The following is a 229,165-nucleotide window of genomic DNA, read 5'->3' as shown; positions in this document are numbered from 1 at the left end:
GAGCCAGCCCGAGCGCAGCCGCTCCGGGGTACCGACCGGCGTGAGGTCCGGCATCTGATCGGCGATGGCGCCGAAGATCAAGTCGATGGTCATCTTGGCCAGGTTGGCGCCGACGCAGTAGTGCGCACCCGTGCCGCCGAAGCCGACGTGCGGGTTCGGGTTGCGGGTGATGTCGAACCGGAACGGATCCTCGAACACGTCCTCGTCGAAGTTGGCGGACCGGTACGACATCACCACCCGCTGGCCCTTCTTGATCAGCACCCCGGACAGCTCGGTGTCCTCCAGCGCGGTGCGCTGGAACGAGGTGACCGGCGTGGCCCACCGCACGATCTCGTCCGCCGCCGTCGCGGGACGCTCCCGCTTGTAGAGCTCCCACTGATCGGGATGGTCGGTGAACGCGATCATGCCGTGGGTGATCGAGTTGCGGGTGGTCTCGTTGCCCGCCACGGCGAGTAGCACCATGAAGAATCCGAACTCGTCATCCGAGAGTTTGTGGCCGTCGACGTCGGCCTCGATCAGCTTGGTCACGATGTCCTCGCCGGGTTCCTCGGCACGGAGCGCGGCCAGCTGCATGGCGTACATGATGAGCTCCATCGCCGAACTGCGACCGTCGTGATGGGCGAATTCCGGATCATCGTCGGCCACCATCTGATTGGACCAGTCGAAGATCTTCTTGCGGTCTTCGAGCGGGATCCCGATCAGACCGGCGATCGCCTGCAGTGGCAGTTCGCAGGCGACCTGTTCCACGAAATCCCCGCAGCCCTCGGCGGCGGCCTTGCGGACGATGTCCTGGGCGCGGGTGTGCAGGTCATCGCGCAGCCGTTCCACCGCCCGCGGAGTGAAGCCCCGCGAGATGATCTTGCGCAGGTGGGTGTGATGCGGCGCGTCCATGTTCAGCAACACCAACCTGCCGGTCTCGATCTGCTCACCTGACGAGCCCTTGGGGTAGCGGGGCAGCGCCGTCTTGGCCAGGCTGGAGAAGACGTCGCTGCGCCGCGAGATCTCCTTGACGTCCTTGTGCTTGGTCACCACCCAGTAGCCGCCGTCATCGAAACCGCCCTGGCCCTTCGCCTGTTCGTTCCACCAGATCGGTGCGGTGCGGCGAAGTTCAGCGAGTTCGTCGATGGGTAGCCGCTCCCGGTTGAGGTCGGGATCGGTGAAGTCAAAGCCGGGGGGCAGGCTCGGATTCGGCATGGTCGACGGGCTCCTCGCTGAATAGTTGTGCACCTGTAAGGCATTGGTACACCGCAGATCAGCGAGTTGTGGCAGGTTGAGGAAATATCGAACTGAAACATGTTCTCGCAGCAGGCCGGGAACCGTTCGGCGGTGATGGGAGTTTGTCCTGACGTGACCGAGATCGACCAGTTCAGGGAGCACAGGGCAGCACGGATGATGCTGCGGGTCGCGATCATCGTCGCCGTTCTGGCCGCCATGGTGTTCGTGGAAACCCAATCGCGGTCCGGTGTGCTGTGGCGATTCGTGACGTTCACCTACCAGGCCAACCTGCTGGCCGCGGCCTACTACGCGTGGACCCTGGTCGATCGACGCGCCGACCACCGCGCGGGCCTGCGTGGCGCGGTGGTCCTCTACGTCGTCGTCGCCGGCGTGATCTGGAACCTCTACCTGGTGGACATGAGCGCCGGGTACACACCGGCCAATTTCCTGTTGCACGTGGTGGTTCCGGTGCTGGCCTTCCTCGACTGGGTGGTGGTGGGACACAGCCAGAGCCAGGTGACCTGGTGGCAGCCGCTGGCTTGGCTGGCCTATCCCGCCGCGTATCTCGGGTTGGCGGTGGTGGTCTTGAACAACCTGGGCCGCCGCGCGCCGTATTACTTCCTGGACCACGGCAGCATCGGGGCGGCCGGCGTCGCGGTCAACGTGGCGATCCTCGCCGCCGGCTTCGTCGGCCTCGGCTACCTGCTGTCCCTGATCGGCCGCGCGGCGGTGCGTATCCGCGTCTAGTGCCCGGGCACGCCGGTGTATTCCGGGTTCGGCGGTACGGCAAGCGCGATCCCGATCCGGTTGGTGGCGCCGATGAACGCGGCGATCGAGATGGCTTCCAGGATCAGCTGATCGCTGAGGCCGAGTTCACGCAAGGCGGTGTAGTCGGCGTCGCGGATGGACTGCGGATCGTTGTTGACCGCGATCGCCAGATCGGCCAGCGCCCGCTCCCGGTCGGTGAGCTCTTCGACCTGATGATGATCGATGGCGACCCGCTGCCCGAACGACCAGTCGCCGGCCACCTTGCCCAGTTTGTTGGCGTGGTTGGTGTGGCAGTAGGCGCACCGGTTCTCGCCGGAAACGACGGTGGCGATCACCTCACGTTCGCGGGCCGACAGGCCGGATCGACCATCGGTGCCCAGAAGCGGCAGCAGGTAACCGTTGAGCCGCTCGAGGTCGCCTTCGTTGAGGGACAGCGCACGAAACCAGTTCGACGTCAGACCTTCTTCGCGCAACTGGTGCGAGAAGAACCCCTTCACACTGGGATTGGTCAGTTCGTCGAGTTCGGGCACCTCGAGCCGGGAAATCCGGGTGGGTCGAAGTGCGCCGTCGGTGGTGGGGCGATCGGTGGTTGCGGTCATGGTGGTGACACTGCCCGCGACCTTGTGATCAGCCAAGATTTGGGGCCCATGAGAATTCAACTCTTGCGGGTGTAACAAAATCGTGGCGGGAGCAGAATCACTGTTCATGGTGCGGATCCACACTCGCAAGGCAGCATGGTCGGCGGCTCTCGGCGCATTCGGCGCCGCGGCGTTCTTCATCGCAGCTCCTTCGGCCTCGGCCGAGCCCGCTGCGCCGCCGCCTCCTCCGGCACCCGTGGTTCCGGTCCCGGCTCCCGCGCCGCTGCCGCCGGTCGCTCCCGCTCCGCTGGCCGCGCCAATCCCTTCCGCCCCGTTGGCTGCGGCGGTCGCTCCCGCGCCGTTGGCTGCGCCCGCGCCCGTCGCACTGGACCAGCCGCTCCCGCCGGCGGCGATCCCGCATCTGTCGAGTCCCGAGAATCTGCCCCCGGGCGCCAGCCTGACCCCGACCGGCCCGACCCAGGGCCGCGGCATGTCGTACCTGCGTGAGTTGTGGCATGCAGTGCAGACCCAGGAGGTCAGCAAGGCCGACGCGGTGCTGCTGCTGACGCAGCGTCCGTTGGATGCCACCGCTCCGGCCGGCCCGCAGGCTCCGCTGCCGCCCGCGCCGCTACCGGCGGAACCGTTGCCGGTCCCGGCTCCCGCGCCGCTGCCGCCGGTTCAGTAACTAGCCCGTCGGTTCGGCGGTCACCGTCACGGTGACCGTGGCCGTGGGAATCGATGACGTGGCCGAGGTCGGCGACTGTGTCGACGGGGTGCTGCTGGTGGTCGTCGTCGGACTGCTGGTGGTGCCTTCGGCGGTGAACCGCGGCTGCTCGTATTCGATCCAGGTGTCGCGGTAGACCACCTTGTCGTCGGCGGTGACGAGCAGCTGCTGCGGTGTGACCGTGTAGGTGGCGCCTTCGTTCTCGATGATGAAGCCACCGTCGGCGGCGGTGGCGGCGGCTTTGAGTCCGGCTTCGTCGCTGAGCCGGACGCCGCGGTATTCGTATCCACCCTCCGGCCGGGTGCAAATCGCCACCAGCGAGCGTGCCGTTCGTCCGTACGCGACCGCCAATTGTGTGCTGTCGCAACGCGCTTCGGTACCGACGTAACCCTGCTCGTCGCTGGTGATGGTGGGTTCGGCAGTGGCGACCGCTGGGAGCAACGCGGCCGCGGCCAGAAGGGCTCCGGCCCCGGTCGATGCCAGCAGATGACGGCCAGTGGGCATAACGATCGCTTCCTCCTCGTGGACGTGTCACCCAAGCAAACCACTGTGAGCAGCGAATTCAGCGTTCATCGGACCGCGTTTCGCGTGTGAGATAACCGAATCGCCGGGCAACACAGCCACGCCCCATTAGGCTCACGCAATGCGTGGACTGAGCATCGCTGCCGCTGTGGTCGCATCCGCCGGGTTGGCCTTGGCGCCCACCGCCGGGGCCATCCCCAACGACCCCTCGATCCAGATGGCCGACGTACCGAACATGGTCTTCGGCCCGGGCGTGCAGTTCAGCTACGCCTGCCACAGCTGGGAGCGCAACATATTCGGCCGCAGCGACAACGGCCAGACCTATGCCTGCCACTACATCCCGAACCAGTGGCCCCCGGTGTACACCGGGTTCTGGGTGCACTCGCCGCCGCTGTACGGCGTGCAGGAAATCGGTGCGCCGTGCCCCAACTACCGCAGCTCGGCGGCGCAGACCCCTGACGGTCTGGCCTTGGAGTGCACCGAATCCCGAGGCTGGCAGCAGGACTTCTACGCCTGATGCTTCGTGTGTTGACTCCGGGCAGCCGCGGAGACGACTCAACCTGCGCCGACCACGAAGTCGGCGCAAGAACTCGCTAGAGCGGCGGTTCCCCGTCGGTCTCGGCGGGCGGGCGTTGTCCGCTCTTGTGAGGTGGCAGTGGGGAATCCGTGGTTGGTTTCGGTGGGGTGGGGCGGGGTTTCTGGCGTAGGCGTTCCGGGTGGTGGAAGTCATTGACGCGGGGTTGGCCGACGTCGAGGTGCGCCGGGGGGATCCATTCGGTTTCGCCGAAGGGGTTCTTGCGGGTGGTCCACCCGCCCTCGGTGACCAGTTTGTTGTCTGTGGGGCAGGCGAACGCGAGGTCGTCGATGTTGGTGAGCCCGCCGTCTGCCCAGTCCAGGACGGCGTGGTGGGCTTCGGCCCCGTAGCCGGGCACGGTGCAGCCGGGTCGGGTGCAGCCCCGATCCCGGTCGAACAGCACTATCTGCTGCGACGGGCTGGCGGTGCGGCGGGTACGCCCGAGGTGCAGCACCTCACCGTGGTCGCCGTAGATCACCAGGTAGTGATGGGCATGCCGCGCCAGGCGCAGCACATCCCGGACGGGCAGCCGGGTGCCGCCGGCGGTCACGCCGAGGCCCGCGGAGTGTTCGAGTTCGGCCAAGGTGGTGGAGACGATGATGGTGGCCGGCAAGCCGTGATGCTTGCCCAACTGTCCGGAAGCCAGCATGGCGCGGCCGACCGCGGCCAGGGCGTCGTGGTTGCGTTGCGCTTGGCTTCGCCCGTCGCGACGGGCGGCGTCGTCGCTGACCTCATCGATGCACGGTGATTCGTCGTGGGGGTTGCAGGCGCCCGGCTTGGCCCATTTCGCGTGCACCGCTTCCCAGGTGGCGCCACTTTCAGCGGTGAAGTAACCCCAGAATTTGCGGCGGCCATCGCGTTGCTGCCGTCCGATGTGCATTTCCCCCTGCGGGGCCCGTGGTGTGGGTTCGGTGGGCGGGCGGCCATCTTGGTCCAACTGCCGGAACAGGTCATCGGCGTCTTTGCGGACCTCGTCCGGGCGCTTGCGGCGCGCCAACTCCACCAGTTTTGCTTCGGTGTCCTCACGCTGGGTCTGGTTGACATGCCCGGGCAGTTGCTTGAAGAACTCCCGGATCACCGCCACGTGCCCGGTGTTGATCGCGCCGTCGGCGTGCGCTGCGGCGGTGGCAGCCAGCCAGGGTGGCATCGGTTCACCCGAGAGCGCGGTGCGCGGGCCCAGCCGTTCGGCGTCGTCGACCAACTTCTTGGCCTCCGGGCGTGAGATCCGCAAGATCTCGGCCAGCGCTCGCGGCAACGTATCGCCCAACTCCGCCGGGCTGGCGTGCTGGCGCAGGGCTGCGATCTCCCGGTGCTGCAGGGCGGGCAGGCGGTTGAGGATCTGTTGGGTGTGGGCCAGGAAGTCTTTGTGCTCCAGCACCGAGCGCCGGGTGGGATCGGACGCCAGCAACGTCGTCACCGCAGCATCAATGGCAGCAAAGGCCCCCAACACGGGGTCTTCCTGCGTGGCTGTCGGCGGCGAACTCATACCCCGATGCTGCCCACCAGCCCCGACAGATCAGCTTCGGCAAGCCCGGGTCAACCTGAGACCAGCCCAGTTATCCACAGTTGCGGATCCATCCACAGCTCAGAGGCTCAATTCGCAGCCTTCCTCGCCCCGCTTCGCAGGCTCCGCGGCGCTCGTCAGACTCCCGGTTGTGTGGGTCGTCGTTCCTCGCCCCGCTCCGCAGGCTCCGCGGCGCTCGTCAGACTCCCGGTTGTGTGGGTCGTCGTTCCTCGCCCCGCTTCGCAGGCTCCGCGGCGCTCGTCAGACTCCCGCGGCCTCGTTCAGCTCGTTGAGCCGGCCCGTCGCCTCCAGATACTCCTGCACCCAACGCTCGATCACCGTCGAGGTCTTCTCCACCTTGGTGAACTGACCGACCACCTGACCCACCGGGTTGAACGCGACGTCGACCGATTCGTTGGGGTACTTGTGGGTGGCGGCGACCGCCATACCGGACACCATGTACTGCAACGGCATTCCCAGCGGTGACGGGTTCTCCGGGTTCTCCCACGCTTCGGTCCAGTCGTTCTTGAGCATCCTGGCCGGCTTGCCGGTGAACGAGCGACTGCGCACCGTGTCGCGGCTGGTGGCCTTGGCGTAGGCGGCGTGCTGCACCGGAGTGTGCTCGGACTCCTCGACCATCACCCACTGCGAACCGGTCCAGGCGCCCTGCGCGCCCAGTGCCAATGCGGCGGCGATCTGCTGACCGCTGCCGATACCGCCGGCGGCCAGCACCGGCACCGGCGCCACCTCTTTGACCACCTGCGGCCACAACACGATGGAGCCGACGTCGCCGCAGTGCCCACCGGCCTCACCGCCCTGGGCGATGATGATGTCGACACCCGCGTCGGCGTGCTTGCGCGCCTGATACGGCGAACCGCACAGCGCGGCGACCACCCGGCCGGATTCGTGGATGTGCTTGATCATGTCGGCGGGCGGGGTGCCCAGCGCGTTGGCGATCATCGTGACCTTGGGGTGCTGCAGCGCGACCTCGACCTGGGGCGTGGCCGTGGCCTCCGTCCACCCCAGCAATTGCAGCGCATCATCGTCGCTGTGCTCGACCGGGACCCCGTGGTCGGCCAGGATCTTCTTGGCGAACTCGATGTGCTCGTCCGGAACCAGCTCGTTGAGCGTTTTCTTGAGGACTTCCGGATCCATATCGGTGGCGTCCATGCCCTCGTACTTGTTGGGGATCACGATGTCCACGCCGTACGGGTGATCGCCGATGTTCTCGTCGATCCACTTCAGTTCGATCTCCAGTTGTTCGGGGCTGAAGCCGACAGCGCCCAGGACTCCGAAGCCGCCGGCCTTGCTCACTGCCACCACCACGTCGCGGCAGTGCGTGAAGGCGAAGATCGGGAACTCGATACCCAACTGATCGCAGAGGGGAGTGTGCATACCGGAATCCTTGCTCGGGCGGACAGAAAACTGGAACGTGTTCTAGTTTAGCGTCAGGGCGGGTACCGGGGGTCGGTAGGGGTGGTTGTCCCTCGGAAAGCGCCCGCCGGCAATGTGTTTCAGCGTGTGCCTTCTTCGGCGCGCTCGGCCACCGCATCGACATTGGATTCATCGACGAACGAGGGTCCGGTCAATGTGGGGAATCCGCCGCCGATGATGTTCCCGTTGCTCACGTACAACCACAGCGCGCTGATCGCCAGATAACCCTGCAGAAAAGGCTGTTGATCCACCGCCCAGCCGATGGTTCCGCGCTCCACAGCCTCGATCACTGCGGTGTTGGTGTCGAATGTGACCACCTTGGCGTAGCTGTTTGCCTCACCCACCGCTTGCAGGGCAGTGGTGGCCACCGGGGCTGCCAAGGTCAGCACGCGATCGATCGAGCGGTCCTGTTGCAGGCGCGCGATCAGGTCGGCCCGGACTGCCTGAGGCCGGGTTCCGTCGACGTAAATCCGCTGCAGCACACCGGGAAAAGCCTCATCGGCGCCGTTGCAGCGCGACTCGAGCCCGACATGGCCGCGTTCCTGGATCACGCACAGCACATTGACCGCGCTCTCGTGCTCGAGGCGCCGGCCCACTTCTTGACCGGCCACCAGATCGTCCTGACCGAAGTAGGCGATCGCGCCCATCTCGCGCCACGCGTCGATACCGGTGTTGACCGCCACGACAGGGACACCGCCGGCCACTGCCGAGCGCACCGAGGCCGCCATGGCCGGCGGATCGGCCAGTGTCACCGCGATCCCGGCCACCTGCTCACCCACCGCCTCGGATACCTGGCCGGCCTGAATGGCGCCCTCGGGGTCGTGGAAGTAACGCAGCTCGATGCCGTCTTTGTCGGCGGCCGCCTGGGCACCGCGACGCACCAGGTCCCAAAAGGTGTCACCCGGCGGCTGGTGGGTCACCAGCGCGACCGCCACTCGGGGTGGCGGCGGTGCCGGCTGTGGCGCCTCCGTGTCACCGCCCGGCGAGCATCCGGTCTGGGACGCGACGAGCACGATCGCAGTCGCCAGTGCGGCGCATCGTCGGACGGTGCTCGGTCGCATGTCTCCAGTGTCGACCTCGGTGTGCCGTCGCTGCGGCAAATTGCGAACCCCGGTCCGCCGATCGCTGATCTAGTCTTGCGGGATGACCGACCAAGACATCGCCACCGCCCGCCGTGAGATCTCGAAGGCTCTGTTGACGGCGCTCGATCGACGCCACGAGGTGCTCGATGTCATCGTCGACGCCGAGGACCAGCCTGCGGCGGTCGCGAAGATCGCCGAACTGCTCGGGATCTCCACACGCGGCGCTGAAGCGGTGGTCGGCCTGTCGTTCAACCGCCTGACGCGGCAGTCGCGCCGCAAGATCGCCAAAGAGCTCGACGACGACAACAGCCAGCTGAGCTTCCTCCTGGGCGAGCGTCCCGCCAGCCTGGACGAGAGCCTGACTCTGCGGCCGTTCGACGGTGCCGCCGATCGCGACATCTTCGCGGCCAGGACGCAGGAAATCGGTTCGGCCGGTGACGGTTCCGGTGCGCCGGCCGGTGGTCTCGACGACGAGATCAACGCCGCGTTGGCTCGGGTACGCGCCGAGGAAGCGGCTTGGTTCGTCGCACTCGAAGGCGATCAGAAGGTCGGGATGGCATTCGGCGAACTGGTCGACGGCGAGGTCAACGTCCGGATCTGGATTCACCCCGATCACCGCAAGAAGGGCTACGGCACGGCCGCGCTCCGCCGCTCACGCAGCGAGATGGCCGCGTACTTCCCGGCGGTGCCGATGGTGGTCCGCGCGCCGGGTGCCACGCCGCGGTAGACCCCGGCGCATGCCTGCGTAACCTCGTCGGAGTGACTGTGCGCGCGGGCATCGTGGTGACCGGAACCGAAGTACTGACCGGACGGGTTCAAGATCGCAACGGCCCCTGGCTGGCTGATCGGCTACTCGAACTCGGCGTCGAACTGGCCCACATCACGCTGTGCGGGGACCGCCCCGAGGACATCGAGGCACAACTGCGCTTTCTGGCCGCCGAAGGTGTGGACCTGATCATCACCAGCGGGGGACTGGGACCCACCGCCGACGACATGACCGTCGCGGTGGTGGCTCGCTTCTGCGGGCGCGAGCTCGAACTCGATGTCGAACTCGAAGAGCGGATCGCCGACATCCTGCGTCGGCTCAATGCGGCCAGGGGCCGGACCGTCGACTTCGAGGCCGTGCGCGCCGCCAACCGGAAGCAGGCGCTGGTGCCGGTGGGAGCCGCCGTGCTCGAGCCGGTGGGAACCGCGCCCGGAGTGGTGGTGGCGGGCAGCCCGACGGTGGTCGTGCTGCCCGGTCCGCCGCGGGAACTGCAGCCGATGTGGCGCACCGCGGTGCAGACCCCGGAGGTGCAGCAGGCGATCTCCGGTCGCACCCACTACGAGCAGTCGACGATCCGGATGTTCGGCCTGCCCGAGTCCGCGTTGGCCGAGACACTGCGTACGGCCGAGACCACCGTGGAGGATTTCGACCGGCTGGAGATCACGACGTGCCTGCGCCGCGGTGAGCTCGAGATCGTCACCCGCTACGAACCCGATGCCGCGCCGGTCTACGCGGCGCTGCAAACAGTGCTGCGCGACAAGCACGCCGACGCGGTGTTCTCCACCGACGGTTCCCTGGTCGACGACCAGGTGGCCGCCCTACTGGCCGGTCGCACCATCGCCACCGCCGAATCCTGCACCGCGGGCCTGGTGGCGGCGCGGCTGGCGGACCGGTCCGGCTCGTCGGCGTACCTGCTGGGCTCGGTGGTGGCATACGCGAACTCGGCGAAAACCGAACTGCTGCAAGTGGATCCAGCGCTCATCGCCGAACACGGGGCGGTATCCGAACCCGTCGCCGAGGCGATGGCCGCGGGCGCGCTGGCCCGATTCGGCGCCGATACCGCGATCGCGGTCACCGGTATCGCGGGACCCGGTGGCGGCACTGCGGACAAGCCCGTCGGCACGGTGTGCTTCTCCGTGCGAACTTCCGACGGGCGAGTGCTCACCAAGACCCGGCAGCTGCCCGGCGAACGGGCCGATGTGCGGGAGCGCTCGACCACCGTGGCCTTCCACCTGCTCCGGCAGTTGTTGAGCTAACTCTGCTCGTCCCACAGCACGAGCATGCTGCGCAGGATCTCCTCGGCCCGGCCGAGGCCGGCCAGATGGCTCTCACCGGCCAGTGGATACAGCTCGGCGTCGGGCAGCCGGGACACCACGTGCTCGCCGTGGGCGAACGGCACGATGTGGTCCTTGTCGCCGTGCCACCACCGCACCGGCACCTTCACCTCGTCTAGCCGAAAACCCCAGTCGCGGGCGAACACCACCACATCGGCGAACGGCGCGGCCAGCTGTTTGCGGCTGCCGTTGAGCAGATCGTCGAGAAACATGGCCCGGAATTCGGGACGCACGAGCAGCCGGCGGTCGGCCTCCGGGGAGATCCGGGCGTAGGCGTACAGCGCAGGCGTGGCCACCGGACGGATGAGCTGGATCAGCGCCGTGGCCGCCATCCGCAACGGGAACCCGGCCACCTCGATGAGCGGAGCCACCGTGCTGCCGAAGCCCATCACACCGCCGCCGATCGCGTCGGGGCCGACGGTCGGGGCCACGCCGCCGAGGACACCGACGGCCAGTACCCGTTCCGGCAGGGCGGCCGCGCAGCCCAGTGTGTACGGACCACCACCGGACAGGCCGATGACGATGAACTTGTCGATGCCGAGGGTGTCGGCGATGGTCCTCAGGTCATGGGCGAATTCGCCGACATTGGCGTATTGGAACGGGGTGGACGAGCCGATTCCGGGCCGGTCGATGCCGATCAACCGGATGCCCTGTTCTTCGGCGAACACCCGGGCCTCGGTGGGAATCTGCCTGCGCGCGCCCGGCGTGCCGTGCAACCAGAAGAACGCTTTGCCTTGCGGATCGCCGAATTCAGCGAAGCCGATCTGCCGCTGAGCGTCCACGGCGATGTTGCCCTCCAGCTTGGGGCGTTCGATCGGGGGAACCATCCGCAAAGTGTCGCATGCGCCACAGCCGCACCGGCGCGGGTTCTAGCTCACCCAGCCGGCGGGTCGTCGATCCGTCCAGGGCGCGGCTTCCTCCAACTGGGCGGCCAGTTGCAGCAACACCGTCTCGTCAGGCGCCATCAGCTGCACGCCGATGGGCAGCCCGTCGTCGCTGACACCGAGCGGCAGTGAGATCGCCGCCCAGCCGGTCACATTGGCCAGCGACGTCCATCCTGTCGTGGCGAACTCGACGTCGAAGAAGGCCCTGGTGCTGCCGCGGGGCTGATCCAGCAACCCGTACCCCGGCGGCGGGGTGAGCAGGGTCGGCACCAGCAGTACGTCGTGGCCGCGCATGCCGTCGGCGAAGCGACGCGTCTGTGCGTGGACGGCGCTGATGGCTCCGGCATAGGCCACGCCCGTGGTGGTGAACCCCTCACGCACCATTTCCCATGTGCTGGGCTCGAATTCGTCCTCACGGGGTTCACGGCCGAGAACCTCGGTGGCCAGCGCGTGCAATCCCGCGTTGCTGACGGTGTGCAGGACGGCGATGGCGTCGGCCACCGCGTCGGCGTCGATACCGGGGGCACCCGAGTCGACGTGATGGCCGAGGTCACCGAGAAGCCGCGCAGTGGCTTCGACCGCCGCGACCACCTGCGCGTCGGTGGCTGGACCGGGGAACGGGGACTCGGTGGTCATCAACACCCGTACGCCGGGCAGCGGCCGGCTCAGGGCGTCGAGGAAGCTGGTCACGGGGAGTGCAGCGGTGTACGGGTCGCCCGGCGCGGAACCGGTCGCGATGTCCAGCAACGCGGCGCTGTCACGGACGGTCCTGGTCAGCGCGTGCGCGTTGACCAGACCCTCGAGGCTGTGCCCGGCGTCCGGTGCGAACGACGACCGCCCGCGCCGCGGTTTGAGCCCCACCAGGCCGCAACACGAGGCCGGTACCCGGATCGAGCCGGTGCCGTCACCTCCGGACGCGGCGGGAACCACCCCGGCGGCGACGGCGGCTGCCGAGCCGCCGCTGGAACCACCCGGGGTGACGGCCTTCGACCACGGGTTGATGGTGGGACCGAACAGTGACGGTTCGGTGGTGCAGTGATTGCCCCACTCGGGGGTGTTGGTCTTCCCGAAGATCACCAGCCCGGCGTCCAGATACCGTTGCACGATCCAGGACGTGTCGGTGGCGATGTGGGTCCGCAACGCCCGTGAGCCCATCGCTTCCGGCGTGCCGGCGAGCGCGGCCCCAAGGTCCTTGAGCAGGAATGGAACTCCGGCCACGGGCGCCGCACCGCCGGAACGCAGTGTTCGGGCGGTGTCAAGGGCGGAAGCCTGGTTGCGGGCCCGGTCGAACAGATCGGTGATCACCGCATTGAGCCCCCTGGCGGCTTCGAGGCGGATCAGCGCCGCCTCGAGCAGTTCGACCGCTGACAGTTCACCCGCCGCGGCCAGCGCTGCCTGCCCGAGCGCGTCCACTGAGGCCAATTCGAAGGCCGAGGATGTATCCATCGACATCAGGCAGATGCACCTACTGCCATCTTGATCTGAGTCGAGTTCTCACCCTGCTGTCCCATCAGCGTGGTGTAAGCCTCCATGACCACCTCCCCGGCGTCGTTGGTACACACGTTGCGGGTCACCACTATGTCGGCGCCGAAACGTTCGTCCACCGAATCGATCTCCAGCCGTGCGTGCAGCTTGTCGCCGGCCAGCACCGGCTTGTGGAAGACGAACCGCTGGTCCACCTGCACGATCCGCATCGTCTCCATACCGACGTCGACGTGCTTGAAGAAGTCCTGTTGGACCAGCAGCGCAAAGATCGCCGTGAAGGTCAGAGGCGCCACCAGGTCGGGGTGTCCCAGCTCGCGTGCGGCGGCTTCGTCGTAGCTGGCCGGGTCTTCGACCTTGACCGCCTTCGCATACTCCCGCACCTTTTCCCGACCGACCAGGTAGTGGTCTGGGTAGGTGTGGACCATGTTTCGGATATCGGTCTTGAGCGCCACGGCGGGGTCCTCCGTCCTGGGAAGGAATAGCAGACGATGAATCCAAAACCACGATAATCAAGATCGGGATTTCGGCAATTTCTCAGACCTCGGACTCGCTGCCGGTCACGCGCCGCCGATACGTCGACGGGGTTTCCCCGGCGAAGTAGGAGAAGGCCCGGGTGAACGAACTGACGCTGTCGAATCCGACAGCGGTGGCGGTTTCGCGCACCGTCTGATCCGGAGCCGCCAGCAGGGCCATGGCGCGCAACATCCTGGCATGCAAAAGGTATGTGCGCCAGGACAATCCGAGGGTGTCCTGGAACAACCTGCGCAGAGTGCGTTCTGACACCGCCACCGCACGGCTCACATCGTCGATGGATACCGAGTCCAGATGCTGTTTGGTGTAGGTGGTCGCGGCCTCGACGAGGGGATGGTCACAGGTCGGCAGGCTCAGCGGCGCTTCGTGATCCAGGGCCTCGGTGACCAGATTCGCCAGCGTCCGGAAGAAGCCGTCCGACACCGGACAGCCCTGCTCACGGTCGATGGGCCAGCGCAGTGCGTAGATCATCATTTCCCGGATCAGGGGAGACACCGCCAGGATGCGGGCCCGGTCGACGCCGGTGTCGATCAGCGCCGGATCGAACATCACCGCGACCGTACGCACCTCGGGATTCATGATGGCCTGGTGTTCCAGCCCGGCCGGGATCCACGCGGCCTGCTGCGGGGGCAGCAGGTAATGCGCGGCCGCCGTCTCGACCTCGACCACGCCGGCGATGGCGTATTCGATCTGGTGTACCTCGTGCGAATGCCAGCCCGTGATCAGCCCGTCACCTTCGTAGAGGTAGCTGCCGGCCAGGGCTTTGCCGCCCCGGCGCAGCTCGATGACGGGCAAGGTGGCCGATTCGGATAAAACTCTGTCCGATGGCGCAGAGACGGTCATGAGAACACAGGGTAGTTGTTGAATCATGAATCTCAACGACATGATTCTGGTGAGTATCGACGACCACGTCGTGGAGCCCCCCGACATGTTCCTGAATCACGTCCCCGAGAAGTACAAGAAGGACGCCCCCATCGTCGTCACCGATGACAAGGGTGTCGACCAATGGATGTATCAGGGCCGGCCGCAAGGGGTCAGCGGCCTCAACGCCGTGGTGTCCTGGCCCGCCGAGGAGTGGGGACGTGACCCGGCGGGGTTCGCCGAGATGCGTCCCGGCGTGTACGACGTGCACGAGCGGGTCCGCGACATGAGCCGCAACGGCATCCTGGCCTCGATGTGCTTCCCGACGTTCACCGGGTTCTCCGCGCGGCACCTGAACATGCACCGTGAAGAGACCACCCTGGTGATGGTGTCGGCCTACAACGACTGGCACATCGACGAATGGACCGGCACCTACCCTGACCGCTTCATCCCCATCGCGGTATTGCCGACCTGGAATCCGGACGCCATGTGCAAGGAGATCCGCCGGGTGGCCGCCAAGGGCTGCCGTGCGGTGACCATGCCGGAACTGCCGCACCTGGAAGGCATTCCGAGCTACCACGACGAGGACTACTGGGGCCCGGTGTTCCGGACCTTGTCCGAGGAGAACGTGGTGATGTGCCTGCACATCGGCACGGGCTTCGGAGCAATCAGCATGGCGCCCAACGCCCCGATCGACAACCTGATCATCCTGGCCACCCAGGTCTCGGCGATGTGCGCGCAGGATCTGTTGTGGGGTCCGGCGATGCGCAACTACCCCGACCTGAAGTTCGCCTTCTCCGAGGGCGGAATCGGCTGGATTCCCTTCTATCTCGACCGCAGCGACCGGCACTACACCAATCAGAAGTGGTTGCGGCGCGACTTCGGCGACAAACTCCCCAGCGACGTATTCCGGGAGCATTCGCTGGCCTGCTATGTCACCGACAAGACGTCGCTGAAACTGCGTCACGAGATCGGCATCGACAACATCGCCTGGGAATGCGACTACCCGCATTCCGATTGCTTCTGGCCCGACGCTCCCGAGCAGGTGCTGGCCGAGTTGACCGCCGCCGGCGCCGACGATTCCGACATCAACAAGATCACCTGGGAGAACTCCTGCCGCTTCTTCGGCTGGGATCCGTTCGCGCACACCAAACGTGAGGACGCCACCGTCGGCGCCCTGCGCGCCACCGCCACCGACGTGGACACCTCTATCCGGCCGCGCAAGGAATGGGCACAGCTCTACGACGAGAAGCGCTTCGCCAGAGCGTGATCACGTGACTCGACGGCTTTCCCGGTGAGCCCCAGGGCAATCAACACATCGGCCGCGGTGATGACCAAACCGGCGTAGTACATCCACTTGAGGCCCGGTTCGGGCTGCGCGGTGAAGAACACCAGCAGGAAAATGGGGCCGACGATGCCACACAGGAGTACGAAAAGCTGCACGCGTACGTAGAGCCACAGGATCTGTAGCCGGGTCACGGCCAGAGCATAACGGGGGCCGGTGCCTATCTGTGGGCGAGGACGGTGTCCAGCACCAGATCCGGGCGCGCCCACAGCAAGGCGCCGCCGGCGCCGGCCACCACTTCACGGCGGGCGCCGCGGATCCGGTTTGTCAGGTGCTCTCCGAGGTCGGGGGAATGTACGGCGTCCTCCGCGCCGAAGAGGATGTGCACGTCCACGGCGGGGCAGAACAGCTCCGCGGGCCAGGACGTCATCGCCAGCACGGTGTCGCGCGCATAACCCGCCGCACCGCCGGTGAAGGCGTCCTGCAGAGCCGCCCGGAACAGCGCCTGGAAGTCCGGACGCCGGTACACCGCGGCGTCGCACGCCGGGTAGTCGGACATCACCATGGTGTACAGCGCGTCGGGGGTGTAGTGAGCGAGGTCCGCCGCCAGTGCCTCCGGGTCGGCAGCGACGGCCGCGACCATCTCGCGATAGGCGGCGGGCAACAGCGCGGTGATCGGTGGGTATGCCACGTCGTCGATGGGGGACACCAGGACCAGCCCGCGTGCCCACGACGTGGCGGCCAGCGCCAACGCGAACGGGGCGCCCTGCGAGTTGGCGATCACCGACACCGGTTGGCCCACCACGTCCCGCACCAGCTCGCCGAGATCGTCGGCCACAGAGCTGAAGGTCTTGGCCGGATCGGCGGTCGACCCGCCGAGCCCCGGCCGGTCCACCGACAGCAGTCGGACATGGCGTCGATCCAGCAGCGCGTCGTCGCCGAACCTCATCAGGCGGCCGGATCCGGCGCCCGGGATGAACAGCACCGGTGTGCCGCCGGCAGGTCCATACGCGCGGTACGCCAGGTGGCGGCCGTCGCGCAGCTCGATCGCCGTCACAGCCGCCGCGCCCGGGCCAGCCAGGCGGGTTCGGCCACCCGGGTGCCCGGCGGCAACCCGACCGTCTCCGCCTGCGCCTGCTGCACCACCCCGGAGTAGGTGGTCTCGGTCAGACTCTCGAGCAGCCAGCCGGCGCCGAACGCATCGCGCACGGCGGACTCGCTGACCTGTGGCCCGAAACCGCGCCCGCGGTCGGACAGGGCGAGCACATGCACCACGCCCCCGGTGCGGCAGGTGCGCGCCAGACTCGCGATGTAGCGGGCGCGGTCGGCGGCATCGAAGATGTGGAACAACGCGCTGTCGAGCACCGTGTCGAACGGGGGTTGTCCCGACAGGTTCATCGCGTCCGCCACCTCGAAACGTGCCTGCACGCCGTGGGCGGCGGCATTCTCCCGTGCCCGAGCCACCGCATGAGGCGCGAAATCGACGCCGAGAACGTCGTAGCCCAACGACGCCAGCAGGATGGTGTGTTCACCTGTGCCGCAACCGATGTCCAGCACCCGCCCGCGGATCAGGCCGGCGCGTTCCAGCTGCACGACAGCCGGTTGCGGCGCGCCGGTCACCCACGGTGGTGTGCCGGTGCGGTAGGCGTCGTCGAAGCGGTCCCGGTTCGGCGTCTCCCAGTTCGTGGTCATGACGGTAAGTGTTCAACATCAACACCGGTTGAGGTCAAGCACCCTCCGGCCGGCTCGGTGGTACCGTCGCGGTGTCAGCCCGGCAGGATCGATTCACCCTCCACCACAATGGGTTTGGCTTCCAGTGGCCGTGCCGCCGGGCCTTGGGCGACGCTGCCGTCGAGGTTGAACTTACTCCCGTGACACGGGCAGTTGATGGTGCCGTCGGCCACCGCGTTGAGACGACACCCGGAGTGGGTGCAGACATTCGAGAACCCCTTGAACTCGCCCGCCACGGGCTGTGTGAGTACCACGTCGTCGACGATGATGCCGGAGCCGACGGGTACCTCGCTGGTGCTGGCCAGCGCCGCGGGCGCGGCAGCAGATCCGCCGGTGTCGGGTGCTTGCCCGGAGGTGGGCGGTTCGGCCGTCGACTGTTCGGAGTAGGTACTGCACGCGGCGATTACGGCGGCGGCACCGCCGACGCCGAGACCGGCCAGGAACCGAGGGCGGGAGAGCTGGGGCTGTGGAATGTCCATTGTGGGATCTTCGTCCTCGGGCATCAGAACGTCAGGCCATTGCGCTGGAAAAACCACAGTGCCGAGGTCAGCCACGTGTAGACCAGCACGAAGAACAACACCCCACCGGCGATCGGAAGCACCCACGCACGCAGGCCGGAGCGCGTGAGCAGCAGCATCTTGGTGACGAAGGCGCCGTAGAACAAGCAGCCGAACAGCGAATGGAACAGCACGCGGGTGTCGGTGGATCCGAAGCCCAGCGCGTAGAGGCAGTGCACGGCCACCGGCAAGCTGGCCAGCACCGCGACCCGGCCCGACCAGACGTGTGCGTGCCGCAACCACGCCGGTGTACGGGAGCGCGGCAGCAGCCGGTACATCGCCAGCGCGGACACCATCTGGAACACCGCCAGGCTCACCGCCACCGTGGCCAGCCATGACTTCACCGCCGCCGGGCTGGAGAAGCCGGCGATGTTGACCGCGAAGAAGCGCGGGTCGTGCACCCTGGCGAAGGCGCCGAGGCCCACGGCCACCAACGCCCCGATCAGCACCGCGCCCAGTACACCCGCGGTCGCCGGCGCGGGTGGGACCACCGCCGGGCGGATCTCGGTGTCGGTCTCGGAGTAGGCGTCAGCGGCCATCGGTCACCTCCGGCGCCCGCAGCTGCCAGCTGCGTTCACCGAGCGTCAGCGTTCCGGTGACGGTGCGGCCCTGCAGTCGTGCATCGAGTCCGCCGGCGCGATCGGTGCTCATCAGGTGCACCGCATCGCCGCGGACCGTGCCGGTCATCCAGGTCTCGATGGCAGCCCCATCGCAGACATACGCTTCCGCGGAGCCACCCGTCACCGTCATGTCGACGACGATCGGTGCGCCCGCAGTCGTGACCTGACCGGAATAGGTTGCGGCCGAGGGGAATCCGGCCGGGGGAACGGTCGTCAGGCTGGCGGCCGCCGGGGTGGGTGCCGACACCACAACCGGTCCGGAATCGGGTTCGGCTGTGGTGTTGGCCAGCCACAAGCCGGCCGCCGTGACGGCTACCGCGGCGATCGACAGCAGTGGTGTGTGTGTTTGCATGACCACGATCTTCGGCGCCCCGGCGCCGGCGAGCTTGGAGCCAGTGTGGAGATCGTGTGGAGATTGTCGGGAGCCCGACGCTCAGGCGGGGATCACCACAACCAGCTCGTTGCCGTCACGTTCGACGCGCATCCCGGCGCGGCGAGCCACCGTGGCCACCGCGGCGGCGTCGGTGGGTTCTGCCCGCGAGGACGCCAGCACCCGCGCCAACCGGCCCTTGTGCGCCTTGTTGAAGTGGCTCACCACGGTGCGGCGTCCGTCGGGATGCTCGGCCAGCACGTCGACCCGCACCGCGCCGGGGAGCCGGCCGAGGCCCGCATAGGAGCCGGAGCGCAGGTCCACCACCAGCTCCTGGGCGGCGACAGCGGCGAGCACCGGTTCCAGCGCCGGTCGCCACCGCGCCGACAATGTGGGCCGGCCCGGCAGTTTCGAGCCCGCGGAGAGCCGGTAAGCGGGCACCAGGTCGTGGGCGCGTACCACCCCGAACAACGCGGATCCGACCGCCAACCGGGCCGCGGCGCGGGCGGCGGTGGCACCGCGCAGGGATTCGATGTCCAGCGCGTCGTAGAGCACCCCGGTGTAGCGCCGGATCGCCGGCAGGGTCGGTGCGGTGCGCAGGGCGGCGTTGCGGTCGATCTCGGCGTCCTGGGCCGCCGAGATGCCCAGCGCGGCCCGGCTCGCGGGCCGGTCGGCGGACAGCGCGACGAGGTCGTCGACCAATTCCGCGCGCAGCAAGGTCAGCTCGGGGTGGGTCAGAGTGTCCAGGTTCAGCGGGGGCCCGTCGCCGCCGGTTTGTTTGGTCTCCGAGGGCGGCAGCAGCACGATCACGGCTGGGACCTTAACCGAGCGTCCGGCGCAGACGCCGACGGGTTACATTTCAGGCAAGAAGTGTCACAGGAGGGGTGGAGTTCGATGACAGCAGCCAGCGCCGACATCTGGGACGTGATGTCGACAGCGCGGACCATCCGCCGCTTCACCGATGAACCGGTTGACGACGCGACGTTGGCGCGCTGTCTGCAAGCGGCCACCTGGGCGCCGTCGGGAGCCAATGCCCAGGAATGGCGTTTTGTCGTGTTGCGCTCGGCGCAGCAGCGCGCGGTGGTGGCCAAGGCCGCCGCACACGCACTCGAGGTCATCGAACCCGTCTACGGGATGAGCAGGCCCGCCGACGACGATCACAGCCAGCGGGCCCGGACCTACCGCGCCACCTACGAATTGCACGACAGGGCCGAGGAATTCACCTCGGTGCTGTTCACCCAGCGGCGGTTCCCGACGGCCTCGGAGCTGCTCTTGGGAGGTTCGATCTTTCCGGCGATGCAGAACTTCCTGCTCGCGGCGCGCGCGCAGGGGCTCGGGGCGTGCCTGACCAGCTGGGGTTCCTACGGGGGTGAGCGGCTGCTCCGCGATGCGGTGGGCGTGCCACCGGAGTGGTTGATCGCCGGCCACGTGGTGGTCGGGTGGCCGCGCGGCCAGCACGGGCCGTTGCGCCGGCGGCCGCTGTCGGCCAGCGTGCACCTGGATCACTGGGGGCAGCCCGCTCCCGAACTCACCTCAGCCGCGGGCGAGCAGTAGCGGTACCCGCTGTTCGGCGGTCGTCAGCGAGCCGTGCTGGCCCACCAGCGCCGACTCCAGTGGCTCGACGGTCCGTCGTACCAGGACGGCCGATTCCCGCGCGGCGGCCACGACATCGCCGATCCGGTGCCGCACCCGGTCGCTGACCTCCGCGCCGAACCACCCGGCGGCGATCGCTTCGTCCCGGCCGGCCACCCAGGCGCGGTCACCCAGAGTCGCCCGCCAGGTGTCCAGGACCGCCGCGCCGGCACCGTCGGCCACGTAGACGTGCCGGGCTCGCGGTTCACCGCCGATGCTGTGCACGCCGTCCATCAGGTCCGGCGAGGCGTCGAGGTCCACCGTCTGATCGGCGTCGGCGGTGACCATGCCGTGGTCGGCGACGACGGCGAGCAGGCCACCGGGCGGCAGCGCTTCGACCACGGACTCGACCAGGCGGTCGACCTGACGCAGCTGCATCCGCCAGGCTGGCGACCCGGGGCCGTGCAGATGCCCGATCATGTCGAGATCGGCGTGGTAGCCGTAGCAGAAACCGCGCTCGTCGAGGACGCTTCGCATCGCGTGCGCCAGATCGCCGAGCGCATGCACGCCGACGTAATTGCCGCCCCGAAGCGCGGCGCGGGTCAGTCCGGAGCCGTCGAACTGCGCACCGGACACCACACTGACCGCGACACCGGACCTCGCCGCGCGCTCGAATGTGGTCGGAAGTGGTTGTACCTCTTCGGGTATCAGCTCCTCACGCAGATCCGGCCCCCATGGATGTGGGCGCCAGCGCAGTGCGTTGATCACGCCGGAGTCAGGTACCCGGAACGAGTAGCCCACCATGCCGTGCAACCCGGAGCGGTGGCCGGTGCCCACCGCGGCCAGCCCGGCGGCAGTGGTGGCCGGGAAGCCGACCTGCAGGGTGCGGCCACGCAGCCCGGCCAGTACCGGGGCGTCGTCGGCGTGGGTGTCCAGCAGTTCGGCGCCGAGACCGTCGACCAGAAGCAGACATGCCCCCGATACCTCACCCAGATCGATTTTCGCCTCGAACCCAGCAGCCCCCATCGCGGCCAATATCGCAGGCGCCACGTCGGCGAGGTGGAGTTCGGTGGGATCCGGCTGGGGGAGTGCGGTGGTCATTTCTGGTGCACCGACACCGCGTAGTCACCGCCGCTGAACGGCGTCCGGTCCCACGTCGCCCAGCGCTGCCACAGCCGAAGGCCGGCGGCCTGCGCGTGCCGGTCATAGTCGTCGAGTTGCAGTCGGTCGGGCCGCAGGCTGAAGCCCGCGACCACCAGCCCGCCGTGCCGGACGGACCGGGCGACCTCAGCCAGCGCCCGGGCTTCGCTGCCCGGTGCCAGGAAGATCATCACATTGCCGGCCAGTACGGCGAGATCGAACGCACCGGTCACCGAATCGGTGAGGCAACACAGGTCGGCGTGTGCCCAACTGAGTTCCGGGGCCTTGTCACGTGCGGTCGCCACCATCGCCCCGTCGGAGTCCACGCCGACGGTGTCGAAGCCGCGGGCCGCCAATTCGATTGCCACCCGGCCGGTTCCGCACCCCGCGTCGAGCACCCGGTGCCCGCCGAAATCGCGGAGCAACACCTCGACGAGGTCGGCTTCGCCGTGGACATTGCCGCCGCGCGCGGCCAAGCGCTGCCAGCGCCGGTCGTAATCCTGGCCTCGAGGGACGTGGGCGTCCGTCCAGCGCGTGCTCATGCTTCCGATTCAACACCACCCTTGACATGCAGCCTGGAGGCTGCCTATGGTACCGAAATGCAGCCGAATGGCTGCATATGGAAGGCGAGATGGACGAAGTGTTCAAGGCGCTGTCCGACCCGAGCCGGCGGCTGCTGCTGGACAGTCTCAACGCCCGAGCCGGGCAGACGCTGACCGAACTGTGCGGTGACCTGTCCATGGCCCGGCAGTCGGTCAGCAAGCATCTGGCCGTGCTCGAGGGTGCCAATCTGATCACCACGCGCAGGCGGGGCAGGGAGAAGCTGCACTACGTCAACGCCGAGCCCATCAACGCGATCGCCGACCGTTGGATCCGTCAGTACGACCGCGCGAGGGTGCAGGCCCTCGCTGATCTGAAAACCGCTTTGGAAGGTGAATCAATGACCGAGACAACAGAGTTCGTCTATACCACCTACATCAAGACCACGCCGGAACGGCTCTGGCAGGCGCTCACCGATCCGGCCTTCTCGCAGCAGTACCTGGGTCATGCGATAGTGACGGACTGGGCTGTGGGTTCCACCTACGCCTGGCGCGACGACGAGCTCGACATCCAACATCCCGAGCAGGTGGTGCTCGAGTACCAGCCGTACTCCCGCCTGGCCTTCACCTTCCACACCTTCGTCCCGGAGATCGGCACCGTCAAGGGCATCAGCTCCGAGGTCATCGACAAGGCGGCTGCCGAACCGCGCTCCAAGGTCACCTTCGAGATCGAACCGGCCGAGGATCAGGTGAAACTCACCGTCGTGCACGACGGATTCCCGGCCGGCAGCGTGGTCCGTGGTCTCATCTCCGGTGGGTGGCCCTGGAAGTTGTCGAATCTCAAGAGCGGTCTGGAAGCCGCGGGGGCACTGGTATGACCTCCAGACCCGTGGTGGCACGGGCGGAATGGGATGCGCAGTGGCAACAACTGGTGGCCGAGGAGAAGGAGCTGACCCGAGCCCGTGATGCGTTGGCGGCCAAACGGCGACGCATGCCCTGGCTGTCGGTCGACAAGGCCTACCGCTTCGTCGGTCCGGCCGGTGAGGCGACGTTGGCCGATCTGTTCGACGGGCGCCGGCAACTCGTGGTGTACCGCGCCTTTTTCGATCCCGGTGTGCACGGTTGGCCCGAGCACGCGTGTGTCGGCTGCTCCATGGTCGCCGATCACGTGGGCAATCTGGCACATCTGAATGCCCGTGACACCACACTGGTTTTCGTCTCGCGCGCGCCACAGGACGACATCCGGCGGGTCAAGGCGCGGATGGGGTGGGAAATGCCGTGGTACACACTGACCGACGATTTTGATGCCGACTTCGGTGTGGATCAATGGCACGGCACCAACGCCTTCATCCGGGACGACGGCCACGTCTTCCGGACCTATTTCATCAACAACCGCGGTGATGAGTCGCTCGGTTCCACCTGGAGCTATCTGGACATGACGGCATTGGGCCGTCAAGAGGACTGGGAGGACTCCCCGGCGGGGTACCCGCAGTCCAAGCCGTACCAGTGGTGGAACTGGCACGATGAATACGGTGACGTGGCGGATTCGAGGCATTGACCGGCAGCTCGCGGTGATCGCCTGCGCGGCTGCGCTGTTGGCCGGCTGTGCCAATCCGCAGGCGGCTACCCAACCCACCGGTCAAAGCAGTACAGGAACCACCACACGGAGCCCTGCAGCACCGGCCACAGAGAGCACCCCGAGACCAACCACCACCACCGTCGCCCAGCCCCGGCCCCCGATCGTCGAGCCCGTGACGCGGGAACAGCTGGGCGCCACGTGGCGGCCGGGCTGTCCCGTCGGGCCCGAGCAGCTGCGTCTGGTAGAACTGGACCATCGTGGGCTGGACACCCTCACGCACCGCGGCCGAATCGTGGTCCACCAGGACCTGGTCGACGAGGTCATCGCGGTGTTCGACCGGCTGTACCGGCTCGGGTTTCCCATCGAGCGGATGCAGACCGTCGAGCGTTATCCGAACGCCGACGACGAGCTGTCGATGCGCGACAACAACACCTCGGCGTTCAACTGCCGGGACATCCCCGGCAGCGGAAGCTGGTCATACCACGCCTACGGACGAGCCATCGACGTGAACCCGCGCTTCAACCCGTACATCGACCGCACCGGAGCCTTTCAACCCGCCAACGCCGAGGTCTACCTGGACCGCAATCGCATCGATCCCGGTCTGTTGAAAGACGGCGACGCCGCGGTGCGCGCCTTCACCGACCACGGGTGGCAGTGGGGTGGCCACTGGCGCACGCCGAAGGACTACCAACATTTCGAATGGCAGTGACGCTCAACCCCTTTTGCGGGCCTGCCGTTTGATCTTCTCCGGCAGCGCCTCCGCGGCCAGCAGGTGAGGCAGGAGCTCCGGCTCACCCATGATCGCGCGGAACACCATGCTCACCGTGATCTCGTGATCCGGGCGGCTGGCCACCACCACCTGGTCACCGGCGCGCACCGTGCCCGGTTCGATCACCCGCAGATACGCCCCCGGGGTCGCGGCCTGGGTGAAGGTCTTCATCCAGCCGCGGAGGTCCAGGAACTTGGCGAAGGTCCGGCACGGTGTCCGCGGTGAGGACACCTCGAGCACCAGGCCGTCGGAGCCGACCTGCCACCGTTCACCGATCCGTGCGCCGGTGACGTCGATGCCCTGGGTGGTGAAGTTCTCGCCGAAGATCCCATTGGGCAAGTCGCGGCCCAGCTCGGTCTCCCACGCATCGAGATCCTCGCGCGCGTACGCGTAGACCGCCTGGTCGTCACCGCCGTGGAATTTCGGGTTGCCGATCAGATCGCCGACAAGACCGCTTCCGAGGCCGCCCTGGCGCGGGCCGGGTCCGCGGACCTCGATGGCGTCGGTGGTCGGCCGCTTGTCGATACCCGTGGACAATTCGGGCTTGTCCGGGCTGACCCGCGGGTGAGCGAGGTTGACCGTCAGGATGCGAGACATCGTTGCACGCTCAATACTTGGGCAGCCGCACGACCTGGACGAAGAACTCGTCGATCTGACGGACGGCGTTCATGAACTGGTCGAGGTCCACCGGCTTGGTGACATAAGCGTTGGCGTGCAGTTTGTAGCTGCGCAGGATGTCCTCCTCCGCCGAGGAGGTGGTGAGCACGACCACCGGGATCAGTGACAGATCGGCGTCGGACTTGATCTTCTCCAGCAGCTGCCTGCCGTCGTACTTCGGCAGGTTGAGATCCAGCAGGATCAGATCCGGGCGCGGGGCATTCTCGTACGGCGCGCGACGGTAGAGAAAGTCCAAACCCTCCTGACCGTCGTGTGCGACGTGCAGCGTGTTCTTGATCTTGTTGTGCTCGAACGCCTCACGGGTGATCAGCTCGTCGCCCGGATCGTCCTCGATGAGCAGGACATCGATGGCGCGGCCTGCGTCGCTCATGTGTTGCTTCCTTCCAGTGCCGCAGGAGTTCTGTCGGCGCGGGGTTCCGTCGTTTCGGATGATTTTGTCGGGTCGGTGGGCAGGGTGAAGAAGAACCGGGTGCCCCCGGTGTAGGAGGTGTCGATCCAGATGCTGCCACCGTGGTGTTCGACGATCTTGCGGCACACCGCCAGCCCGATACCCGTCCCGGTGTAGCTATCGCGGCCATGCAGGCGCTGGAAGATCACGAAGACCTTGTCGGCGAACTCTTCCTCGATACCGATGCCGTTGTCGGACACCGACAGCACCCAGCTTCCGGTGCGCTCACCCGTGCCCTTCTCACAGTCGATGACGATCCGCGGCGTCGTATCGGGTTTCCGGAACTTCATCGCGTTGCCGATCAGGTTCTGCCACAACAGTGCCAGAAGGGTCGGATCGCCGACGAGGCGGGGAAGCGGTGTGTCGGGCCGGACGATCTCTGCCTCGGTGTCCTCGATCGCGGCCTGCAGATTGGCCAGCCCGGAATCAAGGGTGGCGCCGAGGTCGACCTCGGTGTGTGCCGCGTTGAGCCTGCCCACTCGTGAGAACGCGAGCAGGTCGTTGATCAACTGCTGCATTCGTTTGGCACCGTCTACCGCGAACCGGATGTACTCGGTGCCGCGTTCGTCGAGCTTGTCGCCGTAGCGCTTCTCCAGCAGCTGGCAGAACGACGCCACCTTCCGCAACGGCTCCTGCAGGTCATGTGAGGCCACGTAGGCGAACTGTTCCAGTTCCGCATTGGAGCGCCGCAGTTCGACCGCCTGCTCATCGAGTACCTCGGCCTGCTGCGCGAGCTGGATCCGGGCGGCGGTGGAGGCTTCGAGATCGTCGACCACCCGCTGCCGCATGTCTTCGACATCGCTGGCGATCGCCCGGATGTCCTTGGGTCCCTGCTGCGGGATGCGCTCGCTGAAGTATCCGTCGGTGATACGCCGGCACGCTGCGGCCAGTGCGTCCAGCGGTTTGGTCACCGCGGTGCGCACCAGGATCGCCAACAGTCCGGCGGTGATCAAGAACGCGACCACGACGCCCTCGAGCACGATGTTGCGCCAGGTGTTGACCCGGTCCAGATCGCCCCCGGCAACATCACGGGCTTCCGCGAGGTGCTCGTTCTGGACGGAGAACAGCTGCCGAAGACGGTCGAAGTTCTGTTTGCCGCGCTCGGCGGTGGCCGGGTCCACCAGCGTCGGGGTGCCGGGCTCGACGCTGTCGATGACGGGCTCGGCGTAATCGGTGCGCCAGGTGGCCGCGGCTTCCTCGATCGCGTCGAGATCGGCGATCAGCTCCGGGCGTCCGGTGAGTCGCTGCCGCATGACATCCGCGGCCTCTCGTTCCAGGCGCTGGCCGTCGTAGTACGGCGCCAGGAACTGGCGGTCGGCCGAGATCAGGTAACCGCGCAGTGCGGTCTCCTGATCCCGCAGGGCGGCCTGGAGCTGATAGGCCGAGATCCGGGACGGTCCGATCTCCTCGGTCAACTCGTCGACCACCCCGTCGGACCGGCCGAGCAACAACACCGCGGCTATGCCGCCGGCCAGCACCACCACGCCCATGATGGACAGCACCAGGTTGAGCCAGCCCTGGACCGTCAGTCCGCGGGTGGGCCGGCGACGGGGCCGGATCGTGGGTTGGCTCACCGGGCGGTCCGTTCCACCCGGACCACCGCGATGTCATCGGTCAACCCGCCGTGGTCGCGGGCCCGTTCCTCAGCGCCGTCGATCAAGGCGTCGACGAACTCGGGGCCGGGAAGGTCGGCCAGAGAACGCGCCAGTTCCAGCAACCCGTCTTCGCCCAGGCGCTCGTTGCCGTGGCCGGAGTGTCCTTCGAACAATCCATCAGTGAGCAGCACCAGGCCGTAGCCGGGCGGCAGCTCCACCTGTTGAGCAGCCCAGTCGCCCGAGCGCAGCCCCAGGGCCGGGCCGCCCGGCGGCTCCACCCATTCGACCGTGCCGCCGCCGTGCAGCAGCATGCCGGGATGGCCGGCCCGCACCGCGGTGATGGTGGGACTGTCGGGAGGGATCGCCAGGCTGAGCACCGTGGCGAAGATCTTGTTGCTGGCGCGTTCGGCGTGCAAGATGCGGCCGAGCTGACGCATGCGGTCCGAACCCCGCAGCCCGGCGAAGGTGAGCGCACGCCAGGCGATGCGCAAGGCGACACCCAGCGCCGCTTCGTCAGGACCGTGGCCGGCAACGTCGCCGATCATGACGTGCACCGTGCGGTCCGGTGTCTGGACGAAGTCGTAGAAGTCGCCGCCCAGCAGGGCGTTCTCCCGGCTGGGCCGGTACTTGGCCACGATGTCGACGCCGGGATCCTCGAACAGCAGCGGTGACGGCAGCAGACCACGTTCCAGGCGTGCGTTCTCCCTCGCCCGGAGCTGGCTGGCGTGCAACTCCACGGCGGTGAGTTCGGCGCGCTTGCGCTCGATGGCGTACAGCACGGCCCGGCGCAGCATCTCCGGCTCGACCCGGCCCTTGACCAGATAGTCCTGTGCGCCGGAGGCCACCGCGGACACGCCGAACGGCTCGTCGTTGAGTCCGGTCAGGACGATCACCGGCACGGTGGCATCAAAGGCGGCGATACGGTCCAGGGCCGCGATGCCATCAGCATCGGGGAGGTTGAGATCGAGTAGTACACAGTCCGGCCGGGAGGCGGCGAGCTCGCGTTCGGCGTCGGCCATCGACGGCGCCCACACCAGCCCGATATCGGCCGCGGTGTCGGCGATGAGTTCTTCGACCAGCACGGCGTCGGCGCGGTCGTCTTCGACGAGGAGAAGCGACAACCGCTGGCCGTACGGATGAAACTGCAAGACCGGCGCCGGTTCCGGGATATGCGGCGCAGTCATCGACAAATCATGATCCTTTTGGTCACAGCCATTCAGCAGCGCAACCCGTGCTGGAGTGCGACGTGTCGACTTTACCGCTTGCGGGTGTGACGCGTCCCGCCGCCTGGCAATTCGCGTGTGGTGCTCGTGACGGCGAAGGCCGAATCGACATTAAGCAGAACGCTGCAGCAACGGCAACAGCAGGCTGCGCTGCGTCGTCCGCGCGTCGGCGAAGTCGTGCAACGCGTCCGCGACCGACTCGACCACCGGTAGCAGCCTGTCGCGGATGTCCTCGTCGAACAGCACGGCGGCGGCGCTGCCGACGACGACTGCCCAGTCCACATCCGCCAGGGCACAGAGATCGTCGACGGTGCGCAGCAGTTCGCCGCCCTCGGCGGTGACGAGCCGGACCTCGCCGAGATCGAGAACGAAGGACGTGTCGGGAAGGACGAACCGCGTCACTTGCGTGGTCACAGCCTCGATGTTGTCCGCTGTCACCTCCCCGCGGACCGACACCACAGTCGCCAGATGCCGCGAGCAGGCGCGGACGTCGGCGTTGCCCAACCGGATACCGGGAGCGATCATCGCGGCCTCGTTTCCCCAAAGTGACCGAACTGTGATCAAAGTAACCGGGAAATCTAAGCCCGTCGGGCGATTCAGCTAATGCTTTGGTAAGAAACAGCTGTCACCTCACCCTCACGCGGCTTCCGACGTCAAAAAGCTTGCGGGAGAAAACAATCGGCAACCGCCCAGCAAAGGTCAGCGCGGGTGCGGCGCGCGACGTCGGCAGGGCCGCGGCCGGCAAACCCTTGCGCTCATGGGTCCACGACGTGGAGTAGGTGGACCAGTTCCGCCTGCCGATGGGTGTCGGTCTTGTCGAAGATGTGCTGCAGATGAGTTCGGACGGTGGTCAGCGATACTCCGAGTATCGCCGAGATCTGCCGGAGGTCGGCCCCGCGCATGATGTGCAGCGCCACATCGGCTTCTGCGTGGGTCAGGTGGTAGAGCCGCCGTAGCACCACCGCGGTGGGGTCGGGTTCGTCCTCGGGGTCGATGACGAGCATCAGCGCCGCCCCCCGCGCGCAAGCCTCGGTCGAATTCGCGGGTATCACGTGCAACACGTACGGGCGCCTGCCCGACGGCCGGGTGCATGTGAACGACTGTCCGACACGGACACCGGCGTCGTCGCCGATGGCCGCGGCAGCCAGCGCGGCGTGGAGTTCGGCCGCGCTGCGGGTGTGGCACGTCGTCACGCGACCGCTGCGCACCGTCAGGCCGTCGCCTTCGGCCAGGATTTTCTCGGCTGCCGGATTAGCCTGCAGCACAACGCGATCGGCGCTCACCGTCATGATGCCGTGCCGAATGATCTCCAAAGCGCCCACCAATCCGGCCAATTCGCCGGTCAGGACGGCGATCTTGTCCTTGATGCGCATGGCCTGCTGCAGGTGCGGGACCAGTTCACCGAGCACCTTGACCCGTTCCGCCGTGTCGAACGACCTGGGGGAGGCGACGACGAGGCACGTCGGTTGGGTGCCGGGCGTGAGCCGGACGAACAGCCCGTCTTCCAACCGATTCGGCTTCATCCATCCGGTGTAGAACTCGGTGTTGTGCACGGGGGCGATGAGTTCGCTTCCCGTCCTGACCTCGCCCACCGGCCCGGCCTGCACCGCGTCGAGCACGATGTCGAGGCGGTTGTAGTACTCGGCATAACTGCGCGCGGCGTCCTCGGGCAGATTGGAGTTCTCGATCGACCACACGGGTCCGGTCGGGATGCACAGCGCGGCAGATATTCCGCCGAGGGTCCGGTGTAATTCGCGGAGGGCCTGTTCCCAGTACTGGGGAGCCACCGCCGCCGTGTAGATGCCTGAAACTAGGCGCGAGTATTCCTCGATCGAGACCATGGCATGTGAACCGTCCTCCGTGACCCGGTCGCAGCCTAGTCCGATCTCATCCATCTTGATGAGGTTTTCCGGCGGCCGTAATGGTTCTGTGGAAGTGGTCGAAACACCGACTTTGAATCGATGTCTGCGGTTCAAAGTCGGTGTGTCGCAGCGAGATCGAGAGGAAGTCATCATGTCGCTCTTGCCCTGGGGACGTAGCGTGGCAGCCGGTCTTCAACCCACGCCGGCACCGGTACCGGACGCCGAACAACAGGCGATCAGCCACTCGTCGCCCACCCACCCGCACCATCTGCGGTTGTCCATCTCGTCGGCGCTGGCACACATTCCGCATTCCCTGCCGGAGCCGCATGTGCACTACCCGCCGCTGCATCCCAGCTACCTCGAGTCCTCCCGGTTGATGCGGGAGATGACACACCTATGAATGAGCGGCGCCCCGCGAGCGAAAAGCCCGCGGGGCGCCGCCTCCAGACGAGGTAGGACTACTTCTTGAGGTCGAACCGATCGTTCTCGGCGACCTTGACCCACGCCTTGACGAAATCGTTGACGAACTTCTCTTTGTTGTCGTCCTGGGCGTACACCTCAGCCAGTGCCCGCAGCACCGAATTGGAGCCGAACACCAGGTCGTTGGCGGTGGCCGTCCACTTCGGCTGACCCGTCGCACGGTCCACACCCTCGTAGACGTTCTCGCCGGTCTCCGCCGACTTCCACTTCGTCCCCATGTCCAGCAGGTTGACGAAGAAATCGTTGGACAGCACACCGGGATTGTCGGTGAACACGCCGTGCTTGCTGCCGCCGTGGTTGGCGCCGATGGCGCGCAGGCCACCGATCAGCACGGTCAGCTCCGGAGCGGTCAGGTCCAGGAAGTACGCCTTGTCGATCAGCAGCTGCTCCAGTGGGGCCTTCTCGCCCGCCTTCGCGAAGCTACGGAAGCCGTCGGCCTGCGGTTCCAGCACCGCAAACGACTCCACGTCGGTTTCTTCCTGGGTGGCATCGGTGCGACCCGGGTTGAACGGCACGGTGATGTCGAACCCGCCGTCCTTGGCGGCCTTCTCGACAGCGGCGTTGCCTGCGATGACGATCAGGTCGGCCAGGGAGACAGTCGTGCCGGACTCCTGCTGGATCTTCTCCAGCACCGGCAGCACCTTGGCCAGCTCGGAGGGCTCGTTGACCTCCCAGTTCTTCTGCGGCTCCAACCGCAGCCGGGCACCGTTGGCGCCACCGCGCTTGTCGGTGCCGCGGAAGCTCGAAGCCGAGGCCCACGCGGTCTTGACCAGCTGCTGTACTGACAGACCGGACTCGAGGACCTTGGCCTTGAGCGTTGCCACGTCGGCGTCCGAGATCAGCTCGCCTTCGACCGCCGGTACCGGGTCCTGCCACAGCTGCGGCTCGGCCACCCAGGGGCCGAGGTAGCGGCTGATCGGACCCAGATCGCGGTGCAGCAGCTTGTACCAGGCCTTGGCGAAGGCCTCGTCCATCTCCTCGGGATGGTCGAGCCAGCGCCGGGTGATCTCGCCGTAGATGGGATCGACACGCATCGAGACATCCGTGACGAGCATGGTGGGCTTACGCGGCGGGCCGCCGAACGGATCGGGAATGGTGGCCTCGGCGTCCTTGGCCTCGAACTGCCAGGCGCCCGCGGGGCTCTTGGTCAGTTCCCACTCGTTGCCGTAGAGGATCTCCAGGTACCGGTTGCTCCATTCGCTGTTGGTGCCGGTCCAGATCACCTCGAGGCCGCTGGTCACGGTGTCGTTGGCGTTGCCGGAACCGAACGGGCACTTCCAGCCCAGGCCCTGCTGCTCGATCGGTGCGCCCTCGGGCTCCGGGCCGACGTTGACGTCGGCTGCACCGTGCGTCTTGCCGAGGGTGTGGCCACCGACGATCAGTGCCGCGGTCTCCTCGTCGTTCATCGCCATCCGGCCGAACGTCTCGCGGATGTCGTGCGCGGCGGCCAGCGGATCCGGCTTACCCTCCGGGCCTTCGGGATTGACGTAGATCAGGCCCATCGTGGTGGCGCCGAACGGCTCGGCAAGGGTGCGATCGGAGTCGTTGGTGCCGCCGTAGCGCTTGTCGGTGCCCAACCAGGTGTCTTCCTGGCCGAACAGGATCTCTTCGGGCTCGTAGATGTCCTCGCGACCGAATGCGAAGCCGGCGGTCTTGAACCCGGACTGCTCGAGCGCGGCGTTGCCGGCGTAGGCGATGAGGTCGGCCCAGGAGATCTTGTTGCCGTACTTCCGCTTGATCGGCCACAGCAGCCGGCGCGCCTTGTCGAGGTTGGCGTTGTCCGGCCAGCTGTTCAACGGCGCGAAGCGCTGTGCGCCCTGACCGGCACCGCCGCGGCCGTCGAAGATGCGGTAGGTGCCGGCGGCGTGCCAGCTCATCCGGATGAACAGACCGGCGTAGTTGCCGTAGTCAGCGGGCCACCAGTCCTGCGAGGTCCGGATGACGTTGATGACGTCGGCCTTGAACGCCTCGACGTCCAGCTTGGCGAATTCCGCGGCGTAGTCGAAGGCCTCACCGAACGGGTTGCCCTTCGATGACTGCTTGTGCAGCACCGAGACGTCGACCTGCTCGGGCCACCAGTCCTTGTTGGTCAGCGGGGCGTGCGCCTTGGGTGTGGGCGAGTCGATGATCGGGTTCTCGGACTCGCTGTGGCTGCTGGTCTCGGCATCCGAGTGCGGAGGGCGCGCATCGGAGGTATCAGAGGACACGAGATTCCTTTCAGGGCTGCGATCACGTGGATGTGATCAGGAACTTCGAACTGGTGAAACAGGTGCTGCACAGTCGGGGCACAAGCCCCAGTAGATGACCTCGGCTTCGTCGATGGCGAAGCCCTCCAGAAGACCTTGGTCATCTGAGGCGGTAAGGCACGGCGCATCCCCGACGGCGCAGTCGACGTCGGCGATGACCCCGCACGAGCGGCACACCACGTGATGGTGGTTGTCATTGACCCGGGACTCGTAGCGGGCCACGGAACCGGAGGGCTGGATCCTGCGTACCAGTCCCGCTGCGGTCAGGGCGTTGAGTACGTCGTACACGGCCTGCCTGGACACCTCGGGAAGTGATGCGCGTACGGAGCCGAAGATCGACTCGGTATCAGCATGCGGGTGCGCATTCACCGCCTCGAGCACCGCGACCCGGGGCCGGGTCACCCGGAGGTCAGCTGTCCTCAGCTGCTCCGCGTAATCCGTCTTCGGGCTCACATCCGCCACTATGCCCCCCTTTTCTGGAATGAGTCAAGACTTGTCGCGGACAAAATCGGGAATGCCTGTGGTAGCCACTCCTGGTCACGGCTGTAACCAGTACGATCCGGCAATGGCGAAACTCGAGTTGTCGCGTGAGCTGACGTTGAGCCCGGATGAAGCATGGGAGCACGCCTCAGATCTGCGTTCACTGGGCGACTGGCTGGTGATGCACGAGGGGTGGCGCAGCGAGATCCCTGATGAAATCGGGGTCGGCACAACGATAGTCGGGGTCGCCGGCGCCAAGGGCATGCGAAACAGGGTGACCTGGACGGTGAAGAAGTTCGAACCTCCGCAGTTGCTGGAGGTCGAAGGCAAAGGCGTCGGTGGCACCAAGTACGGTCTGACGATGAAGGTGTCGCCCACCACATCGGGGTGCGCCTTCGCGGTGACCATCAATCTCGGCGGCCCACCGCTGTTCGGTCCCATCGGCTCCGTGGCAGCGCGCGCCGTCAAAGGCGATATCGACCGGTCGATCCAGGAATTCGAGAAGCGCTACGCCTGAGCAGAAGGCGCGCTGTGCCGCGTGATGGCGGCGCAATGATTCGCCAGCACGCGAGCGTAGGGCGCCACCGCCGCCAGCGGTTCGTGACCGACATCGGAGTAGATCTCCAGCAGGTACCTGCGGTGCTCTCCGGCAGCCACTCCCAGTACGCCGCGATAGCCCATCTCGGCGAGCAAGGCCAACTCGGTGGGATCGCCACCGTCACCGTCCGCGGCGGCCAGATACGGCTCACCGGTGGCGATGGCCCGCGCCGTCGACGGGAAATCGGACAGCGGGTACACCGTTCCGCGCGCCGGGGTCAGCACCCGTAAGCCGGACGCGCCGTCCCGGGAGCTGCGCACACCCCGCAGCGACCACACCCCCGTGCCGTCTTCGGTGGTCAGCGAGATCGACCAGGCCGCAGCGTCAATGGCGTTGCAGATCTGCACCGCGGCCACCTCCAAGGCGTCCGCGATGTCGGTGGGCCGACGCTGGTCGAGCGCCCGGACAGCATGGGGGAGAAGATGTGCCAAACGATGCGACACCGGTGTGTCGCCCGCTCTTCGGCCAACGTCGTTGTGCGCCTCGACCGGTTCCGCCGAACCGTTTCGGAGCCGGCCGGGGCCCAGCCTCTTGGCGTCGAGCAACGCCGCATCAGCGAGGTTGACCAGCGCCGGTCCGGTGCTGGTATGCGGCTCGAACACCGCCACGCCCCAACTCAGCGAGACCTGGCCTGCGGTCCGCTCGCCGATCAACCGGCTGGCCGCGCGGGCGAAGCGTTCTGCGTCGGGCCCCGTGGCGCTCGGCAACACGGTGCAGAACTCGTCACCGCCGAGTCGTGCCACCAGCGAACCTGTTGTCGTAGCGGCGATTTCGCTCAGCGCATCGGCGACCTGGCGAAGCAGGAGGTCACCGGCGGGATGTCCTCGCCGATCGTTGATCTCCTTGAAAGAATCGAGATCGCACAGCAGGACCGCCGGCTGTGCGGCGTCGATGTCGAGATTCCCGAAATAGTCGTCGAGCCCGCGGCGGTTGGCCAAACCGGTCAGCGGATCCTCGAAGGCCTGGCGCCACACGGCGCTGAACAGCTGCGAGCGCCCGACCGCAACCGCCATGTGGGCGGCGATCGCCTGGAGGACCTGTATGTCATCGGGCCCGAAACGCCTGCCGTCGGTGCCGGTGACCCACAGCTCACCCCACATGATGTCGTTGTACATCACCGGTACGGCGAGTTCACTCTCCTTCTCGACCCGAGGCAGCAGTGACGATGGATCGGGCGGCAGGTCGTCGATCGAATTGACGTAGGGGTGGCCCTGCCGCAGCAGCCGCATGACTCGACGGTCGTCGTCGACCGGATAGGTCTCATCCTCCGGCCATCGTTCTTCCCCGGGCCCCAGATCGCCGGCGTTGATCAATGTGCGCAGGACATCCTCCGCGCGTTCCCACCGACTGATCGACACCGATGCGGCGTCCAGGGCGGTCAAGGTGTGAAAGGCGATGGCCTCCAGAACCTCATCGAAATACCGAGCGCACAACACCGCCTGGGACATGTGCAGGAGCGCTCGGAGCACATGAACCTGGTCGGTGTCTGCCGCGTCCAGCAGATCGGCCAACGTCGGTGTCACAGTGGGATCGAGGGCGCCGGGGAAGGCGGCGGTGTCGGTGAGGTCCCGACGGCGCAACCGCGACATCTCCGTCATCTCCACCCCGCGTACCCGGCCTGCACTTTCTTTGCTCGACTGTACGGACTGTTGCCGGGAGCGTGTCGTGCACTTCGTGATGATTCTGGGTTCTCGGCGGGGTCGGTATGAGTATGGACCGGACACCGAAGACCCTGACCGAGGCGCTGAAGCCCATTCTCGGGCAGTGGCGCCAGACCGCGCGGATCGGCGACCGAACGATGCTCGTCGCGCTCACGTCGTTCCAGCCGCTGGGACAGGGCGGCCTCGTCATGCAGCGGACCGATCCGCCGACGCACCTGGCCCCGGAATGGTCCGGTGCCGCACCACGCTGGGTGGAGGCGGTACTTGGTCGAGACGACCACTCCGGCGAATTCACCATGCTCTACACCGACTCCCGCGGCGTCGGCCGCCGGTATTCGATGGACTTCGACGGCCGGCGCTGGACTTTGGCTGCCCGGGCGGGAGCCGACTTTCATCAACGGTTCGAGGCCACGTTCGGCGGTGACGGGGACACCATCGTCGGACGCTGGGACGCCTCGCCGGACGGCCGCAGCTGGTCGACGGATTTCGACATCGTCTACCGGCGGACCCCGTTGACGGGTGCGGCAGCTTAACCTTGCGGAGTGAATCGCGCAGAGAGGGTCGGCACTCTCGACGCACGGTTGCGGCGACGCATGCTGACCGGATATCTGGCGCTGCTGTGCTTCATGTACACGCTCGGAATCGTCCAGTCCTACCTGATCGACACACCCCGCACCGATGCTCGCGGCGAAGTCCTGGCCGTCGGACTGTGCGTGCTGGGGTTGTTGTGCTGCATTCCCGCCGATTCCCGCCCGTGGCAGTACGTCGTCGCACTGACCTGTGGATGCACGGCTCCGTCGGTGGCGCTGTTGTTCCACCAACAGCTGACCGCCCAGACCTGGGCGGTGGTGCCACTGGTTTGCGCCGCCGTCCTCGTGCGCACCTGGCACCGCCCAGCGGTGGCACGCACCGGGGCGGTGGTCATCTGGCTGGGTGCGATGGTGGGGCTGCTGGCCGCGCCGGCACCCGTACCGCCACTGTGGTTGATCCTGTTCGGGGCTTCCATCCTGGGTGGGGCCGAGGTGTTCGGCATGGCGAATTCGGCGCTTCTGAATGCGGCGCTGCGCGATCCGCTGACCTCGGTGTGGAACCGCGCCGGCGTCGACGGGCAGGCCAAACGCTTGCTGGCACAAGCCAGGCGGCGCGCAGAATCGGTGGCCGTGGTCGTCTTGGATTTCGACGACTTCAAACGGGTCAACGACCGCGACGGACACGCTGCCGGCGACGCCGCGCTGGGCGATTTCTCCCACCTCGTGCTGAGCCGGCTGCCGAAGTCCGCGGTGTTCGGCAGGCTCGGCGGTGACGAATTCGTGGTCATCCTCCCCGGCTGCGAGGAACCGGCGGCCCGGGAGTTGGCGGCGCGGCTCGTCGACGGGCATCTGGTGGACGTGTCCTACGGGGTGGCGGCCGGCCATCCCGACGCCGAGTCACTGGCCGGGCTCTTCGACGCCGCCGACGCAGACCTGTATCAGCGCAAGCGGAGCCGCAAGGATCAGACCGGCCAGACCTCCCGCCGGTAGGACGCGTCGAAGAACATCCACTCGTAGCGTGCGGTGGTCGTGAAGTGCATCCGGGCCCGGGTTTCCACCCCGGGATCGAGGTCGGCCCCCACCCTGTCGACGAGTTCGAGGACTTCGTTGACGCTGGCGGCAAATTCCTCACCGGCGTAGGTGTCGATCCAGCGCTGGAACCGCGGATCCGGGGACCCCTGCTGCACCAGGTGCTTGCCGACCTCGGCGTAGATCCAGTAGCAGGGCACGATCGCGGCCAGCCCCTCGGCGAACGTCCCCGAATAGGTGGTCGCCAGCAGATAACTCGTGTAGGCGACGGTGGTGGGGGTCACCGGCGTTGCGGCGATGGTGGCCGGATCCAGCCCCAGTTCCGGCAGCAGGCTGGCGTGTAGCGCCAGTTCGTCCTCCACCACACCGGCGGCGTGTTTGGCGAACATCGCGGTATCGGCCAGTGTCGGGCAGGTGGCACCCAGCAGCGCCAACGTGCGGGCGTAGTCGCGCAGGTAGTGCACATCCTGTGCGACGTAGTGGGCGAAGACATCTTCTTCCAGCGTGCCGTCGGTGAGACCGGTGATGAACGGATGGCGGATGATGGCGTCGAAGATCGATGTGGTTTCCCGCCACAGTTGCGCTGACCAGTTGTCCCCGCTCGGTACTGTCACCGAAGACACTGTACTGCACCGCGATCCGACGCCCCGTGCTGATGTGAAAGCCCCACGCTGGCAAGCATTTCCGTTACAGTGCCAGTGTGAGGCCCGAACCGCCGACGGCGCGATCGCATCCGGTGCGTTGGCCGTCACTGCAGAGCAGGCTTGCGCTCTCCGGTGAATGGTTCGGCGACAACGATTTTCGTCGGGTGGCGCAGTGGTTGTCGGCGGAGTTCGATCGCGTGGACGACGCCGAGTTCGCGCGTACGTTCAGCGCTGAAGTTTCGCTGCCCGGCGGCATCCGATTCTACGGCCGCGATATCACCACGGTGCACGCCGCACGCGCCGTCATGCGGGCGGCCGACCCCGATCGCACCGGGCCAGGTGTTGTGGATCGACGGCTACGAGATCACCGAAAACGTGATCTCCACTACGCGCGGCGGTTACGGATATGCCGCCTCGGCGCGGGCGCACCGGGCGCAGCACCGGGTCGGCGATCGGCAAGCCTTGCTGGTGGGAACCATCGACCGGCTCGACGCCGCCTCGCGGGCAACGGCCCGGCACGTAGGTCGTGCCGTGGTTCTGGAAGCGGTGTTCCTCCGGTTGCGCCACACGGTGTCGGCAGAATGAAGGCATGGTGACCGCGACCTCATCGCATGCGCTGCTGGGGGCGGCGCTCTCCCCGGAGAACCGGACCGATCCGTATCCGCACTATCGCGCGCTGCGTGAGTGCGGGCCGATTCGGCTGCCCGAGGTGAATCTCTCGGTCTTCTCGTCGTTCGCGGACTGTGATGCCGCCCTTCGTCATCCGGCTTCGGCCAGCGACCGGCTCAAGTCGACGCTGGCGCAACGGCAGATCGCCGCCGGCGAGTCGCCCCGGCCGTTCGGGTTGGCCGGTCTGGTGGATCGGCGGCGGGCGCCGGCGTTCCTGTTCCTCGATCCACCGGACCACACGCGGCTGCGCACGCTGGTCAGCAAGGCGTTCGTGCCCAAGGTGATCAATGAACTGGCCCCCGACATCACGGCACTCGTCGGGCGCCTGCTCGACGCCGCCGAAGAACGCGGCCACTTCGACGCCATCGCCGATCTGGCGTATCCGCTGGCCGTGGGGGTGATCTGCAAGCTGCTGGGGGTCCCCGTGGAAGACGAGCCGCAGTTCGGCCGGGCCTCTACGTTGTTGGGGCAGACGGTGGATCCGTTCCTGGCCGCCACCGGTGCCGTACCAGAGGGATTCGACGAACGCATCGAGGCGGGGAAGTGGTTGCGTCGTTACTTCCGGGACCTCATCGCCGCCAGGCGGGGCGATCCGGGTGACGACCTGATCTCGGCGCTCATCGCCGTGGAACAAACCGGTGACCAGCTCACCGAGGACGAGATCATCTCGACCTGCAACCTACTGTTGATCGCCGGGCACGAATCCACGGTCAGTCTGATCGCCCACGCGGTCCTGGCGATGCTGCAGCATCCGCAGCAGTGGGCGGCACTGGGCGCCGATGCTCGCCGGGCGCCCAGGGTGATCGAAGAGACGCTGCGATACGAGGCGCCGGCACAGCTGTTGGGCCGTATTGCCGCTGAGGACATCGTGATCGGGAAGACGCAGGTGCCCCAGGGCGACACCATGATCCTGCTGCTGGCGGCGGCGCATCGTGATCCGGCCGCCAACGACGACCCGGAACGGTTCGACCCCGACCGAAACACCCCCCGCCACCTGGCATTCGGGCGGGGCACACATTTCTGTCTGGGTGCGCCGCTGGTGCGGCTGGAAGCATCGGCGGCGTTGACGGCGGTGACGGCCCGGTTCCCGAACGCGCGGCTCGGGGGCGATCCGCGTTACAAACCCAACGTGACTCTGCGCGGTCTGGCCGAGTTGCCGGTGCTCATCTAGAGCGACTCGATCAGCACCGCGTCGCCGACCCGGATGGTCCCGGACGTCATGAGACGGCACACGGAGCCACCCCGGCGTCGCAATGCGGCCGCGGCGCCGGGACCGATTCCGTCGTCGAGGAGGCGGCAGGGCGCCGACAGCCGGACCACCTCCAGCTCCACGTCGCCGATTCGCAGTCGGGTTCCCGGCTTGGTGGGGATCTCACCGGCATCGACGGTGATGTTGCGGCGCGTCGCGCCCGCATCGAACGGGTGCCCCAGGTCCTGCGCGGCGGCGTCGAGCAGCTCCTGCGACTGGATGGTGACATGACGATGCCGGGTTCCGTGGTATCGATCGCCGACCAGGCCTTTGCCCGCCTCGGCGGCGACGGCCTCGACCGAGCGGGTGGGCAGCTGCCTGCCCTTGGCGATGTGTATCGAGAGCACCTGCACGATCCCAGGGTAGGGGGACGGCTTGCCGTCGGTCCTACAGTAACGCCGTTGGAAACCCCCTACACTGACCCTCGTGGCCATCGTGTTCGGTTTCGCCCCCTGGATCGTCTACTGGGTTCTCGTCGGCAACGTGCCGCCTGCCGTCGCCGCCCTCATCGCCCTGGTGGCGGCCGTGGCCGCCACCGCTGTCGGCCGGTACCAGAACGCGCCCGGGCGTTCACTCGAAATCGGTGCTGTCGCAACATTCTTGGTGGTGACCATCCTGGCGGTGGCGCTCAGCGAGCCCGTGTGGCAGCAGTGGTCGCTGGCTGTCAGCTTCGTCGGGATCCTGGCGACCACCCTGGCGGGCGTCGCGTTGGGAGAGCCGTTCGTCCGGGAGTTCGCGGCGGCGGGCCAGCCGGCGCACGTCGTGGAGGCGGCGTCCTTCCTGCGCACCACTGCGACGCTGACCTGGATCTGGGTGGGTGCCTTCGCGGTCATGACAGTGTCGGCGGCCATCCCGCCGATCAGCGGCGCCGAAGGTGCACTGGCCTACACCTGTTACTGGGTGATCCCGATGGTGGTGCTGGTGGCGGCGGTCTTCGCGACCCGCATCCAGCCGGAACGCCTGGCCGAAGCGGCCAGTGACGTACGGCGCAAGACCACGTTCGTGGCCTACAGCGAAGCCGCCATCGACGAGCTGTACTACCTGGCCGGCGAACACGTGAACAAAGAGGTGGGCGCGGGGGAGGAGGCCTACGACGTCAAGGTGGGCGGGTCGGGGCTGCCGCTGGTGGGCGACGACTCACGCCAGTCCTGGCCGGCCACCTACAAAGTGCGGCAGCGACGCAGGTAGCGCCACCTGCCTGAGACACTGCACCGTCGCCTTGGCAGACTAGGCGCATGGCACAGATAACTCTGCGAGGAAACCCCATCAACACGGTCGGTGAACTGCCCGCGGTCGGCGCGGCGGCACCTTCCTTCAGCCTGACCGGAACCGATCTCGGAGCGGTCTCCAGTGACCAGTTCCAGGGCAAGCCCGTGCTGCTGAACATCTTTCCGTCGGTGGACACCCCCGTGTGCGCGGCCAGTGTGCGGACGTTCAACGAGCGTGCCGCCGCCAGTGGCGTGTCTGTGCTCTGCGTGTCGAAGGATCTGCCGTTCGCGCAGAAGCGATTCTGCGGCGCAGAGGACATCGAGAACGTCACCACCGCCTCGGCGTTCCGCGACAGCTTCGGTGAGGACTACGGCATCACCATCACCGACGGTCCCATGGCGGGGCTGTTGGGTCGCGCCGTCGTGGTGATCGGCGCGGACGGCACGGTGGCCTACACCGAACTGGTGCCCGAGATCGGTCAGGAACCCGATTACGAGGCCGCGCTGGCCGCTCTCTCCTGATCCCCGGTCCCTTTCGAAACCCGTCTCCGGCAGTAACCGTTCGGTCACGGTACGGCATCTCATTGATGTTGTGCCATGCGCGAATTGGAGCTGGAGGCGGGTTTCGCTGTACAAGTAGTGGCAGGGTAGTGCGCCACCAGCATGGGGCGGACTCGGGTCAGGAAGAAAAGGGTGAAATGGGCAGGCGGGTCTTCGCTGTCGTGTGCAGCCTGGCGGTGTTGGTGACGTCGGTTGGTCTCGGGTTCGGTCTGGGGGCGGGCATCGCCGCGGCCGATCCGTTCGGACGGACCGACGCGCAGCTGCAGGCCATCAACGTGGTGATCTCCCGTGCGCTGTCAGCGCGTGGTGTTCCCTTCACCTACGGCGGCGGTAACGCCGACGGACCCACCCGCGGCGAACCGCGCCCGGCTGCCGTCGTCACCGACGCCGCGGCGCCCGTGGTGTCGGTGCCTCCCGCCCTCGGCGGCCTTACCCTCGCCCCGGTCGCCACACCGGCGCCGGCGGTGCTGCCTGACCCCGCCGCAAACGTCGTGGGCTTCGACGCCTCGGGCCTGATCGTCTACGCATTCGGCGGTGTCGGAGTCAAGATGCCGCGGTCCTCCGGCGAGCAGTACCAGGCCGTGCGCAAGGTTGCTCCGGCCCAGGCGTTGCCGGGCGACCTGTTGTTCTACGGGCCCGACGGCACCCAGAGCGTGGCCTTGTTCATCGGCAACGGTCAGATGGTCGAGGTCGGCGACAAGGGCGTGGCGGTGTCACCGGTGCGCACCACGGACATGACGCCGTACCTGGGTCGCGTCATCGGGTGAGCTGAATCGGGTTCTGGGCCCGGAGCCGCTATGCTCTGGCTCGCGAAAGGGCCTGCGACACGGTGCAGGATTCACACGTTTGCAGCCACTGACCCAGAACCCAGCAGCGCCGGCCGACACCCGGCGGATCCGCCATGATCTCGACGGTCTGCGCGGTGTCGCGATCGCCTTGGTGGTGGTCTTCCACGTCTGGTTCGGCCGCGTGTCCGGCGGGGTCGACGTCTTCCTCGTACTGTCGGGCTTCTTCTTCGGCGGACGGTTGTTGCGGCTCGCCGGCGAAGGTGGGCGACTGTCGCTGCCGAAGGAGATCCGCCGGCTGGCGCGACGCCTGCTGCCCGCGCTGGCTGTCGTGCTGGCCGGGTGCGCCGCGCTCACGGTGCTGATCCAGCCGCAAACCCGCTGGGAGACATTCGCCGAACAGACGCTGGCCAGCCTCGGGTACTTCCAGAACTGGCAGCTCGCCGACACGGCCAGCGACTATCTGAGGGCCGGGGAGTCGGTCAGTCCGCTGCAGCATCTGTGGTCGATGTCGGTGCAGGGGCAGTTCTTCCTGGCGATGCTGCTGTTCGTGGCTGTGGTGCCGTGGCGGCGCCTCGTCATCACCGTCGTGGGCCTCGCTGCACTGGCCTCGTTCGTCTACGCCAACTTCGCCCATGTCGCCGATCAGGCCAGCGCGTACTACGACACGTTCGCGCGGGCGTGGGAGCCGCTGGCCGGGGTGCTGGCCGCCGCGGTGGTCAGCGGTATCCGCTGGCCCTCCTGGCTGCGGGTCAGTGCCGCGGCAGTGGGTGTGCTCGCCATCCTGTCCTGCGGGGTGCTGATCGACGGGGTGCGTGAATACCCCGCACGCTGGGCCCTGGTGCCGGTGGGCGCGACGCTGCTGATCATCTTCGCCGGCGGCGGCGTGGCCGGGGACACCCGGCAGCCCTGGCCGATGCGATGGCTGAGCCTTCCGGCGGTGGTCACCCTCGGTTCGCTGGCCTATGCGCTGTATCTGTGGCACTGGCCTCTGTTGATCTTCTGGCTGGCCCACACCGACCGGGAGTCCGCGGGACTGCTGGACGGGGCAGCGGTCATAGCGGTGTCGCTGGCCGCGGCCTGGCTGACGTTGCGGGCCGTCGAGCAACCGCTGCGCGAGACCAGCTCGCGGCCGGCACCGGTGCACGCGCAGCCGACGGCGAGCCGGAATCGATGGACGGTCCTGGTGGCCTCGGTGGTGGCCGTGGCCACCGTGGCGCTGGTTGCCACCTCGATGGGCTGGCGCCACCATGTCGAGGTGGTGCGAGCCGGCGGCAGCGAGCTGACCACTCTGCCGATCCGTGACTATCCCGGCGCGCGGGCCCTGGTCGATGCCGCCCGCGTCGCGAAGCTGCCGATGCGTCCGTCGGTACTGGAAGCCCGCGAGGACCAGCCGGTCACCAGCACCGACGGGTGTATCGCTGATTTCCTCAGCACCGAACTGGTGACCTGTGATTACGGTGATCGCACCGCCCGCCGGACCATCGCGCTGGCCGGCGGATCACATTCGGAGCACTGGATCACCGCACTCGACGAGCTGGGCCTTCGGCATTCCTTCCGGGTGAAGACGTATCTGAAGATGGGTTGTCCGCTGACCACTGCCGAGGTGCCGATCATCGCCGGGTCACTGGAGCCCTACCCGGAGTGCCGCACGTGGATCGACGAGGCGATGGACAGCATGATCGCCGACCGCCCCGATTTTGTCTTCACCACGACCACGCGGCCGTACACCGATGCCCCGGGGGACTTCGTTCCCGACAATTACCTGGGTATCTGGGATCGGTTCGCCGAACACCAGATCGCGATCCTCGGTCTGCGGGACACGCCCTGGATGTTCCGCGACGGTGCGCTGTTCTCGCCGCCGGACTGCCTGGCCAGCGGCGGCGATCCCGACAGTTGCGGTCTGCCTCGCAGCGAGGCACTCAACGACCGCAACCCCGCCCTGGATTACGACGACCGCTATCCGCTGCTGACGCTGTTGGATCTCAGCGACGCGGTGTGCAGTGCCGAGGTGTGCCGGGCCGTGGAGGGCAACGTGCTGGTCTACCACGACGAGCATCACCTCTCGGCGACCTATGTCCGATCGATGACCGACGAGCTGGCCCGGCAGCTCTCGGCGGCGACGGGCTGGTGGTGAGCAGACGTGAAACACCCCCGCCACCAGAGGGGGCGGGGGTGTCACCTGAGAAGGTGGATCAGCGGATGCCGACCACTTCCTGAGCGATCGCGGCGATACGCGTCTGCGCGGCCGAGACCACACGAGAGCGTTCCTTGTGCGACTCCTCGTAGGCGACGATCACGCGGATATCGGACGGATCGGTGAGTTCCTTGACCGCCGCGATGGCGTCGGTCTGATTGAGCTCGTCGTAATCGGCGATCGGCAGCTCGCTCGGGTCGACCACACCGGCGTTGGCACGCACCCGGTGCAGGGCGTCGGCGGCGTCGCCTGCGCCTTCACCGCGGGTGGTCTTCTCGGCGCTGAGCAGAGCGGCGTCACGGGCGGCGACGGCGGCCTTGCCAGCGACCTCACCGGCGTGGGCGCCACGGCTGAGCAGGTTCTCGATGGCCGGGCGGGTGGAGCGCAGCGCTTCCAGCGCACGGTCGACACCGCGGTAGGACCAGGTGACCGGCAGATTCGCCAGCTTGACCGCGACACCGGCGGCTGCCTGGACGGGGGTGCGCCGCAGGGCGGCCGGACCGCCGAGAGCGTCCTCGACGAGCACGGTCGTCAACCACTCGACGGTGGCGGTGTGGGCGGTGATGAGACGGTCGGCCAGTGCTGCGACCTCAGGCTCCTTCGCGGCCACCGCGAGTGCCTTGATGTAGCGCGAGCGGTCCAGCAGCTGATCCTCGAGAGCGAGATCGCCGAGCAGCGCCTCGTCGAACGGCTCGGCCTGCTCGGTCAGCGCCTTGACGGCTGCGGCCGCGCGGCCCAGGAAGGGCCCGACGACGTCAGGGAAGCCGCCCAGGTCCCGGATGGCCTTCTCGATGGCCTCGGCCCGGATCCGGCCGTTCTCGGCGTTCTGTTGCAGCTCCGTCCGCACGGCATCGGTGCGGGCCTGCGCGACGCGGGTCTCGGCGACCTGGATCTCGGTGTGGGTCAGATCCAGCACGGTGCGGAGCTGAGCGAGCAGTGTGGTCTTGTCTGTGGTGGTCATCTCTGGGAATACACCCCTTCAACATTGATTGTTCATGGGTTTCTTGGGAAAGCACCACGGTGATATCGGTGAGTGTCACCAGGGCGTGTTGTGTGGCTACCCGGGTCGGGCCAAGCGATAACACGTTTCAGGAGACTGTGAGTCTTGTCCGACTGACGCATATCCGGGCCCATAGCGGGTACGGGACATTTCCTGCCTGGTCAGGATCGTGCTGAGTTTTTGTCTCGCCGGTTCGAAGTCGCGTTTGTACCGTCGCCAAACGTGACATCTCCCGTTTCTTCACGCCATCCCCTCTCCCGGCGGCGTGCCCTGCAGTTGTTCGGCCTCGCCGGCGGCGCTGCACTGATAGCACCCTCTCTGGTGGCGTGCGGATCCTCCGGCGAAGGCGGCGCGCTGGCCGGAAATGCCCCGCTGTCAGGCAAATTCGACGGTGTGACGCTCAAGCTGCTGGTCAACCAGCCGCACGTCACCTCGTTCCGGGACGTGCTGGCACCGGCGTGGAACAAGGAGACCGGCGGCACTCTCGAGGTCACTGCCGCCCCCTACGATCAGCTGACCAGCAAACAGATTCTCGACGTGCAAAGCGGCACAGGCGAATTCGATGTATTCGACTATTTCTACTTCGGTCTGGGTGACCTGGTGGACGCCGGCGCCCTGGTGGATCTGACCGAGTGGATCGACAGCAACAAAGACGGCATCGGAGTCGACGGTTACCTGCCGTCGATCTACGACCCGTACACACTGCTGGACGACAAGCGTTACGGACTGCCCTACGACGGGGACGTCCACATCCTGTTCTACAACGCCGAACTGTTCGACCGGTACAAAGTCGAACCGCCGACCACCTGGGATGAATACGACGAGGTGGCAGCCAAGATCACCACCGACGCCCGCGGCGCCGCCTATGGCGCCATCGTGTCGGGACAACAGGTTCCGATGATCCTGGGCTGCTCCTACATCAACCGGCTGACCGGCTACGGAGGCAATCTGCTCGACGCCGACGGGAAGCCGCAGCTGACCTCGGATGCCTCCATCGCGGCGCTGCAACACCTGGTCGACGTGGCCCCGGTCGCCTTGCCCACACCGTTGCAGGTGGGCTTCGACCAGGCGAACCAGGCGTTCCTCTCCGGCCAGGGGGCGTTGCTGGACACCTGGACCGATATGGCATTGCGGGCCGAGGATCCCACCGCCTCGAAGATCGCCGGCCGCTGGGGCGCGGTGTCCTTGCCGGTCGGCGGCAGCAACACCACGCCGCGTACCGCCTTGGACGCCGGGTTCGGGCTCGGCATCTCCACGTCGTCGAAGAACCAGGACGCCGCCGCGGCCTTCCTCAACTGGGCCACCGCCACCCCGCAGAATTTGGCGGTGTCGTCGACGGCCGGGGCGGGCATCGACCCGGTGCGCGGTGAGGTGCTGAACTCCGAGGGTTACGCCAAGGTGGTGACCGCGGCCGTGGAGCCGATCCGCGAGGGGCTGAACGGTGATCCGCTGGTGTGGCCCAAGCAGGCCGGGGCGCCGAAACTGTTGCAGGACCTGGTGGATCAGCTGGCGCTGGCCATCGCCGGGACCCAGACCGTGGACCAGTCGCTGGAGAACGCGCAGAAGAGCTGGGAGAGCGCCGCGACATGACGCGACGTGTCCCGCTCTGGCTGGCACTGCCCGCCATCGCAGGACTGGTGTTGTTCCTGGTGTACCCGACGGGTTACCTGATTGCGCTGGCACTGACCGATTCTTCGCTGGCGCATCCGCTGCGGGCGTTCAGCGGCCCCGACAACTTCCAGACCGCGTTCGCCGCACCGGCTTTCACCCCGTCGCTGTGGAAATCGACCGTGTTCGCCGTCGTGGCGACCGTGGCCACCACCGGGTTGGGTCTGATTGTGGCGCTGCTGCTGCGGGCCCGCGGCACCCGGTTCGGGATCGTCGGCGCACTGCTGTTGCTGCCGTTGGTGACGGCGCCGGTCCTCATCGGTGTCGCGTGGAAGTTGTTGTTGGCACCGGTGGGCGGTGGCCTGGCCGACGTGTTCTCCGCAGTGGGGCTCGGTGGCTTCAACCCCCTGGGATCCGGTGCGGGCGCGTTCGTCGTGCTCCTCGCCATCCACATCTGGCAGTGGGTCCCGTTCGCGGTGCTGATCCTGTTCGCCGCGCTCGGAGTGGTGCAACCCGAGCTGCTGGAGTCGGCCCGCATCGACGGCGCCGGGTGGTGGCGCACGTTCACCACGGTGACCTGGCCGGCGATCGCGCCGACCGCCTGGGCGGTGGCGGTGCTGAAGCTGGTCATCGGCTACAAGGTGTTCGACCTGATCGTCGTGATCACCGCCGGCGGGCCGGGTTTCGCGACCACCTTGACTCCTTTCGTGATCTACCAGACCGGGCTGCGCGGAAGTTTCGACATGGGCGCCGCCGCGGCTCAGACCCTGGTGTTCGCGGTGGTGGTCGGTGCGGTGGCCACCGCGTTGACCGCGGCGCGGGCACGTGTGGTGCAAGGAGAGCATCGGTGAACCGGCGAGTGCTGGTGTGGGCGGCGCTGGTGGCCGTCACCGTGGTGGCGTTGATACCGATCGGCTATCTGGTGTCGCTGGCGGTGCGGCCGCCGTCGGACGTGCTGAACTCCAGCCTGTTCCCGACGTCGTGGACATTCGCGAACTTCGGTTCGGTGTTCGACACCATCGAGTTGGGCACGATGCTGCAGAACTCCTGGATCGCGGCCGTCGGCGCCGCACTGCTGGCCGTCGTGATCGCCGCGCCGGCAGCGTATTTCACCGCACGCCGGTTCCGGGGTGAGCGGTTGCTGACCGCGCTGCTGGCCAGCTACTGCGCGCCCCCCATCGTGGCGATCATTCCGCTGTTCTTCCTGCTGCGTGATGTCGGGCTGACCAACAACGTCGGCGGGCTGATCGTCGTGAACGGCATCGCCAATGTGCCGGTGGCGGCCTGGTTGCTCGACGGGTTCGTGCGTCGGATACCCATCGAGATCGATGAGGCGGCTGTGATCGACGGTCTGTCGGTGGCCGGCGCGTTCCGCAAAGCCATTCTGCCGCTGCTGTGGCCCGGCATCGTGGCGGCGCTGCTGGTGGTGTTCTTCCTGAGCTACAACGATTTCCTGTTCGCGGTGTATCTGGCGGTGACGAAGGAGAGTCAGACGTTGACGGTCGGTCTGTCGCTGTTCCAAGGCGATCGCAATGTGCAATTCGGCCAGCAGGCCGCCGCCGGACTGCTCGGGATCATCCCGGTCTACGTCCTGGCGTTGACGGCGCAGCGGTACCTGGTCGGCGGGCTGTCAGTGGGAGCGACGAAATGACCACCGTCGAACTGGAGGGCATCAGCAAGGCATTCGGCGGGAACACCGTTGTCGATGACCTCAACCTGCATCTGGCCAACGGGTCGCTGACCGTCCTGGTGGGCCCGTCCGGGTGCGGGAAGTCGACCACGTTGCGGATCGCCGCCGGCCTGGAGTCGGCCGATCAGGGCGCGGTGCGTATCGACGGCCGCGATGTCACCTCGGCAGCCCCGCGGGACCGTGACGTGGCGATGGTGTTCCAGAACTACGCGCTCTATCCGCAGTTGACCGTGGCGGGCAACATCGCGTTTCCGCTGCGCAACGCGGGAGTCGCCAAGGATGAGACAGCGCAACGGGTTCGGCAGGCCGCCGAGCGGGTGGGCATCGCGGCCCTGCTGGACCGCAAACCGCGTCAGCTCTCCGGCGGTCAGCAACAGCGTGTCGCGATCGCCCGGGCCCTGGTGCGCACGCCGTCGCTGTTCCTGTTCGACGAGCCGCTGAGCAACCTCGATGCCAAGCTGCGGGTGGAACTGCGCTCCGAGATCCGCAGGCTGCAACAGGAACTGGGCATCACCGCGCTTTACGTCACCCACGATCAGGAGGAGGCGATGACCATCGCCGATCAACTGGTGGTGCTGGACTCCGGTCGCATCGCGCAGCGCGGTACGCCGGAGGAGTTGTACAGCCGGCCCGCGAACACCTTTGTCGCCGGCTTCATCGGCTCGCCGAGCGCCAATCTGCTCGCCGGCAGCGCCCAGGACGGGGTCTTCACCTCCGAGGGTGTGGTGTGGCCGACCACCGCCTCCGGTGATGTCACCATCGGTGTGCGACCCGAGGATCTGCTGGTCGAACCGGCCGGCGCCGACAATGCCGACGGCACAGTCGAACTCGTCGAGCTCCTCGGCCCGCGTTACGTCGTGATCGTGAAGGTGGGCGCCCGTCGTCTCACCGCCGTCATCGAAGCCGCGACGATCGCCTCATGGCCCACTGCGTTGACACCAGGCACGGCCGTAGACGTGCGGGTGCGGCCAGGCCGGGCGCACGTGTTCACCACAGCCTCGGGAGACCGGGTGGCCTGAACCTCAGAAGGGTGGTTCGCCGTCGTTGGGTTTTTGCGTCGGTGGGGGTGGGCGCCAGTCGGCGCTGATGTGTTCGTCTTCGTCAGGATCGTTGACCCAGGTGCACCAGGGACTGGTCGACGGTGCGCCTTTGAACCAGAAGAGTTTGAACCGCATCTCGTTGCGCCACTGACGGTCAGCGATCTCTTTGGCACGGCCCTGATTGACCCGCCGGATCTCGGCATTCGCCGCGCGTTTGGCCGCCGCCCCGGCCCGCGCCGCCGCCGTACGTCTGGCTTTGTCCCGGCGGGGATCCCGCGGCCGGGGCCACGGCTTCGGCGCACCCGCCGCAGCGATGTCCTCGAACAACTCCGCCCCATCCGGAGTCGAGCGATAACTGCGCCCCGTCGGCGACGTCCACTCAATCGTCCCGTCCGCCAATTGCGTGGTGGTCCAACCACAGTCACCGGTCAGGAACGTCTTCAACCGGTGATGCTGCCGGCATTTCGGATCGAGGTTCGCGCTCATCGTCCACCCACCCCGCAACGGATGATCATGGTCAAAGGCGATGCTGTGATCCAGATCCGCGGTCCAGGCGGGCCGATTGCAGAACGGAAAGGAACACGTCAAGGACCGGCAGCGTACCCACCGATTCGTGGCAGCCGAGGGACGGTGCCGCAGCAGCACCGAGGTGCCGTCACCGGTCACAGTCGGGGTGTCGGGGTCGGCGACCTCGCGCAGCACCGTGGCGGGCTGAGCGGCCAGCTCACGGACCTGGTCGGCGTCGACAACGCCGTAACCCTCCAGGAAGCCGGGCTCGTCACCGTCGCCGGTCACGGTGGCCGCCGGGGCGATCACATTGATCACAAACCGCACCCCCGCCCCCGCAGCAGCGGCAGCGTCGGGTTTCGGGGCCGCGCAGTCGTCGCGCCCACACGCACACGCCAACACGAAGCTGCCCGCACCGATCGCGTCGAGGGCATCAACACGACGCTGCACCGGAGTGCGCGGATCCGCCGCGCACACCAGGGCGGCCATGTGATCGAGGCGGGCCTCGACGCGGGCCACCGCCGGCGCCGACGCATAGACCCGGACTTCGCCCATCCCGTTGGGCAGGGATTTCACACTCACCCGGCGGTCGGTGTCGGCGCTCACCCGGCGTTCCTTGGCGCCGTCGGGGTCCAGGTCCAGGATCGCCCGATCGACCGCCCCCAGCAGCCGGGTGCGTGACCAGCACTGCCAGGTGGCGATCTTCGCGGCGAGGTTGCGATCCAGATCCTTGATCGCCGCAGCAGTGACGTTGGCGGTGCGATTCAAGATGACTGTCGTCGATTCCCAGTCCAGCCGCCCCGAGGCCAGCAGGCCATAGGTCTGCGGCATCCGTTCATCGAGGGCTTCGGCGTACCCGACGAGCCGGGTGGCCACCGCCGGCGGCACTCCCAACACCGGACCCACCTCAGCGGCGGTGCGCACGCAGCCGGTGACCAATGCACACCCCGGGTCACCGTCAGGCTCCGCCAGGGCCTGATCAAGGGCTTCGGCGGTGCGCTGCGCCAACAACGGGGCGATCGCGGCCATCCGATGCGCCCACACCGCCGACTCATCGAGGCGGGAGCACTCCACCTCATTGAGTAACGCAGACGCATCGAATGTCTCGAACATGTGTTCGATTATGTCACAGTTGACTGACAACTCGGTGGGTGCCGAACGCATGCCGCAGTCAGGCTGTCGTCGTGCCGATCGACCAGGCGTACGGCGGCGGTGTGCCATTGACGTCGTAGGCGCCCAGCACGCGGGCCTTGAACAGCCGCGGGTTGTGCGAGGCGACCGTGCGGGCGTTGCGCCAGTGCCGGTCCAGGGCGCGCGCCGTCGAGGTCGCTGACGCGCCCAGGGCGTCGAACAGATCCGAGGCCGAGTCCAGCACCAGCTTGGACACCGCGATCTGTGCGGCGGTGGCCTCCAGCTCAGCGCGCTCGGTGGCGTCCTGCAGTTCGGCCTCGGTGGCGTCGGCCGCCGCGTCGAGCGCCTTGGCCGCGCTCACCGCCAGGCTCTCGGCCGCGTAGGCGGCCGCCGAGAGCTGCCCGACCAGACCGAGAACCTGCGGGTCATCGCGAACCCGGGAGGCGTTGGCGTGGGAGTAGTTCCGGGTGCGCGCCTGCACCTCGGCCACCACGTCACGATGGACAGCGCGGGCGATTCCGGCGAGGGTGGCAATCAGATTCACCTGGTAGAGCGCCGTCTGATACGGGTGCCGGTCGGCGAACGGCAGCACGTCGTCGGATTCGACGCGCGCATCGTGGAACTCTGTGGTGCCGCTGCCGGTGCCGCGCTGGCCGAAGCCGTCCCAGTCATCGTGCACGGTCACGCCCGGCTGGCGGGTGTCCACCAGCGCCACCACGTGGGTGGTGTCCACGCGTGCGTACACATCGGCCCATTCAGCGAAAATCGTTCCGGTGGTGTAGAACTTGCGCCCGTTGAGCAGGTAGTGATCTCCGGCCGGCTGCAGCGTCGTCTCCACGTCGCCGATCGCCGTCGACCCCGTTTCCGTCCACGCGTTGCCCGCGACCTCACCCGCGACGAAGCGTTCGAACCACCGGCGCTGATCATGTCCGCGCCGGTGCCGGAACAGCGTGTCCTCGACAAAGGTGAAGTGCCCGCGCAGCGCCTGGGTGAGGTTGGCGTCCGCGGCGGCGAGGTCGATCCAGATCGGGATGATCTCGGCCCATGCGAGCCCCCGGCCGCCGAACTCCACCGGCACCCGCAACGCACCCACACCCGCCCGCTTCAGCGTGGCCAGCACATCGGCCGGCAACTCGCGGGTGAGTTCGCGGTGCACCACATCGCCGACCGTCTCCGAGATGATCGCGGCCCATTCCGCACGCACATTGTCGGTCACGGCCGTCATTCAATCAGCGCGTGCACCACCGGCCCCGGTTAAGTTCGCGCAGAGTACAACTCGCCGGAATCCGGGCCGTCACCCTTAGGCTCTCCGCTCATGTCGCGTACACCCTGGACTGCACCGTTGGATGAGGCCGAAACCGCCCACTGGGACGCGGTGGCCGCCGAGGTGGGGCGCACCCTCGGGCAGGACGCCCTGGCCAGGGACCGCGCCAACCAAGAGCCCACCGCAGAACTGAAACTGCTCAAGGAATCCGGGCTGGCCAACTTGCTGATCCCGGCGCAATACGGCGGCGGGGGAGGGCACTGGTCCAGCGCGTTGCGCGCCGTTCGCATCCTGGCCCGCACCGACGCGTCCATCGCCCAGATCCTGAGTTACCACTACTGCAACCACGCCAGCATCGTCTTTTTCGGTGAGCCGTCCCGCTGGGAGCACTGGTTCACCGCCTCGGCCGACGGCAACTGGCTGTGGGGTGACTCGGTGAATCCCGTCGACCCCGATCTGACACTCACCGCCGTCGACGGCGGCTACCGCCTCAACGGAACCAAACGTTTCTCCACGGGCGCCTCGACCGGTGACGTGACGTTGGTGATGGCGCTCGAGACCGACAGGGTGCTCGCCTCCGTCCTCGAGCACGACCGCACCAGCGTCGACTACCTCGGCGACTGGGATGCGCTGGGGCAGCGGCTGTCCGCGAGCGGCAGCGTGCGTTTCACCGATGTCCTCGTCACCGCCGAGGACATCCTCGGCGAGGTCGCCGACGAGCCGTACTCCACTCTGGTGACTCCCGGCGTGCAGCTCGGTTTCGCGAACCTCTACCTCGGGATCGCCGAGGGCGCGCTGCAACGGGCGCGGGAGCTGACCCTGGCCCGCCGCGGTGCCTGGCTGCTCAGCGATGTCGAGCATTACTCCCGAGATCCGTTCGTGCAGCGGGTTTTCGGTGAACTCCTGGCCAAGACCGCCGCCGCCGAAGCGCTGACCGACCGCTGGAATCATCGGTTCGACCAGGTGATCGCTCGCGGGGAGCAGGTCACTGCCGCCGACCGCGCCGAGGTCGAGATCGGGATCGCCCACGCGAAAGTGGTGACCACCGAGACCGCTTTGGAGGTGGCGCACCGGGTGTTCGAGGTCACCGGCTCCAGCTCAGCGAAGTCCGAGGTGGGCCTGGACCTGTTCTGGCGCAACATCCGGACGCATTCGTTGCACGATCCGGTCGACTACAAGAAGCTCGAAATCGGTGCGCACTACCTGACCGGCGACGTCCAGCCGATCACGCTCTACACCTGACTCCCGGAGTCAGAGCTGCCCGTGGCGCGGCGGCCTGGTCCCTGACAGCGTGTAGCGGCCGATGTGTTGCAGCTTCCAGCGGCTCGGGTCGTGCAGCGTGTGGGTGCGGGCATCACGCCAGTAGCGGGACAGGTTCGCGCTGCCCGAGGCGCTGCGGGTGCCACCGAGGTCGAACAGCACCGACGTCGCCTCCAGAGATGCCCGCACCGCGGCCACTTTGGCCACCGCCACGGCGATCGACGCAGCGGCACTGGTGTCCTCGTCGAGATCGGCGCGGGCGGCATCCACCTGGCGCGCGGCCTCGGCAAGCAAGGCCTGCGCACCGCGGACCGTGACGGTCAGCTCGCCGGCGATGTTGACCACGGTGGGATCCTCGGCCGAGGAGGGCACCTTGGCCTCGAAGTGCGGCCGGGCCTTGGCGGCCTGCCGGACACCCTCCTCCAGGGCGCCGGTGGCGATGCCGACATCCATTGCGGCATGCAGTAATTGGGCGTGGGCCCCGTACACCGTGGGCTGCGAGAAGATGGGGGAGAACGGGACCACGTGTGCTGCGGGAACCTGGACCTCGTCCAGGGTCACCGTGCCGGAAGCGGTGGTCCGCTGCCCCATGCCGTCCCAGTCGTCCACGATCTCCAGACCGTCGACGTCGCGGGGTACGAACGCGATCGCTTTCGGCGTCGACGACGTGGGCACCTCACCGCTTCCATCGGACAGTGACGCCCGGACGATCACCCAGTCGGCGAAAAGTGCTCCGGTGGAATAGAACTTGCGGCCGCTGAGCACATAGTCGCCACCGGGCTGCTGCACCAGGGTGGTGGTGTCGACATCGATGGGATGCGGGCCACGCTCGGACTGCGCATTGGCAAACAGCGCACCCTCGCGCACCAGGCCGTAGAAGAACGCTTTCTGCTCGTCGGTGCCCTGTGAGCGCAGCGCTTCCAGGAACGTGTAGTGCGAGTGCGGAATCTGGGCCAGCGACCCGTCGGCGTGCCCGATCAGCCGGAACACCTCGGCCACCACCGCGGCCGGTGCGTCGAGCCCGCCGTACTCGGCGGGCACCGACAACGCCAGCAATCCGGAGTCTTTGAGGGCCTTGACCTGGTCATGCGGCAGCAGCCGGTCGGCATCGCGCGCCGCAGCCTCGGCGGCGAAGGACTCTGACAGCTCCGCCGCGACGCGCAGGGCGTCGGTGGCCGATGCGATGGTCACCGCGACCCGACGAACGGTATGGAGGCCGGGGCGGCGCCGCCACCTTCGCCCTCGAAGAGGCCACGCTCACGCAGGATCGGCACCACGCCTTCGCCGAACCAGTACAGCTCCTCCAGGTGCGGGTAGCCGGAGAAGATGAACTCGTCGATCCCGATCTCGGCGTACTCGGCAATCCGGTCGGCCACGTCGGTGTGACTGCCCACCAGCGCGGTGCCCGCACCGCCACGGACCAGGCCCACCCCGGCCCACAGGTTCGGGGCGATTTCCAGGCTGCGGGCGTCGTTCCAGGTGCCGTTGGCGCGGTTGGCTTCGTGCAGCGCCAGCATCCGCTTCTGGCCTTCGGACTGGCTGCGCGCCAAGCCTTCCTGGGTCTTGCGGACCGTTTCCTCGTCCAGGGCGTCCAGCAGCCGGCCCGCCTGTGTCCACGCCTCGTCGGCATGATCGCGCGAGATGGTGTGCAAACGGATGCCGAAACGCACGGTGCGACCCTCGTCGGCGGCCAGCTTGCGGATCCACTCGATCTTCTGCTGGACGGCTTCCGGCGGCTCACCCCAGGTCAGGTAGACGTCGGAGTGTTTGGCCGCCACCGGGCCCGCAGCGGCCGAGCTGCCGCCGAAGTACAGCGGCGGCACCGGATTCGGCGGCAAAGCCAGCGCGGCTTCGTCGACGCTGATGTACTTGCCGTCCTTGGTGACGGTCTCGCCGGCCCAGAGCCGCCGCACGACGTCGAGGAATTCGTCGCAGCGCTCGTAGCGGGCGTCCTTGTCCAGGTAGTCACCGAAGGACCGCTGCTCGTGGGCTTCGCCGCCGACGACGACGTTGAGCAGGATGCGGCCGGGGGCGTGGCGGGCGAAGGTGGCGGCCATCTGCGCCGACAGGGTGGGGCTCACCAGGCCGGGGCGGAAGGCCACCAGGAAGGCCAGCGACGTCGTCTCCCGCGCCAGCAGGGCCGCCGTCACGAAGGCGTCCTCACACCAGGCGCCGGTGGGGATCAACGCCCCGGTGAAGCCGAACGACTCCGCACTGCGCACGATGTTGGCCAGGTAGTCGATCGACGCGTCGCGGTCGCTGTGCGCGGTACCTGCGGGCAGACCGTGGCCGCCGCCGACGATGAGCCGGCTGTCGCCGTAGGTGGGCAGGAACCAGTGCAGTTTCACAGACATGATCGTCTTTCTCTCAGCGTGCGGCGTTCGGTTGCGAGGCTACCGATGCCGAGGACGACGGGACCGTCGACGGCCGCTCGATGATGGTCGAGTTGGGTCCGCCGACGCGGTAACTCGCCCCCCGGTGTTCCTCGGGCAGCCGGTCGCCACGGCCGAACAGCTTGTTGCGCAACGACCCGGGCGCGTACTCCGTCTGATAGGCGCCGCGCTCGGTGAGCACCGGCACCACGTGGTCGATGAAATCGGCGAACGACCCGGGCGAGATTGCATAAGCCAGGTTGAAGCCGTCGACGTCGGTCTCGTCCACCCATTCCTGCAGCAGATCGGCGATCCGCTCGCCGGAGCCGACGAACCGCGGGCCGATGCCGCCGATCTTGCCCCAGTTGGCGATGTCGTTGACGGCCCATTCGCCGCCGTCGGGATCGGCGGACTGGAACGCCTTGACCGCCGACAGGATGGCGTTGGAGTCGACGTTGCCGATCGGTTCATCGAGGCCGTACCGCGACAGGTCGACACCCATCCAGCCGGACATGAAGGTCAACGCGCCTTCGGGGTCGCCGTAGGACAGGTATTCGGCGTGCTTGGCGTGCGCTGCTTCGTCGTTCTCGGCGGTGATCACGGTCGAGAGGTTGAAGATCTTCGCCGCGTACGGGTCGCGGCCGGCCAGTTCGAGCTCGCGGCGGATGGTGCTGACGTTCTCGCGCAGAATCGCCTTGGTGGGCGCGGCGGTGAAGATCGCCTCGGCGTTCTCGGCGGCGAACCGGACCCCGCGCGGCGAGGCCCCGGCCTGGAAGATCACCGGCGTGCGCTGCGGCGACGGCTCCGACAGGTGGATGCCCGGCACGCTGAAATGCTGGCCCTCGTGGCCGATGTGGTGCACCTTGTCCGGGTCGGTGAAGACACCACGTTCGCGGTCTCGGATCACCGCGTCGTCCTCCCACGACCCTTCCCACAGCTTGTAGAGCACCTCGAGGTACTCGTCGGCGTGGTCGTAGCGGGCATCGTGGGCCGGCTGGTCGGTCTGCCCCATGTTGCGGGCCGCAGCAGGGAGGTAGCCGGTGACGACGTTCCAGCCGACGCGGCCCTTGGTCAGGTGATCCAGCGTCGACACCCGTCGCGCGAACGGGTAGGGGTGCTCGAAGCCGGTCCCGGTGGTGATGCCGAAACCGAGGTGTTCGGTGACATAGGCCATGGCCGAGACCAGCATCAGGGGGTCGTTGACCGGCACCTGGGCGGCCTGCCGGATCGCGGCCTCGTCGCTGGCCCCGTAGATGTCGTAGGTGCCCAGCACGTCGGCGATGAACAGGCCGTCGAAGCGGCCCCGCTCCAAGAGCTTCGCCAACTCGGTCCAGTACGTCAGGTCTTTGTAACTCGCGGAGCGGTCATCGGGGTGCCGCCAGAGGCCGGGGGACTGGTGGGCCACGCAGTTCATGTCGAACGCGTTGAAGCGAATAGTGCGGGTCACTGGCAGCATCTTCGACGGCCTGCACCCGTTGGGCACGCCTTTGCTTCACCACGATTCGAAATGTCGGTGCGGTACGTCACACTGCTCTCATGGACTCAGTAGAACAGGCTGTCGCAGGTACGGGCCTGCTCGTCGCTGCCATCCGCGCACGCGAAAGCCTGCGTGCCGATCCGCTGTTCAGCGATCCGTATGCCGAACGTCTCGCCGGTCCGGCGGGCCGGCAGATGCTCGAGGCGGCGCTGGCGCAGTCCGGTGAGCAGTCCACCCTGCAGATCGTGGTGCGCACCCGGTTCTGGGACGAGGCGCTGCTGCGTGCGGTGCCCACCGCGCCTCAGGTGGTGCTGTGCGCGGCCGGAATGGATGCCAGAGCTTACCGGCTGGACTGGCCCGACGGCACAGTCATCGCGGCCAAAGCCGGCGCACTCGCCGGTGCGACACCGCGCGCCCGGCGGGTGACCCTCGAGGCGGACCTCACCGACGACGCCTGGACAACCGCGCTGCCCGGCACCGGTTTTGATCCGCAGACACCGAGTGTGTGGCTGATCGAAGGGCTGCTGCAGTATCTCGCCGAGCCGGCGGTGCAGACGCTGTTCGACCGTATCGACGCCTTGACCGCGCCGGGTTCCACGCTGCTGTACGACGTCGTCGGCCAGACGCTGCTGGAGGCGCCGGTCATGACGCCGTTGTTGAAAACGATGGCGGCACAAGGCTCGCCGTGGCTGTTCGGTTCCGACACACCTGGTGCGCTCGCCGAGCAGCGAGGGTGGCGAGCACAGGTGTTCGACATCGCGGAGGTGGGCAACCGCTGGAACCGGTGGTTCGCGTCGGTGGTGCCGATGGACGTACCAGGTGTGCCCCGCGGCTACTTCGTGGAGGCCCACAAGTGACGCGCGCATTCCGTGACCGGTTTCATGAGCTCGACGCAGACGTGTGGACCACGGCGTACCTGCCGGCCTGGAGTTCACGGGCAGAGGCTGCGGCTGCCTACACCACCGGGCCGGAAGGGCTCGACTTGTACATACCGGAAGATCATCCGTTGTGGTGTGCCGATCTGCACCCAACCCCGTTGCGGGTCTCCGGCTTTCAGAGCGTCAACCGGTCGGGACCCGTCGGGTCCACCGATGCGCCGCAGCCGTTCCGGGACGGGCAGGTGGTGCAGGAGGCGCAGCCCACTGTGCTGGGTTTCGCACCCCACTATGGCCGGGTCGCGGTGACGTGTTCGGCCACGCTGACACCCACCTCGATGTTCTCGGCGTGGATGGTGGGCCTGGAGGACACACCGGAACGCTGCGGCGAGATCTGCCTCATGGAGGTGTTCGGCAACACGGTCGTCGACGGCCGCGCCGCGGTCGGGCAGGGGATTCACCGGTTCCGTGACCCTGCGCTGCGTGAGGACTTCTCCGCCCCGACCCGTGATCTCGATATCGCCGACGAGCACACCTACGCCGTCGACTGGAGCCCAGGCCAGGTGCAGTTCAGCATCGACGGCACCGTCACCAGAACGGCTGACCAGGCGCCGGACTACCCGATGTTGTTGTTCCTGGCGGTCTTCGACTTCCCTGACGGGTCTGGTGACCCGGCGGTGCCGCACCTGAGGGTGTCGGAGGTCAGCGGATCGGGCCTCGGGCCCGGCACCGTGGTGCGAGGCTGAGTCAGGCGCGCGCCAGCATCCAGGCGGTGCCGTCGCTGACACCGGTGGCGAGTACGTTCAGCTCGGCGAAGGCCTGTTCCAATTCGCCGGCGCGCACCCGGAACGGCGTGGTCTCGGTGCCCGCCGCGCTGAGCGCGCTGATCGCCAGCAGACCGCCGGGCGCCAGTCGCGCTACGATCGCACCGTCCAACCGGGAGTCGCGGAACTTGTGGCAGACAACCACATTCGCTCGAGGACCCGCGGGCAGCCCGCCGTCGAGGTCGGCTTCGGTGAAGGTGCAGCGTTCGCCGACTCCGCACTCGGCGGCCAGGTCACGGGCCTGTGCGAGGGCCACCGCGGAGACGTCGACGCCGGTGACCGTCATGCCGCGCACCGCCAGCCAGACTGAGCTCAGGCCACGCCCACAGGCCAGTTCGAGCGCATGACCGTGCGATGGAAACTCGGCGGCATACGGGGCGAACACCGCTGGCAGGCTCACCTCGGCCGGTGTCGGGCGCGACAGTTGCGCGTACCGCTGATCCCAGCGTCGGCCGTCCGCGGCGGACATCAGCTGATGCTGAGGAAGGGGCTCATCACATCGCGGGCGAACTGGACGGCATTGACCGAGGGGTCGCCGTCGGGATAGCTCACCGTGGCCAGCACATTGCCGCCGGCATCGGCGAAGTTGCCGTCGGCGCGGTCCTGGTGGGTGGACGAGGTCACCAGGATGATGCCCGATGTACCTGCCTGCTTGGCCAGCGGCACCGAGAACTGGGCGTTCTGCACGGTGCTGTTGGCCCGGTCCTCGACGATGATCCGGTTGGCGGGAAAGCCCAACAGCGTCAGCATGTTTCGCATCTGGCCGGCTTCGGTGCGGCCGTTCTTCGGGTTCCCGCCGGTCACGATGATCGGGGATTGCGGAAAGAACTGTGCCACCGTCAGGCCGGTGAGCACGCGGGTGCGCAGGATGGGGCGCATCCTGCCGTCCGGTTCGAGGCCGTAACCGAGGATGACGATCGCCGGTCTGGTGAAATCCTTTCCTGCCGGCGCCAGAGCGGGGGGATCGGCCTGCGCCGGTGCCGCGGTGTGCCCGCCGAGTGCGACGGCCAGGGCCAGGGTGACGGCGCCGAGCAGGGTCCTGCAACGCCTGAGCCGTGTTGTGCGCACGTCATCCTCCGTAACTGTCGTCTTCGTAAACTGTCGTGACGGCAGGGGCGGATGTTACGGACGGGTCACGAGCGGGGTAGCAGCGAGATCTTCTGCCAGATCTTGTTCGACAGTTCCGTGGTCAGCGTCTCGATGGTGGAGACCGTCTCCAGGACCACGCTGTCGGTGCTGTGCTCAGCGCACAGGGCAGCGGTCTTGGCGGTGAGACTCAGCATCTCCGAGCAGTAGTTCAGGTAATGGTGAAGCTGGTCGGCGTCGAGACCGTGGCGCACACTCTGCGCGGTGGGTGTGTACGTGGGGCTGGCCTGCTCGGGGTCCTTGGAGAGCTGGTGCATGTCGATCACGTGGGCCAGTGAGCGCAGCCGGTGCAGCACCCGCAACAGCGAGCGGCGCTCCAGACGCTCGGGGAACGCCCACAGGAACACCACCGCGATCGCGGCGAACACCAGGTCGTTGATCACGCTTTCCACCAGCGGCACCCAGTCGGAGGTGTGCGCCAGGCCGTCGAGCACGGCGGTACGCAGGCCGAAGACCATGGCGATCACGGTGGCGGCGACGATGACGATGCTGGCGAACCGGGCGGTGACCGTCATGCGGCGAAGTCGCTGGCGCGACTGGCCGGCCTCGTTGCGCACCAGTTCCACCAGGTTGCCCAGGTCGCGCGCCGCTTTGGTCAGCCCCCGCTCCCCGAAACGGGCGTGGATCCGCCGCTCGAGTTGATCGACCGTCGACCTCACGTGATCAGCCGCCAGTTGGATCTGGTCGCCTTCCGGGCTGGTGCGTGTCACGTTCAGGCGCCGACGTAGGCGGCCAGGTGCTCGCCGGTCACGGTGGAACGGTCGGTGACGAGATCGGCGGGAGTGCCCTCGAACACCACCCGGCCACCGTCGTGCCCGGCGCCCGGGCCCAGATCGATGATCCAGTCGGCGTGTGCCATCACGGCCTGGTGGTGCTCGATCACGATGACGGATTTGCCGGCGTCGACCAGGCGGTCCAACAGGCCCAGCAGTTCGTCGACGTCGGCCAGGTGCAGGCCTGAGGTCGGCTCGTCCAGGAGGTAGATCGCGCTCGTGTCGGCGCCCTTGTCGCTGAGCCGGGTGGCCAGTTTGAGCCGCTGTCGCTCGCCGCCGGACAACGTGGTCAGGGGCTGGCCCAAACTCAGGTAACCCAGACCGACGTCGGCGAGGTTGGCCAGGATCTTGTGTGCCGCGGGAGTCCGAGAGTCACCCTCGGTGAAGAATCCGCCCGCATCGACCACCGACATCGCGAGGACCTCGCTGATGTCGCGCCCGGCCAACCGGTACTCCAACACCGACGCGTCGAAGCGACGGCCTTCGCACACCTCGCAGGTGCTGGCGACCCCGGCCAGGATCCCCAGATCGGTGTAGGTGACCCCGGCGCCGTTGCAATTCGGGCATGCGCCTTCGGAATTGGAGCTGAACAGCGCGGGTTTGACGCCGTTGGCCTTGGCGAACGCCTTGCGGATCGGGTCGAGCAGCCCGGTGTAGGTGGCCGGGTTGCTCCGCCGGGAACCACGGATCGGGGTCTGGTCGACGGTCACCACACCGTCGCGTCCGGCGACCGACCCACCGATCAGCGAGCTCTTGCCCGAACCGGCCACCCCGGTGACCACCACCAGCACGCCGAGTGGGATGTCCACGTCGACATCGCGCAGGTTGTGGGTGTCGGCGCCGCGTATCTGGAATGCTCCGGACGAGGCGCGGACCTGTTCCTTGAGCGCGGCGCGGTCGTCGAGATGCCGACCGGTCAGCGTCCCACTGCTGCGAAGCTCCTCGATGGTGCCCTCGAACACCACCTGGCCGCCTTCGGTACCTGCGCCGGGGCCCAGGTCCACGATGTGGTCGGCGATCATGATCGCTTCCGGTTTGTGTTCGACGACCAGCACAGTGTTGCCTTTGTCGCGTAACTGCAGCAGCAGATCGTTCATCCGGGCGATGTCATGGGGGTGCAGCCCGATGGTCGGTTCGTCGAAGACGTAGGTGACATCGGTGAGCGCGGAACCGAGATGACGAATCATCTTGACGCGCTGAGCTTCTCCGCCCGACAACGTGCCCGACGGCCGCTCCAGGGCCAGGTAGCCGAGCCCGATCTCGACGAACGAGTCCAACGTGTGCTGCAGCGAGCCCAACAGCGGTGCCACCGAGGACACCCCTTCACCCGAGGCCAGATCGGTGACCCAGTTCGCCAGGTCGCTGATCTGCATGGCACACAATTCGGCGATGTTCCTGCCGTTGACGGTCGAGGACCGGGCTTCCTCGGTCAGGCGGGTGCCGTCGCAGTCGGGGCAGGTGGTGAAGGTGACCGCCCGTTCGACGAACGCCCGGACATGAGGCTGCATGGCCTCGACGTCCTTGCTCAGGTAGGACTTTCTGATCTGCGGGATCAGCCCCAGGTAGGTGAGGTTGACGCCGTCGATCTTGAGCTTGGTCGCCTCTTTGTGCAGCAGGGCGTCCAGTTCCTTCGCGGTGAAGGTGTTGATCGGCTTGTCGCAGTCGAAGAAGCCGCAGCCGTTGAAGATCCGGCCATACCAGCCTTCCATGGTGAAACCGGGGATGGTCAGTGCGCCCTCGTTCAACGACTTCGTGTCGTCGTACAGGGCCGCCAGGTTGATGTCCGAGACCGAACCGCGACCTTCGCAGCGCGGGCACATACCACCGGTGATGGCGAAATCGCGCCGTTCCCTGACCGTCCTGCCGCCCCGTTCGAACGTCACCGCACCGGCACCGCTGACAGAGGCCACGTTGAACGAGAACGCCTGTGGGGAACCGATATGCGGCGTGCCCAACCGGCTGAACAGGATCCTGAGCATGGCCCCGACGTCGGTGGCGGTGCCCACGGTGGAGCGCGGATCGGCACCCATCCGCTGCTGATCGACGATGATGGCCGTCGTCAACCCCTCGAGGACGTCGACGTCCGGGCGTGCCAACGTCGGCATGAATCCCTGCACGAATGCGCTGTAGGTCTCGTTGACCAGCCGCTGCGATTCGGCGGCGATGGTGCTGAACACCAACGAGCTCTTCCCGGAACCGGACACTCCGGTGAAGACCGTGAGCCGGCGTTTCGGTAATTCGATGCTGACGTCTTTGAGGTTGTTCTCGCGGGCGCCGGTGACCCTGATCAGGTCATGGCTGTCGGCGGGTGTTCCCATGGTCAGGGTCGCTCCTGGACGTTCTCGGCGGAATCGGCCTGCAGCGGCTCGAAGGCGCTGTCGAGGTCCTCGGTCGCGAGCACGATCGTGTCACAGGTGTTGCAAACGAGTCGATACCCTGGGCGCTGTGGACGCACGCGATTATCGGGTGGGCAATGCCGAGCGTGAGCACGTGGCGGGTCTGTTGCAGCGAGCTGTCGGTGAGGGCATGATCACCCTCGACGAGTTCAGTGACCGAATGGGCGCCGCGATGGCGGCCAGGACCCGAGGCGAACTCGGGGTGCTGGTGGAGGATCTGCCGGGTATGGAACTCCCGGTCGGTCCGCCCGGCCCACAGTCCTTGATCCCGGTCCCGTCGTCAGCGGAGGCGTTGCCGCTGAAGGTCACCATGTCCTCGATCAATCGCAGCGGCCGCTGGCAGGTGCCCGAACGGGTGGCGGTGCGGTCCCGGTTCTCCAACGTGGTACTGGACTTCACGAAGGCGGAGATCCGGACTCCGGTCTTGACACTCGAGATCGACGACATCTGCAGTAGTACCGACATCGTGGTGCCCGACGATTTCACCGCCGACCTCAACGGCCTGCAATGCCTTGGCAGCAGCGCCGGCTCCCGGGTGGGTTCGGCTCCTCCCGCCGGGCGGGTGCACATTGTGGTGCGGGGCAAGGTTAGGTTCGGCGCGCTCACCGTCAAGCATCCGTTCGGTGCGTGGTTCCGCAGGAACCTGGGATGAGTGAATGACCTTGCGCGCGTGGGCAATCGCGCGTGGTACCGGTCACAGGGGCGTGCGTCTCTAGACTGGCCGGTGTGTATCGCGGTACCTATCAAGCGCCCCCGGGGCTGCTGCGCGTCGAGGAGTGTCTGGATGCCGACGGCGGCATCGTGTTGCCTCCCGGTGTCACCCTGCTGTCGCTGATCGAGCGCAACATCGCCAATGTCGGGGACTCGGTCGCCTACCGATATCTGGACTACACCGTCTCCGAGGACGGACATGCCCACGAATTGACCTGGGCCCAGCTCGGTGAACGGTTGCGTGCCATCGCCGCTCGTGTGCAGCGGCTCACCGGCCGCGGCGAACGGGTGGCCATTCTCGCGCCACAGGGGGTCGACTACGTCGCCGCGTTCTTCGCCACGGTCAAGGCGGGCAACATCGCGGTGCCCTTGTTCGCGCCCGAGCTTCCCGGCCACGCAGAACGACTCGACACCGCCTTGCGGGATGCCCGGCCGACCGTGGTCCTCACCACCACCGCGGCTGCCGCCTCGGTCACCGAGTTCTTGCACAGGTCACTCGCACCCGAGGAACGACCGCAGGTGGTGGCCGTCGACCAGATTCCCGACGAGGAAGGAGACTCGTTCGCGCACATCGAGATCGACGTGGACGACATCTCACATCTGCAGTACACCTCGGGGTCCACCCGCCCTCCGGTCGGCGTGGAGATCACCCACCGTGCGGTGGGCACCAACCTGCTCCAGATGATCCTCTCGATCGATCTCCTGGACCGGAACACCCACGGTGTCAGCTGGTTACCGCTCTACCACGACATGGGCCTGTCCATGATCGGCTTCCCAGCGGTCTACGGCGGGCACTCCACGCTGATGTCACCGACGGCGTTCCTGCGCCGGCCGCTGCGCTGGATCAACGCCCTGGCCGCCGAGTCCCGCGACGCCCGGGTGGTCACCGCCGCACCGAACTTCGCCTACCAGTGGGCCGCCCAGCGCGGCCGGCCCGATCCCGGGTCCGACACCGACCCCGAGAAGATCGACCTCGCGAAGGTGGTGCTGATCATCGGATCCGAACCGGTGAGCGTCGAAGCCATCGAGGAGTTCACCACCGCATTCGCGCCGTTCGGTCTGCCGCGCACGGCGTTCAAACCGTCCTACGGCATCGCCGAGGCGACGCTGTTCGTCTCGACCATCGGGCCTGCCGATGAGCCCACGGTGACCTACTTCGACCGGCGAGCCCTGGAAACCGGCCGGGTCGAGGTTGTCCCCGCGGGAGACCCGCACGCGGTCGCGCACGTCGCCTGCGGCCGTGTGGCGCGCAGCCAGTGGGCGGTGATCGTCGACACCGCCAGTGCGCGTGAGGTTCCCGACGGTGAGGTGGGGGAGATCTGGCTGCACGGCAACAACGTCGGCCGTGGTTACTGGAACAGGCCGAGCGAGACAGCCGCCACATTCAACGCCGAACTGCGGGGGGTTCTCGACGAGGGCAGCCACGCCGGAGGGGCGCCGGCAGGGGCCAGGTGGTTGCGCACCGGTGACCTCGGGGTGTACCGCGACGGCCAGCTCTACGTCACCGGCCGCGGTGCCGATGTGATGACGATCGACGGTCGCCAGATCTACCCGCAGCATGTGGAGGGCACCGCGGCCGATGCCTCGGCGATGGTTCGGCGGGGGTACGCCGCCGCGTTCGCGGTACCGGCCGGCGACGCCGGGCAGCACCTGGTCGTGGTCGCCGAACGGGCCGCCGGCACCGCTCGTGCCGACGCCGCACCGGCGCTGCGGGCGGTCCGTGCCGCGATCATGGCGGACTACGCGGTACCCGAGGTCGACGTGCGGCTGGTACCCGCCGGCGCCCTCCCGCGCACCACCAGTGGCAAGTTGGCTCGGCGTGCGTGCCGCGCTGACTATCTCGCGGGCACCTGGGGTACCCCCGGCGTGTGCGCCCCCGAGTGACCGTTGTCCGCTGGACGGGTGACGTATATTTCGTGACACCTCACAACGCTCCAGCAGACGGGCATGGTGGATCGGACCGACCGCCTAGAGGAGAGTCCAGACGCTTCCCCGAGAGGATGGCCAGGTGAGCTCAGCGGGGACTGATCCGCTGCCGTCGAGCCCGACCGATGCTGCGGTGTTCGGTGCCGACCCCGCAGTCGGCGGCGACCTTGCCCGGGTGGACTGGGCGCAGACGCCGCTCGGGCCGCCGGCGCAATGGCCGCAGAGTCTGCAGACCGCCGTCAGCATCCTGTTGTCGTCGCGGTTCTCCATGTGGATGGCGTGGGGGCCGGAGCTCACGTTCTTCTGCAACGACGCCTACCGGCGGGACACCCTGGCCAGCAAGTATCCGTGGGCGCTGGGCCGGCCGGCCCGGGAGGTCTGGGCCGAGATCTGGGGTGACATCGGTCCGCGCATCGAACGGGTGCTGGCCACCGAGCAAGCCACCTGGGATGCCGCGCTACTGCTGTTCCTGCAGCGCTCGGGATACACCGAGGAGTCCTACCACACCTTCTCCTACAGCCCGTTACGCGACGACGCCGGGCAGGTGGTGGGTTTCCTCTGCGTGGTCAGCGAGGACACCGAGCGGGTCATCAGCGAGCGCCGGATGACGACGCTGCGGGACCTGGGCGCCGAACCCAGCGTGATGATCTCCGAAGAGGAGATGCTCGCCGCGGCGGCGCGGCGGCTCGGGCTCAATCTGCGCGACCTTCCCTTCACCTTGACCTACCTGTTCGACGACGAGGGCGCCCGACTCGCGGCCGCCAGCGGTATCGCAGCCGGCCACCCGGCGGCGCCCGAACTGCTGGCCTCCGGGGACGCCGACCCCTGGCCGGTCGAGGCGGTCAGGCACGGTGAGAGTGTGGTGGTGGACCTCGACGGTGAACTGTTCACCGAGCTGCCCTCAGGCGAGTGGGACGAACCACCCTTGCAGGCGTTGATGGTTCCGCTGTTGCAGCAGGGCACCGCGCCGGCGGGTTTCCTGGTGGCGGCGCTGAACCGGTACCGCCCGCTCGACGAGACGTACCGGGGTTTCGTCGAATTGGTGGCCGGCCACCTGGCCGCCGAGATCGGCAGTGCCCGCAGCTTCCGCAGCCAGCAGCGGCGCGCCGAAGAGCTCGCCGAACTCGACCGGGCCAAGACCACCTTCTTCTCCAACATCAGCCACGAGTTCCGTACGCCGCTGACCCTGATCATGGGCCCGGTCAACGACCTGCTCGACAGAGTCGACGGCACGGACGAGGCGGCTCGCCGAGAGCTGGAGGTCGTTCAGCGCAACGGGTTGAGACTGACCAAACTCGTCAATACGCTGCTGGACTTCTCCCGCATCGAGGCCGGGCGCATGCAGGCCAGTTTCGAGCCCGTGGACCTGGCGGCCGTGACCGCCGAGCTGGCCAGCGTCTTCCGCTCGGCGATCGACCGCGCCGGCCTCGAGCTGGTGGTCGACTGCGATCCCCTCGACGACCCGGTGTACCTCGACCGCGACATGTGGGAGAAGGTGGTGCTCAACCTGTTGTCCAACGCGTTGAAGTTCACCTTCGACGGTTCCATCACCGTCAGTGTCCGCCGGGACGCGGCCAACGCTGTGATCACGGTGGCGGACACCGGGATCGGTGTACCCCTGGCCGAGCAGCCCCGGCTGTTCGAACGGTTCCACCGGATCGAGAACGCACGAGCCCGGTCCAACGAGGGCAGCGGGATCGGCTTGGCGTTGGTCAGGGAACTGGTGAACCTGCATGGCGGCACCATCGTCGCCGAGAGCGTCGAGGGCGCGGGGACCACGTTCATCATCCGGCTGCCGTTCGGCAGCGCCCACCTGCCGCCGGGATCACTCGTGCCGGGAAGCGCCACCAGGGCGCTGTCGTTGGCGGCGGACCCTTATGTGCATGAGGCGCTGCGGTGGCTGCCCTCGGGTGTTGACGGTGCGGCCCCCGATGGTCCGCAGGTGCTGGATCCCACCTACGCACCTGCCGGCGCAACCGGCCCGGCGGCCCGTGTGCTGATCGCCGACGACAACGCGGACATGCGCGAGTACCTGGCCCGCCTGCTCGGTGGTGCCGGATACGACGTGTCGCTGGCCGCGGATGGACAGGAGGCGCTCGAGACCATCCGTGCGGACCAGCCCGACCTCGTGGTCAGCGACGTCATGATGCCGCGGCTGGACGGTCTGGGGTTGGTGGCCGCACTGCGCACCGATTCGCGCACCGCGGCGGTGCCGGTGCTGCTGCTGTCGGCGCGTGCCGGGCAGGAGGCGTCGATCGAAGGCCTGCACGCCGGCGCCGACGACTACCTCGTGAAGCCCTTCGCCGCAGCCGAATTGCTGGCGCGGGTGCGGGCCAACGTCGAGTTGGCGCGACTGCGCAACCATCACGCACGGTGGCGGACGGCGCTCGTCGAATCCCTGCAGGAGGCGTTCTTCGTCTGCGACGAGGACGGCGCCGTCATCGAGATGAACGCGGCTTTCAGTGAGATTCTCGGGTACGGGCCGGAAGGGTTGCCGTACCCCGCGATTCACCCCTGGTGGCCGGATGCCGAGACGGATCAGAAGGCGCACCAGCAGGTGGCCCGTGCGTTCGCCGGCCTGTTGGGCCGTCCCCACGGTGAATACACGGTTCCAGTCACCCACCGGGACGGGCACCGGTTGTGGGTCTCCTTCACGTTCAACCACGCCGCCGACCCCGACACCGGCCGCCAGGTCACTGTCGGCACCCTGCGCGACGTCACCGCTGAGCACTACATGGTGCAACGCCAGACTGTCCTCGCCGAGCTGAATCAGCAACTGGCGCAGGCGGATACGGTGGACGAGGCCTTGCTCGCGGCGGCTGGGGAGCTGTGCGGGCTGTGGCAGGCGCACCACGTGCTCGCAGTGGTGTTCGCCGGTGCGGAAACCCCGGTGGTGCTGGGTTCGGGTGAGGTCGCGGAATGGCCGGAGCTGCCCTCGTGGGTGCGCGACCAGATCACGGCGCTGCGCGACGGCGAACTGCTGAGTGCGTACGTCGCCGAGCCGGGTTACGCGGGAATCGCCTTGCACCATCCGCGCGGGGTGGTGGTGGCGTGGATCCAGCTGTCCGAACCGCGCAAGCTCAGCCCCGAGGACCAGACGCTGTTGACGGTGGTGGCGGGCCGGCTGGGGCAGGGGCTGCAGCGGGTGCACCAGCTCGATCAGCAGCGCGAGACCGCGGTGGCGCTCCAGCACGCGATGCTGGGCCCGGATTTGCTGCCCCGGGGAATTGCGGTGCGGTACCAGCCGGCATCGAGCCCGTTGCAGGTCGGTGGCGACTGGTACGACGTGGTGGACCTCGATGATGGCCGGGTCGGGTTGATCGTCGGTGATTGTGTGGGTCACGGTCTGACCGCTGCGACGGTGATGGGCCAACTGCGTAGTGCGTGCCGGGCGCTGCTGCTGGAGCAGCCGAGTCCCGCAGCCGCGCTGGCCGGGCTCGACCGGTTCGCCGCCCGGCTCCCGGGTGCGGCGTGCACCACCGCGTTCTGCGCGGTGCTCTCACCGGATACCGGCGAACTGGTCTACTCGAGCGCGGGCCACCCGCCGCCGATCCTGGTTCATGCCGACCGCCGGATCGCGCTGCTGGAGGATGCCCGAACGATTCCGATCGGTGTCCGGCAGGACTGGTCACGGCCGGAGGGCAGTGTGGTGATGCCCGCACGGTCGACGCTGCTGCTCTATACCGACGGGCTGGTCGAGCGACGCCGGGATCCTCTCGACCATGGGATCACCCGGGCCGCCGGCCTGGTGCAGGAGGGTCGTGCGCTGGCACTCGAGGACCTGTCCAGCCGCATCATGGACCGTCTGGCACCCGATGGCGGTTACCAGGACGATGTCGCGATGCTGCTCTACCGGCAGCCGGCGCCGCTGCAGCTGGGATTCCCCGCTGATGTGAGCCACCTGGCCCGCACCCGTGGTGAGCTCAGGAGTTGGCTGGGCCGGGCGGGTATCGCAGGGGAGCAGGCCCAGAACGTTCTCATCGCGGTGGGCGAGGCGGTGGCCAACGCCATCGAGCACGGACACCGCAACAGCCCGGGCGGCCTGGTCACGTTGAGCGCCAGCGCGTTCGTCGACCAGCTGCATCTGTCCATCGTCGACACCGGGATGTGGAAGACCGCCCGCCCGGGTGCCGACATCACCCGGGGCCGCGGGGTGACCTTGATGCACGCCCTCATGGATGATGTGTCCATTCAGTCCGACGAGGGCGGAACGACCGTCCACTTGTACGCGAGGATTGGCTCATGACCACGCCTCTGTCACTCGACACCAGGCGTCGAGACGATGGGACGTTCGCCGTGGTGGCGACCGGAGAGATCGACCTGAGCAATGTCGGCAGATTCACCGAGGCGCTCAACACCGCGATCGCCGGTGCGGTGGATTCGACGCCGGTCACGGTGGACCTGAGCGCGGTCGAGTATCTGGACAGCGGCGCCATCAGCGTGCTGTTCGACCGCAGTGGCAGCGTCCGGGTGATCGCCAATCCGATTCTGATCCCGGTGCTCAACATCAGCGGCCTTGCCGACCTGACGTCAGTGGAACCGCCGCCTGCTCAGGGCTGACCTCGCGCCTCTTCGGTCCTCGGCTGTGCGGCCGGTCGTCAGAACATGCTGACGATGACCGCGATCCCGGCGGCGACGAACAACGCCACAAAAAGCACGACCGCGACCAGCGTGATGACGCTGGTCGCGGTCACCTTCCGTCGTGGACGAGGTTCGGGCTCACCCAGCCCGGAGGTCTGCGCCGAATCCGGGGGTGTGGACCCGGGAGTGACGCCTCCACCCGGTTCTAGATCGGGTGTGGCGGCCGGATCGGGGTCCGGCGGTGTGGCGGTGGGAGGCGGCTTGTCTTGGTTCTCGCTGGGCACCGAAACCGCATACCCTCGTGGGCCGCACTCACACCGCTGCCGCCAGCGGCGCCGCTCAGTAGTTGGAGCAGCTGCCGGCGACCTGGTTGATCAGGCCGGTGTAGCTCTCCAGGGCGGGGTAGGCCTGGATCTGGGCGATCATCGCCCGGCGTCCGTCCGGCGGGGAGGCCACGAGCTGCTGCAGCCACGACGTGGCCACCGGGCTCGAGGACAACTGGCCGGCCGCCTCGGGTGACTGGGCGTTGAGCGCAGCCATCACCTGCGGGTAGGTGCAGGTCGAGTTCACGATCGTCTCGACATCGGGTGAGGCGGCCGCGATACCGCTACCGGCGGCCAGGGCCATCAGTGCGCCACCGGAACAGACGATCATTCGCTTCATCAAAGACATTCCCCGTATACCTTTCGTAACCGCCGCCCCTGGCGGGGTGAGTTTGACCTGCTGACACTGTTATCGCCACGGTAGCAGCCTTTGTTAGCTGATCTCGGGACGAAATTCGGTACGGCCGTACCGGTGAACCTCACCCTGCGGTCACAGGTAGGGGTCAGCCCAGGCGCTGATGATCCGCGCGGCGCGGGCAGCCTGGTTCTTACCGGTGAGGAGGTGGTCGGCGCCTTCCAGCGAGACAAAGCTGCGGGGATGCCGGGCAGTGCGGAAGATCTCACTGGCGTTGGCGATCCCGACGGTGTTGTCCGTCGGCGAATGCATCACCAACAGCGCCCGGCGCAGGGTGCGGATCCGCTCCCGGAGGTCGGCGGCCCGGACGTCCTCGATGAAATGGCGTTTGAGGGTCAGCGCCTTCCCGCCCACCAGGAAGGGCGCCTCGCCGTCCTCCTCGATCCGGTGCAGCAGGGCGTCGTAGTTGTGTTCCACATGCGCCGGGTCGTACGGCGCCCCGACGCTGGCCACCGCGGCCACCGTCGGGCACTCGTGTGCGGCGGCGATCACCGCGGCCCCGCCGAACGAATGCCCGACAAGCAGGCGCACCTCTCGGCCGGAGTCGTTCATGAACTGCACAGCCTGAACCGTGTCGGCCACCTTGTGGGAGAAGGACCCGTCACCCCAGTCGCCCTCGGAATGGCCGAGGCCCAGATTGTCGAACCGCAACATTCCGATGCCCTCGGCGGCGAGCTGCTTGCAGATGCGCGCCGCGGCCGGGCAGTCCTTGCCGAGCGTGAAGCCGTGGGCGAAGACTCCCCAACCGCGCACCTCGCGCTCCGGCAGGTCGATCAGCCCGGCCAGCGTGGGTCCGGTGGTGCTCGGGAACGTCACACGCTCAGCCACCCGCCCATCCTGTCATCTCGTCACGACGGCGCGATCGGCGATCAGATACTTGTACAGGTTCCAGCCGAGCCCCGAGACCCGGTTCGAGCTGATGGTCACGAAGTCGGTGATCACCAGGTCGATGATGAACTGTTCGTCGAGCAACACGTCGGTGTAGTCGCGGTAGGCCTCGATCGCCTCGGGTGAGCGGGGATCGGCCAGCTCGGTCAGCCGGGCCACTGCCTCGGCGTAGCGCGGCGAGGAGAAACCGGACAGATTGCCTGCCGGTTTGAAGGGCGCCGCCCCGGTGGCCAGAGTCGCCGGACCGGACTGACCGAAGCCGTGCGGATTGATCCACAGCTGGCGCTGCGGTGACTTCAGGAAGGTCGAGAACGTCGCCTGCTCACGCGGGTCGATGACGACGGGGATCCCCACCTCGGCCAGGTTGTTCTGGATGATCGCTGCGATGGTGGGTGCCGGAGCGAGCCCCGTGCCATAGCTCAACAGCAGCGGTGCAGACGGCGGCCCACCGCCCGCGGCCAACAGCGTCCGGGCGCGATCGAGGTCTCGACGATAGGCGGTGCGAGCCGACTGACTGAAGGCCAGCGAGCTGCGTGCCCACGGCGCACTACTGGACGTCGCATTACCGGCGAATACGTCGGTGGTGATCCGGTCGCGGTCCACCGCATACGAAATGGCTTGTCTGACAGCCTTGTTGGACAGGTAGGAATCCTGCACGTTGGCGCCCACGTAGTAGGCCACGTCGTAGACGCCTTCACGGATGGTGTCGAACCGGGTGTTGCCGTCGAACATGCGCACCACGTTGCCCACCACGTCGCGCACGACGTTGGTCTGGCTTGCCCACAGCGAAGCCAGTGGTTCGTTCTGCCGGATCAAGCGCACGCTGGGAATCGAGGCCGGGCCACCCCAGTACTGCTCGTTGCGCACCCAGTGTGACTGCTGTCCGCGCACCCACGACCCGAAGCGGAACGGGCCCGTGCCGACAAATGCCTCGCCGGCGAGCAGCTCGGCTTCGCTCTCGGAGTCGGTGAGCACCATGAACTCGAACAGGTCGAACACATTCCCCAGCGGATGGGCCAGCGTCAGTACCGCGATGTGCGGGTCCGATGTGTCGACACCGGTGATCGCCTGCGCGGTGGCCTGCAGCTGTGACCCCGCCGAGTCCTTGGCCAGATTCGCGATCGAGTAGGCCACGTCCGCGGAGGTGAACGGCCGCCCGGAGTGGAACACCACATCGGGGCGCAGGCGCACCGTCACCGTCCGCCCACCGTCGCGGATGTCCCACCCGGAAGCCACCAGAGGCCGGGGTTGCATGGTGGACAGGTCATAGGAGGTCAAGGTGTCGAAGACCAGCCGGCCGATCGACATCGAGGTGATCGACTGGGAGAAGATCGATTTGGGGTCCAGGTCGCTGAGCACGCCCAGCGCGAGTCCGCCCTCGCCCTCCCGGGCCTGTTCGACGGCCGAGGTGCACCCGGCGGCCGCCGCGGCCGACGCCCCGAGGGCGAGCCGCAGCAGTGTCCGGCGATCGAATGTGGTTGTCACAGGGCGTCCTTGCGGTTCCGGCGCTGCCGTTGCAGTGCCGGGTCGGGGACCGGTACCGCCGCCACCAGTCGGCGGGTGTAGTCGGCCTGAGGCGCGGTGAAGACCTGGGACGGGTGGCCGGTTTCGACGATGCTGCCGTTGCGCAGGACACCCACCCGGTCGGCGACGTCGTTGACCACCGCCAGATCGTGGCTGATGAACAGGCAGGCGAACCCATAACGGGCCCGGAGTTCGTTGAACAGGTCCAGCACCGCGGCCTGTACCGAGACATCGAGCGCGCTGGTCGGTTCGTCGGCGACCAGGAGCCGAGGGGACAGCGCCAGCGCCCGTGCCAGGGCGACCCGTTGCCGCTGCCCACCGGACAGTTCGGCCGGTTTACGGCGGCTGAATTCGGCCGGTAGCCGCACCGCGTCCAGGAGTTCGGCGACGCGCCGCGCGATGTCACTCTTGCCGGTGTCGCCATGGACCACCAGTGGCTCGGCGATGCAGGCGCCGACGGTGAACCGGGGGTCCAGCGAGGCGCGCGGGTCCTGGTGGATCAGCGCCAAGCCCTTGCGGGTTCGCCGGATGTCGGCGCGTCTGGCCGTCGCGAGATCCAGGCCGTCGAAGGTGACCACCCCTCGACTGGGGGCGATCAGCCCCAGCGCGACACGTCCCACGGTGGTCTTGCCGGAGCCGGACTCGCCGACCAGTCCCAGCACCTCACCTGCGGAGAGGGACAACGAGATGTCGGTCAGGGCGTTGAAGGCCGGATTGCCTTGTCGGCCTGGGTAAGTGACCTCTACACCGGCCAGCTCCAGCAGGGCGGCTGCCGCCGGCTCTGGGTCGTCGCCGGGGTCTTCGGCCGCCGATGGCAACGCAGGCACCGCGGCCAGCAGCATTCTGGTGTAGTCGTCGCGCGGGTGGGCGAACAGCTGCTCGACGGGCGCCTGTTCGACGATGTCTCCGTCCCGCAGCACCACCACCCGGTCGGCGATGTCGGCGACCACACCGAGATTGTGGGTGATCAGCAGGACGGCGGCGGCCCGCTCGTCGCGCAACCGCCGCAGCAGTGCGAGGATCTCGGCCTGGACCGTCACATCGAGTGCGGTGGTGGGCTCGTCGGCGATCAGCAGGTCGGGTTCGCCGGTGAGGGCCAAGGCGATGACCACCCGTTGTTTCTGCCCACCGGAGAGTTGGTGCGGATAGAAGTTGACGCGGGTTTCGGGTTCGGGCAGGTCGACCTGGCGTAACAAATCGATCGACCGCGCTCCGGCGGCCCGGGGGTCGAACCTCTCACCCGCCTTGTGTGCGTGCGCCCGAAGCGCTTCGCGCAGTTGGCGTCCCACCGTCTGTACCGGGTTCAGCGCAGTCTGCGGTTCCTGGAACACCATGGCCGCCGCCGTTCCGCGCAGCTTCTGCAGCGTGGCCGCCGGTGCGCCCACCACCTGGACTCCGGTGAGCTCCACCGATCCCGCCACAACGGCGCCGTCGGGTAGCAGACCCAGGACCGACAGCGCCGTCAACGACTTGCCGGAGCCGGATTCGCCGACCAGCGCCACGATCTCACCGCGCCCGACCGTCAGGTCGATACCGGAGACCACCCGGCGCGGTCCGCCTGCGGATTCGAAATCGATGGTCAGACCGTCGATTTTCAGCGTGTGCTCAACCACGGCGCGCCTGTCCCAGCGCCTGCGACACCAGCAGGAAACCCAGCACCAGGCCGACGACGACCACCAGGGGACCGACCGCGAACAACGGGTTCCACACCAGGTAGTAGTTGCGCATCGAATCGCTCAGGATGGCTCCCAGCGAGGGTTCTGGTGGTTGCACACCGATCCCGATGAAACTCATCGCCGACTCCAGGAACACCGCCAGCGACAGCGACAGCGCCAGTTGCACTCCCAACGGTTCGATGCTGTTGGGCAGGATGTGTTTTCGCAGAATCCAGCTGCGCCGGGCCCCGAACACCTCGGCGGCTTCGACGAACGGTGACTCCCGGACCCGCAGGATCTGCGACCGGATGAGGCGCCCGAACAGCGGCACCTCCGAGGCGATGATCACCACGATCACCGCTTGCTTGCCGGGTCCCAGTACCGCGGCCAGCGTCAGTCCGAGAATGATGGCCGGAAATGCCAGGATCACGTCGAAGAGCCGTTGTGTCACCTGATCGGCAAACGCGGACACACTGGACACCAGCCCGATCAGAGCGCCGAGCACGGCCGCTACCGGCACCGCCACCAGAATGATCTCCAGCGTCGTCCTGATTCCGTACAAGGTCCGCGCATAGAGGTCGCGGCTGAGTTCGTCGGTTCCGAGTGGGTGGGCCCACGACGCTTTGAGCAGTCCCGCTCCGGGCGGTTGGGCCAGCGGATCCACCGACGTCAGGACGGGGGCCAGCAGCCCCGCGCCGGCGATCAGTACCAACAGAACCGCCCCGACCAGGCCCTGTCCGCGACGCAGCGCGGTGAGGGTGGTCATGCCCTGGTCCTGGCGGAGTCGACGCGGATGCGTGGGTCGAGCAGCGCGTGGATCTGGTCGGTCAGCAGCTGAAGGATCACGAAGATCGTCACCGAGACCAGCAGAAGAATCTGCACCAGCGGATAGTCGCGGCGGTTGATTCCTTCCTGCAGCAGGCCGCCGATACCGGGCCAGGCGAATATCGCCTCGACGATCACCGCGCCGGACAGCAGCGAGCCGGTCTGCAGACCCAGCACCGTCACCGCCGTCGGCAAGGCGTTGCGCATCGCACCCCGGGAGATGATGCGCCACTGCGAGATTCCCAGGGCCCGCGCGGTGAGCACGTACGGCTGGCGCAGTTCGGTGCGCAGCGCCTCGGTGAGGAAGCGGGTGAGTGCGGCACCGACCGGCAGTGCCAGGCACACCGCCGGTAACAACAGGTACTGAGCGGTGATCCACGGGTTGTCCAGCAGCCCGTCCGGTGGCAGGCCCATCGCCGGCAGCACCGGCCACAGCAGCGCGAACACCAGCACCAGCAGCACCCCGGTCACGAAGGTCGGCATTGCGACGGCGAGGGTGTTCGCTCCGTTGACCAGGACCGTGACCACCCGGTTGGGCCACACCACCGCGGCGATCGAGATCGCGAGACTGGCCACCACCGCAATCACCAGAGCGGCTGCCGACAGCACCAACGTGTTGGTCAGACCTTCACGCACCAACGCCGAGATGGGACCTCCCCGCCCGAAGGACTGGCCCAGATCCCCGGTGAGTACATCGGTGAGCCAATGCCAGTACTGCGCGGCCACCGGCTGATCGAGACCCAGCTGGGCGCGCAGTGCGGCCAGCTGCTCCGGCGTGGCGTCGGAGCCCAGGATCGCAGTCGCCGGATCGCCGGGGATGAACTGCAGCAGGCTGAAGATGACCACCGAAGCCACGAGGAGCACCACGAGTGCCGTTGTGGCGCGGCTGAGGAGATATCGGGTCACAGTTGGTCCAGTCTGCCCCCATCTCGATGCTCTTCTGTGAACGAATCACCCGGATCCGCCGAAAGAATCCCGCTGATCTCAAGGGGGTTGCTGATCCCGGTGGGGGTACTAGGAACAAGAACGGGTCAGAGGGATCACCACCACGGAGGAGATACCACAGGATGAGCGCCGGATTCAGCTGGGCGGCATGGCACAACGACTACGCCGACCCCACCTCCGAGCTCTCCCACCGCCTCGTACACGTACAACGCCGACTCCGCGACGCGCTCGATGCGGCGCCGCCGGGCCCCATCCGGGTGGTGAGTCTGTGCGCGGGGGAGGGACGCGATCTGTTGGGTGTGCTGCCGGATCACCCGCGTCGCGATGACGTCCGGGCCCGTCTGGTGGAGGTCGATCCGGAGATCACCGAGCGGGCCCGCGCGGTCGTGGGCGCGGCCGGCCTGACCCAGGTGGAGATCGTCACCGGGGATGCCGCCATACCGGCGGCCTACGAGGGGCTGATTCCCGCCGATATCGTGCTGGCGTGTGGCATCTTCGGCAATGTCGATGACGAGGACATCAGGAACACCATCCGGGGCCTGCGCCAGTTGAGCCGCCCGGGTGCGACGGTGCTCTGGACCCGCCACCGAAACCCGCCCGATGCGACGCCGACGATCCGGCAATGGTTCCGCGAGCACGATTTCGACGAGGTCGCCTTCGACTCCGAGGAGAATTTCAGCTTCGGAGTGGGAACCCAGCGTTTCATCGGCGAGACAGCACCCTTGGAGCCGGACGCACGACTGTTCCGGTTCCGCACCCGCACCCACTGAGAGGAATCCATGAGCGACCACATCTACCGTGTGATCGAGATCGTCGGCAGTTCCAGCGACGGCGTCGACGCTGCGATCACCAACGCGATCTCACGGGCGTCCAAGACGCTGCACGGGATCGACTGGTTCGAGGTTTCCTCGATTCGGGGTCACGTCGAAGATGGTGCGGTAGGCCACTTTCAGGTGACGTTGAAGGTGGGCTTCAAACTCGACGAGAAGGACTGAGGCGCCCACGCTCGGGCTTTCGGTGCTCAGGGTGCCGCCAGCGCTTCTGCGGTGGTGCGCACGTCGCGATAGAGGGCAGGCAGGTCGGCGACCGAACATCCCGGTTGAGCGCGCCAGTGGTCGAACGTCACCCGCAGAATCGCCGTCGCGATCTCCGCGATGAGCCGGCTGGTCAGCGGTTGATCTCCGGGGAGCCGGGCTTCCAGCCGCACCCGCAGGCGTTCCATGCTCGCCAGTTCGCGCGCGGCCACGGCATCGCGCAACGCGGGCTCGGCACTGATCAACCTCTGCAGGGTCACATACCGGTCGGCCTCGTCCTGCGCCAGTTGGTCGATCTGGCGCTCGTGAAAGGTCAGTAACGCCTGGAGTGCGTCGTGGGGATCCGGCGGCAGATCCAGCGAGTCGATTGCCTCGTCGAGGGCGCGGTAACCGAGCAGCACGGCGTCCTCCTTGGTGGCGAAGTAGCGGAAGAAGGTCCGCTGTGAGACACCTGCGGCGGCAACGATCTCGTCGACCGTCGTGGCCGAGAAGCCTTGACGTTCCATCAGCGCCAGTGCGGCGTGGTACAGGTCCTGTTCGGTGGCCAGGCGTCGTCGTGTGCGTAGGTCCTGCGTCGTGTCCGCCATACCCGTCCCCTGCCGTCGAGGTCCCCGCCTGCTACCGTAGCTGACAGTAACTGCCAAGGCGCGTGTTGGTGCCATGATGGCAGGTCTTGTACATCGAATGGGTCTGGGGTGGGTGGAGTGCTGACGCGTGGTGGCTGACGAACACAGCGTCCCGGCGACCGCAGACAGCGACAAGCTGCCGGCCGGGGTGCCGAAGCTGATTGCGCTGCTGCTGTTGTCGACGTTCCTGGTGATCCTCAACGAGACCATCATGGGAGTCGCGCTGCCAAAGCTGATGGTCGAATTGGACATCACGGCGTCGACGGGGCAGTGGTTGACGACGGCTTTCATGCTGACGATGGCAGTGGTGATCCCGATGACGGGCTCCATCCTGGACCGCTTCACCACCCGCACCGTGTTCGTCACGGCTGCGTCACTTTTCACGGTGGGCACGCTGTTGGCCGCTGCCGCACCGGGATTCGGTGTGCTGTTGCTCGGCCGGATCGTGCAGGCAGCGGGAACGGCGTTGCTGCTGCCCTTGCTGATGACCACCGTCATGACGTTCGTTCCCGAGTCGCGGCGCGGCCGGATGATGGGTCTGATCTCGATCGTGATCGCGGTGGCCCCGGCGATCGGACCAACGGTGTCCGGGCTCATTCTCGACAGCCTGGGCTGGCGGTGGATGTTCATCGTCATGCTGCCACCCGCCCTGGTGGCGTTGGCCTTGGGAATCGTGTTGGTGCGCAACGTCAGTGTCACCCGTGCGGTGCGATTCGATGTGTTGTCGATGAGCCTGTCGGCGTTGGCATTCGGCGGTTTGATCTTCGGGCTGAGCAGTATCGGCGAGTCCAGTGAAGGGCATGCCCTGATGCCGCCCGTCATTCCGATCGTCCTCGGTGTCGCGGCGCTGATCGGTTTCGTGCTTCGCCAGATCCGGTTGCAGCGCAACGACAGCGCGTTGATGGACCTGCGGCCGTTCGCGACCCGCACTTTCACCACCGCCACCGTGTTGGTGTTGATCAGCATGGGGGCCTTGTTCGGCACGTTGATCCTGCTGCCGTTGTACCTGCAGAACGTGTTGGCGCTCGACACCCTGCAGACCGGCCTCCTGCTGCTCCCCGGCGGTCTGGTGCTCGGCGTGATGGGTCCGGTGGTGGGTCGCCTGTTCGATCGTTACGGCCCCAAACCGCTGGTGATTCCGGGTGCCATCGCGTTGAGCGCGGCGTTGTGGGCCATGACCACGCTGGATCAGCAGAGCACGACCACTCGTGTCATCGCGGTGCACATCGCGCTGTGCGCGGCGCTGTCCTTGATGCTGACCCCGCTGATGACCTCGGCGCTGGGCTCGCTTCCGGCCCGGTTGTACTCCCACGGCAGTGCCATCGTCAGTACCGGCCAGCAACTCGCCGGTGCAGCGGGAACGGCGCTGTGCATCACCTTGATGTCCACCGGCACGGCCGCCGCGGTCAGGGACGGGCTCGACCCGGTGGCCGCCCAGGCCACTGGTGTGCACACGGCATTCCTGGCCGCGGCTGCGCTCTCCGTGGTGGCGGTGGTCGGCTCGTTCTTCGTCAAGAACCCGCCCAGGACCGCGACCAGCGAGTTGTCTGCGCTGCACTGAACGGCGGTGTGGCAGGGTGCGAGGATGGCTCGCGAAATCCAGGTCACCTACGACTGTGCCGACCCTGCCGCACTGGCCGAGTTCTGGGCCGTGGTGCTCGACTACCGAGTGCAACCGCCACCCAACGGTTTCGACACCTGGGATGCTGCGCTCGAGGCATTCGGGGTTCCCGCCGAGCGGCGCAACGACCGTTCCGCATTGATCGACCCGACCGGGCAAGGGCCACGTCTGTTCTTCCAGAAGGTGCCCGAGGGCAAGGCCGCGAAGAACCGGATCCACCTCGACGTGCGCGCCGCACCGGGACACGACGGTGACGAGCGGATGGCGGTGTTGGAGGAGTTCGCCGCGCGCCTGGTCGCGCTCGGCGCCACCCGGATCACACGGCACGAGCCGGCCCCGCCTCTCGACGGCGGGCACATCGTGCTCGCCGACCCGGAGGGCAACGAGTTCTGCCTCGATTAACGCCGGCTGGCCCGGCGTTCTGCGCCGAACGTGTGCAGCACCGCGTCCCAGCCGAGACGATCCCGGGAGGCGCCGGCCCAGCAGATATAGCCGTCGGGACGCACCAGTACCGCGGGCCCGTCGTCAGCGCGTTCAGCCTGCAGGATGCCGGTGCCGGTGACGGCTGCAGCTCCGCGCTCGCGAAGCAGTGCGAAACCGGGGGAGCGCTGCAGGGTCGTGACGCGGTTGCCGACGAGCGGGGTTCGAGTGGCGCGGGTACCCACCAGGTGATGGTCACCGGGGCCGCGCCCATACCGCAATGACGTGCCGGCGAAGGTACCTGCCACCGCATCGCGGATCAGTGGGATTCGAAGAGCATTGGGCGCCAACAGGTTACGCAGGAAACGAGCCGGGCGTGGCCGCAGGGTGACCGCCCGTGCCATCATGCCCGACTGCAGCAGCACCCGCCGCCCGATGGGGTGACGCTCGTCGTGGTAACTGTCGAGCAGTTCCTCGGGAGCACCGGCGAGCACCGCATCGATCTTCCAGGCCAGGTTCGCCGCATCCTGGATGCCGGTGTTCATGCCCTGCCCGCCCATCGGGGAGTGCACGTGGGCAGCGTCGCCGGCCAGGAATACCCGCCCGTGGCGATACCGCGCCACCTGCCGTTCGTCGCAGTGGAATCGCGAACGCCAGCTGATGTCCAGCACACCGTGATCGGTGCCCATCGCCCGGGCGAGTACGTCGGAAACTTCGGCGTCGTGCACGGGTTCGGTGTCGGGCATCTGGTGATTGCGGTCCCACACCATGGCGCGGTACCAACAGCCGTCGGCGTCGCCGCGTCCGTACGGCGCGAGGAAGCCGAAGACCTCGCGGGTGCTGCCGAGCGTCAACCCGTCACCGCCAGGACTGCGCGCGAGTTTGACGTCGGCCAGCACGATCGACGAGAGCAGTGTCTTTCCGGGGAAGTCCGCACCGACCAGCTGTCGCACGGTGCTGTGTGCGCCGTCGGCGCCAATCGCATACCGAGCCCGCCAGGTCCGGGCGCCGGCGGTCACCGTCACGCCGTCGTCGTCTTGTTCCAGCGCCGTCACCGTCACACCCCGGTGCATGTCGGCGCCCGCGTCCGTGGCGTAATCCCACAGTGCCGCATCGACATTGGTCTGGGGTGTGACGAGCACGAACCGGTAATCCGAATCCACGTGGGTCAAGTCGAGCCGGGCCCCGGCGAACAGGCTGACGCCACGAGCATGCCGGCCTCTGGTGAGCAGGTCATCGGCAAGGCCGCGCGCGTCGAGCACCTCGAGTGTTCTCGGCATCGTGGCAAAGGCACGACTGGACGGGTTGGCCGATGGACGCCGCTCGAGCACCGCCACCGAGCGGCCGGCCCGGGCGAGATCGCCGGCTGCCGTCAACCCCGTCGGCCCTGCTCCGATGACGACGACGTCCTTTTCAGTGACGTCTTTTTCAGTGACGTCGTTTTCAGTCATGACAGCGCGCCTTCCGGGGTGGGGAACCAGCGCCGGATGTCATCCGGAGTGGACGCGGCAGCGCGGTTGAACACGAACCTGCAGTGGGGCTGCAGGGTGTGTGCGGCGTTGACGATCGCCTCGAACAACAGGGTGTTGCCGGCCACCAGGCGGATACCCGCACCGATCAACACCGCGTCGTAGTGTGCGGCCGCCAGCGCGGCGCGGGCTTTCGCGGCGCCCGCGTCGCCGAAATCGATCAGGCAGTTGTCGACCTGATAGCCGGCGGCGCGCAGACCTCTCACGTTGTCGTCGTTGGCCGCACGCAGAGTCTCCCGCGTGAGTCCGGGGAACGAGGCGAAATCCGGCGAGGAGTAATCGATGACGTCGGGGTCGAGCCCGATCTGAATGGCCGAGACGCTGCTCATGGAACTGTCCTCTCAAGTCAACGGCTGATGACTTAGACCGTACGGCGAGGCGTTCACCAATGTCAACGAGTGGTGACTTATTCTCGGTGCATGCCTGCCGCCCGCGCCCGCAATGCCGAAGCCACCCGGGCCGACATCCTGTCGGCGGCGCGCGCACGGTTCGGCGCCGACGGCTATGAGCGCACCACGTTGCGCGCGGTGGCCGCCGACGTCGGAATCGATGCCGCGCTGGTCATCCGTTACTTCGGCAGCAAGCAGGAGTTGTTCGCCGCCGCCGCCGAGTTCACTCTCGACCTTCCGGACCTGCGCGGCGTCCAACCCGATGGCGTGGCAGAGGCGTTGCTGTCGAGGTTCTTCGCGGTATGGGAACAGGACACGACGTTCGTGGCCCTGCTCCGCGCCGCCATGACCAGCGAGACGGCCGCGGAGACCATGCGTCAGGTGTTTGCGACGCAGGTCGCGCCCACACTGGCGGCCGTCACGCCGGATCATTCCGCCGAACGGGCCGGCTTGCTCGGCGCGTTCATCATCGGGCTGGCCACCACCCGATACGTCCTGGTGAACCCCGCGGTGGCCGACCTCGATCACGACACCCTCATCCGGTGGGCAACACCGGTGCTGCGGCAGCTCCTGACGGGCCCGGCTGCGTGAAACGAGCCACATGGGTATGCCACCTCCCATGTGGACCACCAGTAGACACATCGATGCAGCGCCGGACACCGTGTGGCAGATCCTCATCGACCTCGACGCCTGGCCGGTGTGGGGCCCGACGGTGGCCGGCGCCGAGATGGAGGGCGGTGCGGCCCTTCGTCTCGGCGCGCGGGGACGTGTCTGGACCCCGGTCGGAGTGCCGCTACCGTTCGAGATCATCAGTTTCGAGCCCGGCCGGGTATGGGGCTGGAAAGTCGCCGGGGTCCCCGCCACCCGCCACGGGGTGGAACCCCAGGGGAGTGGCTGTCGGGCGTGGATGAGCGCCCCGGTGTGGGCACCGGCGTATTTGCCCGTGCTGGCGATCGCACTGCGCCGCATCGAAGGTCTGGCCCTGACAACCACGTAAACGCTGGATGAATCAACGTCAAATGATCGTGTTGCGGGCTGCGGGATGCCCCACGGGTCGCCATGATCGCAGGGTGGAGTCTTTTGTTGCGGTGTACGTGGACAGTTCGGCCAAGGTGGAGACCGTGCGCGACGCCGTGGCCACACTTGCGGTGCCCGGGGGTGTCTCGCAGGTGGCGGTAGTCGCGACCGACACATTCGACTGCCGCATCGCCGTCGACCTCAGCGGTGACTTCGAAGCAGCCCAGGGGCAGTCCATCGCGCGGACATACGCCGAGGGGCTGGAGAAGTCGCTGGGAGTGCCGGTGTACTGCCTGGCTGATCTGTTGATGCGCGACTATCCCGCGAGCTGAACCTCGACACCTGTCAGATACCGTTCGACCTCGACGGACATGCGAGGGAGGCAGCGGTGAAGGTTCTCGTTACCGGAGCGACGGGGTTCGTCGGCGCCTGGACGGCCAAGGCTGCCCAGGACGACGGTCATCAGGTGCGGTTCCTGGTCCGCAATCCCGACCGGCTGCGCACCAGCGCCGAGCAGATCGGTGTGGACATCAGCGACTACGTCGTCGGCGATATCGCGGACCCGAAGTCCACTGCGGCCGCGTTGGGCGGTTGTGATGCGGTGATCCATTGTGCTGCAATGGTTTCCACAGATCCACACCGCGCCGACGAGATGCTGATCACCAATCTCGAGGGAGCGCGCAATGTTCTGGGCGCGGCGGTGGCAGCGAAACTGGACCCGATCATCCATGTCTCGAGTTTCACCGCGATCTTCCGGCCCGGGCTCGACGTGCTGCACGCCGACCTGCCCATCGCCGGTGGGTCGGATGGGTACGGCCGGTCGAAAGCACTGGTCGAGGCCTACGCACGGGGTTTGCAGGACGCCGGAGCGCCCGTGAACATCACGTACCCCGGCATGGTGCTCGGGCCGCCGGCCGGGGATCAGTTCGGCGAAGCCGCCGACGGTGTCGAGGCCTCGGTCAAGATGCGCGGTGTGCCAGGCCGCAGCGCCGCCTGGATCGTGGTCGACGTCCGTGACCTGGCTGCATTGCACGTGGCGCTACTCGAGCCGGGCCAGGGCCCGCGCCGGTACATGGCCGGTGGGCCACGAATTCCGGTGGGCGACTTGGCTTCCCTGATCGGCTCGGCGGCAGATCGCGGTCTGCTGGTGTACCCGGTGCCCGATACCGCACTGCGGGTGGTGGGCAAGGTGTTCGACGTCATCGGTGACCAGCTGCCCTTCGAGACACCGATCAACTCTGCGGCCATGCAGTACTACACGCAGATGCCCGAATCCGATGATTCACCGGCCGAACGGGATTTCGGCATCGTCTTGCGCGATCCAGCGGAAACCATCACCGACACCGCGGCGGGACTGCGCAAGGTCGGCCGGCTCTAGGCAGTGTCGATGGGCGCTGGGTGGGTACCACGCAGACGTGACATCGACACTCGAGCTCACGGTCTGTGACCCACGCACCGGCGAACCGGTGTCCCGGCTGCCCATCGCCGACGCCGCTACCTGCACGCATGCGGTCAAGCGGGCCCGGACTGCGGCCGCCTCCTGGGCACGCACCCCGGCCGCCGAACGCGGTGCGGCGCTGTCCGCGGCCGCCCGAGTGGTCAAGGCCGCGGCCGACGAGCTCGCCGAACTGAACGAGCGGGAGACCGGCAAGACCAGAGCCGACTCGCTGGGCGGCGTGGAAGCCGGTGCCGCAACCCTGGTTCAGTACGCCGAACTCGGGCCCCTGCACCGCGGGCGCGCGCTGCAGGGTGGCTGGTCGGCGACCGACCTGATGGTGCCCCAACCGCGTGGTGTCGTCGTGGTGCTGACCCCCTGGAACGACCCCGTCGCCGTGGCAGCCGGCCTCCTCGGCGCGGCGTTGGCCACCGGAAACACGGTGGTGCACAAGCCCAGAGCGTTGCCCGAGAACCGGCAGACGCTTCGCCGAACTCGTGGCCGGCCACTTGCCGGACGGGGTGCTCGAGATCGTCGACGGAGACGCGTCAGTAGGTGCACGACTGGCCGGCGACGGTGCCGTCGACGTGGTGGCCCATGTCGGCAGCAGCGTCACCGGACGTGCCATCGCAGTGGCCTGCGCGCAACGCGGTGCGAAAGCGTTGTTGGAGAACGGGGGTAACGACGCACTCATCGTGGACGACGGTGTCGATCCGCGGTGGGCGGCCAACCAGGCAGCCCTCGGATCGTTCGCCAATGCGGGTCAGATCTGCGTGTCCATCGAGCGGATCTACGTCGTCGAATCCGCCGCGGCGGACTTCACGGCAGCGCTGGTGGAGGAAGCCCACGACTGGGCCGAGCGCATCGGTCCCCTGGTCGATCAACGTCAGGTGGAGCACGTGCACCGCCATGTCACCGATGCCCTCACCCGCGGCGCCCAGTTGCTCACCGGCGGGCAACCCCCGCCGGGCCCGGGGAGCTTCTACCCGCCCACGGTGCTCTCCGACTGCACACCCGAGATGCTGCTCTTCCGTGAGGAGACTTTCGGGCCGCTGGCGCCGATGCGCGTCACACCCGATTTCGAGACCGCCGTCGCGGAGGCCGCCGACGACCGTTACGGATTGTCGGCGTCGGTGCTGACCGCCGACATGGCCCGCGCGCAGGAAGCCTGGCGTTGCCTGCCCGTCGGCACCGTCAAGATCAACGCGGTGTTCGGCGGCGCTCCCGGCGGTGCCGCCCAGCCCCGCCGGGCCAGCGGCAGCGGCTACGGCTACGGCCCTGAACTCCTGGACGAGATGACCACGACCAAGGTCGTGCACTGGGGACCTCCGGGGCCGCTGACATGACGACAGACACGTTGACCGGTGACAAGCTCAAACGCCGCATCACCGGGCCGCTGCTGTTCCTGTTCATCCTCGGCGACGTCCTGGGCGCGGGAATTTACGCGCTGATGGGCGAACTGTCGGGCGACGTGGGTGGAGCGCTGTGGGCGCCGCTGCTGGTAGCGCTGCTGCTCGCCTTGCTCACCGCCGGCTCCTACGCCGAACTCGTCACCAAGTACCCCCAAGCCGGCGGTGCTGCCGTGTTCGCCGAACGCGCGTTCCGACGGCCGGTGATCTCGTTCCTGGTCGGATTCTGCATGTTGGCCGCCGGAGTGACCAGCGCAGCCGGGTTGGCCCTGGCTTTCAGCGGCGAATACCTCACCACGTTCGTCGATGTACCGCCCGGCGCGGCGGCAGTGGTGTTCCTGGCGCTGATCGCATGCCTGAACGCGCGGGGGATCAGCGAATCGGTCAAGAGCAATGTCGTGATGACGGCCATCGAACTGAGCGGCCTGCTGATCGTCATCGTGGTGGTCGCGATCATGATGGGCGGCGGACGCGGTGACATCGGCCGGGCCGGGCAGTTCCCCGACGACACCACACCGGCCTTGGCGATCCTGGCCGGCGCGATCGTCGCCTACTACTCCTTCGTCGGCTTCGAGACCTCGGCCAACGTTGCCGAGGAGATCCGCGATCCGAGCAGGGTGTATCCGGCCGCGTTGTTCGGGGCGTTGCTCACCGCGGGCGTCGTCTACGCCGCAGTGGGGGTCGCCAGTGCCATCGCTCTGGCGCCCGAGGAACTCTCGGCCTCATCGGGTCCGCTGCTGGCTGTGGTGGATGCTTCCGGTGTCGCTGTACCGAGTTGGTTGTTCAGTGCCATCGCCCTGGTTGCGGTGGCCAACGGTGCGCTGCTGACCATGATCATGGCCAGCCGGTTGACCTACGGCATGGCCGAACATGGTTTGTTGCCCGGTGTGTTGAGCCGCGTGCTGCCACAGCGGCGGACACCATGGGTCGCCATTGTCGTCACCACGGGGGTGGCCATGGTGCTCACGCTCATCGGTGATCTGGGCACACTGGCCGAGACGGTGGTTCTGCTCCTGCTGTTCGTGTTCATCTCCACCAACGTCTCGGTACTGGTCCTCCGTCGTGACACGGTGGAGCACAACCACTTTCGTGTATGGACGTTCGTTCCGGTACTGGGTGTGCTCTCGTGTGTGCTGCTTCTGACCCAGCAGTCGGCGCAGGTGTGGTTGTTCGCCGCCATACTCGTCGGGGTTGGAGCCGTGCTGTACCTGCTCGCACGGGTGGCCTCCCGGCCGGAAGCGCGCAGCTGATCCTCAGTCGCGCGCCAGGATTGCACCGAGGCGGCGTTCCAGGTCCACATAGGTGTCATCCCCGACGTCGTACACCACCTTGTGGATTCGCCCGCCGCTGAAGGCAAAACCACTGGCGTACTCTCTGGACACCGGATCCGCGCTGTCCCGGCCGACGGCCAGCCCCTCACCGGCTAGTGCGTAATGACCGCTCTGAGTGCGGAATTCAGCGCTGGTGATCGCCTCGTCGTCGATGTGCAGAGTCATGGTCCCCAGGGTTTCGCGCTGTGGCGATATCGAGATCTTGTCGAATGACACCCCGACGATGTGTCTTCCCGGCGCCGGTGCGGAGACGGCCAGCGTCTGCTCGGGAGCGATGCCCAGGAAGTTGTACACGAATCGAAGGTCACCGTCCTTGACGAACAACGAATAGCCGCCGAAACGTGAGCCCTGCGAGACGATCACACCTTGTGTCTCGCTGCTGAACTCGACGTCGGCGAGGATCTTGAACGACGAACCCAGCGTCCGCGCACCGGATGCCTCGGGAATCTCGCTGGTGTCCGGGTAGTAAACATAACGACGGTCCGGGGGTGGTGCCACCTTGTATTCCAGCTCGTGGATACCGTCCACGCCGTAGTCGTTGAGCGGCAGCACATTGTTGCGTTCGGCTTCGGCCATCCACAACGCCGCGAGTTCGCGGACCTTGTCCGGATTCTCTGCGGCGAGGTCGTGTGCTTCCGAGCGGTCGACGTCGGTGTGGAAGAGTTGCCAGCGGTCCTGGTCGAATTGACCCCTGTCGATCATCGGGCCGTGCTCGGTGGAGACCTTCCAGCCTCGGTGCCACAGCCCGCGGGTGCTCAGCATTTCGTAGTACTGCGTTTCTTTGCGTGTCTCGGAGCGCGCGTCGTCGAAGCTGTACCGCATCGAAACTCCCGACAGGGGAGTCTGAGGTGCTCCGTCGACGATATCGGGCATCGTGAGTCCGCAGCACTCGAGGATGGTGGGCACGATGTCGGTGCAGTGGTGATACTGGTCGCGTAGTTCACCCTTGGATCGGAAACCTCTGGGCCAGTGGATGATCAGGGGATCGGCGGTACCTCCGGCATACTGCGAGTAGCGCTTGAACATGCGGTAGGGCGTGCTGAAGGCCACCGCCCAGCCGGTGGGGTAGTGGTTGTAGGTCTCGGGCGACCCCAGTTTGTCGAGCATCGCCAGGTTCTCCTCGACCGTGTCGGGATAACCGTTGAAGAAGCGGTTCTCGTTGACCGAGCCGTTGGGACTTCCCTCTCCGGAAGCGCCGTTGTCGGCGCAGTAGAAGATCAGTGTGTTGTCCAGCTGGCCGGATTCCTCGAGATAGTCGATCACGCGTCCGATCTGCACATCGGTGTATTCCGAAAGCGCCGCATACACTTCCGCCATGCGGCAGAACAGCTTTCGCTCGTCCTCACTCAACGATTCCCAGGGCCGTACGCTGTCACCTTCGATGAAGGTGCCCGGCGCCATCGGATTCAGCTCGGTCAACTCCGTTCCCGGCGGCAGCACCCCCTTGGCGATCATCTTCTCGAGCACCCACTCGCGGTAGGCCTCGTATCCGTCGTCGAATTGGCCCTTGTACTTGTCGATGTAGTCCTGGGGGGCATGGTGTGGAGCATGATTGGCGCCCGGGCAGTACCACATGTACCACGGCTTGTCCGGTCGCGATTGCTTACTGTCGCGGATGAAACCGATCGCTTTGTCGGCGATGTCTTTTGAGAAGTGGTAGCCGTCCTCCGGCAGGTAAGGCTGTTCGACGAAATGGTTGTCCTCGATGAGTTCCGGATACCACTGATTGGTTTCGCCGCCGATGAACCCGTAGAAGCGGTCATACCCCAGGCCGAGCGGCCAGTGTTTGCGATTCGCGCCGATGTCGAAGGCATCTACCGGGACGTTGTGGTTCTTGCCCACCCAGAATGTGCTCCAGCCGGCATCACGCAGCACCGTGGCAATGGTGGCATTCTCGCGGGGGATATGACCCGAGTAGCCGGGGAACCCGGCTGCCGACTCTGCGATGGTGCCGAAACCATTCTGATGATGGTTGCGTCCGGTGAGCATGGTGGAACGGGTAGGTGAGCAGACCGATGTCGTGTGCCATTGCGTGTAGGTCAGTCCATTGGCGGCCAACCGGTCCAGCGTCGGCATCTGGATGCGCCCGCCGTAGGTGGACCAGGCTGCGCACCCCGTGTCGTCGTAGAGGATGACGAGCACATTGGGGGCGTCCGGCGGAGCCTTCTGGTCCAGGAAGGCGCCCCAATCGGGTTCCGAGTCGCGAATGTCGACGGAGATCTTGCCTTCGAACTGTCTGCCCATGGTTTCCCCCAGCGGTGATCAGCGACTCTGCTCGGGTCTCATTGTCGGGCAGTTCCCGGATGTGTGGGTGAGACAGCGGAAGAGCGGTTGTTTGCCGACGGAGGTGTCACCGATGTCCTTGGACATCGCACCGTTTGTCGGTGGGTGGATCTAGTATCGAACACATGTTCGATGACTTGTTGGATCCGGCGACCTGCGGGGAAATCACCCGCGCGCAGATGGTCACCGCCATCCGGCAATACCACCGCCTGCACGCCACCACCGCCGCTCGCACCTGGGCGTTCGTGGCGATGCTGCTGCGCGACCACGAAGACACCGCCGCCGCCGAGGACCGCCAACACTGGGCCCACGACGGCTGGGCCGCCGCCCGCGACGACATTGGCCCCGCCCTGCGCCTGAGCCCGCGGCGGGCCTCCACCCAGATGAAGATCGCCGAAGCCCTGGCCCTGCGCCTACCCGAAACCGCCGCCCTCCTAGAACACGGCATGATTTCCGCCGCGGTGGCCACCACCATCGTCTACCGCACCGAATACGTCGCCCCCCACGCCCACGCCGCCGTCGACGCCGAAATCGCCGAGCGCGCCGGCGGGTTCAACACCCTCTCCGACGCCGAACTCGACGTCGCCATCGACGCCGTCATCGAAGAACGCGACCCCGACGCGGTCCGGCGCTACCGGGAAGCCGCCAAACACTGCGACGTCCAAGTCGGGAAACGCGAGGACGCCACCGGCACCAAATCGCTCTACGGCCGGATCCTGCAAGCCGACGCCGACCTGTCGGTACGGGTGCTCAACGCCTACGCCGACACCGTCTGCAACAACGACCCCCGCTCCCGCGGCGAGTTGCGCAGCGCGGCCTACGGGGCGGTGTTCCGCGGCCACGACCGGCTGATCTGCCGCTGCGCTACACCGGACTGCCCGGCGGCGACCAACCCGTCGAAAGTCGGGTCGGTGATGGTGCACATCCTGGCCGAACAAGCCACCCTGGAAGCCGCCCTGGCCCAGGTCGCCGCCCTGCAAAACCGCCAACCCGCCAACCCCACCGACCCCGCGGCCACCGTCGACCTGGAAGCCCTGGCCCGCGACTTCGACAACCACACCACCACCACCACCGGAGAGGATGACGACGACGAACCGCCCTGGGCGCACTGGACCTCCACCACCAGCGAACCCGACACCGACCCGGAACCCTCGGCGCCACAGGCCGATTCGAGTGAGCCCGCGCCGGATGCCGATCCTGACGACCCGGACGATAGCGGCGACGACGAAGACCCGCCCAGGACCACCCCGGCGCCCACCCCCGGACCCGAGGACCCCGACAGTGGCGGCGACGCCGCGGTGCCCAACCCCAATACCGACCCGGCCGACACCGGCGCCACCGCCGGGCAGCCCGCCGCGCGTGCCGGGAAACCGGAAAACGGTGCACCACAGGATGATTCAACCCGTGGCTGCCACGCCGCGCCCATCCGGCCGGCGGTCACCCTCGCCGGCGGCATCATCCCCACCGCACTACTGGCCGAACTCATCCACACCGGCGCCACCGTCAAAGCCCTACCGCTACCCACCGCAGAACCCACACCCGGCTACGCCTTCACCGGCGCGCTGCGCGAATTCATCCAATGCCGCGACATGCGCTGCCGGTTCCCCGGCTGCAACCGCCGCGCCGAATACGCCGACATCGACCACACCCTCCCGCACGGCGACGGCGGCCCCACCCACCCCTCCAACGGCAAACTCCTGTGCCGCGAACACCACCTCACCAAAACCTTCTACACCGGCCCCGACGGCTGGACCGACGAACAACTCCCCACCGGCGAAGTCATCTGGACCGCCCCCACCGGACACCAATACCTCACCGAACCCTCCACCTGGCTCATCTTCCCGGACTGGAACCCCGAAACCGCCACACTCCCCCCACCACCGAAACGCAAAACACGACGCACCACCACCCCGGGCCCCACCATGCCCAAACGCAAACGAACCCGACAACAAGACCGCCAACAACACATCAAAACCGAACGCGCCTACAACGCCACCCAACGCGCCCTCGAACAAGAACACGGACGAAGCAGACCACCGCCCGCGGGCTGGTGAAAGCCTCTGTCGAGCAATCTCGTTGCCAGACATGGGTTCTTCAAGCATGCGTCAAGGGACGATGTGTGAAAGTTCACCGCACCCTTGTTCGGGGAACGCCAAGCGGGATCCGGCCGTTGAACAGGTCATGGCCCGCACCCCAATTGATCTGGCGGACCGGTTGCTCGACATCAAGCCTATCTACCACGAGCCGGATATCGCGAGGTTCCCCCGCGCTCGGCAGGTACTCGATCGCTTTCCGGATGCGGAACTCATCGAGGTGCCGTCACACCAGTCGATCCCCGGCCTCTACGGCAACGAAGGCAATGTCGAAGACTGGGTGCGAATCAAACGCGAAGTGCTGGTGCTCGGTGAAAAGAAGAGCCTGTCGGCCCGGCGCAATGAACGCTCCAGCGACTGGATCGCGCAGTCGACGGCCAACGGGTGCGCGATGGCGTGCTCGTACTGCTACGTCCCGCGGCGCAAGGGGTACGCCAATCCCATCACCATTTTTGCCAACATCGAGCAGATCACCGGCTACCTCGAGCGGCACGCCAAGAGGCAGGGCGACAAACCGCAACCCAACCAGTGTGACCCGCGGGACTGGGTGTACGACATCGGCGAGAACAGCGACTGCTCGGTCGACGCGATGGTGTCCGACAACGTGCGTGACCTCGTCGAGCTCTTCGCGAAGCTGCCGAATGCCAAGGCCAGTTTTGCCACCAAGCTGGTGAATCGGAACCTGCTCGACTACGAGCCCCGCGGCGGCACCCGCATCCGGTTCAGCCTGATGCCGGGTGACACCTCACGGCTCGTCGACATCCGTACCTCGAAGATCGCCGATCGGATCGCCGCCCTCGATGACTTCGTCGACGCGGGTTTCGAAGTGCACCTCAATTTCAGCCCGGTCATCGTCCATGAGAACTGGCGCGCGGACTGGGCGGTGCTGCTGGACCAGATCGCAGACGGCACCAATGACCGCACCAAACAACAGCTCGCGGCCGAGGTCATCTTCTTGACTCACAACCAGGGCCTGCACGACGTGAACCTCGGCTGGCACCCCACGGGTGAGGATTTGCTGTGGCGCCCTGATCTGCAGCAACTGAAGCGAAGCCAGAACGGTCAGTGGAATGTCCGCTACAAGACCTCATGGAAGGGCCGGTGGGTCCAGGAGCTCACCGACCTGATCGCCGAGAAGCTGCCGTCGTGCCGGATCAGATATGCGTTCTGACCACTCCGGCGATCCGGGCCGCTACATCGGCGGCGACCGCCAGCGCCTTCGGATCGGCGGCGGGCAGGTAGCGATCACCGGTGGGGTCGTACCGGGCACCGGCAATCGCGGCGTGGTCGGTGTCGAGTTCCACCATTTCGACCGGCCACCCGGCTTCTGTGAGCACGGCGGCGAATCCCTGACTGGCCGCGGCGGGGATCACGTCGTCCCCGGATCCATGCAGGAGGAGGAACGCGCCGTCGTCGTGGGCGGGAAGGTCGCGGTCCAGCACCCGCCCCGAGATCGGGTCGGCGGCGGTGAAGGCGCCACCGAGGCACACCGTGTGCGAGACGGCCATCCCGTGACGGGCGGCCTCGAGGGTCAAGCCGGCCGCGGCGGCGCCACCGAGAGACCAGCCGACAAGAGTGAACGCCCCGCCGACACTGCGCTCACGCGCGAACGCCGCCGAGGCCAGCAAGTCGTTGCGGCCGCCGTCGGCGGCGTGGGAATTCCAATCCGGCACCACTACGGCGACCCCGTGGCCCGCGAGCAGGTCAGCCAGCGGAGCGACCGCGGCGCGGGCGTCGGTCTGCATGCCGTGCCAGAGCAAGGTGGTCGGGTCGGAGGCAGTGCCGTACAGGTCGGCGGAACGGCCGGGGGCGTACTCGGTGGTTTCCACGCCGACAGGATGCCCATGACGGCCCGCGCTACGCGTGTGCGTCGAAGGTTGAGCGGGTACCGATTACGGTTGAGCCTCCGGCACTAACCCGCCCTGCCGGTCAGTGCCGGAAAGGATGACAACACGTTGGTCACGCACAGTCTGACCGTGGTGGCGGCGCTCCTGGCCGCAGTGTTCATGGCGATCGGCATCGTCGTGCGCCAGCGGGCCACCATCGACGTTCCGCCCGAGGCGGGCGTCAGCCCGGTGATGTTGCAGACGCTGGTGCGCCGACCGCTGTGGTGGGCCGGGACCGGCGCCGCCGTGATCGGCTACGGATTCCAGGCGGCCGCGCTGACGCACGGCTCGCTCATCCTGGTGCAGCCGCTACTGGTCTCCGCGTTGCTGTTCGCACTGCCGCTCAGCGCCCGCCTCGCGCAGCGCAGCGTGTCGGCCAGTGAGTGGCTGTGGGCGATCCTGCTCACCATCGCGCTGACGATCTTCGTGCTGCTTGCCCGCACCGAGCCGGGCGAATACGCGGTCCCGACCAAGACCCTGCTGATGCTCTGTGTCAGCACGACGGTGTTCGTGGTGGCGCTGGTGGCGCTGGCGGTGCGTGTGTCGGGTACCCCGCGAGCGGTGCTGCTGGCGGTGGTCGTCGGAGTCCTGTTCGGTGTCATGGCAGTCCTGACCAAGATCGTCATGCACGCCGCCACCCATGCCGGGGTCGTCGCGATTCTCACCTCACCCGAGCTCTATCTGCTCATCGCGGTGGCGGTCATCGGGACGGTGCTGCAACAGTCGGCGTTTCACGCCGGTGCCCTGCAGACGTCCGTGCCCACCATGCTGGTACTCGAACCCGTCGTCGCCGTGGCGCTCGGCGCCGTCATGCTTTCCGAGGACATGTCGGTGAGCACGCTGGAAGCGGTGGCGCTGGTGTTCACGGCCCTGGCCATGCTGGCCGCGACCATCGCACTCGGCCGCGACGAAGGGGCCTACGAAGAGCGGTTGGAGGCGGCCGCGGGGGAGCGCAAAACCTGACGTCAGTGCGCGACGTTGAAGCTCTTGACGACTTTGGTCGGTGTCACGCGCACGATCAGTTCACCCGGCACACCATTGCGTTTCCCGAACTCGGCGGCGCGGTCTTCACCCATGTACCGTCCGCCGATCCGGGTGGCGACGGTCAGCAGCGCACCCGGGTCCTCGTCGAGTTCGGCAGTTCCCTGAACCTGCACGAACGAGAACGGCGGGTGTGGATCGTCTGCTGTCAACACCACCCTCGGGTCGCGCTGCAGCGCTTTGCCTTTGGCCGAGGATTTGGCGGTGTTGAACACCAGCTGGTCGCCGTCGACCACGAACCAGACGGGCGCCACCAGCGGGCGCCCGTCTGAGGCCAGGTAGCCCAGCATGCCGGTCCGAGTGCCGGCGGACAGGAACTCGACCACCTCCGGTGAGAGTTGCGACATCCTGCGAACTCTACGTCGGCGCCGCGGCGTTGGCACCACGGCGATCGGTGGTGTTCAGGCCGGCGCACCGGCTCCGACGTCGATGGTGATCCGCGGCGATGCGGCAGGATCGAGCCAGGTCATCAGCCTGGTCATCTCGGCACGGCCGATCGCCACACAACCCCAGGTGGGGTGGCCGTTGGTGATGTGGAGGAAGATCCCCGCCTGCCGGCCCGGTACCCGTTGCGGATTGTGTTCGATCACCACCGCGTAGTCGTAGATGGGCCCGGACTTGTACAGGTTCTCGGCGTCGTTGGACGGGCGCTTCGTCGAACGCACGTGGGTGTTGTAGGTCGGTGATCCCGGTTGCTCGTCCCACCAGTCGGAGTCATCGGTCTGGAAATACGACAGCCGGGTGCCGGGATTCGGCAGACGGCCAAAGGCCTGGCCCAGTGGGAATGTGCCGGCGGGGGTGCGGAAGACGCTGTCGGCCGGGGTGCCGACGCCGAGCTCGCCGACATCAGCGTGGGTAGGGCCGAGCACGACGCTCCACCGGTCACCGATGCGCTCGTACGCGGTGAGGGTTCCTGTCGTCGAACGAGCTTCGGGCACGCTCACGACGATGCGCTGCGCTGCCGGACCTGGCTCAGCCCCCGCCACACCGTGCGGCGTCAAACCCCCAAGGATCCACACCAGCAGACACAGAATGGCGAACAGTCTTCGCACGGCTCGAAGTCTAGGACCATCAGGACGTCCATCCGGCCTTTTGCGGCCAAGATTCCACAATTTGACCGCCGGAGCGCAGGAGGACGCGCGAATAGTGTTGTTCTGCCGCCACGGCGACGGTGTCTGAGTACACTCGGCGAGCTTCGGGCTCCGGTCCTTGTACGAGGACATCCTCTTCTGCGCCATCGGAAGCGTCGCCGGGGTTGTACTCCCGCCCCACCACGACTTCCCAACCCGACGATCCTTCTGGCCCGCTCATGGGCACTCCTTTCTCGAGTCGCTCGTGCAGCGAGTACCCGAATCATCGCCACTCAGCCCCGGGGCCGATGAGTTGTGTTGGTAGCCATGGTCTGTCTCACCATGGGCTCCGAATCCTGGCCGGTGGTGCGTGCCGAGCGCGCGCGACTGGTCGCCGATCTGATGGACCTGCCCGCCCACCGATGGTCGACGCCGTCGCTGTGCCCGGGCTGGACGGTCCACGACGTCCTGGCCCACATCGTGGACACCGCGAAGACGTCACGGTCGAGATTCGTCCTCCGGATGATCTCGGCGCGTTTCGACTTCGACCGTGACAACGCCAAAGGTGTTGCACGGGAACGCCGGAACAACCCGGCGGACACAGTGGCGACGCTGCGTGCGGTCGCCCATCTCACTCTGACTCCGCCGGCGCCGTGGGCCACCCGGCTGGTGGAGGCGATCGTCCACGGCGAGGACATCCGCCGTCCCCTCGGGCTCACCGGGGTCTACCCGGACACCGCGATCGTCGCAGCGCTGCAGTACCAAGCCAAGACGGCCGTCGGCTTCGGCGGCGGACGCGAGCGGGTCGAATCCCTTCGCCTGGTCGCCACCGACGCCGACGTCGAGATCGGAAACGGTGCCGCAGTCGAGGGACGGGCGATCGATCTGCTGCTCGCTGTGTCGGGCCGCCCGGTGGAACCCGGTCGTTTCACCGGCGACGGAGCGGTCCGGTTCGTGAGCCGCGTCTAGTCGTCCTTGCGAATCAACCGCGACAGCGCTTCACGATCCGGAGCCAGCAACTCATCGATACGCGGCTGGTTCACGTCGGCGACGATGATCTCGCCGACCTCCTGGTAGACGTCGCTGAAGATCCCGTGCGACTTCATCTTCTCGGTCTGATAGATGTTGTCCTCGGTGGGGGTGACGTAGTAGACGATCTCCGGCTTGAAGCGGTGGATCAGCCACAGGTGGATCAGGTCCATCAGCCGCTTCTTGCGCAGCTTCTCGGCGAAGGTGTTCTGGTCACGCACCGTGAGGATGCTGCGGCCGTGCCGGTCCTTGATGGGATCGACCACCACATTGGCCAGCGGGTCTTCGCCCTCGCCGTAGATGCCGAGGTCGAGCACATCGGACCCGGCCCGGCGCGGGCGCAGCTGCACCGTCAGCTTCTCGCCCAGCTGGTAATGCTCGCTCCACATCGCCAGCCATTCCTCGAGCAGCTTCTTCGGCACCTCGGTCTGGACCAGGTGCTGATGCTGGGTCGAACCCTTACCCATTGCCTTGGTGGTCGCGGTGCGCCCGGACGACGCCGCCAGCGCGGCATCGCTGCGCGGGCCTCCGACCAAGGTCTGCGGGGTGCGGTACGGCGATTCGACCAGACGCATCTTGCGTTGCAGGCGCGCCAGCGCCAGCATGCCTTCCTGCCGCAACGACGTGGCGAACTCCTCACATGCCACGCCGTCCACTTGGTGGCCGCCGTAGGTGATGAAGTTGAATACGAAGCCCATCTTGCCGAGTTCTTCTGGGAAGTCTCGCATTTCGTCGTCGGTCATGCCGGTGGTGTCCCAGTTGAACGACGGTGAGAGGTTATAGGCCAGCATCTGCTCCGGGTACACCGCGTGGATGGCCTCGGCGAACTCCCGGGCATCGGCCAGGTCGGCGGTCTTGGTCTCCATCCAGAGGATGTCGGCGAAGGGCGCGGCGGCCAGCGACTTGGCGATGGCGTACGGGATGCCGCCGCGCACCTGGAAGTACCCCTCGGGCGTCTTGGCGCGCTCGCAGTCCCAGGCGACGTCGGCGCCGAGCTCCTTGGCCTTCTCCCGGGCGGTGTACAGCGGCGCGTGAACGGCGAACTTCCGCCAATCCGCCGCCTTCATCTCGGTCGATTCGCCTTCCCGTTCCCGGAATTCGAGCAGTTCGGCCACCGCCTCCCCGTAGGTCTGCAGCCCCGAGTCCACCTGCCAGGCGTCGATGAACTTGGACTCCACGTCGTCGTACACCGCATCGATCGAGGACGCTCGGCCGTCCAGCCAGGCCGCAGCCGCCTCGTCGATGACGCCGAGCAGACCTTGGCGGTCCAGCCAGGCCTCCGCGGCGTCGTACTCGCCGTCGGGCAGCGCGTAGAGCAGGTGCCCGTTGAGGTCGGAGACCCCGCGCTGGTGGAAGCGGCGCATCATCGCCAGGAAGCACGACTTGTAGGACGGGATCTTCAGATTCGTCGCCCCGAGCAGGAACGGCTGATCGCGCTCGTCGGCCCGGCTGTCGATCAGGTTCGCGGCCTCGGCGTCGGTGCGCGCGACGATGATGCCGGGCACCCCCATGACGTCGAGCTGGAAGCGGGCCGTGTTGAGCCGCTTGAGCTGTTCATCCGAGGGGACCAGGACCTTGCCGCCCTGGTGGCCGCATTTCTTGGTTCCCGGCCGCTGGTCCTCGATGTGGTACCCGGGCACCCCGGATTCGACGAAACGCCGAATCAGGTTGCGGACGTGGGGATCACCGCCATGGCCGGTGTCGGCGTCGGCGATGATGAACGGCCGGTAGTCGTAGGCCGGGGTGGCGGCCCTCTGCTCCTCGGTCATCTGCAGGCGCAGGTACTGCTGGTTGCGGTCGGCGGTCAGCAACGCGCGCACCAGTCCGGCCGCCTCGTCGGGGACCTGGCTCAGCGGGTAGCTGGCCAGATCGGGGCCGGGATCCTCGCTGATCGAGCCCTTGGCCGACGTCGCCCAGCCACCGAGGTAGATGCCTTCGATACCCATCCGCTTCATCACCACGGCCTGGCCGGGGGAGTACGGCCCGAAGGTGGTGATGCTCTTCTTCTGCGCGAACAATTCCCGCAGCCGGGTGTAGAAGGCGGCGGCGGCCTCACGGGCCACCGGGTAGTCGGTGACGATGGTGCCGCGCTGCTCCACCACCTGACGCGCGCTGTACAGCCGGATGATGCCCTCGAACCGCGGATCGTCGAAGTAGCGCCGGGTAGCGGCCACTTCCTGATCGAACGGGGTCTGAGATGTTGCGTCGGCATCGATTGCCATGGGGCTCACGCTCCTCGTCGAGCTCGCTTGTGCCTGTTCGCCGGAGCCGAGTGTAGTCCTGGTCACCACCCGGCCACCCGGCATTTCACCGCATCGCCCCACGGTGACCGGCGCCACGTTGTCCGGCGCGAGCGACCACCGTCACCCGAGGATCGCGAAACCTGCACGGGCCCCGGGCATTTGGGAAGGACGTAGCCCCCCGCGGGTGCCGGCGAGGCGCTACTGTCTCGCGGGTGATGCCGCCGAGTCTCGCCACACCCGCCACCGCGGTGGGGGGCTTCTTCGCGATGTCACTGGACACCGTCGTGACGATGTTCCGTCCGCCGTTCGCCTGGCGGGAGTTCGTGCTGCAGACCCACTTCGTGGCCCGGGTGTCCATCGTGCCGACGATCATGCTGGCCATCCCGTTCACCGTCCTGGCGGTTTTCATCCTCAACATCCTGCTCATCGAGTTCGGTGCCGCCGACTATTCCGGCACCGGCGCCGCACTGGGTGCCATCACCCAGATCGGGCCGGTGGTAACGGTTCTCGTGGTCGCGGGCGCCGGTGCCACCGCCATGTGCGCTGACCTGGGGGCACGGACCATCCGCGAGGAACTGGACGCCATGCGGGTGCTGGGCATCGATCCGATCCAGGCGCTGGTGGTCCCGCGGGTACTGGCCGCGACGCTGGTGTCGGTCCTGCTGAACTCGATCGTCGCCGTCGTCGGCATCACCGGCGGGTTCATCTTCTCGGTGTTCGTCCAGAACGTCACCCCCGGGGCGTTCGTCGCGGGCATGACGCTGCTGACCGGGTTACCCGAGATCGTCATCTCCTTGATCAAGGCCGCACTGTTCGGCGTCACCGCCGGGCTGATCGCCTGCTACAAGGGGATCTCCGTCGGGGGCGGGCCGGCCGGAGTCGGCAACGCCGTCAACGAGACCGTCGTCTTCGCGTTCATGGCGCTCTACCTCATCAACGTCGTGGTGACCGCCGTCGGCGTCAAGGCCACCCTGTGAGCGCTGTACTGCGGGGCCTCGATCAACTCGGCGAACAGACCGCCTTCTACGCCCGCTCGATGCGTTCCACCGGCGAGGCGCTGGCCCACTACCGCGGCGAGATCCTGCGCCTGGTCGCCCAGATGAGCCTGGGCACCGGCGCCCTGGCCATGATCGGCGGCACCATCGTCATCGTCGGCTTTCTCGCATTGTCGGCCGGCGCCCTGATCGCGGTGCAGGGCTACAGCCTGCTGACCGGCATCGGTGTCGAAGCCCTCACCGGGTTCACCTCCGCCTACCTCAACGTCCGGCTGATCGCCCCACTGACGGCGGGCATCGGCCTGGCCGCCACCATCGGCGCCGGCGCCACCGCGCAACTGGGAGCGATGCGGATCTCCGAGGAGATCGACGCCCTGGAAGTCATGGGAATCCGGTCCATCTCGTACCTGGTGTCGACCCGACTCGTCGCCGGCGTGCTCGTGGTCGTCCCGCTGTACTGCATCGGTGTGCTGATGTCCTTCATCGCCGCCAGGGTGGGCACCACCCTGGTCTACGGCCAGTCCACCGGCGTGTATGACCACTACTTCGACACCTTCCTCAACCCGACCGACCTGCTGTGGTCACTGGGCATGGCGGTGGTGATGGCGGTGGTGGTCATGGTGATCCACACCTTCTACGGCTACACCGCCACCGGTGGGCCCGCCGGAGTCGGTGAGGCCGTGGGCCGCGCGGTGCGCGCCTCGTTGATCGGCGTCGTCTTCATCACCCTGGTGGTGTCACTGTCGGTGTACGGGCAGTCCGGCAACTTCCACCTGTCCGGATAGCGGATGCATCCTCGTCTGTGGGCGTCGGCCCTCATCACCAGTTTCGTCGTGCTCATCGCGCTCACCGCCGCGATGTTCAGCGGTTCCCTGCGCCCCAGCGTGACCGTCACACTGACCAGTGACCGGTCCGGGCTGGTGATGGAACCCGGTGGCAAGGTCCGGTTGCGCGGCGTCGAGGTCGGCCGGGTGGTGGACGTGGACGGTAGCCGGTCGTCGGCCACGCTGGCACTGGAGCTCGATCCGGAGCAGATCGAGTACATCCCCGCCAACGTCGAAGCCGAGATCAAGGCCACCACCGCCTTCGGCGGCAAGTTCGTCGATCTGGTGATACCGAACGACCCGAGTGCCACGGCCATCGCCGCGGGTGCGGTGCTGCGCTCACGCAACGTGACCACCGAAGCCAACACGGTCTTCGACAACCTCGTCCAACTGCTCCACCAGGTCGATCCCGCCAAGCTCAACGCCATCATCTCCGCGCTCTCAGACGGGTTCCGCGGTCACGGAGAGCCCATCGGCGAGGCCATCACCGCCTCCGATCAGGTTCTCGCCGAGCTCAATCCACGAGCGGAGGTGGTCCGCCGGGATCTGATGGCCCTGGGCCGGGCGAGTGACGCGTACGGCGCGGCCGCCCCGGACATCCTGCGGACGCTGGAGGCCTTCAGTGTCACCAGCACCACCATCACCGCCAACGCCACCGCCCTCGACGCCCTGCTGGTCGGGGTCACCGGGCTTTCGCGGGCCGGGATCGACCTCCTCGCGCCCAACCAGGAGAACCTGGTTCGGTCCATCACGGTGCTGGAGCCCACCACCGACCTGCTGCACAAGTACGACCCGATCTACACGTGCACCCTGCTCGGGGCGGTCGAACAGCTCAGCGGTATCGGCGACGGCTACCGCGTGACGGGCGGCAACGGCCGCACCGCGATGCTCGACGCCGGCCTGCTCCTCGGTGACGACCAGTATCGCTATCCCGACCACCTACCGATCGTCGCCGCCAAAGGGGGCCCCGACGGCAGACCGGGCTGCGGATCGCTGCCCTTGGTCACCGAGCAATACCCCGTCCGCCAACTCGTCACCAACACCGGGTGGGGGACCGGCCAGGACATCCGGACCAACCCGGGTATCGGATTCCCCGGCTGGGCCAACTACTTCCCGGTGACGCGTCCGGTGCCGGAACCGCCCGTGGTGCGTGACCCCGCGCCGGCCGGACCCGCGCCAGGACCGCGGTAGAGATGAACAACAACCTCGGTAAAGCGGCGCGGTGGCTCGCCGTCTTCGTATCCGTTTGTCTGGCAGGCCTGTTCGCCCTCATCGCGGCGTTCGGCGAGCTGCGCTTCGACCCGTCACACTCCTACAACGCCGAATTCCACAACGTCTCCGGGCTGGAGGACGGCAACTTCGTGCGCATCGCCGGCGTCGAGGTCGGCAAGGTCACCGGCATCAGCCTGCGTCGCGACGGGACGGCGGTGGTGACCTTCACCGCCGACGACACCGTGGTGTTGACCCACGGAACACGCGCTGTCGTGCGGTATTCCGATCTGGTCGGCGGCCGCTATCTGGCACTGGAAGAGGGCGCGGGCGACACCGGTCGGCTGCACCCGGGCCAGACCATCCCCGTCGCCCAGACCGCACCTGCGCTGGACCTGGACGCGATGATCGGCGGCTTCCGACCGCTGTTCCGGGCGCTGGACCCCGATCAGGTCAATGCCCTGACCGGCGAACTGATCCAGGCGTTCCAGGGCCACGGTGCCACGGTGTCCTCCCTGCTGCGGCATACCGCCGAGTTCTCGCACCGACTCGCCGACCGCGACGCGCTGATCGGACAGGTGATCACCAATCTCGACACCGTGCTGGGCAGCCTGACCGCGCAGAGCACACAGTTCGACAAGGCGGTCACCACCCTGTCACATCTGGTCGCCGGACTGGCCGGGCGCAGCACCGACATCGCCGATTCGATCGCGAACACCGACGCCGCCGCGGCCACCGTGACCGACCTGCTGGCGCGCGCCCGAGAGCCGTTGCAGCGCACCATCACCGAGACCGACCGAGTCGCGGGCATCGCCGTCGCCGACCACGAGTATCTGGAGAATTTCCTGGACACGCTGCCCGACGCCTACCGCATGCTCGGCCGGCAGGGTCTCTACGGCGATTTCTTCACCTTCTACCTCTGTGATCTGTCACTGAAGGTCAACGGCCAAGGCGGCCAACCGACCTACATCAAACTGGCGGGCCAGGACACCGGGCGGTGCGCACCCAAATGACACCCTTCTCCGAACGCAACCCGGTCCTGGTCGGCGCCGCCGGTGTCGCCGTCACCGCGGCCGTCGCGCTCACCGCACTGAACTACGACCGGATCCCGCTGCTCTCCGGGTCCGAGACGTATTCGGCGTACTTCGGTGAGATCGGCGGCCTGGTGGTCGACGCGCCGGTGCAGGTGTCCGGGCTCGAGGTCGGCAAAGTCTCCGCGATGCGTCTCGATCACGGAAAAGTGCTGGTGCACTTCGACATCGACGATTCCGTATTCGTCGGTGACCGTTCCGAGGCTGCGATCAAGACCAACACCGTGCTCGGTGCCAGGGTTCTCGACATCACCACCCGGGGTGAACAGCCGCTGGCTGAGACCATTCCGCAGGACCGCACCACCTCACCGTATGACTTGCCCGACGCGCTGGCCGAACTCACCGACACCGTCGACGGGATCGACACCACGTCGGTGTCCGACTCGCTGGACACGCTGGCGCAGACCTTCCAGAACACCCCGGCCGAACTGAGATTCGCACTCGATGGGGTGTCCCGGCTCTCCGAGAGCCTGGCCCGGCGCGACGACCGCCTGCGAACGCTGCTGGCCAATGCGAACCACGCCACCAGCGTCCTGGCGAAGCGGACCGACGATGTGGTGCGGCTGATCGGGGACTCCCAGTCGCTGCTGCTCGCGTTGCGGGCCCAGAGCGACGCGCTGGACACCATCGCGGGAAACATCACCACCCTGGCGGCCCAACTGAAGGCGTTCATCGCCGAGAACCGGGAGCAGTTCCACCCGGCGCTGGAGAAACTGAACGGCGTGCTGGCGATCGTCGACAGCAGGCGCGACAAAGTGCAGGATTCGATCAGGCGGCTCAACAGCTACACGATGTCGCTCACCGAGTCGGTGTCCTCGGGCCCGTTCTTCAAGTCCTATGTCGCCAATCTGCTTCCGGGACAGTTCGTCCAACCGTTCATCGATGCCGCGTTCGCCGAACGTGGGCTCGACCCGAATGTGCTGCTGCCGAGCCAGTCTTCCGAGCCGCAGATTGGTCCCCGATGACGAAGCGAGCCGCACTGGCGGCGCTGCTGGTGGCCTGTCTGTTCGCCCGCATCGTGGTGGTGTCCGGACCCGGAGCCGCCGGCCGGACCGAGGTCGTCGCCTACTTCCCGTCCAGCACCGGGCTCTATGAAGGTGATGAGGTGCGGATCCTCGGAATGCCGGTGGGACGGATCGAGCGCATCGAACCGGAGTCGCAGCGCGTCAAGGTGACGTTCTGGGTGGGCCGGCAGTACCCGGTCCCCGCCGATGTCAACGCAGTGATCATCTCGCCGGCCCTGGTGAGCGCCAGGGCAATTCAACTGACCCCGGCCTATCTGGACGGACCGCAACTGGCGACCGGCAGTGTCATCCCGGAGAACCGCACCGCGGTCCCCGTCGAATGGGATGACCTGCGAGCCCAGTTGCAGAAGCTCACCGAATCGCTGCAACCCACCCAGCCCGGCGGTGTCAGTACGCTGGGGGCGTTCGTCAGCACCACCGCGGAGAATCTGCGCGGCCAGGGTCATATCGCCAGGGACGCCCTGATCAAGTTGTCGGAAACCCTGTCGGCGCTGGGTGACCACAGCGGCGACATCTTCGCCACGGTGCGCAACCTCGCGGCTCTGGTTTCGGCGTTGCAGGGCAGCACCGATCTCATGGCACACCTCAACGAGAACCTGGCGGCCGTCACCGCCACCCTGGCCGACGATCCCGACGAGATCGGGGCCGCCACCCGCGCCATCGACGACGTGGTCGGCGACGTTCGGTCTTTCGTCGCCCAGAACCGGGAAAACCTGGGTGTCACCGCGGATTCGCTGACCTCGGTGACCTCGGCGCTGACCGCCAGCCTCGGCGATATCAAGCAGACGTTGCACATCGCCCCCACCGCACTGTCGAATTTCATCAACATCTACCAGCCCGCCCAGGGCTCACTCAGCGGCGCGTTGGTGGTCAACAACTTCGCCAACCCGGTGTCGTTCATCTGCGGGGCCATCCAGGCGGCGTCCCGCAAAGGGGCCGAAGAATCGGCGAAGCTGTGCGCCCAGTACCTGGCGCCGATCATCAAGAACCGCCAGTACAACTTCCCGCCCATCGGGGTGAACCCGTTCGTCGGAACCCAGGCCCGGCCCAACGAGATCACCTACAGCGAGGACTGGCTGCGGCCGGAGCAGGGTCTGCCCGAACTGATGATGCCGGGAGCCGGATCGTGAGACGGATACTCTGTGCCGCAGTGTTTCTGGCGGTGCTCACCGGCTGCGGCTCGTGGCGCGGGGTGAACTCGCTGCCGTTGCCGGGCACCGAGGGCCGCGGCGCGGGCACCTTCGAGATCCAGGTCGAACTGCCTGACGTGTCCAACATCCAGCCCAACTCGCGGGTGCGCGTCGGTGATGTCAACGTCGGCAACGTGACCGGGATCGAGCGGCGGGGCTGGCACGCACTGGTCACCATCGAGCTCAACGGCGACGTGGAACTGCCCGCCAACAGCATCGCGACGGTGGGGCAGACGAGCCTGCTCGGGTCACTGCACGTCGAACTCGCGCCGCCGGACGGCGTTGCCGCGACCGGCCGGCTCCGCGACGGGTCGCTGATCCCGCTGTCGTCCAGTGGCACCTATCCATCCACCGAGCAGACCCTGGCGGCCATCTCGACGCTGCTGAACAACGGCGGAGTAGGCAGGCTGCAGGATCTCACCGAGGCCCTGGGCACGGCGTTGGCCGGCCGAGGCGGCGAGTTGCACACGCTCATCACACAATTGGACACCTTCCTCGGTCATCTCGACGCGCAGAGCGAGGACATCACCGCTGCGATGGGAAGTCTCGACGGTCTGGTGGGGCAGGTTGCGGCCCAACAGCCGGTGGTGGACCGCGCCTTGAGCACCATCCCCGACGCGTTGGCGGTGCTCGGCCAACAACGCGACCACCTCGCCGAAGCCCTGGACCAGTTCGGCCGGTTCAGCGCGGTCACCGCAGACTCGGTGAACCTGACCAAAGAAGCGCTGATCCGTGAGCTCGAAGATCTGGCTCCGGTGCTCAAATCACTGGCCGATGCGGGCCCGGCGATGACGCGCTCACTGAGTCATCTGGGCACCTTCCCGTGGCCCAAAGAGACCATCGGGAACTGGATCCGCGGCGACTACGGAAACCTCTCCCTGGCCATCGATCTCACGCTGAGCAGGTTGGACGCGTCACTGTTCACCGGCACCCGCTGGGAAGGGGACCTGACCGAGTTGGAACTGCAGTGGGGCCGCACGCTGGGGCAGAAGCCCAGCCCGTACACCGCGGGCAATCCGCTGACAGCGCCCTACCAAGCTGTGCAGGGTCCCTGAGATGCGACTGACCCGACGCACCCGGATACAGCTCGCGGTGCTGCTGGTGGTGGGGCTGACCGCCGCCGTGGTGATGGCCGTCAACTACGTCAAAGTGCCCGCGATGGTGGGCATCGGGCAATACGAGGTGGTGGTGCAACTGCCCGAAACCGCCGGGCTGTACCCGAGTGGGAACGTCACCTACCGCGGCGTGGGTGTCGGCCGCGTCGAGCAGGTCCGGCTGAACGCCACCGGTGTCGAAGCGGTGTTGGCGTTGCGCTCGGATGTCGACATTCCGTCGGATCTCGACGCCGAGGTGCACAGCCAGTCCGCGGTCGGCGAACAGTACGTGGCCCTGTTACCGCGCTCCGAAAGCGCGCCACCGCTGCGCGACGGTGACGTGATCCCGTTGGCCCGCACCACGATCCCCGCCGATCTCAACGAACTGCTGGAAGCCACCAACGCCGGTCTGCTGGCCATCCCCGGTGACGATCTGCGCACAGCGATCGACGAATCCGCCACTGCTGTAGGCGGATTGGGTCCGGAACTGAACCGACTGATCAGAGGTGCCACCACGCTGGCCGTCGACGCCCGCGACAACCTCGGCCCCCTGACCACGCTGTTCGACCAGTCGGCTCCGGTACTGGACTCCCAGGGCGACACCGCTGCCGCGATCCAGGCCTGGTCGGCGCATGTCGCTGACGTCACGGCGCAGTTGCGGGGCAGTGATGCCGCCGTGGCCGGTGTGCTGCGGGGCGGCGGCCCGGCCGCCGAAGAGACACGGGCACTGCTGGATCGGGTGCGACCGACCGTGCCGATCCTGTTGGCCAACCTGGTGAGTGTCGGAGAGGTCGCCCTGGCCTATCAGGCGAGTCTCGAGCAGATCCTGGTGCTGTTCCCACAGGGCACCGCGATCTTCCAGCAACTCGGAGTGCCCTCCCACGGCACCGGCCTTCCTCCCGGCGGGTACCTCGATTTCAACCTGAACTTCAATCTGCCGCCGCCGTGCACCACCGGGTTCCTGCCGGCCCAGCAGCGCCGTGCACCCGCACTCGAGGATGCTCCCGACCGGCCTGCGGGTGACCTGTACTGCCGCATCCCACAGGACTCGATGTTCAATGTGCGTGGGGTGCGCAACATTCCGTGCCAGACGGTGCCGGGGAAACGGGCGCCGACGGTGGCGATGTGCGAAAGCGCCGAGACCTACGCTCCGTTGAACGACGGCATGAACTGGAAAGGTGATCCCAACGCCACGCTGCCCGGGCAGCCGGTACCGCAACTGCCCATCGCTGAATACGACCCCGGCACCGGTACCTACCTGGCGCCGGACGGCACGGTGCAGAGGCGACATGACCTGGCCGCGGGCGCATCCACCGAGAAGTCCTGGGAGTCGCTGCTGACACCGCCGGGCCGATAACCCCCGTGTTGCGATCGGCTAACGATCGGGTCGGGGTGCCGGGGTGCCACCTGGCGTGGGGAATTCCCGTGTGATGTCTTGGACAGCGATGGCTACCTCCCGCGTGTTACCGACAACCCTGGCGACCGCCGCGTGTTCGGCTGCCCTATGGGCTGGTGCCGGCCCGGCGCATGCGGCACCGCCGTTCGACGGCCAGGGCTACCTCGAGTCGACGGCTCGGTGCGCCTCGGTAGCCGACACGGTGGTGTTCGGGAGTACCGCGGGGTCGCGGGTGGCAATCTGCGAAACGGCAGACGGGCTGCAGTACCGCGGGGTTCGGGTCCGCGACGGTGCCCGGCTGATCCTGCCCGCCACCTCGCGCAGTGGCGCCTACGCCGCCACCCGTGACGGCATCACCTACACCGTGACCTCCACCGACCTGGTGATCAGCAGCGGATCGCGAACCATTCGCGAGGAGACGATGCTGGACTTCCACGGCACGGCGACCCCGGCGGAACCGGCAGCGCCGGCAGGGGCGCAGACGACCCCGACGCCGGTCGATGACCGTCCGCCGCTACCCGCTGAGGTGGGCGGCAGCGGCAGCTGATCGCCGCTGCGCCAGCAGGGGGAGCACACCCTTGCCGACATGCTGGATCTCGTCGGACTGCGGATAACCCGACAGTATGAACTCGGTGATACCAAGGCGGCTGTACTCCTCGAACACCGCAGCCACCTCCTCGTAGCTGCCGGTGGCGGCCGTGCCGGCGCCGTCGCGCAGCAGGCTGGGCCCGGCCCACAGGCCCGGATGGACCTCGAGGCTGCGGGCGTCCACCAGATCGCCCGTGGTCAGTGCCGCCATCCGGCGCTGGCCCTCCGAACCGCTGGCCAGGTAGCGCTCGTGAGTGGCGCGCACCTGCTCGGCGGAGAGCCCGTCGATGAGCTCTTCGGCCCGCTGCCAGGCCTGCTCGTGGGTGGGCCGGGCCACGGTGTGCAGTCGCAGACCGAACCGCAGGGTGCGCCCATGGCGCGCGGCCGCGGCGCGGACCCGGCCGATCTTGTCGGCGACCTGCTCGGGCGGTTCACCCCAGGTCAGATAGACATCGGCGTGCTCGGCGGCCACCTCGATGGCCTCGGGGGAGGAGCCACCGAAGTAGATGGTGGGCACATGCTCGATGGGATAGGCCGTCCTGGCCTCGGCCACGTCGTAGAACTCACCGCGGAAAGAGAATTCGGGGTTGTTCCAGATCCCTCGCACCACGGTGAGGAACTCGCCGGTGCGGCGGTAGCGCGCCGACTTGTCGACCTGGTCGCCGTAGCGGTGCATCTCGGCGTCGTCGCCGCCGGTGACGATGTTGAGCGCCAACCGGTTTCCGGTGAACCGTTGGTAGGTGCTCACCTGGGCGGCGGCCAGACTCGGCGAGAGCACACCGGGGCGAAACGCCACCAGGTACTTCAACCGCCGGGTGTGCTGGGCCAGCGCCGCGGTCGCGATCCACGAGTCCTCGCAGTGAGATCCGGTGGGGGTGAGCACCGCTTCGAAGCCGAGGTCCTCGGCAGCGCGGCCCAGCGCGGTCAGGTTCTCCAGCGACGGCTCCAGATGTGACTGCGACCGCGACGCCGCGCTGCCACGGTTGTCGGCGATGGCAGTGGTGTCACCGTGGGTGGGCAGATACCAGTGGAACTTCAGACTCACGACGCAATCTCCGATCTCTTCACCAACTCGCGCACCCGCGGCATGATCTCCGCGGCGAAGCGCCGCATCTCATCCTCGAACGGCTGGAACGCCAACATGAAAGTCTCGATCCCACCGGTGTACCAGTCGACGATACGGGCGGCGACGGTGTCGTAGTCACCGACCAGCCCGGCCGCGGTACCGCCGTTGGGTCCGACGTGCGGACGTTCCCGCAGCCGCTGCCACATCACCGAGGCGGGGTCGGTGTCGCGGATGAACCGGTCGATGGTGTCCCCGTCGCCGGTCTTGTCGGCGGCGTTGAGTTCCCAGTGGTACTGCAGCAGCTCGGCGGCCTCGCGCTGTGTGGGCGCGGTGACCACGAATGCGGCCATCCCGAACCGCAATGGAGCCAATCCGTTTCGCGGCCGCGGCACTCCAGGCGTCGAGCTGGTCCAGCGACTCGTCGAGCGGGTTCATGGTGTGCTGGGCGATCAGCGTGGTGTCGAAGCCGAGCTGTTCGGCCAGCAGGATCTGATCGCGCGCCCGCGGCCAGGACGCATCCACCGGGTCCTCGGGGTGCCCCAGGGCGGCCATGGTGCCGTGGACGTTGGCCCACACCCCGAATCTCGGGCTGCGTGCTTTCAACGGGTCACGTGCCATTCAATCCCGTTTCATTGCAGTTGGTTCATGACCCCCGGGGGTGATCCTAGTCGGCCCGTGACCGGGAGGTGGCTGTGGCTCACCTCACCCCGGAGCGATTCGGGCACGTCAGCGGGGTATTGCGGCCGAGCCGGGGAGCCAACTTCAGATCAGCACGATTCCTATTCTTCTCGGCTCGTGCGCGGCTGCGTACGTTGAGCCGCTGTCTGACCGGACGGCCGCTTCCCCCCTCCCTTCGCCGTCCGGCATATCTGTGAAACAAGAGAGCTTCCATGATCGAGATCGAGAACCTGACCAAACGGTTCGGGGATCGCACCGTGCTTGACGACATCTCCCTGTCCGTCGGCAGCGGCGAGATCCTGGCCGTCGTCGGCCCCAGCGGTGCGGGCAAGAGCACCCTGTCGCGGTGTGTGAGCTTTCTGGAGCGCCCGACCAGCGGCACCGTCCGGGTGGACGGCAAGGACTTCACCCGGATCGAGGGCGCCGAGTTGCTTGCCGCGCGCCGCAGTGTCGGCGTGATCTTCCAGTCGGCGCCGCTGTTGCGGCGCCGGACGGTCGCGCAGAACGTGGCACTGCCGTTGGAGTACCTGCACGCCACCGACGCGTCCATTCAGAAGCGTGTCGCCGAACTGCTGGACCGGGTGGGCCTCACCGAGCGCAGCGAATACTTCCCGGCCCAACTCTCCGGCGGCCAGAAGCAGCGTGTCGGGATCGCCCGGGCACTGGCGCTGGGTCCGTCGAACCTGTTGTCCGATGAGGCGACCTCGGGCCTGGACCCCACGACGACCAAGCAGATCCTGGCGTTGCTGAGCCATCTGCGCGACGAGTACGGGCTGTCGATCATCCTGATCACCCACGAGATGGAAGTGGTTCGCGAGATCGCCGACTCGGTGGCCCGCATCGACGAAGGCCGCATCATCGAGAGCGGCTCGGTGGAGGACATCATCCTCGATCCCACCTCGCTGCTGGCCCACGAACTGCTCCCGGACCGGCCCAGCGTGCCGTTGCAGGGCGGCGGCGAGGTGTGGGAGGTCTCGTACGCGTCCCGCGAGGTGCCGCTGGACTGGCTGACGTCGATCCAGACGGCGCCGGGGATCTCCGACGCCAAGGTGAGCGTGCTCAGCGCCAGCGTCGAATCGATCCGGGGGATCGCGGTCGGACGTGCGGTCCTGGCCATATCTCCCTCTGCACCAACCGGTTTCAAGGACTACCTGACCGACCGCGGTCTGCACGTCCGGGCCACCACCGCCCCGGTGGCGGAGGTGTTGGCGTGACGACTCTGCTCGCCGTCGAGGACTTCAACACCCCCTGGGCGAACGTTCCCAGCTTGTTGCTGCCCGCCTACGGCCAGACGTGGGTGATGGTCGGGGTCACCATGGTGCTGGTGGTGCTGATCGGCACACCGGTCGGGATCATCCTGCACAACACCTCCGAGCTGGGACTGTTCCCGGATCCACGGGTGTTCCGGGTGCTCAACACCATCGTCAACATCGGACGTTCGCTGCCGTTCCTGATCCTGATGGCCGCCATCATCCCGGTGACCCGGTTCATCGTCGGCACCACCATCGGCATACCCGCGGCGATCGTGCCCATGACCGTCGCCGGAGTGCCGTTCTTCGCCCGGCTGGTGCAGAACGCGCTGCGCGACGTGCGCTCCGATGTCACCGACATGGGCCGGGCCTCCGGCGGCTCGGCGGTCCAGGTCATCCGGTCGGTGCAACTGTCCGAGGCGCTGCCCGCTCTGGCCGGCGCTCTGACGGTGAACACGATCGCGATGATCGAATACTCGGCGATCGCCGGGTCCATCGGCGCAGGCGGTATCGGCAACCTCGCAATCACCTACGGCTACAACCGTTTCGACGACAACATCATGATCGCCACGGTGATCACGTTGATCGTGACCATCCAGGTCGTCCAATTCGTCGGTGACCGTGTGGTCGCCGCACTCACCCGTTAGGAAAATCATGACCAGTGACACCAGCACGTCGGGCGCCGGTGGCGTCGACCTCGAGATCAAGAAGAAGAACCGGTGGCCGTGGATCGCGGGCGCGGTGGTCGCCGTCGTCGCGATCGTCGGCGGCATCGTGTACGCCAACACGTCCAACTCGGACCAGCCGTTCGGCACCAACCTCAAGGTCGCGACGTGGAGCACCGACATCGCCGCCGAGAACCTGCTGCAATTCATCGCCGAGGACGTGGCTCCTGATCACGGCATCACCATCGAACCGGTCCAGATCGACAACCTGATCGAGATCAACCGTGCCGTCGACGCCGGCAACGTGGCGGGCAACTTCTTCGAACACCAGCCCTTCCTCAATGACGCCATCGCCGCCAACGGCTTCGAACTGACGCTGGCCGCACCGACGTTCACCTGGGACCAGGCCACCTATTCGAACAACTACCGCAGCTGGGATGAGCTGCCCAACGGCGCAAGTATCGCGCTGCGCGACGACCCCGCCGGCCAGGCCATCGCCCTGCTGGATCTCGCCGAGGCCGGCCAGATCACCCTCAAGCCGGGTAAGGACACCATCGAGGGTCTGCCGCAGCTCGGTGACATCGAGTCCAACCCGAAGAACTACGAATTCGTCCAGGTGCCCATCGGTCAGCTGGCCCGCAGCCTTGCCGATGTCGACGCGGTCACCGTCCACATCTCCGACGTGTACGCCGCGGGTCTGACCGAAGAGCAGATCCTGGCGCGGCATCCCGCACCGAAGGGCAGCGAGGGTGGGCTCGTGGTGAGCAACAAGCACCTCGACGATCCGAACGTGCAGAAGCTCATCGAGACGTTCCAGGACCCGAAGATCGCCGAATTCCTGGAGACCACCGACAACCCGCTGATCCGCGACACGCTGGGACCGATCGGCCAGTGACGGATTCCAAACGCCCGCTGTACTATTCGGCGTTCGTCATGAACACCGCGTCCCATGTGCTGCATGGGCTCTGGCGGGCACCGGAAGCGCAGAACCACAAGTTCAACGAGCTGCGGCACTGGACGTCGCTGGCCACCGCCGTGGACAAGGCCGGCTACGACCTGCTGTTCTTCGCCGATGTCTTCGGTCTGCGTCAGACGTGGAACGGCAACTGGCGCAAGGCCGTCGAAGCGGGCATCCAGATCCCGGTGAACGACCCCTCGGTGCTGGCCTCGGCGCTGGCCGCGGCCACCGAGAACCTGGGCATCGTGTTCACCAGTTCGATCATCCAGGACCACCCGTTCGACTTCGCGCGCCGGATGTCGTCGCTGGATCACTACACCGACGGCCGCCTCGGCTGGAACATCGTGACGAGCTTCAACGAGAACATGTTCCGCAGTTTCGGCCATGAGGGCACGCTCGCGCACGACGAAAGATACGAGTGGGCCTACGAATACGTCGAGGTCGCCTACAAGCTCTGGGAAGGATCGTGGGACGACGACGGCCTGGTGCAGGACAAAGAGCGTGGTGTGCACTCGGACCCGTCGAAGATCCACAAGATCAACCACGTCGGCAAGCGCTACAAGGTCGAAGGCCCGCACTTCTCCTCACCGTCGCCGCAGCGCACCCCGGTGCTGTTCCAGGCCGGTTCGTCGCCCGCGGGGCAGCTGTTCTCGGCCCGCAACGCCGAGGGCGTCTACATCAGCAGCCCCAACCCCGAAGCCGCGCACACCCTCACCACCGAGACCCGGGCCCTGGCTGTGCAGAACGGCCGCGACCCCGACGACATCACCTTCGCCCAGGGTCTGTCGTTCGTCATCGGTGACACTCACGCCGAGGCGGTACGGCGCAACGACGAGATCAAGCGGTACCTCGATCTGGAGGGCATCGCGCTGCATGCCCTCGGCGATGCCGGTATCGATGCGGGCAGTCACCCGCTCGACACGCCGCTGAGCGAGTTGGGGGAGTTCACCGGGGTGAAGAGTTACGCCCGCTGGGCCGCCGAGTCCTCGGGCAACGACGAGCCCACCATCCGCGACCTCGCCTGGGTGATGGAGGGCGCCAACCGCGTGGTCGGCACCGCGGATGAGATCGCGGATTACCTCGAGGAGTGGCGCGAGGCCGGTGTCAACGGCATCAACGTCTACCACGCCACCGTCCCGGGCTCCTTCCAGGAAGTCGCGGACCGGTTGTTCCCGACGCTGCGTGAGCGCGGCCTGATCGCCACCGAGAAGTCCGGCACCTTGCGTCACAAGCTGCTGGGCCGCGGTGACCGGTTGCCGGATTCGCATCCGGCCGCGGAATACCGCGGCGCCTTCACCGACAACGATCTGCTGAACGGGGTCGGCAACTAGACCGGTGACTTTCGGTGTGCCCATCGGTCTGTGTCTGTATGGGAAACATCGACACACACCGCCCACTGCCCGCCGTCGTCGACCGGGCCGCCTGGCAGGCCGAGCTGGATCAGCTGCTGGAGCGCGAGAAGGCCCATACCCGCGAGGGTGACGCCATCGCGGCGGCCCGGCGCCGGCTCCCGATGGTCGAAGTCGACGCGAACATCACCCTGGTGGGCGCCGACGGCCCGGTGTCGCTGCACCAGGTCTTCCAAGGCCGTAGCCAACTGCTGGTGTATCTGCACATGTGGCACGACGGCAAGCCCGCCGCGCAGCAGTGCGAGGGCTGCACCTTCTTCACCGGGCATGCCACCGAACTGTCCTATCTCCACAGCCGCGACGTCACCTACGCGACGTTCTGCCAGGGCCCGTACGACGAGAGCGCCCGGTATCGCGACTTCATGGGGTGGCAGATGCCGTGGTACTCGCTGCGGGGCGAGTCGGCCACGACGCTGCTGGGCGGTCGTCACTTCGGTGCGTACGCGGCCTATCTGCGTGACGGTGAGCGGGTGTTCGAAACGTATTGGAACACCGGCCGGGGCACCGAGGCCGGCGGTACCAGCTATCACCTGCTCGACCTGACTGTCTATGGCCGCCAGGAAACCTGGGAGGACTCACCTGCCGGGTGGCCGCGGTCCATCGAGACAGCCGGCCAGCAGTTCCGCACCGACGGCCGCCCCACTGCGCAGTGGTCGCGATTGGCGGCCGGTCGCTCCGACCAGCTGAGCGGCTGACCGACACCCCCGGGCGCGCGGCGGGCCGGCCGGTTGTCGTCATACCGCTCCTGAACAGCGGTGATGTCCGCCACAAACGCCGCTCGCAGCACCCTCACAGGCGTTGGCTCACCGCCAGAGCCCGGCCGCGCTGGTAACCTCCAAACACTGTCGGGTGTTGTTGCGCAAAGCGTGCCACCCCGTCGTTCACCAGTACGGAACGTAATCGGCAGAGTCCCTCACGAAAGAGTCTTGTGCGCACCGGAGAGATCAAAGCCCTATCCGGCCTGCGCATCGTGGCTGCCCTGTGGGTGGTGCTGTTCCACTTCCGGCCGCTGCTCGAGCAGGCCGCGCCCGGCTTCCGCTCGGCGTTGGCGCCGATCCTCAACAGCGGCGCCCAGGGCGTCGACCTGTTCTTCATCCTCAGCGGCTTCGTGCTCACCTGGAGTTACCTGGACAAGATGGGCCCACGGTGGTCCACCAAGTCCACGCTGCGATTCTTGTGGCTGCGGTTGGCACGGGTCTGGCCGATCTACCTGGTGACCATGCACCTGGCGGCACTGTGGATCATCTTCACGCTGTACGTCGGCCACATCCCCTCCGAAGCTGCCGGCGAGCTCACCGCGGGCAACTACCTGCGGCAGTTCTTCCTCCTCCAGCTCTGGTTCGAACCGTTCTTCGACGGCACCAGCTGGAACGGGCCCGCCTGGTCCATCAGCGCCGAATGGCTGGCCTATCTGCTGTTCGGGGCCGTGGTCCTGGTGATCTACCGGATCGGGCACGTGACCCGTGGACGGGGCTTGCTGGTCCTGGCCGTCATCGCCTCGCTGCCACCGACGCTGTTGCTGCTGGCGAGCGGATTCTTCTACACCCCGTGGAGCTGGCTACCGCGCATCGTCATGCAGTTCATCGCCGGCGCGCTGGCCTGCGCCGCGGTGCGCAAACTGCGGCTCGGCGACCGGTCGCGGCGGGCCGCCGGGTGGTCGGCACTGCTGTTGACGGCGGGCATCATCGGCCTGCTCTACTGGTTCGACGCACATCCCAATCCGAGGATCTACGACGCTGCCGGACTGGTCGACGTGCTGTTCGTGCCGTTGGTGGTGGCCCTGGCGATCGGCGCGGGCAGCCTGCCCGCGTTTCTCGCACTGCGGCCCATGGTCTACCTCGGGCACATCTCCTTCAGCCTCTACATGGTCCACGAGATCATCCACACCGCCTGGAACTGGGCGGTCCTCCAGTTCGAGATCGTCCTGGTGCCCAGTGTGTGGGCCAAGGCGGTGGTCGCGGGGCTGGTGCTCGGCGCCCTGCTGGCGTCGGCGCTGCTGTATCACGTGGTCGAAGAACCCGCCCGACTCTGGATGCGACGGATGGTGGACGTACGTGACCTGCCGGTGGACCTACGGTCGGAGAAGACCTCGGACCATCCGCACGGCGCGCTGAAGTCGGTTCACGACGACGAGCCCGATACGGTCACGGCCCGCGCGGGCTGAGGTCCGTTCGGGTCGCCATGTTGGTCTAGGTGTAGGTGTCGGTGTCGGTGTCGGCGTCCGGCAGACCCTCGGGCGGAGGGGTCGCATAAGCGGGATTGGCGGGCGGGACCTCGGTCTCGCCGGTGCTCTCCTCGGACTGCCGGTCTGTCGGCTCTGGCGACGTCATGTTCGGTTCGATACCCAATGCCGCGCGCAGTAACCAGCTCAGCGCCGCGTGATGCGAATTCGGATGGGCCCGTGCCAGTCGGCGTCCGGGTTCACCACCTCGCCGCGCTGCGTGATCTCGACGTCGCCGGACCTGGCGAGATCCCGCGCGATCTCCCGCGCGTCGTCCATCACGGAGCGCCAATCATCGCCCCCGACGGCGCGGGCGGCATCCGACGGGCAGGTACTGCTGTCGGGACCGCGGTGCACGGCCAGCGCCAGGATCGCGGCTTCGAGCCGCTCCCGGATCGGCCGGTCGCTCAGGGCGGTGCCGGCGGATTCGTCGCCGTCTTCGGCGGCTCTTCGCAGTTCGGCCTGCAACTGCTGACTCATGTCTCGAGTCAATGCGCGCGCTCGCCCGCCGTCAAGGACACCGATCGCCTTTCGACACGTCGCGAAATCCGGGCGCGACGCATGGGAGGTGAGCAGGCGCGCAGAGTAGCTTTGTGGGCATGGCAGCCCCGAAGTTCTTCCTCGAGTGGCCGGTACTGCGGCAACTGAAGTCCGGCGATCTGTTGGGACGGGGACCTGCGGTGACGTCCAAACGCACGCGTGCGGTCACTCCTCGTACGGCCACGGCGGACCGCGTGGTGCAGAGCGTGTGCCCGTACTGCGCCGTCGGCTGCGGACAGCGGGTGTACGTCAAGGACGAACGGGTGGTGCAGATCGAGGGTGATCCCGATTCGCCGATCTCGCGGGGACGGCTCTGCCCGAAAGGATCTGCCAGCGAGCAGCTGGTCAACTCGCCGGGACGGCAGATCCACATGCTCTACCGCGCGCCCGGCGCCACCGAGTGGCAGCGCATCGACCGCGACAAGGCCATCGACATGGTGGCCGACAGGTTCATCGAGTCCCGCCGTAACGCCTGGCAGGAAATCGACAAGAAGGGCAACCTGCTGCGCCGCACCATGGGGATCGCCGCACTCGGCGGGGCGACGCTGGACAACGAAGAGAACTACGTCATCAAGAAGTTGTTCACCGCCGCCGGCGCCGTTCAGATCGAGAACCAAGCCCGTATTTGACACTCCGCCACGGTTCCCGGTCTGGGAACCTCCTTCGGGCGCGGCGGCGCCACCCAGTCACTGCAGGACATGGCCAACGCGGACTGCATCATCATCCAGGGCTCCAACATGGCCGAGTGCCATCCGGTGGGCTTCCAATGGGTGGAGGAAGCTCGCTCGCGCGGTGCCCGGATCATCCATGTCGATCCACGGTTCACCCGCACATCGGCGGTGTCGGACAAGCACATTCCGATCCGCGCCGGCTCCGACGTGGTGCTGTTGGGTGCGTTGATCAACCATGTGCTGACCAACGACCTGTGGTTCAAGGAGTACGTGGTCGCCTACACCAACGCCGCGACCCTGATCAACGAGGACTTCAAGGACACCGAGGATCTCGGCGGTCTGTTCTCCGGCTTCGACCCGGAGACCGGGCAGTACGACATGTCGTCGTGGGCCTACCAGGAGGAGGGTCACGACGACGGGGACGGCACCATCGAACAGCCCGGCGGGGGGCATGAATCCGGCGCGAACGCCTCCGAGCGGGCGGCGGGTGACGCCCATGGCAACGCCGGACCCGCGCTGGAACACGCCCGCGTCAAACGCGATGAGACCCTTCAGGATCCGCACACGGTGTTCCAGATCCTCAAACGGCATTACTCCCGCTACACCCCGGAGATGGTGCGCGACGTGTGCGGTATCACGGTGCAGGACTTCCACTACCTGGCGGACTCGATCGTCGAGAACTCCGGCCGTGAGCGCACCACCTGCTTCGCGTACGCGGTGGGCTGGACCCAGCACACCCTCGGCGCCCAATTCATCCGTACCGCAACCATTCTGCAGTTGTTGATGGGCAATGTCGGCCGCCCCGGCAGCGGCATCATGGCGTTGCGCGGGCACGCCAGCATCCAGGGTTCCACCGACATCCCGACGCTGTTCAACCTGCTGCCGGGCTATCTCCCGATGCCGAAAGCCGGCACGCACAACACGTTCGCCGACTACATCGAACAAGTGGGTTCCAAGAAGCAGAAGGGTTTCTGGGCCAACGCCGACGCCTACACCGTCAGCCTGCTCAAGGCGTGGTGGGGTGAGGCCGCCCGCGAGGACAACGACTGGGCCTACGACTATCTGCCGCGCCTGACCGGCCCACACGGCACGTACCAGACCGTCATGGCCATGCTCGACGACGAGGTGGAGGGGTACTTCCTTTTGGGGCAGAACCCCGCGGTCGGTTCTTCGCACGGCCGGATGCAACGCCTCGGCATGTCACACCTGAAATGGCTTGTGGTGCGCGATCTCAACATGATCGAGTCCGCCACCTGGTGGAAGGACGGCCCCGAGATCGCTTCGGGTGAACTCAAGACCGAGGACATTCAGACCGAGGTGTTCTTCTTTCCGGCGGCCACCCACGTCGAGAAAGCGGGCACGTTCACCCAGACCCAACGCATGCTGCAGTGGCGGCACAAGGCCGTCAATCCGCCGGGTGACTGCCAGAGCGAGTTGGAGTTCTTCATCGAACTGGGCCACCGTATCCGGGCGCGGCTGGCCGGCTCTACTGACCAGCGGGACCGTCCGCTGCTCGACCTCACCTGGGACTATCCCGTCGACGAGCACGGTGAACCCGACGGTGAGTCGGTACTGGCGGAGATCAACGGCCGGCACCTGACCGGGGACGACGCGGGCAAGCTGGTCGCCGGCTTTCCCGAGTTGCGGGCCGACGGGTCCACCGCTGCCGGCTGCTGGATCTACTCCGGGGTGTTCCAAGACGGTGTCAACCAGTCCGCCCGGCGGGTACCGCAGGGTGGGCCGACGCGTGCTCAGCGGGAATGGGGCTGGGTATGGCCGGCCGACCGCCGCATCCTCTACAACCGTGCCTCCGCCGACCCGGACGGAAAACCGTGGAGCGAGCGCAAGCGTTACATCTGGTGGGATGAGGAAATGGGCCGTTGGGTGGGTGATGACGTGCCCGACTTCCCGCTGGACCGGGCCCCGAGTGCACGTCCCGACCCGGATCTGGGTGGCTCGGCGGCGATTTCGGGGGATGACCCGTTCATCATGCAGGCCGACGGCAAGGGTTGGCTGTTCGCGCCCAAGGGCATGATCGACGGGCCGCTCCCGACGCACTACGAGCCACAGGAGTCGCCGGTGGCCAACGCGTTGTACCCGCAGCAACAGAGCCCGTCGCGAATCATGTTCCCGCGCAAGGACAATCTCAGCGCACCGAGCGCCGGGGAACCGGGGGTGGAGGTCTACCCGTACGTCTTCACCACCTACCGTCTCACCGAACACCACACGGCCGGTGGGATGAGCCGGTGGTTGCCGTATCTGGCTGAGCTGCAACCGGAGATGTTCTGCGAAGTGTCACCGGAACTGGCAGCCGAGCGCGGGCTCGAGCCGTACGGGTGGGCCACCATCGTGTCGCCCCGCGCGGCCATCGAGGCCCGGGTGTTGGTCACCGAGCGGATGACACCGCTTCTCATCGGCGGCCACACCGTGCACCAGATCGGTCTGCCGTATCACTGGGGTGTCGGCGGCGACGCGGTGGTCAGTGGTGATGCCGCCAATGACCTGCTGGGCCTGACGCTGGATCCCAATGTGCAGATCCAGGAATCCAAAGCCGGCTCCTGCGATATCCAGCCCGGCCGCCGGCCGCAGGGTGAGGCGATGCTGAGGTTGATCGAGGAGTATCAGTCGCGGGCGGGTATCACCACGGAAACCGGCAATACCCGGCTCACCGAACCGACGACGATCACCGACCCGACGAGGGAGGGCTGATGGGCCAGCTGGCCGGACCTACCGATCCCACCGGTGACGCGCGGTGGCCGGATCCCAAGCCGCGCAAGGGATTTTTCACCGACACGTCGATCTGCATCGGCTGCAAGGCCTGCGAGGTGGCGTGCAAGGAGTGGAACCGCAACCCGCTCGACGGTGACCTCGAGATCCTGGGCTCGTCCTACGACAACACCGGCCAGCTCGGGGCCAGCACCTGGCGGCATGTGGCGTTCATCGAGCAGACACGCGACCGGATCGACGAGGCACGCGAATCGGGCCGGCAGCTGATCGGCCTGGGCATGCCCGCCGTGGGTGCGCCGGCGGAGACGAAGATCCCCGACACCCCTGAGTTCCGTTGGCTGATGGCCTCTGACGTGTGCAAGCACTGCACGCACGCCGGGTGTCTGGATGTCTGCCCGACCGGGGCGCTGTTTCGCACCGAGTTCGGCACCGTGGTGGTGCAGGACGATGTGTGCAACGGCTGTGGTACCTGCGTGGCGGGCTGTCCGTTCGGTGTGGTGGAGCGGCGCAAGGACGGCACGTACACCCCACCGGCGCAGCGCTCCGATGCGCAACGACCGAATGCCGCGGAGAAGGAACCGGTGAGGGGCGTCGCGCAGAAATGCACGCTCTGTTACGACCGGCTGATCGAGGACCAGACCCCGGCCTGCGCACAGACCTGCCCCACCACATCCATCAAGTTCGGCGACCACGACGACCTGGTGGCCCAGGCCCGGGAACGGGTGGCGCTGCTGCATGCCCGCGGGCAGACCGAGGCGCGGCTCTACGGCGCCAACGAGAACGACGGAGTGGGCGGCATCGGTTCGATCTTCCTGCTGCTCGACGAACCCGAGGTGTACGGTCTGCCGCCGGACCCGCGGGTGCCCACCGCGGATCTGGTGTCGATGTTCAAACGGGCGGCCGTCGCCGGTGCGGGCATGTTCGCCGCAGCGGCGTTCGCGTTCTGGAAGGGTGGCTCGTGAGCACCTCGGAGTTCGACAGCCTGCGGCCACCGGAGCCCGCGCGCGGCAGACGCCGCAGGAGACGACAAGGCAAGGGCGGCCGCCGCGACGAGTCGGTGATGGTGCCCGAGGTCGAATTCACCTCGTACTACGGGCGTCCCGTGGTCAAGCCGGCACCGTGGGGACACGAAGTGGCCGCCTACCTGTTCCTCGGCGGCGTCGCTGCCGGTTCCGGGCTGTTGGGGGCCGGCGCCCAACTGACGGGCCGGCCGACGCTGCGGCGCAACGCCCGGTTGTCGGCGCTGGCGGCGGTGACGCTCAGCGCCGGTGCACTGGTTGCCGACCTGGGCCGTCCCGAACGGTTCGTCAACATGCTGCGCACCATCAAGCTGACCTCACCGATGAGTGTCGGCTCGTGGATCCTGGCCACCTTCAGCGCCGGCGCGGGCGTGGCGGCGGTAGCCGAGATCGACCGGATGACGGGGGAGCGGCTACCGCTGGGGCCGCTGCGCGGTGTGCTGCAGGCGGTGGAAGGTCCCGCCGGTCTGGGGGCGGCCGCGCTCGCCCCACCGCTGGGGGTCTACACGGCGGTGCTGCTGGCCGACACTGCCACTCCCACCTGGAACGCCGGGCACCGCCACCTGCCGTTCGTGTTCGTCAGCTCGGCAAGTCTGGCCGCGTCGGGTCTGGCGATGATCACCACGCCGGTCTCGGAAACCGGACCCGCCCGCCGCCTTGCCGTCCTGGGTGTGGTCGGCGACCTGGTGGCGATGAAGCTGATGGAACGCAACATGGACCCCGTGACCGCCGAACCGCTGCACCACGGCGCACCCGGCCGAGTGTTGAAATGGAGCGAAAGGCTGGTTGTCGCAGGCGGATTGGGCACACTCTTCGGGGGCCGCAACCGTGCCGTCGCAGCAGCATCGGGGCTGGCGTTGATGACCGCCTCGGCGCTCACCCGCTTCGGAGTGTTCGAGGCCGGTCTCGAATCGGCCCGGGATCCGCGCTACACCATCGAACCGCAGAAGCGCAGGCTCGCAGCCCGCCGCGCCGCCGGCCAGACCGGCGACTCCATCACCACCGCCACCTGATCAGCGCACCTCATCACGCAGCTATGGCCAGACGCACCTGACGGTCGTCGTCGGCTGGCAGCAGAGCGCAGGTCAGCGCCCTCAGCTGTGTCGAGTACTTCCGTTGCGCCGAAACCCTCGGGACCGACGCAGCCCACGGTTGCCGCCGTCTCCGCTGGACGGCGACATCGTGACCCTCAGCTGCGCCCCGGCATAGCACCGGTGAACCTACTCACCGCACCTCGATACCCGAACCCGCCACGATCTGCCCGATCACCGGATGACCCGGCAGTTCACCGACCACCAGCAGCCCGCCCGAGGTCTGCGCGTCGGCCAGCACCAGCAGATCGTCCTCGGACACCTCCGCGCCGGTCGTCAGGTGCGGTCGCACCCAGTCGAGGTTGCGCCGGGTCCCGCCCGAGACATACCCGTCGCGCAGCGCCACCCGTGCCGCGTCGAGAACCGGCACCGCGGCGCGGTCGATCACCGCTCCCACACCCGAGGCCCGGCACAACTTGTACAGGTGTCCCAGTAATCCGAAACCCGTGACGTCGGTCGCGGCGCGCACCCCGCCGGCCACGGCCAGTTCGGCGGCCTCCCGGTTCAGCGCGGTCATCGAGGCGATGGCCTCCTCGAACACCTCGCCGGTCTGCTTGTGGCGGTTGTTCAGCAGGCCGACACCCAACGGTTTGGTCAGGGTCAACGGCAGACCCACCTCCGCGGCGTCATTGCGCAGCAGACGCGACGGGTCGGCCACGCCGGTGACCGCCATGCCGTACTTCGGCTCGGGATCGTCGATCGAGTGCCCGCCGATCACCGGGCAACCCGCCTCCGAGGCCACCGCAAGGCCGCCCCGCAGCACCTCGGTCATCAGCTCCATCGGCAACAGGTCCCGCGGCCACCCCACCAGGTTGATCGCGACCACCGGCCGACCACCCATGGCGTACACATCGGAAAGCGCATTGGCCGCGGCGATGCGACCCCAGTCGTAGGCGTCGTCGACCGCCGGGGTGAAAAAATCCGCCGTCGACAGCACCGCGATGTCGCCGACCAGAACCGCAGCCGCGTCGTCGCCGTCGTCGAGCCCCACCAGTACGTTGTCCCCGGATTGCCCGGTCAGGCCGCGTACCGCCTCCTCGAGTTCACCGGGAGGGATCTTGCAGGCACAACCCCCGCCGTGCGCGTAGCCAGTAAGCCGAGTCACCCTGAAAGTCTAGAAGCCGGGCCGACTACGTTTGAGCACGGAGGCGTCAGGGTTCCTGGTGGTCCCCCCGGTCTTCAAAACCGGTGAGATCGAGTATCTCGGTCTGGCGGGTTCGATTCCCGTCCGCCTCCGCCAGAAGCCGCAGCACTGCCCGGAGGAGGGATGTGAGCGAGCCCGACCCGCGCCGGCGGATCCCGCGCACCGACCAACTGCTGGCCCTGCCCGCCGTACGCGCGGCCCGAACAACGTTGGGTGAACAGGCCGTTCGCGCCCTCGTGCGGGACACCCAGGAGCGGGCGCGCCGGGGCGATCTCGCGCCGGACCAGGTGACGGCCGCCGTGACGGCGGCGGTCGCCGATCATCGGGTCACCAGCCTGCGTCCGGTCCTCAACGCCACCGGGGTGGTGGTGCACACCAATCTCGGGCGGGCCCCCTTGGCGCCGGCGGCAGTCCAGGCGCTGATCACCGCAAGCGGGTATGTCGACGTCGAATTGGACCTGGCCAGCGGCGCCAGATCCAAACGCGGCGTCGCAGCCCGGCAAGCCCTGCTGGACGCCTGCCCGGCCGCCGACGACGCGCTGATCGTCAACAACGGTGCGGCCGCGCTGGTGCTGGCCACCACGGCGCTGGCGTCCGGCCGTGAGGTGGTGATCAGCCGCGGCGAATTGATCGAGATCGGCGCGGGGTTCCGACTACCCGACCTGATCGCCTCCACCGGAGCGCGACTGCGCGAAGTCGGGACGACGAACCGCACTCACCTGCGTGACTATCTCGACGCGTTGGGGCCCGACACCGGATGTGTCCTGAAGGTGCATCCGAGCAATTTCCGGGTCGATGGGTTCACCGCCGCCGCGGAACTGCCCGAACTCAAGGAAATCACTGCGGCGCAGGGTATTCCACTGGTGGCCGACCTGGGTAGCGGGCTGCTGGCGCCTGACCCGTCGCTGCCCGACGAACCCGACGCTCTCACCTCGTTGAGCGCCGGTGCCGATCTGGTGACCGCCAGCGGCGACAAACTGCTCGGCGGGCCGCAGGCCGGCATCGTGCTCGGCCGCGCCGACGTGGTGGCGCGGATGGCCAAACACCCACTGGCGCGGGCGGTGCGGGCCGACAAACTCACCTTGGCGGCCGTCGAGGCGACCGTGACAGCGGGAACATCTCCGGTGACTGCTGCACTGCACGCCGACCCGGAGGCGCTGCGCGCGCGTGCGCAGGCGCTCGCCGACGCTGTGGGCGCCACCGTGGTAGCGCACGACGGCCGGGTGGGCGGCGGGGGAGCACCCGGTGTGCCGCTGCACGGATGGGCGGTTCGGCTACCCGAGGCCGCCGCGGCGGCGCTGCGGGCGGGGGATCCGGCGGTGCTGCCCCGCGTGCACGACGGGGCGTGCCTGATCGACCTGCGGTGTATCCCCGAGGCCGACGACGGCCGGTTGCTGGTCGCCGTACGGTCAGCGCTCGAGAAGTGAGCGGGTTCGTCGTGGCCACCGCTGGTCACGTCGACCACGGGAAGAGCACGCTGATCCGTGCCTTGACCGGAATCGAGCCCGACCGGTGGGAGGAGGAACGTCGCCGCGGCCTCACCATCGATCTCGGCTTTGCTTGGACGGTAACACCTTCCGGACATGACGTGGCCTTTGTCGATGTGCCTGGTCATCAACGATTCCTCGGCAACACACTCGCCGGTCTCGGTCCGGCACCGGTGGTGTGTTTTGTGGTGGCCGCCGACGAGGGCTGGCAGGTGCAATCCGGTGACCATCGGGACGCCATTGCCGCACTCGACATCCGCCACGGTTTGGTGGTGATCACCAAAGCCGACCGGGCCCCCGATCGCGTGGCCGAGGTGCTGGCCCGGGTGCACGCCGAACTCGCCGACACCGGCCTGCACGACGCACCCGCGGTTGTGGTCTCGGCGAAGACCGGCACCGGCCTCGACGATCTGCGGGCGGCTCTCGACGGGGTGCTGGCGCAAGTGCCTGAGCCGGACCCCACGGCGCGGGTCCGGTTGTGGGTGGACCGGTCCTTCACCATCGCCGGCGCAGGTACCGTCGTCACCGGAACACTCACGGCCGGAACACTTTCCCGCGGCGACACACTGCAACTGCTCGGGCGCAACGACATCCGCACCGTCACCGTCCGCGGGGTGCAGAGCCGGGGCGTCCCCTGTTCTGAACTCGGCCCGACGAATCGAGTTGCACTGAATCTCCGTGGCGTGCCCCACGAGGTCATCCGGCGGGGCGACACCCTCTTAACCCCTGATTCATGGCTGCGCACAGGGGTTCTCGACGTTCGGCGCACCACGGGCGATGTCCTGTCCGAGGCGCCCGGGCACGTGGTGCTGCATGTGGGATCTGCGGCCGTCCCGGCCAGGATGCGTGTGTTCGACGATAACCACGCCCGCCTCACGCTCGACGAGGCGTTGCCGTTGGTGGCCGGTGATCGTGTGGTGCTGCGCGACCCCGGCAGCCGCCGTGTGGTGGGTGGAGCGCAGGTTCTCGACGCCGACCCGCCGGTCTTGCAGCGACGCGGTGACAGCGCGCGTCGTGCGGTGTCGTTGTCGCGGTTGGACAGCACCGGCGACATCACAACCGAAATCGCCCGGCGCGGTGCGGCGCATTCGAGCCTGTTGCGCCGGCTCGGTGTACTCACCGAGCACACCGGCGTGCCAGAGCAGGTTGTGGTGCTCGGCGATTGGTGGGTGCACGCAACGGCTCTGACCGCCTGGCAGCAGCAGCTTCACGCCGCGGTGCAGCAGCTGGCGCAGCGAGACCCGTTGTCCGGGGGACTGTCGCGGGGGGCGGCCGGGGATCTGCTGGCTCTCCCAGACATCTCCCTGCTGAATACCGTGATCAGCGGCGCCGGCCTCGAACAACACAACGGCCGGATCCGGTTGCCGGGCGCCGACGACCACCTGGGCCCGGCCGAGTCTGCCATCGCCGAGCTGGAAGCCCGGTTGCGTCAGGCGCCGTTTCACGCCCCGGAAGCCTACGATCTGGCCGCGTTGCAGCTCGGGGCGCGTGAGCTGGCCGCCGCGGAACGGGCCGGGCGGGTGCTGCGGTTACGCGACGGTGTGGTGTTGCTGCCGACGGCTCCGGCGTTGGCCATGCGTGCGCTGGCCGCCCTGCCTCAGCCGTTCACCACCAGTCAGGCCCGCCAGGCGCTCGACACCACCCGGCGCGTCGCGATCCCGCTGCTGGAACATCTGGACGGACGCGGCTGGACTCGCCGACTCGATGCAGGTCACCGCCAAGTCGTGCGCTGAGGAGTCTCCCTGCGCCGGGATGGGTACACCGGGGAGACCCCGAACACAGGCCCAGGAGGACACCGGTGTCCATGACCCACACCGAGGACGGGCGCTACATCGTCGCCGACGGCCGGCGCTGGCGTGCAACGGATCCGGCCATACCCGAAGCCAGGCGCGCCGAGCTGACCCGCATCCTGATGGCCTGGCGCCGAGAGGTGCGCCGAACCAAGGGCACCGAGGAAGAGCCCTCCTCGAGGGCCGGCGTGCAGGCGGCGAAAGTGGCGCTCGGCGAACGTGGTGACCCACCGTGGTGGGAGCAGTCGGAGGAACAGCGGAGAGCGCGGTGGGAGGCCGAGGTCGCTGCGCCGTCAGTCTGATTCGCCGGTGATTCCGCTTGCGGCGCTTCGTAACGCCGCCACCACCGCCAGCGCTGCCTCGGGGGCATCGGTGGCGGTGAGCGCCAGGGTGCGGCGACCGAGCCACTGTGGATCCTCGACACGGACGGTGGTCACACCGTCCGGCACCGACGGAGCGGCCATCTCCGGAAGCAGACACACGCCCAGGCCCGCGGCCACCAGGCCCAGCCGCGCCGGCCAGGCCCGCACCCGGTAGCGGATCACCGGCTCGCGAAGGGTCGGCCATGCGGCGAACTGGGGATCACCCGTCGACCCGGTCCCGGCGATCCACGGTTCGCCGGCCAGTTCACCCACCGCCACCTCGCGTGATCCGGCCAGCCGGTGGTCGTCCGGCACCGCGACGCACAGATCACCGGCATACACCCGGTGGGTGGCCAGCCCCTCGAGGTCATAGTCGGGAAGTCCGGAGCCCACCCCGATGACGGCGATGTCGAGTCGACCGGTGCGGAGATCACGCAGCAGCGTGGGGGTGGACGCTTCCGCGAGACCGACTGTGAGCCCGGGATGCTCGGTCGCCAGCCGCGCCACCGTGCGGGGGAGCAGGACCGACATCGCGGCGGGAAACGCGCCGACGGCCACCCGCCCGGCGAGCCGGTCGCCGAGGCCGCCCAGTTGGTGCCGCAGGGTGTCGACGGCACCCAGGATGCGTGCCGCGTGTTCCACCAGGACGGCGCCGGCCGGGGTCACGCTGACCCCGCGCACCTCACGCACGAACAGTTGGTGACCCGCGGCGTCTTCCATCGCGGCCACGTGCCGCGAGATCGCGGGCTGGGAGTACCCGAGTGCGCGCGCCGCGGAGCTGAACGATCCGAGTGATGCGACTTCGCGGCACACCCGCAGACCCTCCAGGTTCAGCTCGGCCATCAGCTCACAGTACCCATGCGTATTTGTTATGGCTAACACTCGCAACCGTCATACCGCGAATGGATTGTTGGCGGTGCCGGGCTGGTTGTGTGGGTCGAGAACACCGACAGGAGGAGTGACATGAGCAGGACCTGGTTCATCACCGGTGCATCCCGCGGGATGGGGCGTGAACTCGTCGAGCAGGTGCTCGAACGCGGCGATACGGTGGCCGCGACGCTTCGGCGCCCGGAGCAACTCGACGACCTGGCGGCACGATTCGGTGATCGGCTGTGGCGACGGCCCCTGGATGTCACCGACACCACCGCGGTGCGCCACGTCGTCGACGAGGCCTTCAGGTCACTCGGCCGGATCGATGTCGTGGTGTCCAACGCGGGGTACGGCGTGTTCGGCGTCGCAGAAGACCTCAGCGACAACCAGATCGATCAGATGATTGCCACCAACCTCACCGGCTCCATCCAACTCGCGCGTGCCGTGGTGCCGCATCTGCGGGCACAGGGCGGCGGCCGCCTGATGCAGATGTCCAGCATGGGTGGGCACATCACGTTTCCGGCATTCTCGCTCTACCACGTGACCAAGTGGGGTATCGAAGGGTTCTACGACTCGCTGGCCGTCGAGGTCGAGCCGTTCGGAATCCGCACCACCCTCATCGAACCGGGCGTCGTGCGCACCGGGTTCTTCGATGCGGCCACCCGGGTTCCGGTCAGCGAACCCTATCGGGGCGGCCCGGCCGACCGGCCTCCCACCGCGCCCGAGGACATGACCGACGACCCGAAAAAGACTGTGGCAGCCATCATTCGCGCCACTGAGGACGATGACCCGCCGCGACGGCTGGTGCTCGGTTCCGACGCGTGGTCACTGGTCACCGAGGCGGTGTCGAACCGGCTCATCGAGCTCGCCGCCCAGCGCGACAACGCCGCCACCGCCGATTTCGACACCACCTAGCTTCGGCGGGCCACCCATGGCTCTTCGTTGCGCTCCCGCCGGGCGCGCTCGTCGGCACGGTCTTTGGCCCAGAAGTCCTCGAACTTCTTGCCCGGGTGCACATTCGGCACGCGGTTCATGATGTTGCTCAGCCACTTCGGGGCCACCGCCGGTTCCCACTGGGGTACCACGCCGCTGAGCGCGGCGAGGCTCTTCAGGACCACGAACACCCCGAAGAACGCCGAGGAGGTGTTGGTGACCGCGATCCCGATGAAGCCGATGATCAGCGTCAGGTGCACCACCATGACGCGGCTGAGGGCCTGGTTGGCCACCTGCTCCAGCTGCCAGAACGTCCACTGCCGCAAGGTCAGCAGGTCTACGGCGAAGTCGAACGCGAGCAGGAGCGCCACAGTCAGGCAACCGAAGCCCACACTGCGCCACTCGATCGCGGCGAGCTGCCCGTAACCGTTGTGGTTCAACAGGAACAGGATGGCACCCAGGAACACACCGTGGACCGCGGTGAACGCAAAGCTGACCAGGGCGAAACCCGACACGAACGACGCAACCTGCCCACTGCGGCCGCCCGAACTCGGCCCCTGATATCTGAAATGGCCGCGGCGCGGTGACCAGCGTTGGTGGACAAGGATCCTGGCCGAGATGAACACACATGCCGCCAGGGTTTCGAACCAGTACACCGCCAGCGTGGTGGCGCCCGACCAGTCCTGCACGAACCAGCCCACGACGGGCACCGCGATGACACCCAGCAGGGCCAGGACGTGGGCGAGACGTGTCACGCCGTCATCGTCGCACTCAGATCTGGCCGGCGCGCCATTTGTCCAGCAGCCGCCGGTCACGTTTCGTGGGCCGGCCCGCGCCCCGGTCGCGGACCGCGACCGGAACATAGGGCGTCGGGGGAGGCGCAGGTGTGCGATCCAGATAGCAGGTCACGGCGACGGGAGGGCCGACCCGCTTCTGAATCACCTGCACCACCTCGACGATCCGGGTGGTGTCACCCAGACGGGCGCGGACGGTGTCGCCGGGGGACACCATCGTCGAGGGTTTGGCGGGCCGGTCGTTGACGCGGACGTGCCCGCCGCGGCAGGCCTCGGCGGCGTCCGGCCGGGTCTTGGTCAGGCGCACCGCCCACAACCAGCGGTCCACACGGGTCGACTCCATACCGTCCATCATTGCTGACAGGTGTTTACCGACGCTGCGATCCGGTTAGTAGAACCCTGTCGTAGCGAATGCGGGTCGTCGCAGACCCGGGATTGGAGTGGTCCCCGTGAAATGGAAGCAGGTCTTTGCCGGAGCAGCGGTGCTGGGCGGGCTGACCGCGGGAGCGATGGGCGTCGGCGCTGCCACTGCAACGGCGGAGCCGGGCTGGACGCCGCCGCCGGTGCCGCCGGCCGGGCCGAGCACTGGTACCCCACCGGCGTGGGCGCCGCCGAAGCCGGTTGACCCGCTGTGGGCGCAGGGCAATCCGCAGGTGTGGGACGAGGGCTGGCAGCATTGGGGCGTCTGGGTCAACGGCGTGTTCGTCCCGACGTACTGATCCGTTTCGAGCCCAAAGGCCACCGCAGACTCCGGTCTGCGGTGGCCTTTGGGTTCAGGCGGATTCCTGCTCGTCGCGTCGCTGAATCATGTGCGGGTGCATCAACTTCAGCCAGTCGTAGGGATGCTCGGGTGAGGTGGTGCTGCCCAGGGTGAAAGTCCGGTCGCTGCGACGGGACCGCGAGATCGAGGACAGCCACGACGCCACTGTGCTGATCCGGTTCTGCACCCCGGTCAGGAACGCTATGTGGATGAAACCCCAAGCCACCCAGCCCAGGAAGCCTGCCACCTTGATCGGGCCGACCTGCAGGATCGCGTGTCCGCGGCTGATGTAGGCCGCCGAACCCAGGTCCCGGTAGCGGTACCGTTTGCGAGATTTACCGTCCAGATCGCCTCGGATGCAGGCGGCCGCATGCAGACCGCCCTGCATCGCGTTCTCGGCAACTCCCGGAAGGTGGTCCCGGCCCACGAGATCGCCGATGACGAACACCTCGGGATGACCGGGCACCGTGAGGTCGGCCTCCACCGCGATGCGGCCCGCGCGGTCGGTGGAGGCGCCCAGCGCCTGGGCGGCCCGGCGGGCGAAGGGCACGGCTTCCACACCGGCGGTCCACAGCACGGTCCGCGCCGCGTAATCCTGCGAAGCGCCACCGCTTTTCGATGTCACGGTGATGCCGTCGGGGCGGACATCCGTGACGTGCACCCCGAGGTGCAGTTCGACGCCGAGGTCTTCCAGGATGCGCGTCGCCTTGTCGGTCAGCGCCGGGGCGAAAGTTCCCAGCACCCGTTCGCCGCCATCGAAGAGCATCACCCGGGCGTCCTCGGGTTCGATGCTGTGGAACTCCTGGGCCAGCGTGCGGGTGGCCAACTCCCGAATCTGTCCCGCCAGTTCCACCCCGGTGGGTCCGCCCCCGGCTACGGCGAAGGTCAGCCAGGCGTCCCGGTCGGGACCGGGCGGAAGCGTCTCGGCCATCTCGAAGGCGCCGAACAACCGGCGGCGGACGCTGACGGCGTCGTCGAGGGTTTTCATTCCGGGCGCCCACTGCGCGAAATCCTCGTGCCCGAAGTACGCCTGCCGCATGCCGACGGCGATGACCAGTAGGTCGTAGTCGACGGTGAAGGTGCTGCCGTCGGGCCGGCGCACCGTGACCCGACGTGCGTCCGGGTCCAGGTCGCAGGCTTCGCCCAGCAGAGTGGTGACATTGTGATGGTGCGCCAGCTCCTGGCGCAGCGACCGGCTGATCTGACCGATGCTCAGGGTGCCCGTGGCGCACTGGTACAGCAATGGCTGAAAGACATGGCACGCCGCGCGGTCCAGGAGCGTGACGTCGACGTCGGCGCCGCCCAACCTGCGGGCGCAGAACAGCCCACCGAATCCGCCGCCGATGATCAACACCCGTGTCCGATCCTGTGTCATGCCTCCGGTCTACCCGGTTCCGCACGTCAGCTGGGGGAGGCTCAGCTGACGTTGAGTGTCACGATGCCGGCCATCGCGGCTGCGGCGCCCACAGCGCGGCCGGCACCCAACCGTTCCCCGAAGACCAGGCGCCCGATGAAAGCGGCGAATACGATGCCGATCTCGCGGGTGGCCGCGATGATCCCGGTGTTACCGGCCGCCTGGCCCTGGGCCCAGATGACGGCACCGTAGGCCAGCAACGAGACCACCCCGCTGGCTGCACCGATGCCGAGATACGGGCGGCAGTCAGCGGCGAGTTGTCTCGGACCGCGGATGGCCGCCACTGCGAGCAGGGTCAGGGGTCCCTGCAGCGCGAACATCCAGATCACGTAGTCGATGGCGTCGGGCACATGCTGGACGCCGATCCCGTCGATGACGGTGTAGGTGGCGATCAGGACGCCGGTGGCCACCGCGGCGGTGGTGGCCCCGCCTGACCGCGCAGCACCGCGACCGCCGGCGGCCACCAGCACGATCCCGCCGCACAGTAATGCCAGTCCGAGCCAACTGTGCGGCTGCAGATGTTGCTGTAGGGCGAGGGCGCCCACCGCGACCACCAGCAGCGGCGCGACGGCGCGGGCCAGCGGATAGGTCTGCCCGAAATCACCGAGTCGGTAGCTGCGCAGCAGGCAGAATCCGTACCCCACATGGACCACCCCCGACGCGATGATCCATGGCCAGGCGGCCGCGGGGGGCGTGGTGCACACGAAAGTCAACGGAACGGTCACCACGGTATAGGCGAGGGCCAGCAAGGCCAGCCCGGCGCGGCGATCGGGAATGTAGTGCGCCACCGCGTTCCATCCCGCGTGCAACAACCCGGCGAGGATCACCACACCCAGCACGGGAATCGTAATAGGCGCTGCGGCAACGACGTTCACGGGGCTCCTTGCGGTTGTGCCCAACCGGAGCCGGGCAGCATCTACTCGAGAGCCCCTCTAGGTTTTTGTCCCATGGGTGTGGGCGGTGAACCTCACGGCAGACCGCCTGGCGACGCTCGGACCAGACCGGCGCAAGCCGCGGAACCCTAGACGCACAGACTGGTATAGACCATAACTTTCACGCGGGCGGGACGCAACAGCCCGCCGCAGCGTTCTGAACCTGAGCAGGCATTTCGTCATACCCTCGCGGCTCGGACGACGCCCGGCCCCCGGCAATGTGCTGACGCCAACCAGGCAACGGGATAGCCTGTCCAGGAAAAGTCGGGTCCTGGGAGCTTTCAGGACGCCTTGCCGGCGCCGGCAGAGAGGGACACCCGGGATTCATGACGGAACACAACCGCGCGACGCCACGCGCCCGTGCTGCACGGGCCGCAACCGCGAGCGTGCTCTTGGCCGGTGGCGCGCTGCTGATGGCAGGTCAGGCCGCCGCCGAACCCATCGAGCCCATTCCGGCGCCGCCCGGTCAGCCCGTCGCGGGTGCTCCGCCGGCACCGGTTCTGCCGCCGCCACCTCCACCGGGCCCGCCGCCGGTGCCGCAGATGGCGAACCCGGTCTACGGACAGGGCAATTCGGGGAGCCCGTTCGGGTATCTCGGTGACATCTGGCGCGCGGCGCGCAGCGGTGATCCCGTCGGGGCGCTCGCGGGTGGCCCCGCCGGCGCGCCTGCGCCACCGCCGCCGGGCGCGGGCCCGGCGCCGGCGCTGCCACCGGGATTCGTGTCGATCAACGCCCCGGAATCCACCACGTCGCCGGGGGAGCGCTCCTCGGCTGAGGCGCAACCCGGCGGGCCTCCTCTGCCCGAGGGCTATCACCCCCTCAGCGGTCCGCCGCCTCCAGGGTGGTACGACGCGCCTGCGGGCGACCCGGCCGCACCGATCTTCCCGGCTCCGCCTGCACCGGCTCCGCCGGCACCGTGACGTCCATGAGGGCAGCAACCCAGGTTGCTGCCCTCGCTGGCCGACCCTGACAGCCCTGGCCGCCGAGCCGTCAACCCGCTGCTGCTCAGTCGTGCGCGAGCAACTGGGCCAGCTCCCGGAGGTCGCCGGCCGAGACGTCCGCATGCGGGTCGGCGCGAGAACCGGTGGCGGGACCGAACTCCAGCGGCCGGTCGACGAACGCGGTCCTGAGCCCTGCTGCGCGGGCACCGGCGAGATCGGAGGGATGCGCGGCCACCAACATCACCTCCGACGGGTCCGAGTCGAGCAGGCGGGCAGCCGTCAGATACGCCTTGGCAGCCGGTTTGTACGCGTTCGCCAGCTCCGCCGACAACACACAGTCGAATCGCAGATCGCCGTGCCGGGCAAGATCGACCAGCAGTGCGATGTGCCCGTTCGACAACGGCGCCGTGACGTGGTTGCGGCGGAGGTCCTCGAGGCCGGCCTTCACATCCGGCCACGGATCGAGCTGGTGCCAGGCCCGCACCAGGGTGTGGCGGATCTCCGGAGATGCGGTGATGCCGCGCTCGGCCAGCAGGTCATCGAGGGTCACCAGATGTAGTTCGTCGAACGTGCCCCACGCCCGCGCTCCGTCGTTGACCTCGCTCAGGATCGGCTGGTACCGCGCACGCCACGCATCGGCCAGCTCATCGGGGTCGCCGGGGAGCCCCGCCGCGCGGAACGCCCGGGAGACGCCGCCGCGCCAGTCGACGAGCGTTCCGAAGACGTCGAAGACGAGCGCGCGAATCGGCATGGCTCAGCCTGACGCGCCGAGGATCTTGATGGCGAAGACCAGGGTGTCGCCGGGCTCGATACCTGCGGCGGGCTGACCCTGCGGATAACCGTCGGCGGGAACCATCGCCACCGCGACGGTGGAGCCGACCTGTTGTCCGGCGATGGCCTTCTGGAAGCCCGGAACCACGCCGTCGAGCGGGAAGTCCACCGGAGCGCCGCGCTCGTAGCTGCTGTCGAACACCGTTCCGTCACGTCCGTTGACGCCCATGTAGCACACCGAGACCGTCGCGGTGTCGGCCACGACGGGCCCGTCCCCGGGCTGCAACGTGTGCACCTGGGTCTCCGCCACGCTGAACGGGGCTTCCACATTGACCAGCGGTGCCGCCGTGTCGGTGGAACCGCTGACCGCGACACTGCCGGTGGTTCCCGGCAACGTCCATTCGGGCGAGCCCGTGTTCTCCGGCGCCGCTGTCGGGCAGCCGCTGGAGGCGGGAGCCGGCGCGGTGACCTCGGAGGTCACCATCTCGGCCACGGACGGGGAGCTGGCCGACGTGGAGTCGCTGTCAGAGCCGCATGCGGTGAGGGTCAGGACAAGCGATGCGGCACACGCCGCCAGTGCGAGAGAAGACGGCACACGGGAGGAGTTCACGCTTGTCACGCTACAGAGGCCGCATGACGCCGCCGGTAGGGGGCGAAGGACTCTGCGGGTGAAATGCGGCGATGAATTCGGCGGGCGGCCGCGGTCTCAACTGACTCTGGCGGTGGAAGGAAGAACATCAGATGGTCATGACAGCTTCGCGTGGCGGATATGTGCCGATCAACGGACTGAACCTCTACTACGAGGTGTACGGCGACCTCGACGCGCGTCGCCCGCCGTTGCTGTTGATTCCGGGTGCTTTCATGTCCGTCGAGTCGATGGCCGCGTGGGCGTACGCGTTCGCGCGCGAACGCAGCGTGATCGTCTTCGACCAACAGGGGCACGGCCGCACCCCGGACACCCCGCGCCTCATGTCGTATGAGCAGTTCGCCGACGACGCCGCTGCGCTGCTGCAAGCTTTGCACGTGGAACGTGCCGATGTGATGGGCTACTCCCAAGGCGGCGGAGTGGCGATTCAGCTCGCGATCCGGCACCAGGCGCTGGTGAACAAGTTGGTCACCATGGCGGCGACTTATCGCAAAGAGGGTTGGTACCAGGAGGTTTTCGACTCCATCGCGACCCTGACCGCCGAGGCGTTCGCCGGCACACCGGTCGAGGCAGCGTTCCTCGACCACACACCGGACGCGACGGCCTTTACTGCCTATCTCGAGAAGATGAAGCGCCTCAACATCGACGACCAGGACATCAGCGATGCGCAGATGCGGTCGATCACCGCGCCCACCATGGTGATCGTCGGTGACGCCGACGGTGTGCGCCTCGAGCACGCAGTGCAGATGTTCACGCTGCGTGGTGGCGGAGACAAAAACGCCGCGGCCACGGGAATGTTGGAGAAGGCTCCGCCGGCGCGATTGGTGGTGCTGCCCGCGATGTCGCACGTCGGCCTGTCCGGGGAGTCGGCGCTGCTGGTGCCGATGGTCACCGCCTTCCTCGACGACGTGCCGCCTGCGACGCCGGACCTCTTCTAGAGGCCCGGTTGTCCGGGGGTCACCACCACCTCGATGGTGGTGGCGCCGGGCATCGACTCGATGACCAGGCGAGGTGCGTCGGGTGCTGATACGACGCGTCCGCCGGTGACGCTGACGTGATAGCCGTTCGGGTACGCCGCTGCGGGTGCCGAGATGACGGTCGGGGCACCGGCGCCGAAGCTGCCCGAGCCGTCGACCGCCGTGGTGGAGTAGCTGAACCGGAGGGTGCCGTCGGCGGTCGACCAGACCATCGGAGTGCCCGAGATCAGCTGGGGATAGGGCGCGGTCAGGATGGCCATGTTGCCGCTGTTGACGTTCACGCCGACCGGTGGTGAGGCGGGATCGTAGACCAGCGCCTCCACGTCGGGAGACCCGGTGATATCACCCTTGCCGGTGTAGGCCCACACTGCCCAGCTCATGAAGTACCGGTCCGCGGCGCTCATCTGATCAGTGAGCTGTGAGGTGTCGCTGGTGGCGCCGAACTCGTTCATGACCGCCGGGATGTCGTGGCGCACAGAGTAATTCCGGGCCTGGGTGGCCAGTGCACCGGCGATGAAGGTACACAACCCTCCGTCGACAGGCCCACAGTAATCGTGAAACGCCAGAACGACATTCGGATCATCGACCACGCCCAAACTGAGCGGCAGACCCAGGATGGCGGGAATCTCGGACACCGCGGGGTTGCCCGGTTCGATGTACAGCGCCGTCGTGGGGTCGACGGCCCGGATGGCGGCGGCCACCTGGTTGTACATCGGCGCCAACTGCTGCTCCCCGAAGAACGTACCGCCCAGCAGCGTCGACAACCACGAGGAACCGGGGAACGGCTCGTTCATGATGTCGTACCCGATGACTGCGGTGTTGCCACTGAAGTGACTTGCGACGTGCTCCCACGCCAGCGCGTAGTTGTCCTGCAGGCCAATTCCGTTCGGCGCTTCTGCGTTGTCCCAGAACGCATCCCAGGCGTGTTGTTGCGCTGGATTGAGGTAGTAGCCACCAGGAAACCCGGCGTCCGGGTTCGGATGTCCGCCGGTGTACGAGGCCCACTCGGGAGCGCCCTCACCGTAGAACGTGGTGCTGTAGAGGTCTTGGTGCATGTCGAGGATGGTGTAGATGCCGCGGTCGGCCAGCAGCTGCACCGTCTTCTCGATCGACGACAGGTAGGCGGTGTCGATGACTCCGGGCTCGGGTTCGACCGCCGCCCAGATGATGCCCAACCGGACCACGTTGAAGCCGTTCTCGGCGAGGAACTCCGCGTCGTCGTCATCGAAACCCGAGACCGACGGGTCGTACGGCGCGAGCTTGTACACCTCGTTGACTCCGTGAAGGATGACCACCTGCCCCTGGCTGTTGGTCAACCAGGTCCCGCTGTTGACCACGGGGGGCAAGCTCGTTTCGGAAGCTGTTGTGGACCATGGGGTCCCGGCATCGCGGCCGGACCGGCCCACTTTTCCGTGCGCGCCGAGCCATCCTGCGGTCCCACCGGCTCCGCCGAGCGCCGGCAAGCTCACGGACTCGCCGCCCACCCCGCTGTTCCCGGCCGCACCGCCGTCTCCACCACTGCCCAAAAGTTGCGCGCCGTCACCACCATTGCCGCCTCGGCCGCCGTCGGAGCCCTTCCCGCCGTCCCCACCGCGACCTCCGATGCCGAAAACCGCGCCGCGTGCGTCGCCGCCGCTACCACCTGCGCCGCCGGCGCCACCGGCGATGCCGTCGCCACCGGTACCGCCGGCGCCGCCGATACCCATGAGCCAGCCGCCGGTACCACCGCTTCCGCCTGCCGCACCCGCACCGCCGCCGCCACCGGTACCACCGTTGCCGAACAGCCCGGCCGCGCCTCCGGCCCCGCCTACGGCGCCGGCTCCGGTGGCGTCCCAGCCGTCGCCTCCGTCGCCGAGTAGCCACCCCGCGGGGCCGCCGTCCGGATGTTCTGCAGTGCCGTCGGCGCCGTCGCCGATCACATACGAACCGGCCAGCGTGTTGACCCATTCGGCGATCTGCTGACCGCCGTCGCTGTGCATCCAGTCCTGCGCGGCGGCGTGAATCGGACTGTACGCCAACGATACCCACGCGGTAGCGGTGGTCGTCTCGCGACCCGCCGCGGCCAGCGCCGTCGACGTCAGCAACACCTCCGCAGGAACATCGGGTTCCCGGCGGGCCGGCGAATCCGACGTTGCCGTCTCCTCGGTGGTCGGGTTTGTGGTTCGCTGGGTGATGCGTGGTGCCGATTCGCGTTTCCGCGGTGTGGCCGATTCGTCGGTATCTGGTTGTCGCTCAGCTTGTTTCGATGTACCCCGGTCGCTTCGACCATCCGTCGACGACGCCGCGCTGCGGGTTGTTGTCGATCGGCGCTGAGTACGCTCTGTCCTGTCGGCGCCTGCCGTGGCCTTGGCGGTGCGTGCGGAGTGCGATTCCTGTGGAGTGGAATCACTGTCGGCCCACGCCGTTCCCGAGGTCAGCGCCGCGCCGATTCCGAGCGCGACCGCCAGACCGCTGACTCGACCGACATAGGCAGCTGCCGCCATCGACCATGTATACGGCAGACGTCCATCGGCGGGGGCGGATTCGAACACCTCGACGGCACGCAGAACGGCGGGCAAAGCCTCTGGACTCAGCGCGTGGTGATCCACCGACAGTCCCTCGTTAACTGCTTATTGACGGTTGAACACGGAATTGTGCCGCACCGCAACGCTTTATTGACGTGAGTGTCGGCTGAAATTGGGTCTTGACGCAGGGTCGCCGCAAACTAAAGAATCAGGGCGATTCCTCTCAGGAAACGCTAAGGCAAGCGCCCACCGTCGCGGGTTGGGGCTCTGACGCAAGGGGTTCTACATGTACGTGACGAGTGGACGCCGGCCTGCGCCGCGCACGGCCGGACAGTACTTCACCGCCGGGCTCGCCGGAGCCGCCATGGTGGGCCTGGGCGCCCTGGCGCTGGCCACGCCTGACGCGCCGCCGACCACGCGCACCGCGCAGGTGCACCTCGTCGCCAACGAATGCGACAACCTGGACCCGAATTGTGACGGTGGGCTGGGTACATCCGCGGCCGCTTCGCTGGAAACGCCGGACGCGCTGAGCTTCCAGCCGCTTTTCGGGCCCGGTGGGCTGTTGATCGGCAATGGCCTCGACGCCTCGGATGACTGCACGGGCGAGGCCTGCAACGGCGGGAACGGCGGCATCTTCTTCGGCAACGGAGGTAAAGGCGCCAACGGTGGAACCGGCGGCAATGCCGGGCTCTTCGGTGACGGCGGTGCGGGCGGCAAAGGCGCTGTGGCGCAGGACAATTTGCCCGCCACCAACGGTGGTGCAGGCGGCGCAGGTGGCCTCTTCTGGGGCAACGGAGGCACGGGCGGTGCCGGGGCGGACGCGGTGTACATCGACGGAGAGCTGGTGTCCAAGGCCACCGCCGGCGGCAACGGTGGGAACGCCGGCTGGGGCTTCGGTAGTGGGGGCAGCGGCGGCGCCGGCGGTTCGGACGACTCCTCGGAGGCCGACCCGCTGACCTCCGCCGAGGGCGGCGCGGGCGGTACCGGTGGAGCCGGAGCCATCTTCGGCGGAACCGGCGGCACCGGCGGGGCGGGAGGCTCGGCCACCTCCGATGACGGCGACGCCAAGGGTGGTCTCGGTGGGGCCGGAGGAACCGGCGGCGGTGTGTTCGGTTCCGGAGGCAAGGGCGGCCAAGGCGGCGCGGCCGATGCCGCCGAAGGCGACGTGGCCGGGGGAGACGGAGGCTCGGGTGGTTCCGGCGGCATCGGCTTCGGCAGAGGCGGCGACGGCGGTGACGGCGGTGAGGGAACCAGCGTCGGCGGCATCAAGACCGGCGGTGCCGGTGGCTCCGGTGGCTCCGGCGGGTTCGGCGGCCGCAACGGCTCCCAGGGGGACAGCGGCAGCACCTCCGACGACTCCGATTCGGACTGACACACCTGAGGTGTGCCGCGCCCCCGCCGGGGAACCCTCGGGGGCATGGCGCGCAAGCCGTGGAGGTTCATCCACGACCACCTGAGCAGGGCCGACGAACACTTCGGACTGCGCCTCGGTGCAGGTCTGCTCGGCACATTCGTGGCCGCGACGGTCTTTGCGGTGCTGCTGTTGCTGGTTCGGGCCGGTTGGCCGCCGTTGCGTCAGCTCGACATCGGTACCGCCGAGGCGTTCAGGCGCATCGACGCAGCCCACCCCGGACTCGTGACGACGGCCGAAGCTGTCAGCCGCGTTCTGGATCCGAATGTCTTCCGGGCTCTGCTCACGCTGCTGGCGGTGGCGTATCTGGTGCACGGTGAGCGCCGTCATGCGGTGTGGCTGCTCACCACCGTATGGGGCGGTGCCGCCCTCGGGCTCGCGCTGAAGATCGTTGTCGGGCGGGCCCGTCCGGTACTGCCGGAGCCGGTGTCGTCAGCGCCGGGCCTGTCGTTCCCGTCCGGTCACGCGCTCGGCGCATCCATCGGCTGCTGCGTTCTGCTGCTGTTGACACTGCGTTTCCTGTCGCTACGCGGACGCATTGCGGCCGTCGTCGTGGCGTGCGTCGTGGTGTGTGCCGTTGCGCTCGCCCGGGTGGTGCTCGGCGTCCATTTCCTCAGCGACGTGCTGGCCGGTGTCATGCTCGGCGTGGCGTGGGTGGCCGCGACGACATGGGCGTACGTGGCGTGGCGGCGGGAGACAGGTCAGCCGGTGGAACGGCCCGCAGACGTCGGGACGGCCGAGCATCCTCGGGCTACCCCGCGCGCTTGAACACCGTTGCGACCGGGTACATCCTGAAGATGCGCCCGCAGGGCATTCGCCGCGTCGCACGCGATGTCGGGTGGCTGGTTGTCCCGGCACTGGGCCTCATTGCGCTGATGGTTCTGGTGGGGTATCTGGTCACCGACGTGTTGCCGTCGAGTGCAGTAGGTCGATGGGATGCCGACGTGCCCCGGCGGCTTGTCGAACACCGGCAGAATGACGGCATCTCGGAGAGCAAGTTCATCACCACACTGTCGGCGACTCCGACCATCATCACGCTCGCGGTGCTGGCCGCAATCGCATTCCGGTGGACGTTCGGCAGGTGGCGCGAATCGCTGGTCGTGATCTATGCGGTGGCGGGGGAGACCGCGGTGTTCATGGTGACGACGTTGTTCATCGACCGGCCCAGGCCCCGCGTGCCACAACTGGACGTCGCGCCGCCCACGTCGTCATTCCCGTCGGGGCACACCGCGGCGGCCGTGTGCTTCTACGGTGCGATCGCGGCGATCGCGATCTGGCACAGCCGGCACCGAATGCTCACGGTCGCCATCGTATTCATCTGCGCCGCAGTACCATTGGCGATCGCAAGCAGCCGGGTGTATCGCGGTATGCACTATCCGAGTGATGTGCTCGCCGGTGTGCTGCTGGGCGCCATCTGGCTGGGCACCGTCATCGTCTACGTGCGCAAGCACGACGCCGGCGGCCGCCGCGACGCGGCCGTCGACGCCGACAGGAGGCTGGTGAATGACTGATGCGGGCAGCGGTCATCGTCAACCCGGCGAAGTCGGATGTGGCAGATGTCAGGGAGCACGTCGACACGATGCTGTCGGCGGCCGGGTGGACACCATCGTTGTGGCTGGAGACCACAGTGCAAGATCCGGGGCCAGGCATGGCGCGGGCGGCGGTGGACTCGGGTGCGCACCTCGTCGTGGTCTGTGGTGGCGACGGCACCGTGATGGCGTGCCTGGGCGCGCTCGCCGGCAGTGGGCTGCCGGTCGCGATTCTGCCGGTCGGCAGCGGCAATCTGCTTGCGCGCAACCTCGGGATTCCGTTGGAACTCGATGATGCGCTGGCAACGGCCGTAGACGGGGTGGACCGTCGCATCGATCTGGGATTGGCCGGGGGCCAGCTGTTCGCGGTGATGGCAGGCATGGGCTTCGATGCGGCGATAATGGCCGACACCACCGAGGAGTTGAAGCGGATCGCAGGCTGGCCCGCGTACATCGCGAGCGCCCTGCGGCATCTGCGGGACCCGGTGCTGCACGTGCAACTGGGCATCGACGGCGCTACACCGCTGCGCAGGACGGCCCGCACCGTCCTGGTGGGCAATGTCGGTCAACTCCAAGGCGGACTGGAGCTACTGCCCGACGCCGCAGCCGACGACGGGATTCTCGACGTGGTCGTAGTCGCCCCGCGATCTCTGACCGATTGGCTTCACGTCGTCTACCGGATCGCACGCAAACCGCGCACCACCATCCCGCACCTCGAACGCTTTCGAGGACAGTCGATCTCGGTGGAAGCCGACCGCGTGGCACCGCGGCAGATGGACGGCGAGGTGATCCCCGAAGGCCGTCGCATCGACGTGCGCGTTCTACCCGGCGCACTCGTGGTTCGGGTGCCGCCCACGGTGGTTGCGGCCGCGTGACGGGGTAGGAGGCTGCCATGGGCACCGCAAGCCGCGTGCCGGAGACGATCACCATCTCCGGGGACGAACTGTCCGCCGACGACGCTCTGACCGCGCTGCGGCGTTACGGGCGGTGGAATCTGGTCAAGAACTCGTTCATCCGATTCCGATACGCCGACGGCTTCTCGCATGCGCGGGCTTTGGCGTTGCAGCTGTGTCTGTCTTTCATCCCACTGATCATCGCCGTGGTCGGGCTGGCCAGCGCCGTGCACGCGGAGAATGTGGCGCAGGTGATCACCCAGACCGTGGCCGGCGTACTGCCCGGCAAGGCGCAGGGGGACATGGTGGAGCAGGCCGCGGCGCGGACCCAGGAGCAGGGCGTGACGGCCGGCCAGGTGGCGTTGTGGCTCGGGTTGCTTGCGGCGATCATCGCGTTGACCACGGCGATGGGGCAGATCGAGCGGGGGGCCAACCGCATCTACGGCATCGAGCGTGACCGGCCCGCGGTGAAGAAATACGGCCGGGCACTGCTGATGGCCTTGACCGCCGGCCTGCTGTTGCAACTCGGCTTCGTCGTCATCATCGCCGGTGATGCGCTCGGTGAATCGCTGGCGGCGACATATGGCCTGGGTGAGACCTTCCAGACGTGGTGGACGGTGGGTAGTTGGCCGGTGGGGATCGTCCTGGCGTGGGCGTCGTTCACCGTCCTCATCGAGCGCGGGCCCCGGCGCCGTCAACCGGGCTACTCGTGGCTGGCCTTCGGAGCGGCAGTGGCACTGGCCCTGTGGTTGGTGTTGACCGGAGCGCTCGCGTTGTATGTGCTCGAGAGCGCGTCCTTCGGCGATACCTACGGTCCGTTGACGGGAATCTTCGCGCTGCTGCTGTGGGCCAACCTGTCGTCGGTCGCATTGTTCCTCGGGGTGGCGTTCGCAGCGCAACTCGAGGCCGTCCGTGCCGGCTCGCCCGAGCCCACGACGGGGGACCCGTTGTCAGCCAGCGGGGTGTGAAGGCTGCGCGGGCGCCTGCTCGTCCTCTAAGTGCTCATCGTCGGCCGGCGCCTCGTCCTCGGAAGCGTCCTCGGGAGCGTCGTCGGGAGGCGCTTCACCGGCACGCGCGGCGACCTGCTCGTTGTAGTACCGGAGAATCACCACCGCAGCGGCCGCGACGGGCACCGCCAGGAACGCGCCGATCACCCCGAAGGTCGAGGCGCCCAGGGTCACCGCCAGCAGCACGATCACAGCGTGCAGTTTCATGGACTTCGACTGCAGCCACGGCTGCAGCACGTTGCCCTCGAGTTGTTGCACCGCCAGGATGATTCCCAGCACGATCAACGCGTTCACCGGGCCGCTGGACACAAGCGCGACCAACACGGCCAGACCGCCGGCGACGAACGCACCGACGATGGGTACGAACCCGCCGATGAAGGTGATGATCGCCAGGGCATACGCCAACGGCACCCCCAGGATCAACAAACCGATCCCGATGAGCACCGCGTCGACCAGGCTCACCAGCGCTTGGGTCCGGATGAATCCGCCGAGAGTGGACCACACGCGGGTGAGGATCTCCGCCACGTGCGGCGCAGCGGGCATCCCGACGGTGCGACGCAACCACGGGATGAACCGGGGACCGTCCTTCAGGAAGAAGAAAGTCACCACCACGGTGGTGAACACGGTGACCAGCGCCGACGTCGCCGCGCCCACACCGGTGAAGACGCCGGAGGCGATCTGAGCGCTGCTCGAGTTCAGCCGGTCGGTGATTGCGGTGACCGCTGAATTGAGTTGTGCCTCACTGATGTTCAGCGGCGGCCCACCGAGCCAGTCGCGCACCTGCACCACCCCCGCCGTCGCCTGTTCGGCCAGCTCGGTGGACTGCTCGACGATCGCCGGGGCCACGGCGGCGACCACACCGGCGATCACCCCCATCGCGACCAGCAGCGCCGACAAGCTCGCTACCGCCGGCGGCAGGCCTTTGCGCAGCAGCCATCGCACCGGTGGCCACAAGACCGTGCAGACGATCAACGCCAGCGCCACCGGCAAGATGATCACCCACGTCTTGCCGACCACCCAGGCGAGCACCCAGAGCGCGGCGGCCACCGCGATGAACTGCGCGGCCACCACCGCGGTCGATCGAAGATGGCCACCGTAGACAGATCCGCGACGGGGAACCGCACTCATTGTGTCCTTCACCCCCCTCAGTTACCCACCGCCGGGCCATTCGAAGTGCCCGGGCCGTCGATTCCCGCTCACATCGGTGTCTGATCGCTCACCTTTGCGGATTGTCGGGCCGGGCGGGGGAACACTCGGAAGTAGCGACAAGGAGGTCACCGATGGCTTACGTGCAGGGATCGGGTGCCGGGCCGGTCTTGTTGTATGACGGGATCTGCGGATTCTGCAACAGCGCCGTGCAGACCATTCTGCGGCTGGACCGACGCAACACTCTGCGATTCGCCGCCCTGGACAGCGACTTCGCCCGAGAGGTGATCGTCCGCCATCCGATCCTGGCCGGCGTGGACTCGGTCGTATACGTCGACAACCCCGGCGCACCCGATGAGCGGGTGACTGTCCGGTCGGCTGCCGCGCTGCGCGTGGTGGAGTATCTCGGCGGTCCATGGCGCGCCCTGAAATTCGCCGGGCTGATTCCCACGCCGCTGCGAGATCGGCTCTACGACGGCTTCGCCCGAATTCGGTACCGCATCTTCGGGACACACGACACGTGCCCCATTCCGGCGCCCGAGGTGCGGGCCCGGTTCCTGTCCTAGCCGCTCATTCGCCGAGCCCTGCGCAGATCTTGCGCAGCAGGTGGGCAAGCGTTTCGCGTTCGGCCCCCGACAATGCGGCGATCATCTCCTCGTCATCGGCGAGGCGCCGCGGCATCTCGTCGTCCACCACGGCCTGGCCGGCATCGGTCAACGCCAGCAGTACCACCCGTCCGTCTCGCTCGGATTTCTGCCGGACCAGGAGTTCGCGGCGCAGGAGACTGTCGGCGATCTTGGTGATCGACGCTCCGCTGAGCATGGTGGTGGACACGACTTCGCTGGCTCGAAGCGGGCGACCGGCGCGTGCCAGGGCGCTGAGGACACTGAACTCCGACCGGGTGATGCCGTGGCGTTCGAGATGCAGATCGAGCCGTTGATTGCTGATCGAGGCGATCCGGTGCACCCGGCCCAACACCTCGATGGGTGCGGTGTCCAGGTCGGGGCAGGCCTGTTCCCATTCACGGCGGATGCGGTCGACGGTGTCCGTGAGCGCGCGCGCATCTGCGGGTTGAGGCACGCGGCCATGATATCCCCGGAGTATTTTATAAGTAAAATAGTGATAAAGTTCCTCGGGTGATCCTCGAACAAGTCGGTCGCGGCAGCGCGGCCCTGCGTCATGCCGTCGATCCGCAATCCTGGCGCGGCGCTCTTCGGCTGGATCTGCACCGGGCCGCCGTGACGGGACCGCTGTGCGTGGGTGTCGCGGTGACACTGGTGTTCGTCATCGGCGGTCTGGTCCATCAGCGGGATATCGCTGGGTTCGCCGCGCTGGGAGCATTGGTGTCGGCGTTCTGCCGCCCCGACCCCTATCCTGTGCGCTTCGGGCGCCTGCTCGTCCTGGCGGCAGGTATCACGGCGGCCCTCGGCATCGGGGCCCTGCTGGGCGCCGGCGGGTACCCCCTCGCCGTTGTCGTTGCGGTGATCTCGCTCCTCGCCGGAGCGGCAGCGTATCTGGTCTGGGCCCTGCACATCGTCGGCCCTGGTGCTGTGGTGTTCGTGTTCGGCGCAGTGGGTGCCGCCGGCTTCGCCCACGATGCCGGCGATGTGTTCCGAGTGGTGACGGCCACGGTCCTCGGTGCGGTGATCGGTGTGTCGGCCGCGATGGCCCCGTGGTGGGGTGCGCTGCTACTTCGCAAGAAACCGAAACAACCCTCCGCGCAACGGGAATCGCTTCGTGTGACGATGGCCCGTGCGCCGCACCGGCGACTGATCGCGCGCGGCGGGTGCATCGCGGTGGCGGGAGCGCTCGGCGCAGCCATCGCGGCCGGCGCCCATCTGGAACATCCGATGTGGGCCACGATGGGCGCGGTGGCAACCATGCAGGGCGTCGGCTACCACGTGGCGGTACACCGCGGTGTGCAGCGTCTGCTCGGCAACATCGGCGGCGCACTGCTGGCGGCGGCCCTGTTGGCGCTACCGCTGGGCTACTGGGGTGCCGTCGCAGCCATCGTCGTCTTCCAGGTGGTCGCCGAGGTGGCCTCGACAGTGAACTACGCGGTCACCTCGTTGGCGGTGACTCCGATGGCGCTGCTGCTCACCGGGCTCGGTGCGGGACTGTCACCGGAGATCGCCCTCGACCGGATCGCTGATACCGGTATCGGCATCGTCGTGGGTATCGTCATCGCCGCCGTGACCATCAGTTCCGCCGAGCACCAGAGTCTGCGCGCCACCGCACACTGATCTGGCATTGTGTTTGACTGAGACGGTGAACGCCTCGAGGCAACGATTCGTCGACACCAACGGAGTCACGCTGAGGGTCACCGAGGCCGGCGACCGTGGTGCCCCGGTAGTCGTTCTGGCACATGGATTTCCCGAACTCGCGTTCTCGTGGCGGCACCAGATCCCGGTCCTCGCCGCAGCGGGCTACCACGTGCTGGCCCCCGATCAGCGCGGTTACGGGGGATCCTCGCGCCCCGCGTCGGTCGCCGACTACGACATCGTGAACCTCACCGGCGATATCGTGGGCCTGCTCGACGACGTCGACGCTGACCGGGCGGCGATAGTGGGTCACGACTGGGGTGCGTTGGTGGCAACCAACTTCGCGCTGCTGCACCCGGACCGGGTGTCGGCGTTGGTGGCGCTCAGCGTTGCGCCGGCACCGCGCCCACCTGTACCCCCGACACAACTGTGGCGCAGCGTCTTCGGCGACAACTTCGCCTACGTCCTCTACTTCCAGGAACCGGGGCCCGCCGATGCCGAGCTGAACGCCGATCCGGCCCGCACGATGCGCAGGTTGATGGGCGGAATTCGCTCGGTCAACGGTGAGAACATCTTTCTGGAGATGGCGACGCCCGGTCCTGCGGGCTTCATCGAGCGGTTGCCCGAAACGGAGTGGCCGCAGTGGATCACGCAGGACGAGGCAGACCACTACATCGCCGAATTCACCGCCACCGGATTCACCGGCCCGCTGAACTGGTACCGGAACTTCGACCGGAACTGGGAGCTCACCGAGACCACCGCATCCCCGACGATCGCAGTTCCGACGTTGTTCCTCGGCGGCACCGCCGATCCGGCGATGGCGATGTCGCCGCGTGACCGTGTTCGGGAGGTCGTCACCGCGCCCTACCGGGAGGTACTGATCGACGGTGCCGGCCACTGGCTGCAGGAGGAAAGGCCCGGCGAGGTCAATGCCGCGCTGACCGCGTTTCTCGGTGACGTGGAGCCCGCCTGACGGGTGAACCGCCGGGTCACCACATCGACCGTGTGGTCAGTAGTCCCAGACGGTCGGGACGAAACGGAACGCGTTGCCGGCGACCGCCACCCGGCAGACGGAGGGGAACGACAGGTGGGTCGCCACCAGCGCCTCACCCGTCGCCGCCAGTTCGTGCAGCAGACGGACCCGGACCCGCGCCGCTTCCTCGGGGTCATGCTCAAAGCCGTTGTGCCACTCGGGCTTGTCGAAGCCGGGTTGGAACACGGCGTCGCCGGCGAACGTCAGCCGGTCACCGCCGGACTCCAGACGGACGATGCTGTGCCCCGGGGTGTGACCACCCGTACGGCAGACCCGTACGCCCGGTGCCACCTCGTACTCCGTCTGGAACGGCTGCAACTGGCTGCGGTACACATCCAGAAATCGTGATGCGGTGGAGCGCAGCACCTCGGGCACCGGCGCCGGCATGGCGGTGCGGGAGAAATCGGGGGCGGCCCAGAATTCGGCCTCGGCGGTCGCCAGGTGGATCCTCAGGTCCGGGCGCATCCGGCCCCGCAGTCCATCGGCGAGCAGTCCGCCGATGTGATCCATGTGCAAGTGGGTGAGCACCACATCGGTCACCGATGCCGGGGCAATGCCGGCGGCCTCCAGACGCATCGCCAGCTGGCCCGCCCGCGGAAAGCCCGGAAACTCAAGGCCCAGGCCGGAATCGATCAGAATTGTCCGATCACCACTACGGACCACGGCGACATTGAGCGGCCAGTCCAAGACATCCGGGGGCAGGAACATGTCCTCGAGCCAGGCCGCCAACTCCGCCGAGTCGGCGTTGGTGGCCAACGTTTCCGCCGTGATCGGCAGTACGCCGTCACTGATCACCATCACCTCGATCTCACCGACCCGCAGTGCATAGCGGGAGGGCACCAACTCGTCATGTACCGCCCCAACGGAATGTGCGATGTTGACCAAGCTCATGTTCTTCTCCTCCTGGACTCTTCACTCAAAGACGACCTCTCTATCCGGGAGAACACCCGCCGGCGGCAGAACTCATCCAGCCCCTGCGAAGACCTATGAGGGTGGCCGTGAGGCGATGGCGAACCCGAGTCGGTCTCGTACCCTCGGTCGTATGCCCCAGCACATCTCCATTCCTCGTGGAGCCTTTGAACTGTCCGCCGATCTCTACCTCCCGGAGGGCTTCGACTCCGAGGCACCACGCGCCGCCGTCGTGCTCGCCACACCAGGCAGCAGCGTCAAAGAGCAGATCGGTGCCAACTATGCGTCCCGACTGGCCGACAACGGTTTTGCCGCCCTCACCTTCGATCCCGCCTATCAAGGCCGAAGCGGGGGACAACCGCGCGACCTGGAAGATCCCTACCGCCGCGGAGAGGACATCTCCTTCGCGATCGATGCACTGAGCACCATCGCCGGCATCGACCCGGAACGGATCGGCGCGCTCGGTATCTGTGCCGGCGGCGGCTACGCCGTCCATACCGCGCGCACCGATCACCGCATCAAGGCCATCGCCACCGTCGTCGCCGGCAACATGGGGGAGTCCTGGCGCGGCCCGGCGTTCGCTCCGGACGGGCCCGTGGCCGCACTCGAAGAGCTTGCCGCTGCACGCACAAAGGAAGTCACCGGCGACCACCTGGAACGGGTCAACTGGCTGCCGGACACACTCGAGGACGCGGCAGCGGCCGGAATCACCGACCTCGACACCACCCAGGCGATCACGTACTACCGCACGCCCAGAGGCCGAAACGAGTACTCGACCAACCGGCGGCTGCGTCGCAGCGATTCACTGCTCCTCGGATACGACGCCTTCCACCTCGTCGACCAACTGCTCACCCAACCGCTTCAGGTGATCGTCGCGGGGCGCCGAGGGAACACCGGCCAGTACGAGGCGGGGATGAAGCTCCTGAGCCTGGCCCCCAATCCCGTCGAACCGCTCATCGTCGAGGGTGCCGGCCACTACGAGATGTATGACGAGCCAGAGTATGTGGGCCAGGCCATTGAACGGTTGTCGGCGTTTTTCGGCCAGTACCTCTAGCGGGTTGCGGATGTTACGCTGATCGAGCGCAGACCGAATGTGCGGACCGGGCCGGCGATGGTGGCCCGGCACTGGGAGAACAGCGGCTCGGACATCGATTCGTTCAGCAGCACCTCCACCGCGCCGGTGTCGGCGGTCAGCACCACCCGCGCCTGTCCATCGCCGCTTTCCACGGTGACGGGATGAAGAGTGTCGATCCGGTTGTCCCCGTGGGCAACACGCGCGAAGTGCTGCGCAGCTTGCACCACGTGCGGCACGGAGGTACGGCCGCGGAGAAACCGGTCGTCGAGCCGTCCGTCGAGGTAAAGCCGAACCAGTTCCGCGCCGTCGGTGCTGTCGACGCGGCCGTAGCACAGACCCTCGGGCAGGATCAGCATTGTCGCGGCGAACCGGTCGCCTCCCAAATGTGAACACTCCCAGGTGAATTCGGGGAACTCGGCAGCGATTGCCGCCACAGCTGCGCGGCCGCGGACCGCGCAGCACTGGTCGTGCCTACCGTGTGCGCACACGGCCACCAGCGGGTGGTCTACTTCGGCGCCGTCACCACCGGCGAGATCGAGGTCCAGATAATCGCGGGGCCCTTCGACCTCGCCGTGGAACAGCGCATGCTCTCCGACACCGGATTTCGCCACGAACCACCGCCACCGCGGGGTCTGCACACGACGGCCGTGGCGCCGTATCGCCGCGATGCGCATACCGGCGGCCTCGGCACGGCGCACGATCGCGCGGCCGAGATCAGGGTCGATCGAGGAATGCGACTGCAGGAACGCCGAAGGTCCCCAGGCGCCGTCCAATTCGAGCAGAAGCCACGAGGAGCCGGCGGACGCGGTGGCGTACATGGGTTCGTCGCGCGCCAAGGATTCAGCGCTGCACGGCGGGCGTTTCTCATGGGTCACCAGGTCAGCCTAGAGATTCGCTCACTGGTCAGGGGAGGGCTCCAAAACACCCTCCCGGAGCAGCCGCCGAACCAGCACCGTGCCATCGGCAGTATCCAAACCGGGCAGGCCGGCTGCGTCGGCGTCGCGGCCGCTGAGGAGTTCCTGTAAAGCGGCGGCACACAGCGTGGGGAATGTCATCGTCTTGTCCGGCAGGCGCAGACTCACCCGGTCCGCGGATTCCGCTGTGAGGGTGGCGGTCAAACCGCGCCGCCACCGAACTCGCGTCGAGGCGGCATGCTCGACAGCGCGTAACGTCGCGAGCGGACGGACCGCCTCGGGCCGGGTCCGCGAGTTGTGGCGGCGGAGCAACTGCTCGGCGGCGGCGGTGCTGAGCCCGTCCGCGTTGTCACGCAGATGCGCGACGATCTGGGAGATGACTTTGGCTGCTGTTGCTGCTGTTTCGTCCTGGTTGGCCGGGTTGATTCCCAGGGGGAGGGGAGCCCGGAACTCCTCGCAGGCGCTCAGCTGGTCGAGCACTGCGCGCGCCACGTCCAGCGGCGTCGTGGCCGCGACACCGATCGTCAGGTGTATCGACGTGGTATCCAGAGCCTGGGCCGCATGGACCCATCCTCGCGGCACGTAGAGCGCATCGCCGTCGGTCAGCTCGGTGTCGATCACCGGCGCGCCGGCAACTCGTTCGGCAATCTGTTCGCGGAAATCTGTCCACGGCTGTGATGGCAGCGGATGGGGGTGCACCGGCTCGTGCACGATCCATCGTTTGGTGCCGGCGACCTGGAGCACGAACACGTCGTGCACGTCGTAGTGGAAATCGAATCCGCGGTTCCCCGGTGGGGTGATGTAGGCGTTCGCCTGCACGGGGTGCCCGATATCGGCCACCAGTTCACGCACGAACTCGATCAGCGGCGGCCACAGCCGATGCAGGCCTTGAAGCACCACCGTGGCGCCGGCATCGAGCTGGCTCAGCACCTTGGCCGGGTCGACCTGATCGGCGATCTCCGCGCCGAACCCGGCGGGGCCCAGATAGGAGTCCTTGGCCAGGAGCTGCCCCTGTTTGGCCAGCCGGATGAACGGCGCGCGTACCCCGCGCTCTGCGATGAGCTCGTCGACCATGTCGGGTGACAGGAGGTCGCAGAAGTCGCGGGGCAGCGCGCCGGAGGAGCTCAGCAGCGGCTTGCGCCCCCAGAAGTCGGAAGCGAAGACATCGGATTCGATGCCGATACAACGGCTGAGCACCACGGGGCCTCAGGCGGTGCCGTCGGCGCCGCCGTCGTGGCCTTCGGGGTTGCTGCCGCCGTCGGCGGGGCCTTCGCCGCTTGCGGTGCCGTCGGCGCCGCCGTCATGGCCTTCGGGGTTGCTGCCGCCGTCGGCGGGGCCTTCGCCGCCCGCGGTGCCGTCGGCGCCGCCGTCATGACCGCCGGGGTTGCTGCCCCCATCGGCCGGTCCCTCGCCGCCACCGGTCGAGGTGCTGATGTCGTCGTCATCGAGAGCCATGCGAGTCTTCTTTCACTGTGATCCCGAAGGAATGGCTTCCGCTTCAGCGTCGTGTGAAGCGTGCGCGGGCTGCGCGCGTCGGGGGATTGCCCCGCCAGCGCGCGATCGAAACGCCAGGTTTGGCTTACCTCGGGGGGGTGTTGCTCAGCGGTGGGCGAGCGCGCGGTCGGCCAGCGCTCCGAGCGCCGGCGCCAACAGCTCGGAGTACTCGTGCGTCAGGTGTCCGGCGTCGAAGTACACCATGGTGTTGCCGACGATCGCGGGGCAGCGGTTCGCGGAACAGAACAGTCCGTCGACGTCGGCGTACTGCCCACCGCCGGCTTCGGTTGCGGCGGCCTCCGCCGCAACGCCGGGTGCGTGTTCCACCCCTCGCGCCGCTGCACATGCGGTGGCGTCGTCGAGGTGGCCGGACAGGCACAGCGGCACCGGCGCGGGTGGGTCGGCGGTCGGTCCCAGCACCAGCACCTGTGCACCGGTTGCCCGCAGCTCCTGCACCAGGCGGGTCAGGCTGCTCATCCATGCCTGGTCATAGATCTTCAAACCCGGCCGCAGTGTGTGGGCGCCGGTGGCGTCGTAGGCACGTGCCGAGCTCACCACGATCAGCTGCGGCCGCTCGACGCGCAACCGGTCCATGATGTGAGTGCGCCACTGCGCGCAGCGGTGGAACTCCTCGGCCAGACCGTTGAAGTACTCGCTCATGGGCAGGTTCGTTATCGGACAGCCCGCCTTGGCCATCATCAACAGCCGCCAGTGCCGCTGCTCGGCGATGCGCTGAAATGCCGGATTGAACATCGCGGCACGGGAATCGCCGATCAACGCCACCGTGGTCGGGGCGCCGGAATCACCCTCGGCGCATTCGGGACGTCCGGATTCGAAGGGCAGCACACGCAGGCAGCCGTTGGTCAAGATGCCCAGCTGTTGGGCCGTCTGGTCGGTCAGCGGCGGGTTCAGGTTCGACGGAACGGCTCTGAGGTCCACTGATGCCGCGACAGCAGCTTGTACCTCATCGAAGGCGTTCTGCACCGCGGCGTCGTACGCCGCCATGCCAGATCCTGCGGGGGCGGGCACAGCAGTGGTGATCAAAGGGTCAGCCGCCGGGCCCCGGCCCACCGGGTTCGGCACCCAGACCAGGAGAAGCACGCCCACACACACCGCCACCGCGGTGGCGGCACCGCCGACGGTCAGGCTGACCCTGGGAGAGCGGCGCACACGACCGGCGAATCGCACCGGATTCTCGATGTATCGCAAGGTGAGCACCGCCAGCCCCAGTGAGACCAGGGCCGCCGCCAGCTTGGTGGCCAACCCGACGTCCTGGCCCAGCAGTGCCGGAGTGAGCACCAGAACCGGCCAGTGCCACAGGTACCACGAGTACGACACCTTTCCGATCGCACCCATCGTCGACAACCCGAGCAGGCGGCCGCATCCCTGTACCGGTGCGGCGCACCCGGCGCCCAGCACCAGGACAGCGCCCAGAGTGGGCACCAGCGCGGCGACACCCGGATAGCTGGTGGCTCCCGTCATCTGGGTGCACGCCAGCAGGATCAGCGCCAGCCCCGCCCATCCCGCGGCTACAGCAGCTCGGATGGGAAGCCGGCGCCAGTACATGACCGTGAGAGCCACCAGGCCGCCGACGGCCAACTGCCAGGCGCGGGTGGGCAATGAGAAGAACGCCACGGCGGGAATGAGGTAGGTGATCACCACCGACAGCGCGAACGACACGGCGACGATCAAGGCGAGGAGCACCACATAGGGGCGCGCCGACGGACCGGTGTTGCGTCGGCGTACCCGTCGGAGGAGCCAGGCCGTGCCGATGATCAGGATGGGCCATACGAAGTAGAACTGTTCTTCGACGCCCAGCGACCAGTAGTGCTGGAACGGCGACGGAGACAACACGCTCTGATGGCCGAAGTACTGCACGCCTGAGCTGATGAACCAGTAGTTGCTGACGTACAGCGCGCTGGTGATCCCGTCGATGGTGACCGACCGAATCTGCAACGGGGGGAGCAGCAACGCCGAGGCGATCATGGTGACAACACCCACCACCGCTGCGGCCGGCAGCAGTCGGCGCGCCCGCGCACCGTAGAAATTGCGCAATCGGACGGTGCCGGTTGTGCTGGCCTCACGCCACAGCAGCCCGGTGATCAGGAAGCCCGAGATGACGAAGAAGACGTCCACGCCGACGAAGCCGCCACTCAGGCCGGGCAGGTCAGCGTGAAACAGGACCACGGCCAGCACCGCTACGGCGCGCAGGCCCTGGATGTCGGGTCGAAACCCGTTGTCAGCCGAGGGCCTCGCAGGTTCCCGGGCTGGGGACGCTGTGGTGGGCAGAGCATCGTGTTGCGAGCGGGCGGTCGTCACGGTTCCGAACCTGCGCAGCCCAAAAGAACCACTGCTTCCCTCACATCTGTGCCTTCCCACCCCGAATCCGCGCAGGCGTGACGCGCGCGGATTTGCTACTTCAGCCGCTATCTATACATCGAAAGCAGCCGCGATCAAACACGAATTCAAAAAGTCGCAGGTTGATGCGTTTGAATTCAGATGATCGTCGGGCAGCCGGCGGGCGGTTGGGCGGCGGCGGTTCGTTGCCGATATCAACGGCAGGGCAGCTGCAACGCCGCGGTCGCCCTAGTTCGGCCAGCGCCGGGACAGCTCCTCGGATGCCCACGCCGGCCACGTCGGCGCGCCGATGACCGTGCCGCCGGTCAGTTGCGCGACGATCCGGGGCCCTTCGAGCCGTGAGTTGTCGTAAATTGTTGCGGTGTCGGTGATTTCGATTGCGTCGGCCACCAATTGCCACAAGCGGCGGTGCCGTTCACGGATCTTGTCTTCGGGCACGTCGTGTCCGCCATGACGGACGCGTCGCTTCACACGTTCCACGGCGAGGTCTTCGGGGATCAGCACCACGTGCAGAGCGATCACGTAGCCCGCCGCGTGAGCGGCGTGAATCAACTCCAGCTTCGACGGATGCGAAAAGACGGTCTCGGCGATGAACGACACGCCGGCCTCGATCAGCTTGGCGCGGGTGTCTGCCGCGATCCGTGCCGCGTCGTAGGCGTGGGCGGCGGGATTCTCGGGCCAACGCTTTTTTGCGATCTCGTCAGCGTTGACGAAGGCACTGCGCGGCAGCAGCGGTGCCAACGTCACCGCGATGAACGTCGACTTTCCCGCACCGTTCGGTCCGACAACGAGGTCGAGACGCTTCACCTGTCGACGTCAACCACCGAGGTGGTGCCGTCGGGCCGGTATTCGACGATCTCGCCGTCATCGTTGAGTGCCACCGTGGTGATGCCCTGCGCTGCCAGCGCATCACCGTAGTGGGCGGCGGCCAGGGACTCCTCGATGGCGGCCGAGATCTCCGCGTTGAAGACGAGCCCTTCTTCCTCGGAGAGTCGGTTGGTGTCCACGTCGCCGGCCAGTGCCGCCTCGATGCGGCGCCGCGAGGCGGTCTGATGGCTCGATACCGCCCGGCCCACCCGGGCCCAATGATCGAGTTGCTGCTTGGCGGACCTGCTTTGCCGGGCACCTTCAGCGGCGGCGCTGTCCACCAGGTCCGCGGCAACCCTGGTGACGCGATCGGCGACGTTCGTCATGTCCGCACCTCCTGTAGCAGGATGCTACGCCTTGTAGCGGAATGCTACAGCCGCCGCCCAGAAGTTCGAGTAGTCACGTACGCGCTCCGAGTCGCGTGGTCGGCCGGACAATCTCACGAACTGCGACTGTAAACAGACCTTCACCGGGGGATTGAGCATGACCATTGTCAGCACCGATGTAGACGCGAAGGCCACAGGCAACGGCTGGCTGGCTCTCCGCCGCGGCGGCGAGTCCCTACCGCCGAGCGTCCGGGACCGTCTGGACTGGTACGCACGCAATGCTCGTTATCAACGCAAGGCGTTCTACGTCGCCGAAGTGGCTCTCATCGTGTTGTCGGCGGCAATACCGGCGGTTACCGCCCTGCACGCTCCGGCGGCGACGGCGGCGGTGCTGGGATCCGCGGTTGTGGTGGTCGGCGCTGTTCGGCACGTGTGGCGCTGGGGGGAGAACTGGATCCGATCCAGCCGAGCCCTGCTGGACCTTCAGGCCGAGGTCGTCAAGTGGAGTACTGGTGTCGATCCCTATCAAACCGGTGACGCCACAGCCACATTGGTGGCCCGAACCGAAGCGATCGTCGCCGGCGAGACCGCAGGGTGGGCGCAGGCCCTGCAGTCGGCACACGGTCCCGCCGCAACACCGCCGCCGCCCGCAACGGCCGTCTGACAACTTCAGGGGAGAGGCCCACTCGGGCGCGCCCGCGTGATTGTCGGGCCCATCCGGTACCGAGGCAACGTTGCCGTATCGGGCAGGTTTCGGCAGTGTGGAGTGATGAGCGACAACGAGAAGGTCACTGTCGAACGAACCATCACCGCACCCGTCGATGCGGTTTTCGACGTCCTGTCCAATCCTGCGCGACACCAAGCGCTCGACGGCTCCGGGTTCATCCGCAGTGTGGACCACGCTGATCGGATCCAGAAGGTCGGCGAGGTGTTCACCATGAACATGCAGGGCGATCACATGGGCGGGGAATACAAGACCGACAACCACGTGTCCGGTTATGCGAAGGACAAGCTGCTGGCCTGGAAGACCGCGCCCGCCGGCACCGAGCCGCCCGGGTGGGAGTGGCTGTGGGAGTTGGAGTCTCAGGGGCCGAAGGAAACCCTGGTGCGTCACACCTACGACTGGTCGAAGGTCACCGACAAGAAGCTGCTGGAGAAGGTGAAGTTCCCGTTGGTCACCGAGGCTCAGCTGAACGACACGCTGGCGCGACTGGCTGCCGAGGTGTCGTCCTGAGGAGGCCGTTCCGGGCTGGTTGATGGACCGGGGATTACCACGGTCTGGGCTCGACGGGCGGTACGTGCGGAAGACGTTCACCGCCCCGCTCGACGTACGCCGCGCGCGCGGCGTCCAGACTCAATCCCTTGTTGGGGCCACCTCGGACGACGTGGCTGTCGTGGTCGTCTTGTCCGTCGTCCTGCCAACCACATTCGTCGCAGATCTCGTCGCCGCCGCGCTCCGTCAGGGTCACGTGCCCGCAGCACGGGCAAGAGTAGCCGTCCGGGTTCCCCCTTGCCATGACATGCAGCTGCGAGGTGTAGAAGTCGAACCACCGGTTGCGCATGGCGAGAATTTCTTCGTCACTCATCGACGGGTCATCGCCCGGGCCGCGTACAACACCGCTCATCGTCAGCGTCCTCCGAACTCGGACCTCTGCTCGCGTATGGACACACAACGGGACCATCGAGGCCAGCGTCATCGCATTGTCCCAGAGCGCGGCGACGTCCGGGGACGCTTACGCATAGACGACGAAGGTAGTGGACTGCAGGCGGGGGCATCGGCCGTGACGTGTCGGTGCGGGCTCACAGCGCACGGCAGGTCCTGAGGTAGCTGAGAAACGATGCCTGTAGGCCCGTCACGTGCGTTTCGTGCAGCATCTCGCTGGTGACCGCTTCACTGCGTGCGGTGAGGCGATGAAGGACGGTGGCGGTGTTCTTCGCGAGGTTTTGGTAGATGGCCAGGTCTCCGAGAAGCTCTCGGTCGTTGAACGTCACGTGAAGCTTGGCAGCACGCTCACTGTCGCCCAACTGGTGGAGTTGGGCGAAGATCTGACTGTCTTCAGCGACGACGCCGGGGCTGCCCGCTCCGATGCTGTCGAAGAGCGCGGCGCCGCTGAGCCAGGTGTAGAGGCTGAAAAGTCCGCCGTAGGAGTAGCCGAAAAGGCCGTGACCGCTTGCGGCTGCGCCATAGTCGCGTTCGATCCGCGGGTGCAAGTCCGCGGTGAGGAAGTTCAGGAATGCATCGGCGTGGGTGTCGCGTAGCTCGGCGAGGTAGGCGTCGGCTTCCTCGCGTGTGCGCCCGCCCGCTTGCACTCCCATCTCCACGGCATCGATGAGCTCCTTGGCGATGGGCTCGCCGGGTGGCACGAAGTCCCTGTTGCGCAAACGATCCCAGTCGTGTGCTTCCTCGCCCGCGTAGCCGACGCTGACCTGGATGTAGGGCTGGATCCGCTGCATGGGGTCCATTTGGGTGACGATGAGCGGAGCCGTCAGGCCCACAGCCCAGTTCCCGTCGAGCACATACACGACAGGCGCTTGCGTCATTTCGGGGTTGTAGCCCGGCGGCGTGGTGACCCAAACGCCGTAGTCATGCCCACCGCCGGAACGCATTTCGAAATAATCGGTGTCGGCGAGACAGCCATGCCACATGGAGCTCATCAAAATCCTTCACAGCTCGGCGGGCCTCGCAGCGCGGCGCCCACAACGTTTCTTATCCATTGGAAAATTGGTTATCCAATGGATAAACTGCCGGGGTGAGCTTGTCAAGCGCGGAACGCAGAGGCGACGCACGCGACCGTCTGCTGGCTCGGCTTCTCGACGCCTTCGAGGACGACCTTCCCTCACCGGAAGTGTCGCTGCGCGAGGTCGCCGCCCGGGCCGAGACCAGCCACGCTCTGCTGCGATACCACTTCGGTTCACTCTCGGGCGTCTTGGCGGCCATGCTCACGGTGCAACGAGCTCGTGACAACGCGGCGCTGTTCAAGACCGCCCAGCAGGGCACCTTTGACGACCTCGTCGTGGCGATCTGGCGGGCCTATACCCGCCCAGGGCAGCTGTCGCGTGTCCGCGGCTTCTTTCACGTAGTAGGACTCGCCGCGTACAGCCCGGGGGACTTCCGTGAGTTCATCGAGTCGCTCGACGACCTGACCATGATGCTGGCGTCGCTCGCCGAACGCGAAGGGCACGACACCAAGGAGGCGCTGAGTATGGCGACCGTCGCCATTGCTGCTATTCGTGGGCTGCTCTTGCAAAAGGTGCTGACTCCTGCGGCCCACTCGAAGGACGCGGTCGCCTTGATCCTGCGGGCCGTGAGCAAGTAGTCACGATTGCACTCTCAGCGCTGTGTTGTGCCCTCGACGTGGCACTGAAACACCGACATACCGTTGTCGCAGCAGTGTCTGATGCTGATGTCATGAACAAGAACGCAAACATGGTGGAGACAAACTCGGCTGCTGCGGATGCGGCGCTCGCGGTGTGGTTGGAGATGTGGAACTCCGATGGTGAGATCGCCCGTCGGATCTGCAGTGAAGATTTCCGGATTCACTTCCTGAACTCCGACACCGACGGGTCGAACCCGGGCGACGATGTGCTGGGCGCGGACAGTTTCGCTCGGTTCCTGGAGTCGTATCACCGACTTCATCCGAGAACGGTGTTCACCGAAGTAGCGCGTGCCGTCGACGGCGCGCACGGGCGGATGCTGTGGAACGTGCAGGACGGGGAACTGGCTGCGGGCGGTGTCGATGTCTTCGACTTCACCGAGCATGGGCTGATCCGCGAGGTGTGGTCGGTGGGCGGCACGCGCGCACACCTGCGCTGAGACCGGGGGAGACTCACATCCATGAGGAGAGCCGAGCGGTTGTACGCGCTGGTGGATCGGCTGCGGGGAGCACGCCGGCCGTTGTCGGCCGCTCGGCTCGCCGACGAGTTCGAGGTGTCGAAGCGCACGATCGAGCGGGACATCTCCTCGCTTCAGCTTGCCGGGGTCCCGATCTATGCCGACCACGGAGTGTCGGGCGGTTACTCGATCCTGCGGGAACACTCCCTGCCGCCGCTGAATCTCACGGTGCCGGAGTCGCTGGCGGTGCTCGCGGGGCTCGGTCTGCTGGAGACCTCGCCGTATGGTGCAGCAGCCCGGCGGGCGCGGGCGAAAATCCTTGCCATCAGCCGCGAGGAACAGCTCGCGCCTGTCGACGAGGCGCTGGCGTCGATGTTCGTCATCGACGCTCAGCCCCCGTCGGAGGCCGCGATCTCACTGATTCCCGAGGCGATCGCCGCGCGCAGAATCGTCCGGTTGGACTACACCTCGCAGGACGGCGAGACCCGCACCACCCGTGACGTGGAGGCGATGGGTCTGCTGCGCGGAGGTGATGCGTGGGTGTTCGTGGGATGGTGCCGGCTGCGCGAAGGCATCCGCGGATTTCACCTCGACCGCATCCGGCACCTGGAGATCACCGAAGAGGTGTTCTCCGAACGGGATTCCGCGGTGCTGGATGCGGACCTGTCGCGGTGGCGCACCCGAAGGCTCGGGTAACGGGGGTCAACCGTTGTCGCGCCAGGAGAGCACCTCTTTCAACGACGCGAGATCGTAACCGTTGTCGGCGGTGAGTTCGGTCTGGAACAACGTGACTCCTGCCTCGCGGAAGGCATCGGCGCTGTCGGCGTTCTCCCAGAGCGTCGAGCGTTCGATATCGGCGCCGTTACGGCCGAACGTCGCTGCCAATTCGTCGACGCGGTCGCTGGACCTGCGGAACGCATCGAGGTCCTGAAACGCGTGCCAGATGTCGGCGTGCCGGGCAACAGCAGGCAACGAGCGCTTGGGCCCCGTGCCGCCGATGAGGATCGGAAGCTTGCGCACGGGCGGCGGAATCAGTGCGGCGAGCCGGTTTTCGATGCGGATCAGACTCTCGTCGAACAGATCGAAGCGAGAGCCGAAGGTGCCGAATTCGTAACCGTAAGTGGTGTAGTCCTTTTCGTACCACCCCGCGCCGAGGCCCAGGATGAGCCGGCCGCCGCTGATGTGGTCGACAGTGCGCGCCATGTCGGCGAGCAGGTCCGGGTTGCGGTAACCGACGCCGGTGACGAGGAGCCCGATCTCGGCGTGTGAGGTGATCTCACCCCACGACGCGAGCGCGGTCCAACCCTCGAAGTTGGCGACGTCGGGCTGCTCGTCGAACATCACGGGCTTGCCGTCGACCAGAGCCTTCATCGCCGGGCGGTGAAAGTGGTCATAGCCGAAGATCACGTCGACGCCGAGGTCGTCGGCGGCCAGGACGGCCTCGCGCCACGTGGCGTAATCGGGCGCGCCGCCGGGCTGGATCTGCACGGCGACGCGGACGGGACGGGTCATGGATGCTCCTGCGTGGGAGGGAGAAGTCACTTCTGAGCCAAGTTCGCCAGTTGCGGGTTTATTCCGTGACCCATCCGGGCGACCCGCGGTTCCGAATGCTCGGTGAACCCCAACGGCGCGACCGAGGAAGGCCATGACACCGACCGAACACGCTCCGCCCACCACTGCTCGATCGACCCGGCCATGGCGTTGGATCGCCATGATCCTGGCGCTGACACAACTCGCCGCACCTGTCGTGGCGAACGCAGTCGCGGGGAACTTCCTGCAGGATGGCGCGACGAACGAGGCCCTGATCACCCCTGCCGGGTACGCGTTCAGCCTGTGGGGACTGATCACGCTGCTCAGTGCGGTGACGATGATCGCCGTGCTGCGGTTCGGCCTGGGCTCGTGGTGGGAGACCGCCGTGCTGGTGGACGCGAGTCTGGTGTTCGTCGGTTTCAGCGTCTGGCTGCTTGTGGCGGCGCAGGAATGGTACTGGGTGAGCGTGGTGGTGTTCGCGGTGATGGGGTGCGGCCTCGTCCACATCATGCGGCTCCTCGTCCGGCGCCGGCATGACCTCAACTGCCCGCCGTGGCTGGCGACGTTGGCCACGCTGACCTTCGGGTTGTACCTCGGGTGGAGCAGCATCGCGGTGTTCGCCAACGTCGCGGCAGCCGTGATCTCCGCCGGAGCGACGCCGACCACCGTGTGGTGGCAGCTGATCGTGTTGATCTCGGCGACGGTGGTCGCAGTCGGGGTGACGAACATCCTGAACGGCACGCCGGGCTATGTCGCCGGAGTGGTGTGGGCGCTGGTGGCGATCACGATCGGTGCATCGCAGCGGGGGAGCGCACCGCTGGCCGCGACGGCCGGCGCGGCCGTCGTCGCCGTCGTGGGCGCGGCGGTGCTGGCCCTGCGCCGTCGACGTGTTGCGCGGTGAGAGCGCCTGCCATACCGCAGGACGTTCTGCGAGCATCGTCGGTTGGCAGGGGACCAAACGACCGGGGTCTGGCACCATGGCTGGGATGGATACGCGTTCGGTCGAGGATCCGTTCGAGGAGGCCATCGACGATGCCCTGGGCTCCCTGCCGGCCGAACTCCGTGCGGCGATGAGCAACGTCGAGATCGTGGTCGAGGACGAGCCTCCCGCCGGACAACGGTTACTCGGCCTCTATCAGGGCGTGCCGCTGCCGCGGCGAACCAGCTGGTACAGCGGAGCGCTTCCCGACAAGATCAGCATCTTTGCCGGCCCGCTCACGCGACTCGCCGCCGGCGATGCCGAACGTCTGCGCCGCGAGATCAGGCACGTCGTATTCCACGAGATCGCACATCATTTCGGGATCAGCGACCAGCGGCTGATCGAGCTCGACCGCTACTGAGCGCGGACAAGGGGGAGTCTGGCAGTACCCCTACTACGGGGATCTCCTCGGCATGTCGCATTCTGCCTAACTTGCTAGAGGGTCCGACTGACGGAGGAGAGAACCGTCTCTTCAGTGAGCAGGACCGAAGACACGACGGTGGAAGCTGACGATCTCTACGACCAACCAGAAAGGCGCCGCAGGTGACCAACCGATTCGCAACGCATGCAGAGCTTTTCGGCCTTGGTGGAAAGCGTGCCCTGGTCACCGGTGGCACCAGGGGCATCGGGATGATGATCGCGCGCGGGCTCCTCCAGGCGGGCGCCCGCGTGGTCATCAGCTCACGCAACGCAGACGCGTGCGCCCAGGCGCAGGAACAGCTGTCGGAATTCGGTGATGTCTGGGCGGTCCCCGCTGATCTGTCCCGGCACGAGGAGTGTGACCGCCTCGCTCAGCTCGTCACGGTCGATTCCGGGAGTCTCGACATCCTGGTCAACAATGCGGGCGCATTGTGGGACGAGCCGCTGGCCACGTTCCCCGACGAAGCCTGGGACACGGTCCTCGACCTCAATCTGAAGTCGCCGTTTTGGCTGGTGCAGGCGCTGCTGCCGGCACTTCGCAGCGCTGGGACCGCCGACGATCCCGCGCGGATCATCAACATCGGCAGCATCGCCGCCATCCATATCCCGAACCGGCCCAACTACTCGTACTCCAGCAGCAAAGCTGCGCTACATCAACTCACCAGGGTGCTCGCCAAGGAGCTCGGCCCGCAGCACGTCACGGTGAATGCGGTGGCGCCGGGACCGTTCCCGTCGACGATGATGGCGGCAACCCTCGACGAGTTCGGCGAGGCGATCGCGGCATCGGCTCCGCTGCGCCGGATCGGCCGCGACGACGACATGGCGGGTGTCGCGGTGTTCCTCGCCAGCCGGGCGAGCGCTTATCTGACCGGCACCGTCGTCCCCGTCGACGGGGGAATCGCCACGACAGCGTAGAACTTCAGGGTATTGGCGGTACCTCCCTGGGGATGCGGCGCGGGCCTACGGTGAATGTATGGCCGCCACGCTTGATCTGCGCACCGAGATCCGAGAGTTCCTGAGGTCGCGTCGCGCCCGTATCGCCCCCGAGATGGCTGGCCTGCCCGCCTACGGTGGCAAGCGTCGGGTCCAGGGCCTGCGTCGAGAGGAGGTTGCGCTACTTGCTGGGGTCTCGGTCGAGTATTACGTGCGCATCGAGCGCGGCAACCTGGCCGGCACCTCAGAGGGTGTGCTCGACGCACTGGGCACAGCCTTACAACTGACCGACGCGGAGCGCGATCACCTGTTCCATCTCGCGCGCCAGTCCGGGGTGTCCGGCGGTCGACGGCACCGCAGGACTTCCGCGACGGTGCGTCCGGCGCTACAGGAGGTGCTCGACGCCATCACCGGTGCGCCGGCGTTGATCCGCAACAGCCGTTACGACGTGCTCGCCATGAATCACGTTGGGCGCGCGTTGTATTCACCACTGCTGGCCGACCCGCGGCGGCCCGCCAACCCAGCACGGTTCGTGTACTTGAATCCCGGCGAGGCGAGGAAGTTCTTTGTCGACTACGACCATGCGGCGCGAAATGCGGCCGCGATGCTGCGTATGGAAGCGGGTCGCAATCCAAACGACGAGGAGCTCATCGCCTTGGTCGGTGAATTGTCAACGCGCAGTGAGCTATTCCGGCAGCAGTGGGCATCTCGGGACGTCCGGCTGAAAGGGCATGGGAGCAAGAAGGTGAACCATCCCGTGGTTGGGCGGCTCGACCTGAACTTCGAGTCCATGGATCTGCCCACCGAACCTGGCCTGCAGTTGAATATCTACACCACGCCTGCGGGAGGGCCGTCCGCTGACAATCTGGCTTTGTTGGCGTCGTGGGCCAGCCAGGAGACGTTGGCTACCGAGCTTCATGCCCCCAGCGGATAACTCATCCCGTGGTCACTAGGACGGCCACAAGCGACGACGTGACGTCAGCTCCTTCGAAAGGGCCCAGGCGAGGGGATACCTCACCTGGGCCTTCGTCCACCGTGGGCCGCCGCCCACGAGGCGGGTTGAGCAGCTAGGCGCCGGCGTTGCGAGCCGTCACGGCCGCAGCCGTTGTCTGGGCAGTGGACTGCGCGATGGGAACAGCCACGGCATCGGCTTCGTCATGGACGGCCTGCGCCTGCCCATCGAACGCGGACAGATCCTTGATCTTCTGCGCGGCCAGCACCTCAGCGAGTAGGGCCTCGTCGTACTTTGCCTCAGCAGCCTGGGCCCCCTTGCGCGCCTCTTCGGCTTCGCGTTGGGCCTTGCTTCGCGCCTTGCGCAGCGTCTCCCGCTGTTCAGCCGACGACTTGAGCGCGCGCTTGAGTTCGGCCTGCTGGTCGATGGCGGCTTGCAGCGCGGCCTCATCGGCGCTGCGCCGTTCGGCATTTTCCTCGAGCCGTTCCAACACGAGGGAGAGCCGGTTCTCGGCTTGGGCCGCCGCTTCTTCTGCGGCCTGCCACTTGCCGCGCGGCTCATCCAAGGCGGCGTGATCGACCTCCAAGTCGGCGTTGGTGTCGGTGGTCGTGGTGACGGGCTGGTCCCGTGCGTCTGCGGTTGCCATGAATTGACTCTTTTCTCGTCGGTGTTGTCGCGTAGCGGGCGCCTGGTGTCCCTCGGCTCACTCGTGGATCGACGGGGCCGATGCTAGGGAGTTCCCCATACGCGACGTTGCAACCGTGGGGCCGCGCACAGACGTGCGCCGATCGCCGGTGAAGGCCCATGGGTGTTACACGGCAAAACGGATTCTGCCTATGACTCGGCAATCTTTGATTACGTCGTTCTCATCACGCTGATGGTTCGACACCGGGCGCAAGACTGCTCCAGAGCCGGCGTGTCGGACGGACGCCAAGCCGGCTCGCCAGCATCTGCGCCGCCTGACTGACACCCTCGGTGAAGGTCGGAAACGCGAACTGGAGTTCGGCGACGTCTTCGATGCGCATGCCCGCCGCCATGCAGGCCGCAACCATCTGGATCACCTCGGCCGAGTACTCGCCGACAACATGTGCGCCGAGGATGTGCCTTTCGGTGGTGTCGACGATGAGCTTGCAGAAGCCGGCCGGGTGCCCATCCGCGATCGGGCGCAGCAGATCCTCGTAGCGGGCCACGGCCACAGCACAGTCGTAGCTTGCACGGGCTTGCTCTTCGGTCAGCCCGACGCTGCCGTATTCAGGATTGGTGAAGCTCCCGCCGGGGACGATGTCGTGCAGGATGCGACGTTTCGCGTCGAGCACGGCGTTCTCGGCGGCTACGCGCCCTTCGAGGATTGCGCTGCTGACAACCATGCTGTTCCCGTCGACGTCGCCGGCAGCGAAGATGTGGGGGACATTGGTGGCCTGGAAAACGTCTGCCTTCACGGAGCCACGTTCGGTCACCACGCCGGCGGCGGCCGCGTCGATGAGGTCGGCATTGCCGGGCCAGCCGACGGCGAAGAACACCGCGTCGAAGTCGAGGGTTCTGGACTCGTCGCCGACGCGGTAGAGGATGCGCACGCCGGGCTGGAGGGCCTCGATTTGTTGCACTGCGGCGTCGGTGAACACATCGATGCCGCGTGCCTGGAAAGCCTGTTGGAGCTCTACCGAGACCTCGGCATCGGCTCGCTGAACGATTCGGGGGGCATACTCGAAAAGCGTTACTTGGCAACCGAAGTCCGCGAGGATTGAAGTGAGCTGGCACCCCGTGTCAGCCGCCCCGATGACGCCGACCCTGCGGGGCAACGTGGTCAGCGAGCGCAGGTCTTCGTAGGTCAGGCCGAGTTCGGCGCCAGGGATGGGCAATCTCCCGGCCGTACCGCCGACGGCGATGATCACCCGATCCCCAGTCCACGTTCGGCCGTCGGCGACGGCGACCGTGTGCGCGTCGGTAAACCGGGCGTCACCGGCCTCTTCGATGAGGTCGATTCCGGCGGTACGGATCTGCTCGGCCATCCGCTTGCGTTCATACGCGTAGTCGGCCACCCGCTGGGCGTTGGCCAGGACGGCGGCCAGGTCGACCTCCGGACCCGGCCCGCGCAGCCCGAACCGCTCCCACGAGCTCCAGTCCCGCACCAGCCGCGCCGCCCGCGCCAGCGTGCGCACCGGCGCGGGCCCGTGATTGAGGGCGGTGCCGCCGACGCGTCCTCTCTCGATGAGCGTGACTTCAGCGCCCAACTCCGCGGCGTGCAATGCCGCCGTGACACCAGCGGGACCGCCTCCGATGACAACTACGCGCATCTGTGCTGCTCCCTGCTCGTCTTCAGCGCCAGCCGTTCAGGACGAAGTATCTGTCGTGCCGTCGCACAGCGCAGGGGATTGCGGCTCGAAGAGCGCTGCCTTCAGTTGCGTCGATGAACCGCTATCACGGCAGATGAATTCCTGTGGGCGTTTTATATATTCCTGTGGAGGCTGGACAGATGACCAAACGCCTGATCGAACTCGACGATGACCTGCTGGCTGCCGCGCAGCGAGAGCTCAAGACGTCCGGCGTATCCGACACGGTGCGCATCGCCTTGCAGCAAGCCGCAGCATCGTCTGCGCGTGCACGCCAGGTCGCATGGTTACGAGATGGCGGTCTAGGGGAGATGGCTGAACCCGAACCGCGTGGTGACGTGTGGCGTTGATTGCTCGGTACCTCGTTGACACCAGCGCGGCAGCACGGATGACATATCTGGAATTGCCTCGAAGCTTGCCCCACTTATTGAGGCCGGATTGGTCGCGACCACGGCACAACTCGATGCCGAGGCGCTCTACAGCGCCCGCAATTCTGCCGAATATGAACAACTCTGGTCCGACCGGCGTTTGGCTTACGAATTCCTGCCAACCAAGGGCGAAGATTGGCAGACGGCACTGGGCGCACAACGACAGCTGGCCAGCACTGGCCGCCACCGCGCAGTGGGCATGGCCGACCTCCTGATCGCCACGCTCGCGAATGCTCACGACGTCCACCGCCGGGTGTGCGAATACGCGGGGTGTGTCTTTCTCGGCGAGCACGACATGGTCAACCGGCGAATGGCGCTCTACGCGTTGGCGCGCACCGCTGACGACGCCCCCAAGCCGGTCGGCGCGTAGCCGTCGCACTGGCGGCCCATCCGGCGGCGATCGCGGAGAGGACATGCCATACGCCGTGGTACTGCCAGAGACTGTCGGGCCGGCACATCGGTGAGTCGGAACGCCCCGCGGCGTAGGCGATCAGGCCCACCGCGAACAACCCGGCCGCCGGCGCCCAGACCGAACACCAGTGCCGACGCCGGCTGCGGGCGAGAAGAGCGACATAGACGACGCCCGTAGCGATGATCGGCAGGTCGTGCGCCGGCTTGGCCCACGACGGCGCAGGCCCGTGGTAGGCGAAGCTGCCGATCCCGACGGCCACGAGCACCACGGCGGCACCCCATGCGAGCGGCGACCTGCCCCACACGGCCCAGCAGAGGACGACCATCCCGGCGGCGACGTAGGCCAGACTGGTGACGGCCAGGACGGGCTGCGCCAGCGCTTCATCGACGATGCGCTCGCAGTCCGATTGGCCGAAACCTGCGGAAGCGGTGAGGAACCGCATGGTCGATCACCGTAGCGTGGGTGGCATCTCAGCGTGGGCGGTTGGTGGTGTGAGCGCATTGTCGTGGAGGTGGGCCTGGCCAGCCCTTGGGGCGGCGTTCGTCGCGGGCGCACTGCCGTCGCTGTCGTTCCCCGCTCCCTCGTGGTGGTGGCTGGCCTGGGTCAGCATCACCCCGCTCCTGGCGGTGGTGCGCGCGGCGCCGCGCGCCGGGGCCGCCGCCCTGAGGGCGTGGTGCGGGATGGCGGGCTACATCCTCGCCACCCAGTATTGGCTGCTGCCCAGTGCCGGACCGCTGGTGATCGTGCTGGCCATCGGGCTGGGCGCGCTGTGGGTGCCGTGGGGTGTGGCGGCGTACCTGCTTTTGAGCGAACCGGTCACGGTCCGCAGGACCTTCGCCGCCATCGCGGTGTTGCCGAGTGCCTGGGTCCTGGCCGAAGCGGTGCGCTCTCTGCCCGGTCTGGGCGGTCCGTGGGCACCGCTCGGCGCGACGCAGTGGAACGAACCGGCCACCCTGGCCTCCGCCTCCCTCGGCGGCGTGTGGCTGACCAGCTTTGTAATCGTCGCCACGAACACCGCGATCGTGGGGGCCCTTCTGCATCGGCATGTCGCTGTCCGCGTCGCCGCAGCCGCCGTGGCGCTGGTCTGCGCGGCGCTCGGCCCGGCCTGGTTCTGGCTCGGACCGGTGTCGCCGGCCGGGCAGACCGTCCGGGTGGCGCTCGTGCAGCCGGGCGACATCGACGACGCCGGGGCCCGTCAGGCGGCCAGCGAAGCGCTGACCCGCGACCTGCGGGGCCAGCGCCTCGATCTGGTCGTCTGGGGTGAGAGCAGCGTCGGAGTGGATATCACGGGCCGGCCGGAGGAAATGAGGCGCCTGGTGGACCTCTCGCGGTGGGTCAGTGCGGACCTGCTGGTCAACGTCGACGCCCGCGATCGCACAGGCGCCATCCGCAAGTCGTCGGTCCTGATCGGACCCGACGGGCCGCGCGGTACGTATTCCAAGATGCGGCTGGTGCCGTTCGGTGAGTACGTGCCGCTGCGGCCGGTGTTCGGCTGGGCCACGCGGCACACGAAGGCCGCAGCGGAGGACCGGCAGCGCGGCGGCGGACTCGAGGTGCTGCATACCGGTCGGGGGATGGCCATCGGGCCGCTGATCAGCTTCGAGACCACGTTCTCCGATCTTCCACGCGAGCTGGTCCGGCGCGGCGCCCAGTTGCTGGTGTTTCAGAGCTCCACCTCGACGTATCAAGGGAGTTGGGCCCAGCCGCAGTTGGCCAGCAAGGTCGCGGTGCACGCCGCCGAAGTGGGCCACCCGGCGGTGCACACCGGGTTGTCCGGCGTCAGCTCCGCTTTCGACGCCCGTGGTCGGCGCCTCGGCTGGTATGACGCCACGGACAGTGGCGTGATCGCGGTCGACGTTCCGCTCGGATCCCACACCACGGGGTTCCAGCGGTTCGGCAATTGGGTACTGGCGACGGCGTTTTCGGTCCTCGTCTGCGCTTCCGCAGTGGCGGCCCTGCGGTACCGCTCAGCTCGTCGCGCAACACGCCGGACAGGGTGAGCTGCTGGGAGGTGACCCAGGGGCATGATGTGTCGCTGATGAACCTTTTGCCCTCGGTCGACAGCGCGAATCGGCAATCTGCCGATGACCTGTCGGCCGAAGAGCTGGCCCGGCTGATCGCCATACTGGTCGACGGGCGCACCGATCTCACGCGCTTGTGGTCTGCCGACGGGCGTGACGGGGCAGCAGACGATCCGCGGCTGATGGCCGGGATCCTGTTGTACGGCTTCGCCACCGGAGTCATGTCGTCGCGGACGATCGCGCGGAAATGCGCCGACGACGCCTGCTTTCGATGGCTGGCCGCGGGCCAGATCGTGGATCACCGTGCGATTGCACGATTCCGCAGGGTGCACCTGGACCCGTTGACGTCGCTGTTCGTCCAGGCGCTGGAGCGGTGTCAGACCGCCGGTGTCGTTCGGCTGGGCCGCATCCCGCTGTACGGCATGACGAGGGACGCAATAGTCGAGATAGTCCTGGACCTGATGGACGCCGCCGAGCGAGCCGATGCGGCCGGGGACGGCGCCCGCGAGGGCGTGCGCGCAACGTCGCACGCGCGACGCGGCCTCGTCGGCGCCCTTCTGGTGGCGCTGATCTGCGCCGGCGGCTACACCGTGGCGGCGACCAAGCGTGTGACGCTGTCCGTCGACGGCGCCTCGACGACCGTGTCGACGATGAAGTGGCGGGTGGGCGATGTCCTGCGGGACAACGGCTATTCCGTCGGTGAGCACGACGAGGTCAGCCCGAGCACCGACCAGTCGGTACAGGCGGCCGACACCATCGTGCTCAGACGCGCCCGGCCACTCCAGGTCTCGGTCGACGGGCAACCGGGCGAGCAGGTGTGGACCACGGCGCTGACCGTCGATGACGCCCTCGAACGGCTGTCGATGGACGACGTCGCGCCCGTCGCCGCGTCGCGTGCCGCCAGCGTGCCGCTGACCGGGATGGAGCTGCGGGTGGTGACCCCGAAACAGGTGCAGATCAACGACGGCGGCGTCCTGCACGAGCGGCGGCTGGCCGCAGCAACCGTCGGCCAGCTGTTGGTGGCCGCGGGCGCACCGCTTCAGCAGGCCGACACCGTCACGCCGTCGGCGTCGACGCCGGTCGTCGCGGGTATGCACATCGTCGTGACCCGGATCAGGGTGCACAAGGTCTCCGAGCGCCTTCCCCTCCCTGCGCCGCTACGGCGCATCCACGACCCGACGATCAATCTCAGTCGCCGAATCGTCGATGACCCCGGCGCGCCCGGCGTCCAGGACGTCACGTTCGCCGTGTCGACGGTCAACGGCCGGGTGACCGGACGGCAGGTGCTGGCTCGCCAGGTCGTCTCACCCGCCCGGGCTCAGGTGCAGCGGGTCGGTGCGAAGCCGGGTACTCAGCTGCCGCCGGTGAGAAACGGCCAAACGTGGGACGCGCTCGCCAAGTGCGAATCCAGCGGCAACTGGGGGATCAACACCGGCAACGGTTTCTACGGCGGCGTGCAGTTCACCCAGAGCACCTGGGAGAGCTTCGGCGGACTCCGCTTCGCGCCGCGCGCGGACCTGGCCACCCGTGAGGAGCAGATCACGATCGCCGAGCTCACCCGAGCCAGTCAGGGGTGGGGCGCCTGGCCGGTGTGCAGTAAGAGGGTGAGGCGCTGACGTATGTGCAGTGCCAACATCCGCCACAGCGACACCACTAGCGCAGCACCGTGCACGTCTCCGGGTCGACCACCAGAAGCAAACCGCCGGTGTCGGCGGCCACGGCCAAAGCGGGCCGCTTCTCGCCGGCGACGAGCATCGGGCCGCGGTGCAGGCCTGTGTCGTTAGGGATGATGACCATTATCCCTGCGAGTGGCACCGAATCGGCCGGGGGACAGCATGACTGGGTGACAGCCCCATCCGCTAGACGCGTCACTGTGACGTATCGCAAGCTGTGCGGCAGCGGGATGAGATCGTGGTAGAGACGTCGCAGTACTGATCGGCGGCCGCGACCACTCGCAGTAGATGAGGCCGAATTGTGGCAGGCGCGCGAGCACCGCCTCTCCGCCGGCGCAGTGTCGGCACAGGGGTCGGGCCGGCAGGAGGTGGCCGTTGAGCGCGGCAATACGCAATGCTCTACTGGTAACGCTGCATATTCGATCGCTGCATATTCCTCTGAACCGTTGAGACGGTGCGCTGAAGACGATGCCCGGCCAAGCGGCGTGCCTCCGTGTACTTGGAATACCGCCCTGACACGCTTCCCCTGTGAGTCCTACCATCGTCGTTGCGATCATCGGATTCGTCGGCACCATAATCGGCACTCTCGGCGGTGTCCTCATCACGCAGTGGCGCAGCGATAAGCGGGAGTCAGCGGCCTGGGAAAGAGAAAGCAAGCGCGAGACAGACCGCTGGGAGCGAGAGGACGCGGACCGGACGTTCGAACAGCGCCGGGATGCTTACCTCGCCTTTTATGACGCCAACGTCGAAGCAGTGCAACTGATCAATCGGGCGTTCGACGACCCGCCCGGATGGCCGTTCCCATCGCACTGGGAGTATCCGCTTTACCTAAGTCTTCAACGCGTCGAAGTCTTCGGATCAGAATCAACTGTTGCATATGCCCGTCGCGCAGTCGATGTGGTCACGGCATGGGCGTACACGTTCAAGGCGTCCGAAGAACCAGGCCGGCGGGTCGAGCATGATGAGGACATCAGCTACGAGGCTGACGGCACACCCCGTCTCTTCCTCGCCGCAGTGCGCGAAGAGTTGGGGATCCCCAGGGGCGTTGCCTCGCTGCCGAAGCACCTACAGGGCTACCGCTAGTTCGTCACCTCATGAAGACCGCCAGGTTTATTGCGAATACCGCCAACTAGATTGAGAACGGGCAATCTTTGTCGGGTGTCAACAGAACTAAGACCAATGACACGGATCTGAAAGATGGGGGACGTGCATGAAGGCGTCGCGTGGTCCCGTTGTCAGTGACAATAGTTTTGGGACAGTGCATGTCGTCGTCGCCCGATGACCACTCAATGACGACCACGGTGAGACTGATAGATTCTGTTGCCGCTAGTCGTCGGAACGAATCTGGACAGATCGTCGGACTGGTTTGCGTGGGTCACGTGAATCACCGAGCTGCTCGACGATGTTGATCGCCGCGTCAAGTGCTCGCCTGACAGACTCCGGCTCGGCGTCTGCACCACTATGGATCACACCATTTCTGAGGTCCGCCAGCTCATTCAGATCCCGGTGGGGCTGGTACCCAGTCCGGTTGGCAGCCAGCCAGTCCGATCGAGAAACAATCCCGCGATCACGGCTGCGACGTTCTTTTCTGGTTGCCTGTCGACCGGTGTGCCGTTCAGTGTCTTCGACAGCCCGAATCAGACAGACCTCGACGGCTGTCGCCGCGTCGAGCGCGGCCTTGCGGAAATCTGCGCGAACGAATGCCTGAACTGCGTCGCGTCGCAGCTGGTGCTCCACGGGTGGCTGGTCGGACGAGGCAACTCGATCGAGGATTGCGATCAGCGCGACATCTGTCACGGCACGCGGTGTAGGCGTCGTGATGCGGATTCCGCCGTACCGCCATCCGCCCGCAGACCAGGTTCGAAGGCCTCGCGCATGCGGGTTTGCGTCATAGACTGGTTGCCTCGGATTGATATCTTCACCGGTAATGACTGTCACCCAGTCGGCGACGCGCCCGAACCATTCATCCATATAGTTCTCGATTACATGCTGGATTTTTAGGTGCGGGTCGGTCGTATGGAGCGGATATAGCTCGGGAACAGGCCTGTCGCTCTCGCGAAGCTCCAGTGCGATCCGGCGGAGGGCTGTCTTGTTGTCGGTCCCGAAGCCTGCGTACGTCGTCGTCCACTGTGCGGCAGGATCCCAGGCTTCTGGCGGGACGCCTGGCAACATTGGAGCGGTTGTTGCCTCAGGTGCGTCGGTTCTTCGTGGGGTGTAGATCTTCGCTGCGACTGGGCCGATAAACGTTTCGAAGATCCGGCCGAGGGCTGAATAGGTGACCCAGATATGATGGGGGAGCTCGTATTCCGCGTAGACCACTGCAGACGTCTCGGAGTCGTCGGTCATCAATAACCCTACGTCGCGTTGGCCCATTCATCGAGGCGCTCTGGCCGGATGCGCTTGTCGAACCGGAGATTCTTGCCTTTTGCGAGGTCCACGGCGATCGCATGGAGCTGCTCGGGTCCTTGTCCGCCCCAATCGTTGCGCAACGCCTCCACCAATAGGCCGTCGGGTTCCAGTCTGACGCCGTGGTCGCGCAAATAGGTCAAAGTCTGCACGACTTCAGAGCGCTCACGACGGTCGATGAGTCCTTGATTTCGGATCGCTATGCCGCACAACCCTTTTACCGCGGCCTTCAGCGGAGCCGAAGCCTCCGGCGTCGGTGCGATCGTCTGCTTAGTGAGAGGTTCAACCTCGAAGGCGGTGATCCACGGCGCGTGGCTCGGCACCGATATTGCGTACCTCACCGGCCCGTGGGCCTGCACGACAACAATGCCGTCAACGTCGTGGCGCTCCACCTCCAGCACCTCTCCCAGATTCAGGAACGGGCCTACGACGGTGCCCTGCGGCCGTCCGTAGAAGCGCGATTTGGGGGATACGCAGGTGATTGGGATGCCCAGGTCCTCGAGGTCGTTCTCTTCGACGCTGCGGGTGTCGGGCACGTGCAGGGTCGCAGCGCCGCCGGCCCACGCCAGCGCGGCCCGCAACGCTTCCTCGAAGGGCACCTGACTGTCAACATAAGCTCGCCGCGGCATGGCCTCACGGTAGTCGAGCGCGACGGGGCACCGTGACGGCGGACTGCAAGGCCCGCTCCGCGCACGGATAACGCGAAACGGGCCACGATGGGGTCATCCACTATGCCGCCACTGCGAAACTGAGCGGGTCGCGACGGGGACAATACCGTCCAGTATTGCGGAGCTTTATGTGCACAACGCAGATCGGGCCGCGGAAATCGCTGAAATCAGTGATGAGTCACGCTTCTTACGCCTACTTCAGAGAAAAGAGGATACGGTCGTATCCGGGAGTTGGAAACGCGATACCCCAAAGTTCATTCACGTGCGGGTTGACCCTTGGCCGCAGCGCCAGCCTGATTCTTAGCGATGGCTAGGACTCCTGGAAGAACCGCCGAACTTGGCACGTCTAGGGATCCAGGCAAGCGCTGCGTGGCCGACGCCAACGGCGCTTGGACGACGCCGATATCCAAAGGTCGGTCGCGGTCGATAGCTGACGCGCCCAGTGTTCGACGAATGCGAGACCGCGGAGGGTCGTACTCCTATACGAAACTCCCTCGCACCGCAAGGATCAGCCGCTTTGAAACACCCTGGAGAAGTACCTCGGGGGCGCCACCGTCCTCTTCATTCACGAACACCCTGACGTCCCGTTCGGCACGACTGATTGCCAGATAAAGCAGCGACAGCAACCGGCTTTTTTCGTTGGGAGCAACGTAGGGAGCTTGGAGGTCAGGAATGCCAGCAACGAGGACAGTGTCGAACTGCAAGCCAGCTAGATACTCTGCTGGTCCAACCAGCAAACCTCGACGCCGATAACCTAAACCATCAACGTCGCCTCTGCCGGTGATGGAAGCAACATGGTATCGCCCTGACTGAGAGATTTCATGAGCAAGCTTGCTAAAACGAGGCCATTGGCGCGTATCGACGACTGCTAGCGCCACCCGCCCGTGTGGATAGACGTCCCTAATTACGCGGTATATGTCGGTCTCTTCTGCACTATGTGATTCTGAGGTCGTCAATGTTGGAATAGGGCCATCGTCCTTAGTCGATTCCACCTTCGAAAAATCAATATCCCACTCATGTCCCAAATTGTGAGTTGGGAAGAACAAGTGGATATGTTTAATCAGCTCCAGAATCTGCGGCGTGAAGCGGTGGATTCTAGTCAGCTCAAGGTTGGTGACCTCACCGAAAGAGGTTTCAGGAGCAAAATTAGTGGACGACTGGACCTTGTCAGCAGCGATGCCAATAAATGATTCCGATGGCGACTGTCGTGGATCAAGAGCCATAAATATCTTCGGATAACTTCTCACGTCTCTGGTCAGGTAGTGCAGAACTTGCCGTTCCAATGGACTAAACAAATGAAATTCATCCACAAAAACAAGATCATACCCGTCATCCTTGCGTGACCTGTTCCATGCATGGGTCTCGAGGTGGCTCAGAAAGTCTGCCAGTACCTGGTCTGAAGTCATTAGCGAGCGCGCTTCAAGACTTTCCATGAAGCGTGTATACAGCAGAAATACAATCTCCAAGTCGGCCCTGGATGAAAGCGGGAGCATCCAAGGCGCTCGCGGAATCTGAAAATACCTTGTGTCAGAACCCGCCCCAGGAAATATCGCTGCTGCGCCGATGACCGAACCGAATTCAACCAAGAGGTCCCACGCCAAGGCGCTCCGATCCTGCTCTTTAGTTGAGTCGAGTCTCGATCTAAGTTCATCAGAAACTTTTGCACGGTATGTAACCCAGTCGCCGTCGACAAACTCGTCGATCACGTCCATAATTTCGTCTAGCTGTGCCTGCTTTCCGCTAAAACTGTCCTCCCCGAGCACCGTGAAACTCGAAACGCTTGATGCATATGCGGGTGAAATATTCTCAGCGATTTCGAGCAGCGGGAAAACATCTATTTCTGGCAGCGGTCCCAGGCTCATCGAGTCAATCGACTCGGAAATCTCTGTGGCCAGCGACCAACTATGCGTTGTAACGAGGACGCGGATGTCCTGATCTTCCTGTCTCGCTTGAAGGACCTCCGCGATCGCCTTCATGGTTAGGGCGAGGGTCTTCCCAGAACCTGCGGGGCCGCGTAGCCGAATTGAACTGGTCGCTGGCGCGTCGATGAAGGATCGCTGATCATCACTAATCGCCGATATCCATCGATCGTATGACCAGCCCTTAGTCGGCGACTGCGATAGAGCCGGCAGATACATATCCACATCAGCCGCACTGGACTGGCCTTTGAAGAAATCGGTTGCTGACTGGATGACTCTGTCCCATTGGGCTTCTAAATCGGGAAGAGTGGGCCGGACCGCAACATCGAAATCTTCGAGAGTGGTCTTGCTGTCCGATGTAGTAGTGCGCCAGTACACGACATCTGACCGGATGCCGGGCAATACCTCTGCGATCCAGCGTGTTTCACTCGCCCCTCTGGGAACCGCGAAAAATGCGACGAGATTGCCGTGCTTGTACTGATGCCATCCTCTGGGTAAGGATAACTTCCCAGAGATCTTGACGCGGTCAACAAAGGCAGCCATCCGACCTAGAACGCTGCGACGTGACCTAGCTAAAGCCGCCGGAGTGTGCTTGTCCGTCCATTCTTCGTCGCGAATAAGAACAACTCGCTGTGTCTCCAGATCGTCGCCGGCCGTAACCAAGTACTCAGCTTCATCTGTTTCGCTCGGGTAGAGGTCGGCGGATGCATCTACCGCCTCTGGCGCCAAACCTGTCGCTAGAATGCGGAGTGCATTCGCGGACGTAACAAGAGGCTTCATTTCAACGCATCTCCCATGAGCTCAAAATAGACATCCCGGGCTTCTTCGTACTCATCTGGAAGCCCAATGGCCATGAATACGGTGGCGAAGCGCTGGACCAGCGCGTGTGTGTAGCGATCGCGTAATCGGGAGATGCGCTTGTATTTGGCATCCCTGTGTTTTGGGCCAATCGCGACTTCAGGTTCCCAGACCTGCTCCAGGTGACGGAGGTATGCGAAGTACCCTCTGTCGTGAGATGTGGCAAATGTGCTGATGAACATCGCATCACCAGGAGGGCTTTGATAGGCCTCCCTCACCGGATCCAGCACTCTTGCGACAGCATTCTTACGCGTAGGAGGTTTGTCGCCGCCCAATTGGCCATCGACGAGGTTTCTCAAGGCCTGATCCAAGTCGTCCACGGACGCGTCGAAAGGGTCTGCTGCACGAGTAGGTGACAGTTTCGGTCACGCGGCCTGACTGGCCGGTGTGGTCATGATGGCTTCGAATTCCACCGGGGTCAACCGGCCAAGGCCGGCTTGTCGGCGGCGTCGGTGGTAGGTGCGTTCGATCCAGGTGACGATCGCGATTCGGAGTTGCTCGCGGGTGTCCCAGCGGCGGCGGTCGAGCACGTTCTTCTGCAGCAGGGAAAAGAAGCTCTCCATGGCAGCGTTGTCGCCGGCCGCGCCGACACGGCCCATCGAGCCGACCATCTCGTGATGGTGCAGTGCGTGCACGAATCGCCTTGAGCGAAACTGAGATCCTCGATCCGAATGTAGGATGCATCCCGCGACATCTCCGCGTCGGGCCACCGCGCTGTGCAGTGCACGGGTGGCCAGTCGGGACTTCATTCGGGAGTCAATGGAGTAGCCGACGATCCTGTTGGAGTACACATCTTTGATGGCGCACAGGTAAAGCTTGCCCTCACCGGTACGGTGCTCGGTGATATCGCTGAGCCACAACTGATTCGGCGCGTCGGCGGTGAAGTCGCGTTCGACGAGATCGTCGTGGACCGGTGGGCCGGGCTTGCCGTTCTTGCCGCGGTTTTTGCCGAACACGCTCCACAGTTGGTTCTGGGAGCAGATGCGCCAGGCGGTGCGCTCGGCCATCGGCTCGCCAGCGTCGCGGGCCTCCTCGACCAGGTAGCGATATCCGAACTCCGGATCATCGCGGTGCGCGTCGAAAAGGGCGTTGACGCGGTAGGCCTCGACGCGTTCGGCGTCGGTGACAGGGGAGGCCAGCCAGCGGTAATACGGTTGGCGAGCGAGCTTGAGGACCCGGCACGTCACCGCGACGGGGATCCCGTCGGCGGCGAGCTCTTTCACGAGCGGGTAGATCCTTTTCCCGGCAGGTTGGCCTGCGACAGATACGCCGCGGCACGGCGCAGGACCTCGTTTTCCTGCTCGAGCAGCTTGATCCGCCGCCGGGCCTCACGCAGCTCACCGGACTCGCCGGTGGTCTTGCCGGGCTTGGCGCCCTCGTCAATGTCGGCCTGACGGAGCCATTTCTGCAGCGTCATCGGGTGCACCCCGAAATCGGTGGCGATCTGCTCGATCGTCACCCCGTCATCGCGATTGCGGGCCACGCGCACGACGTCGTCGCGGAACTCACGGGGATAGGGCCTTGCCATGGGGACATCCTCCCAGCCTGCCCACCCAGGGCAAGCCGACTCAGATGTCACCTACTCGTGCAGCAGACCCAAATGCTGAATTGATTCGATTGCAGCCCTTGCGATTACGGCATTTTTGTCAGATAGCTCCAAGGCTCGGATTATGGAGTCCGCGGACTCTTCTGCCGTCCAGTGTCGCAACCGCTCCGCAGACACTCGCGGCCCTCCGACGTGGTCTAATATTTTGAGCAACTCGCCAACAGGCTTCTCCACGAGTCGGTTTCGTACACGAGGCACTACCATCTCGAGAAGGTACTCTTCGGCTGTCAGCAGTGGTATGCAGGTGACTCGACCATGATGCTTGTTGAAGGCGAGATCGCAATCGGCCGTAATCACCATTAGGTGGCGCTCCCACATTGCAGCATTGATATTTATGGCTTCCAGAATGTCACCTTGGCGAAGAGGCTCTGATGTGCTCAAATCACAGAACTCGGCAAACGCCTCGTCCATCCTTGCGTCCCCTTTATGTCTATCGGTACCAATCATGCGCTGCCGCCGCCACGACTCCCGACTCCAATCGCAGAGTAACGACCCCAAGGTTGCGCTGCGAGTGCAGCGTGCCTATGGACGACCTGGTCGCTATAGCCGAGCATTTCGGCTACGACTGGCGGCGGCACCTGTGTGACGAGTTCGCTTAGCGCAGTATTGCGAGCACCCAGTAGGTCTATACCTAGCCATCGCAGGCGATCCATCAGCGTGTTTGGGTGTAGGTGCTCGCCAGGTCGATAACCCGGAAACAGCCAGGGATTGTCTGCTCCTGCTGTGCGAAGGTTTGGCCTGTTGGTGACGTGGCTCTTGAGCAGTGCAGCGAATGGCTCAGGAACGGGCGAGGGACTAACGCCGAGTTGGAGCGATAGTCGGTCGGGAGAGACAAGCACCTTGCTCATCGGTATTGCTGCGACCTTCACGAGTGGCTGGGCGTAGAGGAGTAGCAGGGTTCCGGCAACTCGGTAGGGGAGCGACTCGCTGTCGCCGGACAGAAGCTCTCGAATCCACTCGAGCCGCTGATCTTGCGTCAGAACCCGGACCGTCCTGGCCTGCCGATGGCCGAGCGTGATCGATCCATTCACCCGCATCTTTTTGCACCAGATGATGAACGTCCGGATGAGGTGCCGTGTCGTCGGCCCTGTGGTGACCCAGAGGTCCACGTCTTGCTGAGTGCAGTCCGCGATCGTTCGTCCATGTTCGGTTCGAAGCCACTGAAGGAACTTCAGTGCCTCGGTGATGTCCTGCTTCGAGGCGTGAACGGGTCCGCGCGTCGGCTTCCCAGCGAGTGCTAAATCGTTGATTCGTTTGAGGTGGTGCCAGGTAGCGAATTGTCTTATTGGCGTGGTGATCTGGGGATCTGCGACAGGGCGCAGCTTGTCGTCGATCCACCGCTCGAAGTAGGCGAGGTACTTGTCGCGGGTCGGCAGTACTTCGTGGTGCTGCAGGATTGCGCGGAGATGGTCGACGTGCCGGCCGCTGGGCTCGTATTGGTCCAGGCCGTCGTGGGTAAGGGGAGTGGTGCCATCTCCGAGGGAGCGTAGGAGTCCTTGAACCTTGTCCGATCGTTTCCACGTGATGATGCTCTCGGCGCGATCAGCTGCGCACAGGGCGTCGATGAGTCGCGTGAAGCTCGCGGGAGAGTTCGGGTGGAGGAACGCCCGCTCAAGGTCTTCGCGGAGGCTGCAACGTGCGCATACGTTCCCGCGGTAGGGTCGCCGCTCCTCGTTGCACGACGTGCAGTAGAAGTTCTGGCGGATTCGCGCGCAGTCTCGACACACCGCTTGATCGCCGATGTCCAGTCGGCCCGGCAAAAGGCGGTGGAATCCGCAGCTGGGACAGTCGCCGTAGAGGCTGGTTGCTTCGTAGTAGCAGGAATTGCAGATGCGGCCGTCTGGCCATGTTGCTGCCGTGCGCCGCATCTCGCGGTGGCAACGAGCACACTCCATTGACCCGTCGGTGACTTTGGGTCGTCCCCGAACGGTGTTCCGGCGCAGCGGTTCAATCGTCATCGCGGAGGATCCGAGCACGTTTGGGGCGGATGGCCTTGTTCAGTTCTACGACGTTCCCTCGGCCAGCACTGACGGCCTTCTTTCGGGCGTCCGCAGCAGTGACAGTGACGAGATCGTCTGGGCCGCAGTCGAAGATATCGCAGAGCGCGGCGATGAGCTTCAGAGAAACCCGTTCGGGTCGTTGGTGGACGAGCCGGTAGACCTGTGGCCGTGACAGCGTGATCCCGCGTTCGTTCAGCCGAGGTATGAGATCGGTGCTGTTGTGCATCTGATGACCCGCCATGAGCTCGGCGAGGCGCCATTGGTAATCGACATCGCGTTTCATCCGGCGTCGCCGTTCTGTCTCGGCTGCAGCGCCGCGGCGATAGTGGCGTCGAGCGCGTTTCGCAGTGTCCGGGTGCGGTAGTCACTGCTGACACAGCTATAGATCGCTGTTGTCGACGAGTGCTCATGACCCATTTGGTGCTGAACGAACATCGCATCCCAGCCGGCTTCGAGCAAGTGCGTTGCATAGGACCGTCGGAACGAGTGGAGATCGAGACCGGGCGAGAGGTCGAGATCGTCACAGTAGCGGCGGAACCGCCTGATGAGTGTGGTTTCCGAGACGAGATTTCCGCGTTCGCTGGGGAACAGGTCGATCCCGTCGTCCATATGGGGCTGACCATTCTCCAGCCAGTCGACCAGCACTTCGGGCGTCCAGTCGAAGACTGTCAGCACGCTGCGCCGCTTCGGCGGGGAGCCCTTCTTCGCTTTGCCGTAACGCACATGAACCAGGCCGAACTTTCCGAACTCCCTAGCGTGGGGGTTCCTTGCGAAGTCGACCGTCTGCAAGTGGGCCAGTTCGTTGAACCGCAACCCATACGAGTAGGCAATCTTGAACATCACGGCGTCGCGGTATGCGGGCAGCCAACCCTTTCTGCCGGAAGTTACGACGGCAGATACCTGCTCGTCGGCATGATCGAAGAAGTCTTGAAGTTCACGCTTGGTGAATGCGCGTTTCTCGGGTTGGGCCTCGTTCTCCTGGACGTGTCGAGCGGTGTTCCAGTCGAAGAAGACTTGGGATGGGTGAGTCCCGAACAGTGCTTCGCAGACGCGGTCCCAGCCGTAGTCCGGATTGCTGACATAGGAGCAGAACTGTCGCAGGCCGACCTGATACGAACGGATCGACGACTGGGCGAGTTTGTGGATACTGCGAAGATCGCCGAAGAACTCGTCGACCATGGCGACGGTCCAGGTCCATGGAAACTCGTTCGAGTGCTCGATGAAGCGCTGCACCTGCTTGATGCGGGCGTCGATAGTCTCGAACTGCAGATTGCGGCTGAGCTGTTGGTTGCGCCAGCCCTGAAGCATTTCGGCGACTGTCTGTTCTTCGGGGTGCAGGGGCCTGACCGTGTCAACGAGATATGCACGTCCGACGTCGTCGACTGCCACCCGAGACTCCTGCCATCTGGTATCAACAGATGAATCAATGATTCATCTGTTGCATCATCAAGTCAAGACCCCAGGTCAGCGTGTTGCTGGAACGTCCTCGGATGTAGCCGGCAGTGCAGCCGTCACAAGTTCACTCCACAGGAAATGTGGGCGAAAGGTCCTGCAACGCAGCCGAAAACGACGGGAGGAGTGGTGGCCGGCAAGCGGCCAGGCGTTGATTCATCTGATGCAATATACAGTGGTTTAGTTGACATAATGTGGCTTATCGGCACTTTACCGACTTGCAGGTACGTGGCCTGGGCGTCTTCGAGCCCCGTGTTGTCCGATCCGGAACTAGTTGGGAGTAATCCGGGAAAACCTGGTAGCTGTCCGATTTCTCGCCCTCCGTTCCAGAACTATCTGACAGTGACACCCGCCCAGGTCCCTGCCCATGCACCTGCGGATCTCCGGCCGGCGTAGCCATCGCGTTGACTCTGAATCCGTGACTATCTGACAGCGCCGGACAGGACAGTGACAGTCCAGAACTACCTGACGGCGGCGGACACTCCGCGCCGTCGCGGTCCAGCACCAACCGTGCAATTCGTCACAGTGACGTTATGTAGGTGATGCAGCGCCCCCTGTTTGCGCAGGCTGGAGACGCGTGGCACCCCGATAATATGGATAACGTTGATTATCCATCATTTATCTGCAAGCCTGATGCAGTGTCGAACGAGACAGATCTCGGACTCTCCGTCGCCGCAGACGCGCGCCAAACCGCCTCCGTGCCGGCGGGTACTGATTGTGAGATCCCTGAGTGGTTCCAGCAGTTCTTGGACCACCGGCAGGCCAGTAAACCCTCGGGGCACACGATGAAGGCCTATCGGCGAGACTTCGTTGCCATCGCCAAACTGCTCGCAGACGGTGAACCAATCCGGCTCAGTCCAGCTGACATAACTCGCGATTCGATGCGTGCAGCATTCGCGGCATTTGCCGCCGATCACGAAGCTGCGTCGATCCGGCGCTGCTGGTCCACATGGAATGTGTTGTGCACCTTCCTCTATACAAACGAACTGTTGGCGGCCAACCCCATGCAGCTCGTTGGGCGCCCGAAGTTGAAGAAGCCGCTGCCGAAGGCGCTCCCCCGGACCGCGGTGGAAGCGCTGCTCGCTGCTGTCGCGCAGGAATCCGATACTCGCCGAACAGATTGGGAAGAAAGGGATCTTGCCCTCATTCTCACTGCACTTCTTGCTGGGCTGCGGGCGGAAGAACTCCGCTTGGTCGACGTTGGTGACATACGGACGCTCGACGACGGCTCCGCAGTGATCAACGTGAAAGGCAAAGGGGGTAAAGAACGCAACGTCCCCATCGAGGCGGTCCTGCTGGATGTGATCGGTACGTATATGGAGAGTCGTGCCGGACGGTTTCCTCAGGGCAAAAAGCGCTCATCGTCGCCGAAGAGTACGCCATTATCGGGTTGGCCGCACTCCGCACCACTATTCGTGGGTCGGGACGGTGAACGAATGACGCGTGGCACGCTCCAGTCACGGATCAAGCGCGCGTTCAGACGCGCAGGGCCTGACGCGCGCCCCGTACCCGGCGCCCTGGTGCACGGCCTCCGCCACACGTATGCCACTGAGCTCGCTACCTCGAATGTCAGTGTCTATACCCTCATGAAACTTCTCGGCCACGAATCGATGACGACGTCGCAGCGCTACGTAACGGCGGCAGGTATCGAAACCCGAAGTGCTGCATCGCAGAATAAGCTGTATGAATTGATTTCGGCCACGAGAGCCAGTTCCCATGAATCCGCGTCGAGACTGCCGCCCGAGGGCAAGGTGAAGGATGCCTAAGCAGGCAAGCATCCAAGAGGCGTTTGGCACCACGGGCCAAAGCAGAGTGACCGCAGAGTTCGAAAGAATGAATTGGGGCGTTGCGCCAAACCCGTACCACGATCTTGGAACAGACCTGTGGCTCATGGCTCGGGATGATCGCCGTTTCGACCTCGGTTTGCTTGTAGGCGCACAGGTCAAGACGAGCGAGTCGAAGTCGCAGACGTCCAAATACTTCAAAGAGCCAAAACGCGAAGATGGCAGGGTCGTCGGATGGTGGTATCGCGAATCATCGCGCGATGACCACTTCGATTACTGGATAAAGCACACAATTCCGCACATCGTCGTACTGCATGATCTGAAGTCGGGCAAGTCGTACTGGGTGCACGTCACGAAAGATGCGATCATCCGGACCAAGGCCGGAACCAAGATCCTTGTACCGAAGAATCAGCAGATCAATGCTTCCAATGTGCAGCGACTTCTCGACGTCGCCATCAGTCAACGCGGAACCAAGAGCACGTGGGAGGGGTCCAGCTGGACAGACATAGCCGCCCTCGGGCCCGAGGACCGTATTCGGTTTGCGTTGTTGACTCCCCGGCTCATGGCCAAGCGTCACCAGCCGAGGGTCGACAACGATGAGAACCCCCATGAAGCGATCGCGATGCTGGTCCAGCATCGACTGATGGAGCTAGATGGTTCTCGCGACCTTGCCGAGCATGTGCCGGGGATCGACCCGCCGCCGTTTCTGTCCGCACAGGAAGCATTGGCCTCCAGCGATTGGAAGTGGAATCTGTACGGGGCCCTGCACAATTACGTGCACAACGGCGGCCCGGATGTATTCACGCCGCTGGTGGACGCAGCGGAGCAGGGCACAGCGGAGCACGCGGCCGCCACAGCCATTAGCGCTGCGACGTTGATTGAATCGGGCAGAATCCGTGAAGCGCTGGCCCTCACTTCTGGCGCTCTGTCGAGCGCATTGAGCCTCGACCCTGTCAACTTCGCATGGATCGAGGTGCAGCAAGCGAGGTGCCTTCTCGAGCTGGGCAAGTACAAGAAGGCGCGGAAGTTAGCGATCCATGTGCAGCGCATTCAGGCGGCCGCAGCCGACGATCCGACCGCGATGGCGATCGCGGCAAGCGCCGCAGGCATCCTTCTACGTGCGAGCAACTGGAGCGTGCCAAGTTCAAATTTTCTGTCGGGCAACGACACTGCCGCGGGCTGGTGGCGAAACCAGACAATCGCTACAGGTCTCGAAATGTTCCTCGATGACAGGTTTGCATTGTGGGCCTCGGAGAGTGCTGAGTCTCCGAAACACCTGGATGACACGTGGCGACAACTGAGGACGGCGACCCTGTTGAGCGGATTCGCCGGAGACCATGGCGCCTGGAGCACGGAGTACTCGCAGCTCGCTCAGTACGTCTTCCAGGCTCACCCCGCCGGCGGCCTGTCTGCTGAAGCTTGCGCGGGCTTGCTGACCGACTTAAGGCTCGCTGGCGACGTGGACAGTGTTAAGAGCTGTGTCCAAAGACTCTTGATGGGCGGACCCGAGGAAGCGGTGCGGACGGCGTGCGCATCCGTAGACCTGCGACAGTCGACGCATAGCACTGGAAGATCCGATCTAGAACTGATCGCTGTGGGCGTGAAGGTGCTTGATGAAGGTCGGATTGACAACTTCATTCGCCAATGCGTCGAGATCTTCGTGGATCAGCGGAGTTACGTGAAACGGGTCCGGCCCACGTTCCTAGTCCACCATTACGTATTGCAGACTCTCGAAGCGCTTGTGGGGAGTACATCAGCACCAGTGGAAGCACTGCGGGTCTTTGTCGACTGTTTCCTCGCGCTACCCGCGATCGAGGACCAGTCGCTGGCGCACTCATTGGCGCGTGTGCTGAAAGCGGTGCCCAAGAATATATGGACAGCAAGTGATTTCGCAGTGCTGGCGCAACGTGAGGACGATAACTGGGAGCTTAAAGACTCAATCCTAGGTATCACCGCTGCGTCCGATGATGACGCCAGAGAGATCCTTCTGACACACCTACGCAACGGTCAAACACGGATGCTGTCTTACATCCGAGATATCCGAACCGTCCCTCAGGACGTAGCAGAGAAGCAGGTCAAGGCACTGTCCGACTCCGTACGGCGCGAGGTCGAGGAGGCAGTCGCGGGCACCTTCTACCGCCACGACAGCCGGAGCCTCGCGATGCTCAATATCTGGTTCCCCGAGGTGGCGAATTGGTCTCCCATTCACGACCTAATGAGTGAATTTCGCGTAATGCCCAGTAGCTTGATCTCTTTGGCAACTTTGATTCGTGATGCCAGTGAGCACATCGGGCAACAAGTCCGAGACGAACTGGTGCCACGCATGGAGCGTGTCCGCGACCGCACTCCCATAGACTTTGGCGAATGGCTCGAAGCCAACGGACGGCTCCGGACGGCCATGCGCGAGGCCCTAGACGCTTTGTCACCGGGAGCTGTCAGTGATAGAGAACTCTGGAACTTGGTCGGTGGAAGCAACGAGGATCGATGTGCTGCGGCACGGATTGTGGGTCGCAGACGAGATGTGTCGCGAATCGACGTTCTTGCTTGCTTGTCATACGACGCTGCCAGCATTGTCCGTGCATCTTCGGCATATTGGATTGCCAGATGGTTGGAGCTCGGCGAAGTAGCTGACCGCTGTAATCTCCTGCTAGAGGACCTTTCACGTGCATCCGGAACGCTCATTGCAGGAGCAATCGAGAGCGGTCTGACCGAACAAGGACGCGCCGCCGCTGGCAACTGGGTCGAATTGTTGCATGAAGCCGCTGAGGTATCGGACGGATAGCACACGTCGCTTGAAAGGCGGCCACCTGGCGTCGCAACTACCAAATCTGTTGCAGGCGAGCTTCATTGGATCTCCGGCATCAAAAGGCGTGTAGACTTCAAAGTCGCGACAGTCTCGGTGAACCCGGCAGATTAGTCGCGAATGCGCCTCGAAACGGGCCGACGTCCGATTGTCTTCGCCTCATTTAATTGGGCGCTGTCGACGACACGGAATGTAAGTTCTGACTATGGGGAAGCGAGTGAGCCGGATTCTCCGCGACGCCCACGAGGCGATGATCGCTCCCTTCCTCGATCGGGGCTCGCCCGCTTTCGCGGTTCTTCGACAGTGGACACGCAATAACGACTACGCCTCCGGCGGCATCAGCTCTTGCGTCCGAGTTCAATAGCGCGTCAACAAGAGTCGAGCGACTGGCCGCGCGGGATCGTTCTGCGTCCCAAGCCGACGAGTCGAGATGACACCGCTGCTTGCCTAGGTCGTCATCCGTACAAGGGCCGGCAAGTCCCGCACGGCGGAACGGACGTTCGCACGGTGTTTGCTGCCCACTCTTCGGCGTCCGCCGACTGAATGGCGCACACCTTGACGTAGGCGCCAGTCCATGGCCCGTTGTGCGGATTCTGACCGCTGATGGTGCGGCACGTGGCGTGATGCACCCGCGCGGTAAACAGGCTGTAGTTACGGGCGATGTTCACGACAAAGCCTTCCGGGTTGGCGGCGAGCCATGCGAGATAGCCAGCGTCGTCGTCCGTGAATTCGTGTGCGCGGGTGCGGTGATCCACCCCGGCGAGTGCATCAGCTGGCGCGACGTCGACGAACTCGCCAACCGGTCTTTGTGGGACGTCGAACGACCTGTCCTCGCTAACACTCGCGGATTCGGCCGATGCGTAGATGCCCACCACGACCTTGTTGCCGGCGGATTGGTCCACGGTGCAGTGCAGGCCGAGCTCAGTGATTCGGCCGTCGCGGGGATGCCATGCCCGATCTGGCCGGGTACGGCCCAGCAAGGGGTCGAGCGCGTCGATCGTCTGCTTCCAGAGGTTCAGCCAATTGCGACGTGGACCGACCACGAAGGACAGTTCGAGCCGAACTGGACCATCCGGTAGTACGGCAGCGCCAGAGACGGCGGCGTGGATAGCCTCCTTGTAGGCGACGCTCGTGGAAGAAGCCGCAGTGGTCGCGACGACCACACCGGCGGCGGTGGGCGCAGGAATTTCTCGGGCGGTACAGATCCGCACGGACGATTGTTCGCCATGGCGCTTCGTGCACCACACCGACACCAAGTCGACATCGAGCAGGCGCGATGCGAGCGGATACGCGTAGTTATCCAGGTCGCTGGCATCGAGCAGGTCTCGTGAACTCGGTAAACCGACGTCGAGGCGCAGCGCCCACGGGCCCCTGATCCGTGCGCCGGCGATCAAAGCCTCCGTATCGTCGAGGTACTCCTGCAATCGGATCTGATCTGGATCGTCAGCCTTGTTCCACGAGGCGAGCCGCGGGGCGACCCTCAGCTCCAGCGAGCGATTATCAGGGCGGGCAAACCAGCGCATCGGATCAAGATAGCGCGGCGCACCGACACGCCTCGGACGAAATTAGATCTCAATGGAACGCGATGCTGACATTGGAGACATTTGCCAGCAAACTGCGGCAGCTGGCTAGTCCCAATGCGAAGAGATGGTATCGAGTTCTGCGCGCATCGACTTTGCTGGCTAGAGACATCGCGTAGGTGTTAACTATAGGCAACACCCCGGGTTCTGATCGGCGACTTGCATCAGTGCGTTTGTGGGTGCGCCATTAGGGTGTGACCTCTCGTTATGCGCGAATGCGGTGTCTGACAGTGGAATTACATCCGCATCGCGCTCACCAACAGCCATCAGTCGGTTGGCTTTGGCATTCAAACTCGGCTCACTCGAAGGCGAACGGTGGACAAAGCCTTTCCCGGCAAAGTCATCGGTGGCCATGGTTGCTGCAACCCTTGTGCGGATCTGTCAGTTCGTGCTCAACTTACGTTGCCATTCCGATCATGGGGCGGGCACTTCAGCCTGCTCCAACGCACCGTCCCCGACGTGCGCGTTCATCGGAGGCAGTGGAATGGCCAGGCCTACCAGGAGGTGACACCCGCCCAGAAAATCTAGGTTGAACCGCTGACGGGGGCATCAAGTTTCCCCAGACGCTGAAAAAGCCGGGCTGGAATCCCGGCTTCTTCGGTGCGGCACCTGGCCGCTAATTGCTTACTTCACCCTTGAGAGGGAGACATGCTTATTTCAGCGCGCTTCCGGCACGATGTCAACCCCTGCTTTGCATCCTGGCCTCCGACCCCATCGCGGGCTGCAGGCCCCGATGGCTGGTGGAGACGGCCGTGACCCCGCCGTCGGTCCCGACGAAAGGGCCACTGCCCGTCAATGACGCGCCCTACACGATGGTGCTTTATCAAGATCCGAAGACCGGGCAGCGCGTACGAACCCGTCTCACACCTGAGGTTTCGCGCGTGTCATTTGAGCTATGCAGGCCTATCCGGAGTTTCCCGGCCTACCGTGGTCGCCGTTCCCATCAAGGCAAGTACTGGTTCTCGCGTTCACAAGGCCATGTCAGTTTTGAGTCGCGGTTCGAGATGACTGCCCTGATGACGGTCGACTTTCGGGGCGACGCAATCGCGGTCAGCTCCAACCCGTTCTGGCTGCTGTGGCCGAAGGGCCAGACGCACCACCGGCACGCCCCGGACTTTTTCATCCGACGACGCGACGGATCGGCTCTCGTTGTCGACGTCAAGCCGGCAGATCGTCTCCGCGAGAAGGATCGGCTCCAGCATCAACGCACCCGCGGCGTGTGTCGCGAGTTGGGCTGGGGCTACGAAGAATTCACTACGATGGACCCGACGGAAGAACGCAACCTACGGCTGCTATGCGCCTACCACCATCCGCGGTTCGCGCCGTCAGCAGAAGCGCGATCCGCTATCACGGTCTGCGTGAATCGATCGGGGCGAAACGGCATGCAGTTCGGCGAGCTGATCGACAACGCTTCGGACGGAGCTGAATTAGACGAAAGCCATCTCATCTGCAGCACGTACCACATGATCTGGAACAGAGAGATTCACGTCGACCTGGCCCGCCCGCTGACCTGGACCACGGTGATCACCTCGTGATCGAACTGCATATCGGCGACATCATCGAACTCCGTGGCCAGAGCTGGCATATCCGCGACAGCGACGGACTGGCCCTTCGACTCAAATGTCTCGATGACGGCAGCGACCTGACCTTGCCGGTAGCGATGTTGCTCTGCGACGATTCCTTCGTCGGTCCCGACGCCTCTGGACCAAGCATCGCCGATCAGAGGCTGCTCGACCTCGCCACCGACGAACAGCGACGAGATGCCCAGTTCTGGTATGAGCACCTCTCCGGTATCAAACACGCCATGGAACAGCCGGCTCAAAGACAAGCCACTCCGGGTACCCCGATCGCGACTGTACAAGAACGACTTTCGGACAAGCGTGCCGAGTTAAGAACCCTGGGGCGGCAGGTCTCCATGACCACTATGTGGCGTAAGTGGCAACGCTTCAACACTGCGGGCCTGCTCGGATGTATCGATCAGCGCGGCATGCCGGGTCACGTCCGTCTGTCTGGGGTGCACGAGCGTGTGATCATCGTCCTGGAGATGGTGAAGGCGCACTACGTAGACAAGTCGACGCCTACCAAGAAGCAGATCCTCGAAATCGCACAGCGTCGCCTTCGTGACGACAACGTGCCGGTGCCGTGCAGGTCGTCGATGTACGCCTTACTGGCTGCACTTGACCGCGGTGAACATACCACCGGCGATGCGACATCGCGCCGCAGTCACGCGAACAGCCCCGACCGACCGTTCTCGAAGATCGTCGCCTTGTATCCAGGCGAAGAAGTGCAGCTCGACTCAACACCACTTGACGCAATGGCCTTACTGCCCGATGGTCAACCATGCCGAATCGATTTGGCTGCCGGCATCGACGTCGCGACACTGAGCATCACTGCGGCAATTCTTCGCCCGAACGCCTGCAAAACCGTTGATGCTATTGAACTCTGGGCCAACTCCTGCATCCCGCAACAGATGTTGCCAGGCTGGATCGAAAATATGACCGTCGCACGAAGCTACCTGTCGGACAGGCTATCCCCTCAGATCGATCTCGACAGGGCACTCGAGAACAAGCCCATCATCGATGTGCGGGGTGTCGTAGTTGACCGTGGCAAGATCTTTGTCTCGAAAGCCTTCGAAAAGGCAACCGAACTTCGGGGAGTGCACCCGCGCGTCGCTGCTCCGCACCAGCCCACCGCCAAGCCTCATATCGAACGCTTGCTCAAGACGATCGGCGACGACTTTGTCCGATGGATCCCGGGATACAAGGGACGCTCGGTCAGCCACCGGGGCCGAAAACCCGAGAAGGACACTGTGTGGCCGCTGTTTGTACTTCAGGCGCTGCTCGACGAATGGGTCATCACGGTGTATCAGAACCGTCCCCACTCAGGGCTTCACCTGACGGCGGCCCCGCGGATGGAGCTCTCTCCCAATGCCATGTATCGAGCGATGTCGGAGATGGCACCAACTCCAGTACGGACGATGACACGCGACGATTGGATCTCCCTGAAACCACACGCGTTTCGCCGTATTAACCGCTACGGCGTCAACTTGGAGAACCTCGTGTACAACTCCGACTCGCCGCGCTTTCACCAGATGCGACGAACGAAATCGTTGAATTCCAAGCAGAATGGCAAGTGGGAGGTGCGCTATGACCCCACCAACCTGATGCAGATCTGGGTGCGAGACGAATCCCTAGTCTTCGACTCACAGGGTCAGCGCAAAGTCGAAGACAATGGCTGGATGGAGTGCCGCTGGGTTCTGGCCGACTATGCGACCATTCCATTCGGGATCGACATGGTGAAAGCGATTCGTCGGGACATGAGTAAGAAACCAACCGACAAAGAAGTGCTCAGGCGCGCGGAGCAGATTCATCGTCAATTGCTCGGCGGCCCATCGGAACCGAAACCTCGACCGGTTTCCCGTGCCGAAGCGTCGGCCGGGCGCGCCAACCTCGCGCGACAAGAGCTCAGCGCCGGCCCTCCCGCTGAGGTCGTTGCGCCCGGACGAAACGACGACACTCCGGTCGAGCCGGTTGTTCAGTCTACGGTCGGACCAGTTGAGCCCATGCGTCCGATGCGTCTGTCGGAAGGGTGGTGAACCTTGGCATCACCGACAACCCGCGAAGAGTGGCGTGAATACTGCACCTACGAGCCCACCCCGGACTCGCAGCGACCCTCGTTGAGTGCGGACGAGATCAAGGCTCTCGGCACCGTCGAGCGGTCGGCGTATAACGAACGCCGCATCGACTACCTGAATGAGGAACGTGTGTTTCCCACCCGGGATCTCACCCGCATCCTCAACCACGCACGACGACTGCTTCGCCGATCACGAGCCAAGAAGTTCGTAGCCCGGCCAGGTATCCGAGTATCCGGGGAACCCAGGACCGGCAAGACCACCGATGTGATGGCCGCCGGCAAGCGACTTGACGCAGAGATACGACGGACTTGCGGTAGGGAGAACGACTTGTCCTTCCTGCCCGTCGTCTACACCACGATCGCTACGGCTACAACGACGAACAAACTCTGGGTGCGCCTCGCCGACTTCGTCGGTGCGCGCGAGCTGCGAGGTAGCAATGCCGATGAGCGACTCGTGGACCTGGCGCGACTGCTGAAGAGCCTCGGCACCAAGTTCGTCATCCTCGATGATGTCCAACGCCTCAACACCGATCGCGCCGCGGGCGCCGAAGTCGCCGACAACATCAAGACTTTCGCCGAGAACCTTGATGCAACGATGCTCTTCGCAGGAATTTCGTTGGAGACCGCTCCCCTGTTCAGCGGCGAGAACGGAGAACAGTGGCGCAAACGGACCCGGCCCATCAACCTGAGCAACTACTCGCTCTCGAACGACGCCGACCACAAGGAGTGGGTGCAGCTCGTCGCATCCATCGAACGCATTCTTCCGCTCCCTCTGCATGAACACGGAATGCTCGAACGCCATGCGGACTACCTCTACCACCGCACCGGCGGCTCAATCGCATCCTTGAGCGATCTGATCATCGATGCAGCCACCGACGCCATCGACTTCGGTACCGAAGCCATCACGTTAGACCTCCTCGACTCGATTGCTATCGACGACGTCGATCCAGGGGCGGCCCGCTGATGCCGCTTCGTGCCGAACAGTCATCGACAGTCCCGGAGGGTGTCCGCCGCGGCCGTCAACGACTTCCCGTGCCCGTCTCTCCGATATGTTCGGAGACGTTGAACAGCTATCTCCAGCGGGTAACGGAGCAGAACCTCTTGCGACCCGGCTGGCTGTCTCAGCTCTCCCGACAGCCCCACTTCGTTGCGGACCTCGTTGAGCTCACCGGTTTGACGGAACGAGGGTTGGTAGCGGCGCTTCCGGAACTCCGAACTCCGCATGCAATCAAGCGATGGCCGCACCTGGTCGGCCACGTCTCGAAGCGGGCGGGGATCCGATCCGCATGCAGACACTGCGCTGCCGCGCAAACTCAAAGTCGAAGCCACGCAGTGACGGTCTTTGCCAGCCATGAACAGGTGCTCTGCGCCATACACCAGCAATGGACAGGAAGTTCTGAACTGAAATGCGATGCCCAGGAACAATTTTCAGCCCGACTCTGTCCTGACATCGCACGCGCACACCGCCAGCACCGTAGTCTCATTCGACGCTGGGGGCGCGGCCCCACATACTCCGGCTTCACCGCCGCCGTCACCTGCTTCTCCTTGTGGTCGGGCTGGCCGGCTGTCTCTCGTGCGCCTGATATCCAGCAACGCAGGCGACGGCTCGGTGGGCTCGAGGAAGCACCGTCCATGCTTCCACGACAAGCCGCGGCCTGGTACCCCAGTGCGGTGGCGCTGACCGACGTCATCATCTCGCTGCGGCACGAAGCGGCGGAGGGACGGCATTCCCCCGCCGCGACCGTCATTGCAGAGGGCCTCGTTCGACTGCAAAACATCGTTCCCGGCCTATCGCCGAGTGGTGCGTCTGATTCCTTCCGGCAGGCAGTGTTGGGTGAACTGCACACTCCCCCAGATGAAGTCGAAGTCGTACCGAGCAACCGATCACGTGAATCCCAGCGGTACAGAAAGAACGATGGTGGCAATGTCAAGCCGAACCTGTGAGGAGCCCGCTACCCCAATCGGATCGCTCTGCACTGAATGGGAGTTGTACCAAGGCATCGCATCCCGCGTCGTCTACACACCCGACCGGTTCCCCGCCGGATGCACGGCTGGAGTCCGCATCAGCGCGATTCAGGTTGAAGACGGCAGCTTTGAGACTGCTGCCGACGTTCCCCACATCTACCTCGAGTTCCACCCTGATTCTGGACTCACCATTGAGAACGCGCGGGCTCTCGCGCTCGTCCTCACCGAGTCCGCCGCTCAGCTCGAAAGTTGGATCGAGATGTTCGGTGCCGTCGCCGATCCTGGTGCCGAACGTTGATCGATCCTTCGCTGCCGCGCATCAGCATCACCGAACTACGCCGACATTTCAGCCGGTTCATCAGCGAAGCCGAACAAGGGCGGACTTTCGTGATCACCCGGCGGGGGCGCGACGTTGCCGTGCTGGCTCCGGCCCGGCGATTCGCCGACGAAGAATCCCTTGCGTCAGCGATATGCCGTTCGGTAGAGGAGCAATGATCGACCGTGGAAATCCGCTGCACCCCTTCACACTCTTCGGAATGGCGCTACCTCGCGAGAGGCTCACCTGACTCGGATAAGCGTCGATGTCAGGGCGTGGCGAGGAAAACCGGCGGGGTCTCATCGGTGTACAGCACGATCTGGATCCGGTCCTGCACGCTCGTTCGCTCAGGGCTGTTCGGATCTCCTGTGATACCAGTGAAGAAGGTGTCGAGGACATCTTCCCGAGTGGCAGGCTTCGCAGCTGGGCTCCACCAGTAAATAATGAGCTCGCTCAGTGGCCTCCCGTCGACGGGCCCGCGATTGAGCGCCTCGTAAACGCGTCGCCACCACCAGCCGTCCGATTCGCCAAGAGAGCACCCGAAGATAATGAACAGTCGAGTGTCGGAAAATAGGTGACCGTACTCGATACGGTTCATCGCCCAGTACGGCTTCATAAGTTCCCGGTGGGGATCTGTGCCCTGGTTGAAGCTGTCCGGCGCGTCGATCCCGAACAGAAGCGACCGCGGAATTGCCTGCTGTCCGTGAGGATGGATGACCTCGCTGCGGACGTAACTGGACCAACTGGTGTTGTCGTTCCAGCCTCCGCTCGGATGGCCTGTTGGGTTGGGCCAGAACCAGAAATTCCGGTCCGCATACGTGTGCGCTTGCGGCTGGAACTGCTGGGCGTCACGAAAGGCGTAGTCATCGAGTAGAGGCGTGTAATTGAAGTTAACGAATAGGAAGTTGAAGAGGTCGTAGTGTTGCGTCTCTGCGGGGAAGGCAAAAGACTCGAAGTTCGCGGACATTGTGGCGACGTCTCCGACGAATCTCGCCAAGGATTCCACGGCCAAAGAGCCCTCTGCGGAATCCTTCCCGACCCGGGCGAGTAGGTCAGGTGGTGCGACGAGTTCCAGGTATTCCGAGAATGCCCCCTGGATGGCAAGTGTTGACGCGTAGACGTTTTGGACCCGCTGGTAGCTGCCGTAACTGCCGATGAGTTTCCCGATGGCTGCTTCGACGTCGCTCCAGTTTCCCTCGCCTTTCGCCTTAGCGGCGGCCATCTGCTGGACCACCAGATTTGAGGAGTCGAAGTCGCGAGCGGCGAGGTAGTGATAGAACGCCGGATAGCGGGGAGAGAACCGGGACTCGTAGCGCCGTGTGATTTGAATATCGAAGCCGTTGCCCACCAGCACCATGATGTTGTGCTGGCGCCTTAGGTCCGAGTACTCGGCAGACGTAAACTCGCGATACCCCACGCCTGGCCCCGCCCATCTCTCACGTTCGAGCCGTCCGCGTTCTTGCTCGCCGGCTTCCCCACGGGGATTTTAGGGCCCGCGCGGCCAGATGCTGACACTGCCAGATGGGTCTGCTGCTCACAGGTGAGGAATTTCAGCGAGCAGACCTTAGGAATTTCGGTGAGCGGGACCATGGACAACTCAGCGAAGAATCTTCCTCGACCAGTTGAGAGCTCGCAGGTCACGGCACCCGCACTCTCAATCAGTTCGGGATCGGACACTTGTCCGATCCCGAACTTCTTAATGGTGATGCGGGAAAACGTGAGAGCTATCCGATTTCGGTCGATGGGTCGACAGGCGTGCCTAATCGTCGCGGGTGATGGTGGCCTTCGCTGGCGGTTCGGAACTGGCGCCCTAGGGCGAGCAGAAAATTCGCAGCTGAGCGCTGCACTGGGCGACGGTGCTCCACGCAGTTTGCAGCAGCGCGTAGATCTGGATCACTTCGTCGGCGGGGTCGGGTTTGTGGAGTTCGGCTCGAACCTCCTCTATCGACATCCCTGCCCCGAGGACGATCCACACTTCTTTCTGGGCGGTGGGATCGGTGATGATGTCGCGGGCACGCTGCCACATCTGGTCGGGAGTCAGCGGAACGGGAGTTCGGAGGCGGTCCAGGCCCGGGTTAGCGTTGCGCGACGGCCAGGGGTCACCCCAGTAGTTCATCGGCGGTCGAGTCTGCGTCGACGGCAACAGGTACGCCAGGTTCTTGATGGCCTGCGCGACGACCTCGTGGAAGACTGTGGCCGAACGCTTGGCTCCATCGCCGAACTTGGCGTGGATGAACGCGATCCGGTCTGGCTGCATGGCGATGAAGTCGCATGGCTCGGTTTGCATGTCGGTGCATACCAGCGTCTCGAGGCGATCGAAGTGTGATGACATCTGGTGGATCTGGGCGCGCTGGCGCTGTGTTCCGGCCAGTTTGTCGATGACCGCGAAGACCGATTTCGGGTGCCACCGGCCGCTGGCCGGTTTGCCTTTCTCGGCGATGACGCCTTTGAGTTCGTCCATGCCCGTGATCGCGTTTAGCAGCCGCAGTCCGGCGCGGTCGGTGTGCGGGTCGGGCACCGCGATGAACTGGCCGTTGACGTAGATGCTGCCCGCGGTGTGCGGCACGATCCGCAACCGCTGTTCGCTGTTTATCACCGACGTCAGTTCGCGTCCGGTGTCATCTCGAAACTCGAGGCTCTTCAGTGCCTGTGATTCGAAGTGGTACCGATCCACCGCGGCGTCCCATCGCACGGTGGCAGCGATCGGGGTGCCGTCGACCTCAAGGGTCACCCGCTCATCGCGGACCGTGGCGGCGACGCCGTCGAAGTCGAGCGACTCGTCACCCGAGGCGTCGCTGAACCGAGTGAACTCGGATCCGTCGACGTCGAGCAGCAGGTGGCGTGCGGTCGGATCCGCCGGCACCGCGGTGGCGTCGGCGTAGCGGGCCAGCGTCGTCGTGGCGGTCGCGGTTTTGGCGTCGAGGCGTCGATCAATGGTGTCGACCCACTGGCGGAACTGTTCGAAGGTCAGCCGCTGGCGGCGGCCGTCTCGGATTCGTGACCTGCTCATGCCCACATACCGTCGGGTTCGGGCCCCCAACGGCGAGTTCGGGGTGTATCCCTCGGCGATGTTGCAGACGTAGGCGTAGTCGGTGAGATCGGGTGCCACGTCCTCGATCGAGGCCGCACGCAGTGTCCGCGACCGGATGGCCCGTCTGCCGATGTCGGTGTTGTCCAGAGACACGCTGGTCAGTCGCGCATCCTCATCGAGCAGCAGCGACAGCACCGACCGCGACTCCTGGGCCAGCTTCAGTTTGGCGATGGCGTCCGGTATCTGGTTGTGGCTGTCGAAGACGAATACCCGACGGTCAGTCAGCCGCACGACGGTGAAGCCGAGCGTCCCCTCCAGAAAGAGGCCGGTGAGCAATGCGCTCGAGTTGCCGATCCCGACGTATCCGACGACCACGGTCTGTGCATCGGGGAACATCGGTCGCTGCACGGTCAGGCCCACCAGCTTGTAGTCCTCGACGATCGCGGCACCAAGTTCAGTGCTCGACAACTGCGGGGTCGTTGGTGACTTGAAGACACGCGCTGCGGGTTGATAGGCGAACTGACGCCAAAGGTCGGCGTCGCCAAGGTCGATGGGTGCCCGGAACTGGCTGTCGTAGTAGGCGGCGACTGGTTGGACGTCAAGCAGGCATTGAGTGAAATCTGGTGTCGTCGCCGTCGATTCGCCTTCGTGGCGATCAAAGTGCAGGTAACGGTCCCAGATCTGCTCGACATCGAAATCGGGACGGGACAGCACCCACGCGGTCTTGGGGGTCGGGGCGGGACGGCGCAGAACACGACCGATCTGCTGGACTACCGCACGGTCGCTGTTGAGCCGATCGTGGAAGGCCACCACCCGAAACGTAGGGTCATCGATTCCCTCCAGCAGTTTGAACTGGTGCACCCAGTACTGTGCGTTGCTGTCTTCGGGAGCTGGTACGCGGTCCAGGAGATGGTCGTCGCCGCTGTTGGTGAAGTTCTCGTGAATGCCGACCGCTGACTGTCCGCGATGCAGGAGTGTGGCCACACACGCGCGGATCTCGTCGGCAGTTGCGCATCGGATGATGACGCGTGCGGCGCCGAGGCGTTTATCGGCCACGAATGCGACGACGTCATCGACGAACTGTTCGGTGCTGCCGTCGGCGATGGTGGCGAAGCGTGGTTCACGCAGCCGGCCATCGGTGACGGCCTGGTGGTGGCGATACCAGAATCGGTGTTCCGGATCGGCCTCGAAATGCAGTTCGTCGTTGCGGTACGGGGTGGCGGTGAACAGCATCACCGGCAGCCCCAATGACCGCAACGCGGCGGACCATTCGGGCGACGGCTCATAGTGGCCCTCGTCGACGAGTACGGCCTCGAATCCGGCGAAGCATGCGTGACGGCGAGCCTGGTCTGCGCCGAATTCGGCGTCGATGCTCAGCAGCTTCTGGAACGTGCCGACGAACACCGTGGGGGTCGTCGTCGCCGGCACCTCATCGATGTGCGACGCGGTGGGCAGTTCGCGCACTTCCGGAAATGACGACGGTCTTCCCACGCCGAGCGTGCGCCACAACCCGCCGTCGAGCGCACGCCGAACCTGGCGCACCAACGATCGCCTCGGCACAATGACCAGCCAGTGCCGACGCCGTCTGCGGCTGTCGATGACGCCAGCGATGACTGCCGTCTTGCCGGCACCCATCGGCATCGTGACTAGACCTGCCCCCTGCGGTGAGCGTGGCTGGGAGACAAGGTACTTCGTCATCACGTTGACCGCTTCGCGCTGGTGCGGCCACAGGGCGCGGGCCAATGTTGTGGGCGGGGTCATGTGGCCGCTCGCACGTAGCGCAAATCTATCGCTCCGGCATGGGCGAGGTTCCGTGCGAGCTGGTCTTCATAGGTGGTGACCAGCAGCTGGCGCGTGTGGTCTCCGGCGGCGGCCATCAGTGATGCCGCGAGACGCCGATTGCGTGGATCGAGGTGCTCCAAGGGCTCGTCAAGCCATAAGAAGGACGCTTTCGTGCAGGCCTCGAGCACGAGCAACCGGGTGGCCAGTAGGGCAATGACCTTTTCCCCGCTGGAGAAGTGGTCGAATTCGATGCGGTGCGCTCCATGCAGCAGTACGAGCCGGCCGTCGTGTTGGAGTCGCAATTCGCCGCGATTGACGAACACCCGCTTCCAGCGGTGGGTGATTTCGGTGACCAACGGGTCGATGCGTTCGGTCAGCACGGCATCGGCGGTACGGGCCATCACTTGTGCGGCGATATTGGCCACCGCTTCGCGGCGATGGGCAAGTTGCGACCGGCGCCGCAGAGTCGCGGTGGACTCCTCGTCGTTGATGAGTTGCGCGAGCTGGTCGCGGCGCACCCGCGCTTCAGCAACCTTGTTCACCCAACGCGCCTCGGAAGCGAGGGCCTCCTCCAATTGTTCGGCCGCGGCAACCATGTCGGCGTCCGAGGGCGCACTTGCCGGTTGCGCGGGTATGTGAAGTTGCGCAGCCCGGCTGATCAGCGCACGGATGGTCTGTAGACGCTGGGTGTGCTCGGTGACCGCCGCGCGCAGTTCGGCCTCGCGCTGCTCAAGGCGCGCCGTCGACTGCTCGTGGCCGGCGGTGGCGGCCGCCACGTCATCGGGATCCAGCGGGCGCCGGCACACCGGACATTCGCCGCCGGCCTCGTCGAGCTCGTGGGCGGCGGCGCGGGCTGCGGTCAGTTGGGCGCTCACTGCGACCAGTTCGCTGCGGTGGGTGTCGAGTTGCTGCGTCGCGGCTGTTTCTGCCAGGCCAAGTTCGGTCTGTGTCTGGGCGAATAAATCTCCAGTGCCACCGCCGGTCCGGGCAATCGAGGTCTCGGTGGGCGGCGGCTGGGCGGGACCAGCCGCCTCGCCGCCGCCCACCATCTGCATCTCGGTACGGATCTGTTCGAGCTGGCCATAGTCGCGATCGGCTTGTTGTTTGGCGGTGTGGGCTGCGTGCAGCCCGTCGATGACTGCTCGGGTGGCGACGGCTCCTTCAGCGGCGTGTGCGCGGCCTTGTTCGGCTTCGGCTAGGGCTTCGTCCAACTCGGTGAGCTGCTCGTAGAGCGTGGTGAGGTCCGCTGCGGCGCGGCGGTCATGCTGTCGATACCGCTTGGCCTCGGCGTCGGCGGCAGCGTGTGCGCGGGCCAGTGCCTGGGCGGCGGCTTGGAGGTCGTCAACACCGAAGACGTGGCACAAGTGTTGGTGCAGTTGAGAAAGCCCCAGAGAGTGATCGGCCACCGCGGTGCTGGGGAGCAGGGTGGTGCGGGCCAAGAAGCTCTGTGATGCTCCGAACGCGTCGGCCATCACAGCTGCCAACCCGTCTTCATCGAGGTCGGTGTCACCGAGGGCGGCGTGCAGCGTTTCAGTGCGGCCGTCAAGTGTGCGCTGCACCGTGGCCAGTCGCCCGTCGGGTAGCTCCAGGTCCACTTCGACGCGCAGCGGATCCTGGCCGAAGCGGCGCGCGGCGGCGGCATCCACCCCTGACAGCGGGCCGTAGAGGCCCCACCCGACTGCTTGGATCAGCGATGTCTTGCCGATGCCATTGTCCGCCACGACGAAGGTGACACCAGCATCGAGTTTGAGGGTGAGCCGGTCAAAAGCGCGCCAACCCTCGACACGCAGTTCTCGGATCATGCAGCCTCCCGCACAATGGCATTCAGTGCGGCGGCGACCTGTTCATCATCGACTTCCGGGGCGCGGCTGAGTTCCTCCACCAGTCGGGTGAACGCCTCAGCGGACCCTTTCAAAGTTTGATAGGCCGCTTTCTTATCGCCGCGGTAGGCGCGGCGAGTTTCGGCTTCGAGCACCAAGCGCGATTCCCGCGACGCCAATGCGGCGACATCGAGGGGCTCTTGGAGATCGATGTCGAGACGGTACGGCTCCCACGTCGGTGCCGCCGCTTCCAGCATCCGCCGTAGGGCCTGCTGGGCGGTGAGCACCGGCAACCAGGGGACACTCAGATCGACCGACGGAGCCACCACCACGGTCGCCAGATCGCTGGGTGTCAACAGCTGAGTCAATAGCTCGGCGGATCCATCGGCGATGACACCGACGTAGGCGAGGTCGGCATCGTCGAACAGCTTCTGAACCTCAGCGCGCAGACCCGTGCTGATCTCGGGTTCGTCGCCGTCGACAGGAAAGAACACCGCCCGCAGATCCAGGTAAGACACCTTCACCGCGGAGCCCACGACATCGTCGGGCTCGACGCGGATGACGGTGCGGTCGTCGATGCCGTCCAGCATCGTGGCGATCCGTTCCAGGCGGGCTCGGTGACGATCCGCCCCCAAGCGCGCACCGCTGCGGTCGGTGCCGCGGCGGTCGCTGCGGTCGGTGCCCCGGCGGTCGGTGGGCTCCGCGTCTGCGTGGGCGCCGCGCAGCGCGGATTCAAACTCGGTGCCCACCAGCAATTCTTCGAAGTGCGGTGTTGAGCTGTCTAGGTCGCTGCCCTGGCCGGCGAGCACGGTGTTGATCACCGCGATCGCGTCGGCGCTGTCGTCCTCAGCAAGGTCGTCGAACGCCGGGCGTGGGCCGGCGCCTTCAAGGAAATCTAGATAGGCCGCGACAGCGCGCTCGACCGTACTCAATTCCGGTTTCTCGCGGTCGTCACCGCTCGGCGTCACTGTGGCGTTGCGGTCTGTGTCGTCGGTGTTCATGGTTGCTTCCGTTCAACGAAGTAACTAGCGAATTTCGGGTCCCGACTTGCCTGGTCCCGCAGCGTCAGCAATGTCTGGGTGAGAATCTGTCCGACCCGCTGACCCGTCATGTTCAGTTCCCGGCCGATCTCCGCCCGAGTACGTCCGTTCATGACCAGCTCCACCACGATGGTGCGCGCCGGCTCGGGCAGCGCCCTGAACAGCGGGCGCAATGCAACGAACTGTTCATGGTGTTCATAGGCTTGCTCTGGGTTGTCCCACCACGCGGTTGCTGGTGCGCTTGTGTGCTCGCTGAGCGCCTCATTGAAGGCGCTGACGCTGATCTGGTCGGGCTCGTCGGCTGGAGCGTCGCGTCGACGCCGACCTCGGGTCGCTCGCCGCAGCGCATCAACGGCCCGTGCACGCGCGATCTGCATGCTCAGGGCCTCCCAGTTAGGAGCTTCCTGGTGTTTAAGTAATGCCACCAGCGCTTCCTGCAGTACGTCTCGGGCGGACTCGCCGCCGCTGAGCAGTCGCTCTTCGCCGAGTTGGCTCGCACGCCCGAACAGGGTGCGCTGAATGGCAACCTCCATGGTGCCGACAATCTTCTGCAGCCGCGCCGGATCGGCCAGCAGCGGATGCTGCGGGCGGTTGTGGTCTTCATCGGCCGATCCGGCGTCAGCGGGTTGGTTCATAGTCTTGCCCCACTGTCGACGCTCACGCGGAAAGTGAAAGCGCCCACGCCGGGCCGGTCCGAAAAACCTGTATTTTGCCCTCGGAGCCGGGCAACGACACGTCGGTAGATAGCGGCGATCGATGCCCGCGGGGCAGCCAGCCGGTCACAGATGAAGCCGGCGCTGCGCGCGCCGGATCCGGCCCGCGTGCAGCTGGTATCGCACGTTGTCGAATATGCGTGACAGCCGCAGACCCCTGTCAAGGTGTCGACTATCGTGGCGGCGACGCTCGTCCTGAGCGGCCCGATGTGGCCCGGTCAGCCGCAGCCCGTCATCGCCGCGGCCACGTTGTGCCTCCACCGGACAGCCGGGGCTGCTGCGGGCGTCCAGGGATTCGAGGGTGTGGGTGCTCAACACGTACTGCAGGGGCCCGGGTTCGCCGAGTCCGCCAGGAGCGACGTTGAGGCTCACGTACTGCGCCAGCAACGACGCCGCGGCGCTGACCGACAACACTGAGACGTTGGCGGAGGTGTTCTGAGCGTCCGTCCCCGCGCGGGGGCCGCGCAACCCGTCGATGTAGGCCGGATCATCAAGGTCACCGGAGCGGTCTGCCGCCACAGCGCCAAGGTCGAGTTGACCGTTGCAACTCATGCAGGGACGCCCTGGGCGCAACACATGAGAGCGCCATGTCGCGTTGCGCATCCCGGTGCCGTCGTCGAAGGTGTCGATGGCGATGCCACCGTCGATGACAGGGATGTAGTCGCTGTGGGCAACCAGGTTGAGCACCGCCCGCGGCCACGGCCGGTCCACGCAACAGAAGATCTGGTCAAAATCTAAGGCAGCGGCCAGGCCGTCGGGCTCGCATATGCTGATGTCCCATGCGTCCACGGTGATCGTGGGGCTGGTCGCGTTGTCTGCGACCAGGCGTCGGGCCACCTCAATCTTGCTGCGCCGCAACCTCGCATCTACGGCCGTGACTCCAATGAGGCGATCGAGGTTGTGCGCCTCGACAGTGTCGAAATCCATCAATCCGATGCGGGTGAGCCCGGTGGCTGCCAATCGGACAGCGACATCGAGGCCCACGCTGCCCAGGCCAACGACAAGCACTGAGCGACGCGCCAGATCGGCGTGGCGGCGCGCACCCCAACTTGTCACTGAGCGGATATTGGCTGGGCCTGACCGCGGCGGAGCCACCCGGGTGTCGTCCCAGGACACCCGCAACTGGTCGCCGACGACCCTGACGTTCTCGCATCGCGAGGGCGCAACATCGTCTGCCACGCCCTGATCCCAGTGGCGGGCCGACCACGCGCCGTCCCGGCCGGCGAGGGTCATACCGACCAGCGGGAGCCCCGTGATGTCGCGCGCCAGATTGGCGTAGGCGCGTTCGGCGTCGTAGTCGGGCAGGCTCATCTGCTGCCAGCCCCTCCCGCGGGGATGGCTGTGCAGTATTACCAAACCCTCGCCTTGTTCAGCGGCTCGAGTGGCGACACGCCACACGTAGTCGCCGGTGATGGTGGCGTTGCCGTGGACGTCGCGGTCGCCGGGTTCCGGGAGATCCACCTGCTGGAGTAACGCTGTACGACGCCGCGCACCGGTTGAGGGCCGGTAGGTCGCCAGGCACAGATCCTCCTGGCCGTCGGCGCGGAGGAGGTGGTTGCGCAGCGCGTCATCCACATCCGCCGTCAGGGCCACCGAGGTGCGCTCGGTCATCGTCGAAGCTGCCGCGCGCCGCTCCCGCGGAATCATGCCGCCTGCCCCAGCACGCCACGAACATGGGCCAACCAGGCCTGGCCGGGGTCGGGGTCTAGGCCCCAGTCGAACACCTGCCGGGAGTGTCGGATCCACCCGGGGACCGCCGAGTCTTGGCTGTTGGTGTGCTCGAAGACCACCGTGGCGGGCAGGTGAATCCAATGCGGTGGCGCGATGGGCCACCCTGCCAGTTCGGCGATTTCCACGCCGGTCTCGATGACTGCGCCGGCCTGCGGGCCGCTGATGACGTCCACCGTGTAGACGATCAGCGGCCCGCGGCGCTGCGGCCGGGCACCCGACGCCTCCAGCCCGGCGGTAAACGCGTCCGCAGGATCAGCCATCATGCGACGTCGGCGCGCTGCCGGATCGATACATACCGGTCGCCCGGACGGATCTCGACGATCTCTCGATCACGAAACCTGCTCTGATTCTCCTTCTGGCCGTGCAGGCGACCCAGGTCATAGCGGACCGGGTCCAGCCCCGCCAGCCGCAACAGATCAGCGGCCGGTTGGCGGCGCACTGTCGTGCTGAACGGCTTGCCGTCGATGGTGAAATCGATCTGCTTACGCAACGCGGTGACCTTCTGCTGGCCGTCGTCGGGATTGGGCATATCTACCTCCAGTGGTGTGTGACCCGAGGGTCGTTCGCTCGTACACCCCCTTGTCGACGCCGACATCCCGACTGAAAGTCGCCGCGCACCGCGAAGCCGGCAATAGCCACCCCCAGATTCGTGGGACAGGACCGCCGCCCCGAGAAAAAGCACGGAATCACTGGTGACCTCCCTGGTCCGAACCCCCAGTTCTGTAGCAGCATCTGACGTGGATGAACGTAGAGCTCATGGTCGAAAGGGCCTGGGTCACAACGGCCCCGGGTGCCGTGCAGCACTGCGCGAAGGATTGCATCCAGTAAACAGTGTCGGCATCAACGCGAACATCGCGGCTTCGCCCCACTGCACCAGTGCGTGCGCTCACCCGGCGTCATCGACACCGAAGGTGTCGTCAACCATCCATTGCGCGCAAAGTCGGCCGGCATTCGGCGTCCCACGAAGTCGGCGGCGATGGGGAAGGTCATCGCGGGCCCTGACGGGTCAGATCGAGGACCGATCCTGGGGGGGGGTAGCTCGACTGCGGTAAGCCTGACGGCGGCTGATGGCACGCGCTGAGCGCATGCTCGCGCGGTTCTAGTCAGCCGGCAGCCGGTAGTCGGCGGCCAGGTCGGAGACAATGTCCGCGACTCCCTTCGGATAGTTGCGCAACCGCTTCGGGTCCGGCTGCGGCCCGATGGACTGCGCCTCGAAGAGAGACACCGCCGCTTCCGTCATGCGCAGAGCGTTTCCGAACGCGTCGAGCGTGACCGCCAACAGGCCCGAGTCGTCTAGCTCGTGATTGTCAAACACGTACCCCGCCAGCCACTTAAAGCCGTGCACGAATCCCGATCCGAGCGAATAGAAGGCCTTGGCGCTGCGCGGATGCATCACCCTGTCGAGGTTAGGGTCTAGCTTGCGCGGCAGGCGATTGTCCATCCAAACTTCAGCATTCTCAACAAATTTCATCGGTCCCCCAGTCGGCCCGATGATCGCATCCGGAGGTAGCAGCGCTAGCTTGGCGTGACGTTCAACCTCGCGAGCGCGACGCTTCTCAAACTCGGCCAGGTCCGCCTCAGCCATCGGATCGTTGCGCGCCTCCAGAGCTGCGGCCTCCAGCTTCTCAAACCCCTCCTGCTGACCACGCTCACCCTTGAGGAACCCATAGCAGCGGCGAATCCGTTCGTCGGTATCCGTCTCGCCGATAAGCCAAATGGTCTTGGCTGACGATTCCATCGCAATGCGGCACAGCGCGGCCGTCGCTGATGTGCGCATCTGTCCCTGAGTCAGAGCGAACGCGATCACTTCGGCTGCCGCCGTGAGGCTCTCGCTCGCGTTCATCGTTGGATATAACGCGGTTGAACTGACAAGAGTCTTCTCGCCCTCAAGCGTGACCGCAGCGTCGTCGTGGGCGAGTCGACTCTGCGGATGCGGCCGATTGGGCTGTAATCCCCACGACAGGAATGCTTTTGCGTGTGCGGCGCGTTCGCCGATTAACGCGATGAACATGGAACGGAGCAGTTTCCGCGCGTCCTCGGGGTACTTCGCCTTGAGCTTTTCCCAGTCGACCTCAGAGAAGTCCGGCCGTGGAGTCGGTGCCCCTCGCGGCGGCTTAGGCGGCAACTTGACGCCGAACTCGGCTGCCTCTCGTTCGTTTCGAGCGTCGCTCTCCTGACGGCGCCGAGCCTCCCGCTCTCGCCTCTGTGCCGTCGTCTGCCTGTTCCTCTTTCCCTTCCCCACCCGGTCCCCCCTCCGTATCGGCTCACAAGCACGCGAAACTCACGATAGGACCATGTACCGACAGGCTGCGAAAATGATTGCACCAACGCGCGACGGCTGACCACGGCGATCTCCTGGTACTGGTTGGCGGTCGCTGCACGGCGTGGGTGGACGTCGGCAGGACCGGTGTCCTCACGCGGGGCCCGCGGCGGTGACGCCGCAGCGACGGGTTGGCCGTACTCCCGCGCGCGAGTGGCTGGACCGTGAGTCCGGCACCAATTGCGGCCGGTCAAGCCACTGCGAAGCCAACAAACCACGACGAATAGCACGCTTCGTCGATCCCGGGCGAACAGGGCGCCCCAACCAAGAGGGAAATCGACAATGCGGCGTAACCGGGCAACGGATCCGCCCCGCCTGCGCGGCCAGGATGTAGAACGAGACGATCACCAGGACGACCACCAACCCGGTGAGAGTCTGAGCCCGCAGGGTGCGTAGACCGGCGGGACTGGTCGGGCCGAAGGTGCCGTCGAAGGCGCGCAGGTGATCGTGAACGATCAATAGGACGCCAACCCGCCTCGGCAAGCGGGTGTCCGACACTCTCACGTCTTTGCGGATTCTGTCCGGCACTCTCATGTTTCCGTGGACATATCAACAAAATGTCGTCCAGAACCAGTTGAGAACTACCAGTTCAGCGACATGCTTCACTCTCAAAATATCTAGGATCGGACACGTGTCGCTCAGTCTGCCTCTGGGTGATCTCCAACTCTCACTCAACGGCCACCGCCTCAGGGCCGTCGGCCCCGGGCAGTCGCCACGCAGACTGAGCGCAATGTGCCCTTCCACCGGTGGCGCGTGATCGACGCCGCGTGCTTGCCGACTGCGACTGCATGATGGCTACGCACCTCCACCAAGGGTCCGCGCGATCCCTATTCGTCACTGTGACGAATTAGGGTGCTTCCGCGAGCCCACTGCGATTCGCCGCCGGGCCGATGAAATCCATCCCGGCGGTGATAGCTGGACGGTGGCGAAGGATGCGGTAGTGCGCCAGGCGGCCGAGCCCGCGGGTGGTCAGCAAGCGAGCGCCTGTCCACACTGTGGCCAACCGCTGGCTGGCGGCATACGGGCTGTCTGGGTCGTCAGGGTCATGGATGAGAAGTAACGGCGGGTGGTTGATGCGGCGGCCGATCCTGGCCATGTTCGTTTCTTCCAGCGGCATGCCGATCCGTTTCTCCAGACGGCGGTGCAGGCCGGCCCGGATCCGGCGGCCGAACCCGTGGCGCGCGGCGAACAGGTCCAGATACAGCGGAAAATCGGTCATGGGAGCCAGGAACACCAGCCGTCCGACGCTGGCGCCCCGCGCGATGGCCAATGCTGTGGCGTTTGCGCCGAGCGAATGAGCGACCACCGCATGAGCAGGGCCATGCGCTTTGATCATGGCCGCGATCGCGTCGGCGCACTCGATTGCCGTGGTGCGCCCAGGAGCGAGCTCACCAGGATCGGATGCATTGTGGCTGGGTAAGTCGAATGCAATGGCCCGATATCCAGCCTCCACCAAGGGCTTGACGAACACCGCCAAATGCGCGCGCTGTCCACCCCAGCCGTGCACCAAGTACACCGGTGGACCCTCGCCCCATTCTTCGCCGACAACCCGATGCCCATTCCAGTAGGCGTCAATCGGTGTACCCGGGCCAACGCCGGGCGGCATGCGCAGACTCGACTCAAGGACCGGTGGTGTGCACCACAACTCGACTGCCCACCGCGATCCCACCCAGGGCGCCAACCGCTCGAGCGCCCAGAAAGCACGGCGCACCCGGGTCTCGACTGGAGGAAGTACGCCGGAGCCGACAGGGTCGAGCGGCGGAATGCCGTTCGCCTGGCCTTGCCCCGACGTCGCTCCAGAAGCCTCTTCAGTCACCAAGCCATCATGGCACGCGTCTACCCCACCGCTTTCGGCCTTGTGTCGCGTGGACGGTCAAGCGCAGACGCACCGATAAACGTCACAGTGACGAATCCTGGTAGCCATCGCCCTGTCGCCTCGAATTATGCTGCAGCCGCGCCAGATTGCACATGGTTGATAAGGTGCTCACCCAACTCCCACCCTGAGCCAATTGCTGTTGCGTCATGGGACAAGAGAGTGATCCGGTTCCAATCCTATTCCGTCACAACAAGATGCCCACCTCCGCGGCGCGCGTATACCGGGCTGTCAATACGTCCGTGTTCCAGACGCTGGTTCAACCCACGTCGGAGCAGTGAGCGGCAGGCCGCGTCGGCAGCCCAGGCCTTACACCGCGTTCCGCCTGAGGCGTTCGCTGAGTCACCGGTCGATGTCCACCTGCAATGAGGTAGCCAACTACTTGCTCCCCAAGCGCCTGGGTCGCCTGATACTGGCGGCGTGAGCCCGACTCGAATTCATCAAGGGAGCGCTGTGAACACCAACAATCAGCAGATCACCGCATCGACAACCGTGGTCACCCATGACTGACGCCGCGCCGACGAACGAAGGAACCCGTGACCCTCATGTGGACCCTCCACTCAAGCCGCCCGACGCGACAGCATCCGCCAGTGGGCAACCAGCGCGAAGTCGGGCGCCACGCTCCAACGAGTTCTGGTTGGCGATTGCGGGCATTGCCGCCACAGTGCTCGTCGGCGCTACCGCCAGCGTGTTGGCCTACCGCACGTCGAGTAATCAGATTCGGGCCGACACAGACCGGATGGTTGTTCAGTTCCTGAGGGACGAGCGCATGGCCGCTTACGTTGATTTCCTCACGACGGTAACGGATCTGACCGAAGCCGAGTTCGAGTACATTCATCAAATGCAGAGCGTCGACAACTTCGACATCGACGCTTTGGTCGACAAGACTGCTCATTACAGGGATCAGTCGATCAAGTATCGACAAGCTTCGGCGAAAGTCGAACTTGTTGGTACTCAAGACGTGAGGACAGCTCACGGCGAGATTGTCAGACAGCACAACGAGATCATGGATGAGATTCAGGTGCTGGCCCTTGATATCGCCAAAGCGGGCAGCCCACGCAACTTTTCCTGGAGGGTCGCCCACGCGCGCGACTCGGTGAGCAAGTCTCAGCGCGATGATGAAGGTCTGCGCAGCAGGTTTATCGCGGCCGCACAAGAGGACTTGGGGTTCACAGGTTGAGCGCCGCCCTCCCCTATGTGCTGATCCCATCGAAACTTTGAGGCTGCGCCGTCATGCGGGAGCCGCAACCGTGACCATCCGTCACGGTTGCCGGGCTGCTGAACGCCACACGGGCGACCACACATTGGCGCCACCTGGATGCGCCGGCGACGCGGCACCTTGCGGCGATCATCGAGCACGAGTCGATCTACACCCGCGATGGCGTCGTACGGACGTCGGCCCCGGCGGCAGCCGGGATCGACCTTGCGCTGGCGTTGGTCAGCGAAGACCATGGCGCCGCTGTCAGTGCGGAAACGGTCCCGGTACGTTCCCGGCGAGACCCCGAGCTTGCGGCGCGAGGCCGTCGTTGCTGACCGTCATCTCGACCTAGGACACGCTGTCATCGGCCAGGAGGTCGTCGATCAGCTTCCCGACGTCGGCCCCACTGGCCGCGGCGAGCATCCCGGCCCTGCCGATCGGGAACGAGTTGAGCATCCGCCCGATGTCCACCCCGTCGGGCATGACGGCCGCCGCACTCGAGGTGTCGCCCATCACTTCAGCGACCGCGGCCTGCAACTTGGGGCCGGCAATGGGATGGGCGAGCACCTCACCGATGGTCGAGTTTCGTGAAAGTGGCAGTGACACTGGGTCTCCTGTGATCTCCACGGTGAGCGATGTGCGGATGTCGCGGCTCGAAGCGGCCACGTCCAGGCTGTAGGTGCCGCCTTCGACGATCCATGCATCGACTCGGGTGTCCCAGTAGGCGAGGTCTTCACGACGGACAGGCAACAGCACCTCTCGCCTTTCGCCGGGTTCGAGGGCAACCGACGCGAACGCCTTCAACTCATGTGGTGGGCGCTGGATCGTGCTCTCCGGCACGGAGGTGTAGACCTGCACGATCTCGCGACCTGAGACGGCACCGGAATTGGTCACCGAGACCCGGATCTCGATGTCTCCGTCGGCGTTCACCACGGCTGCACCGTCGCTGTAGTCGAATGTCGTGTAGGACAATCCGTGACCGAACGGGAACGCGACATCGAGGCCGCGGGCGTCATACCAGCGGTAGCCGACGAACAACCCCTCGCCGTAGCGGACGTGGGAGTGCTCGCCGGGGAAGTCGAGGTAGGCGGGGCTGTCCGACAACCGCAGCGGAATGGTCTCGGTGAGTTTGGCCGACGGGTTCACCTCTCCGAAAAGGACGTCGGCGACGGCGCCACCACCGGCCTGACCGAGTAGCCACCCTTCGAGAATCGCGGGCACCGTCTCGGCGAACGGGACGGCCACGACGCCACCGTTGGACAACACCACGACCGTGTTCGGGTTGGCATCGAGTACCGCGTCGAGCACCGCAAGCTGCTCGGCCGGCAGATCGATATCGTCGCGGTCGTAGCCTTCTGATTCCAGCGCTGCGGGCAATCCCAGGAAGACGACAGCGACATCCGCCCGGGCGGCGGCAGCGGCAGCGTCCTCGCGCAATCCGTCGGCGCCGTCCGAACTGTCGATGGTGAATCCCTGCGCATACGTGACCTGTCCGGTGGCCAGTGAGCGGATCTCGTCTAGGGCGTTGTCCAGGCGGGTTGGTTTGATCAACGACGAACCCGCGCCCTGATACCGCGGTTGGGCAGCGAAAGCGCCGATCACCGCGATATCGGCGTCCTTGTCCAAGGGCAGGACAGCGCCATCGTTCTTCAGCAGGACGATCGACCGGCCGGCGGCTTCCCGCGCCAGCAGGTGGTGTGCATCGACGTCCAGCGGCCCGGGAGCCGGGTCGGCCGGCTGAGCCCGGCGCACCAGGGCGAGCACCCGTGCCGCCGAGGCGTCCACCACCGACTCGTCGAGAAGTCCGTTTTCGACGGCGGCGACGATCCGGGCATCGGTGACACCGTTGGACGACGGCATCTCCAGATCCAAGCCCGCCGCGATGCCGGCCACCCGGTCGTCGACGGCGCCCCAGTCGGAGACGACGAGACCGCCGAAACCCCACTCGTCACGCAGCACCGTGGTCAGCAGCCAGGGGTCCTCCGAGGCGTACACACCGTTGATGCGGTTGTAGGAGCACATGACCGTCCATGGCTGCGCCTCCTGGACCACCCGCTGGAACCCGCGAAGGTAGATTTCGCGCAACGGACGGGGATCGACGTTGGCGCTCACGCGCATGCGGTCGGTCTCCTGGTTGTTGGCCGCGAAATGCTTGAGCGAGGCGCCGACACCCTGAGACTGGATGCCTGACACCATGGCGGCGCCGAGAACCCCTGCGATCAACGGATCTTCGGAGAGGTATTCGAAGTTGCGGCCGCACAGTGGTGACCGTTTGATGTTGACGCCGGGGCCGAGCAGGACCCCGACGTTCTCGATGGCCGCCTCTACCCCCAGCGCCCGGCCCACCCGCTCGACCAGTTCGACGTCCCAGGAGGACCCGAGGCCTACCGCAGGCGGAAAGCACGTGGCGGGCACGCTGTCACCGAGTCCGAGGTGATCGCCGCCCTCGCGTTGCTTGCGCAGTCCGTGTGGCCCGTCGGTGAGCATGATGGACGGAACGCCAAGGCGGTCAATCGGTTTCGTGTACCAGAAGCTGGCGCCGCTGGTGAGCGAGGCTTTCTCCTCGAGGGTCAGCTCGGCGACGCTCACATCGTCACTATCCACGGTCTCACACCCATCGTTCGATCGACTATCTACCGAATGGTAGATTACCCGGTGTTGCTGAGGCGCAACCCTGTGAAAGGAGTCACGGTGGCATCGCAGACGCCTACGTCCCGCCCCGCGCGCACCCGACTGGCCCCGGAGGCGCGCCGCCACCAGATCGTTGCCGAGGCGACCAGGCTCATTTCCCGCTCCGGGTTCAATGCCGTCTCGTTGGCGGACATCGCGGAAGCCTGCGATATCCGCAAATCCTCGGTACTGCATTACTTTCCGACCATGACCGATCTGCTGACCGCGGTGCTGGCGCAGCGCGACCGCGACGAATACGAATCGGCTGCCGTCACCAGTGCTCCGGTGAGCCGGGCACAGCTGCGGGCACATCTGCGCCTGGTGGTCGAACGGAACCTGGCGATGCGGGAGATCGTCACGTTGTTCACCGTCCTGGGCGTCGAAGCCATCGATCCGCAGCACCCGGCCCACGGTTACTTCGCCGAGCGCACCCGCACCGCACTGGACACCATCAGCGGTCTTCTCGACTGGAAACCCGACCCGCCACTCGCCGCCCGCCAGCTCCTCGCGTTCTGGCAGGGCCTCGAGGCGTTGTGGATCGCCGACCCGCAGACGGATTTCCTCCAGGTCTGGGATTCCTTCTGCGACGACTTCTTCCGCTAGCGTCGCGACCCGACGGTGTGAGTACGAAGGCACCACACTGCGCGGTCACCTCGGATTGGCGCGCCCGCACTGATGAGGGTGCCGTGGCATGCTTGGGTGGCAGCCAAACGAGGGAGTCTCGAGTCGCGATGTGGAACTCATTCGACACCGGCGGAACTGTCGGTGTCTCAGCACAAATCGTCACCTACCCCAGCGGCGGCGAGGACATCCACGCCTACGTCGCCCAGCCGGTCTCGTCGGAAGGGCCGCGGCCGGGCATCGTGTTGATCCATCATCTGCCGGGCTGGGACGAGTTCTACCAGGAATTCGCCGAGCGGTTGGGCCGCCACGGCTACACCGTGATCGCTCCTGACCTGTACTGCCGGGCCGGGCATTCCACCCCCGATGACGTTGCGGCCAAAGTGCGCAGCGAGGGTGGTGCTGCCGACGACCAGGTGGTCGCCGATCTGGCCGCGGCGCGCGCCTGGCTGCTGGACCAGCCGACCAGCAACGGCAAGGTCGGCATCATGGGAAGCTGCTCCGGCGGCAGGCACGCCGTCCTGACGGCGTCCCTGGTTCCCGGCTTCGACGCCGTGGTCGACCTGTGGGGCGGGGCCGTGGTGGCCGGGCCCGATCAACTCAACGACAAGAGGCCGGTCGCGCCGATCGATTACACCGCGGATCTGCAGGCGCCGCTGCTGGGCATCTTCGGCAACGACGATCAGAGCCCCTCGCCGCAACAGGTCGACATCCACGAGGCCGAATTGCGGAGGCTGAACAAGGATTTCGAGTTCCACCGGTACGACGGTGCCGGCCACGGTTTCTTCTACTACCACACGCCGCGGTATCGGCCCGAGCAGACCATGGACGCGTGGGCGAAACTCTTCACTTTCCTCGACCATCGACTCGCGGCCTGAATCAAGGAGTTTGACAAATGTGCACCCACATCACTACGACGGCCGCCATCAGCGGTTCGGGCAAGAGCGGCGCGGGCTGGTTCCCGGTCAAACAGGTCAGCGTGGGGTACGACCACGCCACCCAGGGGACAGACGAGCACGCACTGCTGTTGGACTTCGTCAACTACGACATCGGTCTCGGGGCGCGGGTGGCGCTGGAACTCGACCTGGACTCCGGACGGGAGCTACTGAAGACGTTGCAGGCTGTCATCGCCGAGGCGGACGCGGCCGGCGTCTGAGCCCGGGAGTCGACAATGGCCAAACCTGAACTCGAGTTCCACATACCTTCGGCCGAATGGACCCGCGCGAACGCCGATGGGCCCGGAATCTGGGACCGCCACCTGTCCCACGATCCGGAGACCGGGGACACCACAAGCCTGCAGCGCTACGAAGCGGGTGCCGAGTCCGCACCGGGCATCATCACCCATGACTACTGGGAAGAGGTCATCCTTCTCGACGGCGACCTCCACGACCTCACCGCGGACCGCACGTTCACCGCCGGCATGTATGCCTGCCGCCCGCCCGGCATGCCACACGGGCCCTACCGCAGCACCGGCGGGTGCTCGATGTTCGTCACCATCCGATACCCCGATTGATCCCGATTGGCGGCGGCCCGCTGAGCTGAGCCGCATGGCTGCTGCACTCACGTTCCCCGGCTCCGGCTCCGAGGACTTTCGAGTAGAGCACTACTCGTGCCCTGAGCGGAGGTCGCCCGCACCCTGGGTGCACGCCCGCACCAGGAGGAAATCATGGCGAAAGAGCATTCGTGCGAATACAACTCGGGACCGGTGGCCGGCACGGCTGTCGTGTCGGGGGTTACGTTCACCGACAAGAAGCTCCAGTACGCGAACGTCGACGGTATGGCGGTGTTCGAGGGCGACATCGTCCTGGGCACTGTCGAGGACGTGCAGGCTCTGCAGGTCGAAGCGATCGGCATCACCGGCGAGAAATTCCGGTGGCTGCATGCGACCGTGCCGTTCGAGATCGACCCGGCGCTGCCCAACCAGGCGCGCGTCACCGGCGCGATCGCGCACTGGGAGGCCAACACCAGGTTGAGGTTCGTGCCGCGTACGGGGGCGAATGCCGACCACTTCCCGAACTTCATCCGGTTCCAGCCGGCGGGCGAATGTTCGTCACCGGTGGGAAAGCGCGGTAACCGGCAGAACATCAATATGGGCCCAAACTGCACCAGGGGCAACATCATCCACGAAATCGGACACGCCATCGGCCTGTGGCACGAGCAGAGCCGCGAGGACCGCGACGATTTCGTCACCATCAATTGGCAGAACATCGACGCCGACGACCGGCACAACTTCGAACAGCACATCTCCGACGGCGACGACATCGGCGCATACGACTTCGGCTCGATCATGCATTACAGCGGCACCGCGTTCTCGAACAACGGCAACCCCACCATCGTGCCGAAGGTGCCCTTGCCACAGGGAGTGGTGCTGGGCCAACGCACGGCACTGTCCGCAAGTGACATCGCGGCGGTTGAGGTGCTGTACCCACGGGCCGGTCGATTGGTCGATCGCACCGCTGAGTTCGGCACGCCGGCCGCGGCAAGCCCGCCGACGGCCTGTGTGATCCCGGGAATGAACGTGCACAACATCGCCTACCGCGACACCTCAGGACGCCTACACGAGTTGTGGCGGGACGGGCAGGGCGGGACGGGCACCACGAATCTGACCGCGAATGCGGGTGCCCCGACGGCGTCCGGCAACCCGTTCGCTTACGTGGATACGGCGCGCAACACCGAGATCCTGCTGTTCCGTGGCGGCGACGGGACCGTGCGCAGCCTGTATTGGTCCACCGGCGCGGTGGGGCACGACAATCTGGGTGGCACCGCAGGCGCACCGAAGGCTTCCGGCGACCCGGTTGGCTACTACGATCCCGCGACCGACAGCCATCACGTGGTGTACCGCGGCGGCGACGGGCATCTACACGAGCTGAACTGGTTCAACGTCGCTCCGGTGGTGTACGGAGGCAACCTGACCGGTGCCATCTCTGCGCCTCGCGCAGCAGGCAACCCGTCCGCGTACAGCGGTGGCGGCTTCAACATCGTCGTTTACCGGGCCACCAACGGACGCATCATGTCGGTGTACTGGAACAACGGTCCGAGCGGACTCGACGATCTGTCCGGTACCGCGGGCACTCCCCTGGCCGCCAGCGACCCCGCCGCCTACTACACCGCGCACAACGACACCCATCAGATCGTGTACCGCGCCGGCAACGGGCACTTGTACGAGCTCTACTGGGTCGGCGTAGCTCCGGTGGCCGGATGGGATCTGACCGCGGCGGCGGGCGCACCGGCGGCGGTGGGCAATCCGTCTGTGTACTACGTGGCCGCAGAGAACACCAAGCACGTCATCTATCGCTCGTCGGACGGCCGACTGCACGAGATCTGGTGGTATCCCGGTGCGGCGCCGGGTTACAGCGACCTCACCGCGTTCGCGGGGGCGCCGCTGGCAGCGGACAGCCCGGCGGGATTCACCGAGAACGGCCGGCAGCATGTCGCCTACCGCGGCACCGACAACCGGATCTACGAGGTGCGCTGGGGCTGACGCTCAGACGATGCCAACCGGTACGTCCAGGCTGACATTGCCCTGAGCGGGCACCGGGACGGATTGAGTGGTGACGAGGTCACCGGCGGCGAGGATGGGGCCGCCGGTGGTGTCGATATAGCACTGAAGTGAGAACTGTTGGCTCGCTGTGGCTTCCGGAGCCTCGAGCTCAAAGGGAATACGCCGGTTCGGCTGCACGGCGACATTGGGCAGCGCAACGCTGGCGACAACCGGCGCGGGGGCGTCGGCGTAGGTGACATCGCGCACCTCGACGATCACTTCAGCCACCGCCGTCGGCGCATCGGGAGGCAGGACAACATTGCCCTGGATTCGCCTCGACACACCGATCACGGTAGTCGCGTAAGCGGCCCTCTCAGTCGCAAAGGCCTCGGCTCCCGTCCACAGGACGACTGCGCCGGAAGCCTGACGGGGATGGGTGAGGCGGTGTCTGGCGGCGCTAACCGGCGCACGCCGATACCAAATTTTGGTAATATGCGTTCCATGGGGAAGAACACCTCGTTCAGCCTGGATGCTCACTTCAGGGAGTTCATCGACCGGGAGGTCGCCTCGGGCCGGTACGGCTCTGCCAGCGAGGTGGTACGCACCGCGCTGCGGCTCCTCGAGGATCGCGAAACACGCCTCGACGCGCTGCGCCAGGCCTTGGTACACGGCGAAAGTAGCGGCGAGGCAACGGCCTTCGATTTCGACGCGTTCGTCGAGCGAAAGAGCGTGGATTCGCGCGCACCACAGTGAATCGTGTCGTCTTCTCACCGGCGGCCCAGGTCGATGTGGAACAGATCTGGGATTACACCTGCGAACGGTGGGACTTCGCCCAGGCGGAAAGATACATCCGCTCAATTCAGCGCGCCGCAGAGCGTGTCGCGGACAACCCTGCTATCGGTCGCGCGTGTGACGAGGTTTGGGCCGGGTACCGCCGGCATGCCGTGGGGTCGCACACCTTGTACTACCGCGTCGAAGGCGACTTCGTCGTCGTGGTCCGCGTGCTTCACAAACGTATGGACGTCGATCTGCACCTCGACTGACTGCCTGCGGCGCGTGCCTGGAGCGTCCTTAGCCACCGACTTTTCGCTCACCGGGATTAAAACCGGCACCCCATACCCGTAGGTGGCGCAATACGCCGGCCAGTGCGGCGAACGCCAGCTCACCGGCTTACAGAAGCGGCGCATTCCGTACTGTCCCGTCCTCTTCACAACGCCGCGGCCAACGCACCTGCGATACCCCGATACCTTCCTGAGCAGGTCAGTCCCACACCGAACAGCCCTCAGGAGGTGACCGTGGCCGAACACAACGTCGCCCAGAATGCCGACAACGAACCGACACCGATCCGGCGGCCCCGTGCTGATCAGGCGCGGCTGGTCGCCGATGTCCTGCGGCACCAGATCCACGCCGGCGGCTACGCCGACGGTCTGCCCACCGAGCAGGAGCTGGCCGAGGAGTTCTTCGTCTCGCGTAACACCGTGCGCGAAGCGCTGGCCACGCTCAAAGGCGAAGGCCTCATCGACCGCGGCCCACGCACCGGCACCCACGTCGCCATCCGCAAATACGACCACGGGCTCGACGCGCTCACCGGCCTCAAGGAGACGTTCAAGGGCTACGGCGAGATCCGCAACGAGGTCCGCGCCACCATGACCGTCGCCGCGCCGCCGTCGGTGGCCGCCAAGCTGAAACTGGCACCCGGCGAGCACGTCGTTTTCATCGAGCGGCTGCGCTACCTGGGCGAGCTGCCGCTGTCGCTGGACATGACCTACCTCGCCCGCGACGTCGGCGACCAGGTGATCGAGCATGACCTCGAAACCAACGACGTCTTCGCCCTCATCGAGCAGGTCACCGGCCGCCGGCTCGGCAACGCCACCCTGGCCGTCGAAGCCGTTCCCGCCGAACCCCATTCGGCGGCCATTCTGCAAGTGCCGGACACCGCGAGCCTGCTTCTGCTGGAACGCCTCACCCATCTGGACGACGGCCGGCCCGTCGATCTCGAATACATCCGAATGCGCGGCGATCGAATCACGTTGCGTGGCAACCTTGTCAGGGGAATCTGATGGCCCAGGTCAATCAACGTGTCGACGTACCCGTCACCATCGACGAGTCGCTGTGCATCGAAGGCTGCACACTCTGCGTCGAGATCTGTCCGCTCGACTCACTGGCCATCAACCCGGACAACGGCAAGGCGTTCATGCACGTCGACGAGTGCTGGTACTGCGGCCCCTGCGCGGCGCGCTGTCCCACCGGCGCCGTCTCCGTCAACATGCCCTACCTCCTTCGATGACCCAGGACCCACCATGAAACGCACCCTCGCTGTAGTCCTCAGTGCCGCCACCGCGATATCCCTGGCAGCCTGCTCTCTCGACGCCCAGACCCAGTCCGAGGACACCGTCAACGTCGTCATCGGTTACCAGTCCAAGACCATCAACACCGTCACCGCCGGAACACTGTTGAAGGCAAAGGGTTTCCTGGAAAAGCGCCTCGACGACCTGTCGAAATCCAACGGCACGACGTACCGCGTGGAATGGCAGGACTACGACACCGGGGCCCCGATCACCGCGCAGATGGTCGCTGAGAAGATCGACATCGGCTCCATGGGCGACTACCCCATGCTCATCAACGGCTCCAAAACCCAGGCCAACGAGCGCGCCCGCACCGAACTGGTGGCGGCCACCGGATACAGCCCCACCGGCTCGCTCAACATGGTGGTCGTGGCCCCGGACTCCCCCGCGCGCAGCATCACCGACCTCAAGGGCCAGAAGGTCTCCGCCAGTGTGGGATCGGCAGGACACGGCACCCTGGTGCGCGCCCTCGACAACGCCGGCATCGATCCCGCGAACGGTGTCGAGGTGCTCAACCAGCAGCCTCAGGTCGGCGCCTCAGCACTGGAATCCGGTCAGGCGCAAGCGCTCTCGCAGTTCGTGGCCTGGCCCGGCCTGCTGGTGTTCCAGAACAAGGCCAAACTGCTCTACGACGGCGCCGAGGGTGACTATCCGACCTGGCACGGTGTGGTGGTACGCCGCGACTACGCCGACCAGCACCCCGAGGTGCTCGACGCCTTCCTGCAAGCCCAGCTGGACGCCACCGAGTTCCTCAACGACAACCCGCTGGAGTCGGCCAAGCTGGTCGCCGACGGCAGCGGGCTGCCCCAGGAAGTCGTGTACCTCTACAACGGTCCCGGCGGCACCAGCTTCGATACCACACTGAAGCCGTCATTGATCGAGGCGCTCAAAGGCGATGTCCCGTACCTGAAGTCGATCGGTGATTTCGCCGACCTGGACATCGACGGTTTCGTCAACGCCGACCCGTTGAAGAAGGCTTTCGCCGACCGCGGCCAGAACTACGAGGAGGCGGTCGCAGACACCACCAACCCGTCGGCGCTGCGGGGCCAGGATCCGGTCTGCGACATCGCCGTCACCGACGCCAAGCTGGCCGGCGAACTGTGGATCGACGGCCAAGACGGTACCCAGGCCGCCGCCAACCCCGACTGCCTGCTGCGCGCCATCCGCGAGGCCACCGCCGACGGCGAAACCGTGCGGGCCGCCTATGTTCCCGACACCGAATTCGGCACCCGCTGGTTCGCCGACAAATCGATCTGGGTGAGGGACGGCCAGCGTCACCTCCCGTTCGACACCACCGCGGGAGCCGAGCGCTACACCGCGGCGCACCCCGGCGCCAGCGTCGTCGACTATCAGCAGGCGCTGGCGGGTGCGGTATGACCACCGCACCCGCGGTGCTCTCGCCCGCCGAACCCGCCGTCGCCGTCGCGCCGATCGCCAGGCCGCGCACGAAGACGTGGCCGTCCTGGCTGGTGCGCATCGCCTCGGTGGCCGCGTTCATCGGGCTGTGGCAGCTGTTGACCGCCAACGACGTTCGGTTCTGGTTGCGCTTCGACACCCTGCCCACCGTGACGGAAATCGTCGCCGCGTTTGGCAGCAGGCTCGGCACCCAGAATTACTGGCTGGACCTCGGCCAGTCACTGATCCGCATCCTCACCGGCTTTGCGCTCGCCGCCGCCGCGGGCGTGGTCACGGGAATCCTGCTCGGCCGCTCGGGCAAATTCGCCAACGTTTTCGGCCCGCTGACCGAGCTGGCGCGGCCCATCCCGGCCATCGCGATCGTGCCCGTGGCGATCCTGCTGTTCCCCACCGACGAGGCGGGAATCGTGTTCATCACGTTCCTGGCCGCGTACTTCCCGATCATGGTCAGCACCAGGCACGCCGTGCGCGCACTGCCCACGCTGTGGGAGGACTCGGTGCGTACGCTCGGCGGCAACCGCTGGGACGTCATCACCCGAGTGGTGTTGCCCGGCATCCTTCCCGGTGTGTTCGGCGGATTGTCCGTCGGCATCGGCGTCGCGTGGATCTGCGTCATCTCCGCCGAGATGATCTCCGGCAGGCTCGGTGTCGGCTACCGCACCTGGCAGGCCTACACCGTGCTGGCCTATCCCGACGTGTTCGTCGGCATCATCACCATCGGCATCCTGGGCTTCGCCACGTCCGCGGCCGTCGAACTGATCGGCCGCCGCGTCACCCGGTGGCTGCCCCGCGGCGAGGAGAACAACCGATGACCGGGATGACGCTGACCCTCGACGGCCTGGTCCTGTCCTACGGCGGCTCCCCCGTCGTCGACGGCCTCGACCTCGAGGTGCAGCCCGGCGAGATCCTGGTGCTCACCGGTCCGTCCGGATGCGGCAAGTCGACGGTCCTGCGCGCGCTGGCCGGTCTGCTGACGCCGGACGCCGGTGAAGTACGGGCCGACGGCGCCCGCGTCACCAGCACCTCGCGCGATCGCGCCATGGTGTTCCAGGACAACGCCTTACTGCCGTGGCGCACGGTGTTGTCCAACGTCGAACTCGCCCTCAAGCTCGCCGGACGCCCGCGCCAAGGCCGCCGCGACGAAGCGCTCAAGTGGATCCGCGACGTCGGCCTGGCCGGCTTCGAGAAGTACCTGCCGAAAAGCCTGTCCGGCGGTATGCGGCAGCGTGTCCAGCTGGCCCGCGGCCTGGCCGGAGCGCCCCGCGCCGTCATGATGGACGAACCGTTCGGCGCACTCGACGCCCAGACCCGGGCCACCATGCAGCGGCTGCTGATCGACACCTGGCGCGCCCATCCCACGACGGTCGTCTTCGTCACCCATGACGTCGACGAGGCACTGCTCATCGGCGACCGCGTGGCTGTCCTGGGCCGCGCCGGGCAACCTCTGCGCGCGCTGCTCGACGTCCCCTCCCCTCGTGAGGCAGGAGTCAACCGCGCCACCCTGCGCGCCGACGTCCTTGCCGCACTCGACCACACGGAGCTGGTCCACTGATGCAGATCCCCTCGATCGAGGACGCCACCCGCCTGGACTGTGACGTCCTGGTCATCGGCGGCGGCACCGCCGGTACCATGGCCGCGCTGACCGCTGCCGAGAACGGCGCCCAGGTGCTGCTGCTCGAGAAAGCCCACGTCCGGCATTCCGGCGCACTGGCCATGGGGATGGACGGTGTCAACAACGCGGTCATCCCCGGCAAGGCCACCCCCGAGGACTACGTCGCCGAGATCACCCGCGCCAACGACGGAATCGTCAACCAGCGCACCATCTATCAGACCGCCACCCGCGGCTTCGCCATGGTGCAGCGTCTCGAGCGATACGGCGTCAAATTCGAGAAGGACGAGCACGGTGAGTATGCCGTGCGCCGCGTGCACCGCTCCGGTTCCTACGTGCTCCCCATGCCCGAAGGCAAGGATGTCAAGAAGGCGCTCTACCGGGTGCTGCGGCAGCGGTCGATGCGCGAGAAGATCCGCATCGAAAACCGCCTGGTGCCCGTCCGCGTGCTCGTCGAGGACGGGAGGGCCGTCGGCGCCGCTGCCCTGAACAGCCGCACCGGCGAGTTCGTCGTCGTCGCCGCCAAAGCCGTCATCCTGGCCACCGGACCCTGCGGCCGTCTCGGCCTGCCCGCTTCGGGCTACCTGTACGGCACCTACGAGAACCCCACCAACGCCGGTGACGGGTACTCGATGGCGTTCCACGCCGGCGCCGAGCTGTCCGGTATCGAGTGCTTCCAGATCAACCCGCTGATCAAGGACTACAACGGACCGGCCTGCGCGTACGTCGCCAATCCTTTCGGCGGGTATCAGGTCAACGCCCATGGGGAACGGTTCGTCGACTCCGATTACTGGTCGGGCCAGATGATGTCGGAGGTCAAAGAGGAGATCGAGTCCGCCCGCGGGCCCATCTACCTCAAGGTCAGCCACCTGCCCGACGAGACCTTGTCGACGCTCGAGGGCATCCTGCACACCACCGAACGGCCCACCCGGGGCACCTTCCACGCCAACCGTGGCCATGACTACCGCACCCACGACATCGAGATGCACATCTCCGAGATCGGCCTGTGCAGTGGGCATTCCGCGTCCGGGGTATGGGTCGACGAGTTCGCCCGAACCACCGTCCCTGGTCTGTACGCGGCCGGGGACCTGGCCTGCGTGCCACACAACTACATGATCGGGGCGTTCGTCTACGGGGAGCTGGCCGGCGAGCACGCCGCGTCAACACTTGATGACGTTGCCGCACCGGAGACCCTGCCCGCCGACCAGATCGCCGAGGCGCACGAGCTGATCTACCGGCCCCTGCGTCACCCCGACGGCCCGCCGCAGCCGCAGGTCGAGTACAAACTGCGCCGCTTCGTCAACGACTACGTGGCCCCACCGAAAACCGCCGCCAAGCTGTCGCTGGCGGTGCAGACGTTCGACCGGATGCGCGACGAGGTGGCCGGCATCGGTGCCACCACACCGCACGAACTGATGCGCGCGGTGGAGGTGTCCTTCATCCGCGACTGCGCCGAGATGGCTTCGCGTTCCTCGCTGACCCGCACCGAGTCCCGGTGGGGGCTCTACCACGAGCGCAGTGACATCCCGGAGCGCGACGACGTGGACTGGCGCTACCATCTGAACCTGCGCAAGACCGCCGACGGCGGGATGGAGTTCCTCAAACGGCCCGTCGACCCGTACTTCGTGCCGGTACCCGGGCTTGACGAATTGCCCAGCGGCGAAAGCGAACCCATCCGTGTGCAGCAGCCTCCGCTGGTCGGAGGGCAGGCACCGGCGTCGGAGGTGTCGCGCATCGACAGTACCCCGGCCGCGCAGCCGCCCTCACCGCGTATCGCGGCCGTGCTGGCACTCGACGAGCCTTCTCTCGAAGACCTGCGCCAGTATCTGAACGACGACGATTCCGCAGTGCGCCGCACCGCCGTCGACGTGGTCACCGAGCACCTGCCCGACGGCTACGGCCATGCGCTGCTGGCCGCCTTGTCCGACGTACACCCACAGGTGCGTCACGTCGCTGCCGACGGCATCCGGGAGTTGGTGGAGGTGCTACCGGATGCCGCCGGCGTTCGGGCCCATATTGATTCGACGGACCCCGTCGTGCGCGGCGCCGCCATCTACGTCGTGAGTGCCCGACGGGTGGGTGACCCGGAGCAGTACCGGCACGCGCTGCAAGACCCGGACCACCGGGTCCGCATCGAGGCCGTCCGCGCGCTGGTGTCGGTCGACGACGCCCACGGCGTCGCGGCCGCCTGCGGTGACGTGAACCGCGAAGTGCGCATCGCCGTCGCCAACGGGCTCGGGACATTACGCAGCGGCGCCGACGCCGTGCGCACGCTCACCGACGATCCTGACCCGCTGGTGCGCGCCGCCGCGTTGGCCGCGATGGGCGCGGTGGGATGGGACGACGCCGACGTCACCACCGTCGAAGGCGCGTTGGCCGCGTCGGCATGGCAGATCCGGCAGGGGGCGGCGCGGGCGTTGGCGGGTGCGCCGTCGCCCGCGACTGCGGTGCCACCGCTGTCGCGTGCCCTGGCCGACCCGCATCTCGATGTCCGCAAGGCAGCCGTGTTGAGCCTGACCCGTTGGGCCGCATCTGCCGACAGCGCCCGCGAGGCCCTGACCGGCGCTCTGGACGACGGGGACGCCGACGTCCGGGCGTATGCGCGGCACGCGCTTGCCGGGGTGAGCTGAGGTTCAGCGCAGACCCAATTTGCGCAGCGGTCGTTCCAGCTCCCACCACACCCGATCCAGCGCACGCAGCGGCGCGAGGATCGGCGGCTCCTGCAATGGCCAGAGCTGACACCGCGACGCAGTGGAGCCGGTGGCAGCGAGGATGCCGTTGACGGCTCGGCGGGCGGCTTCGTTGGCGCCTTCCATGCTGGCCAGGTCGGTGTGAGTGCGTACAAAATCCGAAGCCAGGAAGAGGTTTTCGATCCCGGTGCAGGCCTCCGGCCGGTCCGCCCACGAACCGGCAGTGTTGATGAGCAACGGCTCGCTGTTCGTGGCCACGACTCCGGTCGCGGGATCGAACGGCTTCACGGCGGGATCGAGAAAACGGGCAACGATGTCGTCCTCGCGCAGTGAGCCGTCATCGATATGGTCGGTCAGTTGTCGCCAAACCTCGTCCAGAATCTCCTCCCTGGTCGACTGCTTGGCCGTCTTACCCGTGGCCCTGCTGGGCCGGTCCCAATCCGAGATGTCCACCGACAGAATCCCGTCGACCTCGCCGTCACCGTAGCCGTCGAGGTCGATGGTCTTCCAGAACTGTGCCTGCGAAATGGCGGTCAGCGCCCAATCCGAGTCGGTGAAGATGGTGTGACCCCGCTGCAGCGGCACGTCCCGCTTGAGGTAATACTGCGCTCCGGTCATCCACCGGGTCTGCAGCCGCGCCAGCCGGCTCAGGCTGCGATCGGCGACGGTCATGTCAGCGTTCAATGTGGGGATCAGATCCTCGATCGGCAGCGCCGCCATGTAATGGTCCGCGTGGATGGTCATCGGAGCGCCGTGCTGGACAGCGCAGGCACTGAGGATCCTGTGTCCGGCCAGATCGAAACCTGTCACGGTGCAATCAGTCTCGAAGTCAACGCCCTGCTTGGTCAGCCAGTCGACCCAGGGGTTTATCCACACATCGCTGGTGGGGCCGTCAAGCAATCGGTCGGTGCGACCGCCCATCCGGGCCACATCGAACAGCAACTGGCACAGGATCAATCCACCGGTGCGCGCCGAGACCTCCTGCGCTCGCGCGGCTACCAGCGTTCGGGTCAAACCATCTGCCAGGAACTTCCGATAGTTGGGCGAGAGATGTTCCCCGAACGAGAACCGCCACCAGCTGGTGTGCTCCCACTGCGCGTAGCGGCGATCATCGCACGACGTGAGCAAGGCCAGGAGCCGCTGCCCGAAGAACCCGAGTTCCCAGAACGGAATACCGAGTTTCACGCCGAAGTCGTAAGCGAACTGGATCGCGACGGCGAGGTCGCCGAGATCACCGGGGAGTCGCAAGGGAGCTATCAGCTCATTGGCTTCGCCCACCTGCGCCAGCAATACCCGGTGTGCGTCGACAAGGTGACTGGCCGCGGTCCCCGGTGGGGACGGGATGCGCTCCATCGTGTCGACCAGGTGTTTGTAGAACCCCGGGAAGAAGCGGAATCCGTGTTCGCCGGGCAACGGTTTCCGGTTGCCCTGCGCAGTGGCAGGCACGTCGATGGATCGCGCCTTGCCGCCGAAAACCTCGAGCGCCTCGTACACGGTGACGTCGAAGCCGCGCTCGACCAGTTCATGCGCGGCGCTGAGCCCTCCGACGCCGCCGCCCAGGATTGCAACGGAAGTCATCTGATCCCCCGCGGCAGCTTTTTGCGTAGACCACGGCGCAGCGGCGTGGCCGCGGTTCGCAGAGACCTCATCACAACGCGCCGAGGAAATCCCAGGTTCACCTCACGCGGCGGCCATTCCCCTGCCAGAAGTGCTTGGACCCAGATGCTGTCCGAGTTCAGCGGCCAAACCAGCGTCCAGAGTGTTGCCTCCAATTGGCGCAACGCTGCGCCGCCATCAGCGGCGGCCATCTCGTCGATGAGGTCCTTACCAGATTTGTCGTATATGTCTCGGGCGCTTGCGGCGACCTCGTCGGCCGAGATCCCCTCGGAGGCCAGGATCTCGTTGATCAGTGCGAGCCGCAGCGCTTCCGCCTCGTCGCGCGGCACATCCCTCAGAAGCTGTCGGCTCAATTCGCTGGCCCCGTCCAGCCGGCCCCACAGCCAGTCGTGGCGACGACCGCTTTCGCTGGCGAATGCTCCGAAGTGGTTGAGCCGCTCGCCGTACAGCTTCTTCGTCGGCCAGTCGTCTCGGTTGTCGAGAGAGTGCAGGTCGATCCCGGGCGGCGTCTCCACCGCGGGGGTCACGTTCTGGAAGCGGAACGTTGGCACGTCATACTCACCGCCGCGCCAGGAGAACACGCCGCTGACCACCTCGACGGCCAGAGAAAGCTCTACCAGTGTGTGCGCATCGACGCCGGGAACAGCGTCGGCGATGGCCTGCGCCGTCGGAATCATCGCTGCGGTCAATACCTCGCTGAGTCCGCCGTCATAAACGGCGCGCATCGCCGTGAGCTGCCCGCCAATCTCCACCGGCGCGGAGGTGTCTCCACTGACCGCTGCTTCGAGGGGTTTCCAGACTGCGGTGACTTCGCGTTGCGCCGCCGCAATGGTCTCCATGGCCTCCAAAACGTTGGTTGCCTGGTTGTTCAGCCGCGACAGCGCCCGACCCCACCACCTCAGGATCCGGTCGGCGGCCGACCAGCCCCAGGTCCAAGTGGTGCCGTCGAAAGCCGGGAAGGAGTCAGTCGGAATCCCCGGAACCCCCGTGACTTTTGGCTGCTCATCGTCGCCTGGCGGGGCCAGCACGACAGGAAACCCAGACCGTGACTGCAGCCATCGCAGTGTGACCTCGGTGCGAGTTTCGCGGTATTCCTCGAGTAGCGCATCGGCGGCCTGGAGCAACGGTGCTTCCTTTCCGCCATCCGGGTCGCCGAGGTAGTCCTGGACCTTCCGAAACGCCTGTGATTGGGCATATCTCATCTGGCGAAAGATGTCCTTCAGCGCATCCGCATCGAGTCGTTCGTCGGGCTCACGGGTGGCGGACAGGACGAG

At 66.3% G+C, this 229,165-nt stretch carries 218 protein-coding genes, 1 tRNA gene and 4 pseudogenes (2 of these 223 only partly in view); 117 read left to right on the top strand and 106 right to left on the bottom strand.

Annotation, left to right across the window (positions count from 1 at the left end):
• Positions 1-1,194, bottom strand: partial view of a cytochrome P450 gene (locus tag NL241_RS18610; RefSeq protein ID WP_494394680.1) — the 5' portion only. 63 nt of this gene lie to the left of the window's left edge; 1,194 of the gene's 1,257 nt are visible here — the first part of the coding sequence; its start codon is at positions 1,192-1,194; its stop codon lies off the left edge, out of view.
• Positions 1,195-1,329: 135 nt separating this feature from the next.
• On the opposite strand from NL241_RS18610, the gene NL241_RS18605 reads away from it, so the two are divergent.
• Positions 1,330-1,962 carry a Pr6Pr family membrane protein gene (locus tag NL241_RS18605; RefSeq protein ID WP_487695601.1) on the top strand — a complete coding sequence of 211 codons (633 nt, stop codon included), beginning with the start codon at positions 1,330-1,332 and terminating at the stop codon, positions 1,960-1,962.
• Here NL241_RS18605 and NL241_RS18600 read toward each other — a convergent pair.
• Entirely contained in the window at positions 1,959-2,582 is a 624-nt protein-coding gene (locus NL241_RS18600) for a peroxidase-related enzyme (protein ID WP_494394679.1), read from the bottom strand. The genes NL241_RS18605 and NL241_RS18600 overlap by 4 nt on opposite strands.
• A gap of 82 nt (positions 2,583-2,664) precedes the next feature.
• Here NL241_RS18600 and NL241_RS18595 point away from each other — a divergent pair, with 82 nt between their 5' ends.
• Positions 2,665-3,246, top strand: coding sequence for a hypothetical protein (locus NL241_RS18595; RefSeq protein ID WP_494394678.1), 582 nt, complete (start codon positions 2,665-2,667; stop codon positions 3,244-3,246).
• Here NL241_RS18595 and NL241_RS18590 read toward each other — a convergent pair whose 3' ends face one another.
• A complete protein-coding gene (locus NL241_RS18590) occupies positions 3,247-3,789 on the bottom strand; it encodes a hypothetical protein (RefSeq protein ID WP_494394677.1) in 543 nt (180 codons plus the stop codon).
• Between the two features lie 139 nt (positions 3,790-3,928).
• Between NL241_RS18590 and NL241_RS18585 the strand changes: the two genes are divergently transcribed.
• The gene (locus NL241_RS18585) at positions 3,929-4,324 is read left to right on the top strand and encodes a hypothetical protein (protein ID WP_494394676.1); all 396 of its coding nucleotides are present in this window, start codon (positions 3,929-3,931) and stop codon (positions 4,322-4,324) included.
• Between the two features lie 76 nt (positions 4,325-4,400).
• On the opposite strand, the gene NL241_RS18580 is transcribed toward NL241_RS18585, so the two are convergent.
• The 3 genes from NL241_RS18580 to NL241_RS18570 all read right to left on the bottom strand — a co-directional run bounded on the left by NL241_RS18580 (position 4,401) and on the right by NL241_RS18570 (position 8,380).
• The gene (locus NL241_RS18580) at positions 4,401-5,867 is read right to left on the bottom strand and encodes an HNH endonuclease signature motif containing protein (protein WP_494394675.1); all 1,467 of its coding nucleotides are present in this window, start codon (positions 5,865-5,867) and stop codon (positions 4,401-4,403) included.
• Between the two features lie 279 nt (positions 5,868-6,146).
• Entirely contained in the window at positions 6,147-7,280 is a 1,134-nt protein-coding gene (locus NL241_RS18575) for a nitronate monooxygenase (protein WP_487695469.1), read from the bottom strand.
• Between the two features lie 119 nt (positions 7,281-7,399).
• Positions 7,400-8,380: a substrate-binding domain-containing protein gene (locus NL241_RS18570; RefSeq protein ID WP_494394674.1), complete on the bottom strand. Its 981-nt coding sequence runs from the start codon at positions 8,378-8,380 to the stop codon at positions 7,400-7,402.
• An 82-nt stretch (positions 8,381-8,462) separates the two neighbouring features.
• Between NL241_RS18570 and NL241_RS18565 the strand changes: the two genes are divergently transcribed.
• Together NL241_RS18565 and NL241_RS18560 are read left to right on the top strand one after the other, a co-directional pair.
• Entirely contained in the window at positions 8,463-9,128 is a 666-nt protein-coding gene (locus tag NL241_RS18565) for a GNAT family N-acetyltransferase (protein ID WP_494394673.1), read from the top strand.
• A 32-nt stretch (positions 9,129-9,160) separates the two neighbouring features.
• Positions 9,161-10,423 carry a competence/damage-inducible protein A gene (locus tag NL241_RS18560; protein WP_494394672.1) on the top strand — a complete coding sequence of 421 codons (1,263 nt, stop codon included), beginning with the start codon at positions 9,161-9,163 and terminating at the stop codon, positions 10,421-10,423.
• Here the strand turns inward: NL241_RS18560 and NL241_RS18555 are convergent.
• The 4 genes from NL241_RS18555 to NL241_RS18540 all read right to left on the bottom strand — a co-directional run bounded on the left by NL241_RS18555 (position 10,420) and on the right by NL241_RS18540 (position 14,244).
• Positions 10,420-11,328: an alpha/beta fold hydrolase gene (locus NL241_RS18555; protein ID WP_494394671.1), complete on the bottom strand. Its 909-nt coding sequence runs from the start codon at positions 11,326-11,328 to the stop codon at positions 10,420-10,422. The two genes, NL241_RS18560 and NL241_RS18555, sit on opposite strands and share 4 nt — an antisense overlap.
• Before the next feature lie 42 nt (positions 11,329-11,370).
• Entirely contained in the window at positions 11,371-12,831 is a 1,461-nt protein-coding gene (locus NL241_RS18550) for an amidase (RefSeq protein ID WP_494398336.1), read from the bottom strand.
• 5 nt (positions 12,832-12,836) lie between these two features.
• Positions 12,837-13,322, bottom strand: a complete 486-nt coding sequence (gene hadC, locus NL241_RS18545) for a (3R)-hydroxyacyl-ACP dehydratase subunit HadC (RefSeq protein ID WP_494394670.1) — start codon at positions 13,320-13,322, stop codon at positions 12,837-12,839.
• Positions 13,323-13,404: 82 nt separating this feature from the next.
• Positions 13,405-14,244, bottom strand: coding sequence for an AraC family transcriptional regulator (locus NL241_RS18540; RefSeq protein ID WP_494394669.1), 840 nt, complete (start codon positions 14,242-14,244; stop codon positions 13,405-13,407).
• A 25-nt stretch (positions 14,245-14,269) separates the two neighbouring features.
• Between NL241_RS18540 and NL241_RS18535 the strand changes: the two genes are divergently transcribed.
• Positions 14,270-15,532, top strand: a complete 1,263-nt coding sequence (locus NL241_RS18535) for an amidohydrolase family protein (protein WP_494394668.1) — start codon at positions 14,270-14,272, stop codon at positions 15,530-15,532.
• On the opposite strand, the gene NL241_RS18530 is transcribed toward NL241_RS18535, so the two are convergent.
• From NL241_RS18530 to yaaA, 7 genes are all read right to left on the bottom strand, one after another.
• On the bottom strand, positions 15,502-15,741 hold the full coding sequence (locus NL241_RS18530; protein ID WP_487695480.1) for a hypothetical protein: 240 nt from the start codon (positions 15,739-15,741) through the stop codon (positions 15,502-15,504). The two genes, NL241_RS18535 and NL241_RS18530, sit on opposite strands and share 31 nt — an antisense overlap.
• A 26-nt stretch (positions 15,742-15,767) precedes the next feature.
• Entirely contained in the window at positions 15,768-16,604 is an 837-nt protein-coding gene (locus NL241_RS18525; RefSeq protein ID WP_494394667.1) for an alpha/beta fold hydrolase, read from the bottom strand.
• Positions 16,601-17,239: a class I SAM-dependent methyltransferase gene (locus NL241_RS18520; RefSeq protein ID WP_494394666.1), complete on the bottom strand. Its 639-nt coding sequence runs from the start codon at positions 17,237-17,239 to the stop codon at positions 16,601-16,603. The genes NL241_RS18525 and NL241_RS18520 overlap by 4 nt, the downstream gene beginning before the upstream one ends.
• A 74-nt stretch (positions 17,240-17,313) precedes the next feature.
• Entirely contained in the window at positions 17,314-17,757 is a 444-nt protein-coding gene (locus NL241_RS18515) for a Rieske (2Fe-2S) protein (RefSeq protein WP_494394665.1), read from the bottom strand.
• Positions 17,758-17,780: 23 nt separating this feature from the next.
• The gene (locus NL241_RS18510) at positions 17,781-18,374 is read right to left on the bottom strand and encodes a DUF6529 family protein (protein ID WP_487695485.1); all 594 of its coding nucleotides are present in this window, start codon (positions 18,372-18,374) and stop codon (positions 17,781-17,783) included.
• Positions 18,364-18,807, bottom strand: a complete 444-nt coding sequence (locus NL241_RS18505) for a hypothetical protein (RefSeq protein ID WP_494394664.1) — start codon at positions 18,805-18,807, stop codon at positions 18,364-18,366. Before NL241_RS18505 ends, NL241_RS18510 begins: the two co-directional genes overlap by 11 nt.
• A gap of 81 nt (positions 18,808-18,888) precedes the next feature.
• Entirely contained in the window at positions 18,889-19,635 is a 747-nt protein-coding gene (gene yaaA, locus NL241_RS18500; protein WP_494394663.1) for a peroxide stress protein YaaA, read from the bottom strand.
• Between the two features lie 84 nt (positions 19,636-19,719).
• Here yaaA and NL241_RS18495 point away from each other — a divergent pair, with 84 nt between their 5' ends.
• Complete coding sequence (locus tag NL241_RS18495) at positions 19,720-20,379, top strand: nitroreductase family protein (protein ID WP_487695489.1); 660 nt, start codon at positions 19,720-19,722, stop codon at positions 20,377-20,379.
• Here NL241_RS18495 and NL241_RS18490 read toward each other — a convergent pair.
• On the bottom strand, positions 20,359-21,498 hold the full coding sequence (locus NL241_RS18490) for an alkaline phosphatase family protein (RefSeq protein ID WP_494394662.1): 1,140 nt from the start codon (positions 21,496-21,498) through the stop codon (positions 20,359-20,361). The two genes, NL241_RS18495 and NL241_RS18490, sit on opposite strands and share 21 nt — an antisense overlap.
• Positions 21,495-22,079, bottom strand: coding sequence for a class I SAM-dependent DNA methyltransferase (locus NL241_RS18485; protein WP_494394661.1), 585 nt, complete (start codon positions 22,077-22,079; stop codon positions 21,495-21,497). Before NL241_RS18485 ends, NL241_RS18490 begins: the two co-directional genes overlap by 4 nt.
• An 89-nt stretch (positions 22,080-22,168) precedes the next feature.
• On the opposite strand from NL241_RS18485, the gene NL241_RS18480 reads away from it, so the two are divergent.
• Genes NL241_RS18480 through NL241_RS18470 form a run of 3 tightly spaced genes read left to right on the top strand, consistent with a single transcriptional unit; the run spans position 22,169 to position 24,364 of the window.
• On the top strand, positions 22,169-22,954 hold the full coding sequence (locus NL241_RS18480; RefSeq protein WP_494394660.1) for an ArsR/SmtB family transcription factor: 786 nt from the start codon (positions 22,169-22,171) through the stop codon (positions 22,952-22,954).
• Positions 22,951-23,634 (top strand): DUF899 domain-containing protein, encoded by a 684-nt coding sequence (locus NL241_RS18475; RefSeq protein WP_487695496.1) that lies wholly within the window; start codon positions 22,951-22,953, stop codon positions 23,632-23,634. The genes NL241_RS18480 and NL241_RS18475 overlap by 4 nt, the downstream gene beginning before the upstream one ends.
• A complete protein-coding gene (locus tag NL241_RS18470) occupies positions 23,600-24,364 on the top strand; it encodes a M15 family metallopeptidase (protein ID WP_487695497.1) in 765 nt (254 codons plus the stop codon). Before NL241_RS18475 ends, NL241_RS18470 begins: the two co-directional genes overlap by 35 nt.
• Positions 24,365-24,367: 3 nt before the next feature.
• Here NL241_RS18470 and NL241_RS18465 read toward each other — a convergent pair whose 3' ends face one another.
• The 6 genes from NL241_RS18465 to NL241_RS18440 all read right to left on the bottom strand — a co-directional run bounded on the left by NL241_RS18465 (position 24,368) and on the right by NL241_RS18440 (position 30,263).
• Positions 24,368-25,021: an MOSC domain-containing protein gene (locus NL241_RS18465; protein ID WP_494394659.1), complete on the bottom strand. Its 654-nt coding sequence runs from the start codon at positions 25,019-25,021 to the stop codon at positions 24,368-24,370.
• A gap of 10 nt (positions 25,022-25,031) precedes the next feature.
• Positions 25,032-25,472, bottom strand: a complete 441-nt coding sequence (locus NL241_RS18460; protein ID WP_487695500.1) for a response regulator — start codon at positions 25,470-25,472, stop codon at positions 25,032-25,034.
• A complete protein-coding gene (locus NL241_RS18455; protein ID WP_487695604.1) occupies positions 25,469-27,040 on the bottom strand; it encodes a sensor histidine kinase in 1,572 nt (523 codons plus the stop codon). Before NL241_RS18455 ends, NL241_RS18460 begins: the two co-directional genes overlap by 4 nt.
• A gap of 80 nt (positions 27,041-27,120) precedes the next feature.
• Positions 27,121-28,329, bottom strand: a complete 1,209-nt coding sequence (locus tag NL241_RS18450) for a PP2C family protein-serine/threonine phosphatase (protein ID WP_494394658.1) — start codon at positions 28,327-28,329, stop codon at positions 27,121-27,123.
• Positions 28,330-28,479: 150 nt separating this feature from the next.
• Positions 28,480-28,893 carry an STAS domain-containing protein gene (locus tag NL241_RS18445; RefSeq protein WP_494394657.1) on the bottom strand — a complete coding sequence of 138 codons (414 nt, stop codon included), beginning with the start codon at positions 28,891-28,893 and terminating at the stop codon, positions 28,480-28,482.
• A gap of 230 nt (positions 28,894-29,123) precedes the next feature.
• Positions 29,124-30,263 carry a helix-turn-helix transcriptional regulator gene (locus NL241_RS18440; RefSeq protein ID WP_494394656.1) on the bottom strand — a complete coding sequence of 380 codons (1,140 nt, stop codon included), beginning with the start codon at positions 30,261-30,263 and terminating at the stop codon, positions 29,124-29,126.
• Between the two features lie 118 nt (positions 30,264-30,381).
• Between NL241_RS18440 and NL241_RS18435 the strand changes: the two genes are divergently transcribed.
• Entirely contained in the window at positions 30,382-30,630 is a 249-nt protein-coding gene (locus NL241_RS18435; protein ID WP_494394655.1) for a hypothetical protein, read from the top strand.
• Positions 30,631-30,688: 58 nt separating this feature from the next.
• Here the strand turns inward: NL241_RS18435 and katG are convergent, their stop codons facing one another.
• Together katG and NL241_RS18425 are read right to left on the bottom strand one after the other, a co-directional pair.
• Positions 30,689-32,917, bottom strand: a complete 2,229-nt coding sequence (katG, locus tag NL241_RS18430; protein ID WP_494394654.1) for a catalase/peroxidase HPI — start codon at positions 32,915-32,917, stop codon at positions 30,689-30,691.
• Positions 32,918-32,953: 36 nt separating this feature from the next.
• Positions 32,954-33,409, bottom strand: a complete 456-nt coding sequence (locus NL241_RS18425) for a Fur family transcriptional regulator (RefSeq protein ID WP_487695509.1) — start codon at positions 33,407-33,409, stop codon at positions 32,954-32,956.
• A 112-nt stretch (positions 33,410-33,521) separates the two neighbouring features.
• On the opposite strand from NL241_RS18425, the gene NL241_RS18420 reads away from it, so the two are divergent.
• Entirely contained in the window at positions 33,522-33,953 is a 432-nt protein-coding gene (locus NL241_RS18420; protein ID WP_487695511.1) for a type II toxin-antitoxin system Rv0910 family toxin, read from the top strand.
• Here the strand turns inward: NL241_RS18420 and NL241_RS18415 are convergent.
• Entirely contained in the window at positions 33,944-35,632 is a 1,689-nt protein-coding gene (locus NL241_RS18415; RefSeq protein ID WP_487695513.1) for a GGDEF domain-containing protein, read from the bottom strand. The genes NL241_RS18420 and NL241_RS18415 overlap by 10 nt on opposite strands.
• A 107-nt stretch (positions 35,633-35,739) precedes the next feature.
• Here NL241_RS18415 and NL241_RS18410 point away from each other — a divergent pair, with 107 nt between their 5' ends.
• The gene (locus NL241_RS18410) at positions 35,740-36,228 is read left to right on the top strand and encodes a hypothetical protein (RefSeq protein WP_494394653.1); all 489 of its coding nucleotides are present in this window, start codon (positions 35,740-35,742) and stop codon (positions 36,226-36,228) included.
• 9 nt (positions 36,229-36,237) lie between these two features.
• Positions 36,238-37,215, top strand: coding sequence for a GGDEF domain-containing protein (locus NL241_RS18405; RefSeq protein WP_494394652.1), 978 nt, complete (start codon positions 36,238-36,240; stop codon positions 37,213-37,215).
• Here the strand turns inward: NL241_RS18405 and tenA are convergent.
• Positions 37,188-37,868, bottom strand: a complete 681-nt coding sequence (gene tenA, locus NL241_RS18400; RefSeq protein ID WP_487695518.1) for a thiaminase II — start codon at positions 37,866-37,868, stop codon at positions 37,188-37,190. The two genes, NL241_RS18405 and tenA, sit on opposite strands and share 28 nt — an antisense overlap.
• 372 nt (positions 37,869-38,240) lie before the next feature.
• On the opposite strand from tenA, the gene NL241_RS18395 reads away from it, so the two are divergent.
• Both NL241_RS18395 and NL241_RS18390 read left to right on the top strand, forming a co-directional pair.
• On the top strand, positions 38,241-38,483 hold the full coding sequence (locus tag NL241_RS18395) for a hypothetical protein (RefSeq protein ID WP_494394651.1): 243 nt from the start codon (positions 38,241-38,243) through the stop codon (positions 38,481-38,483).
• Between the two features lie 4 nt (positions 38,484-38,487).
• A complete protein-coding gene (locus NL241_RS18390; RefSeq protein ID WP_487695521.1) occupies positions 38,488-39,738 on the top strand; it encodes a cytochrome P450 in 1,251 nt (416 codons plus the stop codon).
• Here NL241_RS18390 and NL241_RS18385 read toward each other — a convergent pair.
• Positions 39,735-40,169 carry an MOSC domain-containing protein gene (locus tag NL241_RS18385; RefSeq protein WP_494394650.1) on the bottom strand — a complete coding sequence of 145 codons (435 nt, stop codon included), beginning with the start codon at positions 40,167-40,169 and terminating at the stop codon, positions 39,735-39,737. The two genes, NL241_RS18390 and NL241_RS18385, sit on opposite strands and share 4 nt — an antisense overlap.
• A 73-nt stretch (positions 40,170-40,242) precedes the next feature.
• Here NL241_RS18385 and NL241_RS18380 point away from each other — a divergent pair, with 73 nt between their 5' ends.
• The 4 genes from NL241_RS18380 to NL241_RS18365 all read left to right on the top strand — a co-directional run bounded on the left by NL241_RS18380 (position 40,243) and on the right by NL241_RS18365 (position 44,507).
• Positions 40,243-41,004: a hypothetical protein gene (locus tag NL241_RS18380; RefSeq protein WP_494394649.1), complete on the top strand. Its 762-nt coding sequence runs from the start codon at positions 40,243-40,245 to the stop codon at positions 41,002-41,004.
• 47 nt (positions 41,005-41,051) lie between these two features.
• On the top strand, positions 41,052-41,546 hold the full coding sequence (gene tpx, locus NL241_RS18375; protein ID WP_487695525.1) for a thiol peroxidase: 495 nt from the start codon (positions 41,052-41,054) through the stop codon (positions 41,544-41,546).
• 176 nt (positions 41,547-41,722) lie between these two features.
• Complete coding sequence (ripD, locus tag NL241_RS18370; RefSeq protein ID WP_487695527.1) at positions 41,723-42,352, top strand: NlpC/P60 family peptidoglycan-binding protein RipD; 630 nt, start codon at positions 41,723-41,725, stop codon at positions 42,350-42,352.
• Positions 42,353-42,431: 79 nt separating this feature from the next.
• Entirely contained in the window at positions 42,432-44,507 is a 2,076-nt protein-coding gene (locus NL241_RS18365; protein WP_494394648.1) for an acyltransferase family protein, read from the top strand.
• 58 nt (positions 44,508-44,565) lie between these two features.
• Here NL241_RS18365 and NL241_RS18360 read toward each other — a convergent pair whose 3' ends face one another.
• Complete coding sequence (locus tag NL241_RS18360; RefSeq protein WP_487695530.1) at positions 44,566-45,528, bottom strand: ferritin-like domain-containing protein; 963 nt, start codon at positions 45,526-45,528, stop codon at positions 44,566-44,568.
• A 261-nt stretch (positions 45,529-45,789) separates the two neighbouring features.
• On the opposite strand from NL241_RS18360, the gene NL241_RS18355 reads away from it, so the two are divergent.
• Genes NL241_RS18355 through NL241_RS18340 form a run of 4 tightly spaced genes read left to right on the top strand, consistent with a single transcriptional unit; the run spans position 45,790 to position 49,884 of the window.
• Positions 45,790-47,157 (top strand): ABC transporter substrate-binding protein, encoded by a 1,368-nt coding sequence (locus NL241_RS18355; RefSeq protein ID WP_487695532.1) that lies wholly within the window; start codon positions 45,790-45,792, stop codon positions 47,155-47,157.
• Positions 47,154-48,026 carry a carbohydrate ABC transporter permease gene (locus NL241_RS18350; RefSeq protein ID WP_494394647.1) on the top strand — a complete coding sequence of 291 codons (873 nt, stop codon included), beginning with the start codon at positions 47,154-47,156 and terminating at the stop codon, positions 48,024-48,026. The genes NL241_RS18355 and NL241_RS18350 overlap by 4 nt, the downstream gene beginning before the upstream one ends.
• Positions 48,023-48,826: a carbohydrate ABC transporter permease gene (locus tag NL241_RS18345; RefSeq protein WP_494394646.1), complete on the top strand. Its 804-nt coding sequence runs from the start codon at positions 48,023-48,025 to the stop codon at positions 48,824-48,826. The genes NL241_RS18350 and NL241_RS18345 overlap by 4 nt, the downstream gene beginning before the upstream one ends.
• Entirely contained in the window at positions 48,823-49,884 is a 1,062-nt protein-coding gene (locus NL241_RS18340) for an ABC transporter ATP-binding protein (RefSeq protein WP_494394645.1), read from the top strand. The genes NL241_RS18345 and NL241_RS18340 overlap by 4 nt, the downstream gene beginning before the upstream one ends.
• Before the next feature lie 3 nt (positions 49,885-49,887).
• Here NL241_RS18340 and NL241_RS18335 read toward each other — a convergent pair whose 3' ends face one another.
• Both NL241_RS18335 and NL241_RS18330 read right to left on the bottom strand, forming a co-directional pair.
• Positions 49,888-51,525 (bottom strand): DUF222 domain-containing protein, encoded by a 1,638-nt coding sequence (locus NL241_RS18335; protein ID WP_494394644.1) that lies wholly within the window; start codon positions 51,523-51,525, stop codon positions 49,888-49,890.
• A 58-nt stretch (positions 51,526-51,583) separates the two neighbouring features.
• Complete coding sequence (locus NL241_RS18330) at positions 51,584-52,759, bottom strand: acyl-CoA dehydrogenase family protein (RefSeq protein ID WP_494394643.1); 1,176 nt, start codon at positions 52,757-52,759, stop codon at positions 51,584-51,586.
• A gap of 99 nt (positions 52,760-52,858) precedes the next feature.
• Between NL241_RS18330 and NL241_RS18325 the strand changes: the two genes are divergently transcribed.
• Entirely contained in the window at positions 52,859-54,049 is a 1,191-nt protein-coding gene (locus NL241_RS18325) for an acyl-CoA dehydrogenase family protein (RefSeq protein ID WP_494394642.1), read from the top strand.
• Between the two features lie 9 nt (positions 54,050-54,058).
• Here NL241_RS18325 and NL241_RS18320 read toward each other — a convergent pair whose 3' ends face one another.
• Genes NL241_RS18320 through NL241_RS18310 form a run of 3 tightly spaced genes read right to left on the bottom strand, consistent with a single transcriptional unit; the run spans position 54,059 to position 57,886 of the window.
• Entirely contained in the window at positions 54,059-55,258 is a 1,200-nt protein-coding gene (locus NL241_RS18320) for an SfnB family sulfur acquisition oxidoreductase (RefSeq protein ID WP_494394641.1), read from the bottom strand.
• Positions 55,255-56,421 carry an LLM class flavin-dependent oxidoreductase gene (locus NL241_RS18315; RefSeq protein WP_487695545.1) on the bottom strand — a complete coding sequence of 389 codons (1,167 nt, stop codon included), beginning with the start codon at positions 56,419-56,421 and terminating at the stop codon, positions 55,255-55,257. The genes NL241_RS18320 and NL241_RS18315 overlap by 4 nt, the downstream gene beginning before the upstream one ends.
• A gap of 13 nt (positions 56,422-56,434) precedes the next feature.
• Positions 56,435-57,886 (bottom strand): LLM class flavin-dependent oxidoreductase, encoded by a 1,452-nt coding sequence (locus NL241_RS18310; RefSeq protein ID WP_494394640.1) that lies wholly within the window; start codon positions 57,884-57,886, stop codon positions 56,435-56,437.
• An 89-nt stretch (positions 57,887-57,975) separates the two neighbouring features.
• Between NL241_RS18310 and NL241_RS18305 the strand changes: the two genes are divergently transcribed.
• Together NL241_RS18305 and NL241_RS18300 are read left to right on the top strand one after the other, a co-directional pair.
• Positions 57,976-58,773, top strand: a complete 798-nt coding sequence (locus NL241_RS18305) for an SAM-dependent methyltransferase (RefSeq protein ID WP_494394639.1) — start codon at positions 57,976-57,978, stop codon at positions 58,771-58,773.
• Positions 58,770-59,537, top strand: a complete 768-nt coding sequence (locus NL241_RS18300) for a glycoside hydrolase family 16 protein (protein WP_494394638.1) — start codon at positions 58,770-58,772, stop codon at positions 59,535-59,537. Before NL241_RS18305 ends, NL241_RS18300 begins: the two co-directional genes overlap by 4 nt.
• 1 nt (position 59,538) lies before the next feature.
• On the opposite strand, the gene NL241_RS18295 is transcribed toward NL241_RS18300, so the two are convergent.
• The 4 genes from NL241_RS18295 to NL241_RS18280 form a co-directional block, all read right to left on the bottom strand.
• Complete coding sequence (locus NL241_RS18295; RefSeq protein ID WP_487695551.1) at positions 59,539-60,084, bottom strand: class I SAM-dependent methyltransferase; 546 nt, start codon at positions 60,082-60,084, stop codon at positions 59,539-59,541.
• The gene (locus tag NL241_RS18290) at positions 60,084-60,683 is read right to left on the bottom strand and encodes a YdcF family protein (RefSeq protein ID WP_487695553.1); all 600 of its coding nucleotides are present in this window, start codon (positions 60,681-60,683) and stop codon (positions 60,084-60,086) included. Before NL241_RS18290 ends, NL241_RS18295 begins: the two co-directional genes overlap by 1 nt.
• A gap of 65 nt (positions 60,684-60,748) precedes the next feature.
• Entirely contained in the window at positions 60,749-61,471 is a 723-nt protein-coding gene (locus NL241_RS18285) for a hypothetical protein (protein ID WP_494394637.1), read from the bottom strand.
• A 2-nt stretch (positions 61,472-61,473) separates the two neighbouring features.
• The gene (locus tag NL241_RS18280; RefSeq protein WP_494394636.1) at positions 61,474-63,852 is read right to left on the bottom strand and encodes an ATP-binding cassette domain-containing protein; all 2,379 of its coding nucleotides are present in this window, start codon (positions 63,850-63,852) and stop codon (positions 61,474-61,476) included.
• Positions 63,853-63,979: 127 nt separating this feature from the next.
• On the opposite strand from NL241_RS18280, the gene NL241_RS18275 reads away from it, so the two are divergent.
• The 4 genes from NL241_RS18275 to NL241_RS18260 all read left to right on the top strand — a co-directional run bounded on the left by NL241_RS18275 (position 63,980) and on the right by NL241_RS18260 (position 71,127).
• Entirely contained in the window at positions 63,980-64,582 is a 603-nt protein-coding gene (locus NL241_RS18275) for a DUF1707 SHOCT-like domain-containing protein (RefSeq protein WP_487695559.1), read from the top strand.
• A 74-nt stretch (positions 64,583-64,656) separates the two neighbouring features.
• Positions 64,657-66,525, top strand: a complete 1,869-nt coding sequence (locus NL241_RS18270) for a fatty acyl-AMP ligase (RefSeq protein ID WP_494394635.1) — start codon at positions 64,657-64,659, stop codon at positions 66,523-66,525.
• A 124-nt stretch (positions 66,526-66,649) separates the two neighbouring features.
• The gene (locus NL241_RS18265; RefSeq protein WP_487695561.1) at positions 66,650-70,813 is read left to right on the top strand and encodes a SpoIIE family protein phosphatase; all 4,164 of its coding nucleotides are present in this window, start codon (positions 66,650-66,652) and stop codon (positions 70,811-70,813) included.
• A complete protein-coding gene (locus NL241_RS18260) occupies positions 70,810-71,127 on the top strand; it encodes an STAS domain-containing protein (RefSeq protein WP_487695562.1) in 318 nt (105 codons plus the stop codon). Before NL241_RS18265 ends, NL241_RS18260 begins: the two co-directional genes overlap by 4 nt.
• Positions 71,128-71,165: 38 nt before the next feature.
• Here NL241_RS18260 and NL241_RS18255 read toward each other — a convergent pair whose 3' ends face one another.
• The 7 genes from NL241_RS18255 to NL241_RS18225 all read right to left on the bottom strand — a co-directional run bounded on the left by NL241_RS18255 (position 71,166) and on the right by NL241_RS18225 (position 77,684).
• Entirely contained in the window at positions 71,166-71,432 is a 267-nt protein-coding gene (locus NL241_RS18255) for a DUF6480 family protein (RefSeq protein ID WP_487695564.1), read from the bottom strand.
• A gap of 55 nt (positions 71,433-71,487) precedes the next feature.
• Positions 71,488-71,811, bottom strand: a complete 324-nt coding sequence (locus NL241_RS18250; protein ID WP_487695566.1) for a hemophore-related protein — start codon at positions 71,809-71,811, stop codon at positions 71,488-71,490.
• A gap of 150 nt (positions 71,812-71,961) precedes the next feature.
• A complete protein-coding gene (locus NL241_RS18245) occupies positions 71,962-72,714 on the bottom strand; it encodes an alpha/beta hydrolase family protein (protein WP_487695568.1) in 753 nt (250 codons plus the stop codon).
• Between the two features lie 12 nt (positions 72,715-72,726).
• On the bottom strand, positions 72,727-74,259 hold the full coding sequence (locus NL241_RS18240; protein ID WP_494394634.1) for an ABC transporter substrate-binding protein: 1,533 nt from the start codon (positions 74,257-74,259) through the stop codon (positions 72,727-72,729).
• The gene (locus NL241_RS18235) at positions 74,256-75,911 is read right to left on the bottom strand and encodes a dipeptide ABC transporter ATP-binding protein (protein WP_494394633.1); all 1,656 of its coding nucleotides are present in this window, start codon (positions 75,909-75,911) and stop codon (positions 74,256-74,258) included. Before NL241_RS18235 ends, NL241_RS18240 begins: the two co-directional genes overlap by 4 nt.
• Positions 75,904-76,719 (bottom strand): ABC transporter permease, encoded by an 816-nt coding sequence (locus NL241_RS18230; protein ID WP_487695573.1) that lies wholly within the window; start codon positions 76,717-76,719, stop codon positions 75,904-75,906. Before NL241_RS18230 ends, NL241_RS18235 begins: the two co-directional genes overlap by 8 nt.
• Positions 76,716-77,684 (bottom strand): ABC transporter permease, encoded by a 969-nt coding sequence (locus NL241_RS18225; RefSeq protein WP_494394632.1) that lies wholly within the window; start codon positions 77,682-77,684, stop codon positions 76,716-76,718. Before NL241_RS18225 ends, NL241_RS18230 begins: the two co-directional genes overlap by 4 nt.
• A gap of 161 nt (positions 77,685-77,845) precedes the next feature.
• Between NL241_RS18225 and NL241_RS18220 the strand changes: the two genes are divergently transcribed.
• Both NL241_RS18220 and NL241_RS18215 read left to right on the top strand, forming a co-directional pair.
• Positions 77,846-78,493, top strand: a complete 648-nt coding sequence (locus tag NL241_RS18220; RefSeq protein WP_487695577.1) for a class I SAM-dependent methyltransferase family protein — start codon at positions 77,846-77,848, stop codon at positions 78,491-78,493.
• Positions 78,494-78,502: 9 nt separating this feature from the next.
• Positions 78,503-78,718, top strand: coding sequence for a dodecin (locus NL241_RS18215; protein ID WP_487695578.1), 216 nt, complete (start codon positions 78,503-78,505; stop codon positions 78,716-78,718).
• Positions 78,719-78,744: 26 nt separating this feature from the next.
• Here the strand turns inward: NL241_RS18215 and NL241_RS18210 are convergent, their stop codons facing one another.
• Positions 78,745-79,344: a TetR family transcriptional regulator gene (locus tag NL241_RS18210; protein ID WP_494394631.1), complete on the bottom strand. Its 600-nt coding sequence runs from the start codon at positions 79,342-79,344 to the stop codon at positions 78,745-78,747.
• Positions 79,345-79,471: 127 nt separating this feature from the next.
• On the opposite strand from NL241_RS18210, the gene NL241_RS18205 reads away from it, so the two are divergent.
• Positions 79,472-80,944: a DHA2 family efflux MFS transporter permease subunit gene (locus NL241_RS18205; RefSeq protein WP_487695582.1), complete on the top strand. Its 1,473-nt coding sequence runs from the start codon at positions 79,472-79,474 to the stop codon at positions 80,942-80,944.
• 24 nt (positions 80,945-80,968) lie between these two features.
• A complete protein-coding gene (locus NL241_RS18200) occupies positions 80,969-81,406 on the top strand; it encodes a VOC family protein (protein WP_487695583.1) in 438 nt (145 codons plus the stop codon).
• Here NL241_RS18200 and NL241_RS18195 read toward each other — a convergent pair.
• Positions 81,403-82,875 carry an FAD-dependent oxidoreductase gene (locus tag NL241_RS18195; protein ID WP_494394630.1) on the bottom strand — a complete coding sequence of 491 codons (1,473 nt, stop codon included), beginning with the start codon at positions 82,873-82,875 and terminating at the stop codon, positions 81,403-81,405. The two genes, NL241_RS18200 and NL241_RS18195, sit on opposite strands and share 4 nt — an antisense overlap.
• Complete coding sequence (locus tag NL241_RS18190) at positions 82,872-83,282, bottom strand: hypothetical protein (protein WP_487695587.1); 411 nt, start codon at positions 83,280-83,282, stop codon at positions 82,872-82,874. The genes NL241_RS18195 and NL241_RS18190 overlap by 4 nt, the downstream gene beginning before the upstream one ends.
• A gap of 90 nt (positions 83,283-83,372) precedes the next feature.
• On the opposite strand from NL241_RS18190, the gene NL241_RS18185 reads away from it, so the two are divergent.
• The 6 genes and pseudogenes from NL241_RS18185 to NL241_RS18160 all read left to right on the top strand — a co-directional run bounded on the left by NL241_RS18185 (position 83,373) and on the right by NL241_RS18160 (position 88,453).
• Complete coding sequence (locus NL241_RS18185) at positions 83,373-83,933, top strand: TetR/AcrR family transcriptional regulator (RefSeq protein WP_487695589.1); 561 nt, start codon at positions 83,373-83,375, stop codon at positions 83,931-83,933.
• Positions 83,934-83,961: 28 nt separating this feature from the next.
• Positions 83,962-84,339: an SRPBCC family protein gene (locus NL241_RS18180; protein ID WP_494394629.1), complete on the top strand. Its 378-nt coding sequence runs from the start codon at positions 83,962-83,964 to the stop codon at positions 84,337-84,339.
• A gap of 73 nt (positions 84,340-84,412) precedes the next feature.
• Entirely contained in the window at positions 84,413-84,691 is a 279-nt protein-coding gene (locus NL241_RS18175) for a hypothetical protein (RefSeq protein ID WP_494394628.1), read from the top strand.
• 56 nt (positions 84,692-84,747) lie between these two features.
• Positions 84,748-85,737, top strand: a complete 990-nt coding sequence (locus NL241_RS18170; RefSeq protein ID WP_494394627.1) for an NAD-dependent epimerase/dehydratase family protein — start codon at positions 84,748-84,750, stop codon at positions 85,735-85,737.
• A pseudogene (locus tag NL241_RS18165) lies at positions 85,637-87,140 on the top strand (aldehyde dehydrogenase family protein). Before NL241_RS18170 ends, NL241_RS18165 begins: the two are co-directional and overlap by 101 nt.
• Complete coding sequence (locus NL241_RS18160; protein WP_487695597.1) at positions 87,137-88,453, top strand: APC family permease; 1,317 nt, start codon at positions 87,137-87,139, stop codon at positions 88,451-88,453. The pseudogene NL241_RS18165 and the gene NL241_RS18160 overlap by 4 nt, the downstream one beginning before the upstream one ends.
• Positions 88,454-88,456: 3 nt before the next feature.
• Here the strand turns inward: NL241_RS18160 and NL241_RS18155 are convergent, their stop codons facing one another.
• A complete protein-coding gene (locus tag NL241_RS18155) occupies positions 88,457-90,778 on the bottom strand; it encodes an arylsulfatase (RefSeq protein ID WP_487695598.1) in 2,322 nt (773 codons plus the stop codon).
• Between the two features lie 164 nt (positions 90,779-90,942).
• On the opposite strand from NL241_RS18155, the gene NL241_RS18150 reads away from it, so the two are divergent.
• Together NL241_RS18150 and NL241_RS18145 are read left to right on the top strand one after the other, a co-directional pair.
• Entirely contained in the window at positions 90,943-92,871 is a 1,929-nt protein-coding gene (locus tag NL241_RS18150) for an HNH endonuclease signature motif containing protein (RefSeq protein WP_494394626.1), read from the top strand.
• 127 nt (positions 92,872-92,998) lie between these two features.
• Positions 92,999-94,081: a spore photoproduct lyase family protein gene (locus tag NL241_RS18145; protein ID WP_494394625.1), complete on the top strand. Its 1,083-nt coding sequence runs from the start codon at positions 92,999-93,001 to the stop codon at positions 94,079-94,081.
• Here NL241_RS18145 and NL241_RS18140 read toward each other — a convergent pair.
• Positions 94,065-94,739: a dienelactone hydrolase family protein gene (locus NL241_RS18140; protein ID WP_487694767.1), complete on the bottom strand. Its 675-nt coding sequence runs from the start codon at positions 94,737-94,739 to the stop codon at positions 94,065-94,067. The two genes, NL241_RS18145 and NL241_RS18140, sit on opposite strands and share 17 nt — an antisense overlap.
• Positions 94,740-94,865: 126 nt before the next feature.
• Here NL241_RS18140 and NL241_RS18135 point away from each other — a divergent pair, with 126 nt between their 5' ends.
• Positions 94,866-95,759: a DMT family transporter gene (locus tag NL241_RS18135; RefSeq protein ID WP_487694766.1), complete on the top strand. Its 894-nt coding sequence runs from the start codon at positions 94,866-94,868 to the stop codon at positions 95,757-95,759.
• A gap of 2 nt (positions 95,760-95,761) precedes the next feature.
• Here the strand turns inward: NL241_RS18135 and NL241_RS18130 are convergent, their stop codons facing one another.
• Together NL241_RS18130 and NL241_RS18125 are read right to left on the bottom strand one after the other, a co-directional pair.
• A complete protein-coding gene (locus NL241_RS18130; RefSeq protein ID WP_487694765.1) occupies positions 95,762-96,184 on the bottom strand; it encodes a PPOX class F420-dependent oxidoreductase in 423 nt (140 codons plus the stop codon).
• 54 nt (positions 96,185-96,238) lie between these two features.
• Positions 96,239-96,889, bottom strand: a complete 651-nt coding sequence (locus NL241_RS18125) for a L,D-transpeptidase family protein (protein ID WP_487694763.1) — start codon at positions 96,887-96,889, stop codon at positions 96,239-96,241.
• Positions 96,890-97,234: 345 nt separating this feature from the next.
• Here NL241_RS18125 and NL241_RS18120 point away from each other — a divergent pair, with 345 nt between their 5' ends.
• Positions 97,235-97,876 (top strand): maleylpyruvate isomerase family mycothiol-dependent enzyme, encoded by a 642-nt coding sequence (locus NL241_RS18120; protein ID WP_494394624.1) that lies wholly within the window; start codon positions 97,235-97,237, stop codon positions 97,874-97,876.
• On the opposite strand, the gene aceA is transcribed toward NL241_RS18120, so the two are convergent.
• Positions 97,873-100,158, bottom strand: coding sequence for an isocitrate lyase ICL2 (gene aceA, locus NL241_RS18115; RefSeq protein WP_494394623.1), 2,286 nt, complete (start codon positions 100,156-100,158; stop codon positions 97,873-97,875). The genes NL241_RS18120 and aceA overlap by 4 nt on opposite strands.
• Before the next feature lie 236 nt (positions 100,159-100,394).
• Here aceA and NL241_RS18110 point away from each other — a divergent pair, with 236 nt between their 5' ends.
• From NL241_RS18110 to NL241_RS18070, 9 genes are all read left to right on the top strand, one after another.
• Positions 100,395-101,156 (top strand): MlaE family ABC transporter permease, encoded by a 762-nt coding sequence (locus NL241_RS18110; RefSeq protein ID WP_494394622.1) that lies wholly within the window; start codon positions 100,395-100,397, stop codon positions 101,154-101,156.
• The gene (locus tag NL241_RS18105; RefSeq protein WP_494394621.1) at positions 101,153-101,959 is read left to right on the top strand and encodes an ABC transporter permease; all 807 of its coding nucleotides are present in this window, start codon (positions 101,153-101,155) and stop codon (positions 101,957-101,959) included. The genes NL241_RS18110 and NL241_RS18105 overlap by 4 nt, the downstream gene beginning before the upstream one ends.
• Before the next feature lie 3 nt (positions 101,960-101,962).
• Positions 101,963-103,189, top strand: a complete 1,227-nt coding sequence (locus NL241_RS18100; protein ID WP_494394620.1) for an MCE family protein — start codon at positions 101,963-101,965, stop codon at positions 103,187-103,189.
• Between the two features lie 2 nt (positions 103,190-103,191).
• Positions 103,192-104,220 carry an MCE family protein gene (locus NL241_RS18095; protein ID WP_494394619.1) on the top strand — a complete coding sequence of 343 codons (1,029 nt, stop codon included), beginning with the start codon at positions 103,192-103,194 and terminating at the stop codon, positions 104,218-104,220.
• Positions 104,217-105,263, top strand: coding sequence for an MCE family protein (locus NL241_RS18090; RefSeq protein ID WP_494394618.1), 1,047 nt, complete (start codon positions 104,217-104,219; stop codon positions 105,261-105,263). The genes NL241_RS18095 and NL241_RS18090 overlap by 4 nt, the downstream gene beginning before the upstream one ends.
• Entirely contained in the window at positions 105,260-106,453 is a 1,194-nt protein-coding gene (locus tag NL241_RS18085; RefSeq protein ID WP_494394617.1) for an MCE family protein, read from the top strand. The genes NL241_RS18090 and NL241_RS18085 overlap by 4 nt, the downstream gene beginning before the upstream one ends.
• Positions 106,450-107,568 (top strand): MCE family protein, encoded by a 1,119-nt coding sequence (locus NL241_RS18080; protein WP_494394616.1) that lies wholly within the window; start codon positions 106,450-106,452, stop codon positions 107,566-107,568. The genes NL241_RS18085 and NL241_RS18080 overlap by 4 nt, the downstream gene beginning before the upstream one ends.
• 1 nt (position 107,569) lies before the next feature.
• Entirely contained in the window at positions 107,570-108,964 is a 1,395-nt protein-coding gene (locus NL241_RS18075; RefSeq protein WP_494394615.1) for an MCE family protein, read from the top strand.
• Positions 108,965-109,052: 88 nt separating this feature from the next.
• Complete coding sequence (locus NL241_RS18070) at positions 109,053-109,550, top strand: hypothetical protein (RefSeq protein WP_494394614.1); 498 nt, start codon at positions 109,053-109,055, stop codon at positions 109,548-109,550.
• On the opposite strand, the gene NL241_RS18065 is transcribed toward NL241_RS18070, so the two are convergent.
• Both NL241_RS18065 and NL241_RS18060 read right to left on the bottom strand, forming a co-directional pair.
• Positions 109,518-110,636 (bottom strand): LLM class flavin-dependent oxidoreductase, encoded by a 1,119-nt coding sequence (locus tag NL241_RS18065; protein WP_487694748.1) that lies wholly within the window; start codon positions 110,634-110,636, stop codon positions 109,518-109,520. The genes NL241_RS18070 and NL241_RS18065 overlap by 33 nt on opposite strands.
• Positions 110,633-111,007: a hypothetical protein gene (locus tag NL241_RS18060; protein WP_494394613.1), complete on the bottom strand. Its 375-nt coding sequence runs from the start codon at positions 111,005-111,007 to the stop codon at positions 110,633-110,635. The genes NL241_RS18065 and NL241_RS18060 overlap by 4 nt, the downstream gene beginning before the upstream one ends.
• A gap of 540 nt (positions 111,008-111,547) precedes the next feature.
• On the opposite strand from NL241_RS18060, the gene NL241_RS18055 reads away from it, so the two are divergent.
• The 6 genes from NL241_RS18055 to NL241_RS18030 all read left to right on the top strand — a co-directional run bounded on the left by NL241_RS18055 (position 111,548) and on the right by NL241_RS18030 (position 117,781).
• Complete coding sequence (locus NL241_RS18055; protein WP_494394612.1) at positions 111,548-112,549, top strand: methionine ABC transporter ATP-binding protein; 1,002 nt, start codon at positions 111,548-111,550, stop codon at positions 112,547-112,549.
• Positions 112,546-113,232, top strand: coding sequence for a methionine ABC transporter permease (locus NL241_RS18050; protein WP_487694744.1), 687 nt, complete (start codon positions 112,546-112,548; stop codon positions 113,230-113,232). Before NL241_RS18055 ends, NL241_RS18050 begins: the two co-directional genes overlap by 4 nt.
• Before the next feature lie 7 nt (positions 113,233-113,239).
• Positions 113,240-114,145: a MetQ/NlpA family ABC transporter substrate-binding protein gene (locus NL241_RS18045; RefSeq protein WP_494394611.1), complete on the top strand. Its 906-nt coding sequence runs from the start codon at positions 113,240-113,242 to the stop codon at positions 114,143-114,145.
• A 38-nt stretch (positions 114,146-114,183) separates the two neighbouring features.
• Positions 114,184-115,539 carry an NtaA/DmoA family FMN-dependent monooxygenase gene (locus NL241_RS18040; RefSeq protein ID WP_494398335.1) on the top strand — a complete coding sequence of 452 codons (1,356 nt, stop codon included), beginning with the start codon at positions 114,184-114,186 and terminating at the stop codon, positions 115,537-115,539.
• 38 nt (positions 115,540-115,577) lie between these two features.
• Positions 115,578-116,312 (top strand): DUF899 family protein, encoded by a 735-nt coding sequence (locus NL241_RS18035; protein WP_494394610.1) that lies wholly within the window; start codon positions 115,578-115,580, stop codon positions 116,310-116,312.
• Positions 116,313-116,545: 233 nt separating this feature from the next.
• Entirely contained in the window at positions 116,546-117,781 is a 1,236-nt protein-coding gene (locus NL241_RS18030; RefSeq protein ID WP_494394609.1) for an acyltransferase family protein, read from the top strand.
• Between the two features lie 25 nt (positions 117,782-117,806).
• Here NL241_RS18030 and NL241_RS18025 read toward each other — a convergent pair whose 3' ends face one another.
• Both NL241_RS18025 and NL241_RS18020 read right to left on the bottom strand, forming a co-directional pair.
• Positions 117,807-117,947 (bottom strand): hypothetical protein, encoded by a 141-nt coding sequence (locus NL241_RS18025; RefSeq protein ID WP_494394608.1) that lies wholly within the window; start codon positions 117,945-117,947, stop codon positions 117,807-117,809.
• Positions 117,948-117,985: 38 nt separating this feature from the next.
• Entirely contained in the window at positions 117,986-118,318 is a 333-nt protein-coding gene (locus NL241_RS18020; RefSeq protein WP_487694736.1) for a DUF3253 domain-containing protein, read from the bottom strand.
• Positions 118,319-118,437: 119 nt separating this feature from the next.
• On the opposite strand from NL241_RS18020, the gene fdh reads away from it, so the two are divergent.
• Genes fdh through nrfD form a run of 3 tightly spaced genes read left to right on the top strand, consistent with a single transcriptional unit; the run spans position 118,438 to position 123,808 of the window.
• Positions 118,438-121,758, top strand: coding sequence for a formate dehydrogenase (gene fdh, locus NL241_RS18015; protein ID WP_494394607.1), 3,321 nt, complete (start codon positions 118,438-118,440; stop codon positions 121,756-121,758).
• The gene (locus NL241_RS18010) at positions 121,758-122,738 is read left to right on the top strand and encodes a 4Fe-4S dicluster domain-containing protein (protein ID WP_487694734.1); all 981 of its coding nucleotides are present in this window, start codon (positions 121,758-121,760) and stop codon (positions 122,736-122,738) included. The genes fdh and NL241_RS18010 overlap by 1 nt, the downstream gene beginning before the upstream one ends.
• Positions 122,735-123,808, top strand: a complete 1,074-nt coding sequence (gene nrfD / locus NL241_RS18005; protein WP_494394606.1) for an NrfD/PsrC family molybdoenzyme membrane anchor subunit — start codon at positions 122,735-122,737, stop codon at positions 123,806-123,808. The genes NL241_RS18010 and nrfD overlap by 4 nt, the downstream gene beginning before the upstream one ends.
• 211 nt (positions 123,809-124,019) lie before the next feature.
• On the opposite strand, the gene selD is transcribed toward nrfD, so the two are convergent.
• Positions 124,020-124,991, bottom strand: coding sequence for a selenide, water dikinase SelD (gene selD / locus NL241_RS18000; protein WP_494394605.1), 972 nt, complete (start codon positions 124,989-124,991; stop codon positions 124,020-124,022).
• A gap of 39 nt (positions 124,992-125,030) precedes the next feature.
• On the opposite strand from selD, the gene NL241_RS17995 reads away from it, so the two are divergent.
• The 4 genes from NL241_RS17995 (at position 125,031) to NL241_RS17980 (ending at position 128,609) form a co-directional block, all read left to right on the top strand.
• Positions 125,031-125,126 (top strand) — tRNA-Sec (locus NL241_RS17995).
• A 29-nt stretch (positions 125,127-125,155) separates the two neighbouring features.
• A complete protein-coding gene (gene selA, locus NL241_RS17990; RefSeq protein WP_487694729.1) occupies positions 125,156-126,457 on the top strand; it encodes an L-seryl-tRNA(Sec) selenium transferase in 1,302 nt (433 codons plus the stop codon).
• Positions 126,454-128,250, top strand: coding sequence for a selenocysteine-specific translation elongation factor (gene selB / locus NL241_RS17985; protein ID WP_494394604.1), 1,797 nt, complete (start codon positions 126,454-126,456; stop codon positions 128,248-128,250). The genes selA and selB overlap by 4 nt, the downstream gene beginning before the upstream one ends.
• 71 nt (positions 128,251-128,321) lie before the next feature.
• On the top strand, positions 128,322-128,609 hold the full coding sequence (locus NL241_RS17980; protein ID WP_494394603.1) for a hypothetical protein: 288 nt from the start codon (positions 128,322-128,324) through the stop codon (positions 128,607-128,609).
• Here NL241_RS17980 and NL241_RS17975 read toward each other — a convergent pair.
• Positions 128,601-129,512, bottom strand: coding sequence for a LysR family transcriptional regulator (locus NL241_RS17975; RefSeq protein ID WP_494394602.1), 912 nt, complete (start codon positions 129,510-129,512; stop codon positions 128,601-128,603). The genes NL241_RS17980 and NL241_RS17975 overlap by 9 nt on opposite strands.
• A gap of 120 nt (positions 129,513-129,632) precedes the next feature.
• Between NL241_RS17975 and NL241_RS17970 the strand changes: the two genes are divergently transcribed.
• Positions 129,633-130,454 (top strand): SDR family oxidoreductase, encoded by an 822-nt coding sequence (locus NL241_RS17970; protein WP_494394601.1) that lies wholly within the window; start codon positions 129,633-129,635, stop codon positions 130,452-130,454.
• Here NL241_RS17970 and NL241_RS17965 read toward each other — a convergent pair.
• Both NL241_RS17965 and NL241_RS17960 read right to left on the bottom strand, forming a co-directional pair.
• On the bottom strand, positions 130,451-131,227 hold the full coding sequence (locus NL241_RS17965) for a DUF6498-containing protein (protein ID WP_487694723.1): 777 nt from the start codon (positions 131,225-131,227) through the stop codon (positions 130,451-130,453). The two genes, NL241_RS17970 and NL241_RS17965, sit on opposite strands and share 4 nt — an antisense overlap.
• Positions 131,228-131,243: 16 nt before the next feature.
• Positions 131,244-131,609, bottom strand: a complete 366-nt coding sequence (locus NL241_RS17960; protein ID WP_487694722.1) for an Hsp15 family ribosome-associated heat shock protein — start codon at positions 131,607-131,609, stop codon at positions 131,244-131,246.
• A gap of 106 nt (positions 131,610-131,715) precedes the next feature.
• Here NL241_RS17960 and NL241_RS17955 point away from each other — a divergent pair, with 106 nt between their 5' ends.
• Positions 131,716-131,985, top strand: a complete 270-nt coding sequence (locus NL241_RS17955; RefSeq protein ID WP_487694721.1) for a hypothetical protein — start codon at positions 131,716-131,718, stop codon at positions 131,983-131,985.
• 54 nt (positions 131,986-132,039) lie between these two features.
• Here the strand turns inward: NL241_RS17955 and NL241_RS17950 are convergent, their stop codons facing one another.
• Together NL241_RS17950 and NL241_RS17945 are read right to left on the bottom strand one after the other, a co-directional pair.
• Complete coding sequence (locus tag NL241_RS17950) at positions 132,040-133,401, bottom strand: NAD(P)/FAD-dependent oxidoreductase (RefSeq protein WP_494394600.1); 1,362 nt, start codon at positions 133,399-133,401, stop codon at positions 132,040-132,042.
• A 41-nt stretch (positions 133,402-133,442) separates the two neighbouring features.
• The gene (locus NL241_RS17945) at positions 133,443-134,315 is read right to left on the bottom strand and encodes an EamA family transporter (protein ID WP_487694718.1); all 873 of its coding nucleotides are present in this window, start codon (positions 134,313-134,315) and stop codon (positions 133,443-133,445) included.
• A gap of 383 nt (positions 134,316-134,698) precedes the next feature.
• Between NL241_RS17945 and NL241_RS17940 the strand changes: the two genes are divergently transcribed.
• On the top strand, positions 134,699-135,292 hold the full coding sequence (locus tag NL241_RS17940; RefSeq protein ID WP_494394599.1) for a hypothetical protein: 594 nt from the start codon (positions 134,699-134,701) through the stop codon (positions 135,290-135,292).
• Positions 135,293-135,377: 85 nt separating this feature from the next.
• Here NL241_RS17940 and NL241_RS17935 read toward each other — a convergent pair whose 3' ends face one another.
• Positions 135,378-136,064: a haloacid dehalogenase type II gene (locus NL241_RS17935; RefSeq protein WP_487694715.1), complete on the bottom strand. Its 687-nt coding sequence runs from the start codon at positions 136,062-136,064 to the stop codon at positions 135,378-135,380.
• A gap of 3 nt (positions 136,065-136,067) precedes the next feature.
• Positions 136,068-136,694, bottom strand: a complete 627-nt coding sequence (locus NL241_RS17930; protein WP_494394598.1) for an FKBP-type peptidyl-prolyl cis-trans isomerase — start codon at positions 136,692-136,694, stop codon at positions 136,068-136,070.
• A gap of 137 nt (positions 136,695-136,831) precedes the next feature.
• Between NL241_RS17930 and NL241_RS17925 the strand changes: the two genes are divergently transcribed.
• A complete protein-coding gene (locus NL241_RS17925; RefSeq protein WP_494394597.1) occupies positions 136,832-137,668 on the top strand; it encodes an alpha/beta fold hydrolase in 837 nt (278 codons plus the stop codon).
• Here NL241_RS17925 and NL241_RS17920 read toward each other — a convergent pair.
• The gene (locus NL241_RS17920; RefSeq protein ID WP_494394596.1) at positions 137,665-140,295 is read right to left on the bottom strand and encodes a cellulase family glycosylhydrolase; all 2,631 of its coding nucleotides are present in this window, start codon (positions 140,293-140,295) and stop codon (positions 137,665-137,667) included. The genes NL241_RS17925 and NL241_RS17920 overlap by 4 nt on opposite strands.
• A 202-nt stretch (positions 140,296-140,497) precedes the next feature.
• Here NL241_RS17920 and NL241_RS17915 point away from each other — a divergent pair, with 202 nt between their 5' ends.
• From NL241_RS17915 to NL241_RS17895, 5 genes are read left to right on the top strand one after another with little or no spacing between them, the layout of a single operon-like run.
• Positions 140,498-141,583, top strand: coding sequence for a PGRS repeat-containing protein (locus NL241_RS17915; protein ID WP_494394595.1), 1,086 nt, complete (start codon positions 140,498-140,500; stop codon positions 141,581-141,583).
• Between the two features lie 45 nt (positions 141,584-141,628).
• Positions 141,629-142,390 carry a phosphatase PAP2 family protein gene (locus NL241_RS17910; protein WP_494394594.1) on the top strand — a complete coding sequence of 254 codons (762 nt, stop codon included), beginning with the start codon at positions 141,629-141,631 and terminating at the stop codon, positions 142,388-142,390.
• Positions 142,387-143,133, top strand: a complete 747-nt coding sequence (locus NL241_RS17905; RefSeq protein ID WP_494394593.1) for a phosphatase PAP2 family protein — start codon at positions 142,387-142,389, stop codon at positions 143,131-143,133. The genes NL241_RS17910 and NL241_RS17905 overlap by 4 nt, the downstream gene beginning before the upstream one ends.
• Positions 143,133-144,026, top strand: coding sequence for a diacylglycerol/lipid kinase family protein (locus NL241_RS17900; protein ID WP_494394592.1), 894 nt, complete (start codon positions 143,133-143,135; stop codon positions 144,024-144,026). The genes NL241_RS17905 and NL241_RS17900 overlap by 1 nt, the downstream gene beginning before the upstream one ends.
• Before the next feature lie 17 nt (positions 144,027-144,043).
• Positions 144,044-145,012, top strand: a complete 969-nt coding sequence (locus NL241_RS17895; protein WP_494394591.1) for a YihY/virulence factor BrkB family protein — start codon at positions 144,044-144,046, stop codon at positions 145,010-145,012.
• Here NL241_RS17895 and NL241_RS17890 read toward each other — a convergent pair.
• Positions 144,995-146,179: an AI-2E family transporter gene (locus tag NL241_RS17890; protein WP_494394590.1), complete on the bottom strand. Its 1,185-nt coding sequence runs from the start codon at positions 146,177-146,179 to the stop codon at positions 144,995-144,997. The genes NL241_RS17895 and NL241_RS17890 overlap by 18 nt on opposite strands.
• Before the next feature lie 152 nt (positions 146,180-146,331).
• Between NL241_RS17890 and NL241_RS17885 the strand changes: the two genes are divergently transcribed.
• On the top strand, positions 146,332-146,763 hold the full coding sequence (locus NL241_RS17885) for a thiol-disulfide oxidoreductase DCC family protein (protein WP_487694702.1): 432 nt from the start codon (positions 146,332-146,334) through the stop codon (positions 146,761-146,763).
• Positions 146,764-146,767: 4 nt separating this feature from the next.
• Here NL241_RS17885 and NL241_RS17880 read toward each other — a convergent pair whose 3' ends face one another.
• Positions 146,768-147,277: a MarR family winged helix-turn-helix transcriptional regulator gene (locus tag NL241_RS17880; protein ID WP_487694701.1), complete on the bottom strand. Its 510-nt coding sequence runs from the start codon at positions 147,275-147,277 to the stop codon at positions 146,768-146,770.
• 59 nt (positions 147,278-147,336) lie between these two features.
• On the opposite strand from NL241_RS17880, the gene NL241_RS17875 reads away from it, so the two are divergent.
• Together NL241_RS17875 and NL241_RS17870 are read left to right on the top strand one after the other, a co-directional pair.
• Positions 147,337-148,440 carry an FUSC family protein gene (locus NL241_RS17875; protein ID WP_494398334.1) on the top strand — a complete coding sequence of 368 codons (1,104 nt, stop codon included), beginning with the start codon at positions 147,337-147,339 and terminating at the stop codon, positions 148,438-148,440.
• 25 nt (positions 148,441-148,465) lie between these two features.
• Positions 148,466-149,431 (top strand): alpha/beta fold hydrolase, encoded by a 966-nt coding sequence (locus NL241_RS17870; protein WP_494394589.1) that lies wholly within the window; start codon positions 148,466-148,468, stop codon positions 149,429-149,431.
• A gap of 36 nt (positions 149,432-149,467) precedes the next feature.
• Here the strand turns inward: NL241_RS17870 and NL241_RS17865 are convergent, their stop codons facing one another.
• The gene (locus NL241_RS17865; protein WP_494394588.1) at positions 149,468-150,382 is read right to left on the bottom strand and encodes an MBL fold metallo-hydrolase; all 915 of its coding nucleotides are present in this window, start codon (positions 150,380-150,382) and stop codon (positions 149,468-149,470) included.
• Between the two features lie 151 nt (positions 150,383-150,533).
• On the opposite strand from NL241_RS17865, the gene NL241_RS17860 reads away from it, so the two are divergent.
• Positions 150,534-151,454 carry an alpha/beta hydrolase gene (locus NL241_RS17860; RefSeq protein WP_494394587.1) on the top strand — a complete coding sequence of 307 codons (921 nt, stop codon included), beginning with the start codon at positions 150,534-150,536 and terminating at the stop codon, positions 151,452-151,454.
• On the opposite strand, the gene NL241_RS17855 is transcribed toward NL241_RS17860, so the two are convergent.
• From NL241_RS17855 to NL241_RS17830, 6 genes are all read right to left on the bottom strand, one after another.
• On the bottom strand, positions 151,451-152,350 hold the full coding sequence (locus NL241_RS17855; RefSeq protein ID WP_494394586.1) for a ferredoxin family protein: 900 nt from the start codon (positions 152,348-152,350) through the stop codon (positions 151,451-151,453). The two genes, NL241_RS17860 and NL241_RS17855, sit on opposite strands and share 4 nt — an antisense overlap.
• Before the next feature lie 21 nt (positions 152,351-152,371).
• Positions 152,372-153,586: a cupin domain-containing protein gene (locus NL241_RS17850; protein WP_494398333.1), complete on the bottom strand. Its 1,215-nt coding sequence runs from the start codon at positions 153,584-153,586 to the stop codon at positions 152,372-152,374.
• A gap of 9 nt (positions 153,587-153,595) precedes the next feature.
• A complete protein-coding gene (locus NL241_RS17845; protein WP_487694693.1) occupies positions 153,596-153,844 on the bottom strand; it encodes a BatC protein in 249 nt (82 codons plus the stop codon).
• Between the two features lie 144 nt (positions 153,845-153,988).
• Positions 153,989-156,172: an acyltransferase family protein gene (locus NL241_RS17840; RefSeq protein ID WP_494398332.1), complete on the bottom strand. Its 2,184-nt coding sequence runs from the start codon at positions 156,170-156,172 to the stop codon at positions 153,989-153,991.
• Between the two features lie 297 nt (positions 156,173-156,469).
• Entirely contained in the window at positions 156,470-157,048 is a 579-nt protein-coding gene (locus tag NL241_RS17835) for an ATPase (protein ID WP_494394585.1), read from the bottom strand.
• A complete protein-coding gene (locus tag NL241_RS17830) occupies positions 157,045-157,434 on the bottom strand; it encodes a TA system antitoxin ParD family protein (protein WP_494394584.1) in 390 nt (129 codons plus the stop codon). The genes NL241_RS17835 and NL241_RS17830 overlap by 4 nt, the downstream gene beginning before the upstream one ends.
• Positions 157,435-157,591: 157 nt before the next feature.
• Here NL241_RS17830 and NL241_RS17825 point away from each other — a divergent pair, with 157 nt between their 5' ends.
• Positions 157,592-158,098, top strand: coding sequence for a DUF4231 domain-containing protein (locus NL241_RS17825; protein ID WP_494394583.1), 507 nt, complete (start codon positions 157,592-157,594; stop codon positions 158,096-158,098).
• 105 nt (positions 158,099-158,203) lie between these two features.
• The gene (locus NL241_RS17820; RefSeq protein WP_487694690.1) at positions 158,204-158,668 is read left to right on the top strand and encodes an SRPBCC family protein; all 465 of its coding nucleotides are present in this window, start codon (positions 158,204-158,206) and stop codon (positions 158,666-158,668) included.
• Between the two features lie 34 nt (positions 158,669-158,702).
• Here the strand turns inward: NL241_RS17820 and NL241_RS17815 are convergent, their stop codons facing one another.
• On the bottom strand, positions 158,703-159,020 hold the full coding sequence (locus tag NL241_RS17815) for a CPCC family cysteine-rich protein (protein ID WP_494394582.1): 318 nt from the start codon (positions 159,018-159,020) through the stop codon (positions 158,703-158,705).
• A 214-nt stretch (positions 159,021-159,234) separates the two neighbouring features.
• On the bottom strand, positions 159,235-160,089 hold the full coding sequence (locus NL241_RS17810; RefSeq protein ID WP_494394581.1) for an alpha/beta hydrolase: 855 nt from the start codon (positions 160,087-160,089) through the stop codon (positions 159,235-159,237).
• A 95-nt stretch (positions 160,090-160,184) separates the two neighbouring features.
• Between NL241_RS17810 and NL241_RS17805 the strand changes: the two genes are divergently transcribed.
• The 3 genes from NL241_RS17805 (at position 160,185) to NL241_RS17795 (ending at position 161,962) form a co-directional block, all read left to right on the top strand.
• Positions 160,185-160,751 carry a TetR/AcrR family transcriptional regulator gene (locus NL241_RS17805; RefSeq protein WP_494394580.1) on the top strand — a complete coding sequence of 189 codons (567 nt, stop codon included), beginning with the start codon at positions 160,185-160,187 and terminating at the stop codon, positions 160,749-160,751.
• A gap of 92 nt (positions 160,752-160,843) precedes the next feature.
• Positions 160,844-161,248: a nuclear transport factor 2 family protein gene (locus NL241_RS17800; RefSeq protein WP_487694685.1), complete on the top strand. Its 405-nt coding sequence runs from the start codon at positions 160,844-160,846 to the stop codon at positions 161,246-161,248.
• A 21-nt stretch (positions 161,249-161,269) separates the two neighbouring features.
• Positions 161,270-161,962 (top strand): helix-turn-helix transcriptional regulator, encoded by a 693-nt coding sequence (locus NL241_RS17795; RefSeq protein WP_487694684.1) that lies wholly within the window; start codon positions 161,270-161,272, stop codon positions 161,960-161,962.
• A gap of 6 nt (positions 161,963-161,968) precedes the next feature.
• Here NL241_RS17795 and NL241_RS17790 read toward each other — a convergent pair whose 3' ends face one another.
• Complete coding sequence (locus NL241_RS17790) at positions 161,969-162,778, bottom strand: LLM class F420-dependent oxidoreductase (RefSeq protein ID WP_487694682.1); 810 nt, start codon at positions 162,776-162,778, stop codon at positions 161,969-161,971.
• 133 nt (positions 162,779-162,911) lie between these two features.
• Here NL241_RS17790 and NL241_RS17785 point away from each other — a divergent pair, with 133 nt between their 5' ends.
• From NL241_RS17785 to NL241_RS17770, 4 genes are all read left to right on the top strand, one after another.
• Positions 162,912-163,697, top strand: a complete 786-nt coding sequence (locus NL241_RS17785) for a TspO-related membrane protein (protein WP_494394579.1) — start codon at positions 162,912-162,914, stop codon at positions 163,695-163,697.
• Between the two features lie 85 nt (positions 163,698-163,782).
• The gene (locus NL241_RS17780; protein WP_494394578.1) at positions 163,783-164,136 is read left to right on the top strand and encodes a metallopeptidase family protein; all 354 of its coding nucleotides are present in this window, start codon (positions 163,783-163,785) and stop codon (positions 164,134-164,136) included.
• 182 nt (positions 164,137-164,318) lie between these two features.
• A complete protein-coding gene (locus NL241_RS17775; protein ID WP_487694679.1) occupies positions 164,319-165,110 on the top strand; it encodes an SDR family oxidoreductase in 792 nt (263 codons plus the stop codon).
• Positions 165,111-165,168: 58 nt separating this feature from the next.
• Positions 165,169-166,062 carry a helix-turn-helix transcriptional regulator gene (locus NL241_RS17770; protein WP_494394577.1) on the top strand — a complete coding sequence of 298 codons (894 nt, stop codon included), beginning with the start codon at positions 165,169-165,171 and terminating at the stop codon, positions 166,060-166,062.
• 133 nt (positions 166,063-166,195) lie between these two features.
• On the opposite strand, the gene NL241_RS17765 is transcribed toward NL241_RS17770, so the two are convergent.
• Positions 166,196-166,726 (bottom strand): hypothetical protein, encoded by a 531-nt coding sequence (locus tag NL241_RS17765; protein ID WP_487694676.1) that lies wholly within the window; start codon positions 166,724-166,726, stop codon positions 166,196-166,198.
• A gap of 223 nt (positions 166,727-166,949) precedes the next feature.
• Positions 166,950-168,377 (bottom strand): annotated as a pseudogene (locus tag NL241_RS17760) (dihydrolipoyl dehydrogenase family protein); the annotation flags it as partial.
• 176 nt (positions 168,378-168,553) lie between these two features.
• Between NL241_RS17760 and NL241_RS17755 the strand changes: the two are divergent.
• From NL241_RS17755 to NL241_RS17735, 5 genes and pseudogenes are all read left to right on the top strand, one after another.
• Positions 168,554-168,760, top strand: coding sequence for a DUF2191 domain-containing protein (locus NL241_RS17755; protein ID WP_487694674.1), 207 nt, complete (start codon positions 168,554-168,556; stop codon positions 168,758-168,760).
• A gap of 325 nt (positions 168,761-169,085) precedes the next feature.
• Positions 169,086-169,208: pseudogene (locus NL241_RS17750) on the top strand (acetyltransferase); the annotation flags it as partial.
• Positions 169,209-169,741: 533 nt separating this feature from the next.
• Complete coding sequence (lnt, locus tag NL241_RS17745) at positions 169,742-171,250, top strand: apolipoprotein N-acyltransferase (RefSeq protein ID WP_494394576.1); 1,509 nt, start codon at positions 169,742-169,744, stop codon at positions 171,248-171,250.
• Between the two features lie 38 nt (positions 171,251-171,288).
• Positions 171,289-171,585: pseudogene (locus NL241_RS17740) on the top strand (transposase); the annotation flags it as partial.
• A gap of 147 nt (positions 171,586-171,732) precedes the next feature.
• Positions 171,733-172,887 (top strand): resuscitation-promoting factor, encoded by a 1,155-nt coding sequence (locus tag NL241_RS17735; RefSeq protein WP_494398331.1) that lies wholly within the window; start codon positions 171,733-171,735, stop codon positions 172,885-172,887.
• Positions 172,888-172,924: 37 nt separating this feature from the next.
• Here NL241_RS17735 and NL241_RS17730 read toward each other — a convergent pair whose 3' ends face one another.
• Positions 172,925-173,068, bottom strand: coding sequence for a hypothetical protein (locus NL241_RS17730; protein WP_494394575.1), 144 nt, complete (start codon positions 173,066-173,068; stop codon positions 172,925-172,927).
• A 404-nt stretch (positions 173,069-173,472) separates the two neighbouring features.
• On the opposite strand from NL241_RS17730, the gene NL241_RS17725 reads away from it, so the two are divergent.
• Positions 173,473-174,027 carry a hypothetical protein gene (locus tag NL241_RS17725; RefSeq protein ID WP_494394574.1) on the top strand — a complete coding sequence of 185 codons (555 nt, stop codon included), beginning with the start codon at positions 173,473-173,475 and terminating at the stop codon, positions 174,025-174,027.
• A gap of 243 nt (positions 174,028-174,270) precedes the next feature.
• Here NL241_RS17725 and NL241_RS17720 read toward each other — a convergent pair whose 3' ends face one another.
• The 8 genes from NL241_RS17720 to NL241_RS17685 form a co-directional block, all read right to left on the bottom strand.
• Positions 174,271-175,290 carry a hypothetical protein gene (locus tag NL241_RS17720; RefSeq protein ID WP_494394573.1) on the bottom strand — a complete coding sequence of 340 codons (1,020 nt, stop codon included), beginning with the start codon at positions 175,288-175,290 and terminating at the stop codon, positions 174,271-174,273.
• Positions 175,291-175,298: 8 nt separating this feature from the next.
• A complete protein-coding gene (locus NL241_RS17715; RefSeq protein ID WP_494394572.1) occupies positions 175,299-175,979 on the bottom strand; it encodes a DUF1889 family protein in 681 nt (226 codons plus the stop codon).
• Positions 175,980-176,497: 518 nt separating this feature from the next.
• Positions 176,498-178,717 (bottom strand): UvrD-helicase domain-containing protein, encoded by a 2,220-nt coding sequence (locus NL241_RS17710; protein ID WP_494394571.1) that lies wholly within the window; start codon positions 178,715-178,717, stop codon positions 176,498-176,500.
• Positions 178,714-179,115, bottom strand: a complete 402-nt coding sequence (locus NL241_RS17705) for a hypothetical protein (protein ID WP_494394570.1) — start codon at positions 179,113-179,115, stop codon at positions 178,714-178,716. The genes NL241_RS17710 and NL241_RS17705 overlap by 4 nt, the downstream gene beginning before the upstream one ends.
• Before the next feature lie 45 nt (positions 179,116-179,160).
• Positions 179,161-180,323, bottom strand: a protein-coding gene (locus NL241_RS17700) for an IS3 family transposase (RefSeq protein WP_316512199.1) whose coding sequence is annotated in 2 segments (ribosomal slippage) — positions 179,161-180,036 and positions 180,039-180,323 — 1,161 coding nt in all. Because the reading frame shifts where the segments join, the coding sequence is not laid out codon by codon here.
• A gap of 521 nt (positions 180,324-180,844) precedes the next feature.
• Positions 180,845-182,359 (bottom strand): site-specific integrase, encoded by a 1,515-nt coding sequence (locus NL241_RS17695; protein WP_494394569.1) that lies wholly within the window; start codon positions 182,357-182,359, stop codon positions 180,845-180,847.
• The gene (locus tag NL241_RS17690; RefSeq protein WP_494394568.1) at positions 182,349-182,684 is read right to left on the bottom strand and encodes a helix-turn-helix domain-containing protein; all 336 of its coding nucleotides are present in this window, start codon (positions 182,682-182,684) and stop codon (positions 182,349-182,351) included. The genes NL241_RS17695 and NL241_RS17690 overlap by 11 nt, the downstream gene beginning before the upstream one ends.
• Positions 182,681-183,790 carry a tyrosine-type recombinase/integrase gene (locus NL241_RS17685; RefSeq protein WP_494394567.1) on the bottom strand — a complete coding sequence of 370 codons (1,110 nt, stop codon included), beginning with the start codon at positions 183,788-183,790 and terminating at the stop codon, positions 182,681-182,683. Before NL241_RS17685 ends, NL241_RS17690 begins: the two co-directional genes overlap by 4 nt.
• A 605-nt stretch (positions 183,791-184,395) precedes the next feature.
• Here NL241_RS17685 and NL241_RS17680 point away from each other — a divergent pair.
• Complete coding sequence (locus NL241_RS17680; protein WP_494398330.1) at positions 184,396-185,619, top strand: tyrosine-type recombinase/integrase; 1,224 nt, start codon at positions 184,396-184,398, stop codon at positions 185,617-185,619.
• Positions 185,612-188,419, top strand: a complete 2,808-nt coding sequence (locus tag NL241_RS17675) for a DUF4365 domain-containing protein (RefSeq protein WP_494394566.1) — start codon at positions 185,612-185,614, stop codon at positions 188,417-188,419. Before NL241_RS17680 ends, NL241_RS17675 begins: the two co-directional genes overlap by 8 nt.
• A 476-nt stretch (positions 188,420-188,895) precedes the next feature.
• Here NL241_RS17675 and NL241_RS17670 read toward each other — a convergent pair whose 3' ends face one another.
• Positions 188,896-189,963 carry an amidohydrolase family protein gene (locus tag NL241_RS17670; RefSeq protein ID WP_494394565.1) on the bottom strand — a complete coding sequence of 356 codons (1,068 nt, stop codon included), beginning with the start codon at positions 189,961-189,963 and terminating at the stop codon, positions 188,896-188,898.
• An 809-nt stretch (positions 189,964-190,772) separates the two neighbouring features.
• On the opposite strand from NL241_RS17670, the gene NL241_RS17665 reads away from it, so the two are divergent.
• The 6 genes from NL241_RS17665 (at position 190,773) to NL241_RS17640 (ending at position 196,113) form a co-directional block, all read left to right on the top strand.
• A complete protein-coding gene (locus NL241_RS17665; protein ID WP_494394564.1) occupies positions 190,773-191,555 on the top strand; it encodes a TnsA-like heteromeric transposase endonuclease subunit in 783 nt (260 codons plus the stop codon).
• On the top strand, positions 191,552-193,615 hold the full coding sequence (locus NL241_RS17660; protein ID WP_494394563.1) for a Mu transposase C-terminal domain-containing protein: 2,064 nt from the start codon (positions 191,552-191,554) through the stop codon (positions 193,613-193,615). The genes NL241_RS17665 and NL241_RS17660 overlap by 4 nt, the downstream gene beginning before the upstream one ends.
• 3 nt (positions 193,616-193,618) lie before the next feature.
• The gene (locus NL241_RS17655; protein WP_079629195.1) at positions 193,619-194,617 is read left to right on the top strand and encodes a TniB family NTP-binding protein; all 999 of its coding nucleotides are present in this window, start codon (positions 193,619-193,621) and stop codon (positions 194,615-194,617) included.
• Positions 194,618-195,324: 707 nt separating this feature from the next.
• The gene (locus NL241_RS17650; RefSeq protein ID WP_494394562.1) at positions 195,325-195,597 is read left to right on the top strand and encodes a hypothetical protein; all 273 of its coding nucleotides are present in this window, start codon (positions 195,325-195,327) and stop codon (positions 195,595-195,597) included.
• On the top strand, positions 195,578-195,916 hold the full coding sequence (locus NL241_RS17645) for a hypothetical protein (RefSeq protein ID WP_494398458.1): 339 nt from the start codon (positions 195,578-195,580) through the stop codon (positions 195,914-195,916). Before NL241_RS17650 ends, NL241_RS17645 begins: the two co-directional genes overlap by 20 nt.
• Positions 195,868-196,113, top strand: a complete 246-nt coding sequence (locus NL241_RS17640) for a type II toxin-antitoxin system Phd/YefM family antitoxin (RefSeq protein WP_112558602.1) — start codon at positions 195,868-195,870, stop codon at positions 196,111-196,113. The genes NL241_RS17645 and NL241_RS17640 overlap by 49 nt, the downstream gene beginning before the upstream one ends.
• A gap of 89 nt (positions 196,114-196,202) precedes the next feature.
• Here NL241_RS17640 and NL241_RS17635 read toward each other — a convergent pair whose 3' ends face one another.
• The 10 genes from NL241_RS17635 to NL241_RS17590 form a co-directional block, all read right to left on the bottom strand.
• Entirely contained in the window at positions 196,203-197,351 is a 1,149-nt protein-coding gene (locus tag NL241_RS17635; RefSeq protein WP_494394561.1) for an AbiH family protein, read from the bottom strand.
• A gap of 393 nt (positions 197,352-197,744) precedes the next feature.
• On the bottom strand, positions 197,745-200,726 hold the full coding sequence (locus NL241_RS17630) for a DEAD/DEAH box helicase (protein WP_494394560.1): 2,982 nt from the start codon (positions 200,724-200,726) through the stop codon (positions 197,745-197,747).
• Complete coding sequence (locus NL241_RS17625; RefSeq protein WP_494394559.1) at positions 200,723-202,549, bottom strand: ATP-binding protein; 1,827 nt, start codon at positions 202,547-202,549, stop codon at positions 200,723-200,725. The genes NL241_RS17630 and NL241_RS17625 overlap by 4 nt, the downstream gene beginning before the upstream one ends.
• Positions 202,546-203,568: a hypothetical protein gene (locus NL241_RS17620; protein WP_494394558.1), complete on the bottom strand. Its 1,023-nt coding sequence runs from the start codon at positions 203,566-203,568 to the stop codon at positions 202,546-202,548. The genes NL241_RS17625 and NL241_RS17620 overlap by 4 nt, the downstream gene beginning before the upstream one ends.
• On the bottom strand, positions 203,565-204,242 hold the full coding sequence (locus NL241_RS17615) for a sigma-70 family RNA polymerase sigma factor (protein ID WP_494394557.1): 678 nt from the start codon (positions 204,240-204,242) through the stop codon (positions 203,565-203,567). The genes NL241_RS17620 and NL241_RS17615 overlap by 4 nt, the downstream gene beginning before the upstream one ends.
• Positions 204,243-204,386: 144 nt before the next feature.
• Complete coding sequence (locus NL241_RS17610; RefSeq protein WP_494394556.1) at positions 204,387-205,931, bottom strand: ThiF family adenylyltransferase; 1,545 nt, start codon at positions 205,929-205,931, stop codon at positions 204,387-204,389.
• Positions 205,932-205,963: 32 nt separating this feature from the next.
• A complete protein-coding gene (locus NL241_RS17605; protein ID WP_318983883.1) occupies positions 205,964-206,311 on the bottom strand; it encodes a hypothetical protein in 348 nt (115 codons plus the stop codon).
• Positions 206,311-206,580 (bottom strand): hypothetical protein, encoded by a 270-nt coding sequence (locus tag NL241_RS17600; protein ID WP_318983882.1) that lies wholly within the window; start codon positions 206,578-206,580, stop codon positions 206,311-206,313. Before NL241_RS17600 ends, NL241_RS17605 begins: the two co-directional genes overlap by 1 nt.
• Positions 206,581-207,150: 570 nt before the next feature.
• Positions 207,151-208,062, bottom strand: coding sequence for a hypothetical protein (locus NL241_RS17595; RefSeq protein WP_494394555.1), 912 nt, complete (start codon positions 208,060-208,062; stop codon positions 207,151-207,153).
• Positions 208,063-209,218: 1,156 nt separating this feature from the next.
• Entirely contained in the window at positions 209,219-210,187 is a 969-nt protein-coding gene (locus NL241_RS17590; RefSeq protein ID WP_494394554.1) for an alpha/beta fold hydrolase, read from the bottom strand.
• Between the two features lie 559 nt (positions 210,188-210,746).
• On the opposite strand from NL241_RS17590, the gene NL241_RS17585 reads away from it, so the two are divergent.
• Entirely contained in the window at positions 210,747-211,424 is a 678-nt protein-coding gene (locus NL241_RS17585) for a hypothetical protein (protein ID WP_487694668.1), read from the top strand.
• Positions 211,425-211,790: 366 nt separating this feature from the next.
• On the opposite strand, the gene NL241_RS17580 is transcribed toward NL241_RS17585, so the two are convergent.
• Positions 211,791-214,046 carry a glycoside hydrolase family 3 C-terminal domain-containing protein gene (locus tag NL241_RS17580; protein WP_494398222.1) on the bottom strand — a complete coding sequence of 752 codons (2,256 nt, stop codon included), beginning with the start codon at positions 214,044-214,046 and terminating at the stop codon, positions 211,791-211,793.
• Between the two features lie 87 nt (positions 214,047-214,133).
• Between NL241_RS17580 and NL241_RS17575 the strand changes: the two genes are divergently transcribed.
• The 5 genes from NL241_RS17575 (at position 214,134) to legP (ending at position 218,214) form a co-directional block, all read left to right on the top strand.
• Positions 214,134-214,715 carry a TetR/AcrR family transcriptional regulator gene (locus tag NL241_RS17575; RefSeq protein WP_487694665.1) on the top strand — a complete coding sequence of 194 codons (582 nt, stop codon included), beginning with the start codon at positions 214,134-214,136 and terminating at the stop codon, positions 214,713-214,715.
• A gap of 128 nt (positions 214,716-214,843) precedes the next feature.
• Entirely contained in the window at positions 214,844-215,611 is a 768-nt protein-coding gene (locus NL241_RS17570) for a dienelactone hydrolase family protein (protein ID WP_494398221.1), read from the top strand.
• Between the two features lie 17 nt (positions 215,612-215,628).
• Complete coding sequence (locus tag NL241_RS17565; RefSeq protein ID WP_494398220.1) at positions 215,629-215,889, top strand: DUF6295 family protein; 261 nt, start codon at positions 215,629-215,631, stop codon at positions 215,887-215,889.
• A 15-nt stretch (positions 215,890-215,904) separates the two neighbouring features.
• A complete protein-coding gene (locus tag NL241_RS17560) occupies positions 215,905-216,246 on the top strand; it encodes a cupin domain-containing protein (RefSeq protein ID WP_494398219.1) in 342 nt (113 codons plus the stop codon).
• 153 nt (positions 216,247-216,399) lie between these two features.
• A complete protein-coding gene (gene legP / locus NL241_RS17555) occupies positions 216,400-218,214 on the top strand; it encodes a Dot/Icm T4SS effector Zinc-dependent metalloprotease LegP (RefSeq protein WP_494398218.1) in 1,815 nt (604 codons plus the stop codon).
• A gap of 3 nt (positions 218,215-218,217) precedes the next feature.
• On the opposite strand, the gene NL241_RS17550 is transcribed toward legP, so the two are convergent.
• A complete protein-coding gene (locus NL241_RS17550) occupies positions 218,218-218,556 on the bottom strand; it encodes a hypothetical protein (RefSeq protein WP_494398217.1) in 339 nt (112 codons plus the stop codon).
• 159 nt (positions 218,557-218,715) lie between these two features.
• On the opposite strand from NL241_RS17550, the gene NL241_RS17545 reads away from it, so the two are divergent.
• The 8 genes from NL241_RS17545 to NL241_RS17510 all read left to right on the top strand — a co-directional run bounded on the left by NL241_RS17545 (position 218,716) and on the right by NL241_RS17510 (position 226,214).
• Positions 218,716-218,967 carry a type II toxin-antitoxin system ParD family antitoxin gene (locus NL241_RS17545; protein ID WP_487694656.1) on the top strand — a complete coding sequence of 84 codons (252 nt, stop codon included), beginning with the start codon at positions 218,716-218,718 and terminating at the stop codon, positions 218,965-218,967.
• On the top strand, positions 218,964-219,257 hold the full coding sequence (locus NL241_RS17540) for a type II toxin-antitoxin system RelE/ParE family toxin (RefSeq protein WP_494398216.1): 294 nt from the start codon (positions 218,964-218,966) through the stop codon (positions 219,255-219,257). The genes NL241_RS17545 and NL241_RS17540 overlap by 4 nt, the downstream gene beginning before the upstream one ends.
• Positions 219,258-219,509: 252 nt before the next feature.
• Positions 219,510-220,274 (top strand): GntR family transcriptional regulator, encoded by a 765-nt coding sequence (locus NL241_RS17535; protein WP_487694654.1) that lies wholly within the window; start codon positions 219,510-219,512, stop codon positions 220,272-220,274.
• Entirely contained in the window at positions 220,274-220,501 is a 228-nt protein-coding gene (locus NL241_RS17530; protein WP_487694652.1) for a 4Fe-4S dicluster domain-containing protein, read from the top strand. The genes NL241_RS17535 and NL241_RS17530 overlap by 1 nt, the downstream gene beginning before the upstream one ends.
• Before the next feature lie 13 nt (positions 220,502-220,514).
• Entirely contained in the window at positions 220,515-221,936 is a 1,422-nt protein-coding gene (locus NL241_RS17525) for an ABC transporter substrate-binding protein (protein WP_494398215.1), read from the top strand.
• On the top strand, positions 221,933-222,787 hold the full coding sequence (locus tag NL241_RS17520; RefSeq protein ID WP_494398214.1) for an ABC transporter permease: 855 nt from the start codon (positions 221,933-221,935) through the stop codon (positions 222,785-222,787). Before NL241_RS17525 ends, NL241_RS17520 begins: the two co-directional genes overlap by 4 nt.
• Positions 222,784-223,527 (top strand): ABC transporter ATP-binding protein, encoded by a 744-nt coding sequence (locus NL241_RS17515; protein ID WP_487694648.1) that lies wholly within the window; start codon positions 222,784-222,786, stop codon positions 223,525-223,527. The genes NL241_RS17520 and NL241_RS17515 overlap by 4 nt, the downstream gene beginning before the upstream one ends.
• A complete protein-coding gene (locus NL241_RS17510) occupies positions 223,527-226,214 on the top strand; it encodes a fumarate reductase/succinate dehydrogenase flavoprotein subunit (RefSeq protein ID WP_494398213.1) in 2,688 nt (895 codons plus the stop codon). The genes NL241_RS17515 and NL241_RS17510 overlap by 1 nt, the downstream gene beginning before the upstream one ends.
• A gap of 3 nt (positions 226,215-226,217) precedes the next feature.
• Here NL241_RS17510 and NL241_RS17505 read toward each other — a convergent pair whose 3' ends face one another.
• Positions 226,218-227,852 carry a hydroxysqualene dehydroxylase gene (locus NL241_RS17505; RefSeq protein ID WP_494398212.1) on the bottom strand — a complete coding sequence of 545 codons (1,635 nt, stop codon included), beginning with the start codon at positions 227,850-227,852 and terminating at the stop codon, positions 226,218-226,220.
• A protein-coding gene (locus NL241_RS17500) for a DUF3376 domain-containing protein (RefSeq protein ID WP_494398211.1) crosses the window boundary here: on the bottom strand, positions 227,849-229,165 show its 3' portion. Its footprint extends 918 nt past the window's final position; 1,317 of the gene's 2,235 nt are visible here — the last part of the coding sequence; its start codon lies off the right edge, out of view; the stop codon is at positions 227,849-227,851. Before NL241_RS17500 ends, NL241_RS17505 begins: the two co-directional genes overlap by 4 nt.

Source organism: Mycolicibacterium sp. SMGY-1XX (genome assembly GCF_059132455.1).
The sequence above is the reverse complement of the archived record's forward strand: the minus strand, read 5'-3'. Positions and strand labels throughout refer to the sequence as shown.

What these genes read in the sequence shown, in the direction of transcription:
- NL241_RS18605 (WP_487695601.1), top strand. Translation starts at nt 1,330, where the DNA reads ATGGGAGTTTGTCCTGACGTGACCGAGATCGACCAGTTCAGGGAGCAC.
- NL241_RS18600 (WP_494394679.1), bottom strand. Translation starts at nt 2,582, where the DNA reads ATGACCGCAACCACCGATCGCCCCACCACCGACGGCGCACTTCGACCC.
- NL241_RS18590 (WP_494394677.1), bottom strand. Translation starts at nt 3,789, where the DNA reads ATGCCCACTGGCCGTCATCTGCTGGCATCGACCGGGGCCGGAGCCCTT.
- NL241_RS18585 (WP_494394676.1), top strand. Translation starts at nt 3,929, where the DNA reads ATGCGTGGACTGAGCATCGCTGCCGCTGTGGTCGCATCCGCCGGGTTG.
- NL241_RS18580 (WP_494394675.1), bottom strand. Translation starts at nt 5,867, where the DNA reads ATGAGTTCGCCGCCGACAGCCACGCAGGAAGACCCCGTGTTGGGGGCC.
- NL241_RS18575 (WP_487695469.1), bottom strand. Translation starts at nt 7,280, where the DNA reads ATGCACACTCCCCTCTGCGATCAGTTGGGTATCGAGTTCCCGATCTTC.
- NL241_RS18570 (WP_494394674.1), bottom strand. Translation starts at nt 8,380, where the DNA reads ATGCGACCGAGCACCGTCCGACGATGCGCCGCACTGGCGACTGCGATC.
- NL241_RS18565 (WP_494394673.1), top strand. Translation starts at nt 8,463, where the DNA reads ATGACCGACCAAGACATCGCCACCGCCCGCCGTGAGATCTCGAAGGCT.
- NL241_RS18555 (WP_494394671.1), bottom strand. Translation starts at nt 11,328, where the DNA reads ATGGTTCCCCCGATCGAACGCCCCAAGCTGGAGGGCAACATCGCCGTG.
- NL241_RS18550 (WP_494398336.1), bottom strand. Translation starts at nt 12,831, where the DNA reads ATGGATACATCCTCGGCCTTCGAATTGGCCTCAGTGGACGCGCTCGGG.
- NL241_RS18540 (WP_494394669.1), bottom strand. Translation starts at nt 14,244, where the DNA reads ATGACCGTCTCTGCGCCATCGGACAGAGTTTTATCCGAATCGGCCACC.
- NL241_RS18535 (WP_494394668.1), top strand. Translation starts at nt 14,270, where the DNA reads ATGAATCTCAACGACATGATTCTGGTGAGTATCGACGACCACGTCGTG.
- NL241_RS18520 (WP_494394666.1), bottom strand. Translation starts at nt 17,239, where the DNA reads ATGACCACGAACTGGGAGACGCCGAACCGGGACCGCTTCGACGACGCC.
- NL241_RS18515 (WP_494394665.1), bottom strand. Translation starts at nt 17,757, where the DNA reads ATGGACATTCCACAGCCCCAGCTCTCCCGCCCTCGGTTCCTGGCCGGT.
- NL241_RS18510 (WP_487695485.1), bottom strand. Translation starts at nt 18,374, where the DNA reads ATGGCCGCTGACGCCTACTCCGAGACCGACACCGAGATCCGCCCGGCG.
- NL241_RS18505 (WP_494394664.1), bottom strand. Translation starts at nt 18,807, where the DNA reads ATGCAAACACACACACCACTGCTGTCGATCGCCGCGGTAGCCGTCACG.
- NL241_RS18495 (WP_487695489.1), top strand. Translation starts at nt 19,720, where the DNA reads ATGACAGCAGCCAGCGCCGACATCTGGGACGTGATGTCGACAGCGCGG.
- NL241_RS18490 (WP_494394662.1), bottom strand. Translation starts at nt 21,498, where the DNA reads ATGACCACCGCACTCCCCCAGCCGGATCCCACCGAACTCCACCTCGCC.
- NL241_RS18485 (WP_494394661.1), bottom strand. Translation starts at nt 22,079, where the DNA reads ATGAGCACGCGCTGGACGGACGCCCACGTCCCTCGAGGCCAGGATTAC.
- NL241_RS18480 (WP_494394660.1), top strand. Translation starts at nt 22,169, where the DNA reads ATGGACGAAGTGTTCAAGGCGCTGTCCGACCCGAGCCGGCGGCTGCTG.
- NL241_RS18475 (WP_487695496.1), top strand. Translation starts at nt 22,951, where the DNA reads ATGACCTCCAGACCCGTGGTGGCACGGGCGGAATGGGATGCGCAGTGG.
- NL241_RS18470 (WP_487695497.1), top strand. Translation starts at nt 23,600, where the DNA reads ATGAATACGGTGACGTGGCGGATTCGAGGCATTGACCGGCAGCTCGCG.
- NL241_RS18465 (WP_494394659.1), bottom strand. Translation starts at nt 25,021, where the DNA reads ATGTCTCGCATCCTGACGGTCAACCTCGCTCACCCGCGGGTCAGCCCG.
- NL241_RS18460 (WP_487695500.1), bottom strand. Translation starts at nt 25,472, where the DNA reads ATGAGCGACGCAGGCCGCGCCATCGATGTCCTGCTCATCGAGGACGAT.
- NL241_RS18455 (WP_487695604.1), bottom strand. Translation starts at nt 27,040, where the DNA reads ATGGGCGTGGTGGTGCTGGCCGGCGGCATAGCCGCGGTGTTGTTGCTC.
- NL241_RS18450 (WP_494394658.1), bottom strand. Translation starts at nt 28,329, where the DNA reads ATGACTGCGCCGCATATCCCGGAACCGGCGCCGGTCTTGCAGTTTCAT.
- NL241_RS18445 (WP_494394657.1), bottom strand. Translation starts at nt 28,893, where the DNA reads ATGATCGCTCCCGGTATCCGGTTGGGCAACGCCGACGTCCGCGCCTGC.
- NL241_RS18440 (WP_494394656.1), bottom strand. Translation starts at nt 30,263, where the DNA reads ATGGATGAGATCGGACTAGGCTGCGACCGGGTCACGGAGGACGGTTCA.
- NL241_RS18435 (WP_494394655.1), top strand. Translation starts at nt 30,382, where the DNA reads ATGTCGCTCTTGCCCTGGGGACGTAGCGTGGCAGCCGGTCTTCAACCC.
- NL241_RS18420 (WP_487695511.1), top strand. Translation starts at nt 33,522, where the DNA reads ATGGCGAAACTCGAGTTGTCGCGTGAGCTGACGTTGAGCCCGGATGAA.
- NL241_RS18415 (WP_487695513.1), bottom strand. Translation starts at nt 35,632, where the DNA reads ATGACGGAGATGTCGCGGTTGCGCCGTCGGGACCTCACCGACACCGCC.
- NL241_RS18410 (WP_494394653.1), top strand. Translation starts at nt 35,740, where the DNA reads ATGAGTATGGACCGGACACCGAAGACCCTGACCGAGGCGCTGAAGCCC.
- NL241_RS18390 (WP_487695521.1), top strand. Translation starts at nt 38,488, where the DNA reads ATGGTGACCGCGACCTCATCGCATGCGCTGCTGGGGGCGGCGCTCTCC.
- tpx (WP_487695525.1), top strand. Translation starts at nt 41,052, where the DNA reads ATGGCACAGATAACTCTGCGAGGAAACCCCATCAACACGGTCGGTGAA.
- ripD (WP_487695527.1), top strand. Translation starts at nt 41,723, where the DNA reads ATGGGCAGGCGGGTCTTCGCTGTCGTGTGCAGCCTGGCGGTGTTGGTG.
- NL241_RS18360 (WP_487695530.1), bottom strand. Translation starts at nt 45,528, where the DNA reads ATGACCACCACAGACAAGACCACACTGCTCGCTCAGCTCCGCACCGTG.
- NL241_RS18350 (WP_494394647.1), top strand. Translation starts at nt 47,154, where the DNA reads ATGACGCGACGTGTCCCGCTCTGGCTGGCACTGCCCGCCATCGCAGGA.
- NL241_RS18340 (WP_494394645.1), top strand. Translation starts at nt 48,823, where the DNA reads ATGACCACCGTCGAACTGGAGGGCATCAGCAAGGCATTCGGCGGGAAC.
- NL241_RS18335 (WP_494394644.1), bottom strand. Translation starts at nt 51,525, where the DNA reads ATGTTCGAGACATTCGATGCGTCTGCGTTACTCAATGAGGTGGAGTGC.
- NL241_RS18325 (WP_494394642.1), top strand. Translation starts at nt 52,859, where the DNA reads ATGTCGCGTACACCCTGGACTGCACCGTTGGATGAGGCCGAAACCGCC.
- NL241_RS18315 (WP_487695545.1), bottom strand. Translation starts at nt 56,421, where the DNA reads ATGTCTGTGAAACTGCACTGGTTCCTGCCCACCTACGGCGACAGCCGG.
- NL241_RS18305 (WP_494394639.1), top strand. Translation starts at nt 57,976, where the DNA reads ATGGACTCAGTAGAACAGGCTGTCGCAGGTACGGGCCTGCTCGTCGCT.
- NL241_RS18295 (WP_487695551.1), bottom strand. Translation starts at nt 60,084, where the DNA reads ATGTCCGCCGCGGACGGCCGACGCTGGGATCAGCGGTACGCGCAACTG.
- NL241_RS18280 (WP_494394636.1), bottom strand. Translation starts at nt 63,852, where the DNA reads ATGGGAACACCCGCCGACAGCCATGACCTGATCAGGGTCACCGGCGCC.
- NL241_RS18260 (WP_487695562.1), top strand. Translation starts at nt 70,810, where the DNA reads ATGACCACGCCTCTGTCACTCGACACCAGGCGTCGAGACGATGGGACG.
- NL241_RS18250 (WP_487695566.1), bottom strand. Translation starts at nt 71,811, where the DNA reads ATGAAGCGAATGATCGTCTGTTCCGGTGGCGCACTGATGGCCCTGGCC.
- NL241_RS18230 (WP_487695573.1), bottom strand. Translation starts at nt 76,719, where the DNA reads ATGACCACCCTCACCGCGCTGCGTCGCGGACAGGGCCTGGTCGGGGCG.
- NL241_RS18220 (WP_487695577.1), top strand. Translation starts at nt 77,846, where the DNA reads ATGAGCGCCGGATTCAGCTGGGCGGCATGGCACAACGACTACGCCGAC.
- NL241_RS18215 (WP_487695578.1), top strand. Translation starts at nt 78,503, where the DNA reads ATGAGCGACCACATCTACCGTGTGATCGAGATCGTCGGCAGTTCCAGC.
- NL241_RS18210 (WP_494394631.1), bottom strand. Translation starts at nt 79,344, where the DNA reads ATGGCGGACACGACGCAGGACCTACGCACACGACGACGCCTGGCCACC.
- NL241_RS18200 (WP_487695583.1), top strand. Translation starts at nt 80,969, where the DNA reads ATGGCTCGCGAAATCCAGGTCACCTACGACTGTGCCGACCCTGCCGCA.
- NL241_RS18195 (WP_494394630.1), bottom strand. Translation starts at nt 82,875, where the DNA reads ATGACTGAAAACGACGTCACTGAAAAAGACGTCACTGAAAAGGACGTC.
- NL241_RS18190 (WP_487695587.1), bottom strand. Translation starts at nt 83,282, where the DNA reads ATGAGCAGCGTCTCGGCCATTCAGATCGGGCTCGACCCCGACGTCATC.
- NL241_RS18185 (WP_487695589.1), top strand. Translation starts at nt 83,373, where the DNA reads ATGCCTGCCGCCCGCGCCCGCAATGCCGAAGCCACCCGGGCCGACATC.
- NL241_RS18180 (WP_494394629.1), top strand. Translation starts at nt 83,962, where the DNA reads ATGTGGACCACCAGTAGACACATCGATGCAGCGCCGGACACCGTGTGG.
- NL241_RS18160 (WP_487695597.1), top strand. Translation starts at nt 87,137, where the DNA reads ATGACGACAGACACGTTGACCGGTGACAAGCTCAAACGCCGCATCACC.
- NL241_RS18155 (WP_487695598.1), bottom strand. Translation starts at nt 90,778, where the DNA reads ATGGGCAGACAGTTCGAAGGCAAGATCTCCGTCGACATTCGCGACTCG.
- NL241_RS18150 (WP_494394626.1), top strand. Translation starts at nt 90,943, where the DNA reads ATGTTCGATGACTTGTTGGATCCGGCGACCTGCGGGGAAATCACCCGC.
- NL241_RS18145 (WP_494394625.1), top strand. Translation starts at nt 92,999, where the DNA reads ATGGCCCGCACCCCAATTGATCTGGCGGACCGGTTGCTCGACATCAAG.
- NL241_RS18130 (WP_487694765.1), bottom strand. Translation starts at nt 96,184, where the DNA reads ATGTCGCAACTCTCACCGGAGGTGGTCGAGTTCCTGTCCGCCGGCACT.
- NL241_RS18120 (WP_494394624.1), top strand. Translation starts at nt 97,235, where the DNA reads ATGGTCTGTCTCACCATGGGCTCCGAATCCTGGCCGGTGGTGCGTGCC.
- aceA (WP_494394623.1), bottom strand. Translation starts at nt 100,158, where the DNA reads ATGGCAATCGATGCCGACGCAACATCTCAGACCCCGTTCGATCAGGAA.
- NL241_RS18110 (WP_494394622.1), top strand. Translation starts at nt 100,395, where the DNA reads ATGCCGCCGAGTCTCGCCACACCCGCCACCGCGGTGGGGGGCTTCTTC.
- NL241_RS18100 (WP_494394620.1), top strand. Translation starts at nt 101,963, where the DNA reads ATGCATCCTCGTCTGTGGGCGTCGGCCCTCATCACCAGTTTCGTCGTG.
- NL241_RS18095 (WP_494394619.1), top strand. Translation starts at nt 103,192, where the DNA reads ATGAACAACAACCTCGGTAAAGCGGCGCGGTGGCTCGCCGTCTTCGTA.
- NL241_RS18090 (WP_494394618.1), top strand. Translation starts at nt 104,217, where the DNA reads ATGACACCCTTCTCCGAACGCAACCCGGTCCTGGTCGGCGCCGCCGGT.
- NL241_RS18085 (WP_494394617.1), top strand. Translation starts at nt 105,260, where the DNA reads ATGACGAAGCGAGCCGCACTGGCGGCGCTGCTGGTGGCCTGTCTGTTC.
- NL241_RS18075 (WP_494394615.1), top strand. Translation starts at nt 107,570, where the DNA reads ATGCGACTGACCCGACGCACCCGGATACAGCTCGCGGTGCTGCTGGTG.
- NL241_RS18070 (WP_494394614.1), top strand. Translation starts at nt 109,053, where the DNA reads ATGGCTACCTCCCGCGTGTTACCGACAACCCTGGCGACCGCCGCGTGT.
- NL241_RS18060 (WP_494394613.1), bottom strand. Translation starts at nt 111,007, where the DNA reads ATGGCCGCATTCGTGGTCACCGCGCCCACACAGCGCGAGGCCGCCGAG.
- NL241_RS18055 (WP_494394612.1), top strand. Translation starts at nt 111,548, where the DNA reads ATGATCGAGATCGAGAACCTGACCAAACGGTTCGGGGATCGCACCGTG.
- NL241_RS18045 (WP_494394611.1), top strand. Translation starts at nt 113,240, where the DNA reads ATGACCAGTGACACCAGCACGTCGGGCGCCGGTGGCGTCGACCTCGAG.
- NL241_RS18040 (WP_494398335.1), top strand. Translation starts at nt 114,184, where the DNA reads ATGAACACCGCGTCCCATGTGCTGCATGGGCTCTGGCGGGCACCGGAA.
- NL241_RS18035 (WP_494394610.1), top strand. Translation starts at nt 115,578, where the DNA reads ATGGGAAACATCGACACACACCGCCCACTGCCCGCCGTCGTCGACCGG.
- NL241_RS18025 (WP_494394608.1), bottom strand. Translation starts at nt 117,947, where the DNA reads ATGACGTCGCCAGAGCCGACAGACCGGCAGTCCGAGGAGAGCACCGGC.
- NL241_RS18020 (WP_487694736.1), bottom strand. Translation starts at nt 118,318, where the DNA reads ATGAGTCAGCAGTTGCAGGCCGAACTGCGAAGAGCCGCCGAAGACGGC.
- NL241_RS18010 (WP_487694734.1), top strand. Translation starts at nt 121,758, where the DNA reads ATGGGCCAGCTGGCCGGACCTACCGATCCCACCGGTGACGCGCGGTGG.
- NL241_RS17980 (WP_494394603.1), top strand. Translation starts at nt 128,322, where the DNA reads ATGACCCACACCGAGGACGGGCGCTACATCGTCGCCGACGGCCGGCGC.
- NL241_RS17975 (WP_494394602.1), bottom strand. Translation starts at nt 129,512, where the DNA reads ATGGCCGAGCTGAACCTGGAGGGTCTGCGGGTGTGCCGCGAAGTCGCA.
- NL241_RS17970 (WP_494394601.1), top strand. Translation starts at nt 129,633, where the DNA reads ATGAGCAGGACCTGGTTCATCACCGGTGCATCCCGCGGGATGGGGCGT.
- NL241_RS17960 (WP_487694722.1), bottom strand. Translation starts at nt 131,609, where the DNA reads ATGGAGTCGACCCGTGTGGACCGCTGGTTGTGGGCGGTGCGCCTGACC.
- NL241_RS17950 (WP_494394600.1), bottom strand. Translation starts at nt 133,401, where the DNA reads ATGACACAGGATCGGACACGGGTGTTGATCATCGGCGGCGGATTCGGT.
- NL241_RS17940 (WP_494394599.1), top strand. Translation starts at nt 134,699, where the DNA reads ATGACGGAACACAACCGCGCGACGCCACGCGCCCGTGCTGCACGGGCC.
- NL241_RS17935 (WP_487694715.1), bottom strand. Translation starts at nt 136,064, where the DNA reads ATGCCGATTCGCGCGCTCGTCTTCGACGTCTTCGGAACGCTCGTCGAC.
- NL241_RS17925 (WP_494394597.1), top strand. Translation starts at nt 136,832, where the DNA reads ATGACAGCTTCGCGTGGCGGATATGTGCCGATCAACGGACTGAACCTC.
- NL241_RS17915 (WP_494394595.1), top strand. Translation starts at nt 140,498, where the DNA reads ATGTACGTGACGAGTGGACGCCGGCCTGCGCCGCGCACGGCCGGACAG.
- NL241_RS17910 (WP_494394594.1), top strand. Translation starts at nt 141,629, where the DNA reads ATGGCGCGCAAGCCGTGGAGGTTCATCCACGACCACCTGAGCAGGGCC.
- NL241_RS17900 (WP_494394592.1), top strand. Translation starts at nt 143,133, where the DNA reads ATGCGGGCAGCGGTCATCGTCAACCCGGCGAAGTCGGATGTGGCAGAT.
- NL241_RS17895 (WP_494394591.1), top strand. Translation starts at nt 144,044, where the DNA reads ATGGGCACCGCAAGCCGCGTGCCGGAGACGATCACCATCTCCGGGGAC.
- NL241_RS17890 (WP_494394590.1), bottom strand. Translation starts at nt 146,179, where the DNA reads ATGAGTGCGGTTCCCCGTCGCGGATCTGTCTACGGTGGCCATCTTCGA.
- NL241_RS17885 (WP_487694702.1), top strand. Translation starts at nt 146,332, where the DNA reads ATGGCTTACGTGCAGGGATCGGGTGCCGGGCCGGTCTTGTTGTATGAC.
- NL241_RS17865 (WP_494394588.1), bottom strand. Translation starts at nt 150,382, where the DNA reads ATGAGCTTGGTCAACATCGCACATTCCGTTGGGGCGGTACATGACGAG.
- NL241_RS17860 (WP_494394587.1), top strand. Translation starts at nt 150,534, where the DNA reads ATGCCCCAGCACATCTCCATTCCTCGTGGAGCCTTTGAACTGTCCGCC.
- NL241_RS17845 (WP_487694693.1), bottom strand. Translation starts at nt 153,844, where the DNA reads ATGGCTCTCGATGACGACGACATCAGCACCTCGACCGGTGGCGGCGAG.
- NL241_RS17830 (WP_494394584.1), bottom strand. Translation starts at nt 157,434, where the DNA reads ATGACGAACGTCGCCGATCGCGTCACCAGGGTTGCCGCGGACCTGGTG.
- NL241_RS17825 (WP_494394583.1), top strand. Translation starts at nt 157,592, where the DNA reads ATGACCATTGTCAGCACCGATGTAGACGCGAAGGCCACAGGCAACGGC.
- NL241_RS17820 (WP_487694690.1), top strand. Translation starts at nt 158,204, where the DNA reads ATGAGCGACAACGAGAAGGTCACTGTCGAACGAACCATCACCGCACCC.
- NL241_RS17815 (WP_494394582.1), bottom strand. Translation starts at nt 159,020, where the DNA reads ATGAGTGACGAAGAAATTCTCGCCATGCGCAACCGGTGGTTCGACTTC.
- NL241_RS17810 (WP_494394581.1), bottom strand. Translation starts at nt 160,089, where the DNA reads ATGAGCTCCATGTGGCATGGCTGTCTCGCCGACACCGATTATTTCGAA.
- NL241_RS17800 (WP_487694685.1), top strand. Translation starts at nt 160,844, where the DNA reads ATGAACAAGAACGCAAACATGGTGGAGACAAACTCGGCTGCTGCGGAT.
- NL241_RS17795 (WP_487694684.1), top strand. Translation starts at nt 161,270, where the DNA reads ATGAGGAGAGCCGAGCGGTTGTACGCGCTGGTGGATCGGCTGCGGGGA.
- NL241_RS17790 (WP_487694682.1), bottom strand. Translation starts at nt 162,778, where the DNA reads ATGACCCGTCCCGTCCGCGTCGCCGTGCAGATCCAGCCCGGCGGCGCG.
- NL241_RS17785 (WP_494394579.1), top strand. Translation starts at nt 162,912, where the DNA reads ATGACACCGACCGAACACGCTCCGCCCACCACTGCTCGATCGACCCGG.
- NL241_RS17780 (WP_494394578.1), top strand. Translation starts at nt 163,783, where the DNA reads ATGGATACGCGTTCGGTCGAGGATCCGTTCGAGGAGGCCATCGACGAT.
- NL241_RS17770 (WP_494394577.1), top strand. Translation starts at nt 165,169, where the DNA reads ATGGCCGCCACGCTTGATCTGCGCACCGAGATCCGAGAGTTCCTGAGG.
- NL241_RS17765 (WP_487694676.1), bottom strand. Translation starts at nt 166,726, where the DNA reads ATGGCAACCGCAGACGCACGGGACCAGCCCGTCACCACGACCACCGAC.
- NL241_RS17755 (WP_487694674.1), top strand. Translation starts at nt 168,554, where the DNA reads ATGACCAAACGCCTGATCGAACTCGACGATGACCTGCTGGCTGCCGCG.
- NL241_RS17735 (WP_494398331.1), top strand. Translation starts at nt 171,733, where the DNA reads ATGGACGCCGCCGAGCGAGCCGATGCGGCCGGGGACGGCGCCCGCGAG.
- NL241_RS17730 (WP_494394575.1), bottom strand. Translation starts at nt 173,068, where the DNA reads ATGGTCATCATCCCTAACGACACAGGCCTGCACCGCGGCCCGATGCTC.
- NL241_RS17720 (WP_494394573.1), bottom strand. Translation starts at nt 175,290, where the DNA reads ATGACCGACGACTCCGAGACGTCTGCAGTGGTCTACGCGGAATACGAG.
- NL241_RS17715 (WP_494394572.1), bottom strand. Translation starts at nt 175,979, where the DNA reads ATGCCGCGGCGAGCTTATGTTGACAGTCAGGTGCCCTTCGAGGAAGCG.
- NL241_RS17710 (WP_494394571.1), bottom strand. Translation starts at nt 178,717, where the DNA reads ATGAAGCCTCTTGTTACGTCCGCGAATGCACTCCGCATTCTAGCGACA.
- NL241_RS17695 (WP_494394569.1), bottom strand. Translation starts at nt 182,359, where the DNA reads ATGACGATTGAACCGCTGCGCCGGAACACCGTTCGGGGACGACCCAAA.
- NL241_RS17690 (WP_494394568.1), bottom strand. Translation starts at nt 182,684, where the DNA reads ATGAAACGCGATGTCGATTACCAATGGCGCCTCGCCGAGCTCATGGCG.
- NL241_RS17680 (WP_494398330.1), top strand. Translation starts at nt 184,396, where the DNA reads ATGCAGCGCCCCCTGTTTGCGCAGGCTGGAGACGCGTGGCACCCCGAT.
- NL241_RS17675 (WP_494394566.1), top strand. Translation starts at nt 185,612, where the DNA reads ATGCCTAAGCAGGCAAGCATCCAAGAGGCGTTTGGCACCACGGGCCAA.
- NL241_RS17670 (WP_494394565.1), bottom strand. Translation starts at nt 189,963, where the DNA reads ATGCGCTGGTTTGCCCGCCCTGATAATCGCTCGCTGGAGCTGAGGGTC.
- NL241_RS17645 (WP_494398458.1), top strand. Translation starts at nt 195,578, where the DNA reads ATGTCAAGCCGAACCTGTGAGGAGCCCGCTACCCCAATCGGATCGCTC.
- NL241_RS17630 (WP_494394560.1), bottom strand. Translation starts at nt 200,726, where the DNA reads ATGACCCCGCCCACAACATTGGCCCGCGCCCTGTGGCCGCACCAGCGC.
- NL241_RS17625 (WP_494394559.1), bottom strand. Translation starts at nt 202,549, where the DNA reads ATGATCCGAGAACTGCGTGTCGAGGGTTGGCGCGCTTTTGACCGGCTC.
- NL241_RS17620 (WP_494394558.1), bottom strand. Translation starts at nt 203,568, where the DNA reads ATGAACACCGACGACACAGACCGCAACGCCACAGTGACGCCGAGCGGT.
- NL241_RS17615 (WP_494394557.1), bottom strand. Translation starts at nt 204,242, where the DNA reads ATGAACCAACCCGCTGACGCCGGATCGGCCGATGAAGACCACAACCGC.
- NL241_RS17610 (WP_494394556.1), bottom strand. Translation starts at nt 205,931, where the DNA reads ATGACCGAGCGCACCTCGGTGGCCCTGACGGCGGATGTGGATGACGCG.
- NL241_RS17605 (WP_318983883.1), bottom strand. Translation starts at nt 206,311, where the DNA reads ATGGCTGATCCTGCGGACGCGTTTACCGCCGGGCTGGAGGCGTCGGGT.
- NL241_RS17600 (WP_318983882.1), bottom strand. Translation starts at nt 206,580, where the DNA reads ATGCCCAATCCCGACGACGGCCAGCAGAAGGTCACCGCGTTGCGTAAG.
- NL241_RS17595 (WP_494394555.1), bottom strand. Translation starts at nt 208,062, where the DNA reads ATGTTCATCGCGTTAATCGGCGAACGCGCCGCACACGCAAAAGCATTC.
- NL241_RS17585 (WP_487694668.1), top strand. Translation starts at nt 210,747, where the DNA reads ATGACTGACGCCGCGCCGACGAACGAAGGAACCCGTGACCCTCATGTG.
- NL241_RS17570 (WP_494398221.1), top strand. Translation starts at nt 214,844, where the DNA reads ATGTGGAACTCATTCGACACCGGCGGAACTGTCGGTGTCTCAGCACAA.
- NL241_RS17565 (WP_494398220.1), top strand. Translation starts at nt 215,629, where the DNA reads ATGTGCACCCACATCACTACGACGGCCGCCATCAGCGGTTCGGGCAAG.
- NL241_RS17560 (WP_494398219.1), top strand. Translation starts at nt 215,905, where the DNA reads ATGGCCAAACCTGAACTCGAGTTCCACATACCTTCGGCCGAATGGACC.
- legP (WP_494398218.1), top strand. Translation starts at nt 216,400, where the DNA reads ATGGCGAAAGAGCATTCGTGCGAATACAACTCGGGACCGGTGGCCGGC.
- NL241_RS17545 (WP_487694656.1), top strand. Translation starts at nt 218,716, where the DNA reads ATGGGGAAGAACACCTCGTTCAGCCTGGATGCTCACTTCAGGGAGTTC.
- NL241_RS17530 (WP_487694652.1), top strand. Translation starts at nt 220,274, where the DNA reads ATGGCCCAGGTCAATCAACGTGTCGACGTACCCGTCACCATCGACGAG.
- NL241_RS17525 (WP_494398215.1), top strand. Translation starts at nt 220,515, where the DNA reads ATGAAACGCACCCTCGCTGTAGTCCTCAGTGCCGCCACCGCGATATCC.
- NL241_RS17520 (WP_494398214.1), top strand. Translation starts at nt 221,933, where the DNA reads ATGACCACCGCACCCGCGGTGCTCTCGCCCGCCGAACCCGCCGTCGCC.
- NL241_RS17515 (WP_487694648.1), top strand. Translation starts at nt 222,784, where the DNA reads ATGACCGGGATGACGCTGACCCTCGACGGCCTGGTCCTGTCCTACGGC.
- NL241_RS17510 (WP_494398213.1), top strand. Translation starts at nt 223,527, where the DNA reads ATGCAGATCCCCTCGATCGAGGACGCCACCCGCCTGGACTGTGACGTC.
- NL241_RS17505 (WP_494398212.1), bottom strand. Translation starts at nt 227,852, where the DNA reads ATGACTTCCGTTGCAATCCTGGGCGGCGGCGTCGGAGGGCTCAGCGCC.